The sequence below is a fragment of the Pigmentiphaga sp. NML030171 genome, assembly GCF_002188635.1.
GTDB classification, from domain to species: Bacteria; Pseudomonadota; Gammaproteobacteria; order Burkholderiales; family Burkholderiaceae_B; genus Pigmentiphaga; species Pigmentiphaga daeguensis.
The window spans coordinates 1-223827 of sequence record NZ_NINX01000029.1 but is presented as its reverse complement, the minus strand read 5'-3'; the positions used below and the strand labels follow the sequence as shown (position 1 = coordinate 223827).

Below are 223827 nucleotides of genomic sequence, written 5' to 3'. Positions count from 1 at the left end.
GGATCGAGATCCGGTTTCGCGCGACGCCGCAAGTGGTGACGCGGGACGGCAGGGTGCTCGAGTGCGAGGCCATTCCGGATTTCCTGGTAGACATGGCCCGCAGCGGCGGACTGCTGAACCAGCTGCGCAAGCGTCTGGCCGGGAATGGTCCCGCCACTTCTTCCACCGGACATCGACCGTCATGACCAACGCATCCTTTCCCGCCGACCCGGCGCGCACCGCGCTGCTGATCGTCGACCTGCAGAACGACTTCCTCGCGCCCGACGGCGCCTACGCGCGGGGCGGGGCCGTCAGCGCCGCCGCGGCCGCGCTGCCGCCGCGCGTGGCGGCAGCGGCGCGGGCCCTGAAAGCGGCCGGCGGCATGGTGGTTGCCAGCCAGTTCACGCTGTGGCCGGACGGCCGGGGCGAACCGATGATCGCCCCGCACCTGGCGGCGCTGCGGCCGTTCCTGCGCAAGGGCGATTTCGCGCCCGGCAGCCGTGGGCAGGCCAATGTGGCCGAGCTGGACGGCCTGGTCGACGTGTCGGTCTGCAAGGTGGCGTACTCCGCCTTCTTCAACACGCAGCTGGACTGGGTGCTGCGCCATGCCGGCATCGATACGGTCGCGGTGTGCGGCATCGTGACCAACGGCGGCGTGGCCAGCACGGTCCGCGACGCCCACATGCGCGAATACCATGTCGCCGTGCTGGCGGACGGCTGCGCCGCCTTCCGCGAGGAAGTGCATGCCACGGCGCTGGCCGACATGGCGGGCATCGCCGACGTAACCGACTGCCGCAGCTTCGAGCGCGGCCTGGCCGCCTGAAGGAGAGCCCGCCATGTCCCATGATTTGCGCGGCCGCCTGGCCCGTCCCGGCATCGTGCTCGCCCCGGGCGTCTATGATGCCTTCAGCGCCCTGATCGCCGAGCAGGCCGGCTTCGAGGCCCTGTACCTGTCGGGCGCATCCATCGCCTATACCCGCCTGGGGCGTTCGGACGTCGGCCTGACCACCTACACCGAAGTCGCCGATACCCTGGCGCGCATCACCGAGCGGGTGTCGCTGCCCGTGATCGTCGACGCCGATACCGGGTTCGGCAACGCGCTGAACGCGATGCGCACGGTGCGCGGACTGGAGCGCGCCGGCGCCGCGATGATACAGCTCGAGGACCAGACCTTTCCCAAGCGCTGTGGCCACCTGGACGGCAAGTCCGTGGTGCCGGTCGCCGAGATGGCCGGCAAGCTCAAGGCCGCGCTGGATGCGCGGGACTCCTCGTCCACCCTGATCCTGGCGCGTACCGATGCGGTCGCCGTCGAAGGACTGGAGGCGGCCCTGGACCGGGCCGAACGATACCTGGAGACCGGCGTGGACGCGCTGTTCATCGAGGCCCTGAGGACTCCGGAGCAGATGGACACGGCCTGCCGCCGCTTCAAAGGCCGGGCGCCGCTGCTGGCCAACATGGTGGAGGGCGGCAAGACCCCTATCCAGAGCGCGGCGGAACTCGAGCGGCACGGCTTCGGCATCGCGATCTTCCCGGGCGGCACCGCGCGCGCGGTCGCCCACGTGCTGCAGGGCTACTACGGCAGCCTGCGCGAGCACGGCACGACGGCTCCCTGGCGCGACCGCATGCTGGATTTCGACGAACTGAACGCGCTGATCGGCACGCCGGAATTGATGCGGCTGGGAAGCTCGTATTCCGCCTGAGCTCGACAAGGTGCCCTGCCATGTGGGTACGTTCCTTGCTGATCCACGGCGCTTCCGCAGTTTCGTCGCCGGGCGTGGGCGTGGAAGCCGCCGACGTCCATGAAGGAGATCAACATGGCACAGATCGACAGCACTTCCGCGCCCCAGCAGGGCGGCGCCGGCATCGTGGGCAAGGGCAGCGCCACGGCTGACGGGCCGGGTCCGCACATCATGGCCGCCTCGACCCTGGACGGCAACAAGGTCTACAGCGCCGATGACGTGCACGTCGGATCGATCAAGGACATCATGCTGGACGTGTCGACCGGCCGTATCGCCTACGCGGTGCTGTCGAGCGGCGGCTTTCTGGGCATGGGCGACAAGCTCCTGGCCATCCCGTGGAACGCGCTGACGCTGGATACCGACCGCAAGGTATTCATCCTGGGCGTGTCGGCCGACGTGGTGAAGCAGGCCGAAGGCTTCGACAAGGACCGCTGGCCAAGCTTCGCCGACGCGGGCTGGGCCACCGAGCTGCACGGCCGCTACGGGACCGAACCCTATTGGCACCAGCGCCAGGGAGAACGCGTCACCCTCGACCAGCCGGTGGTCAACGCCCCGCGCACAGGCTTCTCGGAAGGCCTGTAGGCGGGGCGGACAGCGGCGGCTATGCGCCCAGCGCGCAGAGCTTCTCGCGCAGCGGACCACCGGTGCGCTTGAAGTGGCGCAGGGTGGCGGACGGATTCCAGTCGTCGCCGTCGATGCTGTAGCTCTCGTCGAAGGGCCTGGGATTGGTCGTCTGGCCGTATATCGGTGTCGTGTACGGAGCGATGACCGTCAGGTGCATGGTGCCGTCGGGGCTGAAGGCCAGGCCCTCGGCTTCGGTGCGGTTGGGCTCGTCGTAGTGCATCAGCTCGATGACGGCGCCGCTGACGGGATCGACCTTGTAGATGCGCTTGCGCTTGAGGTCGGTGCCGGCTACGCCGTCCTTGGTGTCGCTGGAGGCGTACAGCATGCCGTGATAGACCTTGGCGCCCTGCACCCGCTTGCCGTTGAATGAAGTCTGCAGGGGCACCGAGCGGACCAGCTTGAAGGTCGCGAGGTCGAAGACGTTCAGCTTGTCGGCCGCCAAGGTGCTCCAGGTCACCGTGTAAAGCTGCTTGCGGGGGCCGTCCACGGCCACCCAGGGCACGCCGTCGGCGTGCTCGGCAAGCGGCAGCGCATGCTTCTCGCCGGTGTATTGCAGGGTCTTGGCGTCGAACACGGCGATGTAGGACGGCTGCGACGAGTCGTCTTCGTCTTCGATGGGGGCATAGAGCTTGCCGTCCAGGATGTCGATGTCGCCGATGTGGCCCATGTGCGGTCCGTCGGCGCTGGCGCCGTATTCGGACTGGATGTCGGCGGGCAGCGCCAGCGGACGGTTCAGGGTGGGCTGATAGGCGGCGCTGGTGCGCTGCAGGCCGTAGCGCCACGAGAAGACCGGCGTGTCGCCGTCGAAGGCCATGCCCTGGCTCTTGAGCGTGGCCGGGATGCGCGCGGCCTGCTCGTCGGTCAGGTACGCGAAGCCCGTCAGCGCCCGGGCATCCATGGCCAGCTCGGCCAGCACGCGGTCCAGGTAGTTCTGCAATACCGTCATGTCGTTCACGAACGAGGTGCGCGTGGCCAGCGATTCGGTCCAGGTCTCCTGGTCCAGCGCTGCGTTGGCCGCACGCAGGGCATCGGTGATCGACACGCTACGGCCCACGAGCCGGGTTTCCAGCGCGAGCAGTTCCTGTTCGCTCAGCGCCGCCAGCTTGACCCCGGAGGCCGGTTGCGCGATCGGGGCGAGGGTGATGCCGTTCGAGGAATCCTGGTCGCTGTCCAGGGCCAGCAGCAGGCTCAGCAGCCTGCCCAGTTCGGGCGAGCTCTGGCAGTCGCGGCTGGACAGCAGATCGAACACGGTGATGGTATGCCGGGGCGATAGCGACGCCAGTTCCACCCCGCCGGCCTCGAGAGTCAGGGTGGCGCCGCCGGCTACCGAGAAGGCGCCGTTGGCGACGGCGATCTCCTTGCCGTCCGCCTTGACGGTCAGGCCGGCAAGACCGGGCCAGCCGGCCAGGGTGACGTCCATGGAGGCGGCGGGCGGGGTGGCGGGAGGCGTGGTCGGGGGTGTCGTTCCCGGGGACCCGTCTCCATCGCCGCCACAGGCGGCCAGCGACAGGACGAGCGAGGCGAGCAGGGATGCGGCGACAGGGCGGGAGGTTGCCTGCCGGTCGAAGCAGCGTGTCTTCATGGGCATGTCAGGTTGGGTGGCGTGCTGCGAAGGCGGGCCGAATGGCGGCGCCGGACAGCCGGCGCCATCCGCGGCGCCATGCGTCGCGGGTAGTGCCGGCGACGCGCATTGTTGGCCGCCTGTGTGACGGCTTCATGGCACCGGGGCGGTATCCCCCGGATGGCGTGAACAGGTCCTAGCGGGCGTCGGGGACGCCGGCGAACGTGGCGTCCAGCTGTTGCCGCCAGCGCTGCTTGTCCGTCTCGGGCGCGAAGCTCGCGTCAAGGCTGTTGCGGGCCAGCCGGTATGCTTCGCGCGCGCCCAGTTCGGGCAAGGCCTCGAAGCAGGCCAGGTAGTTCCGGTTCACGTAGCCGCCGAAGTAGGCGGGGTCGTCCGAGTTCACCGTCACGCACAGCCCGGCGTCCAGCAACTGCGCCAGCGTGTGCCGTTCCATGCTGGGATAGACCTTCAGCATGACGTTGGACAGCGGACAGACGGTCAGCGGAATCCGGTGCTCGGCCAGATGGGCCACCAGTCGCGGATCGTCCAGGCAGCGCACGCCGTGATCGATGCGTTCGGCCTTCAGGTCGTGCAGGGCGCTCCAGATGTAGGATGCCGGGCCTTCCTCGCCTGCGTGGGCGACCGCATGCCATCCCAGTTCGCGGCAACGCCGGAACACTTCGGTGAATTTCCCGGGCGGGTTGCCGACCTCGCCGCTGTCCAGTCCCACGCCCAGGATGCGGTCCCGGTACGGCAGCGCCGCCGCCAGGGTCTCGAAGGCCGACTCCTGGGGCAGGTGGCGCAGGAAGCACATGATCAGCTCGCTGCCTACGCCCAGCGTGTCGCGGGCGTCGCGCCGCGCGCGCTCCAGCCCCGCGATGACGGTGCCGAACTCCACGCCGCGCACCGTATGCGTCTGTGGATCGAAGAAGATCTCGGCATGCACGACGTTGTCCGCGGCGGCGCGCCGGAAGTAGGCCATGCCCATGTCGTAGAAATCTTCCTCGCGTTGCAGCACGGCGGCGCCGGCGTAGTAGAGATCGAGGAAGCTTTGCAGGTCCTGGAACGCATAGGCCCGGCGCAGGCTGTCGATGTCGGGATAGGGCAGCTCGAGGCCGTTGCGCCGCGCCAGCGCGAAGATCAGTTCGGGCTCGAGGGTGCCTTCGATGTGCACGTGCAGCTCGGCCTTGGGCATGGCCTGCAGCAGCGTCGCGAGATGGGGCTGGGCTGCGGTCCGGGACGGAGTCATGGCGGTCGCCTTCAGGTCTCGTCGCTTTCGTTGTACTTGCGGGCGCTGCCATAGAACGCCCGGGGAGGATACTTGATCGCATTCTTCACCATCTTGCGCTCCACCGCCTGGCCGATGTCGATATCCAGCTTGTCCGCCAGCGCGATCAGATAGAGCTGCACGTCGGCGATCTCGTCGGCCGCCTCGGACAGCTTGATGGGATTGAGTTCCTTCGATTCTTCCTCGGTCATCCATTGGAAGATGGAGACGAGCTCGCCCGCTTCGCCGCTCAGCGCCATGGCGAGATTCTTGGGGGAATGGAACTGGTCCCAGTTGCGTTCTTCGGTGAAGCGCCGGACGGTGCGCCTGATCTTGTCGAAGTCGGACACGTTGATACCTCGGGGGGCGGGACGCTTATATTCTAGCCCTCGCCGCCGGCCGGTCCGCCGGGCGCCAAAACCGCAAAATCCGCAATACGTCCCCCCGTACAGTCGGTACCCGGAGGTACTCATGAAATCGCAGACACGCAGCCACTACGAACGGCGCCTGGAACCTGTCCTGGCCTGGCTGGCCGCGCATCCGGACCACGATGCCGACCTGTACCACCTGGCCGGGCTGGCCTGCCTGTCGCCGTATCACTTCCACCGGGTCTATCGCGCCATGCTGGGCGAGACCGTGGCGGCCACGGTGCAGCGGGTCAGGCTGTTGCGGGCATCGGCGGAGCTGCACCGGGGTGGCCGTACGCTGGACCAGGTCGCGCGGCGGGCGGGCTACGGCTCGACCGCCGCGTTCAGCCGGGCGTTCCGCACGGCGTTCGGCATGCCGCCCGGGCGATATCGCGAGGACCGTTCTTCCGACGTCATCTATCGCAGCAAGGAGCTCACCATGTATCCCGTGCAGATCGCAAGCTTTCCCGGCGCCTCCCTGGCGGCCCTTTCGCATACCGGCGACTATCTTCGGATAGGCGCGACCTTCGACCGGCTGTTCATGCTGGCGGGCAGCCGCAACCTGTTGCGTGGCGAACCGCGCAGCTTCGGCATCTACTACGACGACCCCGAGCAGGTGGCCACGCAGGACCTGCGCAGCGAAGCGGGCCTGGAGGCGCCGCCCGGCGTGGCGCTGGACGCGCCCCTGCACCGCGTGGAGCTGCCCGCCGGCCGCTGCGCGGTACTGGAGCACACCGGGCCGTACAGCGAGCTGGAGTCGGCCTATGCCTGGCTGTTCGGCGGCTGGCTGCCGGCCAGCGGCGAGCAGCCGGCCGACTTCCCGGTGTTCGAGGAATACGTGAACGACCCGAAGACCACCCCGCCGTCCGACCTGAAGACCCGCATCTACCTGCTGCTGGCGGACAAGACCTGGATCAGCCCCCGCTGAGATCTATGCGCGAGGCGATGTCGCCGTAGACGGACAGCTCGCGGGACAGCTTGGCGCGGAACTCGGCGGGCGTCAGCGGCTTGGCCGCCAGGTTGCCCTGCGCTTCCAGCGCCTGCTGCACGGCGGGGTCGCGCAGGATGTCGGCCACGTCGGCGTTGATCTTCGCCACCACCTCGGGCGGGGTCCCCGCGGGAGCAAGCAGGCCGTGCCAGGTGCTGATCAGGTAGTCGGGCACGCCGGCCTCGGCGAAGGTGGGAACGTCCTTCAACTGCGCCAGCCGCTCGTTCGACGCCACCGCCAGCGCCCGCAGCTTGCCCTGGCTGATGTAGCCCATGGCCGAGCCCGGCGTGGGGAAGGACATGTCCACGACGCCCCCCATCAGGTCGGTCATGCCCTGTGCCGCGCCCTTGTAGGGTACGTGCAGGATGTCGGTCCCGGTGCGGATCTTGAACAGTTCACCCGCCAGGTGCGGCACGCCGCCTATGCCCTGCGAGCTGTAGCTGAACGGTTTTTTCTTCTCGCGCAGCGCCGCCAGCAACTGGCCCAGGTTCCGGTAGGGCGAGGCCGCGTTCACCACGAGCACGTTGGGCACCTCGACCGTCAGCGCAACCGGCGTGAACGATTTCTCCACGTCGTAGCGCAGGTTCTTGTTCACGAACTTGTTGAGGTTGTGGCTGCTGGCGGCCACCAGCAGCGTATAGCCGTCGGGCCGGGCGTTGGCCACCGCGGTGGCGGCGATCGTGGCATTGGCTCCCGGCTTGTTGTCGACGATGACCGACTGCTTCCAGCGCTTGGCCAGTTCGCTGGCGATCAGGCGGGCGGACTGGTCGATGGCTCCGCCAGGGGTGTAGCCGACCACGAAGGTGACCGGTTGGGAGGGGTAGTCGGCCGCCAGGGCCGGTGGGCACAGCGCAAGCGCAGCGGCCAGGGTGGCCGCGAGCCGTCCGAGTGCAAGGACGCGCATGGGGGGTCTCCGGATGTTCTGGTGAGGATATGGCGCGCCTGCGAGACGCGCCATGCACACTAGACACCGCGCGCAGGCCGACCTCAAGCCGGATTTTTCGAGTTTCCGCCCAGCGAAAACCTACCAGGGCACCGGCGGCGCGACCAGCCGCCGGTTTTCGTAGCCCTTGACCGAGCCGAAGCGCGCGCTGCCGGCCTCCCAGTCACGCTGGGCCTGGGCAATGGCCGCCTTGCTGCCGACGAAGTTCCACCAGATGGTGATGTCGTCGGTGGGCGGTTCGCCGCCGATCAGCAGCAGCCGGCTGCCGGCCTCGGTCGACAGGTTCAGCTCGACCCGCCCTGGCGAGAGGTAGGCGAGCTCGTTCGGGCCGAAGCGTTCGCCCTCGACCTGCGCCGCACCTTCCAGCACCAGCAGGCCGTGTTCGAAACCGGGCTCGAGCGCCAGGCGCAGCGAGGCGCCTTCCGGGCTTTGCAGGTCCATGCCGACCAGCGGCGTATGGACCGGGGTGGGCGCCGTGCGCCCGGCATGGGAGCCCGCCAGCAGGGTGAAGTCCAGGCCGGCTTCCGACCAGCGCGGCAGGTCGGGATAATGGTCGAACGCCGGGGCGATTTCCTGCTTGCCGGGCGGCAGCGCGATCCATAGCTGGGCGGCGTGCAGCACGCGCTGGTCGGGCAGGGATTCCTCGGTATGGCTGATGCCGATGCCGGCGGTCATCAGGTTGACCTGCCCCGGGCGCAGAATTTGCTCGTTGCCCAGGCTGTCGCGATGCAGGGCCTCGCCCTCGATCAGCCAGGTGAAGGTCTGCAGGCCGATGTGGGGATGCGCCTCGACCAGCATCCCCTGGCCGGGCTCGAACCGGGCCGGCCCGGCATGGTCCAGGAAACACCAGGCCCCGATGCGCCGGTGCTGTCGTACCGGCAATACCCTGTCCACGCTGATGCCGCCCCCGATCTGCGCCGTGCGCGACTCGATGCGTTCGATACCGGAATTCTCAGCAGTCATGTCAGGTTCTCCATATGCAGCGCGTAGGGGGGACCCGTTATCATATAGGCCTGGTGGGTACAGTCGCGGAACCGGCAGCGGCACGCCGGCCATCCAGGATTTTCGGAGACGTGTTAAATGCGGTGGTTCAAGCGCATCGCAATCGGTGCGGCTGTCCTGCTCGCCGTGGCGGCCATCGGGTTGACGGCCCTGGTGCTGCTGGTCGATCCCAATCACTACAAGGGTCCGGTCGCCGACGCGGTCAAGAAACGCTACGACCGTACCCTGCGCATGGACGGCAACGTCCGGTTCAGCGTTTTCCCCAATCTGGGCGTGGAGATCGAGAAGCTGTCGCTGTCCGAGCCTCGTTCCACCCAGATCTTCGCGGCGGTGGATACCGCACGGGTATCGGTGGCGGTGCTGCCGCTGCTGTCCGGCCGCATCGTGGTCGACCGCGTCCGGGTCGTGGGACTCAAGGCCAACGTGGTGCGCTACCAGGACGGCAAGTTCAATTTCGAGGACCTGCTGGGCCCGGCGCCCAAGACCCCTGACCAGCAGGCGGGCGGCCAGCTGGATGCCGGCGGCAAACCTTTGCTGTTCGACGTGGCGGGCATCGAATTCAGCGGTGGCGAGCTGGCGCTGCGCGACTACGTGAAAGGCACGTCGATGCGAGTGGAGCGGCTGTCCGCCACGACGGGACGCGTGGCGCCGCGCACGCCGTTCGACCTGGACCTGTCGGCCAGGGTGCTGGGCCAGAATCCGCGCGTGGATGCCACCATCCAGGTCCAGGGACGGCTGACGGTGGATCCCGGGCAGCGTTTTTTCTCGGTCAAGGACTTCGACCTGAAGGCGACGGGCGTGCTGCCCTCCATCCGGGCCACCGCGCTGACGGCGCAGGGCGATTTCGCCTATGACGGGCAGCGCCAGGCCATCGACGCCTCGGGCGTCTCGGTCGCGTTCCAGGGCGACGTGGCGGGCAGCCGGCCGCTCAGCGGCGTGGACCTGCGGCTGGACGCCCCGCGCCTGAATGCCGGGTTGGCCGAGGGCCGGGTACAGGTCGAGAAACTGTCGTTGTCCGCGCAAGGCAAGCTGGGCGCCGACCCCTTCGAACTGTCGCTGTCCGCGCCGGCGCTGCACGTGTCGCCGCAGGCGGCCCAAGGCGAGGCGCTGACCGCCCGGGTGAGCCTGGATGGCAAGCGCGACCTGGACCTGCGCGTGGCCCTGTCGGGCATATCGGGCAGCGCCGACAAGCTCGGCATCGAGCGCCTGTCTCTGGACGGAGAACTCAAGGAAGGCGAGCGCGTGGTCCGGCTCTCCAGCGCCTCGCCGGTCCAGGCCAGCCTGCCGCGCAGGAAAGTATCGCTGCCCCAGCTGGCGGGCCAACTGGAGATCCAGGACCCCGCGCTTCCCGACAAGCTGATGACGATCCCCATCAAAGGCAGCGTGCGCGCCAACTTCGAGCGGGAACACGTGGTGGCCAGGCTCGATGCCATGATCGAAGGCGGCCAGTTCAACGCCTCGGCCGAGGTGTCGCAGTTCGACGAACCGCGCATCGTCTTTACCGTCGCCGCCGATACGCTGGACCTTGACAAGCTGATGCCCCCGGCCGGGCAGGTGGCGGCGGGCGGCGGGGCCGGCGGCAGCGTCCGCGCGCCCGCGGATCCGCCGGTGGACCTGTCCGCGCTCGAGGACATCACGGCCAGCGGAACCGTCAAGGTCGGCAATCTTGTCGCGCGAGGGCTCAAGGCCGGCAACGTCTCCGCCTCGGTGCGGGTGGCCAAGGGGCGCGCCGATGTCAGTGGCCTGAAGGCGTCGCTGTACGGCGGCTCGCTGTCGGGCAGCGTGTTCGCGGACGCGTCCACGAACCGCATCGGCCTCGCGCCCACGCTCACCAACGTTTCACTGCAACCGCTGTTGTCCGATCTCAAGCACAAGGACGGCCTGATCGGCCGCGCGACGATCGCCCTCAACCTGACCGCGACCGGCAAGACCGTGGGGCAGATGAAGCGCGGCCTGAACGGCACGGCCAGCCTGGCGGTGCGCGACGGGGCCATCAAGGGCGTGAACGTCGCCCAGTCCCTGCGCGATTTCCGTGCGCTGCTCTCCGCCCGCAAGGACGATGCCAGGCAGCACCAGGATACGCTCCAGACCGATTTTTCGGAACTGCAGGCCCAGCTGGTGTTCGCCAGCGGCATCGGCACCGTGCGCAGCCTGAGCGCCAAGGCGCCGCTGCTGCGCATCTCGGAAGGGGAGCCGGCCCGCATCGACATCCCGGGCGAACGCTTCGACCTGGTGGCGCTGGTCACGGTCGTGAATACCTCCACGGGACAGGACGGCAAGGACCTCGCGGATCTGCGCAACGTCACCGTGCCGGTCCACGTGGCGGGGCCCTTCGCATCGCCGTCCTATACGATCCAATGGAGCAAGGTCGCCACCGACGTGCTCAAGAACACCGTCAAGAACAAACTCAAGGAAGAGCTGGGCATCGAACCTTCCGAGGCGGGCGACAAGCTGCGCGGCAAGGTCAAGGACCGGCTCAAGGGATTGTTCCGGTAGACGAATTCTTAGCGGAAAGCCGATGTCCATTTCCATCTCCGGCCTGTACATCTACCCCATCAAGTCCTGCGGCGGCATCGCCCTGGACCGCTCTCCCGTCGGCATGGCCGGCCTGCACAACGACCGCCGATGGATGGTGGTCGACGCCAATGGCGTCTTTCTTTCGCAGCGCAGCCATCCGGCCATGGCCCGGGTTCGCACCGACCTGCGCGACGGCTACCTGCTCGTGACCGCACCGGGGCAGCCGCGCCTGGACATACCGGTCGACGTGGTCGAAGACGACGACAGCGTGCGCACGCGGGTCACGGTCTGGCGCGACGAGGTCGATGCCGTGGACGAGGGGGACCTGGCCGCCCAATGGTTCGGCGCATTGCTGGGTACGCCATGCCGGCTGGTCAAGGTGCACCCGCAATCGCATCGGCTGGCCAGCACGACGCGCATCGAGAATTGGCTGGCGCGTCATCCGGTGGCCGAAGGCTTTCCGCGACACCACGTTTTCGCCTTCGCCGATGGCTACCCCATCCTGGTGGCCAACGAGGCTTCGCTGGCCGAACTGAACCAGAAGCTGGCGGCGGCGGGACAGGCTCCGGTCGGCATGGATCGCTTTCGTCCCAACGTGGTGCTGAGCGAGTTCGGCGCCTACGACGAGGACTACACCGTGCTGGTGACGGTGGGCGAGGTCCGGTTGGCGCTGGTCAAGCCCTGCGTGCGCTGCGAGATCCCCAATACCGACCAGCTCACCGGCGCGCGGGCGAATGAGCCCATGGCCACGCTGGGCACTTTCCGCAGCCAGCCCGAAGGCGGCGTGACGTTCGGCATGAACGCCATCGTCAGCGCGCCGCCGGGCGCCGTGCTGAACGTGGGGGACCGGGCCGAGGTGGTGCTGGATTTCTGACGGAAGGCGCGCCCTAGGCGGGCGCCGTCAATTTGCGGTACTTCACCATCAACTGCTCGTGGGTCTCGTGAAACTCGGGATGCAGCTCGATGCACTCGACCGGACAGACCACCTTGCATTGCGGCTCGTCGTGGTGGCCGACGCACTCGGTGCAGCGGGCAGGGTCGATCTCGTAGATCTCCGTGCCCAGGTAGATGGCATCGTTGGGGCACTCGGGCTCACAGACGTCGCAGTTGATGCATTCGTCGGTAATCAGCAGAGCCATGGTGGGGACTTCCTTGCCGCTTGGGGACTCAGGCGCCGTCGCGACCGCCCAGCTGCGTGACCTTGGCGTGCAGCCAGCGTTCGACCGACGGGAAGACGAACTTGCTGACGTCGCCGCCCAGTTGGGCGATCTCGCGCACGATGGTGCCCGAGATGAACTGGTACTGGTCCGAAGGCGTCAGGAACATGGTTTCGACATCCGGCAGCAGGTATCGGTTCATTCCGGCCATCTGGAACTCGTACTCGAAGTCCGAGACGGCACGCAGGCCGCGCACGATGACGCGGGCGTTCTGTTCGCGCACGAAGTCCTTGAGCAGGCCGGAGAAGCTGGCCACCTGGACGTTGGGATAGTGGCCCAGGATCTCCCGGGCGATCTCGACCCGTTCGCTGACCGTGAAGAAGGGGGCCTTGTTGCGGCTGACCGCCACGCCCACCACCACCTTGTCGAACAGCCCGGCCGCGCGGCGGACGAGGTCCTCGTGGCCGCGGGTCATCGGGTCGAAGGTGCCAGGGTATACGGCAATGATCATGCGTAGGCTCCGTATTTCTATTGATGGGCGTCAGCCTTTTCGGTCCCGGCCCGGATGGCGGGGACGAATCGTCCGGCGCCTTCGGCGGCCGGCATCCGGTTTCCGGATGATGTGATTATTTCCTTATTTGCGCGGCGCAGCAAATTGGAAATGACGCGTATCAGACGTTTCCAGGCGCTACGCCGCTTTCGCCTGGGCGCGCAGCAGATGGAAATGTACCGCGCCGGCCTTGTCCTGCCGCAGCAATTCGGTCCCGGGCGGTGCCTGTATCGGCGCTTCGGCTTCAATATAGACCATTCCACCGTCAGTAAGTGCTTGCAATGATGACGCCAGGATACGATCCAGCCAGTCCTGGCCGAAGGGCGGGTCCAGCAGCACCAGGTCGAAACGGGCGGCCGGACGCGCCAGGTAGGCGCGGGCGTCGCCGGTCACGATGCTGACATTGTCCGCCCCCAGGCGCGCGCGCAGTGCCTCCAGCGACGCCGTCGCGCGGCGGTCGCTTTCCACCAGCACGGCCTGTGCCACGCCGCGGGAAGCGGCCTCGAAGCCCAGCGCGCCCGAGCCGGCGAAGGCGTCGAGCACGGTCTTGTCGGCGAATTCGCCGCCCCACAGATGGTTGAGCCAGTTGAACAGGGTCTCGCGCACGCGGTCGGGCGTGGGGCGCAGGCCGGGCAGGTCCAGCACGGGCAGCGGGGTGCGCTTGTAGCGGCCGCCGATGATGCGGACCTTGTGCGGAGCGGAGCGGTGGGAGCGGGCGGCGGGAGGGCGGGATGAGGGCATGGCGATGGACCGGTAGAATCCCAGATTCTATATGCCGGCGGCCGCGTGTCCGCCGGGTGGGCCGCCGCCCGTCGTCCCGATGAAGGCGCAGGCCGTTACAGCAGACAGGTTTCCATGTTCAGTTTCTTCAAGAAGAAGACCCCCCAGCCTTCCCCCGAGCAGGATCGTGCGCAGGAGCCGCCCGCCGCGCCCGTTCCCGCGCCGGCGGCGGACCAGCCCGCTGTCCCGCCGGCTCCCCGGGAGCCAATTGCCCAGGAGCCCGTCGCTCCCGGGATGGCGGCGCCCGACACGCCGGTAGCGCCGCCTCCCGTGCCGGAGGAGCCGGCGGCGCCCGCGCCGGCCCAGCCCGTCCCCGCACCAGCTCCGATTCCAGCTCCAGCTCCGGCTCCGGCGCCCCAGGCGGCCCCACCCGCCAAGTCGTCGTGGCTGGCGCGCCTCAAGAGCGGGCTGTCGCGCACCGGCCAGAGCCTGACCACGCTGTTCGTGGGCGTGAAGGTCGACGAGGACCTGTTCGAGGAACTGGAGACCGCGCTCATCATGGCCGATACCGGCGTGGACGCGGCGCAATCGCTGCTCAAGGGGCTGCGCGAGCGGGTGCGCCAGGAACGCATCGAGGATGGCGACCGCGTGCGCCAGGTCCTGCGCGAACTGCTGGCCGAGCATCTGCGGCCGCTCGAGCGCCGCTTCGACCTGGACCGCCCCGCGCCCATCGTGACCATGATCGCGGGCGTGAACGGGGCCGGCAAGACCACGTCCATCGGCAAGCTGGCGCGCACCTTCCAGCAACAGGGCCGACGCGTGCTGCTGGCCGCGGGCGATACCTTCCGCGCGGCCGCGCGCGAACAACTGGTGGAGTGGGGCCGCCGCAACGACGTCACGGTCATCGCCCAGGAAGGCGGCGATCCGGCCGCCGTCGCCTTCGATGCGGTCAAGTCCGGCCAGGCGCGCGGCATGGGCGTGGTGATGGTCGATACCGCCGGCCGCCTGCCCACGCAGCTGCACCTGATGGAAGAGGTCAAGAAGATCAAGCGCGTGATCGCCAAGGCCGATGCCTCGGCGCCGCACGAGGTGCTGCTGGTGATAGACGGCAACACCGGACAGAACGCGCTGGCGCAGATCAAGGCCTTCGACCAGGCCCTGGGCCTGACGGGCCTGATCGTGACCAAGCTGGACGGCACCGCCAAGGGCGGCATCCTGGCCGCGGTGGCGGCCGGCGCGCAGGGCGTGCGGCCGGTGCCGGTGTACTGGATAGGCGTGGGCGAGGGCATCGACGACCTGCAGCCCTTCGTGGCGGACGAGTTCGCCGGGGCGTTGCTGGGCAATTGATTCCGGGCGGGGCGGCCTGCTAGGACGGCCGCTCCATGAACGCCAGGATCTGCCGGCCCAGGTCGTCCTCGGCGGTGTTGAAGTGCGCCACGATCGACGTATGGTTGTGGCCCGCCATCCAGACGAAGCGCGGCGCGCGGCGCCGGACGCGGGTCAGTGCGGCCAGCAGCTCCACGCAGTGCACGTCGATCAGCGGGTTCTCGTACTCGGCGACGGCGATCATGGTGGGCAGCGCCTGCGCCGTGACGTGGTTGACCGGCGAACCGTCCTCCATCGTGGCGGGCGAGGTGCCGTAGTAGGCCTCCACCCGGCTGGCGTTGGGGTTCTCCGCCGAGTTCTCGGCACGCACGCGGCCGGACACCACCACCAGGCCGGCCAGGCCGTGTCCTTCGGGCGGGTGGAAGCGGGCATCGTAGGCGTAGTGCGCCGCATGCGTGCCCCCGGCCGAATGTCCCATCAGGAAGATGCGGCCGGGGTCGGCGCCCAGCTCGTCGGCGTGGGCGCGCACCCAGGCCACCGCGGCGGCGATGTCCTGCGTGCCGCTGGGATAGGGATGGGCGGGCGCCAGGCGGAATTCGACGTTGACCCCGATGATGCCGTGCCGGGCGAAGTACCACAGCACGTTGCTGTAGATCTCTGCCGTGCGGTCTTTCTCGCCTTCGACGAAGGCGCCCCCGTGCACGAACATCAGCACCGGCCGGCGCGCGGCCGCCGGGCCCAGCGGCTGGAAGACGTCCAGGCACTGGCGCGGATCGCCGCCATAGGGAATGTCGCGCGTGACCGTGGCCAGTTTCGGGGCGTCGCGCAGGACCTCGGAGAATCCCAGCACCATCTGGCGGACGTGGGCCTGCACGCTGGTGCCCCAGCGCGGACCGAGTTCCGCCATGGCCTGGCGCAGGGACGGCGGGATTGCGGGAGGATTCGGCATGTCAGTCCACCTTGCCGATGCGGCGAACGGCAGCCTGCACGCGTTCGGCGTCGGCCTTCCAGTAGGGCGCGAATTCGGGCGCGTCCATATAGTCGAGGGGGCTGCCCAGGTTGACGAAAACCTGCCGCAGCTCCGCTTGCGCGGTGACTTTGCGGACGGCCTCGCGCAGCGCGTCGATGACGGGCCTGGGGGTGGCGGCAGGGGCGACCAGGGCCGACCATTGGGTGAACTCGACATCGTAGCCCAGCGACTTCAGGCTGGGGACATCGGGCATCGAGGCCAGCGGCTTGGTGCCCCAATGGGCGAGCGGCCGCATCTTGCCTGACTTGACGAAGGTGCTGGCGTTGGCGGGCCCGCTGGCCGCCAGCTGGATCTGCCCGGCCAGCAGCGACACCAGGGCCGGGCCGCCGCCCGAGAACGGCACGTGGGTGATGGGAGCACCGGATGCGGCCTTCAGCATTTCCATGGGAATGTGCATGGCGCCGTACACGCCCGACGACCCGTAGTTCAGCGCCTGCGGGTGCTTCTTGGCATCCGCGACCAGTTCGGCCACCGACTTCCACGGCGCGTCGGCCCGGACCACCAGCAGGTTGGGGTCGGCGGTGATGCGCGCAATGGGTACGAACTGGTCCAGCTGAAAGGCCGGCTTGCGGCCCAGCAGGCGGTCGGCCTCGGGGAGCCCCGATATGGACGACAGCGTCAGCAGCAGCGTGTAGCCGTCGGGCTTGGCGCGCGCGACCATGCCCGTGCCCACGACACCGCCGGCGCCACCCTTGTTCTCGACGATGACCGGCTGTTTCAATTCATGGCCCAAGGCATCGGCCAGCGGGCGGGCGATGTTGTCGGCCAGGCCGCCGGCCGCATTCGGCACGACGATCGTGATGGGGCCGGCGGGGAAGGGTGCGGCGGCCATCGCGGGGCCGGCGATGGTGCCCAGCGCGGCCAGGCAGGGGATGAGTTTCTTGAGCATGATGGTCCTTGCAACGATGTCGTGGGTGCCGCGCCGGGTGCCGGCTTGCACAGGGTGTTCAGATCACGATGGCGTTCAGGCGATTGCGCACGGCGCGCACGATGGACATGCCGGCCAGCGCCGAGGTCTTGGGGTTGGACGCGAAGGCGGCGGCCTCGACCATGACCTCGAGCCGGCCGAAGGCGCCGCGCGCCGAAATGGTGTGCGTGTTGCCGCCGGCGGCGGGGTCGGCGATCAGGCGGACCCGGGTCTGGTCCAGCCCCAGGCCGGCCAGCCCGACCATGGCGGCGACGTTGGCGTTCTGCGGGAAGGTCGCGGCGGCCTCGCGCGCGGTGCCTTCGAAGAACACCGTGGCTTCGGCAAGATGTTCCAGGTCGCACAAACTGGCGGCCGCCGTGCCGCGCCAACTGCCGGGCGGCTTGCGCCCGGTGTAGTGCACTGACGCCAGACCGCTTTCGCGCGCGGCGGCCAGCGCGTCGACGCCGGCCAGCGCGCCCGGCACCAGCGTCAGTTGCGCCCCGCCCGCCCGGCAGGCCGCATCCAGCCGGTCGACCATGCCGGGCAGCGCCAGCGCGCCCACCGACGCGACGATGGTGTCGATACCCTGTTCCAGCAGCCGGGGCACCAGGGTGCCCAGCGCTTCATGGCCGGCGCATTCGACGGCGAAGTCGGGGCGGGTTTCCAGGCCGTCGACCGATTGCACCACCTGGCCATGCCTGCCCAGCTTGCGGCGGGCGTCGTCGGCCCGTTCAGCCCGTTCCAGCACCAGCCACCGGCCGATGCGCGGATCGTCCCTCAGTTGATCAAAAATCGACTGCCCCATGGCTCCGAAGCCTGCGAGCAAGATGGTCTTCATGCGGGAATGCCTCCGGTTCGTCAGACTCGAATCGTGCGGGCCTGGGCGCCGTCAGGCAATCGATATATAGTCAATCCGGTTTACTTTTCATCAACACCGTTCCGGATGAAGCTGCCGCCCCTGAACCCCCTGCGGGTGTTCGAGTCCGCGTCGCACACCCTGAGTTTCACGCAGACCGCCCGCGAACTGCATGTAACGACGGGCGCGGTCAGCCGGCAGATCCGCGTGCTGGAAGAATTCCTGGGCATGCGCCTGTTCGAGCGCGCCAGCGGCGAGGTGCGCCTGACGCCGGCGGGCAGGGAGTACCGCGACGACCTGAGCGGGGCCTTCGAGCGGATCTCGCAGGCAACCACCAAGGCCCTGAGCCGCAACCGGGACCAGCCGCTGCACGTGTGGTGCCAGATGACGTTCGCCATGCGCTGGCTGCTGCCGCGCATGGCCGAGTTCCATGCGCGGCACCCGGACCGCGATGCCGTGTTCACCACCTCGCTCAAGCAACTGGACAATCTGAGCGATGCCGACGTCGCCATCTGCATCGGTTATGGCGACTGGCCGGGCGTGATCGCCCACCGGCTGGTGGACATCGAGCTGCTGCCGGTGTGCAGCCCGGCCTTGCTTGCCGGACCGGTGCCCCTGCGCGTACCGGCGGACCTGGCACGCCATACCCTGCTGCAATCGGCGGCCCGGCCCGACTATTGGGGGCGGTGGCTGGCCGCCCATGGCGTGGACGGCGTCGACCCGGCGCACGGGCTGACCTTCGAGAACGTCACGCTGGCCTACCAGGCGGCGCTGCAAGGCATGGGCGTCGCCATGGGCCAGTACGCGCTGGTGGCCGACGACCTGGCCGCCGGCCGGCTGGTTGCGCCGTTCGAAGGGCGGCTCGTGCTGGATTCCGCCTTCTACCTGGTCTATCCCGAACGCCTGCGGAACGATGCCCACGTCTGCGATTTTCGCGACTGGGTGATGGCGCAGGCGGCCTGATCGCGGCCGGGCCTCCCTAGCCTCAGGCGACGCGCCGCGCCAGCCTGACTACGGTCACGCCCGGCACGAGTTGCCGCAGCGAAGGCATGACCAGCGTGCAATGGTCGTATGGTGTCGTCACCGGCTCGCCGTCCTGCCAACCGATGACGGTGCCGGCGCGCTCCAGTTCCTCCAGTCCCTGCCAGGGCTGGGCGAACCGGAAGTCCATGCTGCGAGCGACCACCGGCTGCGTGACCTCGATCGCCTGCTGGGCGTCCGGCGCGGGGGCGATCCACTCGGCGGGAATGTCGCCTTCGTCGACGATGCCCGAGGCGCGCAGGAAGCGCCCCACCTGGTCCAGCGCCACGGTCCGGCTTTCGAGCGCGCCGTGGTAGCCGCATTCGATCAGCAGCGAGCGCGTGCCGTTGTCGGTCATCTGGCCGAAGCGTCCGTAGTCGCGCATGCGCACGCCGTCCTTGTGTCCGGCGTCGACGATGATGTGGCGCGGCGCGCCCAGTTCGCGGGCCAGGTCCAGGTTGCGCGGCTGCATTCCGGTCAGCAGCAGCGGGGCGCAAGGTTCGTGCATGGAATGCAGGTCCAGCAGCCAGTCGGCTTGCCGCACCCAGGGCAGCAGCGCGGCGGCGCGCGCGCGCTCGCGGGTAGTAGGGGCGGCGAGCTTGTCGTCGCTCCAGACCCGGTTCAGGTCCTCGTCCAGATAGCGCGAGGCGTCGTGGCGGGCGGCATCGAAGGTGTCGAACGCGGCCAGGTTGCAGAACGCCAGCGTCAGCTTGCCGCGCCGGGGCCGCAGGCCGGATTCCAGCGCGGTCTTGACCGCCCAGGCGCCACACAGCTCGTTGCCGTGTACCAGCGAGGTGACCAGCACATGGCGGCCGGGCGTGCCCGAGTCGAAGTGCCAGACGCCTTCGACGCCGGTGTTGCCGGCACGGACGGCGGACAGGTCGGGCACGGGCAGCAGGAAATCGTGAGTCGCCATCTTCATTCCTCGATCTTGGCGAACTCGACGATGCGCTTGTACTTCTCGGTCTCCTTGCGCTGGAACTGGGCCAGGTCGACGCCCGGGGCGGCCACGGTGGATCCCGATTCCTGCATCTTGCTGCGGAACTCCGGCATCTTCAGGACGTCGTCCAGCGCGGCGCGCAGCTTCGCGACCACGGGCGCGGGTACGTTGGCGGGGCCGTACAGACCGAACCAGATGTCCATGTTGACGTCCTTCAGGCCGGCTTCGGCGAAGGTGGGGATCTCGGGCGCGAGCGGCGCGCGCGAGGCCTGCATCAGGCCGATGGGCACGAGCTTGCGGGCCCGGATGTTGGCCAGCGCGCTGGACAGCACGAACACGCCGAATTGCAGTTGGCCGCCCATGATGTCGCTGGCCAGCGGCGCGACGCCGCGATAGGGTACGTGCACCAGCTGCAGGCCGCCCGCTTCCTTCAGGCTCTCGGCCGACAGGTGCAGCGCGGTGCCGACGCCCGAGGTGCCGAAGCTGAACTTGCCGGGATTGGCGCGGGCCTGGGCCAGGAACTCGGAGATGTTCTTGATGGGGGAGTTGGCCGAGGCCACCAGCACCATGGGCTGGGTGCTGATCATGCCGATGGGCGTGAAGTCCTTCAGGCCATCGTACTTGACCGCCTTGTTGATGAGGCTGGCGATGGCCATCTCGTTGGATGCGCCCAGCAGTAGCGTGTAGCCGTCGGCGCGGGCCTTGGCCACGCGCTGGGCGCCGATCACGCCGCCGGCGCCACCCACGTTCTCGACGATGACGCGTTCGCCGATGCGCTTGGACAGCGCCTCGCCGAACAGGCGGGCGGTCAGGTCGGTGCTGCCGCCGGCCGGGTAGCCCACTACCAGGGTGATGGGGCGGGCGGGATAGTCGTCTTGCGCATGGGCCGGGACGGCGGCGGCGCCGGCGCAGGCGGCGAGCGCCAGCATGAGGGCGCGGCGCGTAAGGGTAGGCTGGTTCATGGTGAGGCCCCGTACAGAGCAGTTATCGTGCCGCCATCCTTGCGCACGGCATGGATGCAAAGGTGCGAATCAGGCACATGTATGTGCGGATTCGGCCCCGCACCGGGGTTTGCCCCAGGAAGGTGCGGAGGTGGCGGATATACGAAACGCTTGGCGCCCCAGGGTGGTGCGGGAAGCGGGCGGAGCTTCCCGCGGTACGGATCAGCGGGCGAATTCCGTCGCTGCCCAGACCGCCTCGACCACGTCGGCCTGGCGCGCGCGAGGCCGGTACAGCCGGACCTCGAACGGGACTTCGTCGCTGCGGCCGCCCAGGACCACCATGTTGCGGCGCTGGCAGTCCGCCGCCACCATGGACCAGGGCAGCCACGCGACGCCCAGGCCCTTCTTGACGAATTCGTAGACGGCGTCGGCCGAGTCGCAGCGCAGGAACACGTTCATGCCCGCCAGCGGATTGCGCTCGAAATGCTCGCTCAGCAGCCGTTCCATGGACAGGCCGATGCCGTAGGCGATCAGCGGCGTGGCCTGGCTGGCGCCGATCAGGCTGTAGCGGGGCTTGCCTTGCGCATCGGCCACGCTGACGGGGACCAGCTTCTCCGTGGACAGCGTCAGGTGGCGATAGCGGTGGCCGTTCAGCGGCACCGACAGCGCGCGGTGCTCGTAGCAGCACAGCATGTCGACCTTGCTCTGTTCAAGCATGGCGGCAAGGTCGGAAGTCGCGCCGGTGATGATGTCGATCTGCGCCTTGCCCCGCAGCGGGCTGCGCGGCATGTGGGTGATGCGGGCCAGCCAGTCGGCCACCAGGGTGCGGGCCAGCGTGCGGCCCGTGCCTATGCGCAGGCTCATGCCCTGGTTGGTACCGTGGCGCTGGATTTGCGAGCGGGCGTTGGCGACGCTTTCGACCGTGCGTTCCGCGGTCTTGAGCATGACCTCGCCCTCGGGGGTGAGCTGGACCGGCGTGCGATTGCGTTCCACCAGCGGTGCTCCGGCCCAGACCTCCAGCGCGCGGATGCGGCGGCCGAAGGCGGGATGGGTGACGTGCCGCATTTCAGCGGCGCGCACGAAGCTTTGCGTGCGGGCGAGCGCGATGAGGTCTTCGAAGAGTTTGAGGTCCATGAGTTCCGGATTTTAATGCCTCGGGGTGCTCATCCCCGGTTGGCTTGCTCAATCGTAATAATTGGGCGTTTCGGGTTCATGGCGCCGCCGCCGGATCCGCTCAGTGCAGGATCTGGCTCAGGAACAGCCGGGTGCGCTCGTTCTGCGGATTCGAGAAGAAGGCCTCGGGGGTGTTCTGTTCGACGATCTGGCCCTGGTCCATGAAGATCACGCGGTCCGCGACCTGCCTGGCGAAGCCCATTTCGTGCGTCACGCACAGCATGGTAATGCCGGTCTCGGCCAGCGAGGTCATCACGTCCAGCACTTCCTTGACCATCTCCGGATCGAGCGCGGAGGTCGGTTCGTCGAACAGGATGATCTTGGGCGACATGCACAGCGATCGCGCGATGGCGACCCGCTGCTGCTGCCCGCCCGAGAGCTGTCCCGGGTACTTGTGCGCCTGCTCCGGAATGCGCACCCGTTCCAGGTACTGCATGGCGGCGGCCTCGGCCTGCGCCTTGGGCTGCTTGAGCACCCATATCGGGCCCAGTGTCAGGTTCTGCAGAACGGTCAGGTGCGGGAAGAGGTTGAAATGCTGGAACACCATCCCGACTTCCCGCCGGATCGCCTCGATGTCCTTCAGGTCGCTGGTCAGTTCTATGCCGCCCACGGCGATGCGGCCCTGCTGGTGTTCCTCCAGGCGGTTGATGCAGCGGATCAGCGTGGACTTGCCGGATCCGGACGGGCCGCAGATGACGATGCGTTCGCCGCGCTCCACCGCAAGGTCGATGTCGCGCAGCACCTGGTACTTGCCGAACCATTTGCTGACGCCTTCCATTTGTATGATCGGCTGCGTGGATGAGGACATGGCGGTTTTCCTGTCGGGGGCTTGCGTCCGGGCGGGACGGGAGCTCATCGTTCCCGGTCCGTGCGCAGGCGCTTCTCCAGCGATTGGCTGTAGCGCGACATCGCGAAGCAGAATACGAAGTAGATGGCGGCGATGAACAGGTAGGCCTCGACCGAGAAACCCGGCCAGGCGGCATCGGCCAGCGAGGCCTTGGCCGACTGGGTAAGGTCGAAGATGCCGATGATCACCACCAGCGAGGTGTCCTTGAACACCAGGATGAACATGCTGACCAGCGGCGCGATGATGGTCTTGAGCGCCTGCGGCAGCACGATCAGGCGCATCTGCTGCCAGTAGCCCAGGCCGATCGAGTCGGCGCCCTCGTACTGGCCCTTGGGGATGGCCTGCAGGCCGCCCCGCACCAGTTCGGCCAGGTAGGCGGCGGCGAACAGGATGATGGCGATCTGCGCGCGCAGCAGCTTGTCTATGCTCATGCCCTCGGGCAGGAACAGCGGCAGCATGACCGAGGACATGAACAGCAGGCTGATCAGCGGCACGCCGCGTATCAGTTCGATGTAGACCACGCACAGGGCCTTGATCGCGGGCAGGCGCGAGCGGCGCCCCAGCGCCAGCAGCACGCCCAGGGGAAAGGCCAGGCCCATGCCGAAGGTGGCCAGGATCAGCGTCAGCGGCAGGCCGCCCCACAGCGTGTTTTCGACGTATTGCAGGCCCAGCACGCCGCCCCACATCAGGATGCCGGTGGCCGTCAGCGCGACGACCCAGACCAGCGCCAGCCAGCGGTTCCAGAAGCGGCGCAGGCAACTGGCCACGACGGCGCCGATCAGCAGCGCGCTGGCCAGCAGCGGGCGCCATTGTTCGTCGTAGGGATACAGGCCGAACAGGATCAGCCGGTGCTTCTCGGCGATGAAGGCCCAGCATGCGCCGCCGGCCTCGCGGCATTCCTGCGCCGACGAGGCCACGAAGGTCGCGCGTATCAGTCCCCATTCCACCAGCGCCGGCACGATCATCAGCAGCAGCCAGGCCACCAGCAGCGTCAGTACGACGTTCAACGGAGACGAGAAGAGGCCCCCCCCTACGCGCTTCGCGCGCCCCCCAGGGGGCGGCGCTGGCGGACCGGCGGAGCCGGATCCGCGGCGCCCTGGAGCAGAGTCATCGTCGATGAGGGACGCCGCCTCCATTATCGTTCCACCAGCGCCATACGGCGGTTGTACAGATTCATCAGCACCGAGATCGTCAGGCTGACCGCCAGGTACACCGCCATGATGATCAGCACGCCCTCGATCGCCTGGCCGGTCTGGTTCAACGTCGTGTTGGCGATGGAGACGATGTCCGGATAGCCGATGGCGACGGCCAGCGAGCTGTTCTTGGTCAGGTTCAGGTACTGGCTGGTGACCGGCGGGATGATGACCCGCAGCGCCTGGGGCAGCACGACCAGCCGCAGGACCTTGCTGCGCCGCAGGCCCAGGGACTCGGCGGCTTCCCACTGGCCGCGGTTCACGGACTGGATGCCGGCGCGCACCACTTCGGCGATGAACGCCGCCGTGTAAATGACCAGCCCGAACAGCAGCGCCGTGAACTCGGGGGTAAGCGTGGCGCCGCCGATGAAGCCGAATCCCTGCAGGCGGGGCACGTCGAACTGCACGGGCGCGCCGCCCGCCAGCCACCCGGCCAGCGGCAGTCCGACCAGCAGCGCGACGACCCAGTGGGCAATGGGGCGCACGTCTCCGCTGTGCTGCTGGCGCTTGCGCATCCAGTGGGCCAGCGCCAGCGACAGCACGACCGCCAGGCCGAATCCCGCCGCGGCCAGGTCGAAGCCCAGGTGGTCGGCAGGCAGCGGCAGCTTGATGCCGCGGTTGGACAGGAACACGCCGGGCAGCAGCTCCAGCGCCTGGCGGGCCGGGGGCAGGGTCTCGGTGATCAGCGCATACCACAGGAAGAGTTGCAGCAGCAGCGGCGTGTTGCGCATCAGTTCGACGTACACCGATGCCAGCCGCGCCACCAGCCAGTTGCGCGACAGGCGGGCAATGCCCACTACCGTGCCCAGGATCGTCGCCAGCACGATGCCGGCCGCCGCCACGCGCAGCGTGTTCAGCAGGCCGACCAGGATGGCGCGCGCATAGGTGTCCTGCGGATCGTAGCGGATGGGCGTCTCGCCGATGGCGAAGCCCGCTTCGCGTCCCAGGAAGCCGAAGCCCGACGCGATGTTGCGGGCGGCCAGGTTGGCCAGCGTGTTCGAGACCAGGAACCAGGCCAGCCCGGCGACGGCGGCCAGGGCGACGGCCTGGTAGACCGCCGACCGGACGGAAGGGTTGCTCCAGCTGAACCGGGTCATGCGCGCATCAGCGGATGGGCAGCGCGTACATCAGGCCGCCCTTGGTCCACAGCGCGTTGGCGCCGCGCTGCATCTTCAGGGGGCTGCCCTGGCCCAGGTTGCGTTCGAAGCTCTCGCCGTAGTTGCCGACCTGCTTGACGATGTTGTAGGCCCACTTCTCGTCCACGCCCAGGTTCTTGCCAGCGCCGGGCGTCACGCCCAGGATGCGTTGCACGTTGGGGTTGGCGCTCTTGGTCATCTCGTCGACGTTCCTGGACGTGATGCCGTATTCCTCGGCCTCGATCATCGCGTTCAGCGTCCACCGGACGATGGCCGCCCACTGCTCGTCGCCCCGGCGCACCATGGGCCCCAGCGGCTCTTTCGAGATCATCTCGGGCAGCACGACGTAGTCGTCCGGGTTGGACAGCTTGGTGGTGCGGATCACGTTCAGCGCCGAGATGTCGGTGGTGTAGGCGTCGCAGCGGCCGGCGGCGAAGGCACGGACCAGTTCGTCGAACTTGTCGATGACCACGGGCTTGAAGGTCAGCTTGTTGGCGCGGAACCAGTCGGCCAGGTTCAGTTCGGTGGTGGTGCCCGGTTGCAGGCAGATGGCCGCCTGGTTGAGTTCCTTCGCGCTCTTGACGCCCAGCTTCTTCGATACCAGGATGCCCTGGCCGTCGTAGAAGTTCACGCCCACGCCCGTCAGGCCCAGCGCCGCGTCGCGCTGCAGCGTGATGGAGGTGTTGCGGGGCAGGACGTCCACCTCGCCCGATTGCAGCGCGGTGAAGCGTTGCTGGGTATTGAGCGGGGTCAGCTTGAACTTGGTGGCGTCGCCGAACAGCGCGGCCGCGACGGCCTTGCACAGGTCCACGTCGATGCCGGTCCAGTTGCCCTTGCTGTCGGGGTTGCTGAAGCCGGCCACGCCGGTCGAGACACCGCACTGCACGAAGCCTTTCTTCTTGACGGCGTCCAGCGTGGGGCCGGCGTGGGCGGCATGCGCGGCGCCCAGCATCAGGGCGGCGGCGAGGAAGGATTTCAATGCTTTCATGGCGGGTTCCTTGCGCGGGGGGCCCTGGACTATAAAGCATCGCGGGCCATGGCCTCCTTGGGGAAACGTACCGTAGCATGTGTTCGGTATGATGAAAACCTCGGGGCCTGTCGTCTCCGGACGGCCCAGGTTACTATTTCGACCTCATGATCGAATTCCAGCAAGTCTACAAATCCTACGGCCGCGGCATCGACACGCTGGCCGATGTGACCTTCGGCATCGCCCAAGGTGAATTCGTCTTCGTCTCCGGCCCTTCCGGGGCGGGCAAGTCGACCCTGCTGAAGCTCATCGCGGGGCTGGACGTCCCCAACCTGGGCACGGTCCTGGTCAACGGGAAGAACGTCGGCAAGCTGCCCGGCCGGTTCCGGCCCTACCTGCGGCGCGCCATCGGCACCATCCTGCAGGACGTGCACCTGCTGAGCGACCGCAGCGCCTTCGAGAACGTCATGCTGCCCCTGACGGTGACCGGCCATTCGCGCGCGGCCGCCGCCAAGCGCGCCCACGCCGCCATCGAGCGGGTCGGCCTGTCCGGCAAGGACGGGTTGCGGCCGCAGGAACTGTCGGGCGGCGACCAGCAGCGGCTGGCCATCGCGCGCGCCATCGTCAACCGTCCCGGCCTGCTGATCGCCGACGAACCCACCGCCAACCTGGACCGCGAGAGCGCCCGCCGCATCGTCGAGGTCTTCCGCGACTTCAACCGCGTGGGCGTGACCACGATCCTGGCCACGCACGACGAAAGCCTGATCACCGACTACGCGACGCGCGTGCTGCTGGTGAAGGAAGGCAAGGTCACCGACGGCGGCAAGCGCACGCCGCGCCTGGGCGGGGAGGTCGAGGCATGAGTCCCCTGATCCGCCAACATCGCTATGCGCTGGGCGTGACCCTGCGCCGCCTGCTGTCGCAGCCGTTCTCGTCCATCGCCAACATCCTCGTCATCACGCTGGCGCTGGCCATTCCGCTGCTGGGGGCCACGGCCCTGATGTCGCTGCGCCCGGTGGCCAACCACCTGACGGCCGACCCCGAGATGACCGTCTTCATGCAGGTCAGCGCCACGCCGGCCGAGACCGGGGCCGTGGCCGACCGGATCCGGCGCGATCACGCCAGCGAGATCCGGGGCCTGCGGGTGATCAGCCGCGACCGCGCGCTGGCCGAGCTCAAGGCCAACCCGGCCTACGCCCAGGCCCTGGCGGTGCTGCCCGACAATCCCCTGCCCGACGCCATCGTCGTCACGCTGGAGGGCGAGGACCTGGCCCAGCGGTCGGCCAAGCTGGCGGCCCTGTGGAAGACCTGGGCCAAGGTCGACATGGTGCAGGTGGACAGCGCCTGGGTGCAGCGGCTGGAGGCCATCCTGCGCTTCGCCCGCGCGAGCCTGCTGTTCCTGGCCCTGGTGGTGGCGGTGGCCGTGCTGGCGGCGGTATTCAATACCGTGCGCATGCAGGCCCTGTCCCAGCGCGAGGAGATCGGCGTCGCGCGGCTGGTGGGCGCCACCGAATCCTTCGTGCGGCGGCCTTTCCTGTACCTGGGCGCGATCAGTTGCGGCGTGGCGGCGCTGGCCGCGATCGGGCTCGTGGCCGTGGTGCTGGATCCGCTGAACGCCGCGCTGGCGGACCTGGCGCGCAGCTACGGGACCGAATTCGCGTTGCGCCTGCCGCAATGGGAATGGCTGGCGGCCTTCGTGGTGGGGGTGGCCCTGCTGGGGGCGTTGTCCGCGCGCTGGTCGGTCACCCGGAATACCCGTTTTTGATCCGGGGAGGGGGTGGCGCAGGCCGCCGCGGTCGCAGATTGTGACGCCCAGATGACCTGTCATCATTTTCGAGGGCGGCGAGCTCTACCATGTCGAAAATTTTCCGTCATGGCTCGCTTTCCGTCCTCATGCTAGAACAAGAACTCAAGTTTTCCGTCCCCTGGGCCGCGCGCAAGGCCGTCGCCGGCCAGTTCGCTTCCCTGTCATCCGCGCCCCGCACGCGCCTGCGCGCGATGTACTTCGACACTTCCGACAGGCAACTGGCCCGCCAGCGCGCGGCGATCCGGCTGCGCCAGGAGGGCCGGAGGTGGGTGCAGACCTTCAAGATGGCCGGCGCCGATGCCCTGTCGCGCGTCGAATTGAACCATCCCAGTCCCGGCCGCGCGCTGGACCTTTCCGTCTATGCCGGCACGCCGGCGGAAGCGGTGCTGGCCGGCCTGGGTGCCGAGCTGGGGGTGCGCTACGAGACCGACGTCTGGCGCAAGGCGGCCGCCGTGCGCACCCGCGCGGGTACGGTGGAAGTGGCGTACGACGAGGGCGCGATCCGGGCGCAGGGGTTGGAGCTGCCGGTATGCGAGCTGGAGTTCGAGCTGGTGTCCGGGCGGCCCCAGGCGCTGTTCGTCGTGGCCGGCCGCTGGCTGGCCCGGCACGGCCTGGTGCTGGACCTGCGCAGCAAGGCCGAGCGCGGCGACGGGCTGGCCAACGCCGCGGCCCGCATCGCTGCCGCGCCGCTGGATGAACGGCCCCAGGTCAGGGAGGCGGAGATCGCCGCGTTCTGGTCGCCGCGCTTGGCCGCGGGGATAGCCCTGGGCCAGGACGAGACGCCCGACGAGGCGTTGGCCGCGATGACCGCCGAATGCTTCGAACAGATCGCCCGCAACGCGGCGCCGCTGGCCGCCGCCGACGCGCCTCCCGGGGTTCGGCTGGGCGGCGCCGAGCACGTGCACCAGTTGCGCGTCGGCATGCGCCGGCTGCGCTCGGCCTGGAAGCTGCTCGATGGCCATGCGGAGCTGCCTCCGGCTGCCTTGCAGGACGGCGCGCGCAGGCATTTCGCCGAGTTCGGCCGGGTCCGCGACCAGGACGTGATGGGCGGCGAGGTCCTGTCCGCCCTGGTCGACGCCGGCATGCCGCCCCTGCCGTGGCAGCCGGCGGCCGGGACGGATGCGGCCGCCCTGGCGTCGTCCGTGGATTTCCAGTCGTGGCTGCTGGGCCTGCTGGCCTGGAACGTGGGGATACGCGAGCCGGCCACCCGCTTGCCCCTGGCCGGCGGGCTGCCGGAGCCCCCGCCGGCCGTGGCGCCGGAACCCGCGCGCGCCGTCCGCCTGGCTCGCGCCGTCACGCGGCGCCTGCGGAAGTGGCACGGCCGGCTGGTCCGCGAGGGACGGCATTTCGTGCGCCTGGAGGACGAGCGCCGCCATGCGCTGCGCAAGCTGGCCAAGCGCCTGCGCTACGGGCTCGCCCTGTCGGCGCCCCTGTACCGCGCCGGGCGCGTGCGCGCCTATCGCAAGAAGCTCGCGGCGCTGCAGGACATCCTGGGCGAGATCAACGACCTGGTCGTGGCGCGTACGCACTATGCCGGACTGGCCGACGCGCATTCGCAGGCCTGGTTCGCGCTGGGATGGATCGCCGCCCGGCTGCGCGAGCTGGAGGTGCAGGCCGAGGCGGCCTTCGGCGCGCTGGCCGAGGTCAGGCTTCCCTGGAAGCCCCGGCGGTGAAGGCGCGGGGCCTCAGCCCCGCGTGGAACCAGGACACCAGGGTATAGGCGTCGAACACCGGCAGCCCCAGATCGGCCTCCACCGCCGCCGAATGGACCGGGAAGTTCGCGCATTCGCTGACGATGGCGCCGACCTCGGGATGCCGGTCGACCAGCCGGCGGGCCGCCGCGACCACCTCGCGTTCGTGCGCCGCGACGTCGAACGTCGTCCGGTTTTCCAGCAGGTCGCGCTTGAACAGCGAGTCCGGCGGCAATCCTTCGATGGGCGGCATGCCGGCCACGCCCACGCCCCGGAAGTGGGCGGGAGTCAAGGCTTCGGCCACGGGCGTCAGCACGCCAACGGTCCTGCCGCCGCTCGAGCGGGCGCTGGCTGCGGCGGGGCCGTCCCTGCTGGAACTGGTCCTGCCCGCCACCGTGGGGAAGCCGCAATGAGCCGGTCCGTCATCGTCGTGGGCGCCGGCATTGCCGGCCTGACCGCCGCTTTCCGCCTGCAGCAGCAGGGCTTCCAGGTAAAGGTGCTCGAGGCGGGCGACCAGCCTGGCGGGCGTGTGGCGCAAGGCCGGGCGGGACCGATCCCGTACAACACGGGCGCCCGGCTGCTCTATCCCTTCGGCAGTGAACTGCAGGCCCTGATCGACGAGCTGGGCCTGCGCGATACCCTGGTCCCGCTCAGGAATCTCGGTGCGGATTGCCGCACGGAAGACGCGACATACCGGGTAGACCTGATGCCGGGCTTCGCGGCACTGCGCACGCCCGGACTGGGGTGGCGCGACCGGGCGGGGCTGCTGCGCTCGGGGTTGCACCTGGCCTGGCTGCGCGGACGCACCGATCCCGATCATGCGGCGTCGGCGCTGGCCTACGACGACGTAACGCTTGCGGACTACATCCGGAAGGTGGCCGGTCCGCGCGTGCTGGAGCGCCTGGTCGAGCCCGTGTTCCGGGGGACGCGCAGCTGGAATCCGGAAGACATCTCCGCCTCGTTCTACCTGAGCACCACCCCCAGCCTGCTGGGCCGCGATACGGTCCACGTGCCGCGGGGAGGCATGGGACGGCTGACCGCCGCGCTGGCGGAGAAGCTCGCCATCGAGTACGGAGCCCGGGTGACCGGCATCATGCGCGCGGCCTCGGCGGCTTCCGTCGTCAGGTATCGCCAGGGCGCCGGCGAATTCGAGGCCGCGGCGGATATCGTCGTCTGCGCGACCCAAGGGCAATACGCGGGAAAGCTGGTTTCCGGGCAATCGGACGAGGAGCGCGCGCTGCTGGACGCCGTGCGCTACAACAGCCTGGGTATCGTCCACTATGCGCTGCGCGGCGAGCTTGCGCCCGCCCTCGAGTTCTCGCTGCGCAGCCGGTCGACCCGCATCGCGACCTGGCAGCAGATGGCGGCGCCCGCCGATGCCGGCGAGGCCAAGTCCATCCTCTATTGCCAGTTGACGCCGGAAGCCGTGCGGGAGGCCCAGGAGCAGGGTTGCACCGACGATGTCGACCGTCTCTTGCGCGCCGAGATACGCGCCCGCATACCGGGTTTCGATCGGCGCCTGGTCTACCGATACAACCAGTGGATCGCTTGCAAGCTGCCCGTCTTCTATCCGGGATATGGCCGCAAGGTCGCGCGGTTCCTGGCCTGGCAGGGCGCCGATCGTCGCGGCGTCTATTACTGCGGCGACTACCTGGCGCAATCGCTGGTGAATGGCGCCTGCCGCAGCGGCGCCGAGGCGGCCGCCGCCATCGCGCGGCATTGGCGATAAGGCGCGGCTATCCGGCACTGGCGGCGGTGGACAGCTGGGTTGGCCTGCTTGCGCCCGCGGGCATGGATACCCAGGCCAGGGCCAGACTGGATGCGCACCTGAACCACATCCTGCGCGATCCGGCTTTCGTCAGGCAACTGAACGAGCGAGGGTTCGACGTGCCCGCTGTCGATGCCGCGGCGTTGGCAGGGCAGGTCAAGGAAGAGCGTGGCCTGTATCGCCAGGTGATCGACAAGGCGAACATCCGGCTCGATTGAGCCGGATGCCGCTTCGGCCCGGATCAGGCCAGCACTTTGGCCATGGACGCGGCCACGTAGTCCAGGTTGGCCTCGAACAGTCCGGCCACGCACATGCGGCCGGACTGGATCAGGTAGACGCCGAACTCGTCGCGCAGCCGATCGACCTGTGCCGGGTTCAGCCCGGTGTAGCTGAACATGCCGCGCTGGTTGACGAAGTAATCCACGTCCAGGTCCGGACGCAGGGCGTGCAGCCGGTCGCGCAGGCCCTTGCGCATAGCATGGATGCGCGTGCGCATCTGCGCCACTTCGCCCTTCCATTCCTCGCGCAGCGCAGGGTCGTTCAGCAGGGTGCTGACCACCCGGCTGCCGAACAGCGCGGGGCTGGAGTAGTTCTTGCGCACCGTGGCCTGGAGCTGGCCCAGCACGCGGCTTGCCTCGTCGGCGGTGGGGCAGACCACCGAGAGTCCGCCCACGCGTTCGCCGTACAGCGACATGTTTTTCGAGAACGAGTTGCCCACCAGCATGGCGATGCCGCGGTTGGCCACTTCACGCACGACCCAGGCATCCTCTTCCAGTCCATCGCCGAAGCCCTGGTAGGCCATGTCGAAGAACGGGATGGCGTTGCGGGCGACCAGCACGTCGATGATCTTGAGCCACTGCTCGCGCGACGGGTCGATACCCGTCGGGTTATGGCAGCAGGGCTGGAGCAGCACGATGCTGCGCTCGGGCAGCTTTTCGAACGTGGCCAGCATCTCGTCGAAGCGGATGCCGTTGGTGGCCGCGTCGTAGTACGGGAAGGCATGCATGGGGAAACCCGCGCCGCCCAGGATGTTGTAGTGGTTCTCCCAGGTGGGATCGCTGATCCAGATCTCGCTGCCCGGGAAATGTGCCTTCAGGAAATCGGCGCCCACCTTGAGCGCACCCGAGCCGCCCAGGGTATGGATGGTCGCCACCCGGCCCTCGGCCACGGCGCGGTGGCCGGCGCCCAGCACGGTTTCCTGGATCGCCTTGCGGTACTGGGCATCGCCTTCCATCGGCAGGTAGACCGCGGGCACCGAGGTGTCGATGCGGTCGCGGGCCTGGCTCACGCTGCCGAGCACGGGCACCTTGCCGGCGCCGTCGTAGTAGAAGCCGATGCTGAGATTGACCTTGTGCTCGCGCGGGTCTTTCAGGAAGGTCTGCACCAGCGACAGGATGGGATCGCCGGCATAGCGGGGAACGTGCTCGAACATGGAACGATTTTCCTTGGAACTATCGATCGATTATAGAGCGGCGCCTTTCAAGCGCCGCTCTACCCAGGGCACAGCGGATCCGGCTCCGCCGGTCCGCCAGTGCCGCCCCCTGGGGGGCGCGCGTCAGCGCGTAGGGGGGGTTACAAATTCGTTCTCATCTGCCAGAGCTCGGGGAACAGCACGACCTCCAGCATCTTGCGCAGGTAGCTGACCCCGGCCGTGCCGCCGGTCCCGCGCTTGAAGCCGATCACGCGCTCCACCGTCGTCACGTGGCGGAAGCGCCATTGGCCGAAGGCGTCCTCCAGGTCCACGAGTTTCTCCGCCAGCGCATACAGGTCCCAGCAGGCATCCGGATCGGCGTAGACCTTCAGCCAGGCCGCCTCGACCGAGGCGTCGTATTGCGTGGGCAGGGTCCAGTCCCGCGCGAGGCGCTCCGGCGCGATGGCGAAGCCGCGCCGCGCCATCAGCATCAGCGCCTCGTCGTACAGCGAGGGGGCTTCCAGCGCCGCTTCCACCAGTGCCTTGCGCTCGGGGTGATGCGCATGCGGCGCCACCATCGCGGCATTCTTGTTGCCCAGCACGAACTCGATCTGCCGGTACTGGAACGACTGGAAGCCGGACGAGCTGCCCAGGTATTGGCGGAACTTGGTGTATTCCGACGGCGTCATCGTCGACAGCACCGTCCAGGCATGGACCAGCTGCTCCATGATGCGCGAGACGCGCGCCAGCATCTTCAGGGCCGGCTCCACCTCGCTGCGCTGGATGCAGGCGCGGGCCGCGAACAGCTCGTGCAGCATCAGCTTCATCCAAAGTTCGCTGGTCTGGTGCTGGATGATGAACAGCATCTCGTTGTGGTCGGGCGACAGCGGATGCTGGGCGCCCAGCAACTGGTCTAGGCCGAGGTAATCGCCATAGCTCATGGACTTGGAGAAGTCCATCTGCGCGTTGTGCCACGAGGCGGGGGATGCGTCGGTGTCTTGCCGGGAGGCAGTCATGGAGGAACGTCCTGGACGATGGGTCGTTGAAACGGGATGGGAGGATCAGCGCAGCGGCCGCAGCACCGCGCGCACGGGACTCGCGTCCAGCGTGGCGAAGCGCAGCGGCAGGGCGATCAGTTCGTAGTCGCCTTCGGGCGCCTGGTCCAGCACCAGACCCTCGAGGATCGCCATGCCCGCGGCATGCACCGCGCGGTGCGCGTCCATGGTCTTGGATTCCTGCGGGTCGATCGAGGGGGTGTCGATGCCGACCAGCCGCACGCCATGCCGCGCAAGCAGCGCGATGGCGGCAGGCGCGATCGCGCAAAAGCCGCTGTCCCAGCGCTCGACCGGATTGCGGGCGTAGGTGCGCAGCAGGACACGCGGCGGCACATCGGCCAGCGCGTGTTCGATGTGGCGTGGTTCCACCAGCGGACCGGCGCCCAGGCAGTGGATGACACGGGCAGGGCCGAGGTAGGTATCGAGCGGCACGGCGCCGATGGGCACGCCATCGCGCGCGTAGTGCAGCGGCGCGTCGGCATGGGCGCCGGTGTGCGGCGACAGCGTGACGCGTCCCACGTTGACCGGACAGGCGCCTTCCATGCGCCAGACCTCGGCCTGCTGGAACGGCGTGTCGCCCGGCCAGACCGGGGTCGCGGGGGAAAGCGGGGGGCTGATGTCTATCAGGGGCATGGCGTCGCGGCTAGGGGGCGGCGTGCGCGGGCCGCAACGCCGTGTGTTCAAGCGGAATCTTATCGAAGCGGCCGTCGAATGTGCTGGCATTTTCGACGCCCGTGCAGGGCTGAATTCAAATAAAATTCGAAATTCGAAAAGAAAGTTGAAATCTAATGCGAATAAAATTGGACCGCCTCGACATGCGCATCGTCGAGTGCCTGCAACGCGACGGCCGCATCAGCAACCAGGACCTGGCGGCCCAGGTCTCGCTGTCGCCATCGGCCTGCCTGCGGCGCGTGAAACTGCTGGAGGAAGCGGGCATCATCCAGGGCTACAGCTGCGTGCTGGACTACGCCAAGCTGGGCCTGGAAGTTGAGGCCGTGGTGCACGTGTCCATGCGTCACGAGGTGGAGGGATGGCACGAAGCCTTCGTGGCCGCCATCAAGGACTGGCCGGAGGTGCTGTCCGCCCGCATCGTCACGGGCGGGGCCAACTACATGCTGGTGGTCAGGGCGCGGGACGTCAGCCACTACTCCGACTTCATCGTCAACCGCCTGTATCGCGCGCCCGGCGTGCGCGACATCGAGTCCAACATCGTGCTGGGCTACATCAAGCGCTCGGCCTCGCCCTTCGAGGTGCTGGACCGGGAGTGATCCCCGCTACTTGTTGACCACCCCGAACGCCACGATCTCCACCTTCATGCCCGGCACGACCAGGGCGGCGACGGCCGCGCTGGAGCGGCTGGGGTAGGGCGCGGTGAAGAACTCGCGGTAGACCGCGTCGATGGCCTTCATGTCGTTGACGTCGGTCATGTAGATCAGCACCTGCGTGACGTCGTCCAGCGTGCCGCCCGCGGCCTCGACCGCCGATTGCAGGTTGCGGAAGGTCAGGCGGGCCTGGTCCTCGATCGGGCCGGTGTCGATGCTGCCGTCCTTGCGCACCGGACCTTGCGAGGTGAACAGGATCCCGCCGCTGCGCACCGCCCAGGAAAAAGGCTGGCCCACATCGGGCAGGCCGACGTCGATGACTTCTTTCATGCTGTTGCTCGCTTTCTGACGGAAAGCGCAGATGCTCCCATGAAACGGGAGGCTTGCCCAGGGTGGGGTGCTGCGTGATACCCCCCATCAACCAAAGTTAATTGTCCCGATGGCGTCGCCTGCAGATAATTTCTTCGACTCTGGAACGAAGGAATGTCATGAGCGACGTGGTACGCGAGTATGGCAATGGTGCGGTGCTGGGCGTGGCGGTTCCGCAGGCGAATCCCGTGGTCGAGCCCGAACTGGCGGCCCTGCTGCCTGCCGGATTCTCGATGCTTGTCACTCGTCTGCAAGGCAGCCGCACGGATTCGCGCCAGCGGCTGATCGATTACCTGATCAATCTGCCGTCCAGCCTGGAGAGCTACGACAGCGCCAGGCTGGATGTGCTGGGCTATGCCTGCACCGGTAGCTCGTATTTGGTGGGCGCGGATGAGGAGCGGCGGGCGCTGGATGCCGCGTCGGCGCGCTTCGGCTATCCCGTCATTTCCTCGGCGCAGGCGCTGCGGCGGGCCCTGGATCACCTCGGCGCAAGGCGGGTCGCCCTTTTCGCGCCTTATCCGCCGTTCCTGGTCGAGGCCAGCAAACGCTATTGGGAAGCCGTGGGCCTGGACGTCGTCGATTGTGCCTCGGTGTCGCTGGACACCAGCGACACGCGCGATATCTACGGCATCACGACTCCCCTGGTGATGTCTTCGTTCAGCCGGCTGCGCTGGCAGGATGCCGACGCCATCATGTTCACGGGGACCGGCATGCCGACGCTCAGGGCCCTGGTCGAAGTCTCGTCCACGACAGGCAAGCCTGTCGTGTCTTCCAACCTGTGCCTGGCCTGGGCCATGGTGAGGGAGGCCGGCGGCGAGGCCTACCTGGCCCCGGAGCGTGTGGGCGAGCCGCTCTATGGCGGATGGGCAGGCCGGATTCCCGTCTAGTTTTCACGGCGCGGCGGCGACCGCGCAATTTCAGGAGAATCACATGAACGCTTCCAGACAAGCGTGGCGACGTCACGCCCGTATCGTGCTGGCCTGGGCACTGTCCGCGGCGGTGTTGTCCACGGCCTGGGCGGCTGACTATCCCAGCCGTCCCGTCACGCTGATCGTGCCGTTCGCGGCGGGCGGGCCCACCGATGTCACCGCCCGCATTTTCGCGCGGGCCATTGCCCCGGAGCTGGGCCAGACCGTCGTGGTGGACAACCGGCCGGGCGCTGGCGGCACCTTGGGAGGTGGTCAGGCGGCCCGCGCGGCGGCCGACGGCTACACGCTGCTGTGGGGCGGCACCAGCACACTGGCGGTCGCGCCATCGCTGTATGCCTCGCTGCCCTACGACCCGCTTGCTTCTTTCCAGCCGGTCAGCCGGGCCGTGCGCGGGCCATTGGTATTGGCGGTCAACAGCAAGCTGCCCGTGCGGACGGTCGCGGACGTCGTGGCATTGGCCAAGGCCAGGCCGGGCAGGCTGAGCTTCGGCTCCGCGGGCGTGGGATCGATCATCCACCTGACCGGCGAGCTGTTCAAGGCGCGCGCCGGAATCGACATGATCCATATCCCCTACAAGGGCAACGCGCAAGTGCTGACGGACCTGACCGGCGATCACCTGGACATGGCGTTCATCGCGCTGGGACACATGCTGCCTCACATGCAGGACGGGGGCTTGCGCCCCATCGCCATTTCCAGCCTGGAGCGCAATCCGCTGGTTCCCGATCTGCCGACTTTTGCCGAGAGCGGATATCCCGGGTTCGAGTCGCTCGAATGGTTCGGGCTGGTGGCCCCCAAGGGGATTCCCGCGGGTGTGCTGGCCAAGTTGAATACCGCGTTCCGCCACGCCAGTCAGCAGCCGTCGGTGCGGGCGGAAATCGCCAGGCTCGGCTATATGCCCGTGGACGAGACGCCGGACCAGTTTTCGGCGGCGGTGGTAGCCGAAGGCAGGAAGTGGAAGCAGGTGGTGACGGATGCAAAGGTTTCGGTGGAGTGACTGTATGACTGAAGAAGTGTTGTCCACCCCGGTGGCGATCGTCGGTGCCGGTCCGGTGGGCTTGTCCCTGGCGTTGGATCTCGCGTGGCGGGGTATCGACGCGATGGTGCTGGAAAAGGAAGACGGGCACGTGACCCATCCGCGAGCGGGGTTCGTTTCCGTGCGGACCATGGAGCTCTTCCGGCGCTGGGGAATCGCGCAAGCTGTCCGGGAAAGCGGGTTTCCCGGCGATTTCGCGCTTTCCATCGAGTTCTGCACCAGCCTGGCCGGCCATACGCTGGCCAGGGACGAGTATCCCGCGCTGGCAGCCATGCCGCTGCCCGAGTGGTCGCCGGAGAAGAAGCAACGCTGCCCGCAGCACTGGCTCGATCCGGTCTTGAAGAGGGCGCTGCGGGACAGCGGCCGCGGCACGATCCGGGTCGAGACGCGGGTCGACGGCTTCGAGCAGGATGCGGAACACGTCCTGATCCGCGCCACGGACCTGCGCCGGAACGCGCCCCTGGCTATCCGGGCCGACTATCTGGTCGGATGCGATGGCGCGGGCAGCACGATCCGGACCGGTCTCGGCATCGAGATGGAAGGCCGGGGCCACCTGAACTATTCGATGAGCGTGCTGTTCTCCTGCCCGGGGCTGCTGGAGCAGTGCGGCAAGCAGGCCGCCGAGCGGTTCCTGTTGATCGGGCCGGAGGGAACCTGGGGCAACGTCACGGTGATCGATGGGCGCGATGTGTGGCGGCTGACCGTGTATGGCACGGCGGCGAAGTTCGACATGGAAGCCTTCGACGCCAGAGCCTGGGTGCAGCGCGCGCTGGGTACGGACCGGATCGCGTTCGAGGTGGTGTCCATCCTGCCGTGGAAGCGGGCCGAACTGGTGGCCGGGAGCTACGGGCGGGGACGGGTGCTGCTGGCCGGCGATGCCGTGCACACGATGTCGCCCACCGGTGGCATGGGCATGAACACGGGCCTGGGCGACGTGGCGGACCTGGGGTGGAAGCTGCAGGCGATGATCGAGGGGTGGGGCGGGCCGGCCCTGCTGCCGGCCTACACGCAGGAGCGCCAGCCGGTAGCGGTGCGCAATGCCGCCTACTCGACCCACAACTACAAGACCTGGGTGTCGCCGCCCCGCTGCGAGTACCTGCTGGAGGACACGGCGCAGGCGGAGGCGGCGCGCCGCGAGATCGGCGAGCAGATGAAGCGCGCCACGCAGTACGAGTGGCAGTCGTGGGGGTTGCAGATGGGATACCGCTACGACGAATCGCCGCTGTGCGTGGCGGACGGCACGCCGCCGGTTCCCGACGAATACTCGCGCTACGAGCAGACCGCACGCCCGGGGGCGCGCGCGCCGCACGCCTGGCTTGAACCGGGGCGGTCGACACTCGATCTTTTTGGCAGGGGATTCACGCTGCTGGCATTCGGCGACGGGGCCATGGCCGAGGCGGCCCGGTTCGTGCGCGAAGCGGATCGCAGGGGGATGCCGCTGGCGGTGCACCGGATCGAATCCGGGCAAGCGGCCCGGGCGTATGGCGCGCCCTTGGTGCTGGTGCGCCCCGATGGCCACGTGGCGTGGCGAGGTGCCGAGGCCCGCGACGCGGCCCGGATCGTCGATATCGTGCGCGGTGCGCGTTGAGGAGGAAAGCGACATGTCGGAAATATGGGACCAGCTCATCCCCGAACGAGACCGGGCCGCTTCCCGCTTGGCCGGGTTTGGCCGGCCGTCGGGCCTGGGCCGACGGCCGGCGCTGTTGATCATCGACGTGCAATACCGCACGGCCGGGACGAGGCCGATGCCGTTCGAGCAGGCCGTGCAGGAGTTCGCCACTTCCTGCGGTGATACGGCGTGGCGGGCCATCGAGCACATCGCCGAATTGCTGGCGCTGTTTCGCGCGAGGAACTGGCCGGTGCTGTATCCCCACGTCGCGCCCAAGTTCGGCTTCGACCAGGGCCGGCTGACGGAGAAGGTGCCGACCATGATGCAGATCCCGGCCAAGGGCTACGAGTTCGTGGCGTCCATCGCGCCTCGTCCGGGCGACGTGTTGCTGCCCAAGAAACATCCCAGTGCGTTCTTCGGCACTCCGCTGGCCAGCTACCTGGTCAATACCGGTGCCGACACCCTGGTGGTGACGGGTTGCGCGACGTCGGGCTGCGTGCGCAGCAGCGTGGTGGACGCGTTTTCCTACAACTATCGAGTCGCCGTGCCTTCGGACGCGGTTTACGACCGGAACCAGGCCTCGCATGCCGTCAATCTTTACGACATGGCGGAGAAGTACGCGGACGTGATGGATACCAGGACACTGCTGGCGGCGCTCGAAGGCTTGGCGCCGGCGGTGGCAGAGGAGGATGGGAAGTGAAGAAATTCGAACACGGCAACGATCGCTACGATTACAGCGCCATCGTCACCCGGCCGGTCTACGACTGGCCGGAGGGGAAGCGGCTGGCGGTCTATTTCGCCCTCAACATCGAGGGCTTCGAGTTCGGGCGCAATCCCGGCAACGATTTCACCTCCATGCCATCCGCTCCCTACCACCGCGGATACGCTTATCGCGACTACGGCAATCGCGTGGGGGTGTGGCGCATCCTGCGGGAATTCGAGTCGTTCGGATTTCCCTTGGCGGTGCTGGCCAACGGATCGGTCTACGACGTCTGCCCGGAGGTACTGGAGGCATGCCGGCAGCGTGGCGACGAGATGGTCGGACACGGGCGTACGAACTCCGAGCGCCAGGCCGACATGGCGCCGGACGCCGAGCGGACCATGCTGGGCGAGGTCAAGTCGCTGTTCGAGCGGCATGAGGGCAAGGCGCCGGCCGGATGGCTGGGACCGTTCATCTCGCAGAGCCCGAACACGCCGGAACTGCTCAAGGAACTGGGATGGAAATACATGCTCGACTGGTGGTTCGACGACCAGCCCATGTGGTTCCGCACCAAGCACGGCCCCATTCTCGCGGTGCCCTATCCGTCGATGGAACTCAACGATCTGCCCGCCTACGTGAACCGGGGAGCGAGCGACGAGGAGTTCACGCGCATGGCCATCGATGCGTTCGACGAACAGCTCCAGGAATCGGCGCAATACCCGATGGTATATTGCCTGTCGCTGCATACGTTCCTGACCGGACAGCCCCATCGCATCAGGCAATTGCGGCGGATCCTGTCCCATATCGCCTCGCAGCGCCACCGGGTATGGCTGACGACGCCCGGAGCGATCGCCGAGCACGTCGCGAGCCTGCCGCCGGGTGTCGTTCCCAGCCGCTGAACGGGATGCCCGGGCCCCAAGCGCGCATCACTCCCTGTCCGGGTGCCCAGCATGGACATACGCCAGATACGCTGCTTCGTCGCGCTTTATGAAGAGGGCAGCATCACGCGCGCAGCCCGCCGGCTGCACGTCGTCCAGCCCGCGATCAGCCAGCAGATCAAGCGGCTGGAGGCATATCACGATGTGCAACTGTTCAGCCGGGACCCGCATGGCGTGACGCCCTATCCCCTGGCGCACGAGTTCTACCGGCATTGCATCCGCGTGCTGACGGAACTCGAACGCGCGGGAGCGGTATTGGCGAGCGGCGCGGACCGGTTCAGCGGCAAGATCCGGATCGGCGCCCAGGCGTCGTTTCACCAGTTCGTGATGGCGCGGGCGCTGGAGGCGTTCCGCGAGCGCCATCCGGCGGTCGAATTCTTGTCCCGCGACGGGTACCGCAGCGACCTGATCAGTTGGCTGATCTCCGGCGACCTGGAGTGCGCGCTGCTCAGCACGACGCAGGACCTGCTCAACATGCAGACCCGGGATATTTCCACCGAAGCCCTGGTGGTGGTCGGTCATCGGAGTACCCTCGCGGACCGGGACCACGTGCGGGGAAATGAATTGGCCGGGTTCCAGCTGGTGCTGCCGTCGCGCTACAAGTCCATGCGCAACCTGATCGACGCCCAGTTCGGCCTGCAAGGACTGGTCTTGCGGCCGCAATTGGAAATCGACTCCTTGCAGAGCCTGTTGCACGTCACGCTCAGGCCGGGGTGGCTGTCCATCATTCCGCCCATGGCCTTGTCGTCGGAGTTGTTCGGGGGAGCCCTGCGCAGCGTGGCCCTGGTCGAGCCGGTCATCAGGCGCAAGGTGGTCGTGGCCTGGCAGCGCCACAAGACGCTCTCCGCACCGGTTCACGGGTTCATCGATATCCTGTCGGAGATCCTGGCGGGTATCCCGGGGGTGGAGATTCCAGGCAGGGACGCCGAGGCGCGGGATTGATCGTGGCCGGTCAGGACGAAGCCGGACCGGAGCCCAGCGCCGCCTCGACATCCGGTCCGATCGATTCCGGCTTGTCCGTGGGCGCGTAGCGGGCGATGGGCACGCCGGTTCGATCGACCAGGAACTTGGTGAAGTTCCACTTGATGGCGCCGGTGCCCAGCAGGCCGGGCTTGGCGCTTTTCAGCCAGCGGTAGAGCGGATGGGCCCCGTCGCCATTGACGTCGATCTTGGCGAACATCGGGAAGGTCACGTCGTAGTTGAGCTTGCAGAAGTCCCGGATGCTCTCGTTGCTGCCCGGCTCCTGGTGGCCGAACTGGTCGCAGGGGAAGCCCAGGATTTCCAGGCCGCGTTCGCGGTAGGTGCGGTACATGGCTTCCAGGCCCGCGTACTGGGGGGTGAATCCGCATTGCGAGGCCACGTTCACCACCAGCAGCACCTTGCCGCGAAAGCGCTCGAGCGGTACGTCGCGGCCTTCGATGTCCGTGGCGGAAAAATCGTAGATGGTCGTCATGGCGTGTCCCTGGGTGAGTGGCGGGGCGCGCCCGGTTGGGGCGGCGCGCCGTTTCACCGCGCATCATCAGGCGCCTGCCGCCCCGCCGTCAACTCCGCTGGAAGCGCTGCCCTTCGCCAGGTCGCGCGCTCATTCGGGCTCGACGCCGGAGCGTTCGACCAATGCCTTCCACCGTTCCATGTCGGCGCGGATGCGCGTGCCCAGTTCTTCGGGGGAACTCAGGGCGACTTCCAGCCCCTGCTGGTGCAGCGATTCGCGGATTTCTGCCGAGGCAAGGGCCTGCCCGACGGCGCGGTGCAGACGCTCGACGACGGGCCGTGGAGTGCCGGCGGGAGCGAGCAGGCCTATCCAGGGCGCGAACGGGAAGTTGGCGTAGCCGGCTTCCTGCAAGGTGGGTATGGCGGGCGCCAGCGGCGAGCGGTGGTCGGCGATGACGGCGACGAGCCGCAGCTTGCCCGCCGCCACGTGGGGCAGCGCAACGTTCAGGGACAGCAGCGCGGCCTGCACCTGTCCGCCGATCAGGTCGGTGACGAGTCCCGACATGCCCTTGTAGGGGACGTGCAGCATGTCGATCCTGGCGGTCTGCTTGAACAGTTCCATCAGGAAGTAGTGCGGCGTCCCGAGCCCGGGCGAGGCATAGGACAGTCCGCCGGGACGCTTCTTGGCCAGTTCGACGAGTTCGGCCAGTGAGTGCGCGGGTAGCGAAGGCGTGACGGCCAGCGCCCACGTGCCGGTCGCGACCATGGCCACCGGCGCGAAGTCCTTTGAAGGCGAGAAGGTGACGCTTTTGTACAGGTACGGAAGCATGGTGATGGTGTCGGCGGTCGAGAGCAGGGTGTGCCCATCGGGAGGCGCCTTCGCCACGCCGGACGTTCCAATGGTGCCGCTTGCGCCGACGCGGTTCTCGACCACCACGGGCTGGCCCAGGACGCGCGCCATTTCCGGGGCCAGCTTGCGGGCGACGAAATCCCCTCCGGCGCCGGGGGTATAGGGTACGACGACGGTGACGGGCCGCGTGGGAAAGGTCTGTGCGCCCGCGCCACCCGTCAAGGCGGCCAGCGCGGCGGTGAGCATGATCCCGAAGCGTTTCATGTCAGGCCTCCTGGACGCTGGTGGCTGCCGCGGGCGCGGCCTTGTGCGCGAGGCCTATCAGCCCGGCGATGTTGTCATGGCAGATCTTGCGATGGGCGTCGGCGGGCAGCGCCAGGGACCGGATGGCGCGCAGTGTGTCGCGGATGAAGCCCGGGCCTCCTTCGGGATCGAACGGGCAGTCGCTGGCGAACACCACATGGTCGTTGCCGAAGAAGTCCAGTCCGCAGCGTATGGAGGAGGCCGAGCCGCCCACGGCCGTGTCGCCGTAGAACCGGCGGAAACAGTCGACGGGGCGGTCGCCGAGCATGTCCTTGATGTAGCCGAGGTCCTCGTCCGCGGTGCGTACGCCGATCTGGTCCCATAGCGTGCCGACGCGGCCTTCGAAGTAGGGAATCATGCCGCCCAGGTGATGAGTGATGATCTTCAGCGTGGGCAGGCGCGTCATCAGCCCCGAGAACACCAGGCGCGCCATCGCCACGCTGGTTTCATAGGGCCAGCCCAGCACCTGCCAGATCTCGAAGCGGGATTTGCCTTCCGTCGGATAGTCCGCGTAGCCGGCGCCGCGGTGGGGATGCATCCAGATCGGCACGTCGTGGTGGACGGCGCGCTCGAACAGGGGCAGGAAGCTCGGATGGTCCAGCGGCGCGCCGTGTATGTTGGTCTCGATCTGGATACCGGCGGCGCCCAGCTCGAGCACGGCGCGGTCGAATTCTTCCAGCGCCGCCTCGATGTCGTTCAAGGGCAGGCTCGCGACGAAGGCCGGGAAGTAGGCGCGGTGGCGGTCGACGATCTCGGCCAGGCCGTCGTTGCCCAGCCGGGCGAGGGCGGGCGAGGCCTCCGGCCCCAGGACGTTGTCGGCCGAGGGTTGGGACAGCGAGATCACCTGCCGGTAGTCGCCGAAGCCCTTCATCATCTCGATGCGGCGGGGCACGTCATGGAGCATGGGCACGGTGCCCAGGCGCTTGGCGATGTCGCGGTTGGTCGAAAGCCGCTCCACCTCGCGCAGGTAGGCGGGAGGCATGAGATGGGTGAATGCGTCGAGCACGGGCAGGTCGTCGTTCATCGGTGTCTCGCTGGTGATTGTCGTTGGAGGAACTGGCCGGCGCTCAGTCCGTGCGCGTGGCGTCGATGCCCTGGCGCAGCCGGCGTTGGGAAGGGCGGTCGGCCATGCTGTGGCGATCGCCCGCGGCGAAGACGTCGTCGTGCTGGAAGCCGTCGTAATGCTGGATCTCCCACCAGTTATGGTCGAGGTCTTCCAGGTAGAACGAGTACACGCCGTGCTGGCTCTTGACCGACAGGACCTGCCGGATCTCGTACTTTTCCTGGAGCGCCCTGGCGGCTTCCCAGGCAGCGTCGACTTGCGCCGGGGTGGCGACGTCCAGGCCCCAGTGGTTGAAGACGCTGACGGGCTTCAGGCGTTCTCCCACTTCCAGGCAGACGATGTGGAACTTCAGGCCGCAGCGGATGGACAGTCCGCGCGAGGCATGGTGCACGCATTCGAGTCCCAGGAATTCTTCATAGAAGCGCCTGGATTTCTCGATGTCATAGCACTCCAGGGTGCCATGGGACAGCACATAGGGCCTGACGACCGACCCGGCATGGGCCGGCGCCGGGACGATGCTTTCGATGTTCATGTCTGGTCTCCTCTCTTGTCGCGGATGCGTCAGGCGGCCGCGATGTCGTTGCGCAAAGTGCCGATGCCGGCGATCTCGACCTCGACCTGGTCGCCCGGGTGCATGAAGACCTGCGGGTCGCGGCCGAAGCCGACGCCGGCCGGGGTGCCGGTCAGCAGCACGTCGCCGGGCTGGAACCGGTACCACTGCGAGAAGTAGGCGATGGTCTCGGCGATGGGATGGATCAGGTCGCCGACGCTGGTCGATTGCATGACGCGGCCGTTGAGCCGGGTGACGAGCTGCAACGACGACGGATCGCCGACTGCGTCGCTCGTGGCCAGCACCGGCCCCATGGGAGTGAAGCAGGGGAACTGCTTGCCCATGATGTTGAGTTCCCAGCTCTGGCGTCCTTCGACCGGGGTGCGGGCGGCCTGGACGCCCGGCATCCAGTCGCGCGCCGAGACGTCGTTGGCCGCCATGTAACCCGCGACGTGGTCGAGCGCCTGTGCCGGCCGCACGCGGTGGCAGGCGCGGCCGAAGACGACGGCCAGTTCGCCTTCGTAGTCGACCTGTTCGATGCCGGCGGGGATGGGAATGCGGGCGCCGGGGCCGGCCACGCTGTCAGGACTCTTGAGGAAGGCGGTCGGATGGGGCGGCGGGCCGCCCCCCATCTCGCGGACGTGGGCGCCGTAGGCGCGGCCCGCCGCAAGGATCAAACGGGGATCAGGCACCGGAGCCAGCAGCGGGGTCGCCGATGCATCGGTCAGGGCTCCCGTGCTGCGTAGCCGGTCCCGTTCGCTAGCGCCCAGCCCTTCCGCGCGGCGGACCAGGCGGCGCACGGCTTCCAGCCCTTCCGGGCCCGCCTGCAGGATGCCGCGCACGCTTGCGGGCAGCCAGGCCTCTATCGTGCCGGGGGCCGCCGCGCGGCCAAGGTGCAGGATCTCGCCGGATTCCAGCAGGGCGCCGGCAATCCCGCCGGGGGTCGCGTCGATCGTGACGAGCTTCATGGTGGACCTCGGGCAAGCAATGGCATCGGAACCACGGAGCAGTTCTCGACACGAGTCATGCCCACGCAGCGCATGCGAAGCATTGGATCACTAAATGGTAGTTTAAACAACCTTTTTGGCGCGACGAAGATCCTAGGGAATTCCCCGGGGGAAAAGGCGGGTCAGTGCGAGTCGGCCTTGAGCGTCGCGCGCTTGTTGACCCTGCGGGCCACCGTGATCTTGCGGTTGACCGGAGAAGAGGGCGAAGCGCCGGCGACCGCGTTCCGGTACACGGCGCGCAACGTCCGGAAGGTGGCTTCCACGTCGGCGTCGGGTATGTCGGCCAGCCACTGCTTTTGCAGGGTCTGCGTCAACGGAGAGAATTTGCGGACGATGGCCCGTCCCGCGGGGGTAATGGAGACGCTGGTCGCGCGCTTGTCGCCCGGTTGCGCCGAGCGCATGACGAAGCCGCGCTCTTCGGCCTGCGCCACGGTGCGCGACAGGTAGGACAGTTCGGCGCCGGTATGGCTGGCGAGTTCGCTCAGCGACTGGTGGTCGCGGTCGTTCAGCGTGGCCAGCACGCGCCAGACGGACAGCGGGATGTCGTCCGCCTTCAGTTCGTCGCCGAAGGTGGCGGCGATGATGTGGGCCGCGCGGTGCAGCAGGTATCCCAACGAATTCTCGAGGTGGTCGTTGGAATGGCCGGCGGGTTTCTTCATGAGTCGGATGCGGCGAACCCGGCGGCGCTGGCGCCGCCGGTGCAACGTGCGCTAGCGCACGAGCTGGTTGATTTCGATGATGGGCATCAACACCGCCAGTACGATCAGCAGCACGAAGCCGCCCATCAGCAGGATCATCAGCGGTTCGAGCAGTGCCGTCAACGCCATGGCGCGGCGCTCGACCTCGCGCGACAGCGTCTGCGCCGCGCGTTCGAGCAGCTCGGGCAGGGTGCCGGTCTTCTCGCCGCTGGCGGTCAGGTGCACCAGCAGGGGCGGAAAGGTCTTCTGTACCTGCAGCGCCGAGGCCAGCGATACGCCCTCGCGCACGCGAGACGTGGCGTCGTCCACGCTGGCCCGCAGGCGGTCGTTGCCCAGCGTCTGGCGCGACGCGTCCAGCGCCCGCAGCAGCGGTACCCCGCTGCCGGTCAGGATGGCCAGGGTGGAGGCGAAGCGGGCGGCGTCCAGGCCCAGGATGAAGCGGCCGGCCAGCGGCATCTTCAGCAACCGGGTGTGCCAGGCCAGTCGCGTGGCGGGCGCGCGCAACATCATGCGCCAGCCGGTCAGCGCGGCGGCAAGGACCAGGGCGACCAGCCATCCCCAGCTGCGGACGAAGTCGCTCAGGCTCAGCATGACGCGGGTCAGCATGGGCAGTTCCTGGCGTGCCTGCGAAAAGGCGCTGACGACCTGCGGCACGACGTAGCCCAGCAGGAAGATGACGATGCCGACCGATACCAGGGCGACCACCGCGGGATAGATGAAGGCGGTCAGGACCTTGATGCGCAGGGCGTTGCGTTCCTCGATGTAGTCGGCCAGCTTCTCCATGACGTGCGCCAGGTCGCCGGACTCCTCGCCCGCCGCCACCAGGGCGCGGTAGATGTCGGGAAAATCGCGCGGCCGGGTGGCCAGCGCGTCGGCCAGCCGGTGGCCCGCCCGCACGTCGGCGCGCACGGCGGCCAGGACCTCGGATACGTGCTTTTTCTCGGATTGTTCGGCCGTCGCGGTCAGCGCCGCGTCCAGCGGCAGGCGGGCCGCCAGCAGGCTGGCCAGTTGCCGCGTCGCCCAGGCCAGTTCCGAGTCGGACATGCGGGGGCCGAACCAGCCGCGGCTTGCGCCGCTGCTGCGCTGGGCGCCGGCCTCCTCCACGGCCAGGGGCGTCAGCCCCCGCGCCCGCAACTGGGCGCGCGCCGCGCGCGGGCTGTCGGCGTCGATCATCCCACGGTCGAGCTTGCCCAGTGCGTCGGCGGCTTCGAAGCGATACGAAGGCATGTCAGCCCTTCCTCCTACACATCCCGTGTTACCCGCACCACTTCTTCAGGCGAGGTCGTGCCCGAATCGATCCAGCGCTCGCCGTCTTGCCGCATGGTGCGCATGCCGGCCGCCTGGGCGGCACTGCGCAGTTCCTGCTCGCCCGCGCCTTCATGGATCAGTTGCCGCTGCGTGTCGTCCACGGTGTAGAGCTCGTGGATGCCGGTGCGGCCGACGTAGCCGGTATGGCTGCACGTGGCGCAGCCCACCGGCCGGTACACCGTGCGGCCGTCCGGCTCGGTGTGCGGCGCCTTGCAGTCGGGGCACAGGCGCCGCACGAGGCGCTGTGCCAGCACGCCCAGCAGCGAGGACGACAGCAGGAAGGGTTCCACGCCCATGTCGGTCAGGCGGGTCACCGCGGACACGGAGTCGTTGGTGTGCAGCGTCGCCAGCACCAGGTGGCCGGTCAGCGAGGCCTGTACCGCGATCTGCGCGGTTTCCAGGTCGCGGATCTCGCCGATCATGATCACGTCCGGATCTTGGCGCAGGATGGCGCGCAGCGCGAGCGCGAAGCTCATGCTGATCTTGGAGTTGACCTGGGTCTGGCTGATGCCGGGCAGGTCGTACTCGATCGGATCTTCCACCGTCAGGATGTTGGTGGTGGAGGCATCGAGCCGGCCCAGCGCGGCGTACAGCGTGGTGGTCTTGCCGCTGCCGGTGGGGCCGGTGACCAGGACGATGCCGTGGGGCTGGTGGATGAGCCGGTCCAGCTGTTGCAGCAATCCGGCGTCCATGCCCAGGCGCGACAGCTCGAGCCGGCCCGCTTCCTTGTCCAGCAGGCGCAGCACCGCGCGTTCGCCGTGCCCAGTGGGCAGCGTGGATACCCGCACGTCGATGGGACGGCCCCCCACGCGCAGCGCGATGCGGCCATCCTGCGGCAGGCGCTTTTCCGAGATGTCGAGGTTGGCCATGATCTTGATGCGCGAGATCAATGCCGCGTGCAGCGCCTTGCGCGGGCTGACCACGTCGCGCAGCGTCCCGTCCACGCGGTAGCGCACCACCGAGTGGGTCTCGAAGGGCTCGATATGGATATCGCTCGCTCCGTCGCGCGCGGCCTGGGTGAACAGCGCGTTGATCATCCGGATGACGGGCGCGTCGTCCTGGGTTTCGAGCAGGTCTTCCACTTCGGGGATATCCTGCATCAGGCGCGCCAGGTCGATCTCGTTCTCGGCGGCGCCCACCACTGCGGCGGCGTCGCCGGTGTCGGCGTAGGCCGCGGTCAGGCGGGTTTCCAGTTCGGCGTCGGAAATCCGCGCGATGCGCACCGCGCCATGGCGGCGCTGGACCTCGGCGATGGCCCAGGCCGGCGTGCGCGGGCTGACCGTCAGCAGGTTGCCGTCGGGCCGCATGCTGAGCAGTGCCCGCTGGGCGCGGGCCCACGAATAAGGCAGCGGATTCATGGCCGCGTCACGATCTCGGCGGCATAGCCCAGGTCGCGCAGGGCCGCCAGTGTCGTGTCCACCGTGACGCGGTCGCGCGCCACGCGCATGCGCACGTCCCAGCGCTGCGCGTCGTCGTGGACCACGTAGGCGCTCATGCCGGCGTCGGCCACCCGGCGCGCCGCCAGTTGGGCTTCGCTTTCCGAGGGCGCGCCGAACACCTGGAGCACGATGGTCGGGTCGGTCGATTGCAGGGCGGAGACGTCGCGCGGAATGGTCGTGGGGGGCACGTTGCCCGCCCCGGCGCGGCCGCTCTGGACGGGATCGCCCACGCCCGGCACGCGCGGCGGCAGCTGGGGCGCCTGCATGTCGGGCAGCAGCCAGTGCGAGCCGGGCTGCGCCTGGGCCTGCTGCGCGCGCATGTATTCGTAGCGGTCGATCATCAGGCTGCTTTGCGAGCCGCCTTCGCGCACCACGTAGGGCCGCAGGAACACCATGAGGTTGGTCTTGGTGCGCTTGCGGTTGTCGTAGCGGAAGAGGTTGCCCAGCACGGGAATGTCGCCCAGCCCCGGCACCTTTTCCACGCTGCCGGTGACCTGGTCCTGGATCAGGCCGCCGATGACGATGATCTGGCCGTCGTCCACCAGCACGTTGGATTCGATGGCGCGCTTGTTGGTGATGATGCCCGCGCTGTTGGACTTGCTCTCGTCGACGCTGCTGACTTCCTGGTAGATGGTCATCTTCACCGTGCCGCCTTCGGATACCTGCGGCTTGACCTTGAGCGTCAGGCCCACGTCCTTGCGCTCGATGGTCTGGAAGGGGCTGACGGTGGACGTGCTGCCGGTCTGCGCGTACTGGCCGGTGATGAAGGGCACGTTCTGGCCGATGATGATGCTGGCCTGTTCGTTGTCCAGGGTCAGCAGATTGGGCGTGGAGAGGATGTTGCCGCCGGCCTGGGTTTCCAGGGCACGGGCCAGGAAGCCCAGGTTGGTGACCTGGCCGATGCCCGGGATGTTGACCGAGCCCTTGGCGATGCCGATGCTCAGGCCCTTGCCGATGGAGCCTATGTTCTGTGCCGCGCCGATGATGTTCGAGCCCGTGCCGCCGAAGCTGGTGCCGCCCACCACGGCGGTGCCGTTGCCCGCGTTCAGGTTGCCCAGCCCGGTCAGCCACTGGATGCCGAACTCGGCGGCGGTCTCGGCCGAGACTTCGACGATCAGGCTTTCGACGAAGATCTGCGCGCGGCGCACGTCGAGCTGGTCGACGATCTCGCGCAGGCTGCGGTAAAGCGGCTCGGGCGCGGTGATGATGAGCGTGTTGGTGGTGGCGTCGGCCTGCACCGTCGCGCCGCCGCCCGTGAACACGGTCGAGCCGGCCTGGGTCGTGCCGCTGCCCAGGGTGCTGGAGCCGCCCAGCCCGGTCGCGCCGCCCAGGGCGCCGGACGTGCCCGAGGTATTGGAATTATTGCCGAGGGACGAGGTGTTGTTGCCCGAGAGGCCGGTCGAGCCGCCCAGGCCCGTGCCGAGGCCGCCGCTCATCCCGCCGCCCAGGCTGCCGGTACCGCCCATCGTGCCGGTGCCCGACTGCCCGGTCAGCACGCCGCGCAGCACTTCGGCCAGCTTGACCGCTTCGGCGTTGCGCAGGTAGACGACGTGCATGTTCGTGGCACGGGCGGCTGGGTTGTCCAGCTTGGCGATCAGGTCGCGCGCGAGCTTGTTGCGCGCCGGGCTGCTGGCCCGCAGCAGCACACTGTTCGTGCGCGGGTCCGCCACCGCGGTGATCCGCTGCGTGGCGTCGCCGCCGGTACCCGGGTCGAGCAGCTTGGTGACCAGCGCGGCCACGTCGGTGGCGATGCCGTACTTGATCTCGATCAGGTCCGTGGCGATGGCCGAGGGCGTATCGACGCTGGCGATGACGTTGGCGATGCGCTTGAGGTTGTCGGCGTAGTCGGTGATGACCAGCGTGTTGTTGCCCGGGTAGGCGTTGATCGGGTTGTTCGGCGCGATCATGGGCCGCAGCACGGGCACGAGATTGGTCGCGCTTTCGTAGTTGAGCTTGAACACCTGCGTGACGAGCTGGCCGCTGTTGGCGCCGGCGCCGCTGGTGACGGGACTGCCCTGCAGCTTGGCGTCGGCTTCCGGAACCACCTTGCTGACGCCATCCACTTCCACCACCGCGAAGCCCTGCATGCGCAGCGCGCCCAGCAGCATGCGATAGGCCGTGTCGCGGTTGACGGGGTTCTCGGAAACCAGTGTCAGCTGGCCCTTCACCCGCGGATCGACCAGGAAGGTCTTGCCGGTGAACTGCCCCAGCGCGCGTACCACCGCTTCCAGCTCGGTGTTGACGAAGTTGAGCACCACGCCGTCGGCCGCCGAGGCATTGGCGGGGCCTGCGGCGGCGGCCGCTCCGGCCGGCGGTACGGCCAGCGCCAGCATGGCCGAGGAGACCGCCGCGGCCAGCGTCCGGGCGAAGGGTGCCGGGGCCGGTCGGTTGCGGAAAGGGGCTTGGTTGAGCATAGGCATGATGTTAGCGGCCGATTTGCAGGATGGAATCGTCGCCCGAGCGGCGACCCAGCGCCGATAGCGTGCTTTGCAGCGCGGCGCGGGCCTCGGGCGAGGCATTGGGGGCGGGGCGGGCGACCCCGTTGAAGCGGAAGCCGGTACGCGCGGCCCAGCGTCCGGACCCTTCCATGGTCAGGGGGCCGGACAGCGTGGACAGCGCGAGCGCGACGGCGCCGCCGGCTTCTCCGGTCAGGCGCGCGCGATAGTGGCCGATGGGCCGCAGCAGCGACAGCGCGGTACCGGCGTCGCTCCACTCGGCGTCCAGGAGCTCGCCGGGCGGAATGCCGCCGTTGAGCCGCAGGGACGGCCACTTGAGCCGCAGGTCGCCGGTGGGGCGCAGGGTGTTGAAGGGCGCGCCCAGCTGCGCCAGCGTCGAGGCGGGCAGCTTCAGCGTGCGGCCCGACAGCAGGAAGCCGTTGGTCTGCAGGCGCAGCCCCAGCGGGCCGTCCAGCCAGGGATGGCGGATCTCGACCGCCGGGCCGCCGTCCCATGTCGTCTTCCATTCGACGGGCGTGGGCAGGGTGCTGCGGGCCTCGGGGAAACCGAGGGCAAGCAGCGCGCTGCCGCGCCAGATGGTGCCCGAGGCGTCGACCACCGCCACCGGCCATTGGGCGGGCAGGATCGCGATCAGCCAGCGGGCCGGCAGTACCGCCAGGGCGGCGGCCAGGGCCACCAGGACGCACAGGAGGATCTTGAGCCAGGTGCGCATCAGCGGCCCTGTCCGGCCGTGGCCGGGGTGAAGACCAGGACGCCCGACGCCTTGCCCGTCAGCAGGCGTCCGTTATCGTCCGTGGGGCGTTCGAGATCGGCTTGCGCCAGTTGGAGGCGGGTGCGGCCGGGCACCGAGGCCAGCCACTGCATCAGGCCCGCGGCCTGCACCCGGTCGACGGTGACCTGCCAGGCATCGCCGCTGGTGCCCGCCGGTGCGTCGGCGGGAGCGACCTCGGCGGCGATGCCGGCGCGCTCCAGGCTCTGGGCCAGGGCCTGGCGGGTTTCGTCGGCCGTCATCCGGCCGCTGGTCACCCGCTGCAGGCTGCGCGCCTCGGTCGTCAGCGCGTCGACGCGGGCCGCCTGCGTGCGCAGCAGCGGCAATTGCGCTTCCAGTCGGTTGGCGCGGGTCCAGGCGGGTTCGATGAACAGCAGGAACACCAGGGCGATGCCGGCCACCGCGCCGGCGATGCTCAGCAGGCGGCGCTCGCGCGGTGCGAGCCGGGCCCAGCGCCGTCCGGCGTCTTCGCCCAGCCGGGCCAGCGCCGGCGGCATGGAAAGTTTGAAAGCGGGGAGATTCATCGTCGCGGGTTGTCCTGTTGAATGCGCACGCCGCCGCCCTGGGGCGCCGGGCGCGTGCCCCCGTCCTGGCCCGCGCTGGCGGCGGAGCGGATGGTCCAGACGCCGTCGTCGTGCGTGACCTGCAGGCCCAGGCCCTCGGCGCGCTGCAGGATGGCCGGATCGATTTCCATCCGGCTCGCCACGGGCGCTGCCGTGGGCGCGGGCGCGGCGGCCTGTTCCCGGCGCTGCATGAGGCGCCGCAGGCCATGCGTGGCCTGTTGCTGCTGCGTTGGCGCCGGTGGCGGCGCGGCGCCGGCCTTGGCGACCATGCCTATGCCGTCGTCCACCAGCTCCAGCTTCAGTTCGCCCTGGGTGTAGCGCAGCGCGACGACGTTGTTCGTGGCGGCCGGCAGCAGTTGCGTGGTCGCCAGCGCCAGCGGCAGGAAATCGGATGAGCCGAATTCGCCGCCCGCGGCTCGCAACGCATCGCGCCGCTGTTCGGCCTGGCGCAGCGGATCCAGCACCACGGGAATGTCCGGGAACGCCGTCTTGACCTGGGTGGCCATGCGCTGGCGCAGGGCGACTTCCTCGCGGCCCAGTTGCCAGGCGTGGATGTTCAGGCCCACGAGCCACACGGCGGCCGCGCCGGCCGCCCAGGCGGCCGGCTGGCGCCACGGCGAACGGCCGGAGCGATGGGGTTGCAGGTCGGCCAGGGCCAGCGACCACCCCGGAAGCACGCCCTGCCAGCGCGCCCCGGTGGGCAACGCGCGCCGCTCGGTCGCCGAGAGTTCGGGCCAGCCCGCGGGCTGCGGGTCGATCCAGCCGACGACACCGGGCGCATCCTGCTCGAGCGCGGGCAGCAGCGCCGCCACCGCCGGATCGGCATCGGTCGTCGCGAACGGGTCGATGGCCCAGACCTGGCCGGCCTGGGGACCGGTGCGCACCACCACGTGGTCGTCGCGCACCAGCACGGTCCAGCCCGTGTCGGTCAGCGGCAGGGCCAGCGGAGCCGGCACCAGGGCGTCGGCGGGCAGGCCGCTGTCGGCCAGCAGCCGCAGGGCGCGCGCAAGCGGCTCGCGGGCCGCCCAGGCCACGGAGACGGAGCCATCGCCGGCGCGGGCGCCGTGGGCGACCGCCAGGCCTTCGATGTCGCCCAGCAGCATGGGCTCGACCGCTCCGGCGACGGCGGCCTGCAGCCGGTGCGTGGGCAGGGGCGGCACCGTGACGGTGGTCAGCACGCTGTCGGCCGGGTGCAGGATGCCCTCGACGCGGCTGGGCGGCACGGCCGCGGCCAGTTCGGCCAGCGGCAGTTCGCCCGTCCGCTGGACGGCATGCTGCCGGTCCAGCAGCGCGAACGCCACCCGCGAGTCGGCATGCAGCAGGGATAGGGCGGGCAGCTCTAGCCGCAACGTTGTCTTCAATTGGTCTCCCTCTTCCAGACCACGGTGGGTGAATTGGCATTGGCCCGCGAGACGAGCGCCTGCATTGTGACGGCAGCGCGCTCCAGCGTCACGGTGCCGGAAACCATGAACCACTTGCTGGCGGTGACGATCTGCGAGTCGCTGATAGTAATGTCAGGATTGGCCAGGCGGTTGCCGAAATCGGCACGGTCGTTGAACCAGGTGCCGGCGTTGCGCTGCTCGGTCAGCGCGCGGGCCTGCGCCAGCGACAGGCCCGGCACCACCGCCGCCAGCACCTCGGCGGGGGCCGTGTTGGCATTGACCGCGGTGGTTTCGGGCAGCACCGTGACGTAGGGGCGCAGGGCTTCGATGGTCTTTTCGTCCACGTCGGTGATGCCTTCCAGGTCGTCCACCGTCCGTATCATCGGGGCGGAAGGGCCGCGGCCCTGGCTTGCTTCCCCGTTCTGGCCGGTTCCCGTGCCGCTGCCCGTACCCGTTCCTGTTCCCGTACCCGTTTCTCCGGAAGTGCCCGGCACCGCCTGCGCGCTGGCGATCCGCACGGCGATCCGCGGCGCCAGGCTGCCGGGCAGGCCCAGCATCGCGCACAGCCGGTCCAGGGCCGCGATCTCCATGGGCTGCGGCACGCCGGCCTTGGCCAGGTTGCGCAGGTTGTACTTGCCCTGTTCATCCTCGATGCGGCCGGAGAACAGGGCCACCCGGTCGTCCCCGGGGCGGGTGATGCGGGTATCGGCCACGGGCGTGGCCCACAGCTCGCCCAGGCGCGTGGTGTTGTTGCGGCGGGCGTCCTCGCGCAGGACCAGCCGCGCCCAGTCCAGGCCGCCCAGCAACAGCCAGCGGGCCTGGATGCGGGCCTGTTCGTTCTCGACCGCCCGCACCGACGCCGCCTGGCGCTGGAAAAGGCCGGTTACCAGCACGGCCACGGCGGCCACGATCAGCAGCGCGCTGATTACCGCCATGCCGCGCTGCCGGCGCCTGGCGCGAGGGTCGGGCCGCCGCGTCATTCGAGCACCACCACGCGGCGATAGCGTTCCACGCGTTCGCCGGTCCGGCGTTCGGCCGACAGCTCCAGGCCGGTGAACGGGGTGCCGGTGGCGGGAAAGGGGGTATTGATCCAGCCCTGGCCGGGTACCCAGGCGCGTATGACGAAACGCGTCACGCCGCCCAGGATCGCCGCGCCGCCGCCCGCCGCGGGCAGGGGATAGAGGCGGGCCGAGGCGCCGGCCGCGCGGCGCAGCACCGTGCCGTCCAGGAACCAGACGACGCGCTGCCAGCCGGCCGGATCGGCGGCGTCGGCGCGGATGATCTCCAGCGTGGCCGAGGCGTCGGGCGTTTCCTTGATCGTGATGCGCAGGCTTTGCGGCAGACGCGCGCCGGTGGCCGTGGCGGTGCCGGTGTCCAGCAGCGCGTCCGGCGCGCGCATCGCCAGGTCGCGCTCCATCTGGCCCAGCATGCGCGTGACGCTCTCGACCTCGTCGGCATCTCCCGCCAGCCGTCGCTGCAGGGCGCTGACGTTCTCCAGCCCGCGCCACGAGATGATGGCCACCACCGCCATCAGGGAAATGGCGACGAGGACCTCGATCAGCGTGAAGCCGGCCTGCGCGCGTCGGGTCATGGCAGCGCGCTCAGGAAGCCGTTGACCTGCGCCAGCACGCGGTCGGGATCGCCTTCGGGATGGACGCGGATCATCACCTGGCGGATGTTGGTGTTGTCCGAATTGGTGAATACCTGTTCGCACTGCATGGCCTGACCGCCCTGCGGGCAGTTGACCAGCTGGCGTCCGGGGCTGGGCATGAGGCGGGCCAGGCGCAGCTCGGCCAACTGGTTCTCGGCCTCGACCAGCGCCAGCGACTTGGCGCGCAGCGCGGCATTGTTCTGCGCGATCAGGCCGACCGCCCGTACCGACGCGGCCAGCGCCACGCCCACGATGGCCAGGGCGACCAGCACTTCGACCAGGGTGAAGCCGGCTTCACTGGACCGCATAGCGTCCCGCCTCGTCGCGCAGGATGGTCACGATCGCGTCGGCGTTGCGCAGCCTGACGATGAGCGGACCCGGAATCCACTCCGACGTGAATACGGGCGGGCCGGGCGGCTCGACCTGCACGGTGACCGGACCGTCGGCCCAGCGTCGTGGCCGCAGCAGTTCGTCGCGGCCGAAGGTGTCCAGCGTGGTGGAGGAGGTGCCCGCGGCCGTGACCGCGCCCGGCGTCAGCGCGCGGGCGCGGCGGACGAAGCGGTAGCCTTGCTCGTCCGCCTGCCAGGTGATGCGGCGACCGTCGGCGCGGACCTCGCCCTGGGCCACCGAGAACAGCTGGGCCAGCCGTTCGGCGTCGTCCCGGAGCAGCTTGCGGCGGTCGGGAAAGGCCCGGATGGTCACGGCCGCAGCGGCGATGCCGACGATCACGACCACGACCATCAATTCGATCAGCGTGAACCCCCGGGCGCGCCGGGGGCCTGCGCCGACGCCGCGGGCAGCGGGGCGGCGCCGGGGATCAGAGGTCCCAGGAACCGACGTCGGCATTGGCGTTTTCGCCGCCGGGCTGGCCGTCGGCGCCCAGCGAAAACACGTCGACGTCGGCGCCGTGTACGCCCGGGTTCAGGTATTGGTACGGATTGCCCCAGGGATCGGCGGGCAGGCGGTCGAGGTACTGCTTCCAGTTCGGAGGCACCTGTCCGGTCGCGGGCCGTTCGACCAGGGCACGCAGGCCTTGTTCGGTCGTGGGGTAGCGGCCGTTGTCCAGGCGGTACAGCTTCAGCGCCTGCATGATGCCGGAAATGTCCTGCCGGGCGGCAACCGCCCGGGCCTGGTCGGGCCGATCGAGCACCCGCGGCACGACCAGCGCCGCCAGGATGCCCAGGATGACCACGACGACCATGATCTCGATCAGGGTAAAGCCGGCCTGGCGCCGGGCGCGGATAGAGCGTGACCGTGTCACAGCGTAAACTCCGTGTCGTAATTTTTGCGGCACCTATTATCGCTGCTTTAGATGACAATTCATGATGCGGGTATCCCTGTCACATTCCCCCCGCAAAATGGACCGTTTTGACCGGCCGCGCCAAGGCGGCCCCTGCCGGAGTCAGTGATGCGGGTAATCCCCAGTCTCCCCCGATCGAGCACCTTCGTCGCGCTGCTGGCGCTCGCGGCGGGCATAGGCGTATGGGGAGCCATCCTGCTCGCGCCTTCTCCCCCGCCGGCCCCACCCACGGCGGTCGGCGACGGTGCCCTGCAGACCGACACCGGCCCGGTGGCCGGCTGGTTCGGCACGGGCGCCGGGGCGAAGATCCAGGTGGTCGTGGCCGGCCTCATCGCCGCCGGACCCAGCGGCTCCGCGGTCCTGGCCATAGACGGCCGCCCCGCCCGCGCCTACGCGGTCGGCACCCAGCTGGCCGAAGGCGTCACGCTGGCCGAGGTCCTGGGCGGCGGCGTGGTGCTGGACCAGGGCGGCGAGCGCGTCGAAGTCCAGGCCACCAAGCTCCCCCCCGTGGACGGCATCCGGACGGTAGGCTCCGCCCGGCCTTGAGACGGCCGGTCGGCAAAACGCAAGTTTCCGGCCCACCTCTCGGCATGCCGAACAGTTGGCAGCCAGCGAAGCGCAGCCGCCACACCCTAAGATAAAAGGACTAGACCCAGGATGCGGTGGATCCGGCTCCGCCGGTCCACCCGCATCGCCCCTGGGGGCGCGCGTCAGCGCGTAGGGGGGGCTATAACACCCCGCGCCGCATCTGATCCAGCTCGATCGATTCGAACAAGGCCTTGAAGTTGCCTTCGCCGAAGCCTTCGTCGCCCTTGCGCTGGATGATCTCGAAGAAGATCGGGCCGATCACGGTCTGCGTGAAGATCTGCAGCAGCAGGCCGCCGCCGGGCGCGCCGTCCAGCAGGATGCGGTTCTTCGCCAGCCGCGCGACGTCTTCGCCGTGGCCCGGCAGGCGCTTGTCCAGCAGTTCATAGTACGTGTCCGGCGTGTCCAGGAAGACCACGCCCGAGGCCCGCAGCGCCTCGACGGTGGCGTAGATGTCGTCCGTGCCCAGCGCGATATGCTGGATGCCCTCGCCGTGGTAGAGGTCCAGGTATTCCTGGATCTGGCCCTTCTCGTCGTTGCCTTCCTCGTTGATGGGAATGCGGATGCGTCCGCAGGGCGAGGTCATGGCCTTGGACTTGACGCCCGTGACCTTGCCCTCGATGTCGAAGTAGCGGATCTCGCGGAAATTGAACAGCCGTTCGTAGAAATCCGCCCACTCGCTCATGCGGCCCCGGTGCACGTTGTGCGTCAGGTGGTCGATCAGGGTCAGGCCGGCGCCGCGGTGGCCCGCGTCCTCGCTGGCTCGCGCCGGCTCCAGCGGCTCGAAGTCCACGTCGTAGATGTCGATGTCGCCGATCCCGCCGTTGCGGCCGTTCTTGCCGCGCCACCGGTCAACGAAATAGATCAGCGAGTCGCCGATGCCCTTGATGGCCGGGATGTTCAGCTCCATGGGGCCGCTGTGCCCGTCGAAGCCCCAGGCGCCCAGCTCCAGCGCGCGCTTGTAGGCCGCCGCCGCGTCGTTCACCCGGAAGGCGATCGCGCAGATCGAAGGGCCGTGCAGGCGAGCGAAGCGCTGCGCGAACGAGTCGGGTTCGGCGTTGACGATGAAATTGATGCCGCCCTGGCGGTAAAGCAGCACGTTCTTGTGGCGGTGGCGAGCGATCGCCTTGAAGCCCAGGCCTTCGAACACCTTGCCCAGGGCGGCGGGATCCGGAGCGGCGTATTCGACGAATTCGAATCCGGCGGTACCCATGGGGTTGTCCCAGGGCTGGAAGGGGGTGGTCATGGCTGTCTCCGCTGTGGCGCCGCGCGCCTCTGATCGAAAGGAATCCCAGACGGCATTGTAGGAATGATCGCGAGGCGAATGATTCCAAAGATTGCTCGAATAAAGGTGTTCTGAGCAATAAAATAAAAGAAATATAGGGAATCGGGGCGGAAGATGGCGGAAATTGAATTGGATCGGACGGACCGGCGGATCCTGGTGGAATTGCAGCGCGATGGACGCCTGACGAACCAGGAACTGGCCGAACGCGTGGCCTTGTCGCCCAGCCCTTGCCTGCGGCGGGTCCGGCGCCTGGAAGAGCGGGGGGTGATCCGCCAGTACATGGCGGTGGTAGATCCGGAAAAGGTAGGGCTGGGTCTCCTGGCCTACGTCAGCGTGCGCCTGCAGAAGCACGTCAACGGCGGCCACGCGCCCATCGAGCAGTTCGCCCGCGACGTGCAGGCCTGGCCCGAGGTCGTGGCCTGCTACGCGATGACGGGCGACATGGATTATCTGGTGCGCGTCCAGGTGCGGGACCTGGCGCATTTTTCGAAATTCGCGATGGATACGCTGATGAAGCATCCGTCCGTCGTGGACATCCGCTCCAGTTTCGCGTTGTCCACCATCAAGGAAGCGGTCGCCCTGGACCTGTAGGGCGGCGCGAGGGCAGCCGCGCCCGCATCAGGCCCGCACTTCCAGCAGCAGCTTGCCGATGTGGTCGCCCGTTTCCATGTCGCGATGGGCCTGGGCGGCCTGCGACAGCGGGTAGGTGCGCTGGATCACGGGCCGGATCTCCTTGCCCAGCAGCGGCCAGACCCGGGTGCGCAGGGCCTCGGCCACCCGCATCTTCCGGTCCAGCGGCAGCGGGCGCATCATCGAGCCGGTGATGCGTGCCTCTTTCTGCATGATGGCGCGCAGGGAGGCCTGGAGCGGCGCGCCCGAGCCGCCCGATAGGTGCACGATGCGGCCGCCGTAGGCCAGCGCGGCCAGGTTCTGTTCGGTGTGCCGCCCGCCCGACATGTCCAGCACCACGTCCGCGGCCAGGCCCTCGCGGGCCATGATCTCGGCGAAGGCTTCGGTACGGTAGTTGAACACCCGGCTGGCGCCCAGGGACTGCGCGAAAGCCGATTTCTCGTCGCTGCCGCTGGTGGCGTAGACCGGGTGGCCCAGCGCGCGCAGCAACTGGATGGCGAATACGCCGATGCCGCTGGTCCCGCCGTGGATGAGCGCCGTTTCGCCGGGTTGCATGGCGGCCACTGAAAAGAAGTTGTACCAGACGGTGAAGGCCGCCTCGGGCAGGCAGGCGGCCTGCTCGAGCGTGAGCGAGTCCGGCACGGGCAGCACCAGGGCGCGGTGGGCCAAGGCGTATTGCGCGTAGCCGCCGCCGTCCACCAGGGCGCAGACCGGGGTGCCTGGAGCGAGGTCGCGGACGTTGGCGCCCACGGCATGCACCCGGCCGGCCACCTCCAAGCCGGGAACGTCCGACTCATGGTCGTTGGGGCCGCGGGAGCGCTGGCCGCAATCGTGCCGGTTGACGCCGGCCCAGCTTACCTGGATGAGCACGTCGTCCGGGCCGGGGGCGGGAACGGGGCGATTCTCGGAAACGAGGACTTCGGGGCCGCCGGCGCGGCTGATGACGATGGCTTCCTGGTGCATGGGAGTATCTCGAAGGGGTGGGCGCGTCGGGCGCGGTGGCGTTTTCGTCTATATTAGCGAACTGCCCTGGGGACGGATACGGATAGGCCGGGAGCGTGAATTGACATTCGATTCAGACTCCTTCATAATCTTTCGTTCCCCGGCGGAGGGGTGCCCGAGTGGTTAAAGGGGGCAGACTGTAAATCTGTTGGCCTTGCGCCTACATTGGTTCGAATCCAATCCCCTCCACCAACGGCTTTGCTTTTCGGTGAAATTCGTGGCCAGTGGCTTGAAGCGTGCTGTAACTCAAGCGGCTGGTCAAAATTTTGGCCGGAAGGTTTGGCGGCGGTGGGGTCCGCGGCAGTAGCAGTACCAGGTAGGCGGGTGTAGCTCAATGGTAGAGCAGAAGCCTTCCAAGCTTACGACGAGGGTTCGATTCCCTTCACCCGCTCCAACGAGGTCGTCGCAGGCGCCCGGGTTTCCGGTGAGTTGCCGGACGGTCCGGTGATTGCAGTACAGAATTCGCCCATGTGGCTCAGTGGTAGAGCACTCCCTTGGTAAGGGAGAGGTCACGCGTTCGATCCGCGTCATGGGCACCAGTTTTTTTCGGTTCCATCCGTTATAGCAGGCATCCAGAGGCGGGAGTCAGCCATGGCAAAAGGCAAGTTTGAGCGTACCAAGCCGCACGTGAACGTGGGCACGATCGGTCACGTTGACCACGGCAAGACGACGCTGACGGCGGCGATCACGACGGTGCTGTCGAAGCAGTTCGGCGGCGAGGCCAAGGCGTACGACCAGATCGACGCGGCGCCGGAAGAGAAGGCGCGTGGGATCACGATCAACACGGCGCACGTGGAATACGAGACGGAGACCCGTCACTACGCGCACGTTGACTGCCCGGGTCACGCGGACTACGTGAAGAACATGATCACGGGCGCGGCGCAGATGGACGGCGCGATCCTGGTGGTGTCGGCCGCTGACGGCCCGATGCCGCAGACGCGCGAGCACATCCTGCTGTCGCGGCAGGTTGGCGTGCCGTACATCATCGTGTTCCTGAACAAGGCGGACCTGGTTGACGACGCCGAGCTGCTGGAGCTGGTGGAAATGGAAGTCCGGGAGCTGCTGTCGAAGTACGACTTCCCGGGCGACGATACGCCGATCGTGAAGGGCTCGGCCCGCATGGCGCTGGAAGGCGACAAGGGCGAGCTGGGCGAGCAGGCGATCCTGCAACTGGCGGCGGCGCTGGACTCGTACATCCCGACGCCCGAGCGTGCGGTCGACGGAGCGTTCCTGATGCCGGTGGAAGACGTGTTCTCGATCTCGGGTCGTGGCACGGTGGTGACGGGGCGTATCGAGCGTGGCGTGATCAAGGTCGGCGAGGAAATCGAGATCGTCGGTATCAAGGACACGGTCAAGACGACGTGCACGGGCGTGGAAATGTTCCGCAAGCTGCTGGACCAGGGCCAGGCCGGTGACAACGTGGGTATTCTGCTGCGCGGCACCAAGCGTGAAGACGTCGAGCGTGGCCAGGTTCTGGCCAAGCCGGGTTCGATCACGCCGCACACGGAGTTCTCGGCCGAGGTGTACGTGCTGTCGAAGGAAGAGGGCGGCCGTCATACGCCGTTCTTCAACGGCTATCGTCCCCAGTTCTACTTCCGTACGACGGACGTGACGGGTACGATCGAGCTGCCCAAGGACAAGGAGATGGTGCTGCCGGGCGACAACGTGTCGATCACGGTCAAGCTGCTGGCGCCGATCGCCATGGAAGAAGGCCTGCGCTTCGCCATCCGTGAAGGCGGTCGTACCGTCGGCGCCGGCGTCGTCGCCAAGATCATTGCTTAAGACCCTTGTCCCGCGCCTGGCGCGGGACAAGACGTAGTGCGAAAGTACAGTAGTTGGCGGTAAAAGTTTGAAAGCCCTCCCTAAAGAATTCGGGGGGGCTTCATCCATAGGGGAATAGCTCAATTGGCAGAGCGTCGGTCTCCAAAACCGAAGGTTGTGGGTTCGATTCCCTCTTCCCCTGCCACTTCTCCCGGAGCCTGCGGGGTCTAGCCGCGGCTTCCGACAGAAAGCCCGGCGCGGCTTCTGCCCCGGGTGTTTTGCAAGCACCGTCACCGCCAGCAGGTCTGGCGCTGCCCGGACGAAAAGATGTCGAATCCAAACGTAGAAACCGTAACTAGCACTGCCGACCGCATCAAGCTGGGCCTGGCCATCGCGGCGTTCGTCGCTGGGCTGGTGGGGTTCTACGCCTTGGCAGGCAGCCCCACGATCGCCCGGGTGGGCGCCATCGTCGCCGGCGTGGTCGTTGCCCTCGTGATCGGCTGGTTCAGCGAGCCCGGGCGGCGCCTGGTCGCTTTCGGCCAGGATTCGGTCCAGGAAACGCGCAAGGTCGTATGGCCGTCCCGCAAGGAAACCATCCAGACCACCGTTGCGGTGTTCGCGTTCGTGGTGGTCATGGCGTTGTTCCTGTGGGTCACAGACAAGACCATCGAATGGGTGCTGTACGACCTCATTCTTGGTTGGAAATAACACGGCGGAAACGAGACGATGAGCAAACGTTGGTACGTTGTCCATGTCTATTCCGGCATGGAAAAAAGCGTCCAGAAGGCGCTGACGGAACGCATCGAGCGGGCCGCGCTGCAGACCTCCTTCGGTCGCATCCTGGTGCCCACGGAAGAGGTCATCGAGGTCAAGGGTGGCCAGAAGTCCATTACCGAGCGGCGTTTCTTCCCCGGCTACGTGCTGGTCGAGATGGATCTGACCGACGAGACCTGGCACCTGGTGAAGAACACCAACAAGGTGACCGGTTTCGTGGGTGGGTCGGGCAACCGTCCCACGCCCATCCCCCAGCGCGAGGTCGACGAGATCCTGTCGCAGATGGAAGAGGGTGTGGAGAAGCCGCGTCCCAAGATCCTCTTCGAGGTGGGCGAAATGGTCCGCATCAAGGAAGGTCCGTTCACCGACTTCAACGGCAACGTGGAAGACGTGAACTACGAAAAGAGCAAGCTGCGCGTGTCGGTCACGATCTTCGGCCGATCGACCCCGGTGGAGCTCGATTTCAGCCAGGTCGAGAAGTCCTGACCAGATATATGGCCGGATGGGGCGCTACGGTCAGCGCCATCCGGCTCGCGGCGTTCGCGCCGCGGACAACCCCGACCGTCAACCCCGGGGAGCAGGCCTGAACGGCCTGCGCAAGTACCCGCAAGGAGTCAAGCATGGCGAAGAAAATCGTCGGCTTCATCAAGCTGCAAGTGCCAGCTGGTAAAGCCAATCCGTCCCCCCCGATCGGTCCGGCGCTGGGTCAGCGCGGCCTGAACATCATGGAATTCTGCAAGGCGTTCAACGCCAAGACCCAGGGCATGGAGCCCGGTCTGCCGATTCCCGTGGTGATCACCGCCTTTGCCGACAAGAGCTTCACCTTCGTGATGAAGTCGCCCCCGGCGACCATCCTCATCAAGAAGGCTGCCGGCATCCAGAAGGGTTCGCCCAAGCCCCATACCGACAAGGTCGGCACGCTGACGCGCGCCCAGGTCGAGGAAATCGTCAAGACCAAGCAAGCCGATCTGACGGCTGCCGACATGGACGCCGCGGTTCGCACGATCGCTGGCAGCGCCCGTAGCATGGGCATCACGGTGGAGGGTCTGTAATCATGGCACGCTTGTCCAAACGTGTAGCCGCGCTGCGCGCCAAGATCGATCGCAGCAAGCTGTATCCCGTCGCCGAAGCGCTGGCGCTGGTGAAGGAAACCGCGACCGCCAAGTTCGATGAGTCCATCGACCTGGCCGTGCAACTGGGCATCGACGCCAAGAAGTCCGACCAGCTGGTTCGTGGCTCGGTGGTCCTGCCCGCCGGTACCGGCAAGTCGGTGCGCGTGGCCGTGTTCGCCCAGGGCGACAAGGCCGAGGCCGCCAAGGCCGCTGGCGCCGACATCGTCGGCATGGAAGACCTGGCCGAGCGCATCAAGGGCGGCCAGATCGACTTCGACGTGGTCATCGCCTCGCCCGACACGATGCGTGTCGTCGGCGCGCTGGGCCAGATCCTGGGTCCGCGCGGCCTGATGCCGAACCCCAAGGTCGGCACCGTGACGCCCGACGTCGCCACCGCCGTCAAGAACGCCAAGGCCGGTCAGGTCCAGTACCGTACCGACAAGGCCGGGATCATTCACGCCACCATCGGCCGTGCCTCGTTCAACGTCGAACAGCTGCAGAGCAACCTGCTGGCGCTGGTCGATGCACTGAACAAGGCCCGTCCGACGACGGCCAAGGGTATTTACCTGCGCAAGCTGGCGGTGTCGTCCACCATGGGTGGCGGTGTCCGCGTGGACCAGGCCTCTCTGACGGCCAGCCAGCAGTAATCGCAGGGCAACAGACTTTGGGCTGCATCGTGCGCGAGGCGCAAGCCGGACGCGCGGTGCTGCTGTCAAAGACCGCTGGAGTGAAACCGGAATCCCTGGCTTGCCAGGTACCCGGGGGATCTTAAAACCGCGACTCGCGGGCAGGCATGGAATGCTGTCCGCCCAAGCACGGATCCAGCGCAGACGGCGCTCCCAGGAAGAATTCTTTATCCAAAGAAGTCGACCAGGTTCGCCGCATTCGGTTGACGCAAGGGGTGGTATCCCGAGCGTCTTATGATGGAGTGTTCAAACCGTGAGTCTCAATCGTCAAGAGAAAACGGTGGTCGTCGAAGAGATCTCGGCCCAAGTCGCCAAGGCTCAATCGATCGTTATCGCCGAGTATCGTGGTCTGGACGTCGCTTCCGTCACCGTACTGCGCAAGCAAGCACGTGAATCGGGCGTTTACCTGCGTGTTCTGAAGAACACGCTGGCTCGCCGCGCTGTGACCGGCACCCCCTTCGAGGGACTGTCGTCGCAGTTGACCGGTCCGCTGATGTACGCCATCAGCGCCGATCCGGTCGCGGCCGCCAAGGTCCTGTCCGACTTTGCCAAAACCAACGACAAGCTCGTTCTGAAGGGCGGTGCCCTGCCGAACGGCGTCATGTCCGTCGAAGGCGTCAAGGCTCTGGCCTCGCTGCCCTCGCGCGAAGAGTTGCTGGCGAAGCTGCTGGGCACCATCCAGGCGCCCGTTGCACAGTTTGTGCGTACGCTCAACGAAGTTCCGACCAAGTTCGTGCGTGGCCTCGCGGCCGTGCGCGACAAGCAAGCGGCGTAGCCGCTTGCTTGCGGTGAAGGCTAACTTGACGCGCAGCGGCAAGTTAAGGCCCGAAGGGCCGGCCGGAACCACAACGGGATGTATGGCTTGAGATAGCTCTGGTCAACGTCCCCCGGAATCTCGTGACACGAAGCGACACCCAATACCTGGTATCAAATTCATTGGAGTTTTAAACAAAATGGCACTTAGCAAAGCTGAAATCATCGACGCCATCGCCGGCCTGACCGTCCTGGAACTGTCGGAACTGATCAAGGACCTGGAAGAGAAGTTCGGCGTGTCGGCTGCTGCCGCCGCTGTGGCTGTCGCCGCTCCCGCCGCTGCCGGTGGCGCTGCCGCCGCTGCTGAAGAGCAGACCGAGTTCAACGTGATCCTGGCCGAAGTCGGCGCCAACAAGGTCAACGTCATCAAGGCCGTGCGCGAGCTGACCGGCCTGGGCCTGAAGGAAGCCAAGGACCTGGTCGACGGCGCTCCGAAGCCCGTCAAGGAAGGCGTTGCCAAGGCCGATGCCGAAGCCGCCAAGAAGAAGCTCGAAGAAGCCGGTGCCAAGGTCGAAGTCAAGTAATTCGATCCTTGCCGGTACCCGGTGGCCGCTGAAAAACGGCCTCCGGGTTTTTGCGTTTTTGGAAATGGGCTTTTAAAGCCTGTTTTCCGTGGCAGTAACGCCGGTTCGCGTGGCTTTGCGCGCACGGATCGTCGAACGGATTTCCGGTGCGTGGGTGGGGATGATGCCGCCCGCGGACCCGAAACCCGTACCGGGGGAGCCCGGAAGAGGGGTACCGGCCCAGCCGGCGGGTAGCCCCGTTGAGATTTCGAAGTCGTATTTTAGGACCATTACCCGTGGTTCGTGCAACCTGAGTCGGAGTGCTCATGCCCTACTCGTTCACCGAAAAGAAGCGCATCCGCAAGAGCTTCGCCAAGCGCGAGGACGTGCAAACCGTTCCTTTCCTGCTGGCAACTCAGCTCGAGTCCTATCGTACCTTCCTGCAGTCGGATACCGCACCTCTGCAGCGCAAGGAAGAAGGCCTGCAAGCCGCATTCTCCTCGATCTTCCCCATCGTCAGCCATAACCAGATGGCCAGGCTGGAATTCGTCAGCTACGTGCTGGGCGAACCCGCCTTCGACGTGCGCGAATGCCAGCAGCGTGGGCTGACTTTCGCATCGCCCCTGCGCGCCAAGGTGCGCCTGGTCCTGCTCGATCGCGAGGCCAGCAAACCCACCGTCAAGGAAGTGAAGGAACAGGAAGTCTACATGGGCGAGATCCCGCTCATGACTTCCACCGGATCGTTCGTCATCAACGGTACCGAGCGGGTCATCGTCTCGCAGCTGCACCGTTCGCCCGGCGTGTTCTTCGAGCACGACCGCGGCAAGACCCACAGTTCCGGCAAGCTGTTGTTCTCGGCCCGCGTGATTCCCTACCGTGGCTCGTGGCTGGACTTCGAGTTCGACCCCAAGGACATCCTGTTCTTCCGCGTCGACCGCCGCCGCAAGATGCCCGTGACCATCCTGCTCAAGGCCATCGGCATGACACCCGAGAGCATCCTGGCGCACTTCTTCTCGTTCGACAGCTTCGAGCTGGCGAGCGAGGGCGGGCTGATGGAGTTCGTGCCCGAGCGCTGGAAGGGCGAGGTCGCGCGCTTCGACATCAATGACAAGTCCGGCAACGTCATCGTCGCCAAGGACAAGCGCATCAACGCCAAGCACATCCGCGACCTGGTGGCCGCGGACACGAAGCGCATCTCGGTGCCGGAAGACTTCCTGCTGGGCCGCGCGCTGGCCCGCAACGTCGTCGATCCGGAAACCGGCGAGATCGTGGCGCACGCCAACGAAGAGCTGACCGAGTCGCTGCTGAACAAGCTGCGCGAGAACAACGTGCGCGAGATCCAGACGCTCTACACGAACGACCTGGACCAGGGCCCGTACATCTCGCAGACGCTGCGCGTGGACGAGACCACCGACCAGACCGCCGCGCGCGTGGCGATCTATCGCATGATGCGCCCCGGCGAGCCTCCCACCGAGGAAGCCGTCGAAGCCCTGTTCCAGCGCCTGTTCTTCAGCGAGGAAACCTACGATCTGTCGCGCGTGGGCCGCATGAAGGTCAACAGCCGCCTGGGGCGCGGCAACGACATCACGGGCGCGATGACGCTCAGCAACGAGGACATCCTCGACACCATCAAGGTGCTGGTCGAGCTGCGCAACGGCCGCGGCGAGATCGACGACATCGATCACCTGGGCAACCGCCGCGTGCGCTGCGTGGGCGAACTGGCCGAGAACCAGTTCCGCGCCGGCCTGGTGCGCGTCGAGCGCGCCGTCAAGGAGCGCCTGGGCCAGGCCGAGGCCGAGAACCTGATGCCGCACGACCTGATCAACTCCAAGCCGATCTCGGCCGCCATCAAGGAGTTCTTCGGTTCGAGCCAGCTGTCGCAGTTCATGGACCAGACCAACCCGCTGTCCGAGATCACGCACAAGCGCCGCGTCTCGGCCCTGGGCCCCGGCGGCCTGACGCGCGAGCGCGCCGGCTTCGAGGTGCGCGACGTGCACCCGACCCACTACGGCCGCGTCTGCCCGATCGAGACGCCCGAAGGTCCGAACATCGGCCTGATCAACTCGATGGCCCTGTATGCCCGCCTGAACGAGTACGGCTTCCTGGAGACGCCGTACCGCAAGGTCGTGGACGGCAAGGTCAGCGACCAGATCGAGTACCTGTCGGCCATCGAGGAAAGCCGCTACGTGATCGCCCAGGCGAACGCCACGCTGGACGACGAAGGCCACTTCGTGGACGATCTGGTGGCCTGCCGCCAAGCCGGCGAAACGATGCTGACCGCCGCCGAGAACGTCCACTACATGGACGTGGCGCCGTCGCAGATCGTGTCCGTGGCCGCCTCGCTGATCCCGTTCCTCGAGCATGACGACGCGAACCGCGCGCTGATGGGCTCGAACATGCAGCGCCAGGCCGTGCCCTGCCTGCGTCCCGAGAAGCCCGTGGTGGGCACCGGCATCGAGCGCACCGTGGCGGTCGACTCCGGCACCACCGTGCAGGCGCTGCGCGGCGGCCTGGTCGACTACGTCGACGCCGAGCGCATCGTGATCCGCGTCAACGACGAGGAAAACGTCGCCGGCGAAGTGGGCGTCGACATCTACAACCTGATCAAGTACACCCGTTCCAACCAGAACACCAACATCAACCAGCGCCCCATCGTGCGCCGTGGCGACATCATCGCCAAGGGCGACGTGCTGGCCGATGGCGCTTCCAGCGACCTGGGCGAGCTGGCCCTGGGCCAGAACATGCTGGTCGCGTTCATGCCCTGGAACGGCTACAACTTCGAGGACTCGATCCTGATGTCGGAGCGCGTGGTGGCCAACGACCGCTACACCTCCATCCACATCGAGGAACTGACGGTCGTCGCCCGCGACACCAAGCTGGGTTCGGAAGAAATCACGCGCGACATCAGCAACCTCTCGGAAGGCCAACTGAACCGCCTGGACGAATCGGGCATCGTCTACATCGGCGCCGAGGTCGAGGCGGGCGACGTGCTGGTCGGCAAGGTCACGCCCAAGGGCGAAACCCAGCTGACCCCGGAAGAGAAGCTGCTGCGCGCGATCTTCGGCGAGAAGGCCTCGGACGTGAAGGACACCTCGCTGCGCGTGCCCTCGGGCATGGTCGGCACCGTCATCGACGTGCAGGTGTTCACGCGCGAAGGCATCGTGCGCGACAAGCGTGCCCAGTCCATCATCGACGATGAGCTCAAGCGCTATCGCCAGGACCTGAACGACCAGCTGCGTATCGTGGAAAACGATACCTTCGACCGTATCGAGAAGTCGCTGGTCGGCAAGGTCGTCAACGGCGGCCCGCGCAAGCTGGCCAAGGGCGCGGCCATCGCCAAGTCCTACCTGGCCGAGCTGGACCGCTGGCAGTGGTTCGACATCCGCCTGGCCGACGAAGCCGCGGCCACCGCGCTCGAGCAGGCCAAGGAGTCGATCGAACAGAAGCGCCACCAGTTCGATCTCGCCTTCGAAGAGAAGCGCAAGAAGCTGACCCAGGGCGACGAGCTGCCCCCGGGCGTGCTCAAGATGGTCAAGGTGTACCTGGCCGTCAAGCGCCGCCTGCAGCCCGGCGACAAGATGGCCGGCCGCCACGGCAACAAGGGCGTGGTCTCGAAGATCACTCCGGTGGAAGACATGCCGCACATGGCCGACGGCACCCCCGTCGACATCGTGCTGAACCCGTTGGGCGTGCCTTCGCGGATGAACGTGGGCCAGGTTCTGGAAGTGCACCTGGGCTGGGCCGCCAAGGGCCTGGGCCAGCGCTTCAACGAGATGCTGTCCGAAGCGCGCAAGGTCGAAGTGGCCAAGGTGCGCGAGTTCATCGGCAAGGTCTACAACACCACCGGCACGGCCGCCCGCCTGGAAGAGCTGGATGACGACGCGGTGATCGAGCTGGCGCAGAACCTGCGTAACGGCGTGCCGTTCGCCACGCCGGTGTTCGACGGCGCCTCGGAAAGCGACATCCGCGCGATGCTCGACCTGGCCTATCCGGACGAGCTGGCCGAGAGCCTCAAGCTGACCAACTCCAAGACCCAGGCCTACCTGTACGACGGCCGCACCGGCGAGATGTTCGAGCGTCCGGTCACGGTCGGCTACATGCACATGCTGAAGCTGCACCACCTGGTCGACGACAAGATGCACGCCCGTTCGACCGGCCCGTACTCGCTGGTGACCCAGCAGCCGCTGGGCGGCAAGGCCCAGTTCGGCGGCCAGCGTTTCGGGGAAATGGAAGTGTGGGCGCTGGAAGCCTACGGCGCCTCGTATGTGCTGCAAGAAATGCTGACCGTGAAGTCCGACGACGTGAACGGCCGTACCAAGGTGTACGAGAACATCGTCAAGGGCGACCACGTGATCGACGCCGGCATGCCCGAGTCGTTCAACGTGCTGGTCAAGGAAATCCGGTCGCTCGGGATCGACATGGATCTCGAGCGTAACTGATAGGAGTCGCCATGAAAGCGCTATTGGATCTGTTCAAGCAGGTTACGCAGGAAGAACAGTTCGACGCCATTCGCATTGGCATCGCGTCGCCGGAGAAGATCCGGTCGTGGTCGTTCGGCGAAGTCAAGAAGCCGGAGACGATCAACTATCGCACGTTCAAGCCCGAACGCGACGGGCTGTTCTGCGCCAAGATCTTCGGGCCGATCAAGGACTACGAGTGCCTGTGCGGCAAGTACAAGCGCCTCAAGCACCGTGGCGTGATCTGCGAGAAGTGCGGCGTGGAAGTCACGCTGGCCAAGGTTCGCCGCGAGCGCATGGGCCATATCGAGCTGGCCAGCCCGGTCGCTCACATCTGGTTCCTGAAGTCGCTGCCGTCGCGCCTGGGCATGGTGCTGGACATGACGCTGCGCGACATCGAGCGCGTGCTGTACTTCGAAGCCTACTGCGTCATCGATCCGGGCATGACGCCGCTCAAGCGCGCCCAGATCATGTCGGAAGACGACTTCCTGGCCAAGACCGAAGAGTACGGTGACGATTTCCGTGCGGTGATGGGTGCCGAGGCCGTGCGCGAACTGCTGCGCACGATCGACATCAACCGTGAGATCGAGACGCTGCGCGCCGACCTCCAGGCCACCAGCTCGGATGCCAAGATCAAGAAGATCTCCAAGCGCCTGAAGGTGCTGGAAGGCTTCCAGAAGTCCGGCATCAAGCCCGACTGGATGATCCTGGAAGTGCTGCCCGTGCTGCCGCCCGAGCTGCGCCCGCTGGTGCCGCTGGACGGCGGCCGCTTCGCCACGTCCGACCTGAACGACCTGTACCGCCGGGTCATCAACCGCAACAACCGCCTGAAGCGCCTGCTCGAGCTGAAAGCCCCTGAAATCATCGTGCGCAACGAAAAGCGCATGCTGCAGGAAGCCGTCGACTCGCTGCTGGACAACGGCCGCCGCGGCAAGGCCATGACTGGCGCCAACAAGCGTCCGCTCAAGTCGCTGGCCGACATGATCAAGGGCAAGAGCGGCCGCTTCCGCCAGAACCTGCTGGGCAAGCGCGTCGACTACTCGGGCCGTTCGGTGATCGTGGTGGGTCCGCAGCTCAAGCTGCACCAGTGCGGCCTGCCCAAGCTGATGGCGCTGGAGCTGTTCAAGCCCTTCATCTTCAACCGCCTGGAAATGATGGGCCTGGCCACGACCATCAAGGCGGCCAAGAAGCTGGTGGAAACGCAGGAACCGGTGGTGTGGGACATCCTCGAAGAGGTGATCCGCGAGCACCCGGTCATGCTGAACCGCGCCCCGACGCTGCACCGCCTGGGCATCCAGGCGTTCGAGCCGGTGCTGATCGAAGGCAAGGCCATCCAGCTGCACCCGCTGGTCTGCGCGGCGTTCAACGCCGACTTCGACGGCGACCAGATGGCCGTCCACGTTCCGCTGTCGCTGGAAGCCCAGCTGGAAGCCCGCACGCTGATGCTGGCCTCCAACAACGTGCTGTTCCCGGCCAACGGCGAGCCCTCGATCGTTCCTTCGCAGGACATCGTGCTGGGCCTGTACTACGCCACCCGCGAGCGCGTGAACGGCGCCGGCGAAGGCCTGCATTTCATGGACGTGTCCGAAGTGATGCGCGCCTACGAAAACAAGGTGGTCGAGCTCCAGTCGCGCATCACCGTGCGCCTGAACGAGTACGAGCGTGACGAGAACGGCGAATTCCAGCCCGTGCTGCGCCGTTTCGAGACGACCGTCGGCCGCGCCATCCTGTCGGAAATCCTGCCCAAGGGCCTGCCCTTCTCGGTGCTGAACAAGCCCCTGAAGAAGAAGGAGATCTCGCGCCTGATCAACCAGTCGTTCCGCCGCTGCGGCCTGCGCGACACGGTGATCTTCGCCGACCAGCTGATGCAGTCGGGCTTCCGCCTGGCCACCCGCGGCGGCATCTCGATCTGCATGGACGACATGCTGATCCCGTCCGCCAAGGAAGGCATCCTTGCCGAGGCCAGCAAGGAGGTCAAGGAAATCGACAAGCAGTACTCGTCGGGTCTGGTGACCTCCCAGGAACGCTACAACAACGTGGTGGACATCTGGGGCAAGGCCGGCGACCGCGTGGGCAAGGCGATGATGGAACAGCTCTCGACCGAGCCCGTCGTCGACCGCCACGGCAACGCCACCCGCCAGGAGTCGTTCAACTCGATCTACATGATGGCCGACTCCGGCGCCCGCGGTTCCGCGGCCCAGATCCGCCAGCTGGCCGGCATGCGGGGCCTGATGGCCAAGCCCGACGGCTCCATCATCGAGACGCCCATTACCGCGAACTTCCGCGAAGGCCTGAACGTTCTGCAGTACTTCATCTCGACCCACGGCGCGCGTAAAGGCCTGGCCGACACGGCGCTGAAGACGGCGAACTCGGGTTACCTGACCCGCCGCCTGGTGGACGTGACGCAGGACCTGGTCATCACCGAGGACGATTGCGGCACGACCTTCGGCTTCGCCATGAAGGCGCTGGTCGAGGGCGGTGAAGTGATCGAGCCGCTGCGCGACCGTATCCTCGGCCGTACCGCGGCCGCCGACGTGGTCGATCCCGACACGCAGGAAACCGTGTTCGAGGCCGGCACGCTGCTGGACGAAGACGCGGTGGACGCGATCGAGCGCCTGGGCATCGACGAAGTGAAGGTCCGCTCGGCCCTGACCTGCGAAACCCGTCACGGCCTGTGCGCCGCGTGCTACGGCCGCGACCTGGGCCGCGGTTCGCTGGTCAACGTCGGCGAGGCGGTCGGCGTGATCGCCGCCCAGTCCATCGGCGAACCCGGCACGCAGCTGACGATGCGTACGTTCCACATCGGTGGCGCGGCCTCGCGCGCGGCGCTGGCCTCCGGCGTGGAAACCAAGTCCAACGGCACGGTGCGCTTCACCAGCGCCATGCGCTATGTGACCAACGGCAAGGGCGAGCAGGTCGCCATCTCGCGTTCGGGCGAAATCCTGATCGTCGACGACAACGGCCGCGAGCGCGAGCGCCACAAGGTGCCGTACGGCGCCATCCTGCTGCACGGCGACGGCGCGACGGTCAAGGCCGGCGCGCAGCTGGCCACGTGGGATCCGCTGACTCGTCCGATCATCACCGAGTACGGTGGCACGATCAAGTTCGAGAACGTGGAAGAAGGCGTCACGGTGGCCCGTCAGCTCGACGAAGTCACCGGCCTGTCGACCCTGGTCGCGATCACGCCCAAGACGCGCGGCAGCGCCAAGCAGACCGTTCGTCCGCAGGTCAAGCTGCTCGATGCCTCCAACGAGGAAGTCAAGATTGCCGGTACCGACCACTCGGTCAGCATCTCCTTCCCGGTGGGCGCGCTGATCACCGTGCGCGACGGCCAGCAGGTCGGCGTGGGCGAGGTGCTGGCGCGTATTCCGCAGGAATCGCAGAAGACCCGCGACATTACCGGGGGTCTGCCGCGCGTGGCCGAGCTGTTCGAAGCCCGTTCGCCCAAGGACGCCGGCATGCTCGCCGACGTCACCGGCACGGTTTCGTTCGGCAAGGACACCAAGGGCAAGCAGCGCCTGGTCATCACCGACCTGGACGGCGTCAGCCACGAGTTCCTGATTCCGAAGGAAAAGCAGGTGCTGGTGCACGACGGCCAGGTGGTGAACAAGGGCGAAATGATCGTGGACGGCCCGGCCGATCCCCACGACATCCTGCGCCTGCAAGGCATCGAGAAGCTGGCGATCTACATCGTCGACGAAGTGCAGGACGTCTACCGCCTGCAAGGCGTGAAGATCAACGACAAGCACATCGAAGTGATCGTGCGCCAGATGCTGCGCCGCGTGAACATCGTCGATCCGGGCGATACCTCGTTCATCCCGGGCGAGCAGGTCGAGCGCGCCGAGATGCTGAACGAGAACGATCGCGTCAACGCCGACAACCAGCGTCCGGCCACGTACGAGAACGTGCTGCTGGGTATCACGAAGGCCTCGCTGTCGACCGACTCGTTCATCTCGGCCGCTTCGTTCCAGGAAACCACGCGTGTCCTGACCGAAGCCGCCATCATGGGCAAGCGCGACGACCTGCGCGGCTTGAAGGAAAACGTCATCGTGGGTCGCCTGATCCCCGCGGGTACCGGCATGGCCTACCATGCCGCCCGCAAGGAGAAGGAAGCCCAGGAGGCCGCCGAGCGCGAAGTGGTATTCGCCGACGTGGGCAACACCTTCGACGAGAGCGAGATCTTCAATACGCCGGCCGAAAGCGTGACGACCTCGGAGCCTTCGGGCGACGAGCCGGCCGAAGGCGGCAGCCAGGAGTAAGCTTGGCACGGGCGGGGGCCTTCCGGCTCTCGCCCTCGGAAGTATCCAGGGCCTGGATCCGATATCGGATCCAGGCCTTTTTTCATGGGCAAACGCCCGTGCGGCTCAGGTTTTCCAGCCTCCTTCGTGCGAGGCGGCCGCCTCGTCCAGCAGCGCCGGGCCGATGCACGCGATCGGCACCGGCGAGGCGTCGAACACGTCGCGGCAGGACAGCTCCGCGTCCCGCTGGTCCAGGCGCGCGCCCCGGAACGCGCGCAGACGCACGGCGTCGATGCCGAAGACCACCCGGCGAATGTTGGACCAGTAGATCGCTCCGGCGCACATCACGCAGGGTTCGCCCGAGGCATACAGGGTGGCGCCCGCCAGTTCCTCGCGCGTGTGGCGGGGGCTGGCGAGGCGGATGGCCTCGGTTTCCGCATGGGCGGTGCAGTCGCCCGTCTCGCCGTTGCGGTTCCAGGCCTCGGCCAGCACGGTGCCGTCCGCGCCGACGATGACCGCCCCGAAGGGGCGGTTGCCGCGCGAGCGGGCCAGGTTGGCGAGCTCGATGGCCCGGCGCAGGTATCGTCCGTCGCCTTCGTCCACGGGCTGCTCGCCGGGAAGGGGCTGCGCCGTCATGCGGGCACCTTGCGCTGGGCGGCGGGAGGCAGGAGGCTGTCGTCGAAGATCTGGCCGATGGGGGGCCGGGCGGGCAGATCGAAAACGGCGGCGACTTCGTCGATCTGGCGCTGCAGGATGCCGGCCCGGACGCTGCCCAGGCCGTCGGCGCGGGTGTCGTCGGTGGCGAGATAGCGGCGAGTGATGTGCCAGCGTTCGCGTTCGACCTTCAGGTCGATGATGGCCTCGCGCGCCTTGATCGCGGCCAGCGCGGGTTCCGGATCGGCCAGGGTCTCGACCAGGGCCCGGTTGGTGGCCGCCAGGAAGGCCTTGACCGCCGCCGGTTTCTCGGCGATGAGCCGGCGGCTGGCCAGTACCGCGTTGCCGTACAGGGCAAGGCCGGTGCGCGCATACTCGAGCACCGCGAGTTCCTGGGGTGGCATGCGGGCGAACAGCGAGACCGCCGAATCGTGGAAGTAGGTGGCCGCGTCGACATCGCCGCGGACCATGACATTGTCGCGGGTACTGAAGTCGGTCGTGATCCACTGGAACAGGTCCGGGGAGACGCCGAGCTGACGCGCCGCCATCGGCCAGCAGCGGCGCGTCGCCTCCACGGCCGCAGCCGCGACGCGCTTGCCTCGCAGGCTGGCGAAGTCGGTCGTGATGCCGCGGTCCTTGCGGCCGATGATGACGAAGGGCGCCCGGTTGTAATACTGGTACACCGCCTGGACGGGCGCGCCGACGCTTTGCGCGTGAAACTCGACCAGCGAGCTGATGTCCCCCAGGCCGAGGTCGTAGGCCCCGCTGGCGACGCGCGTGATCGAGGCGACCGAGCCGGACCCGACGTCGATGCTCACGTCCAGCCCGGCCTCTTTGTAATAGCCCTTGGCCAGCGCCAGGAAGAAGGGCGAGGTCTGGCTGGTGACGCGGAAGTCGAGGGTGAACTTGATCGGAGTGAGGGAGCGCGGCTGGGCGAGAACCGGGCGGACATGTGCCCCGGCGAGGGCGGAAGCGGACAGCGTGGCGAGGAACTGGCGGCGGTTCATCTGATGGAGGTCCCGTGTCGTGGAATGGAGAATTCCCGGACATGCCTGCGGCAAGCCTGTCCGGCGCGACTCGAGCAATTTCCGGGCGCCGGCGCATGGCTGACGCTGAACGCTTCTACTCTGCGATCGATCAAGCAAGGGGTGTGCCATCGGGGTTTGCCGGCGTTTCGGGCTCCGGAACACCCGTGCGCCTTTCCCCGGGGAAGGCCGGCAAGCGACAATGCTTCCGGCGCGCGACGCTTCGCCGCGCCGTCCCCGTGCCGGTGTCTTCGATTGGTGCAAAAGGCCCGCCGGTGCGGCGCCCGCTGCACAAAGTTGGTGAACGCGGCGGCGGAGCGGCACGGCACGCCAGGAGGGCACGAGCCGATGCGCCTGGAGCGGTTCTTGCATGACTGCGGGTCGAAAGAGTAGAAGCGTTCAGCGCAATCGCCCGGCGCCGTCCGGCCCGATTGGCGGGTCATTGCTCTTGAAGAGGCCGCGCCGCGGGGTACGCTCCCGCGGGGCGGCCATGTCAACCTTCAAGCGCGACACGACCGCCCCGCTCGATGCCCGGTAGTGGTCGATGTCCCTTGTTCTTCGACGAGGATGTCATCATGAAAACCACGAGTGCCACGCCGTCCCTCCAGGTTCCCTCCGGCTATGGGCTGGGAGAGCTCGAAAAGGAATCCCGCATGGGGGGCATGGGGCAGGAAACCCAGCGCGAGATCCGCATCATCGACGTGGCCGATTTCGACCGCCGGCACGCCGAGATCGCCGACGAGATCTGGCGCGCCGCGACCGAGATCGGTTTCTTCCAGGTCAAGAACCATGGCATCCCGCTGTCCGATATCGAGGCCGCGTTCGTGCGCGCCGAGCGCTTCTTCGCCCTGCCGCGCGAGACCAAGGCGCAATGGCCGCTGACCCGTAACGCCGGCTGGGAGCACAAGGCCCAGATCCGGCCGTCCACCCGTACGCCGGACCAGAAGGAGTCCTACCAGGTGACGCGTCCGCGCATGGACGGATTGTGGCCGACCGAGGACGAGCTGCCCGGCTTCAAGGAGGCCACCTTGCGGTTCGAGCGCCAGTGCTGGGAGGTCGGGATGCGGCTGCTGTCCTGCTTTGCGCTGAAGCTGGGTTTTGCGCCCGACTTCTTCACCCGCGCCCACGATCCGGCTCCCGCAACCTACCAGAGCACCTTGCGCATGCTGCACTACTTCGCCATCGACCCCGCGCTCAAGGACGAGCTGGGCCTGTGGCGCGCCGGCGCCCACACCGACTACGACTGCCTGACGCTGTTGTTCCAGCGCGCGGGCCAGGCAGGCTTGCAAGTGCTGCCGGGCAAGGACGCCGAGAGCCGCGCCTGGACACCGGTCGAGCCGGTCGAGGGGGTCATCACCTGCAATATCGGCGACATGCTGATGCGCTGGAGCGACGATGCGCTGCCGTCGAACTTCCACCGCGTGCGCAATCCGCAGCCGCACGAGTACCAGGGGGCCCGCTACAGCCTCGCGTTCTTCTGCCAGGCCAACGAGGACGTGGTGATCGAGGGGCCCGGGCGCAAGTATCCGGCGATCACCGCGGCGGAATACCTGAAGCAGCGGATATCGGCGAATTTCTCGAACCGGTACTGATGGACGCGCTGTGAGTTTTCCTGAAGGTCCCTAAAAATATCTCGATTGGCCGGCGCAAGGCCCGGCATGCACACTGCGCCTACAGAAGAGAAACCGCGGAGCCGGCGCGAACCGGCCCCCCGGAGCATCCAAAGGAGCGACAGTGACCGACCTGTATTCCATCGTCCTGATGCAGACCAACCGCGTAGGCATCGACCATCGGCGCGATATCCGCAAGGCCAACCTCGACCGCATCATCGAGATATTCGGCTATGGGCCGACACGGCTCGCATTCCGCGAGTACGCGCCGCTCAAGCTGGTGGTGCTGCCGGAGGTCTTCATGCAGGGCTGGAACAACAATCCGGAACCCTATTCGAACCTGTTCACCAAGGTCGCCAAGGACATGGCGATACGGATTCCCGGAGACGAGATCGAACTCCTGGCCGAGCAGGCGCGCAAGTACAAGACCTACATCGCCGGCAGCGCGCACGAGGTGATTCCGGAGATCAGCACGGAGTTCGCGTTCAACGCCGCGTTCATCATCGACCCCAGCGGCGAGGTGATCTACAAGCGCCACAAGTACTGTCCCTACCTGCCCTACAGCGGGCGTGACGACGTAAGCCCGCACGACGTATGGGACCGCTATATCGAGGCCATGGACGGCAAGTACGGCCGCAAGAAGGGCGACGTGCTGAGTTGCATGTTCCCCGTCATCGAGACCGACATCGGCAAGCTGGGCTACCTGATCTGCAACGAGGCGTTCTACCCGGAGCATTCGCGCGCCATGGCCTTGCAGGGCTGCGAGGTCATGATCAGGTCGAGCGGCATGGCCGAGCCGGATGGGTCGCCGCCGCAAGACCTGTGGGAAGTCACCAATCGCGCCCACGCCGCGTTCAACACCATGTACGTGGCGGCCTGCGCGCCGGGCAACCTGATCGTGCGCGGCAATCCGGCCAATTCCTATCCCGGCGGCTCGATGGTGATCGATTACCACGGCGCGATCGTGCAGCACGTGAACTATCCTGGCGAGACCGTGACCGCCGCGCAGATCAGCCTCGAGGCGCTGCGCCGCCGGCGCATGGACCCGCGCCACAACTGGCTGACGCAGGTGCGCAGCGAGGCTTTCCGCCACATGTACGACAAGTCGCTGTATCCGGTCAACATGTATGCGGACCGGCTTCCCACCGACCAGGCGGACCGCTCTCGCGCGCAGCCCATCCAGCGTTTCGTCGAAGAGGGCATCTATATCCGCCCGCGCGGCGATATCGCCTGACGGCGAGAGAAAGGGCGCACAGATGAGATTGTCGGAATTGTCATTCCGCGGCAGGACGGCCGTCGTGACGGGCGGGGGCAGCGGCATAGGCCGGGCGATCGCCCTGGGCCTGGCGCGGCTGGGCGGCAGGGTCTGCGTGGCGGACATGGACCCGGACCGGGCGGAGTCGGTCGGCGCCGAGATCCGCGCTCTCGGGGGGGAGGCGGTTGCCGTCCAGGTCGACGTCACGCGCACCGAGGCGGTCGAGCGCATGACGCGAACCGCGCGCGATGCGTTCGGCCGCATCGACGTGCTGGTCAACAACGCCGGCGGCGCAAGCGGGCCGACCTTCAGGATAGGACGCGTCTGCAAGCTGGGCGAGCGGGACTGGGACGACACCTTCGCGGCCAACGTGAAGAGCGTCTTCCTGTGCACGCGATCGGTGGCGCCGCTGATGCTCGAGCAGCGACATGGCTGCATCGTCAACATGGCGTCGCTGACAGGGCAGTTTCCCTTCCCCGGGATGCCGGCGTACTCGGCGGCCAAGGCCGCGGTCATCAGCCTGACGCGGTCGCTGGCCATGGAGCTGGCGCCGCACGTGCGGGTCAACGCGCTGGCCCCAGGCCTGATCGAGACGCCGCGCACCTCGTTGAACCGGCGGCCCGAACAACTGGAGCAATTGCTGTCCAACGTGCCGCTGGCGCGCATGGGTACCACCGACGAGGTGGCCGACATGGCGCTTTACCTGGCCTCGGACGCCGCCGCCTTCGTCAATGGAACGGTGATGGACTGCGCCGGCGGCCAGATGTGGATGACGCGGGATGGCCGGCCCGCCTTTCGAGACCTCGCCGGCGCCGGCTGACGCGCTGCGCGAACCCGTTTCATGATGGAATGGAGCCACTCATGCTGCTGCATTCGAAGGTCGCCCTCATCACCGGTGCCGCCACGGGCATCGGGCGGGCCAGTGCATTGCTTTTCGCGCGCGAGGGGGCCCGGATCGCCATTGCCGACATCAACCGGCCCGATGCCGAACGCACCGTGGCGGACATAGAAAAAGAGGGTGGCCAGGCCTGCTTCGTGGAATGCGACCTGCGCCAGACCGGACGGATCGCCGACGCCGTGGACGAGACGGTCCGCCGCTATGGCCGCCTGGACGTGTTCTTCCACAATGCCGGCGTGGCCGGGCCAGGCCTGCTCGAGCATACGACGGAAGCGCAGTACGACCAGGTCATGGACATACACCTGAAGGCAGGTTTCTTCGGCGCCAAGTACGCGCTGCCGCATTTGCGCCGCGCGGGAGGCGGGTCCATTCTCTTCACGGCATCAGGCCTGGGATTGCGGCCGTCCCGGCAGTCCCCGGCGTACTCGGCGTCGAAGGCCGGCCTGCTGATGCTGGCGCGGGCGCTGGCCGTGGCGCATGCCGAGGACGGCATCCGGGTGAACGCGATTTGTCCCGGCCCGATCGACAGCACCCCTCTCTGGCAAGGCGTGCTGGCGCGCAACCCCGACATCGTCGCCGATTCCTATGCCGAGATGAACCGGCAGGTACGGCCGATCAAGCGACTCGGGAATCCCGAGGAAATGGCGCGGGCGGCACTCTTTCTGGTGGCGCCCGAGAATTCGTACATAACCGGCGTGGCGCTGCCCGTCGATGGCGGAGGCGCGATGAGCTGACCCGGCCACCGCCGGCACGAACCGGGACCACCACCGGGGCCGGACGCATAACTACACCGTTGGAGACGATCATGAATGGCAACCGGCGATGGACAGGCGCTTGCGGCGTGCTGGCGCTTTGCGTGACGACGGCGGCTTGGGCGGCCGGCCAGGACTACCCGAACAAACCCGTGACGCTGGTGATAGGTTTCGCGCCCGGCGGCGGCAACGACGTCATGGGAAGGCTGCTTGCCGAGCACCTGCGGGCCGAACTGGGCCAGCCCGTGGTGGTCGAGAACAAGGCGGGGGCCGACGGTGCCATTGCGGCGCAGTTCGTGGCCAAGGCGGTTCCCGACGGCTACACGCTGTTGAGCGGTTCGAGCGGCATGATGGCCTACAACCCGGGCCTGAAGCCGGCACTGGCCTACGACCCGACGAAGGACTTCGTGCCGATCACGATGATCGGGTACAGCCAGTTGCTGTTCTCGGTGCCCCAGGGCCTGCCCGTCCATTCCCTGGCCGATCTCGTCAAGCTCGCCAAGTCCAAGCCGGGCCGCCTCTTCTATGCGTCGCCTTCGTCGCCGCACCAGGTGGCGTTCGAGGCTTTCAAGCAGAAGACCGGAATCGACATCCAGCAGGTGCCCTACAAGGGGTCCGGCCCGGCCATTCTCGCCGCGGTCTCGGGCGAGGTCCAGGTCCTGGTATCTTCGGTGTCGGATGCGTTGCCGCAGATCCGGGCCGGCAAGCTGCGCCCGCTGGCCGTGACGGGCAAGGAGCGCAGCGGTTTCGTCAAGGACGTTCCCACGGTGATCGAGCAAGGCGTGGATTTCGAAAGCGCATCGTGGATCGGCCTCTACGCCCCCGCCGGGACGCCCGCCGCCGTTGCCGACAGGCTGTATCGCGCCGTCTCCAAGGTGCTGGCGTCGGAGAAGTTCAAGGAGGGCTGCGTGGCGGTCGGCTACGAAATGAGCCCGCTCATGCCGCCGGCCGAGTTCGCCGCCTTTCAGCGCGAGGAGCTGTCCCGCTGGACCAAGGTGATCAATGACCTGAACCTGCGGATAGGCAATTGATCCGCCGGGATCCCCTGGCCGGCCGTATCGCGGGCGCGGGGCCGGGGAAGGCGCCAGGATAGGCGATGACGCCGATTGGCTGCGGCGGCCGCTCATGGCAATATCCGGCGACCATGAGAAAATTGCCTCCGATGAATGCCGTCAGGGTGTTCGAGGTTGCCGCACGGCATGTCAATTTCACCAAGGCGGCCGAAGAATTGCACGTCACGCATGGCGCGGTCAGCCGGCAGGTGGCGCTGCTCGAGGCCTGGCTGGGGGTGCCGCTTTTCTTGCGGTCGGCATCGCAACTGGCATTGACCGAGGCCGGCCGGGACTACCTCGAGCAGGTGACGATGGGGCTGGACCTGATCGCCGTGGCATCGATGCAGGCCCGGCAGCGGTCGGCCAGGGCCGGCCTGCGCATCAATGCGCCGCCTACTTTCATGATGCGCTGGCTGATTCCCAGGCTCTCGCGCTTCCAGCGGCGGCGGCCGGAAATCGACGTGCGCCTGACCACGTCGATCGCGCCGGTCAATTTCCAGGAGCACGGCTACGACCTCGCCATACGCAGCGCCTACGCGCCGCTGCCCAATTGCAATTCGATACCCGTGGTCAGCGAGATGGTCGTGCCCGTCTGCCACGTCGACCTGCTGGAATGGCCGGGGCTGGAGCGGCCGGAAGACCTGGCGCGGCATACCTTGCTGAGCTATGCCACGGAGTCGTACTCCTGGTCGGAATGGCTGCATGGAGTGGGGTGCGACCACGTCCGGCCGGCGAGCATCCTGAGCTTCGAGCAGATGTATTTCTCGCTGCAGGCGACCATGGAAGGCCTGGGCGTCATGCTGGTGCCGCTGTTCCTCGTCATCGACGACATCATCGCGGGCAGGCTGGCGGTGCCGCTCGATACGCCGCCGATCAAGCGGCGCACCTACTATGCCAGTCATCCCCACCTTCCCGCGGAGAGCCGGGCGGTGCGCACCTTCTGCGACTGGCTGGCCGGCGAGGGAGCCGATACCGAGCAGTCGCTGGCGGCGTGGATGCGGTCGCGAGGCTGGAGCACCTGACCGGCGCCGCAGTCAGGCTCTTCCCGGGCGCGAGCGACGCCGGGCCGGCGCGCCGGCGCCGTGGACTTCCAGCTGCGAGCGGTAAGCCTCCTGCAGTTCCTGCTTCTTGACCTTTCCCAGCGGCGTGCGGGGCAGGCCGTCCACGAACATGAACTGGCCCGGAACCTGGCCGGCCGGCAGGCGGCCACGGCAGAACTCCGCGATGGCGGGCAGGGGCGGCGCAAGGCCGTCGGGGACCAGCACGGCCAGTAGCGCCTCTCCGGATACGGGATCGGGCACGCCCACCACCGCGGCCTCGGCAATGCCGGGGCACTGGCACAGGATGTCCTCGACCGTCTTCGTATAGACGTTCATGCCGCGCGCGGCGACCACTTCCACCTTGCGGTCCAGGATGTAGAGAAAGCCGTCGTCGTCGATGCGGCCGATATCGCCGGTATGGAATGCTGCCTGGCGGAAAACCCGGGTCTCCTCCTCGGGAAGGCCGAGATAGCCGTCGGCGACCTGCGGTCCCGACACGACGATCTCGCCGGTCCCACCGGCCGGCACCTCGTTGCCGGCATCGTCGAGCAGCGTGAGCCGCGTGCCGGGCAGGACCCTGCCGGCCGCCTTGAGCAACTCGGGGCGATCCGTCACGGCCCGGCGGTGCGCCGCCTCGTCCAGGATGGCAATGTAGGGCGAGGTCTCCGTCAGGCCATAGCACTGGTGGAAACCGGCGTGCGGGAAGGCGGCCATCGCGGCGCGCAGGGTGGGCTCGTCCAGCGGCGAGGTGCCATAGCTGATCAGGCGCAGGCTGCGCAGGTCGTAGCGGTCGACGGAGGCTTCCCTGAGGATGCGGACGATCATGCCAGGCAGCAGGCTCGCGATGGTGACGCGGTGGCGCTCGATGGCATCGAGCACGTCCTCGGGGGAGGCGTCCTTCAGGTAGACGTGCGCGCCTCCGAACATGCTGACCACGGTCGCCTTGAGATCCGTCGAGTGATACATGGGCGAGACATGGAGATAGATGTCCTCCGGCGCGGGTGCCATCACGCGGGCGAGCTGCAGCGCGTTGGCGACGATGTTGCGGTGGGTGAGCCGGACTCCCTTGCCGCGGCCGGTGGTGCCGCCGGTATAGAGACACAACGCAAGATCGCCTTCCCGTACCGGATGCGGCGCGGCCGGTCGCGCCTCGGCCAGCAGGGCGTCCGTGCCGGGAATGCCGGAGGCGTCGGGAGCGGCGCCCACGCAGACGGCTCGCCCGCGCCATGGGGCAAGCTGCGCCTGGTCCAGCAGGTAGGCGAGTTCCTCGTCCACCATCAGCATCCGGCAGCCCGACTGCTCGAGCATCCAGGCGATGTCGCCGCCGGTGAGCCGGAAATTCATGGGAATCGGCACGATGCCGGACCAGTACCCGCCCAGCAGCAACTGGGCGTGCGAGACGGAGTTCCGGCAAAGCGTGGCGAACCGCTCGCCTGGATGCAGCCCCAGCGACCGAAGCATGCCGGCGCTGCGTGCGACGCGCTCGATGAGCTGCCTCCAGCTGAGGCTGCCGGCCGACGCATGGATCGCCGCCCGGTGCCCATGCGCCCGGGCCGTGCTCTGCAAGAGGTCGGGAAGCGTCAGCAAGCGTGGACTCCCGTCACGTCGAGGTACATCGAATGAAAGCCTGCGCGTAAGCGCGCAGGAGGTCTATGCCTCGCGCCACGAGCCGGGGGCAATGTCCGATCTTACCGCCTCGACGTCGACCGCATCGCTTCCCGGCACGCCGATGCGCAGGAACTGTTCCGGCGGGGCGTCGACCGGCTTGGTGGCGTCCAGTCCCAGCTTGGATCCGATCCCGCCCCGCGACGTGGGGTCCAGCCTGGAGGCCCGGCAGTTGCCCACGACGACCAGGTCCCGGTCCGCCTGGAAGCGCGTGGCGACCGCCCATTCGACCTCCTGCGGATCATAGATGTCTATGTCCTCGTCCACCACGATGACCTGCTTGACGTCGTGATGCATGGCGAAGGCGCTGAAGATGACGTTCTTGGCGCTGCCTTCGTGCAGCTTCTTCATTTGCACGTACAAATGGTAGCGGCCGACCCCGCCGGGGGCCAGGTGCACGTTCGTCACGTTGGGAAAGATGCGCTGCATGGTCGTGAGGAAACTGGCTTCCCGCGCGACCGCGCCAAGCAGGATGTGCTCCGTGCCGCCGCCTATGATGGTGTGGAATAGCGGCGATCGCCGGTGGGTCACGGCATCGATCTCGATGACGAAGCGGTCGCCTCGCGGCCCGTAGTACTGCGTGAATTCCCCGAACGGACCCTCGGGCTCGCGCACGTTGGGCAGGATGCGTCCCTCGAGCACGATCTCGGCCTCGGCCGGAACGCGCAGCTCATTGGTCAGGCACTTGACGACGCGCACCGGCTCGCCCCGCAGCGCGCCGGCGACCTCGAGCTCGTCCTGGTCCATGGCCACGATGGCCTGCGACGCCATGAGCGTGAGCGGATCCACGCCGATGGCGATCGCGATCGGCAAGGGCTTGCCGGCTTTCTCGCAGAGACTCAGGAAGGTGCCGGTGTCGCGCGAAGAGACCGAGACGCCCATCCGGTTTCCGCCCTTCAGGTGGCACCGGTTGATCGACACGTTCTGCCGGCCGGTGTTGGGATTGCTGCTGATCAGCAGGCCCGCGGTGAGATAGGCGCCTCCGTCGTGCTCGTTGTGTATCGGGGCGGGGAGCAGCCTGCCGATGTCGATATCGCCGCGATGGATGACCTCCTGCACCGGCGCCTCGCCCACTTCTTCGCAAGGCATCGGGTTGCCCACCGCCTGCTGGTAGCGCTTGAGCAGGCCGGCGGGGGCCACGCCCATCGCGTCGGCGATCCACTCGCGCCGCGACACGATGCCCGAGAGCACGGGGATGCGATGGCCTTCCGGGGAAGGAAAGAACGTCGCCTGGCGGCCGTCCAGCTTCGAGGCGATGGCGGCAATTTCAAACCGCAGGGACTTGCCTGCCTGGATGAGCGCCAGCCTGTCGTTGGCGGCCAAGCGGTCCAGCCATCCGCGCAGCGTCGTGACGGGCGGGGAGCCGTTGCGTGGTCCGGTGTGTGCGGCATCTGCCATGGAGCACTCCTGAGGGCGAGAGAAAAGGAACTAGAAGTGGGAGGTTTGTACGACGAGGCGGGTGGTCTGGTAGGCTTCGAGACCTTCGGTGGCCCCCTCGCTGCCGTAGCCGCTTTCCTTGACACCGCCCCACGGCGTTTCCGGCCCGTTGATGAAAAACGTGTTCAGGCCCAGCATGCCCGTGTCCATCCTCTCGGAAAGCCGCAACTGCCGGCTGCCGTCGCGAGTGAAGGCGTAGGCCGCCAATCCGTAGGGAAGCGCGTTCGCCTGTTCGATGACGGCTTCTTCGTCGCGAAAGGGCAGCAGCAAGGCGATGGGGCCGAAGGGCTCTTCGCGCGTGGCGCGGGCCTGGGCCGGCACGTCCGAGAACACCGTGGGGGCGAAGAAGTTTCCTGCCCGGTCGAGACGCTCGCCGCCCGCGACCAGCCGGGCGCCGGCGTATTTCAGGTCGGCCACCGCGTTCTCGATCGCCGCCAGCCGTCGCGTGTTCGCCAGCGGTCCCATCTGCGTTCCCTCGTCCAGGCCGGGGCCGATCTTCAGCCCCGCGGCCGCCTGGGCGAAGGCGCCGGCGAAGCGTTCATAGATGCGCTCGTGCACGTAGAAGCGGGTCGGCGATACGCACACCTGGCCGGCGTTGCGGTATTTGCTGGCGACGCACAGGCGCACGACCGCGTCCACGTCGACATCGTCGAAAACCAGGACCGGAGCATGGCCGCCCAGCTCCATGGTGATGGGCTTGATCGCTGCGGCGGCCAGCCCAGCCAGCTGGCGTCCGACCGCGGTCGAGCCGGTGAAGGACACCTTGCGGACGACAGGCGATGCGATGAGGTGGCTGGAAATCTCGGCCGGCACGCCGCATACCAGGTTGATCACGCCGCGGGGCACGCCGGCTTCGGCGAATGCGCGGACCATCTCGATCGCCGTGGCCGGCGCTTCTTCGGGAGCCTTGAGTATGCAGCAGCATCCCGCCGCCAGGGATGCCCCCAGCTTGCGGGCCGGCGTGGTTGCCGGGAAGTTCCAGGGCGAGAAGGCGGCGGCCACGCCTATCGGGCGTTTCAGGACGTTCTGCCGGATGCCGGCGGGTCCGCCGACGATGCGCCCGTAGCCTCGCCGTCCCTCCTCGGCCATCCATTCGATGTGCGCGGCGGCGCCGTCGACCTCGACGAGGGCCTCGGCAAGCGGCTTGCCTTCCTCGCGCGTCAGGAGACGCGCGATGCGGTCCCGGCGGCCGCGCATCAGTTCTGCGGCGCGCCGCAGGATGCGGCCGCGTTCCACTGCCGGGGTCGTGCTCCAGCCCGGCCAGGCCGCGGCCGCCGACTGCAGCGCCCGGTCCAGGTCCGCCGGCGTGGCCGAGGGGAGCTCTCCCATGGGCTGCCCGGTGGCCGGGTCGACGACCGGGATGGTGTCGCGGCCCTCGCCGCCTATCCATTGGCCGTCGATGTAGAGTTTCAGATCCGGATGTTCGATGGACATGCATGCCTCTCTGGGGACGCGGTCCGGAAAGCCGTCAGAGCTTGCGCTCTTTGGCGTTCCAGTTCTTTTCGAGGTTGTTGATGAGGTCTTCGCTCAGGTGGCAGAAGGCCTGCTCCCGCGCGTAGGTGACGAGGTATTGCCGAAGGACCTCCATGGGCTCGGCCTGGGCGCGCAGCGCCTTGCGGTTCGCGCTGATGCTGACCATGCCGGCGCCCAGCGCGTTGGCCGCGCAGCGTTCGACCGCCTGTTCGATTTCCCCGGGCGGCACCACTTCGCTGACGAGCGTGCGGCCCTCGGGAGTCTCCACCTTGAACAGCTTGTCGAACATGATGGCCTGGCGCGCCAGCGCCTCGCCCGTGAAGCGCGGCAGCCGCAGGTTGGCGAGGCCGGGAATGATTCCTTCCTTGCGCGCAGGCAGGCTGAAGAAGGAGCCGGATTCCGCGATCACGTAATCGGCCACGAGCAGCAATTGGCACCCGCCGCCTATCGCGAACGTTTCGATGACCGCCACCCACGGTTTCTCGACGGTGGATTCGGGCTCGTCCAGCGGTGCGTCCAGGCTGTCCGGCCCGGGGGGCAGGATGCCGCGGTGGACCTTGTTGAAGAAGCCCATGTTCTTGGTCAGGAAACCCAGGTACGATTTCTTGCCGCGATAGATGTGGGTCAGGTTGATGCCGGCCGAGAACACGCGCCGGCCGGCATACTTCGGGTGGTCGACCACGCCCCCGCGCATGACGCCCAGCCGCAGGTCGGGATGCATGAGGATGAGGTCGGTCGCCACCTCGAAGGGCACCATGGTGGTGTCGTCCTCGGCATTCAGGTAGCGCAGGTTCTGGAACGTCAGGAATCCGGCCTGGGCCTTGGCCTCGACCAATGCCTTGTCCAACTGGACGCGCCCGGTCTTGCGGAATTCGTCCAGGTATTCGAACGACTGCGGCAAGGGCCTGAGCATGGTTCGTATCAGGTGCGAGCCGATGGCCCGGTCGGTAAAGAGGTGGCTGAAGAAAAGGCCCTGGTTGATTTCCAGCCCGTCCTTGTCCTTTTGCAGCAGTTCGCTTTCCGCCCGCAGTTCCTCTTCGCTGGGCAGGATGCCGGGCAGCCGCGCCGCGGCTTGCCAGGCCAGTTCATCCACTCGCAGCGGCCGCGTCCCGTTGTTCGTCAGGTCCCGGTAAAGGGGGTGGGCATGGTGCCGGAAGAAGCGCCACGCTGCGTCGGCCATCAGGTGGAAGATCACGTGCGCCACGTCCTTCTGCGTGGCGTCGCGGGCCGATTTGAGCGGAAGGCGGCTCAGCAGCTGCCGTCCCTGGCGGCACACGGATCGGACCAGGGCCGAGTCCTCATCCAGCGTCGACGGCGCCGGCCGTTCCTCCCATGCCCGGGCGGCTTGCAGGAACTGCGAGGTCGCGTCCCGCGGCAACCCCGACGCGTCGATCCGTTGCTGGCGTTCGTTCAGGGGAATGTGTTCGATCATGTCATGCTCCGTTCATGCAATGGATGGGACCGCGGGGTGCGCCGGACGAGGGGCCGCATCTCAGCGGTGTCGTTCGCTTCGGGCGCGCAGCTCGCTCAGCGTCGTGCGCGGCGTGATGGCCTCGGGGTCGATGCGCAGTTCGATCAAGGCCCCGTGCGGGGCGGCGAGCGCACGGTCGAAGCTCGCCGCGAAGTCTTCCGTCTTTTCCACCGTGTAGCCGGCGATGCCATAGGCGGCCGCCAGCGCGGCGAAGTCCGGATTTTCCAGCGTCGTGCCGAAGACTCGGCCGGGATAGTGGATCTCCTGGTGCATGCGTATGCTGCCGTACATGCCGTTGTTGACGACGATGAAGATCACGCGCAAGCCGTACTGCTTCGCGGTCGCCAGTTCCTGGCTGTTCATCAGGAAGCAGCCGTCGCCGGCAAAGCAGACCACTCGCCGGTCCGGGTGGATGGCCGCCGCGGCGCAGGCGGCCGGAATCCCGTAGCCCATGACGCCGCTGGCGGGCGCGAGCTGGGTGCGAAAGCCGCGGTATTGGAAGAAGCGGTGGACCCAGCCGGTGTAGTTGCCCGCGCCATTGGTGACGATCGCGTCGGCGGGCAGCCGGTCGCGCACGTGCCGGACGACTTGGGCCAAGTTCAAGCTCCCCGGCATGGAAGGGGGGACGAGCGTCGCGCAATAGTCTGCATTGGCGGAGCGCGTCCAGTCGGCCCACGCCGGGTGCCGTGGTGGCTCGAGGCTCGCCGCGGCGAGCGCGAATTCGGCCATGCCCGCATTGATGGCCAGGTCGGGCCGATAGACCTTGCCGAGTTCGCCGATATCGGGATGGACATGGACGAATCGGGCCTCCATCGAGGGGACGCCGAGCAAGGTGTACCCCGCGGTCGTGGTTTCGCCCAGGCGCGCGCCTACCGCGAGGATCAGGTCGGCCTGGCGAACCCGCTGCGCCAGCGATTCGGCAATCCCGACCCCGATGTCGCCGGCATAGCCGGGATGCGCATTGTCGAACAGGTCTTGCCGGCGAAAGGCCGTGCCGACGGGCAGCTGGAAGGCCTGCGCGAAAACCTGGATGGCCGCGCAGGCTTCGGCGCTCCATCCGCCTCCGCCCAATATCATGAGCGGGCGCCGTGCCTGCTCGACCAGTTCGCGCAGGCGTGCCAGGTCGGCAACGCCGGGCTGCGGTTGTACCGGCACGAAGGGCCGGCTGTCGGGCAGGTCCAGGTGCCGGTAGAGCACGTCCTCGGGCAAGCCGACGACGACGGGGCCCGGGCGGCCCGAGACGGCGGCCTGGAACGCCCGGTTCATCATCTCGGGCAAGCGTTCCAGGTGGTCGACCTGCGTGACCCATTTCGCCAGCGAGCCGAATACGCTGCGCAGGTCGATCTCCTGCCAGGCCTGGCGCTCCAGCAGCCGGGTGCCCACCTGCCCCACGAGCAGGATCATGGGCGTCGAGTCCTGGCTTGCGGTGTGCACGCCGATGCTGGCATTGGTCGCGCCCGGTCCGCGGGTGACCAGGCAGACGCCGGGCTTGCCGGTCAGTTTTCCGTAGGCCTCCGCCATGTGCGCCGCCGCGCCCTCCTGGCGGCAGACGATCGTCCTGATGGCGTCGCTGGACGCGTGCAGCGCGTCCAATGCGGGCAGGAAACTCTCGCCGGGTACGCAGAACGCGTGGTCGACGCCGTGTATCTTGAGCGCATCGACGAGGATCTGGCCGCCGGTTCGCAGGGAAGGGACTTGCAACATCGGATGCTCCGGATGCGGATGGATGGAGATGGCGGGTCAGTCGGCGGTCGCGCCGGATTCCTTGATGATTTTCGACCAGCGCCGGGCCTCGGCGCGCACGTGCGCCGCCATTTCCTCCGGTGTGCTGGGGTTGGCTTCCAGGCTGACTTCCTTGAGCTTCTCCACGAAGGACGGGTCGGTCAGGACGGTGTTGAGCGCCTGGTTCATGCGGGCGACGACGTGCCTGGGCAGGCTGGCCTGCCCGACCATGCCGAACCAGACGCTGGTGGTGAGGTTCGGATAGCCCGCCTCGGTAACCGTGGGAACGTCGGGAAGCTGGAACCAGCGCTGCCTGGAGGTCACGGCAATGGGGCGGACCTTGCCGGCCTGGATCTGCGGCAGCAGCTGCGGAAGGTTGTCGGTGTTGAACTGGACCTCGCCCGCCAGCAGGGCCTGCATGGCCGGGCCGTTGCCGCGGTAGGGAACGTGCAGGATTTCGATCTTGGCCAGCGTCTTGATCAATTCGTTCAGCAGATGGCCCGTGCTGCCTATGCCGGCGCTGGAGTACGCCACCTTGCCGGGATGGGCCCTGGCATGCTCGATGAGCTGGCTGAGCGAAGTCACCTTCAGCGACGGCGAGACCACGATGGCGTTCGGCGTCTGGGTCGCGAGCCCGATCGAAACGAAGTCCTTTTCGGCGTCGTAGCCCAGGTCCGTCTTGTACAGATAGGGATTGATCGACAACTGGGACGGCGTGATCATCATGAAGAAATGATCGTCGGGCGACGATTTGGCGAAATACGCCGCTCCCACCGAACCGGCGGCGCCGCCCCGGTTCTCGACCACCACCGGCTGGCCCAGGGTTTGCGACAGTCTTTGCGCGATGAGGCGGCTCGCGATGTCGGTCGAGCCGCCGGCGGCGTAGGGAACCAGCAGCCGGATCAGCCTTTGCGGCCAGGCCGGTTCTGCGGCCTGGGACGACGCCGGGACGAGCAGTGCCAGCAGGATGCCGGCCCACCAGGTGCGTTGACGGAATCGGTGCATGGAAGTCTCCTCGTTATCGATTTCTTCGGGTGGCATGGCGCCCATGCCGGCGGTCGGCCGGCGTGTCAGCGGGTTTCCCTGGTCTCGAGATACGCTCGCCGCAACTCGTCCTTGCGGACCTTGCCGAGCGACGATCGGGGCAGCGCGTCGACGAACATGAATTGCCGCGGGATCTTGTATCCGCCGAGATGGCGCCGGCAGAACTCGATGATCTCCGCCGGCGCCGGGCGCGCCGCCGAAGGCACGACGACCGCCAGCAGCGCCTCGCCGTACTTGGTGTCCGGTATGCCGACGACGGCGGCATCGGCCACGTCCGGATGCAGGGCCAGCACGGATTCCACTTCCCGCGTGTAGACGTTCTCGCCGCCTGTGATCACCATGTCTTTCTTGCGGTCGAGAACGTGCAGGTAGCCGTCCTCGTCCAGGCGGCCGATGTCGCCCGTGTGCAGCCAGCCGTCCCGGAAGGTCGCCGCGTTTTCCTGCGGCCGGTTGTGATAGCCGGCCGCCACCTGCGGCCCGGACACGGCGATCTCGCCCGGCTGGCCGGGCGCGGCCTCGTTGCCGTCATCGTCGAGAAACCGGATGGAGGTGGCGGGCAGCAGCCGGCCGGCGGACTTCAGGAGTTCGGGCCGTTCGCGCAGCGCGAACCGATGGGTCGCCTCGTCGAGGATCGCCAGGTAGGGAGACGTTTCCGTCAGGCCATAGCACTGGTGGAAGCCGACGTGAGCGAAGCGGTCCATGGCCTTGCGCAGCGATTGTTCGTCCATGGGCGCGGTGCCGTAGCTGATCAGCCGCAGCCGGGACAGGTCGTAGCGGTCCACGTCGGCTTCCTTGAGAATGCCGATGATCATGGTGGGCACCAGGCTGGCGATCGTGACGCCGCGCTGCTCGATGGCCTCGAGCACGCCCCGGGGCGAGAATTCGCTCAGGTAGGTATGGCCGCCTCCGAACATCGTGACGACGGTGGCCTTCAGGTCGGTGGAGTGGAACATCGGCGAGACGTGCAGGTAGACGTCGTCCGGGCAAGGCGACATCACGCGGGCCAGCTGCAGCGCGTTGGCGACGATGTTGCGATGCGTGAGCCTGACGCCCTTGCCGCGCCCGGTGGTGCCGCCGGTATAGAGCAACAGTGCCTCGTCGCCTTCCCGGCAGCCATGGGCGGATGCGCGCGGGCTGGCACGGAGCAGGTCCGCCATGGTCGCAAGCTCCGCCGGCCCGCCCCGCAACCGGACGCGAATGGCCCGCGACCGCCACGAGGCCAGCGGCGGCTGCTCCAGGAGCGGCATGAAGTCGTCGTCCAGCATGACGGCCTTGCACTGCGCATCTTCCAGCATGGCGGCGATCTCGGCGGGAGCCAGGCGGAAATTCAGCGGCGCCGGTACGACGCCCGACCAGAAGCCCGCCAGCAGCAACTGGGCATGGTCCACCGAATTGCGGCACAGCGTGGCGAACCGATCGCCGGGGTTCAGGCCCAGGTCCCGGAGCATGCCGGCGGTGCGGGCCACGCGGTCGAGATAATCGTTCCAGCTCAGGTCGCCCGACGGATCGATGATCGCCTTGCGCCGGCCGTAGGCCTGGACGGTGTTTTTCAGTAGATGGGGAAGGGTCAGCACGCCTGCATCTGCCGGTGGAAAACGATGCAGAAAATGATAGAGAGGGGGGCTTGCCGAGACCCTACCGCCCAGTCCTGCGACCTACCCCGGAGTCGGATTTTTTCTAGAGGGCCAGATTCAGCGTCTTGATGAGCCGGCTGAATTTTCCCTGTTCTTCCTCGAGAAATGCCCCGGGCGAGCCCGTGTCCGGGATATCGATGCCCTCCTTGGCCATCGCGGCCTGGAACCCGGGATCGCGCAGGACTTCGCGGACCTTGCCGCTCAACAATGACAGTATCGGCGCCGGCGTGCCGCGCGGGGCGAACAGGCCGCTCCAGTTGGAAAGAACGAAGTCGTCCAGGCCGGCTTCCTTCAAAGTCGGGACATTGGGCAGCGTGGGCGACCGGGTGGCGCTGGTTACCGCATAGGCCTTGATTTCGCCGGCATCGATCAGGGCCTTGGACGGGAGGATCCCCGAGAAGTACAGGTCCAGGTGCCCGCCCGCCACGTCGTTGGCCGCTTGCGCGCCGCCTTTGTAGGGCACGTGCTTGATGTCGAGCGCCGTGGATCGCTTGAGCCATTCGCCCGCGAGGTGGGCCGGGCTGCCGACCGCGCCGCCGAAATTGTAGTTACCCGGCTGGCGGGCGATCTCTTCGCGCAAGGCCTGGAAGTCGCCGGCCTTGAAGCTCTTCCGGCCGATGAGCACCAGGGGCGTCGAACCGACGATTGCAATCGGCTCGAAGTCACCGGGCTGGTACGACACCTTGCGCACCTGCGGAATGATGACCATCTCCGTATTCAGCCCCAGCAGCAGCGTGTAGCCATCCGGCGCCGCGCGCGCGACCGACATGACGCCTATCGTGCCGCTGGCGCCCGGCCGGTTGACGACCACCACCGTCTGTCCCAGCTTGCGTTCCAGTCCCACTGCGAGATTGCGCGCGGCAAAATCGGTCGATCCGCCGGGCCCGTAGGGCACGATGATCTGGATGGGCTTCGACGGGTAGCTATCGCCGGCTTCCGAGCCGGGCGGGCAGGCGAGCAGCGCCGCCGCCGCGAGCAATGCAACCGTCGTTCGCCGTGTCTGGCTATTCATGATGATCTCCTTGAAGTCAGATCCGTACGACCTTGGCATGCAGGACGGCGGAGCGTCCCGCCTTGACCGCCTGGATGCATCGATCGAGTGCGGCGCCGACCTGCGCCGGGTCGTCGACGCGTTCGCCATGGGCGCCGAACGCCTCCCCCAGCTTGGCGAAGTCCGCGTTGCCCGGCAGTTCGGCCTCGTAGGCGTCCTGCCGTCTTGCACTGCCGTCCGGATAGACGCGCAAGGTCGACTCCTTGACCGCGGACCATCCGGCGTTGTCGACGACGAGCGTCAGGATGGGCAGTCCATAGAAACTCGAGACGGCCAGGACGGAGCTCGGGATGTTGAAGTAGAGACTGCCGTCTCCCACCACCTGCACCGCCATCAGGTCCGGATCGGCCAGCCGTGCGCCCAGGGCCATGGCCCCGGAGGCGCCGAGCCCGCCGCCGCCGACTCGCACCAGGGTGCCGGGCAGAGGACGGGTGAGCTGTTCCATGAGGGCGGGGGAGTTGCGCACGGCTTCGTTGAAGACCATGTCTTCGGGCCGCAGGCGCTTGCCGAGTTCCGCGAACAGGAAGTGAGGATTGATCTGGCCCGGCGTGCCCGGATCGGCGGCCTTGTCCCGCGCCTTGTGCCGGCGCTGCTCGTTCTCGGCGGCGATGCGCGCGTTGCGCGCATCGACCGCACCGGCGAATGCCGGCGTGGACCTTGCCTCGAGCGCCTCGGCCAATTGTTCGAGGATGCGCGCGCTGTCGCCCTGGATCCGGGCGTTCGCGGGAAAGCTCCACATCGGCGAGGCCGCCTTCAGCGCGTCGACGTCGACCTGCGCCCAGAACGTGCGGGCGTGCGGCCGGACGTCGCGCGAGAACCAGGGCACGTCCGTGTCCACGAGCAGTCCGACGTCGGCAGCCTGGATCGAGCCGCCCGGCTGGAACCCGCAGAAATTCGGGCCTTCATGCGATATGTTGTTGACCGGATTCGATTCGAAGACGCGTATGCCGGCCAGGCGCGCCAGGCGCTCGATGGCCGCCGAGGTACGGCGATTGCGGCCGCCGAACGAGGTGATCAGGATAGGGTGCTCGGCCGCCAGGAGGCGTTCGGCCACGGTGTCGAGCTGGCGCGGATCGGCGCCAGTGGGAGCGATGGCGCCGAATTGCGCCTCCGGATAGGACTTGACGCGGTCTATCGGCCAGGGTTCGGCCAGCGTTTCGCGCGGCAGCATCAAGTACACGGGACCGCGGGGCTCGCTCTGCATGAGGGCCTGGGCACGGCGCAGCGCTTCTTTCACCACGATGCCGGAAGGCAAGGTCCATTCCCACTTGACGAAGGGGCGGACGAGGCTGCCTTGGTCGAACGGCTCCTGGATGTAGTGCACGTAGTTGTCGCGCGTGCCCGGCAGCTCTCCCGCCGAGGTGAAGGGTGCCTTGCCGGCCATCAGGAGAACGGGCAGGCGGCTGCGGAAGAGGTTGTGCATGGCCATCGAGGCGTTGGCCGTGCCGACGTCGACGTGGACCAGCACCCCCTGGCCTCGGCCTGTCACCAGGGCGTAGCCCGCGGCCATGTGCGCGGCCGTGTTCTCGTGCGGGCAGCGGATCACCTGCGGCGCCTTTTCGCCCTGTTCGCGCCGGCGCGCCAGTTCTTCGATGATGGGCGCGTGGTCGGTCCCCATGTTGCAAAACAGGTAATCGACGCCGATCTCCGTCAGGCCTTCCAGCAGGAAGCCGGCGGTGGTGCGCGTATCGTCTGTGAGAGCGTGCTGCATGAGTTGGACGCCACCTCCGGGGCATGGGCTGGTCTCGTGGCGGGATGATAGGAAGCGCCCCCGGGGAGGGGCCATACCCTCCAGTCGGATATTGGCGTGCGGCACGGGATCCGCGGCGTGGCAGGCTTCGGGATTGCCCGGGGGAGAGGCACGCGCATGCCCCGTTCGCGACAGGAAAAATCACCGTGGAGGCGTGGCTCGTGAAAAAAACTGACACGGCCTTCCCACGGCGGCGCGCATGGCTGGATCGGCGCTTTTTTTCTGGATATTCTCAAGACCCCGACCAAGGGGCGCAGCGCCGCGCGGCGCTGCCGCGCGGACAAGAACAGGCCGGGAAACGCGACTCGGACAGCGGAGGCAGGAATGACCAAGGCCGTCAGGCTCTATCAAGGCGCTTTCGGGCGTGCGTCCATGCTCGATTCCGACCATGACCTGGTCACCCACGCTCATCCGCAATGCCACGTGCTGGTGAAGGTCGCCGGCGCGGACGCCTTCTACAGAGTGCGAGGCGAAACCGTACGGCTATCCGAGGACTCGCTGGTTCTGGTCAACGCCTGGGAGCCGCATTCCAAGCTGCAGCCGCGGGAGGGCGAGCGCACCACCGTCCTGATCCTCTGCATGGAACCGGCCTGGCTGGCGGAACACGACCCCCTGCTCTCGGGTAGCGGCATGCCGGACTTCTTTCCCTCTGCCCAGGTGCGGGTGCCGCTGTCCATCCGCAAACTCGTGGACCGGCTGGTGCTCGAAGTGCTCGGCTCGTCTCCCACCGGCCTGCCCAACCGGGCGGTCGAAGCGGCGCTGTCGGACTTCATGCTCGCGATCACGCACCTCTTCGCGGTGCGGCGCAACTGGATCGACACCTACAGGCTGAAGATGCGCCATCGTCCGGATGCGCGCATCGCACGGGCAATCCAGTACATCGGGGACCACCTGGACCAGACCATTACCTGCGAAGAGCTGGCCGGCCTGCACAGCCTGTCGCGCCAGCATTTCTTCTCGCTCTTCCGCCAGTACACGAACATGTCTCCCATCCTGTACATGAACACGCTGCGCATGGAGAGCGCGTTCAAGACCCTGACCGAATGCTCGACCTCGGTGAACGTGCTGGCCGACGACCTGGGGTTTTCCGAACCGCATCATTTCACGCGTTTCTTCCGCCGCAATCTCGGCATTCCTCCCAGCCAGTACCGGCGGGGCGTCGCGCTGATTGCCTGATTCCCGCGCATGGACGGGCTCATAAATAAACCGACGCTGGGGTAGGTTTCCGCACTTGCGGGTAGGGTGCCGCAACACGCGCGTGCCTATATTTTCGTCCAGGCCTGCATGCCGTCCGGCATGCGGCGACATCATCGAACGGGACAGCGCCTTCCCGCGAAGGCTTCGAGAGCCCGAGACATGGAGACGACGACAATGCACGCGATGCGCATGCTCATGATGGCGGGCGCCCTGGCGATCCCCGCCGTGCCGGCTGCCGCGGCCGAGTTCCCGGCCAGGCCCATCCGCCTGGTGGTGCCTTTCGAGGCGGGCGGAACCATCGACACGCTGGGCCGCGTGGTCGCCGCCCAGATCGACAAGCAGTCCGAATGGGGCATCGTGGTCGATAACAAGGCGGGCGCGAATGCCTTGATCGGCACCGCCGATGCGGCCAAGGCCGCGCCCGATGGCTATACCATCCTGCACACGTCGCCGTCGATCGTCATCAACACGTTCATACACAAGAAGACGCCCTACGACATGTCCAGGACGTTCGTGCCCGTTACCAACCTGGCCGTCGGAACCGGCTACCTGCTGGTCGTGCGGCAAGGGCTGCCGGTCCATGACGTTGCCGGGCTGATCGAGCTGGCGCGCAAGAAGGAGCTCACGTACGGATCCCCGGGCATCGGCAATGCCCTGCACCTGGCGGCGGCGGGGTTCGCCAAGAAGGCCCGCGTCGACATGCTGCACATCCCGTTCAAGGGCAGCGCGAGCTCGCTCAATGCCATCGCCGCCGGGCAGGTGGACGTCATGATGCTGTCCCCGCCCACGGTGACGCCGTACGTCCAGTCGGGCAAGATCCGCCCCATCGCGTTCACCGGCGAAAGCCGGTCCAAGGAATTTCCCGATATCCCGACTATGAAAGAAGCGGGTATCGACGACTTCGTCGTCATGGGGACCTGGGCGGGGTGGTTCGCGCCGGCCGGCACCCCGCCCGAGGTGGTGAACAGGATCGCCGCCGAGGTCGCCAAGGCGCTCAAGGCGCCCGAAGTCGCGAGCGTGCTGGAGAAGGGAGGCTTCGAGCCGGACGGCCGTCCGCCCCAGGCATTCGCGGAATTCGTGCGCCAGGAAACCCGGCGCTACGGACAGATCGTCAAGGACGCCGGCATCACGCCGCAGTAGGCCGGAAATCCAGCGGCGTTCAAAACGTCCACCCTTGGCTCGCCGCCCAGGCCGTGATCGATTGCTCGGTGTCGCGGCCTTCCTGCTGCAGCCAGTCGCAGAAGTCGCCGGTCAGCGTCTGCGCCTTGAGCGTCGCGGCGCTGTTGGCGTAGTACGTGCGCCGCTTCACGCCCAGGGGACCGAAGGGCACGCACAGTCGGCCGGCGAGGATCTCGTCGATGGCCAGGAACAGCGGGACCATGGCCAGCCCGAGCCCCTCGGAGGCCGCCTGCAGGGCGAAGTACATCTGTTCGAAGCCCAGCGTATTGGCGGGCTTCAGGCCCGGAACGCCGGCGGCTTCCAGCCATTCGCTCCACGCGTAGGGTTCCGTGGCATAGCTGATGAGGGTATGCGCTTCGAGGTCGCGCGGGTGCGCGAGCCTCAGGCTCTCCTGCAGGTCGACGTGACAGATGGGGGCGATGATCTCCGTCATGAAGGGAATGGACCGGCAATCGTCCAGCGGCCCGTGCTGCCCCCGGATGGCAATGTCGTAGGTGTTCTCCTGGAAATTCGGCGGCGCCAGCGAAGTGGTCAGGCGGACCTCGACGTCCGGACGCCTGCGCTGGAATACGGACATGCGCGCGATCAGCCAGCGCATGGTGAAGGTGGGCGGGGCATTGACGCGCAGCACGATGGGCGCCGCCTGCTGCATGACATACATCGATGCCGTGGCCAGGCGGTCGAACACCGCCGAGACCTCGTTGAGATAGCCGCGGCCGGCCTCGGTGAGCGTCAGCTGCGAGGGCGCGCGGTGAAAGAGCGCGACGCCCAGCCACTCCTCGAGCAGGGCCACCTGGCGGCTGACTGCGCCGTGCGTGACGTTCAGTTCCGCCGCGGCCTTGGTAAAGCTCACGTGGCGCGCGGCCACCTCGAACGCCCGCACGGCGTTGAGCGGGGGCAGCTTTCTCATGAAGTCTCCTGTTGCTGCTCTGGCCGGCGTGACTATAACTCACGCCACGTGAAGATTATTACTTTGCCGCGAGAGCGGCCCGCCTTCACACTGCAGCCCATGCAAAACGAATCCAGCACGCCGGCGGAGCCGGCCTGCGCCAACCCCGCCGGGCCCTCAGGTTTTCTCTCGCTCGGCCACCCATACATACTATCGTGAAAGCCGCTCCTTTCGACTATGTGCGTGCCGAGGGCCTGGACCACGCGCTCGAACTCCTGCACCAGCATGGGTACGAGGCCAAGCTGCTGGCCGGAGGCCAGAGCCTGGTGCCGATGATGGCCATGCGCCTGGCGCGCCCCGCGCTGCTGGTGGACATTCACCGGGTGTCCGCCCTGCAGTCGCTGGACGTTTCGGACACTGCCGTGGTGACCGGCGCCGTGGTGCGCCAGCGCACCCTGGAGGACGAGGTCTCGCTGCATGCGCACATCCCCTTGGTCGCCGCCGCGTTGCGCTGGGTGGGGCACGGCCAGACGCGCAACCGTGGCACCGTGGGCGGCAGCCTGGTGCATGCCGACCCGTCCGCCGAGCTGCCGCTGGCCGCCCTCGTGCTGGACGCGAGACTGCGCCTGACAAGCCAGGACGAAGGCGAACGCAGTGTCGCCGCCGGCGAGTTTTTCCTGGGGCCCATGTTTACCGACACGCGCGACACGGAGTGCCTGACCGCCATCGAGTGGCCCGTGTGGGACGCGCGCGGCACCGGTTGTGCATTCGACGAGATCGCGATACGGCACGGAGACTTCGCCATGGCTTCGGCTGCGGCGCAGGTCCGTGTCGATGCGTCGGGCGTCTGCCGGCGCGCCGCGTTCGGCCTCGGCGGCGTGGATGGCGTTCCCCGCAGTTTTCCCGAGCTGGCGCAGCGCCTGGAAGGGCAGCGGCTGGACGATGATCTGCTGCGTGACGTGGCCGAGGATGCGGCCGCGGCATGCGAGCCAGGCAGCGACCTGCACGCGACCGCCGAATACCGGCGCCACCTGGCGGCCGTCCTGGCGGTACGCGTCCTGCGCCGGGCCGCGCAATCGGCCCAGTCTTCGGTACGGAGCGTGTAGCCATGGCATTTTCCCGACTCATGAACATTTCCATCAATGTGAATGGCGTCGTGCGGCAGGCCCAGGTCGAGCCGCGCACCACCCTGGTGGACTTCCTGCGCGACACGCTGAAGCTGACCGGTACCCATATCGGCTGTGAGCACGGTGTCTGCGGCGCGTGTTCGGTCCTGCTGGACGGAGAACCCGTCAGGTCCTGCTGCATGTTCGCGGTCCAGGCCGACGGCCTTTCGGTAACGACCGTGGAGGGGCTGGCGCCGGAACGGGGGCGGCTGTCCGCGATCCAGGACGCCTTCTGCGAAAAGCATGCGCTGCAGTGCGGTTATTGCACGCCAGGCATGCTGGTCGCGTGCCACGCGCTCGTGGCGCGCCACCCCCGTCCGGACGAGGCGCAGATCCGCGAGGCCATCAGCGGCAACCTGTGCCGGTGCACCGGTTATCAACAGATCGTGGACGCCGTCCAGCATGCGACGGCACAGGAGTCGTCGCATGACTGATCCGGGGAAATTCCGCTATATCGGCAAGCACCGCCGCGCCGTCGAGCACCGCCGTTTCGTGACCGGGCAAGGGCGCTACGCCGCCGACATACAACTGCCCGACGTGCTGCACGTGGCCATCGTCGCGAGCCCGCATGCGCATGCCAGGATACGGTCCATCGACGCCTCCGGGGCGCTGGCCATGCCTGGCGTGCATGCCGTCCTGACTGGCGAGGAGCTTTGCGCGCATACCGATGCCATGCTGCCCGGCGTCGACGCGCCGCAGGTGAAGCGGTTTCCGCTCGCCCACGGCGTGGCCCGCTACGCCGGGGAGTGGGTGGCCGCGGTCGTGGCCGATACCCGCGCCTTGGCCGAAGACGCGGCCGAGGCGGTGATTGTCGAGTACGAACCCATCGATCACGTCGTCGATCCGCTGGCCGCGATGGAGCCCGGCGCTCCCCAGGTGCATCCGCTGCATGGGTCCAACGTGATCTTCCGCCGCGTCTTCAATTGGGGCGAGGTGGACGAGCATTTCGCCCAGGCTCCCCACAAGCTGTCGTATCGCGTGCACTGGGCGCGCAGCGCCACCGTGCCTATCGAGACGTTCGCGGTCAGCGCCTGGTGGAACGACGCGACCGGCATCCTCGACGTCTGGGCGTCCATCCAGATGCCGAAGTATCCCGATCTGCTGGCCCGGGCGTTGCGCCTGCCGGGCAACGCTGTGCGCGTGCACTACGACGTGGACGTCGGCGGCAGCTACGGGGTCAAGCGCGGCATCAAGCATTCGGTGCTGGTGGGCTACCTGGCGAGAAAACTGGGCCGCCCCGTCCGGTTCATCGAGGACCGGCTGGAGAACATGCGCGGCGGCGACATGCAGGGGCCGGACCGCGTCTTCGACGTGACGCTGGCGTTCGACGGCGACGGCATCGTCAAGTCCATGCGGATGCGCGCGGTGGACGATATCGGCGCCTATTCGGGCCGGGCGCCGCTGCAGCTGGGCAAGCCGGTGGGCGCGATCGTCGGCCCGTACCGGATCGCCAGCGTGGAATACGACGCCGTATCGGTGATGACCAACAAGACCCCCCAGGAGGCGGTACGCGGGTTCGGCCAATCCCCGACCAACTATGCCATCGAGACCGGCATGGACAAGGTGGCGCGTTTCCTGGGGCTGGACCGCGTCGAGCTGCGCCGCCGCAACCTCATCGGCAAGGACGAATTCCCCTATCTGATACCCAGCGGCACCACCTACGATTCGGGAGACTACGCGACGGTCCTCGGCAAGGCGCTGGATGCGGCCTCGCTCGAGCAGATCCAGCGGCAGCGCGACGAGTTGCGCAAGCGCGGATTGCTGGCCGGCATCGGCGTCTCGACCTGCCTCGAACCCTCGGGAGGCAACTCGGCCTTCGAACCGTTGTTCAATCCCAAGAACACGACGACCACGTGGATGGACTCCTGCCTGGTGCGCATCGACCTGTCCGGTTCGGTGACGGCGCTGATGGGAACGTCGACCTCGGGCCAGGCGCACGAGACCCTGGTCTCCACCGTGGTGGGGGAGATCCTGCAGCGCGAGCCGGACGGCATCCGCGTCCTGCACGCCGACTCGCTCAACGCCTTGCCGTCGAATAGTCCGGTCGGCAGCCGCATGGCCATCATGCTGGGCGGGGCGGCGGCCGGCGCCGCCAAGAAGCTGCGCGCCAAGTTGCTGCGCATTGCCGCGCACAATCTCGGATTGCCGGAAGAGCAATTGTCGTACGACGGCGGCGACGTCGTAGCGAAGTCCGATTCCCAGCGGCGCATGTCCTGGGACAACCTGGTGGAGATTGCGCACCGCATGTTCCACAAGCTTCCCGAGGGCACCGAGCCGGGGCTGCAGGAGAAGTTCGTCTGGGAGGTGCCCACGGGCGGAAAGATGCCCACCGAGGATGGCCGGGTGCAGATGTATCCCTGCCATTCGTTCGAGTCGCACGTCGTGCTGGTCAGCATCGATCCGGATACCGGCAAGGCGACTTTCCACCGCTACGTGTGCGGACACGATTGCGGCGTGATGATCAGCCCGGACGTGGTCCATGGGATGACCTACGGCGGGATCGCGCACGGATTGGGGGCGGCGATGATGGAGAAGTTCGTCTTTTCGGAGGAGGGCCAGCTGCTTGCCGGCACCTTTATGGACTACCTACTGCCGAGCGCGCTGGAGGTTCCCGCCGTCACCATCGTCGACCATTGCACGCCGTCGCCGCTGACGGAGTTCGGCCAGAAGGGATCGGGAGAGGCGGGCTATCTGGGCAGCCCGGCGGCGATCGCCAGCGCGATCAACGACGCGCTGGCCCCGGTGGGGGCCAGCATCGACGCCCTGCCCATGACGCCGCAGGCGATCTGGAATGCGTTGCGGCGTGCCTCGGGCGGACAGCGGGTATCGCCCGCGCACTCCGAAATTCCGGAAATGGAGAAGGCGTGATGGCAAAGTCGGACAACGCCGCGAAGGCGCGGCGCGAAACGCTGCGGGTGGCCGGTCCGGCGGGCGAGATCGCCGTTCTGGTCGAGGGCGACCCGGCGGGAGCACCCGTATTCATGACCCACTCCATCCTGTCGTCCAGCATGATGTGGGACAGCGAGGCAGCCTTGCTGGCGGCGCGGGGATACCGGGTGATCCGGGCCGATACGCGCGGGCACGGGGATACCCAGCCGCCTGCCGGACCTTGCACCATGGACGAGCTGGCGGACGATACGATCGCGGTGCTCGACGCACTGGGCATCGAGCGCGTCCATTATGTGGGGCTCTCGCTGGGTGGCATGAGCGGATTCGGCCTGGGCATCCGGCATGCAGGCCGGCTGTCGAGCCTTTGCCTGTGCGACGCACGGGCCGATACGCCGCCGGACCTGCAACTGGTCTGGGCCGAGCGCATCGCCGTTGCGCGCGAGAGGGGCACCGCCGCGCTCGCGGATTCCACGATCGAGCGCTGGTTCGGCCGGTCCTTCGTGGGCGCGCATCCCGAAATTGCCGGGCGTTTCCGGCGTCAGGCGGCCGCCACCTCGGTCGCCGGGTTCGTCGGGTGCGCACAGGCGATCCAGGGGCTGGACTATCTGGGCGATGTCGGCGGCATCGCGGTGCCGACGACGCTGCTGGTGGGGGCCAACGACGGCCCCCTGCCCGATGCCATGCGGCATTTGCAGACGCTTATCCACGGGGCGGGAATCGAGGTGATTCCCGACGCCGGCCATTTGCCCAATATCGACCAGCCCGCCGCATTCCAGGACGCATTGTTGCGCCATCTCGATCGCGTCCGCATCGGCCATTGAGCCCACCCGGCGGTCGACCAATTTCCTTTCCACCTCAGGAGGCAGTACATGAGCGAACAACTCTCGATAGAGCAGGACGGCCGTATTCTTCGCATTACCTTCAACCGCCCGCAGGACAACGGAGTGACGGACGCGATGGCAGTGGCGTTCGCCGATGCCATTCTCAACGCGCATCACACCTCGGATGCCGTCGTGCTGCGCAGCGCGGGGCCGGACTTCTGCACCGGGCGCGCCCGCGACCCGGGATCCCCCGCGCCGTCTCCCGAGGCCTATGCGCGCCGCCCGGAGTACGACGCGATCTTCAACAGCTACAAGGCCATACGCAACGCGCAGGTGCCGGTCATTGCCGCCATCGAAGGCCGGGCGATGGGGTTCGGCACCGCCATCGCGGCGCTTTGCGACGTTTCGTTCGCCAGCGATACCGCGACCTTCAATATCCCCGAGATCGCGCACAACGTGATGCCGACCATGGTCATGTCGGCGCTGTACGACCGCGTCAATCGCAACGCCATCCTCTGGATGGCCTATTCCGCCGATTTCATCGACGCCCATCGCGCCATGGCCTACGGACTGGTCAGCACCGTCGTTCCCGCCGACAAACTCGACGCCGAACTCGCCCGCTTCTGCGAAGTGCTGACGAGCCGTCCCCGGCCGGCCATCCTGGGGCTGAAGGAGTATCTGCACGTCGCGCCCCGCATGGACGAGCTTGGCGCCATCGAGTACGCGCGGGCCCTTCACTCCATGGTCAATACGGCGGCGGCCATGAAGCGCAAGCACGGCTGACATCGAGGCGTTCATGGAAATCACCGGTACCCAAGTCATCGCCGCTCCCCGCGCCGACGTCTGGAAGGCCTTGAACGATCCCGGCACGCTCAAGCGCTGCCTTCCGGGATGCGAGTCGGTCGAGCAGGCGGGCCCCGATGAGTTTCGCATCGTGATCACCGCCGCCATCGGGCCGCTCCGGCCGCGTTTCAACGGCTCGCTGCGCCTGACCGAAGCCGTGCCTCCCGCTTCCTGCGTCATGGTATTCGAGGGGCAGGGTGGCGCGATGGGGTTCGGCAAGGGATCGGCCTCGGTCGATCTGAAGGAGGCCGGCGCCGGTACGGAGCTGACCTACGCGGCGCAGGCGCAGGTCGGCGGGAAGCTGGCGCAAGTGGGCGCGCGCCTGATCGACAGCGTGGCCAGGAAGATTTCCGACGATTTCTTCAAGGCCTTCCGCAAGCAGTTCGCACCGGAGGAGCCGGCCGCGCCGGCCGGAAGCGGTGCTCCCGGGAAGCGCAGCCCGGCGGGCCGGGCCACCGCCGATGCCGGACCCGCGAGTACGGCGGACCCGGTCCGGGCAGCGCCCGTGCCGCCGCGGGCCGAGCCGGATGGGGCGACGCGCGTTCCCGGCTGGTGGCTGATCGTGGCCTTCGCCCTTGGCGTGGCGGCAACGCTGGCCGGGGCGGTGGTCATCTCATAGTCGAAACAAGAATGAGGGAACATCCATGGAGACTACGCAAGCAGGGCGCCGCAGGTTTCTGCTGGCCAGCGCGGCATCGGTGCTTTTGAGCGACGCCTACGCGCAGGCGCCATCGACCGGCAAGACGGTAAGGATACTGGTGGGCTTCCCGCCGGGCCAGGCCACCGACATCGTGGCGCGCATGCTGGCCGAGAAGCTCGCGGCCGCGACCGGCGACAACTACATCGTGGAGAACAAGCCGGGCCAGGGAGGAAGCCTGGGCCTGGGCTATCTCGCCAAGGCCCCCAGCGACGGCAGCGTGATGATGCTGGCCCACATGTCGGCAGTGGCGACCAATCCGCACATGTACAAGAGCGTCGCCTACGATTCCACCAAGGACTTCGAGGCCATCGGCCTGGTCGGCGATCTGCCGTTCGTCCTGGTGGCCAATCCCGCCGTGCCCGCCAGGAACGTCGCCGAACTCATCGCCTATGCGAAGGCGAACCCCGGCAAGCTGACCAATGCGTCGTCGGGCAACGGCACCGTGTCGCACCTGGCGATGGAGGAGTTCAAGCGCTATGCGGGCGTGGACATCGTTCACGTGCCGTACCAGGGCAGTTCGCGTGGACTGACCGACGTCATGGCGGGAACGGTGTCGATCGCCCTGGAGACCGCGGCGGCCACCAAGCCGTTGGTCGAATCTGGCAAGCTGCGTGTGCTGGGCGCGGGCAGCGCGCAGCGCCTGGATGGCGTGCTGGCCGCCCCCACGCTGATGGAGCAAGGCATTCCCAAGTTCACCGCGGTGACCTGGTTGATGCTCATGTATCCCGCCGGCGTGCCGAAGAAGCTGGTCGACCGCAACTTCGAGGCCCTGAGCCAGATCGTGCAGACCCAGGATTTCAAGGACCGCCTGCGCACCATAGGCGCGTTGCCGCGCAGCAGCCAAAGCCCGCAGGAAGCCAACGAGTACGTGCGCAGCGAATACCGCTATTGGGGGGAGGTGGTCAAACGCAGCGGCGTCAACCTGGGGTGACAGCCGTCCTGGCTCCGGTCGGCGAGGGGGCGGCGGGTGCCAGCGTGCCCGCCGTCGCTGCCTCGATGTGCTGCATCAGCTTCTCGCACAAGAGGGAAGGCTGCGCATCGCGCCGCAGGATGAAGCCGATCTCGCGGCCGGTATGGGGAAGCTCGACGTCCAGCACCTTGACGGCGCCCGAGGCAATCTCGTAGCTCAGGTATTCGGGCGAGACCGCCGATACCACATCGCTATGCTGCAGGAGGCCCCGCAACAAGCCGAGGTCTCCCGCCTGCACCGCCACGTGCGGCGCTTCGATCCCCAGCTGCCAGAACAAGTCGTTCAGCAACTCGCGCGTCGGCGCGCCGCGATCCCGCAGCACCCAGGGGTAGCGCACCAGGTCGGCAATCTCGACGCGTTCCCGCGCGCACAGCGGATGGCCCGCGCGGGCGACCACGACCAGGCGGTCGCGGCCGATCACGCGAATCAGGAAGTCCCGATGCGAGTAGTTGGCATTGAGGCCGGTCAGGATGAAATCGATCTCGCCGGAGTGCACGCCCGCGAACAGGATCTCGAAGGGTGCGTCCACCATGGAGATCTGGACATTCGGATGCTTGCCGACCAATGCCGCGATGGCTTGGGGAAGCACCCGCGTGCGCATGGAAGGCAATGCCGCGAACATGACGCGGCCGGCCATTTCGCCGCGCTGCTGAGCGATGTCGGCCTCCAGGTGCCGCAGTTCGGCCAGCACCCGCCTGACGCGGAACAGCAGCAGCTCGCCCGCTTCGGTGACGGCCATGCCCTTGGCGGCGCGGCGGAACAGGCGCAGCTTGAGCGAGGCTTCTGCCTGCCTGAGCAGGGCGCTGACCGCGGGTTGCGTCAAGCCCATCACCGCCGCCACGCTGGGCATGTGGCCCATCTCGCGCAAACGGACCAGCGCGGTCAATTGACGCTCCCCGACCAGCATGGCGAACAGCGGGGCATTGACGGATACCCGGTAGGGCGCGAGTTCCGCGGCGGCCAGCTGCAATTCGGCCTCGATGCGGCACGCGCGCCGGTAGGCCGCCTGTCCGAACGGCGTAGGCGCCATGCCTGCTGACTGGCGCTCGAACAGCGTGGCATCGAAGCTCGTCTCGAGCTGTCGGATGGAGCTGGCCACCGCCGACGGCGTGCGCAGCAACCGCTGCGCGGCGCGGGCAATGCTGCCTTCCTCCACCACCGCGATCAGCGCCCGCAGGTGCCGCATATGGTTCTTGTCTTGCATGGCCGGGTAGCGCTCGATTCCTGGGCGGGGAAATCCGTCCGATAAGAAAAATTGCTGTCCACGCAAGCATAACTTGCTCCTTTCCGCAGCGGCAAGATCCTACAATCCGGCATGACGGAGCAATGACTATCCTAGGGAGGACCGCGTCATGAACATCTTGGTGAGAACGCTCTGCTGTGCCGCTTTATCCTTGTGTTTCCTGGGCTCGGCAGCCAGCCGCGCGGAAGTCGTGACCATCAGGGTGGGACATGGCTCCTCGGCCGAGGAGCCTCTCTGGACCATGAAGGCTTCGCCGGCCGTCACGCCCGGGCAGGGCCGGGACTACAAGCTCGAATACACGCTTTTCAGAGGCACCGATAAACGTTTTCAAGCATTCGAAGCTGGCGAGCTGGACGTCGCCACCGGATCGGCGCACAGCGTCATGATGGCCGCGGCCCAGGGCATCAAGTTCAAGATCGTCGCGTCGCTGTCCCGCTAGGGCGGCGCGCAAGGCTTCGCCACCCGGTACATGGTGCTCGACGGTTCGCCCATCAAGACGATCGCCGACCTCAAGGGCAAGACCATCGGGATCAATGGCGCCCGCTCGTCGGCGGAGATCTGGGCCCGGCTGGCGCTCAAGAAGCATGGCCTGAATCCGCAGCGCGACGTCAAGTGGGTGGCTCTTCCCTTCCCCAGCCAGGGCGAGGCGGTGCGGGCCGGCAAGCTGGACATCGGCGCCTTTCCGCAGCCTTTCGCCGCCTTCGAGGAAAAGCGTGGCGGCATGCGCACGGTATTCACGTCCACCGACGGCATCGGGCAGCAGGAAGACCTGATGCTGCTGCTGGTCAAGGAGGAGTTCGCCGCCAAGCATCCCGCCGCGCTGCGCGCGTTCCTGGCCGATCTGGTCAAGGCTACCGACTTCTACGTCAACCGTCCGCGCGAAAGCCACCAGCAACTGATCGATGCGAAGTTCGTCAACATTCCGTTGGACGTGTCGCTGGGCATGCGCAAGTACCTGCACCCGCTGGACGGCAAGGTCGACATGGATTCCATGCGCAGGATGGTGAAGGAACTGAAGGACTTCGGCTACATGGACGACCTGGATCCCGCCAAGGTCGTGGATATGAGCTATCTGCCGAAATGAACGCCGACGCGACCCACTACCTGCAGGCCCGGGGGCGTCGGCAAGCGCTTCCTGCGCAACGGCTAGGCCGTGACCGCGCTGGAGGATTTCGACCTGTCCATCGCCGAGGGCGAATTCGTCAGTATCGTCGGGCCGTCGGGCTGCGGCAAGAGCACCTTCCTGCACATGGTGGGCGGCTTCGAGCCGCGCACCAGCGGCACGATCAGCCTGGCCGGGCGCCCGGTCTCGGAGCCGGGGCCCGACCGGGGCATGCTGTTCCAGGACTATGCGCTCTTTCCCTGGCGCACGGTGCTGGGCAACGTGGCCTGGTCGCTGGAAGTGCAGGGCCTGCCCAAGGCGCGGCGCCTGGAGATCGCGCGCAAGTACATCGCCATGGTCGGGCTCGCCAGGTTCGAGAACGCGTATCCGGGCGAACTGTCGGGCGGCATGCGGCAGCGCGTGGCCCTGGCGCGCACGCTGGCCTACGAACCCAAGATGCTGCTGATGGACGAGCCGTTCGGCGCCCTGGACGCGCAGACGCGCGAACTCATGCAGGAAGAGCTGACCGACATCTGGCAGCAGGACCGCCGCACCGTGCTGTTCGTCACGCACGACATCGAAGAGGCCATCTACCTGAGCGACCGGATCATCGTCTTCACGGCGCGCCCGGGACGCATCAAGGCCGACCTGCGCGTCGAGCTGCCGCGCCCGCGCGACGCCTCCATCCGCAAGTCGCCCGAGTTCATGGACTACCACGCCAGGATCTGGGACATGCTGCGCGACGAGGTCCTGCGCGCCCGGGAAGGCTCATGAGCGCGATACGCTCCACCGCGGCGGGCGGTTCGAACCGCGCGCTGCGCTGGCTCGCGGGCTGGTCCCTGCCGGTGGCGCTGCTGGTTGCCATGCAACTGGCGGCAGGCCAGCCGGGCGCGCCCCGCTACGTCGTGGCGCCGACCGACATCGCCGCGACGACCTGGGAACTGCTGGCAAGCGGCGAGCTCATCCGCGACGCGATGGCGTCCGGCGTGCGCTCCTACAGCGGCTTTTTCATGGGGGCCGCGCTGGGGGTTGCGATCGGACTCCTGAGCGCGGTGTGGCAGCAGGCGCGCGCCTTCTTCGATCCGCTCGTCTCCACGCTGTATCCGGTGCCCAAGGTGGCGCTGCTGCCGGTCATCATCACCTGGCTGGGCTTCGGCGATGTCTCGAAAATCGCCCTCATCACGTTGGCGGTCTTCTTTCCGACTTTCATCAACACCTTGTACGGCGCGCGCGCCACCCCCGTATCCCTGATCTGGGCGGCGCGCAACATGGGGGCGGGACCTGCCTACATCTTCAGGCGCGTCATCTTCCCGGCCGCGCTGCCGCAGATCTTCACCGGCCTGCGCTCCGGGCTCGCGCTTTCGTTCATCGTGCTGTTCGCCGCCGAGATGGTGGGGTCGCACGACGGCCTGGGCGACATGGTCGTGCGCGCCGAGGAGGCCATGCGCTATGACTGGATGTACACGGCCATCCTGGCCATCGGCCTGATGGGCTTCGCCAGCGACCGCATCCTGCTGGCCATCCGCCGCCGCCTGCTGGCGGACAAGTATCCCGGGGAGGCCCGCGATGGTTGAGCGTCTGCGCGCTTTCGCCCGGCAAGCCATGGCGCCGCTGTATCCGCTGTCGGTCCTGGCCGTGGCCTGGGAGCTGTTGTCCCGTTCGGGATGGGTGTCGCCGCGGCTGATGCCTTCCATCGTGAAGGTGGGCCGGGCCTTCGTGGAAGGGCTGGCCAACGGCGACCTGGTCTATCACGCCTCCATCTCGTTCTCGCGCGCCCTGAGCGGCTTCGGCCTGGCCATCGTCATCGGCGTACTGCTGGGGGTGCTCATGGCCCGCAGCCGCTGGTTCGAATGGATGGTGGAACCCATCTTCTCGTTCGGCTACCCGGTTCCCAAGATCGCGTTGTACCCGGTCTTCATCCTGCTGCTGGGCTTCGGCTCGCCGTCGAAGATCGCGCTGATCGCGCTGGAGTGCACCTTCCCCATCGCGGTCAACACCTATTTCGGCATCCGCGCCGTGGCGCCGCGCCTGGTCTGGAGCGCCCGCAACATGGGGGCCGGGTCCGTGCGCATCTTCCTGCGCGTGCTACTGCCGGCGGCGCTGCCCGCCATCATGTCGGGCATACGGGTCGCGCTGCCCCTGTCCATGGTGGTCGTGATCATCACCGAAATGATCGGCGACAGCACCGGGCTGGGCTACTACATCGCCTACGCGTCGGCTTCCTTCATGTATGCCGAGTCCTACGCCGGCGTGATCGCCGTGGCGCTGATCGGCTTCACCCTCGACCGTCTGCTCGTCGCCGTGCGCGGCAGGATCATCTTCTGGGAGCCCGACGGCGCGGCCCGGAGTTCCCGTCCTTCCCATTGAGGCTCCCACGATGTCTATCGACGAACAACTGGAACAACTGGCGACGGCCTGCCGCGTCCTGGAAATGGAAGGCCATGGCGACATGACCCTGGGCCACCTGTCGCTGCGCGATCCGCAAGGGCGCGGCTTCTGGCTCAAGCGCAACGCGCGCGGCCTGGGCGAGATCCTGTCCGCCGCCGACTTCGTGCTGGTCGGCCACGATGGCGCCAAGCTGGAAGGGGAAGGGGGGCGCCATTCTGAGTGCCCATCCATTCCGAGATCCTGAAGGCGCGGCCCGACGTCAACGTCGTCGCCCATACCCATCCCTTCCACGCCAGCATCCTGTCGTCGTTCGGCACCGCGCTGGCGCCGTTCACGCTGGATGCCGACTACTTCGACGAACTGCCCTGCCACCGGGACGAGGCCGCGCTGCTCAAGACCGAGGAAGAGGGCGCCGCGCTGGCCCGCACCCTGGGACCGCATTTCGCCGTGCTGATGGCCAATCACGGCGTCACCTTTTGCGGCACGTCCATCGCCCATGCCGTCTGCGTGGGGGTCTTCCTGGAGCGCGCCGCGCGCATCCACGTGCTGGGTTCGCAGATGCGCGCCGAAGCGACCTTCCCCATGCCGCCCGTGCGGCGGCGCCGGCGCGAACAGATCATGACGCCCGTCCACATCGAGCATTCCTGGAACTACTTCGTCCGCAAGCTCGCGTGGCAGGAAAAGGCCCGCGGCGATGCCGCGCTGTTCGCCTGAGGAGGCCCTGGACATGGCCACGCTCGAATCGCTGTATTCGTACCTGACGCCGCGCGACCGTGAGATCATCGAGCTGTCCGGCTACGGCGCCCGCATGGGATTCGGCGCGTGCCCGGCCCTGGTGATCGTCGACGCCACCTATGGTTTTTGCGGCGACCGGCGCGAACCCATCACCGACTCCGTTCGCCGCTGGCCCAACTCTTGCGGCGAGGCAAGCTGGGACGCCATCGACCGCATCCGCGAACTGCTGGCCGCCTTTCGCGCGCAGCAGCGGCCCGTCATCTACACGCGGGGCGCGTACCGGGACGACAAATGGGACATGGGTTCGTGGCTGTGGAAGCATGCACGATCGCGGCCGCAAGAGGCTCCGGTGTCCCAATCCGATCGGCATCATGACGAGATCGTCGAGGAAATCGCTCCGCAGCCCAGCGACCTCGTCATCGGCAAGCAGAAGCCGTCGGCGTTCTTCTCGACGCCGCTGCAGTCCTACCTGACCCTGCTGGGTGCGGATTCGCTGGTGGTGGCGGGCGGCAGCACCTCGGGCTGCGTGCGTGCCACCGTGGTGGATGGCTTCAGCGCCAACTACCGCATCGCCGTGGCTGCCGACGCCTGCTTCGACCGCCTGCAATCCAGCCATGCGATGAGCCTGCTGGACATGCATGCGAAGTATGCCGACGTGCTGGATACGGCGGACATCCTGGGGCACTTCGGCGCGTCGGCCTAACCGGGCGTTTCAATCCAGCGCGATATTCAAGCGCTTGAGCACCTGCCCGAACCGCCGGGTCTCGTCGGCCAGCTCCTTCACGTACTCGGCGCGTTCCAGCACGTAGGGCTCGTAGAACATCGCGTCGTAGCGCTTGAGGACCTCCGGGTCGCGCAATACCTGCGCCACGTCGCGCTGGATCTTGTCGGCGACCGCCGCGGGCGTGCCCTTGGGCGCCAGCAGCGCGACCGATCCCGCCAGGTCGAAGTCCGCCGGTCCGCCGGATTCCGCGATGGTGGGGACGTCCGGGAAGCCCGCCAGCCGCCGGGGCGCCGAGACGGCCAGGTAGCGGACCTTGCCGGCGCGCTGCAGGGGGCCGGCGCTGCCGCCGCTGCCGAAGGCCCAGGCCAGTTCCTTGTTGGCCACCGCGGCGTAGAGTTGTCCCATGTCCTTGTACGGGACGTGCATCATTTCCACGCCCGCTCCCTGTTCCAGCATGGCGCCGCCGATGTGGCCGGGGCTGCCGACGAACCACGAACCGTAGGTGACCGAGCCGGGTTTGGCGCGCGCCGCCTGGAGCAGGTCGCCGGTGCCGCGGAAGGGGCTGTCCACCGGTACCACTACGAAGAAGTAGTTGCGCAGCATGGGCGTGATGGGCTCGAAGTCGCGCATCAGGTCGTAGGGCAGTTTCTTGAACAGGTAGGGATGGGCGCTGGTCTGCGCGTTGTCCATCTGGAGCAGGGTGTAGCCGTCGGCGGGACTGCGCTTGGCGGCGTCGATGGCGATGAAGCCGTTGCCGCCCGGCTTGTTCTCGACCATGACGGGCTGTCCCCATTTCTGCGACAGCCGGTCGGCCACCAGCCGCAGCGCGGCGTCGGGGCCGCTGCCCACGGGGAAGGTGGAGACCACCCGCACGGGTTTGGCGGGGTAGTCCTGGGCGTGCGTCGGCGCGGCGCCGCACAGGGCCAGCGTGATCGCCGCGAGCACGGAATGGATGATTGGCGTTTTCATGGTCCGGATTCCCGAAGGTTGAGCAAGCCACCCCACCAGCGGGTGGCCCCGCCACTGTGCCATTGCCGCAGGCCGGAGGGGATGGGGCATAAGCGCTTTCGGGACCGGCAGAAGCATTTTGATGGCCGGCGGGCGGGCATAAGTTTTTTCGCCCCAGGCAGAAGCATTGCCGGCTGGCGCCAGCCCCGCGGGGAGCCGAGAATGGGGGGATTCACTACCAGGACATAGCGATGAAACTATTTCCCAGCCTGCAATTGCACATGCCGCAAATCGATTTGCAGGAAATCATGGAGCACTTGCGGCACAACGAGGAGCGGCGGACCTATCCGTTGTGGCAGGAGGACGACTGCCTGTGCTTCATTGCGCGCGGCCGTGAATACCGCAGCGAGTTCCACCTGAATCCCAGCCACGAGATGCAGTATTCGCTGAAGGGGGACCTGCACCTGCACTATCGTACGCCCGAGGGGGTGGAGAAAGTCGCGGTGGTTCCCGAAGGACATTGTCTTTACCAGCCGCCCATGGTGCCGCATTCGCCGCGTTTCCCGCCCGATGCGTTCCAGCTCGTGGTCGAGCGCAAGCGCCGGCCTGGCGAAGTGGACCGCTTCCATTGGTTCTGCCCTTCTTGCGACAATCTGCTGCACGAGGAACGCTTCATCGTCAGTGATTACGGTACCGATCCGGTATCGCGGGCCTACGACAATTTCTGGGGTTCGCTCGATTTCCGCACCTGCAAGAAGTGCGGCACCATCATGCCGGACCGTTGAAGGGGGGGGGCCATGAGCAATATCCTACGCACCCTGGCGGAGAAAGCGCAGCCGCGACACACGGCGTTAGTGATCGTCGATATGCAGAACGATTTCTGCGCCCAGGGCGGCTACCTGCAGCGCACCCGGGCTGAAAGCGGCCGCCATCCCATCCGGGTGGACGAGAATGCCGCCATCGCCGACCGGATCGGCGCATTGGCGGACGGGGCCAGGCGATCGGGGGCTGCGGTCGCATGGTTGCGCTCGGTCTACGATTTCAAGTACCTGGCGGAGGCCCACGTCGCCATGCGGGATGCCGAGGGCTGCTGCATGGAGGGAACCTGGGGCGCCGACTTCTTCCGCATTCAACCCCGGGAGGGGGACATCGTCGTGGACAAGCACACGTTCAGCGGTTTCCACGAGACCGGGCTGCACGCGCAGTTGCAGGAGCGGGGTATCAGGACGCTGGTGATGGCGGGCGTGGCCACCAATGTCTGCGTCGATTCGACCCTCAGGCACGGATTCTTCCTCGGCTATCACATCGTCGTGGCGGAGGATTGCGTGGGCAGCGGTAACGCGGCTGGCCACGAGGGCACGTTATCGACGGTCCGGGTGAATTTTGGCGAGGTCACGACCTCGGTCGAGCTCCTGCGTTTGTTCGGCAAGCACGCCCCTGCCGACGCCCTTTCGGCCCTTTGATGCTCCACACCAAGCACCTGCGCCCCTTCCTGGCCGTCGTGCGCCACGGCAACCTGGCCCGTGCGAGCGAGGAACTGCGCCGCGCCCAGTCGGCCGTGTCGCGTTCGGTGCAGGAGCTGGAAGGCTGGTTCGGCGTCGCGCTGTTCGAACGCAGCGCGCGCCAGTGGCTGCTGACCGACTTCGGCCAGGCGCTGCACCGACGGACCGAGTTGGCGTTCGCCGAACTGCAGCAAGCCTGCGACACGTTGTGCGAGCGCTACCCCGAGTCGGCGCCGCGGTTGCGCACCGCGCCGTTCTTTTCGTTGGCCGTGCACGAGCGGCGCCTGGAACTGTTGTTCGCCTTTACCGAGCGCAAGCACATCAGCACGGCGGCGGCGGCGGTGGGCGTTTCCCAGCCGGCCGCCAGCATGGCGCTGTACGACCTCGAGGCCAGTGTCGGCGTGCCCCTGTTCGACCGCGCGCATGCCGGCGTCGCATTGAACGAATGCGGCGAGCTGCTGCTGGCACATGTGAAGCGGGCATTGGCGCAGTTGCGCCTGGCCGGCACCGAGATCTCGGCGCTGAAGGGCGTGATCGAAGGACAGGTGGTGGTCGGGGCGCTGCCGTTCAGCCGTCCGTATGTGTTGCCGGTGGCCATCGGCAGTGTGCTGGCCCGGCATCCGCGCCTCCAGGTGCGCACGCTGGAGGCGCCCATGGACACGCTGGTAGCGGGCCTGCGGCTGGGCGACGTGGATTTCCTGGTGGGCGCGCTGCCGGTGGAGCCGCTGGAAAGCGCGCTGGTGGTCGAGCAGTTGATGCGCGAGCCCATGGTGGTGCTGGCGCGCCGCGATCATCCGCTGGCCGCGGCTGCCGCCCTGGATCTGGCCGACCTGATGGAGACCGCATGGGTGCTGCCCCGGCAGGGCACGCCCACGCGCGAGGCCTTGGGCGCGTGCCTGGCGCAGCATGGGTTGCCGGAACCGCAGGTGGCGGTGGAGTCGTCGGACATCTCCCTGATCCGGGGGCTGCTGCTGGAGACCGACATGCTGTCTGCGGCTTCGCGCCAGTTGTTCCCGCACGAACTGCGGGCGGGCATCCTGGTGGAGTTGCCGGTGGTGCTGGCGGGCACCGAGCGTTCCATGGGCATCCTGCGCCGCACGCAGGAGCATTCGTCGCCGGGGGCGCAATTGCTGATCGAGGCGATCCGCCAGGTGTGCCGCGACGAATCAGGGGAAAAGGATCAGAGGTCGGCGGCCGCGCGGCCGTAGTGGTTGTTGGCCTGCACCAGCTTGGAAAGCAGGCGCATGAAGGTTTCCTGGTCCTTCTTGCTGAGCGGGGCGATCAGCCGCTGCTGGGCGCGTGTCATTCCGTCCTGCAACTGGCCCATGACGCGCAGTCCTTCCTCGGTGATGAAGGATTGCCGCGAGCGGCGGTCGTCGGGATCCACGCGGCGCGTCAGGTAGCCCTTGCGTTCGAGCCGCTTGACGACGTCGGCCGTGGTGGTGCGGTCCAGCCCGAGTTCGTGGCCGATCGTCTTCTGGTCGCTGCCCGGCTGCAGGGACAGGGCGGTCAGGATGCCGTACTGGACCGGGGTGATCTCGTTGCTGCATTCCTCGAAGAACATCGCATAGTGGATCTGGTTCAGGCGGCGGACCAGGTATCCCGCGCGCGACCAGAGCACCTGCTCGGCGGGATCGAAAGGGTGCGAGGGGGGGGATTGGGTCATTGTGGGGTGCTTCACAGGTATACCGGCGCCGGCGCGGGGCCGGCGCATTTTTACTCAGTATACTGCGGACCACCCATCGGGCCCAGGAATCAACGGCTGGCGGCCGCCCCCAGCGCCTGCAGCACCTCGTCGCGCGGCATGACGGCGGCGTATTTCTGCTGCATGTCGAACAGGTTGGCCTCGTGCGGGCCGAGCGCCCGATCGCCCACGCAGTCCGAGGCGACGACGGGGCGCAGGCCATGGCACATGGCGTCCACGACGCTGGCGCGCACGCAGCCGCTGGTGACCGCGCCGGCCACGATCAGCGTGCGCACGCCGCGCTGCGCGAGCCATGCGGCCAGCGTGGTGCCGAAGAAGGCCGAGGGCAGCGTCTTGCGCACCACGAGTTCGCCCGGAGCCGGGGCCAGCTCGGGGACGATGGCGCTGGCGGGGGCGTGTTCCTTCAGTTTCAGCAGGCCGGGGACCTTTTCGGTGAATACGTTGCCATCGGCGTCGTCGTCGGCGAACACGATGCGTGTGTGCGCCACGGGCCACCCGAGCCTGCGGGCCTCGGCCAGCAGCACCGTCGTGCGCTCGATGGCTTCGCGGATGTTGCCGCCGCCGAACATGGCCGGGTCGGCGAAACCGTTGACGAAGTCGACGATGAGCAGCGCGGCCGGTCCGCGCAGTTCGAGATCGGCGCCGAATCCCTGGCGCTGGTAGGTCGAGATTTCCTTGTGCATGATGGCTCCGTGTCTAGGCCTGGTCGAGGACCTTGCCGTCCGCGACCATGTCCCGCCCGTCCAGGCTGACGGTGCAGCGGCGCAGCGGGATGTCGATGTGGCAGGCGGTGGTGCGGCTTCCGCCGGCTTCGTTGTTGGGGCCGAGAGAGAACAGGAAGTTGCCTTCGAAGGCACGGGCATCCATGCCTATGGTGGCTTCGCGGTCGTACAGCCCCAGCGTGGACCAGCGGGCGCGCGGCTGCAAACCCCAGCCTATGTGCGAGATCGCGTAGGCCTCGGGGTCGTCGAAGGACGCCATGTAGTCGTCGAGCAGGCTGGCCGACAGGCCGCCCTCGATGCGCACCGCGTAGCCGTTCTCCACCGTGAGCGTGATGGGGTCGTCCACGTAGCATTTCTGGGGCAGCAGGATGTCGCCCCGGTCGATGACGATGCGGCCGCTGGCGCCGCCTTCGTTGGGCCAGGTCAGCGCGAAGCCGCTGGGCCAGTGGTCCCAGCGGCCGGGTTCGTCGACGAAACCGTATTCGCTGATGGCGGGGAATTCGCCCAGGGGGCAGCGCAGGTCCGTGCCGGCGGCCGAGCGCACGCGCATTTCGCGGGCGGCCTGGATGCGCGCGGCCGCCGCGGTGACGCGGGTCTTGTCCTCCGGGGTGGGGACCATGCGCATCAGGACTTCGGGCGGTTCGACCGCCAGCAGGATCTTGGTGCCGGTCTGCAGGATCTCGTGCTGTTCGGGCGAGAAGAGCAGGGTCATCAGGTCCAGGACGAGGTCGCTGGCCTTCAGGGCGGCGATGGCGGCGTGGTTGCCGGTCAGGGGCGTCGTGCCCAGGTAGGCCAGCGCGTCCCGGCTCAGGGCCTTCTCGCCGTTGACCGGCGGCAGGTCCAGCCGGTTGACGATAGCCCCCAGGGACTGGGCGGCGATGGTGGCGCACGACAGGGTCTGCGGATGGGTGGACGCGCTGGTCAGGATGGTCACGGTCTGCCCCGCCTCCAGGCGGGACAGCGTCAGCACCTGGCGCCAGGCTTCGATGAACGGATAGTCGCTGATGGCCATGGTCTTGCCTGTGGTCTGGAGGTGGAGAGGGATCTCAGATCGAAACGCCGAGGAACGTGCCGAAGGCCTGGTAGAAGCCTTCCTCGTTGTCCCACGGGATCATGTGGCCGGCGCCGGGCACGCGCACGGCCCGCATCGAGGCCAGCAACTGCCCGAATTCCGCGACGTCGGCATCCTCGACCACGCCGCCACGCTCGGCGGTCATCAGCAGCACGGGCTGCCGGATCGCGGGAAGATCGGCGTGGATGTCGTCGGTGTGAAAGCCTTCGAAGCTGGCCAGCACCGCCTCCTCGTCGCAGGTGTGCAGCCATTCGGCGCGCAGCCGCAGCTGTTCCTCGGTCCAGGTGGGGCAGACCTCGCGCATGGCGGTCCAGTCCATGCCGGCGCGCGCCGCCTTCATCGAGTCGACGTACCAGGGAAGCTTGGCGGGGTAGGGGCGGCGTCCGGGGCCGGATACCGGCGGATCGACCGCCACCAGCCTGGCCATGGCGGGCATGCCGATGCGCGCGGCGCGCAGGCCGATGCGGGCGCCCATGGAATGGCCCACCACGCTGGCGCGCGCCAGGCCCAGCGCCTCGGCCAGCGCGATGAGGTCCTCGGCCTGGGCATCGAGGCTATAGTCCAGGCCGGGCGCGGCGGTGGACAGGCCGCGGCCGCGCACATCGAGAACATAGGTGTCGAAGTGCCGGCCCAGGCGCTCGCCCACGAAGCCCCAGGTGATGGCGGGGCTGGTGATGCCGGGGACGACGATGACGGGATCGCGCGAGGCGCGCTCGCCGTCGGCGCCGCCGTAGCGCAGGTAATGCTGGCGGATGCCGTTGGCGCGCACGTTGGCGCCGTAGAGGAATTGGCTGTCGGGCATGAGAGGCTCGCTGGAAGGAAGAGGCCGTGTCAGTAGGCGCCGGACAGCAGCGCGCCGGCCCCCGGCACGACGCGTTCGAGGTCCAGGGCCTTGAGCATGGCATAGGTCGTGGCGATGGCGGCCGTGAGGACCGGCTTGCCGGTCTGCGCCTCGACCTTGGCCACCACGGGCAGGGAGGGCATCTGGACGCAGGCCGACAGCACGATGGCATCGACCTGGCTGGTGTCCATCTGCGCGACGATGGCCGGCAGGTTCTCGGGGTCGTGGCGTCCGACCTCGAGGTTGTCTGGGATTTCCAGGGCACGGTAGTCGGCGACTTCGAAGCCCTCGTGGCGGATGTAGTCGACCACCAGTTCGGTCAGCGGCTTCATGTAGGGAGCCACCACCACGATGCGCCGGGCGCCGATCACCTTGAGCCCCTCGATCAGCGCGCCCGCGCTGGTGATGACGGGCGCGTCGCCGCCGTTGGCGGCGGTATGGTTCTTCAGGCGGGCCTCGGACTGCCGGTGATAGCCGCGCCCCATCGCCATGATGGCGACCAGGCAGGCATAGCCCAGCACGTCGACGCGGGCGTCGCTCAGTTCGACGGCGCAGCGGTCGGACTCGGCGTCCATGGCGGCCAGCTCCTCCTTGACCACGTGCTTCATGCGCATGCGGCTGGAGTGGAAGGTGAAGCGCTCCGGCCGGATCTGCTGGCGCGCGGCCAGCATGGCCGGGATCTCCGTTTCCATGGTGGTATTGGAACTGGGCACGATCTGCCCGATGCGAAACAGCGGCTTGGTCATGGGAGTCTCCGTCGGATGCGGTTCACAGGCCCAGGATCCGCGCCGCGTTGCCATGGCAGATGGCTTCGAGCTGGGCGGGTTCCAGGGGCGCGGTGTCGATGAAGCGGGCGGCGGCTTCGGTCGATTCGTAGGGGTAGTCGACCGAGAACATCACGGCGTCCACGCCCATCTCGCCCACCGCGCCGACCAGCGTCGGATGCGAGCACACGCCCGAGGTGGTGATGAGCAGGTTGGTGCCGATGTATTCCGACGGCCGCCGCTGCAGGCTGACGCCATAGGGGTAGGCGGCGAAGCGGCTGTCGAAGCGCCAGCGCTGGAAGGGCAGGCCCTCGCCCATGTGGCCCAGGATGACCTTGAGCCGGGGGAAGCGGTCGAACACGCCGCCGAACACCATGCGCAGCGCGTGGCTGGCGGTCTCGACGCCCCAGCCCCAGCTGGCGCCGGCCAGCACCGGCGCGCCGTCCAGCGCGTGCAGCGGCTTCCACGGGTCAATGGGGTGCAGGTACATGGGCACGTCCAGCTCCTGCATCCGTTCCCAGAACGGATCGTATTCGCGGCCTTCGTAGTAGCGTCCCAGTGTGTGGCCGTTCACCAGCGAGCCCTTGAATCCCAGCTGCTTCACGCAGCGTTCCAGTTCGCGCGCTGCTTCGAGCGGATCGTGCATGGGCAGCATGGCGAAGCCCGCATAGCGGTCCGGCCGCCGCGCGATCCGCTCGGCCAGGAAGTCGTTGTTCTCGCGCGCCCGGCGCAGTGCGAGCGTGGTGTCGGGTTCGGCCTGCACGCCCGGTCCGGACTGGGACAGCACGACCAGCTCGATGCCCGCCCGATCCATTTCATCGAGTCTGAGCGTGTCGAAGTCGGCCAGACGCTGGCCCAGTTCCTTCATGGTGGCCGGGTCGATGAAGTTCAGGAATGCCTTCGAGTAGGTCTCGAAGCCGGGCATCATGAAGTGTTCTTCCAGCGCGATCTTGCGTAGGGTAGTCAATTCCATTCCTCCTAGACGGGATAGACCAGGTCGTTGGCGATCACCGACGATTCGTGGATCACCTGCCTCTCCCGCAGCAGCAGTTCGTCGCCGTCGCGGACGAACCGGTCGTGGTAGGTGCCGGCCAGGTGCAGCGTGGTGGGCCCCTCCACCAGGGTCTGCAGCAGCACGTAATTGCATTGGGCCCAGATTTCCTGTCCTTCCTCGCCGACGATGCGGGGGGCGGACAGCAGGTGGGTCATGGTGCGGGGCGCGAACATCTGCGTGCGCGAGATCGCTACCGCCCGGTCGTGCAGCATGGGGCGCCCCTCGGCATAGACCAGCCCTACCGGCATGCCCAGCTCGGCGTTCTCGCGCGCGGTGATCCGGTAGATGCAGTCCTCGGCGAAGAAGCGTGGCCATTCCTCGATGTGGCCGCTGTCCAGCACCGCGCAATACTCGATGTTGAAATGCTCGACCAGCGGCCGCAGCTCCGCCGCCCGCCGTGCGTCCACCCGCGAGGGCGCATATCCTGAAAGCTGCAATGTCATCATGCCTTTTCCCATCCCATGACTTCGCGGTAGTAGCGATACATGCCGCGTATGGCGGCTTCCGATATCAGCGACGTGGCCGTGCCGACGTTGCCCGCGTCCAGTTTCACGACGTTCGTGTCCAGGCTGCTGCGGCGCACGCCCTCCTGCACGAACTTCATGGCCTCGTTGTCCTCCAGGCCCAGGAAGCCCGCCGGCCCCATCAGGTTGCCCTGGCGCAGGCGATGCCGGGTCATCTCGGGCGTGTCGTCCTCGTAGCCGAACATGGTCCAGATCATCAGCATGCTGTGGGGGCCGTTGGGCACGATCTGGCGCACGCCCAGCGTGTTCATCTCGCGCTGCACGACCAGGTTGGGCCAGATGGTCTGCATGGTCACCGACCAGGGCGAGTCGAATTCCTTCACGAACTCCAGGAAACGGTCGTCCTGCAGCCGCATGCCGTCGTGGAAGGAGCGCATCTCCTTCTTGTTTTCCTCGCTGACGGCGGCGTACTTGTCTTCCTTCTTGGCCGAGGCCATGGTGCCGTGCCGGTGGTGCACGGGGTCGGCGATCATGGCCGAGTCGTTGCCTGCCACCAGCAGGCCGAACACCACCAGGAACGAGTGCAGCAGCGTGGCGTGGTACGGATCCTTCAGGTTCTCGTGATACATCTTCCAGTTGCAGGGCAGCTCGTTCTTGTAATAGCCCAGGATCCTGAGCGGCTTGCCGGGGAAGACGACGTCGAAGTCCTTCAGGATCTCGGGCGTCAGGTATTCCTCCAGCGGCTCCACGTCGGCCGAGTACGAGGCGAAGACCACGCCGTGCCGGGTCGTGACGCGCAGCTTGAACAGGCCATGGTCCTCGTTGCGGAACTCGCGCGGCATGCCGCCTTGCTTGTTCACGCCGCGCTTGAAGGGAATGCCTTGGAGGTTGCCCTTGAGGTCGTAGGACCACTGGTGGTAGGGGCAGACGAACTCCTTCGCGTGGCCACGGCTGCTGCGGCAGAATTCCGCGCCCCGGTGCGCGCAACGGTTCTCGAAGACGTGGATGCTGCCGTCGTCGGCGCGCGAGACCACGACCGGCACGGGACCGACGTAGGAGCGCTTGTAGTCGCCCGGATTGGGGATCTCGGCCTCCAGGGCGACGAAGTTCCACGAACGGCCCTTGAAGATGCGCTCCATCTCGCGCTCGTACACCGATTGGCTGGTGTAGACCCAGTCGGGGATCAGGTGGTCGTCCGCCGGCCAGGCATAGTCGTCGGCGGGACGGTTCTTCGCGCCGACCGTGTAGTCGAGGATTTCCTGGTTCTTGTACATGGTGCTTCCTTTCGTTGGTCCCTAGGCGGACGCCGGGCCCAGGGCCAGGCGCGCGAGCTGTTTGGCGGGGATGCCGGGATCGGCCAGCGCTTCCGGCGCGCAGGCCAGGGGGCGTCCCAGCACGCTTCGGAAGGCGCGCAGGTCGCCGCCGGCGTTGATGGCGATGACATGGACCAGGCGCCCGCCCTCGATGCCGAAAAGCATGGCCTTGCCCGGGTCCCGGCCTTCCGGGAGCTGGCCGCGCAGGCGATAGGCCAGGCCGGGCGCGCCGTGGCCCAGCATCTGGATGTTGCAGCCGAACTGATCGGTCCAGAACCAGGGAGGCGGGGGCGGCTCGGCGTCCTGGCCCAGCATCGCCGCGGCGGCGATGCGCGCCTGTTCGTTGGCGTTCTGCCAGGATTCCAGGCGGCGGTGCGTGCCGGTGGCGGCATCCCGGCCGCTGGCGCAATCGCCCGCGGCGTAGACCCCTTCGGCGCTGGTGCGGCAGCGCTCGTCGACCCGGATGCCGCCGTTGCCGGCATCGATCAGCAATCCGGCTTCGCGCGCCAGCGCCACGTTGGGTACCTGGCCCACGGCGACCACCGCCAGGTCCGCCCGCAACACGCCCGCGTCCGCCAGCGTGGCGGCGATCCCGCCGGCGACGGGCACGAGGCCCGACGGCTGCGCGCCCAGATGCAGGCGTACGCCGTGGGCCCGGGCGCGCGCGGCCAGCCAGCGGGAGACCTCGGGCGGCATCGCCCGGCCCAGCAGCGCCGGCCCCAGTTCCATCACGGTGACGTCCAGGCCCAGCGCACGGGCGGTGGAGGCGATCTCCAGTCCCAGGAAGCCGCCGCCTGTCACCAGCAGGCTGCGCGCGGTGCGCAGGGCCGCGCGCAGGCGCTGCGCGTCGTCCAGCGTGCGCAGGTAGTGGACGCCCGGCGTACCGGGAGGCAGGGCCGGCAAGACGCGGACGTCGCCGCCGGTGGCAAGCAGGCAGGCGCGATAAGCCTGGACCGCGCCGTCGTCCAGGTGCAGTTCGCGCCGCGCGGCATCGAGGCGGACGACACGCCGGCCCGGTTGCAGCACGATGCCGGACTGGGCCAGGAAGGGCTCGGGCAACAGGTTGACGTCCGGCGGCTGTTCGTCGGCCAGCACGGCCTTGGAAAGGGGCGGGCGCTCGTAGGGCGCATGGGGCTCGTCGCCGATCAGGACCACCTTCCCGGCATGGCCGAGCTCGCGCAGGGCACGCGCCGCCATGGCGCCGGCCTGGCCCGCGCCGACGATGACCAGGGGCGCGGAGGCGTCATTCGACGGCGACATAGACGGCCTCGTCCTCGACCTTGACGGGATAGATGCGGATCGGCTGCGTGGCCGGCGCACAGCGCGGCTCGCCGGTGCGCAGGTCGAACTGCGCCTGGTGCAGCGGGCATTCCACGCAGCCGTCCTCGACATAGCCGTCGGTCAGCAGCGCATATTGATGGGTGCAGACGTTGTCGGCGGCGAAGAATTCGCCGCCGCTGCGGAACAGGGCGAGTTCGCGGCCGTCCAGCTTGAACGGCATGCCGGCGTCGTCTTCGACCTCGTCCACCGCGGCGATTCGTGTCCAGTTCATGATGTTTCCATTGGTCAGTATGCTGATCTTCATCGTGCGGCCCCGCGCACGGGGCCCGCGGCTAGCGGCGGCCGAACAGCCCTCCCACGCCTTGCTTGAACTGGGACCAGAAGGCCTTCATGCCTATGCTGAGCATGTTCAGCTCCTGGGGCGGCGGCGCGGTTCGGCCCGCGCCGCGCCGGTTCTGGTTCAGGGCCTGCTGCGTGGCCGCCAGCACGGCCTGCGCCTGGGCCAGCACGGCCTGCGCCTGCAGCAGCAGGGCCTGGGCTTCGGGCGAAGCGGGCGCGCTGCCCGGAACCGCGGCCAGCCGGGGCGCGGCCGGTTCGCCCGGCGCCGTGGCGGCGGGCTGGGCGGGAGTGCCGGGCATGGGTGCCGCCGGTTCGGCCGCATCGGCGTCGTCCTGCAGCGATGCAGCCAGGTTGTGCTCGAACTGCTTGAGGATGTGGCCCGCCACTTCGGCGATCATGCCGCTGCCGCGTCCGTACTGCGCTACCGCGCCCGACAGTTGCAGCTGGGTGGCGACGGTGACGTCGGTGCCGCCACCCGCGGCCGGCACCAGCGCGAAGCTGAATTCCGACTGGGCCGAGCCGCGGCCCTTGGGGTCGAGGCCGGAACCGCGCAGCCAGGCGATGTGCCGCTCGTCGTCCTTGCGCACCAGCTCGGCCTGGCCGTCGAAGGCCAGCTTGATGGGGCCCAGCTTGACCGATACCGAGCCCAGGTACTTGTCGTCGCCCAGCGCTTCCTTGAGCCGGGCCCCGGGCAGGCACGGCAGGATGCGGGGAACGTCCAGCATCAGTTTCCAGGTTTCTTCCAGCGGCAGGGGGACGTGAAAGTGATTGGTGAATTCCATGGCGTCTGCGATCGGAGTCAGGGGTTGGCGCTGGGTGCCGTCGTGTCCCGGGCCGGCGGATCGAGCAGCTCGGCCAGGCGCACCGGGGTCAGCGGGAATTCGGTGATGCGCACGCCGTGGCCGTCCAGCGCGTGCTCGACGGCGCCTATCACGGCGGCGGCAACCGCCAGCGTCGCGCATTCGCCTATGCCCTTGACTCCCAGCGGGTTCAAGCGCGTGGGCGAGGGCTGGAAGATGACCTCGATGGGAGGCACCTCCGGCGCGGTGGGCAACAGGTATTCCGCGAAAGTCGTGGTCAGGGGCTGGGCGTTGTCGTCGTAGCCCATCCATTCGAACAGCGCGTTGCCGATGCCGTGCACCACGCCGCCATGCACCTGGCCGTGCGCGATCTGCGGATTGATCAGATTGCCGCTGTCCTGCACGGCCACGTAGCGCCGCACGTGGATGGCGCCCGTCAACGGATCGACTTCGACCTCGCAGGCGTGGGAAGAGCCGGCGTAGGCCTGCGCATCGCAGTGGAAATGCACGGTCGCATCCAGGCCCGGGTCGCCGGGGACCGGCAGCGCATAACCGGGCACGCCCTTGAGCAGCATGGCCAGCCGGGCCAGCGGGACGCGCCTGGCGAAGTCCGGCGTATGGACCTCGCCCTGGCTCAGCATCAGTTCATCCGCGCTCACACCGAGCACGGCGGCGGCCGTGGCCAGCGCCTTGTCCCTGACCTTGGCCGCGGCCTCGGAGACGGCCGAGCCGGCCATCATGGCCTGGCGGCTGGCGAAGCCGCCCATGCCGTAGCCGGAGAGGCCCGTATCGCCCGCCGAGACCTCCACCGCCTGCGGCTCCACGCCCAGGTGCGCGGCGCACAATTGCGCCAGCGTGGTCTTGATGCCCTGGCCCATGGCGAGGGCGCCGGTGTGGACGACGATGCGGCCGGACGGATGGACGCGGACGCGCGCGCTCTCGTAGGGGCCGCGCCCGGTGGGCTTGACGCTGTTGGCGATCGCGATGCCGCGCAGCAGGCCGGCGCGGGCCGATTCCTCCTGCCGCCGCGCGAAGCCCTCGTAGTCGATGGCCCGGGCGGCCGTGGCTTGCAGGGCCGGGAAGTCGCCGCTGTCGATGACCAGCGGCACGCCGGCGCGCGACTTGAGCGGCTTGGTGTAGGGAATCTTTTCCGGGGGGATGAGATTGCGCCGGCGGCATTCGAGCCGGTCGATTCCCGCGGCGGATGCCAGGCGGTCCATCATGCGTTCCATGACGAAGGCCGCCTGCGGATAGCCGGCGCCGCGTATGGTGGCGACCGGTACCTTGTTGGTGTAGGCCACCTGTACGTGCAGCGAGAAGGCGGGCACGACGTAGGGCCCGGTCATGGACGAGGCGGCGTTGTACGGGACGTTGGTGCCCTGGGGCGTGTAGGCGCCGTGGTCGTGGACGAAGCCGCCGCGCACGCCCAGCATGCGTCCATCGCGGTCGGCGGCCACCGAGATGCGCCAGAACTGGTCGCGTTCCTGGATGGTGGTCAGGAAGTTCTCGCGGCGGTCCTCCACCCACTTGACCGGTCGGCCCAGCGCGCGGGCGACGGCGGGCACCACGATTTCCTCGGGGTAGATCATGAACTTGGCGCCGAAGCCGCCGCCCACGTCGGGGGTGATCACCCGCAGCTGGTCCTCGGGCTGGTCCAGCATGTGGGCGATGGTGTAGTGCAGTTCGTGCGCCATCTGGGTCGAGGACCAGACGGTCAGCATGCCGGTGGCGGGATCGAGCGCGGCCACCACGCCGCGGCCCTCCATGGGATGGCCGCAGCCCCGATGGACTTGGAATTCGTCGTCCAGCACGATGTCGGCGCGGGCGAAGGCGGCGTCGCAGTCGCCGTAGGCCAGGGTGTAGTCCTGCAGCACGTTGCTGGCCAGCTCGGTACGCACCCGGGGAGCATCGCCGCGCACGGCCTGGCGGCAGTCCGCGACGGCGGGCAGGACCTCGAACTCCGCCTGCACGGCGGCCGCGGCGTCCTCGGCCTCGTGCCGCGTCCGGGCCACCACCACCGCATAGGCCTCGCCCACGAAGGCGACCTCGTCGCCGGCCAGCGCGAAGGGAGTGGTGTCCTCGGGCAGGGCCGCCAGCGGAAAGCCCAGCGGCATGCGCCACGAGGTGATGTGCCCGAACAGGTCCTGGCGGGTATAGACCGCGACGACGCCGGGCAGGGCGCGCGCCTGGCCCGCGTCGATGCCGCGCAGCCGCGCGTGGGCATGCGGACTGCGCACGAAGCAGGCATGCAGCGCATCGGGGACGGGCACGTCGTCCAGGAAGCAGGCCTTGCCCCGCAGCAGCGTCTCGTCCTCGATGCGGCCCGGGCTCGCACCCATGCCGGGGATGGCGGTCAGTTGGCGCTCAGCGTGCATGGCCGTCTCGTTCGCGCAGGAGCCGGGCGGCGCGCAGCGCCGCGGCCACGATGTTCTGGTAGCCCGTGCAACGGCACAGGTGGCCCGACAGCACGTCGCGCACGGTGTCCTCGTCCGGATCGGGGTTCGCAGCCAGCAGCTCGGACAGCGACATCAGGATGCCGGGCGTGCAGAAGCCGCATTGCAGCGCGTGCAGTTCATGGAAGGCCTGCTGCAGCGGATGGAGCTCGTGCTCGTCGGCAGCCAGGCCTTCGACGGTGGTGATGGCGCAGCCCTCGCCCTGGACCGCGAGCATCAGGCAACTGCGCGCCGAGACACCGTCCACCAGCACCGTACAGGCGCCGCAAACGCCGTGCTCGCAGCCGACGTGAGTGCCGGTCAGCTTCAGTTCGCCGCGCAGGAAATCGGCCAGGTGCAGGCGCGGCGCGGCCATGCCCTGGCAGGGCTTGCCGTTGACGGACAGGTGCACGGGGCGGGGATCTTGCGTCGTTGCCATGGGGAATCTCATCTCGTTGCGCGCTCGAGCGCGCGGGTGATCGCGCGGCTGGACAGGACGCGCGCCAGCCGCTGGCGGTACCAGCCGGGCACGTAGGCGTCGGAACTGGCATCCACCGCGCCGCACAGCGCGGCGGCGCGTTCGATGTCGGCCGCCTCGGCCTTGGTGCCCAGCAGCGCCTGTTCGGCCTGCCCCATGCGCACGGGCGCCGTCGATACGCCGCCCAGGGTGATGGAGCAGCGGTCCACCCGCGCGTCCGGGCCGAAGCGCAGCAGCACGGCGGCCGATGCGATGGCGAAGTCGCCGTGCCGCCGGGAGAACTCCAGGAAGCTCCAGCCGTGTCCCGGCTCCCAGGGCTGCATCGACACGCCCACCAGCATCTCGTCGGCCTCCAGCGCCGGCGTCATGTAGCCGGCGGGAAAGTCCGCCATCGCCAGGCTGCGCGTGCCGGCGGCGCTGGCCACGTGCAATTGCGCGTCCAGGGCCATGGCGATGGTGGGGATCTCGGCCGAGGGGTCGAGCTGGCACAAGCTGCCGCCGACGGTGCCGCGATTGCGCGTCTGCCGGTGGCCGACGTTCAGGATCGCCTCGCGCAGGATGGGCAGCCGGTCGCGGACCAGGTCCGAGAACTCGACGTCCCGCTGTCGTGTCATGGCGCCGATCCGGATCGTGTCGCCCTCGTCCCGCAGGTAGGCCAGTTCCGGGATGCGGTTGATATCCACCAGGCAGTCCGGGAACGCGAACCGCATGTTCAGCATGGCCATCAGCGACTGGCCGCCCGCCAGCACCCGCGCGTTGTCAACGCCGGCCAGGCATTGCAGCGCTTCGTCAAGGCTGCGCGGCGCCACGTAGTCGACAGCGGGAGCTTTCATGGCGCCTTCAGATCTTGGACAGGTCGAGGGACGAGGCGGCGAACAGCTCCTCGGGCGCGACCCGCCGGCGCGACAGGCCCTGCTCGTGGTGATAGCGAGCGAAGGTCTCGATGACGTGGTGGTTGGCGGGCAGGCCGTAAGGCCAGTAGTCCTCGCCCATCAGCGCCTTGGCCTCGTTGTGGTGGTGGACCATCCAGGGCAGGGTGACGGCCAGGTGGCAGATCTCGTCCAGCTCCTTGACGGCCAGGGCCTTGGCCTTCAGGAAGGCCTTGTAGACGCTGACGGGCAGCCAGGGGTTCTCTTCCACCAGCGACTTGCGTATGCCGACCATGTGCATGATGGGGAAGATACGGGTGCGGCGGAAGTAGTCCTTCTCGGCCTCGATGTAGTCGCCGAACAGGCGGCCCACGTTGGGCGCGCCGCGCAGGAAGCAGGACGGCGCGCGGGCGCCGATGTAGCCGTCGATCTCGCCGGACTCCAGCATGCCCGACAGCGTCTTGTCGTCGGGAATCTGCTTCAGGTCGATGGACGGATCCAGTTCGATGGGCGCGCGTTCGCCCCGGCCCGGTTCCTCGACGCCGCCGCGCCGCCACTTGATGTCGGCCGGCTTGACGCCGTACTCATCCTCGAGGATGCCGCGGATCCAGACGTTCGCGGTGATCTGGTACTCGGGCACGCCTATGGTCTTGCCCTTGAGGTCCTGCGGACGCTGGATGCCGCGGTCGGTGCGCACGTAGATGCCCGACTGCCGGAAGACCCGCGACAGGAAGGCGGGTACCGCGACGTACTTGTTGTCGCCGCGGGCCGTGGTCATCATGTGGCTGCTCATCGAGATTTCCGTCACGTCGAATTCCTCGTAGCGGAAGGCGCGGTGGAAGGCCTCTTCCGGCTCCAGCGGCACGGCGCGCACGTTGCAGCCCTCGATGGCCACGCGGCCGTCGAACAGGGCCTGGGTGCGGTCGTAGTTGCCTACGGAGAGGCTGATGTTCAGTTTGTTCATCGGTTTTCCTTGTCGTGGATGCGGGAAGCCTCAATCCGCGCTCAGGCCGATCTTCCTGGCCAGCGCGGCGAAACGGTCGATGTCGTCGTTGACGATCTTCTGGAACGCGGCGGGGCCTTCGTCCGCGGTGGTGTAGCCCAGGTCCTCCAGCCGCTTGCGCATGGCGTCGGTCTTCATGATGGCCGACACCGTCTTGTAGATGTCCATCTTGATGTTGTCCGGCGTGCCGCCAGGCACCGCCAGGCCCTGCCACTGGCTGAGGTTGAAGCCGGGCGCGCCGCTCTCGGCCACGGTGGGCACGTCGGGCACCGCTTTCGAGCGTTCGCTGGAGGTGATGGCCAGCGCGCGCAGCTTGCCCGAGGAAATGTAGGTCAGCGCGCCGGAGATGGTGACCACCGCCAGGTCCACCTGGCCGCCCAGGACGTCGACCAGGGCGGGGCCACAGCCTTTGTACGGAACGTGCACGTTGCTCATCTTGAATTCGATGTTCATCATCTCGCCCGCCAGGTGCGGGTCGGTGCCGGCGCCGCAGGAGCCGTACGATAGCTTGGAACCCGGCTGGCGGCCCGCCGCCACCACGTCGGCCAGGGTCTTGAAGCGGGAAGACGCCGGCACGACCACCAGCATGGGAGCGTAGGCGACATTGATCACCGCCGCCAGATCCTTCTTGGGGTCGTAGCCCAGGTTCTTGTAGATGGCGGGCGCCAGGGAATAGGCGTCGTTCATCATCAGCAGGGAGTGGCCGTCCTTGGGCTTGCCCGCGACGATGCGGGTACCCACGGTGCTGCCGGCGCCGGCCTTGTTGTCGACGATGACGGGCTGGCCCAGCTTGCCGAGCTGGTCGCCGATGAGCCGGGCCAGCATGTCGACCCCGCCGCCCACGGCGTAGGGCACGGTGATCTCGACCGTCTTGACGGGGAAGGTGGGAGCTGCCTTGACCTCTGCCTTCGCCACGGGCAGGAGGGCGGCGAGGGCCAGGGAGCACAGCAGGTGGAAGGGCATCTTGGTCAGCATGGGGAACTCGCAGGGGTCGGTTGATCGGATCAGTAGGGCGCACTGGATGTGTGCCGTGATGCACCAAAATACTCAGTAGGCTGAACAATATGCTCACTGTACTGAGTATTTGGCCGGCCGCTCATTGGGGGAATCACCTAATGGCGAGGAATGCGTGCCCCGGATGAGTGCGCCGGCCGGTCATCGGCCTGTCTGCTTGCAAGTTCCGGGCCAGATGGCGGGAAAGGGGGGAGGGGCCGGCGGCGCGCGAAAAGCGCCGCCGGACGGGACCAGGCCGGGAGGCGGGGCCCGGCCCGGGTACCTAGGCCTTGTACTGGGCCTCGATGCGGCGGCCGATGTCGGCGTCGACCTTCTTCCAGTAGTCGAACACCCGCTCGAGCACCGGCGCGCGCACGCCGGACTTCAGCGTGCCCACCACGGTATCGACCAGTCGCTGGCGCTGGGCGTCATCGAATACGTCGCGCACCAGCGTGCCGGCCTGGCCGAAGTCGTCGTCGTCCTTGCGCAGCTTGTAGGCCTCGCGCACCAGGCTGGTGTCGACCTCCCAGCTTTCCTCCGGCGCCGCGCCGCCGTCGGCCCAGGCGCGCCCCTGGCTGTTGGGCGCGTAGGTGGCGGCATTGCCCGCATGTTCATAGGTCATGTTGCCGTCGAACATGTAGGTGTTGACCGGCACCTTCGGACGGTTCACGGGCAACTGGTGGAAGTTCGTGCCGATGCGGGCGCGATGCGCGTCGTTGTAGGCGAAGGCGCGGCCCAGCAGCATCTTGTCGGGCGACAGGCCGATGCCCGGCACGGTGTTGCCGGGCGAGAAGGCGGCCTGTTCGATCTCGGCGAAGAAATTGGCCGGGTTGCGGTTCAGGGTCATCACGCCGACCTTGATCAGCGGGTAGTCCTTGTGCGGCCACACCTTGGTCAGGTCGAAGGGATTGAAGCGGTAGGTCTTGGCCTGGGCGTACGGCATGACCTGCACCGACATCACCCACTTGGGATGGTCCCCGCGCGCGATCGCCTCGAACAGGTCGCGCCGGTGGTAGTCGGCGTCCATGCCGGCGATGCGGGCGGCTTCCTCGTTGGTCAGGTTCTTCTCGCCCTGCTGGTTGTGGAAGTGGTACTTCACCCAGAATTTCTCGCCCGCCGCGTTGACCCACATGTAGGTGTGCGACCCGAAGCCGTTCATGTGGCGCCAGGACTGCGGGATGCCGCGGTCGCCCATCAGGTAGGTGACCTGGTGCGCGCTTTCCGGATTGTTCGTCCAGAAGTCCCACTGCATGTGGGCGTCGCGCAGGCCGGAATCGGGCAGGCGCTTCTGGCTGCGGATGAAGTGGGGGAACTTCATCGGATCGCGCACGAAGAACACGGGCGTGTTGTTGCCGACCAGGTCGTAGTTGCCCTCGGTGGTGTAGAACTTCAGCGAGAAACCGCGCACGTCGCGCCAGGTGTCGGGGCTGCCGGACTCGCCGGCCACCGTCGAGAACCGGGCCAGCATCTCCGTCCTGCAGCCTTTCTGGAACAAGGCCGCCTTGGTGTAGCGGGAGACGTCCTCGGTGGTCTCGAACACGCCGAAGGCGCCCGAGCCCTTGGCGTGGGGCTGGCGCTCGGGGACTTTTTCCCGGTTGAAGTGCGCCATCTGTTCGAGGAAATGCACATCGTGCAGGACCAGGGGGCCGTCGCTGCCGACAGTCAGCGAGTTGCGGTCGCTGGGCGCGGGGGCCCCGGCGCCGGTGGTGCTGTGGCCGGGGAGGGAAGTCTTGTCGCTCATCGTGGGCTCCTGAGGGGCAGGGTTGGTGTGTCGTGTCCAAAGACGCTTGCGGTCTTTGCCCTACGATGGTCCATCCTAGCCAAGAAGTCGTGACGGGGCGCGCAAAGCCAGCTCGACCTTGTGTATCAAGACGTTACATCAGGCGTACGCGTGCCAGCGAACCGTGCGTTCCGCCGCCGTCCGGGGTGCCTTGTCCATGATCATGGCGATCGTCTGGCGCGACAGTTCCTTGCGCCAGGCGGCCTCGGCATCGCGCATGGCCGAGGCGATCGCGCAGGGCCGGCGGCATTCGGCCGCGGGAGCTGCGCCTTCGCCGTTGCGGCGGATCTCGGAGCAACGGAAGGCCGCCTCCTGGCCCTCGATCGCATCGACCACTTCGAGCAGGGTGATCCGGGCCGGCGGGCGCGCCAGGCGAAAGCCCCCCTTGGGTCCCGCCGAGGAGGCCAGGATGCCGGCCCGCGCGAGCGCTTGCAGCGACTTGTTCAGATAGGCGGCGGGCAGGCCGAACTTGGCCGCCAGCCTGGCGGTGGAGACCACTTCGTCCTGTCCTATCCAGCCCAGGGCCACGCAGCAATGCAGGCCCCACTCCACGCCTTCGCTCATCCTCATGGCTATGCCTCGTAATGGATAATCCGGACTATACACATCCAGATTGTGATTGACTAGCTTCTGGAACGGGCCCAGAATCCGCTTCGTAATCTGGTCATTGAATATCTAGATATAAAGCCGGAAACGACGAGATGCGGCCGGTAACGACAGCGTTCGCGACAAGGCGGGCGGAAGGAGACATCATGAAAATGCATCATCGCCTGATGGGCGCCTGCCTGGGGACCTGCGTGACCCTGGCGACCCTGCCGGCCGCGCATGCGGCCGGTCAGGAGAAGCTGAAGATCGGCTTCATGGCCGAACTGTCCGGTCCGCAAGCGGCGCTGGGACAGGACATGTACGACGGCTTCATGCTCTATCTGGACCGCAACGGCGGCAAGCTGGGCGGCCGGGATATCAGCGTGATCAAGGCCGACAGTCAGCTCAAGCCCGAGGTGGGCGTGCAACTGACCGAAAGCCTGACGGGCCGCAACGACGTGCCCATCATCGTCGGCGTGACATTCTCGAATGTCATGCTGGCCGTGCATCCGCGCATCACCCAGAAACAAGTCTTCCTGATTGGCACCAATGCCGGGCCTAGCCAACTGGCAGGCAAGGCGTGCTCGCCCTATTTCTTCAGCACGTCCTGGCAGAACGACCAGCAGGCCGAGGTCGTGGGCCACTATGCCGCGTCCAAGGGCTACAAGCGGATCATCACCATGGTGCCCAACTACCAGTCGGGCTTCGATTTCGTGACCGGCTTCAAGCGCTACTACAAGGAGCCGCTGCTGGACGAGGTCTATACCCCGCTCAGCCAGCAAGATTTCTCGGCCGAGCTGACGCAGATCGCGGCCAGGAAGCCCGATGCCGTGTTCGTCTTTTATCCGGGCGGGCTGGGCGTGAACTTCCTGCGCCAGTACCAGCAGGCGGGTCTGCTGGGTCGGATACCGGTGCTGTCCGCGTCCACCACCGACGCCATCAATCTTCCTGCCCAGCGCGAAAGCGCCCTGGGGGTGATCACCGGCACCGCCTGGGGGCCGGACCTGGACAACGAGGCCAATCGCGTCTTCGTTGCCGGATTCGAGAAGAAGTACGGCCGCATTCCTTCCCACTACGCGGCGCAGAGCTACGACGGCGCGCAATTGCTGGATTCGGCGTTGAGGAAGGTGGGCGGCCGCGTCGAGGACAAGAGCGCCTTCATGGCGGCGCTCAGGCAGGCCGAATTTCCGTCGGTGCGCGGTCCGTTCAAGTTTGGCAACAACAACTTTCCCGTCCAAGACATGCACGTGTTCGAAGTGGTGAAGGATGCGCGCGGCCGCGTCACGCTCAAGACCATCGCGACCCCGCTGAAGAATCATCGCGACGCCTATCACGCCGAATGCCCGATGGAATGAAGCCCGTGCCATGAACGCTCAACTCATCGCCACCCAGGTGCTGAATGGCCTGCAGTTCGGGATCCTGCTGTTTCTGATGTCGGCCGGCCTGACGCTGGTGTTCGGGATCATGAACTTCGTCAACCTCGCGCATGGATCGCTCTACATGATGGGCGCCTATCTGGCGGCGGTCATGCTGGGCGCGTCCGATTCCTTCCTGCTTGCGCTGCTGCTGGCCGTGCCGGCTACCATGCTGATCGGCCTGGCCGTCGACCGCATGGTGCTGGCCGGCTTGTACACGCGCGACCATCTGGACCAGGTGCTGGCCACCTTCGGCCTGATCCTGGTGTTCAACGAGATCGTGCGCTTCTTCTGGGGGCCGGCTCCGGTCTACATCAACGTGCCGCCGGCGCTGTCCGGAACAGTCGAGCTGTTCGGCTTCCCGTATCCCGCATACCGGTTCGCCATCATCGCGGTCGGGCTCGTGGCGGGTCTCGGGCTCTATGTCCTGATCAACCGGACGCGCGTGGGCATGCTGATACGCGCCGGCGCGGCCGATGCGGAAATGGTTGGCGCGATGGGAGTCAACATCCGCCTGCTCAATGCGTTGATCTTTGGATTGGGAGCCGGTCTTGCGGGGCTGGCTGGCGTGATGGCCGGGCCCATCCTGTCGGTGCAGCCCGGCATGGGCGAGCCCGTGCTGGTGCTGACGCTGGTGGTCATCGTGACCGGTGGCATCGGCTCCATACGCGGGGCCTTCTACGGAGCGCTGCTGGTTGGCCTGATCGACACGCTGGGGCGCGCCTTCCTGCCGGCGGTTTTCGATGCCTTGGTGGGCAAGGTCTTCGCCCAGGCTGCGGGACCGGCGGTCGCTTCCATGCTGATCTATCTGCTGATGGCGCTGGTCCTGGCCATGCGTCCGCACGGACTCTTCCCAGTGAGGCATGCATGAACTTGACCCTGTACGCCAAGGACACGCCACCCTACGGTGCGAGCGCCGGGGCCCGCGGGAAGGCCTTCCGCCGTGCCGCTCCGGCCGCGGCGATCTTCCTGGCGCTGTGCGCGGTGCCGGCGGCCGCCCATCTGCTGGGCCAGCCGTTCTGGCTCGGCCTGGTCGCGCGCATCATGATCCTCGGCCTGGCGGCCGTGGGCCTGAACCTGGTACTCGGGTACGGCGGCATGGTTAGCCTGGGCCATGCGATGTATCTGGGCATTGGTGCCTACTCGGTGGGCATCCTGTCGGCCCACGGCGTTGACTCGGGTCTTGCCCACCTGGCGGTGGCGTTGGCCGCCGGCGCGGCCGTGGCGCTGATCGTGGGACTCGTTTGCCTGAAGACGAGCGGCATGGCGTTCATCATGATCACGCTGGCTTTCGCCCAGATGTTCTATTTCCTGGCGATCAGCCTCAAGCAGTACGGCGGCGACGACGGGTTGACCATCGCGTCGCACAGCCGCGTGCCTGGCCTGTCGCTGGACGATCCCTACCAGTTCTACCTGCTGGTGCTGGCCGTGCTGGCGATCATCTGCGCCCTGTGCAAGCGGCTGACTGATTCGCGCTTCGGCTTGGTGCTGCGCGGCAGCCGCCAGAATCCGCGCCGCATGCGAGCCCTGGGATTTCCCTTGCTGCGCTACCGGCTTGCCGCCTACGTGCTGTCAGCGATGATCGTGGTGATGGCGGGGGTGCTGCTGGCCAACCTGGCCCGCTTCGCATCGCCTTCGTACATGAGCTGGACTCTTTCGGGAGATCTGGTACTGATGTGCGTGCTGGGCGGCATGGCAACGCTGCTGGGGCCGATCGTGGGGGCGGCGGCCTTCGTGCTGCTGGAGGAGTTTCTCTCGGGCATGCCGCTCGACCTGCCGGCGGGCGCGGCAGACCTGATCCGTACGCACTGGCTGGGCGTGTTCGGCGTATTCGTGGTGGCCGTGGTGCTGTTCGCGCGGCGCGGGCTGTACGGCGCCCTGGCGGGCCGGGAGGACACCGATGGCTGAGATCCTGGCGGCGCACCGGCTGGTCAAGCGCTACGGGGCGCTGAAGGTGACCGACGAGCTTTGCATGACCCTGGAGCGGGGAGAACTGCATGCCATCATCGGCCCCAACGGCGCGGGCAAGACCACGTTCATCCATCAATTGGCCGGCGAAATCGCGCCGGACGCAGGCATGATCTCGCTGAAGGGGCGCGACATCACGCGGGCACCGGTCCATCAGCGGGCCCTGGGCGGCGTCGGGCGTTCCTATCAGATCACCTCGGTGTTCCGGGAATTCTCCGTGCTGGAAAACGTCATGCTGGCGGTCCAGGCCGGGCAGGGACACAGTTTCCGCTTCTGGCGGCCGGCACGCCGGGATGCGGGCCTGGTCGGGCCGGCCCGGGTGGCGCTGGGCCGGGTCGGGCTGGCGTACGCGGCTGGCCGGTCGGCTGGTGCGCTGGCCCACGGCGAGATGCGCCAGCTGGAGATCGCGATGGCACTCGCGATGCGCCCCGAGGTGCTGCTGCTGGACGAGCCGATGGCGGGCATGAGCCGCCAGGAATCGGCCGGGCTGGTCGACATGTTGCGCGAGCTCAAGGGTGCCTACAGCATCGTCCTGGTCGAGCACGACATGGATGCGGTTTTCGCGCTGGCCGACCGTATCACTGTGTTGTCGTACGGCCGTGTGATCGCCTGCGGCACGCCGCGGGAAATACGCGGCAACGACGAGGTGCGTGCCGCGTACCTGGGAGACGGGAATGACTGAACGCGCCGGGACGAATGAGGGTGTGGCGCCGTTGCTCAGCCTGCGCGGTGTCGAGGCGGCTTATGAGGCCAGCCAGGTTTTGTTCGGCATAGACCTCGAGATCCACGCCGGTGAGTGCGTCGCCTTGCTAGGCCGCAATGGCATGGGCAAGTCCACTACCGTCAAGTCCATCATGGGGTTGTTGCGCCTGCGGGGAGGCGACGTCCGATGGCGGGGCCGCAGCTTGCGGCCGCTGGCCGCGCACCAGAGAGCACGGGTCGGTCTGGGGCTGGTACCGGAGGGCCGGCGCATCTTTCCCAACCTGACGGTACGCGAGAACCTGCTCGCCACGGCCCGGGCGCCGGCGATGCGGGATGCCGGCTGGTCCCTGGACGATATCTACGGCATGTTTCCCCGCCTGCGCGAGCGGGAGCATCATCTGGGATGCCACCTCTCCGGCGGCGAACAGCAGATGCTCGCCATCGGCCGCGCGTTGATGACAGCCCCGGAACTGCTGATCCTGGACGAAGCCACCGAAGGGCTGGCGCCGCTGGTCCGAGGCGACATCTGGCGCTGCATCGAACTGCTCAAGCGGCGCGGGCTGGCGCTGCTGGTGATCGACAAGAACCTGGGGCCGCTGATGCGGGTGGCGGACCGCCATTACATCCTCGAGAAGGGCGCCGTCGTGTGGCGAGGCTCCTCACAAGCCTTGCGGGACCGACCCGAACTGGTGCGCGACTACATCGGCATGTAGCGCGCCGGACTGTCATGTTTGAAGCAAAGGAGCTGTCTAGATGAAACGCATCGTGGTATTGGGCGGCGGCTTCGCCGGCCTGTGGAGTGCGATTGGAGCCGCCAGGAAACTGGAGGAGCACGGCGTCGGCCCGGATGCCGTGCGCGTGACTCTGATCGACCAGCACGATTTTCACAGTATTCGCGTCCGCAATTACGAAGAGGACCTCGATGCCACCATCGTGCCGTTCTCCCTGGTACTGGATCCGATAGGCGTGGAGCACCTCCGGGGCGTGGTCACAGGCGTCGATACCGAGCGCCGTGTGGTCGATGTGCGCACGAGCGCAGGTGTCTTCACGGTTCGCTACGACCGCCTCGTCTACGCGTTGGGCAGCAGCGTGCAGCGGCCATCTATTCCCGGCCTGGTTGAGCATTCCTTCGATATCGATACCTACCATGGCGCCAAGCGGCTCGATGCGCACCTACGCGCGCTGGCGCAGGACGGCCGCGACGCGGACCGGCTGCATGTGCTGGTCGTGGGGGCGGGGCTGACCGGAATCGAACTGGCATCCGAATTGCCGGCCAGGCTGGCGAAACTGTCGGCCCTGGCGCACGACCGGCCGGCACCTCGGGTCGTCTTGGCCGATGCCAGCCCGCTCATCGGCCCGGACATGGGCGACGAGGCGCGGCCTGTCATCGTCGAGGCGCTGGCCTCCCTGGGCGTGGAGATGCACACGAGCGTATCCATCGCCTCGCTGGATGCGCATGGCGCGACGCTGGCCGGTGGGCAGCGGATCGAGGCGTCGACTGTCGTCTGGTGCGCCGGCATGCGCGCCAGCGACCTGGGCGGCGCTTTGCCGGCGGCAAGGGACAGGCTCGGTCGCCTGGAGGTGGACGAGTTCATGCGCGTGCGGGGAATGCCGCACGTCTTCGCCGCAGGCGATGCGGCCCGGGCGGTGCTGGACGGCGAACATGCCTCGGTCATGTCCTGCCAGCATGGCCGGCCGATGGGCCGCTACGCGGGCTACAACGTTGCGGCGGATCTGCTTGGCGAACCCATGTTGCCCTTGCACATCGACTGGTACGTGACCGTGCTGGACCTGGGCGAGTGGGGCGCCGTCTATACCGGAGGCTGGGACCGCCGGGTCATCTCGACGAAGGATGCGGCCAAGGCGACCAAACGGACCATCAATCGCGAGCGCATCTATCCGCCCCGAAGCGGAAACCGCTCGGAGATCCTGGCCGCGGCCACTCCCGAGGTGCAGGAGCCGCCGGAAGTGCGGGGTCGGAACTGAGCCTGCGCATGCCGGGCCGCGGGATGCTAGCGGATGGACACGCGGTGCATGGTCCGCGGCGAGGGGTAGTAGTCGTTGATCGCATAGTGCTGGGTGGCCAGGTTGTCCCACACGGCCACCGAGCCCTTGCGCCAGTTGAACCGCACCTGCCATTCCGGCACGCGGGCCAGGCCGGCCAGGAAGGACAGCATGTGCGCGCCGTCGTCGTGCCCCATCTGGTTGATTCGCGTCGTGTACAGGCTGTTGACGAAAACCACGCGCTTGCCCGTGGCGGGATGGGGCAGGAAGACGGGCTGGTCCACAGGGGGGTAGCGGCGGCGCATGGCGTGGTACTTCTCGTCGCCGTCGGGCTGGCGCTTGAGGTTGTTCACCAGGGCGGGAGCTTCCCAATGGTGGACGGCGGTCATGCCGGCCAGGTAGCGCCGCAGTCCTTCGTCCAGGGAATCGTGCGCGGCCGTCATGCTGGCCCACATGGTGTCTCCGCCCACCTCGAGCACCTCGACCGCATACAGGCAGGCGGCCACCGGCGGGCGAGGCTGCCAGGTCAGATCGGCGTGCCAGATATCGGTGCCGGTCTCCTTGCCGCGGGTGACGAGCATTTCCACGTAGGGATTGGCGGGGTGCGACGGAAAGGTCGATGACACCGGTTCGACGTCGCCGAACACCTGCGAGAAGAACACCTGGGCATCGGGCGAGAGACGCTGCTCGCGGAAGAAGATGACCTGGCGCTCGGCCAGGAGGGCGCGCAGCCGGTCGGCATGGCGGGTGACCTGGGTCGCGTCGGCAAGGTCTATGTCCAGCACTTCCGAACCTATGGCCGGCGTAAGGGGGCGGATCAGCATGATGTCTCCGGACGATGCGGCGCTAGGGCGCCTTGCCGACGAAGCGGTCGGTATAGAAGTCTTCCAGCGGTGCGCGCCTGGCCAGCAAGCCTTCCTTGACATAGAAGTCCTGCAGCCGCTGCAGCAGGGCGGGGTCCATCTTGCCGGGCACGGCCTGCCCGGGATAGACGTCGCGGGCATAGGCGCCGATGATCTGCGCGACATAGTCGCGCTTGTCCTGGTAGGCGGGTACGGCGGCGACGAAGTCGTCCACGGCGGCGGCGGGGTCCTGCATGATCTCGCGCATGGCGCGCAGGGTGGCGCCGACCACTTTCTCGACCAGGTCGGGCCGGGTGCGTATCGTTTCGTCCGAGGCCACGATGGCCTGGGGAAGGCCGGGGAATACCTGGTCGCCGTAGAACACGCGCACCTTGGCGCCCGCGTTGACCGCCGCCAGGGCCCAGTCGGGCGTGGCGACCATGGCGTCGGCCTCGCGGGTGGCGAACAGTTTCCAGACGCCGGTCGGGCCGGCGGCCTGGATGTTCACGGCCTTCTTGTCCACGCCATAGTGCTTGAGCATGCCCAGGAAGCTGTAATAGATCGAGTCGGTATACGAGCCGACCGTGACCGTCTTGCCGCGCAGGTCCGCCGGCGTCTTGATGCGGGCGTCGTCGTCGTGGACCACGACCTGCATCAGGGAGTGGCCGCCCAGCACGGCCACCACCTTGATGGGAATGCCGTTGGGCCGCAGAAACAGCGGCGCGTCGCCCACCGAGCTGCCGGCCAGCGCGATGCCCGCGCCCACCTGCTTGGCCACCTGGACCCCGCCGCCGTTGGCCGCCATCAGGTTGACCTTCAGGCCCCGGTCCCGGTAGTAGCCGCGGGCCTGCGCCAATATCCAGGGAGCGAACCCGGGCAGGGTGGGGGGAGCGGGCGTCAGCACCGTGATCTCTTCGGGCGTGGCCGCTGCCTGGGCGCCGGTCCCGGCCAGCGCCCAGCAACAGGCCAGTGCCCCGGCGGCGCGCAGCATCGATGAGCGAGGACGAAGCATGACGGGTACTCCTTCACATGGTTACCAGGGGTGGCGCGGCGCTACCGGATGCCTGCCGGCTGGGCGCCGCGTTCGGCTTCGATCAGACGCGCGAGAATCCGGCGCGCCTTGACCGGCGCCAGGTCGGGAGCAAGGTAGACGGGATGCAGCGACGCCATGTCGGCGCCCGGCCCGAGGTTGTCCTGCTGCGCTTCGATCATCGGCTCGTCTTCCAGCATGAAGGCGCGCTCGGTGGTCGCCTGTATCCAGCCAGTCAGTTCGTCGTCGTCCGGGGAGTGGCTGCGCGTCGCCGCCCAGAAGTAGTGTGTCCGGGTGCCGCTTTCCGGTGTCGGCAGATGCAGGAACGACAAGGTCACTCCGTCGCCGGGGTCGGCGCCGGTCTCGGTGGCGCCGACGTCCAGGAACAGGGTGCAGGGAGGGTGCCAGCGTATGCACGACCGCGCGTCGCCGATGGCATCGGGCCTGCCCCAGCACCGGCCCAGCAGCGGGCTCACGGTGCAGCCCGGTTTCCAGCGATTCGCGTGCACCACGCCGTCCGCCTCGATGACTTCGTGGCGGGTGTTGCCGATGGCGCCGCCGCTGGCAAAGGCGGGGTGCAGGTACTCGACGTGGCTGAGGTCCAGCAGGTTGTCGATGACGAGCTGGTAATGCGCGTCGATGCGCAGGTAGCCCCATTGGGTCCGATATCCCGGACGCGGGTCGAACGGGGAAAGGTCCGGCAGCAACGCGGCGTCGGCGAGCGCCGGATCGCCCGGCCACAGCCAGATGAAGCCGTAGCGCGATGCGAGAGGATAGGCGCGTATGTCGGCATGGGCGGGGATCCGGGGGCCGTGCGGGTTGTGCACGCAACGGCCGCCGGGGTCATAGCGCAGGCCGTGGTAGCCGCACTGCAGTTCGTCGCCGAGCAGGGTGCCCCGGGACAGCGGCGCGAAGCGGTGCGCGCAGCGATCCTGCAGGGCGACGGGGTTGCCGTCCAGGCTGCGGAACAGCACGACGGGCGTGTCCAGGAGCATCCGGCGCAGGGGCGTCCGGGTGATTTCGGCCTCGGCCGCGGCGGCATACCAGGCATTGCGCAGATATTCCAAGGCTGTCTCCCCGGGCATGCATCGCTTCGGCCCGGCAATAATTACCATAAGTGGTAATTAAAGTCAGGATAAGACGGCCGGGAGGGCGCGTCAACGCCGGACCGGACAGGGGAATCCCTAGGTGGGCGAGGGGAGGCGTCCGCCGCCGTCCGGCCGGATCTGGTCCTCCAGCATGCGGGCGACGAAGTCGACGTAGGCGTCTATCATCGTCTCGGCCTGGGGGCCGGTGCCGAACAACGTCTCGATGAGCGGCTGCGCCGTCGAGACGAAGGCCGGCACGCCTATCAATATTAGATGCACGAAGCGCGGATCGACGGCGGGCGGCACGCCCTCCGGAAAGAGCATGGCGGTGATCTCCAGCCCCCGCGCGGTCACGCGCTGGATGGGGGTGGGCGCGCCGGCCTCGTTCCCGGTCCTGGGCGCATGGTAGATCTCGGCCAGCGCCAGCCGCTCGAAATGGGGATGCTGCCGCATGAACTCGAGACGCAGCGTCAGGCGCGCCTTGAGTTGCTCCCGCAGGGAGCCCGGCTGCCGCAGCGCCCGCTCCATGCGGTCCTGCAGCTGGCGCATCAGGAATTCGGTCACCTCGTGCAGCAAACCCCGCAGATCGCCGAAGTAGTAGCGCACCAGCGCCCGGTTCACGCCCGCTTCGGCGGCGATCTCGAGGATGGTGAGTTCTTCCGGGGTGCGGCGCCCGAGCAGGTCCACGGTGCAGTCGATGATACGATCCCGGCCTACCGACTGGCTGTCGACCGGCCGGCCGGCGCCGCGCGGAGCGGGGGCGTCTTTCTTGGTTCGAGGCATGGAGCGGGCCGGCTGCTGGTGGCGACGCGCCATTCTAGTCGGCCCGCCGGTGTGCCCGCCACGGTACGCCCGAGCGGATCTGTCGTTGACAGTCTCGCGCCGTGCACGCTATTATGGCAAGCTCTCTGGAGTCGGCTCGCCCGGGCCGCGCGTTCTTTGATGTGCAGAATTGCAATATCCGGCTGGTACAAATTGCCCGGATGTCCCGCAAACACTGCCTTTCTCAAGAGCCGCGTCGCGGCGTTCCTCCCCCAGCAGGTTTTCATGCCGCACGATCGTGCGGCCCGTGCATGTTCCTCTTCCGGTTCGCCCCGGTTGCGGCTTCCTGCTCGGGGCCGCGCTGCCGGATGGCTTGTTGTAGATGTCTGGGCCTTGTGACGTAGGCCCCAGACCTAACCAAAAGACCCCAAAAGGTTACGGAAGAGGGCTTATGCCAACTATCAGCCAACTCGTGCGCAAGCCGCGCGAATCCAGCCACGCCAAGAGCAAGTCGCCCGCTCTTGAATGCAGCCCGCAGCGTCGCGGCGTCTGCACCCGTGTCTACACCACGACCCCCAAGAAGCCGAACTCGGCTCTGCGTAAGGTTGCGAAGGTGCGCCTGACCAACGGTTACGAAGTCATTTCGTACATCGGCGGCGAAGGCCACAACCTGCAGGAGCACTCGGTGGTTCTGGTGCGTGGCGGCCGGGTGAAGGATCTCCCGGGTGTGCGCTACCACATCGTCCGCGGCTCGCTGGACCTGCAAGGCGTGAAGGATCGCAAGCAGGCCCGCTCGAAGTACGGCGCCAAGCGCCCCAAGAAGGCCTGATCCCCAGGTCTCGCAGCTTTACCCGTTGCGTCGCCGCATCCTGGATTGCAGGAGCGGCACGAGTAAGGGGCCCGTCGGGGCGCAAGCCCAACGTGACAGGCCACGGCCGCAGGCGAAACCCCGCGGTTCAACTGAAGACATAGGAAGTAGAAATGCCTCGTCGTCGCGAAGTACCCAAGCGTGAAATCCTGCCCGATCCCAAGTTCGGCAGCGTTGAACTCGCCAAATTCATGAACGTCGTCATGCTCTCCGGCAAGAAGGCCGTCGCAGAGCGGATCGTTTACGGCGCCCTCGAACAAATCCAGACCAAGACCGGCAAGGACCCCATCGAGGTGTTCGGTCAGGCGATCGGCAACGTCAAGCCCATCGTCGAGGTCAAGAGCCGCCGGGTTGGCGGCGCCAACTACCAAGTGCCGGTTGAAGTGCGCCCCGTGCGCCGCCTGGCCTTGGCCATGCGTTGGGTTCGCGAGGCCGCCAAGAAGCGTGGCGAGAAGTCCATGGACCTGCGCCTGGCCGGCGAGCTGATGGATGCGTCCGAGGGCCGCGGCGGCGCGGTCAAGAAGCGCGACGACACGCACAAGATGGCCGAGGCCAACAAGGCATTCAGCCACTTCCGCTGGTAAGCAGCACTCTTCGTTTCTCAAATGGCCCGCGGCCGATCGCCGCGGGCCAACCAGTCCAGTCACCAAGGAAATCCGATCATGGCCCGCAAGACCCCGATCGAGCGCTACCGCAACATCGGCATCTCTGCGCACATCGACGCAGGGAAGACCACCACCACCGAACGTATCCTGTTCTATACGGGCGTCAACCACAAGCTCGGCGAAGTGCACGACGGCGCCGCCACGATGGACTGGATGGAGCAGGAGCAGGAACGCGGCATCACGATCACCTCGGCTGCCACCACCTGCTTCTGGAAGGGCATGGCGGGCAACTATCCCGAGCATCGCTTCAACATCATCGACACCCCGGGGCACGTGGACTTCACGATTGAAGTCGAGCGCTCCATGCGCGTGCTGGACGGCGCCTGCATGGTGTATTGCGCCGTGGGCGGCGTGCAGCCCCAGTCGGAAACCGTCTGGCGCCAGGCCAACAAGTACGGCGTGCCCCGTCTCGCGTTCGTCAACAAGATGGACCGTACCGGCGCGAACTTCTTCAAGGTCTACGAGCAGATGCGTCTGCGCCTGAAGGCCAACCCGATCCCGCTGCAAGTGCCGATCGGCGCCGAGGATTCGTTCAAGGGCGTGGTCGACCTGGTCAAGATGAAGGCCATCCTGTGGGATGACGCCAGCCAGGGCACCAAGTTCGAATACGGCGACATCCCCGCCGAGCTGGTCGACACCTGCAACGAATGGCACGAGAAGCTGGTCGAGGCGGCCGCCGAGTCGTCCGAAGAGCTGATGAACAAGTATCTGGAATCCGGCGAACTGTCGGAAGCCGAGATCAAGTCCGCCATCCGCCAGCGCACCATCGCCGGCGAGATCCAGCCCATGCTGTGCGGCACCGCCTTCAAGAACAAGGGCGTGCAGGCCATGCTGGACGCGGTCATCGACTACCTGCCTTCGCCGATCGACATCCCCCCGGTCGACGGCACCGACGAGAACGACCAGCCCGTGGTCCGCAAGGCCGACGACAAGGAAAAGTTCTCGGCGCTGGCGTTCAAGCTGATGACGGACCCGTTCGTCGGCCAACTGACCTTCATCCGCGTGTACTCGGGCGTGCTGGCTTCCGGCGACACCGTCTACAACGCGATCAAGGGCAAGAAAGAGCGCGTCGGCCGTATCCTGCAGATGCACGCCAACCAGCGTGAGGAAATCAAGGAAGTTCTGGCGGGCGACATCGCCGCGGCCGTGGGCCTGAAGGACGTCACGACCGGCGAAACGCTGTGCGATCCGGAATCGATCGTCACGCTGGAAAAGATGGAGTTCCCCGAGCCCGTGATCGCGCAGGCCGTCGAACCCAAGACCAAGGCCGACCAGGAGAAGATGGGCATCGCCCTGAACCGCCTGGCCGCCGAGGATCCGTCGTTCCGCGTGCGTACCGACGAAGAGTCGGGCCAGACCATCATTTCGGGCATGGGCGAGCTCCACCTGGAAATCCTGGTCGACCGCATGAAGCGCGAATTCGGCGTGGAAGCCAACGTGGGCAAGCCCCAGGTGGCCTACCGCGAAACCATCCGCAAGACCTGCGAAGAGTCCGAAGGCAAGTTCGTCAAGCAGTCGGGCGGCCGCGGCCAGTACGGTCACGTGGTGCTGAAGGTCGAGCCCCAGGAAGCCGGCAAGGGCTTCGAGTTCGTCGACGCCATCAAGGGCGGCGTGGTGCCCCGTGAATTCATTCCGGCCGTGGAAAAGGGTTGTATCGACACCCTGCAGGCTGGCGTGATGGCCGGCTACCCGGTGGTGGACGTCAAGGTGACGCTGTTCTTCGGTTCGTACCACGACGTGGACTCGAACGAAAACGCGTTCAAGATGGCCGCCTCGATGGCCTTCAAGGAAGGCATGCGCAAGGCCAACCCTGTGCTGCTCGAGCCCATGATGGCCGTGGAAGTCGAGACGCCGGAAGACTACGCCGGTACCGTGATGGGCGACCTGTCCTCGCGGCGCGGCATGGTCCAGGGCATGGACGACATGGTCGGCGGCGGCAAGATCATCAAGGCCGAGGTTCCCCTGGCCGAGATGTTCGGTTATTCCACCGCGCTGCGTTCCGCGACCCAGGGTCGCGCGACGTACACGATGGAGTTCAAGCACTACGCGGAAGCGCCGAAGAACGTCGCCGACGCAATCATCAGCGCCCGCGCCAAGTAATTGGCGACAGGCAAGTAATCGTTAAATCTCCAGGCAAACTGCAGGAAGAGAGAACATGGCAAAAGGCAAGTTTGAGCGTACCAAGCCGCACGTGAACGTGGGCACGATCGGTCACGTTGACCACGGCAAGACGACGCTGACGGCGGCGATCACGACGGTGCTGTCGAAGCAGTTCGGCGGCGAGGCCAAGGCGTACGACCAGATCGACGCGGCGCCGGAAGAGAAGGCGCGTGGGATCACGATCAACACGGCGCACGTGGAATACGAGACGGAGACCCGTCACTACGCGCACGTTGACTGCCCGGGTCACGCGGACTACGTGAAGAACATGATCACGGGCGCGGCGCAGATGGACGGCGCGATCCTGGTGGTGTCGGCCGCTGACGGCCCGATGCCGCAGACGCGCGAGCACATCCTGCTGTCGCGGCAGGTTGGCGTGCCGTACATCATCGTGTTCCTGAACAAGGCGGACCTGGTTGACGACGCCGAGCTGCTGGAGCTGGTGGAAATGGAAGTCCGGGAGCTGCTGTCGAAGTACGACTTCCCGGGCGACGATACGCCGATCGTGAAGGGCTCGGCCCGCATGGCGCTGGAAGGCGACAAGGGCGAGCTGGGCGAGCAGGCGATCCTGCAACTGGCGGCGGCGCTGGACTCGTACATCCCGACGCCCGAGCGTGCGGTCGACGGAGCGTTCCTGATGCCGGTGGAAGACGTGTTCTCGATCTCGGGTCGTGGCACGGTGGTGACGGGGCGTATCGAGCGTGGCGTGATCAAGGTCGGCGAGGAAATCGAGATCGTCGGTATCAAGGACACGGTCAAGACGACGTGCACGGGCGTGGAAATGTTCCGCAAGCTGCTGGACCAGGGCCAGGCCGGTGACAACGTGGGTATTCTGCTGCGCGGCACCAAGCGTGAAGACGTCGAGCGTGGCCAGGTTCTGGCCAAGCCGGGTTCGATCACGCCGCACACGGAGTTCTCGGCCGAGGTGTACGTGCTGTCGAAGGAAGAGGGCGGCCGTCATACGCCGTTCTTCAACGGCTATCGTCCCCAGTTCTACTTCCGTACGACGGACGTGACGGGCACGATCGAGCTGCCCAAGGACAAGGAGATGGTGCTGCCGGGCGACAACGTGTCGATCACGGTCAAGCTGCTGGCGCCGATCGCCATGGAAGAAGGCCTGCGCTTCGCCATCCGTGAAGGCGGTCGTACCGTCGGCGCCGGCGTCGTCGCCAAAATTATTGCTTGATTTTAAGGGTCTCCCTTAAAAAAACGGCCCCACCCAGGACGCCGCGGATCCGGCTCTGCCGGTCCGCCAGCGTCGCCCCCCCTGGGGGGCGCGCGTAAGCGCGTAGGGGGGGTCCAACCTCGCTCTTTAGGACAGTTTCATGAAAAAGCAGAAGATTCGCATCCGCCTCAAGGCGTTCGATTACAAGCTCATCGACCAGTCGGCCGCTGAGATCGTCGAAACCGCCAAGCGCACGGGTGCCGTGGTTCGTGGTCCGGTTCCCCTGCCGACCCGTATCCGCCGCTACGATCTGCTGCGTTCGCCGCACGTCAACAAGACGTCGCGCGACCAGTTCGAGATCCGCACCCATCAGCGCCTGATGGACATCGTGGATCCCACCGACAAGACCGTGGACGCGCTGATGCGCCTGGACCTGCCGGCTGGCGTGGATGTGGAAATCGCTTTGCAGTGACGTGGTATTTGCGCCCGGGGCTTGAAAAGGCCGCCGGGCGCAGGCTATACTAGCCGGCTAGCCCGTGGGTGAGCCCATGGGCTTTTGGCACGTATTTTTGGCACGTATTGATCCGGCGGGGTTTCCCCGGCATTTTTCCCGGGTCGTGCCGCCAGCAATCACTATCGCATCAATGTAGGCGCAGCGCCCTTGGCGTTGCTGTCCGGTGCCGCACTTCGGTGCGACGCCATTTTTAGCCCCGGCCAATCGTAGTCGGGAATGGAGAAAACGATGTCGACCCAATCGACGGCCTCCACGCCAGCCGCATTCCGGCTCGGCCTGGTGGGTCGCAAGGTTGGCATGACCCGCATTTTCACGGACGATGGCGAGTCCATCCCCGTGACCGTGCTGGACGTGTCGAACAACCGTGTGACCCAGGTCAAATCCCCGCAAACGGACGGTTACGCCGCCGTTCAGGTCACGTTCGGTACGCGCCGTGCTTCGCGCGTCACCAAGCCTCTTACCGGCCATTTCGCGAAAGCGGGTGCCGAAGCGGGCAGCGTGCTCAAAGAATTCCGCCTTGATCCGGCCAAAGCGGCCGAGTTCGCTCCGGGCGCAGTCATCACCGTGGAATCCGTCTTCACGGTCGGCCAGAAGGTCGACGTGACGGGCACGACCATCGGTAAGGGCTTCTCGGGCGCGATCAAGCGTCACAACTTCTCGTCGAACCGCGCTTCGCACGGTAACTCGGTGTCGCACAACTCGGCCGGCTCCATCGGTATGGCGCAGGATCCGGGCCGCGTGTTCCCGGGCAAGAAGATGGCCGGCCACTATGGCGACGTCACCCGCACCGTGCAGAACCTCGACGTGATCCGCGTGGACGCCGAGCGCGGCCTGCTGCTGGTCCGTGGCGCCGTCCCGGGCCATGCCGGCGCGAACATCGTCGTTCGTCCCGCTGTGAAAGGAGCCTGAACATGGCAGATCTCAAGCTCCTGAATGACCAGGGCCAGGTCGCTGCGACCGTCAGCGCCCCCGATACGGTCTTCGGCCGCGAATTCAACGAAGCGCTGGTGCACCAGGTCGTTGTCGCCTACCAGGCCAACGCCCGCAGCGGCAACCGCGCCCAGAAGGACCGCACGGAAGTCAAGCACTCCACCAAGAAGCCCTGGCGCCAGAAGGGTACCGGCCGCGCTCGCGCCGGTATGACCTCGTCGCCGCTGTGGCGTGGGGGTGGTCGCATTTTCCCGAATTCGCCTGAAGAGAACTTCAGCCAGAAAGTGAACAAGAAGATGTACCGCGCCGGTGTGCGGTCGATTCTGTCGCAACTGGCCCGCGAAGACCGGATCGCGATCGTCGAGAACTTCGTGGTCGATTCGCCCAAGACCAAGGTGGCCGCCGACAAGCTCAAGAGCCTGGGCTTGAACTCGGTCCTCATCATTACCGATACGGTTGACGAAAACCTCTATCTGGCCACGCGCAACCTGCCGCACGTGGCGGTGGTCGAGTCCCGTTATGCCGATCCGCTGTCGCTGATCCACTACAACAAAGTGTTGATCACCAAGCCCGCGATCGCTCAGCTCGAGGAGATGCTGGGATGAGCAACGACCGTCTGCTCCAGGTTCTGCTGGCTCCGATCGTCTCTGAAAAGAGCACGTTCATCGCCGACAAGAACCAGCAAGTGGCTTTCCGCGTCCTGCAAGACGCCACCAAGCCGGAAATCAAGGCTGCCGTCGAACTGCTCTTCAAGGTGCAGGTCGAGTCCGTGCAGGTTCTCAATACCAAGGGCAAAGTCAAGCGCTTTGGCCGCTTCATCGGTCGCCGCCGCAACGAGCGCAAGGCGTACGTGTCGCTGAAGCCGGGTCAGGAAATCGACTTTGCGCAGGAGGTGAAGTAAATGCCCCTCGTCAAGCTGAAGCCGACTTCCGCCGGTCGCCGCGCGATGGTGAAGGTGGTTCACCCCCACCTGCACAAAGGTCGCCCGCTCGACAGTCTGCTTGAAAAGCAGATGCAGAATGCCGGCCGCAACAACAACGGCCATATCACCACGCGTCATCGCGGCGGTGGTCACAAGCAACATTATCGTGTGGTCGATTTCAAGCGCACCAAGGACGGCATCCCGGCCAAGGTCGAGCGCATCGAATACGACCCCAACCGTACGGCGCACATCGCTCTGTTGTGCTATGCCGACGGCGAACGTCGCTACATCATCGCCCCGCGCGGTCTTGAAGTCGGCGCCACGCTGGTGTCCGGTAGCGAAGCGCCCATCCGCGCTGGCAATGCCCTGCCGATCCGCAACATCCCGGTCGGTAGCACCATCCACTGCGTGGAAATGATCCCCGGCAAGGGCGCCCAGATGGTGCGTTCGGCAGGCGGATCGGCCGTGCTGCTGGCTCGTGAAGGTACCTATGCCCAGGTTCGCCTGCGTTCGGGCGAAGTCCGCAAGGTGCACATCGAGTGCCGTGCGACCATCGGCGAAGTCAGCAACGAAGAGCATGGCCTGCGCCAGATCGGCAAGGCCGGTGCCACTCGTTGGCGCGGCATTCGCCCCACCGTTCGCGGTGTTGCCATGAACCCGATCGACCACCCGCACGGTGGTGGTGAAGGCCGTACTGGCGAAGCCCGTGAGCCGGTCAGCCCCTGGGGCACTCCGTCCAAGGGTTTCAAGACCCGCCGCAACAAGCGGACGAACAATATGATCGTCCAGCGGCGCAAGAAGAAGTAAGCGAGGCGAGCCATGTCACGTTCGATTAAAAAAGGCCCGTTTGTCGACCTGCACCTTCTGAAGAAGGTTGAGTCGGCCACGGCCGGCAAAGACAAGCGCCCGATCAAGACCTGGTCGCGTCGTTCCACGATCCTGCCCGAGTTCATCGGTCTGACGATCGCGGTTCACAATGGTCGCCAGCATGTTCCCGTGTATGTCAACGAGAACATGGTCGGTCACAAACTCGGCGAGTTCGCGCTGACCCGTACGTTCAAGGGTCACGCTGCGGACAAGAAGGCCAAGAGGTAAGCGCGATGGAAACCACTGCGATTGTTCGTGGCGTACGCGTGTCGGCCCAGAAGGCCCGTCTGGTCGCGGATATGATCCGCGGCAAGTCGGTGGCCCAGGCCATCAACATTCTTACGTTCACGCCCAAGAAGTCCGCCGGCATCATCAAGAAGGCGGTCGAATCCGCCATCGCGAATGCCGAGCACAACGACGGTGCCGACATCGACGAACTGAAGGTGAAAACCATCTACGTCGACAAGGGTGCGTCGCTCAAGCGTTTCGACGCCCGCGCCAAAGGCCGCGGCGTCAAGATCGAGAAGCAGACTTGCCACATCGTGGTCAAGGTCGGCAGCTAAGGAGCCACGATGGGACAGAAAATTCACCCGACCGGGTTCCGTCTCTCGGTCAGCCGTAACTGGTCCTCCCGCTGGTACGCCAGCGGTAGCGCCTACGCCGGCATGCTGGCGGAAGACATCAAGGTCCGCGAGTACCTGAAGAAGAAGCTGAAAGGCGCTTCCGTGGGTCGCGTGGTCATCGAGCGTCCTGCCAAGAACGCGCGCGTCACGGTCTACTCGGCTCGTCCGGGCGTCGTGATCGGCAAGAAGGGCGAGGACATCGAGATCCTGAAGGCCGATCTGCAGCGTCTGATGGGCGTGCCCGTGCACGTCAACATCGAAGAGATCCGCAAGCCGGAAATCGACGCCCAGCTGATCGCCGACTCGATCGCCCAGCAGCTCGAAAAGCGCATCATGTTCCGCCGGGCGATGAAGCGCGCCATGCAGAACGCCATGCGCCTGGGTGCCCAGGGCATCAAGATCATGAGCGCCGGTCGCCTGAACGGCATCGAGATCGCCCGTACCGAATGGTACCGCGAAGGCCGTGTGCCGCTGCACACCCTGCGCGCCAACATCGACTACGGCACGTCCGAAGCCGGTACGACCTATGGTCTGATCGGCATCAAGGTGTGGGTCTACAAGGGCGACACGCTGGGCTCGGCCGAGCTGGCCGCCGCCCCTGAAGCAACCAAGGACGAAGAGCGCAAGCCGCGCCGCGGCCCGCGTAACGACCGTCCGGGCAACCGCCCCGGCGCTGGTCGTGGTCGCGGCGGCCGCCGGCCCGAAGGCGAGGCAGCTGCTGCTGCCGCGCCCGAGGGTGGTGCCCGGCGTGCGCCGCGCAAGCCGGCTGCTGACGCGGCCGCGCCTGCCAAAGACGGAGAATAAGCATGCTGCAGCCATCGCGCAGGAAATACCGCAAGGAACAAAAGGGCCGCAATACCGGCCTGGCCACGCGCGGCGCCAATGTCTCGTTCGGCGAATTCGGTCTGAAGGCCACGGGTCGTGGCCGCCTGACCGCTCGCCAGATCGAGTCGGCCCGTCGTGCCATCACCCGCCACATCAAGCGTGGCGGCCGTATCTGGATCCGCGTCTTCCCGGACAAGCCGATCTCGCAGAAGCCCGCCGAAGTCCGGATGGGTAACGGCAAGGGCAACCCGGAGTACTGGGTCGCCGAGATCCAGCCCGGCAAGGTGCTGTATGAAATGGAAGGCGTCAACGAAGAACTGGCGCGCGAGGCGTTCCGCCTGGCGGCTGCCAAGCTTCCGATCTCGACCGTCTTCGTGACGCGTCATCTCGGAACGTAAGGAGATAGCAATGAAGGCAAGCGAACTCCGTTCGAAGGACGCCGGCGAGCTCGGCAAGGAGCTCGAGGGTCTGCTTAGGGCTCAGTTCAGTCTGCGCATGCAGCTGGCTACCCAGCAGCTTTCCAACACCAGCCAGCTCGGCAAGGTGCGCCGCGACATCGCGCGTGTCCGTACCGTGCTGCGCGAGAAAGCCGGGAAGTAAACATGAGCGAAACCAAGCTGAAGCGTACGCTGACCGGTCGTGTGGTCAGCGACAAGATGGACAAGACGGTAACCGTGATGGTCGAACGCCGGGTCAAGCACCCGCTGTACGGCAAGATCGTCGTCCGGTCCGCCAAGTACCACGCTCACGACGAAACCAACCAGTACAAGACCGGTGATCTGGTCGAGATCTCGGAAACCCGTCCGGTTTCCAAGACCAAGGCCTGGTCGGTGGTCCGTCTGGTCGAAGCCGCGCGGATCATCTGATCCCCGCAGGCTGAACGGGCATCGCGAGATGTCCGGCGCAAGGCCGTGGAGGCAACTCCACGGCCTTTTGTTTTGGGTGCCCGCCGCCACGGGCGCAGAGCCCCGTCTTCAGTTGGCCGGTGGAACCGTGTCGCCGCTCGACAGGCGTTGCTCGAACTCGCCTATCCGCGCCGCTTCCGCCTGCAGGCGGGGAACGAGAGCCAGAGCCTGGGCGCGTTCCGCCTCGGTGTGGGCGGTCAGCAGCAGCAAGCTGCCCATGACTTGCCCGTCGACATGGCGTACCGGAACGGCCAGTGCCAGGATGCGGGGATTGCGCTTGCCCACCGTAGCCACGTAACCCTGCTTGCGGATGGTCGCGAGGGCGCTGCGGAATTCCTGCCAGTCCTGGCCCAGTCCCGACTCGGCGATCTCGGCCTGCTTCGCCAGGTACAGGGCCCGAATCTGATGCGGAGCCAGGTTGGCCAGGATGGCTTGCGAGCCGGCGCCCTGGAACAGGGGGAAGGCGGATCCACGGCCACGATACAGCGGCATGCGCTCCCCTTCGTGGATGATGTGGCTGGAGCCCACCTGATGGGTACACAGGACGCGATCGTTGTACAGGGTGCATAGCAGCAGCGCCCGGTTGTCGCAGATGTCGGCCATACCTGCCATGACCGACTTGCCGGCGTTGAGCAGCGGATCCGATTGCTGCAGCAGCCTTTCGAGTTCGACGATGCGCGAGCCCAGCGAATAGCGGCCCTTGCCCCGCTGCGCCAGCAGCCCGCGATCGCTCAGTTCCTGCAGGTAGCGATAACAGGTGGAGCGGCCCACGCCCAGCCAGGCGGCAACTTCGTCCACCTGGATCTGCAGGTTGTCGGCGGTGAAGAGATCCAGGATGGTCAGCAGCCGGCCGACCGCGCTTTCGCCTGTGGCTGGCGGCGGCGTGGCGTCGGTCGGGATGGGAGGGAGCGCTGCGGGAGAAGGGGAACGGACGGGCATCGGCGGCGGCGGGATCAGGATTTTCCTATGATCGCACAACATCGCACTTCTTCGTAATTGTGGGAATAGTAAAAATTCTCTCTTTGACGGAAAAATTTATTTCTCCTAATATGGGAAAAATTTTATCCAACAAAGGAAGGATCATGCGCCGAGAGGAAGTGCTGAAGGACTACGAGGAATATCGGGAACAGGGCCGGATCTGGGGGCAAGTGCCGGTAGAACGCATCACTCGCATCAAGTTTCCCCGTGTCTCGCGGGCGGTCGTGGAGCGTTACCTGGCGCTGCCCGACCTGACCACCACCGTGTCCGACCTGCTGGACGGCTTCGGCGTGTGCGGGGTGGTCGCCGCTTCGCACATCAAGCCGCTGCAAAGCGGCAGGAAGATCGTGGGCCATGCCGTCACCCTGCGCTCCATGCCCGAGCGCAAGACGCCCACGCAGGGCTACCTGGACAAGGAGCCCATCAAGATGTCCACGCGCGAGATCTACTATCTGTCCGAGCCGGGCGACGTGCTGGTGGCCGACTTCGGCGGCGACCTGAACGTCTCGAACATGGGCGGGCAATCGGCGCTGGTGGCCAAGACCCACGGGTTCGCCGGGGCGATCGTCAACGGCGCGGTGCGCGACCTGCCGGCCATTCGCGAGATCGACTATCCGGTCTGGGCCGCGGGCGTGACCCCCATCACCGGCAAGTTCCGGATGGAGGCCATGGAGATCAACGGACCGGTGCGCGTGCACGACATCGTGGTCTATCCGGGTGACCTCATCGTGGCTGACGATTCAGGCATCTGCGTGGTCCCGGCCGAGTTCATCGAGCCTTTGATCGACGAGGCCGAGAAGGTCGGCGGTGCCGAGGACAAGATGCGGGAACTGATCGTATCCAAGGCGCCCATTTCCGAATTGCGCCCCCTTTTCCGCAAGCGCTACGACTGACACCGGACATGGGGACGGCCGCGCGGGCCGTCCCGCGACAAGATCAGGAGACTTTCATGCATCGCTTCGGCATTTTTGCGTCGTTGCTGCTGGCGGCGCCGTTGCCCATGGCGCTGGCCCAACCTTTTCCCTCGGCCCCGGTCAAGCTGGTGGTGCCGTTCGCGCCCGCGGGCGGGACGGACGCCGTGGCGCGCGCCGTGGCGCAGTCGCTGGGCAAGCAACTGGGGCAGTCGGTCATCGTCGAGAATCGGCCGGGAGCGGCCGGGGCGCTGGGGTCGCTGGCCGTGGTGCGGGCGCCGGCCGACGGCTATACCCTCTTGCTGGGCAGCAATGGCCCGATCGCCATCAGCCCCAGCCTTGATCCCAAGCTCCTTTACGACCCTGCCCGGGACCTGCGGCCGGTCGCTGCCGTGGCCTCGGTGCCGTTCATGCTGGTGGCGAACCGCAACCTGCCGGCCAATGATGTGAAGGGGCTGGTGGAACTGGCCCGGCGCAAGCCTGGCGCCATCAATTTCGCTTCTCCCGGCACGGGCACTACCAACCACCTGGTAGGGGAACTGCTCAAGACGATGGCGAAGGTGGAGATGGTCCACATTCCCTACAAGGGCGCTTCGCCAGCGATGAACGACGTCGCCAGCGGGGTGGTGCAATTCATGTCAGGCGACATCAATACCTTGCTGCCCATGATCCAGGGCGGTCGGCTCAAGCCGCTCGCGGTCACGGGTGCCACGCGCAGCAGCCTGGTGCCCGATGTGCCGACCGTGGCCGAGAGCGGCATCGCGGGTTTCGAGGCCACCGGCTGGTTCGGCCTGTTCGCGCCGGCCGCCACGCCGCGACCGGTGGTGGACCGGCTGGCCGCGGCCGTCGCCGCGGCGCTGAAGGATCCGGAGGTGGACGAGCGGATCAAGGCCCTGGGCGGCGCGCCGCTGGAGCTGTCGGGCGACGCCTTCGGCGCCTATGCCGCGAAGGAGCGCGCCAAGTGGAAGCAGGTTATCGACGCCCACCAGATCAAGCCCGACTAGCAGCGGGCCGCCCCGGCGGGCGGCCCGCCGCGGTCAGCGCAGCGTGAAGCTGGCGCGCTTGACGTCCTGGGAATCCAGCCCGATCTGGACCTCGAAGTCTCCGGGTTCCGCCACGTGCTGGAGGCGGGCATCGAAGAACTTCAGGTCGTTCTCGTCGATCTCGAAGCGCACGGTGCGTGTCTCGCCCGGTTCCAGCGCGATGCGCTGGAAGCCCCGCAGCTCCTTCACCGGCCGCACGACCGAGGCGGCGGCATCGTGGATGTATAGCTGCACCACCGTCTCGCCGCGCCGCGTGCCGGTGTTCTTCAGGTTGACCTGGGCCCCGAGCTTGCCGCCCCGGGCCATCGTGGCGCTGTCCAGCACGACGTCCGACAGGCTGAAGCCGGTATAGCTCAAGCCGTACCCGAACGGATAAAGCGGCCCGTTCTTTTCCTCGAAGTACTGCGAGGTATAGTTGCCCGGCTTGCCTTCGACGAAGGGCCGGCCCACTCGGGGATGGTTGTAGTAGGTCGGAATCTGGCCGATCGAGCGGGGGAAGGAGATGGGCAGCTTGCCGGCGGGATTGTAGTCGCCGAACACGACGTCGGCGATCGCATGGCCGCCCTCGGTGCCGCTGTACCAGGTCTCGAGCAGGGCATCGGCGTTGGCGCTCTCCCATTGCAGGTCCAGCGGCCGGCCGTTCATCAGCACCAGCACCAGCGGCTTGCCCGTGGCCTTGAGCGCATGCAGCAGCGCGCGCTGGCTGGCGGGAATGTCCAGCCGGGTGCGGCTGGAGGATTCATGCGACATGCCGCGCGATTCGCCCACCGCGGCGACGATGACGTCGGCCTGCCTGGCGATGCCGACGGCTTCGGCGATCATGTCGGCGGGCGGCCGCGGGTCCTGGAAGACTTCCTTGTTGTCCCAGTTCAGGAAGTTCAGGTAGTCGACGATGCGCGCATCATCGGTGACGTTGGCCCCTCGCGCGTAGAGCAGGCGGCCCTGGCCGCGCATGGCTTCTTCCATGCCTTGCCGCAGCGTGATCGAGGATTCGCTCTTGCCGGCCGCCGACCAGCTGCCCATCATGTCCAGCGGCGAATCGGCCAGCGGACCGACCAGCGCGACGGTGGCCGTCCTGGCCAGGGGAAGGGTCTGGTTGCGGTTCTCCAGCAGGACCAGCGATTTGCGCGCCAGCTCGCGCGCGTCGGCGCGGTGCATGCGGCTTTCGGCATAAAGGTCGGGCGGATCGTCGGCCGCGGCGCCGATGCGCAGGTAGGGGTCGTGGAACAAGCCCATGTCGTACTTGGCACCCAGTACGTTGCGCACCGAGCGGTCGATCTCCGCGACGGTGACTTCGCCCGACTTGACCAGGCCGGGCAGCTCCTGCAGGTACAGCGTGTCGGCCATGCTCATGTCCACGCCCGCCTTGATGGCAAGCCGCGCGGCCTCGCGGTCGTCGCGCGCCACGCCGTGGCGGACCAGCTCGGTGATGGCGCCATGGTCGCTGATGGCGATGCCCCGGAACCCCCAGTCCTTGCGCAGCAGGTCCTGCAGCAGCCAGGTGTTGGCGCTGGCGGGGATGCCGTTGATGGAGTTCAGCGCCACCATCACGCCGCCAGCTCCGGCGTCGATGGCCGCGCGGTAAGGGGGCAGGTAGTCCTGGTACATGCGCAGGGGGCTCATGTCGACGACGTTGTAGTCGCGGCCGCCTTCGACCGCGCCGTACAGCGCGAAATGCTTGACGCTGGCCATGATGCTGTCGGCCCGCGCCGGCGACGGGCCCTGGTAGCCCTTGACGGTGGCCCGCGCGATGCGTGAGACCAGATAGGGGTCTTCGCCGAACCCTTCCGAGGTGCGGCCCCAACGCGGATCGCGCGAGATGTCCACCATGGGGGCGAAGGTCATGTCCAGGCTGTCGGCGGCGGCCTCGATGGCGGACACGCGCGCGGCACGTTCGATCGCGCCCATGTCCCAGCTCGACGCCAGGCCCAGGCCGATGGGGAAGATGGTCCGGTGGCCGTGCACGACGTCATAGGCGAAGAACAGCGGGATGCGGAGGCGGCTCTTCCTGGCGGCGGCATCCTGCATCATGCGGTTGTCGACGTGGATGACCGAGTTGAACGTGCCGCCTATGCGGCCGGCCGCGATCTCCTTGGCGATCTTCTCGCGCGGCATGTCCGGGCCGATGCTGATCAGGCGCAGCTGGCCGATCTTCTCGTCCAGCGTCATCTGCGACATCAGGTCGGCGATGAAGGCATCCTTGTCGTTCAGCAGCGCGGGGTTGGCCGCGGCGCGGGCGCCGCCGGAAGCGAGCAGGAAGGCGCACAGGCCCAGGGCGAGCCGCTTCGCCACCGACCGGCCAGCGGCGCCGGCCGTCCCGCGCGAAGGGCGGGCCAGGGGAGGATGGGGGAGAAGGCGGAATCGATGGGATGAACTTGGCGCCAAGTGGTCGTCCTCCATGGGGGCGGGCCTGGGGAGCGGCGACGCGGGACGCGGCGCCGCGGAAGGTCGCCCGATTGTACGGGTGCACGGCGCGATTCTGCCCTCGTGCGCCCTGGCGCGGCGTTCGGCTGTGATACTTTCCGTTTCGCCCGGGCCGCGTGGCGGCAGGGCGCGCGGGCGTTGGTGCGCCAGACGGCTTGTTACAACCGCGACGGTCCGGGACCCCCGGATCGAGGAATCATCGTGCCTTGCGGCGGTCGTAACCCGACTCGGGGTTCCACCGTCCACATCGTTCCAGGGAGAAACTAGTGGGTTTTGCAGACGTAGCCAGCTTCGCGCGCAACAGGTTCGCGCCTGTGTCGCTCGGGATCGCCACGGTCTTGTTGTCCTTGCTGGGCGCGGCCACGGCAAGCGCCTTTACGCTCGACGACGTGACGGCGCGGGCCAGGACGCTTGCCGACCGGGCCTACCAGGCCCCGGTCAGCAACCTGCCGCCGGCCTTCAGCAAGATGCAGTTCGCCGATTACCTGCGCATCCAGCCACGCCGCGACCAGTTCGAGTGGCACGACCGCGATACGCCGTTCAGGTTGGCGTTCTACCACCAGGGCATGCATTTCTCCACGCCGGTCGGCATCAACGAGGTGGTCGACGGCCAGGTCCACGAGATCAAGTACGACCCCGCCAAGTTCGACTTCGGCGGCATGTCCTTCGATGCGAACACGACGCGCAACCTGGGCTACGCGGGCTTTCGCGTGCTCTATCCCATCAATCGCGATGGCGTGCACGACGAAATCATGAGCATGCTGGGCGCGAGCTATTTCCGCGTGATCGGCAAGGGCCAGGTTTACGGCCTGTCGGCGCGGGGCCTGGCCCTGGACACCGCGTGGAAGGACGGCATGGCCGAGGAGTTCCCGCGCTTTCGCGAGTTCTGGATCGAACGGCCCAAGCCCCAGGACCGCTTCCTGGTGATCTACGCCTTGATGGATTCGCCGCGCGCCACCGGCGCCTACCGCTTCGTGCTGCGGCCGGGCGAGGACGCCGTGCTGGACGTCGAGTCGCGCGTGTTCCTGCGCGGCCAGATCAACAAGCTGGGCGTTGCGCCGCTGACGAGCATGTTCCTGTACGGGCCGAACCAGGGCGTGCGGGGCAACAACTTCCGTCCGGCGCTGCATGATTCCAACGGCCTGGCCATCCACACCGGCAGCGGGGAATGGCTGTGGCGGCCCCTGAACAACCCGCCCACGCTGTCGGTCAGCTCATTCCAGGTGACCGATCCCAAGGGGTTCGGCCTGCTGCAGCGGGGGCACGAGTTCTCCCGCTACGAGGACCTGGCCGACCGCTACGACCTGCGCCCCAGCGCGTGGATCGAGCCCAAGGGCAACTGGGGGCCGGGCAAGGTGGAGCTGGTCGAGATCCCGACGGCGGACGAGACCAATGACAACATCGTCGCGTTCTGGACGCCGGACGTGGTGCCGCCCAAGGGCCAGCCCATGCGCCACGACTACCGCATCCACTGGACGATGAACGAACCCGCGCTGATCGAGAAGGACGTGGGTTGGGTCAAGCAGACGCTGCGGACCGACGGCGAGATCCGCCAGGCCAACCTGATCCGCCACCTGGACGGCAGCACGGCCCTGATCGTGGATTTCGAAGGACCGGTCCTGGCGCGGCTCTCGCCCGATGCCACGGTGGGCGCCGAGGTCAGCGTGGGCGACAACGCCGAGCTGATCGAGAATGTCCTGCAGCGCAATCCCGCCATCCAGGGCTGGCGCCTGACGCTGCGAGTCAAGGTCAAGGACCCGAAACGGCCGGTCGAGATGCGGGCCGCGCTGGTCGAGGGCAAGCGCGCGTTGACCGAGACCTGGAGCTACCAGCTGCCAGCGCGGTAATCTGGAGGGTCCGCAAGCCGAGTTTCCAGACGGACCCACCATGATCATCAAGAACCAGGAAGACGTTACCCGCGCGGTGCTGGCCGAGGCCGCCCGCGCGCCCGATGCGCGCTTTCGCGAAATCCTGTCGGCGGGCATCCGCCACCTGCATGCCTTCGCGCGCGAGGCGCGGCTGACCGAGGCGGAGTTCCACCAGTTGTGCGGCGCGATCGCGCGGCTAGGCCAGGCGACCACCGCCTCGCACAACGAGGTGGTGCTGGCCGCCGGCTCGCTGGGCCTGTCCGCGCTGGTCTGCCTGCTCAACAACGGCGACAACGGCCAGACCGAGACCACCGCCAACCTGATGGGACCGTTCTGGCGGATGGGCTCGCCCGAGACGCCCAACGGCGGGTCCATCGTGCGTTCTCCCACGCCGGGCGACCCGGTGTTCGTCCAGGCCTGGGTGCGCGACCGCGAGGGGCGGCCGGTCGAGGGCGCGGAAGTCGACGTCTGGCACAGTTCGACCGAGGGCTTCTACGAGAACCAGGATCCGGCGCAGGGCGACATGAACCTGCGTGGCAAGTTCGTTACCGACGGCGATGGCCGCGTCGCGTTCCGCAGCATCAAGCCGGCCGGCTATCCGATCCCGGTGACCGGCCCCGTGGGCGAACTGATCCAGGCCCAGGGCCGGCACAACATGCGCCCGGCCCACATCCATTTCATGATTTACAAGCCGGGCTTCAAGACCCAGTTCTCGCAGGTCTATTCCAGCGACGATCCCAACCTGGAGACCGACGTGCAGTTCGGCGTCACGCAGGCGCTGGTGGGGCAGTACGTGCTGCACGACAGCGCGACCGAGCCCGCGCCCGACCCCGATCTGCGGGGCAAGTGGTACTCGATGGACCACCACTTCGTGATCGAGCCCGGCGAGGCCCGGCTGCCCCGGCCGCCCATCACCGGCAAGGCGGACGGCGAGCGGCCCGTCCTGACGGTGCTGGCGCGGCGCCCCTGACGGGCATCGGTCACGCGCACTGCCGGGGCTGGCCGATGGCGGGCGCCGAGGCCGGCGACATCCTTGCGCTCCACAGCGCCAGCAGCAGGCCCACGCCCGTGAGGGCGGCGCCGGCCCAACCCACCGACACCAGGCCCAGGCCCGACAGGGCCAGGCCGCCCACCCACGCCCCCAGGGCATTACCCAGGTTGAAGGCGGCGATGTTCAGGCTGGAGACCAGCGTGGCGCCGGCGGGGCCGGCCTGTTGCAGCACGCGCATCTGCATGGGAGCGACGGTGGCGAACGCCACCGTGCCGAGAACGATGGTGTACGCCATGGCCACCAACGGCTGGCCGAAGGCCCAGGGGCCCAGTGCCAGGGCCGCCATCAGTGCCGCGGTGGTCAGCAGCAGCGCCTGCATGACGCCGCGGTCGGCCATGCGCCCGCCCAGCAGGTTGCCGGCCGCCAGGCCGGCGCCGAACAGCAGCAGGGTGACCGCGACCAGGTTGTCGCTCATCGCGGTGACCTGTTTGAGCAGCGGCTCGATGTAGGTATAGAGCGCGAACACCCCGGCGAACCCGAATACGGTGATGCCCAGACCGGCCCAGACCTGGATGCGGCCGAGCACGGCCAGCTCCTGGCCCAGCGGCGCGAGTTGCGGGCGGCCCTGGTCGCGCGGCACGAACCAGGCAAGGATGACGTAGGCGGCCACGCCCACCATGGCCACCGCGGCGAAGGCCGAACGCCAGCCGAAATGCTGGCCGATCCAGGCGCCGGCGGGCACGCCCAGCAGCGTGGCCAGCGTCAGCCCCGAGAACATCAGCGCGATCGCCGAGGCGCGCTTGTGGGGCGGGACCAGGCCCGTCGCGACCACGGCGCCCACGCCGAAGAAGGTGCCGTGCGTGAGCGAGGTCAGCATGCGGGCGGCCATCAGCCACCCGTAGCCGGGCGCCGCCGCGGCTGCGACGTTGCCGGCGATGAAGATGAGCATCAGGGACAGCAGCAGGCGCTTGCGCGGCCAGGTCCGGGTCAGCAGCGTCAGCACGGGCGCGCCCACCGCGACGCCGATCGCGTAGCCCGAGATCAGCGTGCCCGCCGTGGGCAGGGAGATGCCCAGGTCCGTGCTGACCTGCGTCAGCAAGCCCATGATGATGAATTCCGTGGTGCCGATGCCGAAGGCACCGGCGGCCAGCGCCAGGAGAGAGAGTGGCATGGTCGGGGTCCTGTGAGTGGATTGCAGTCGATAGCGACACTGTGGAGGCGGGCGCGACCTTTGTGTAGATGGAATAATGGAATGACATCTGTTCCATCAAGGAAAAACCGTGCCGATCTCCGCCAAGACCGCCCCGACCCGTGCCGCACGGGCTCCTGCGCCCGCCGATGCCAACCGGTCGGGCGAGCTGGAGACCTTCGTGCTGGTGGCCGAGCGGGGCAGCCTGTCGGCCGCGGCCCGTCGGCTGGGCGTGTCGCCCTCGGCCGTGAGCAAGGTCATGTCGCGCCTGGAGGCGCGGCTGGGCGTGCAGTTGTTGCAGCGCAGCACCCGCCGGGTGCTGCTGACCGCGGAAGGCGCCCAATACTATGAGCAGGGCAAGCGCGTGCTGGCCGACCTGGACGAACTGGAGACCTCGGTCGCAGGGCAGGCCGAGCCCCGCGGACTGGTTCGCATCACTGCCAGCACGTCGACCGGACAGACCCTGCTGGGGCCGCTCATCCCGCGGCTGCTGGCGGCGCACCCCGGCTTGCGGCTGGACCTCAGCTTCACCGACCAGGTCGTGGACCTGTTGGAAGCGGGGGTCGATATCGCGATCCGCTGGGGGCGGCTGCCCGCCTCGGATGTGGTGGCTCGGCTCCTGGGCCGCACGCGCCAGGTCGTCGTCGGCAGCCCTGAATACCTCGCCGTCCACGGCACGCCCGTCCATCCCGGCGACCTGGGCGCCCACCTGCGCCTGGGCTGGAACTACCGGCGCGAAGTCCCGCGCTGGCCTTTCGAGGTGGCGGGGCGCCGGATCGAGGTCGACATCGGCGAGATCGTCCGGGTGAACGACGGCGAGGTGATGCGCCGCCTTGCCCTGAACGGCGCTGGACTGGCCCGGCTGTCGGTGTATCACGCCTGGGACGACCTGCTGGCAGGCCGCCTGGTGCCGGTGCTGGAGCCCTACAATACCGGCGACCTCGAGCCCATCCACGCGGTCTACGTGGGCAAGCCCGGCCGGCTGCCGCCCCGCACCCGGGCGGTGCTGGATTTCCTCCAGGCCAACGTCGACCTGCGATACGCCGAGCACACGCCCGGGCCGGCCGGCGGATGAGGGCGCCGGCTGTGGGGGATATCCCGACAAAAGGCTTGCTATGTGGCAGTTTGCCGGGTATGATGGCAGGCTTACCTATGGGTTCTTGCCTTTTTGCCAGTGTAGTTCGCGGCTATCGCGCGTGGTGGGAAGGGGGAGTCCGGGGTGGGTAGTAACTGGCCTGGCACCGCGTTCTTGCGGTGTCCGCTTCAGAATTTCAACCCAGGGTGCGCAAGTCGCATTGCCGCCTGACGGGACCAAAACTGATCGGAAGGCTTGGCGTTCACTGAAAAGGTGGTGCCGGGCATTTCGGGTTAAGTTGGAACAGGGTAAACCATGATTCAAATGCAGACCACGTTGGACGTGGCCGACAACACCGGTGCGCGCTCGGTTATGTGCATCAAGGTGCTCGGCGGCTCCAAGCGCCGCTATGCCGGCATCGGCGACGTCATCAAAGTGAGCGTCAAGGATGCGGCCCCCCGCGGTCGCGTGAAAAAGGGCGAAATCTACAACGCCGTGGTGGTTCGTACCGCCAAGGGCGTCCGTCGCAAGGACGGTTCGCTGATCCGTTTCGGTGGCAATGCCGCCGTGTTGCTCAACGCCAAGCTCGAGCCCATCGGCACTCGCATCTTCGGACCCGTTACGCGTGAACTGCGTACCGAGCGTTTCATGAAGATCGTGTCGCTGGCGCCCGAAGTGCTGTAAAGGGACCGCGATGAACAAGATTCGCAAAGGTGACGAAGTCATCGTCCTGACCGGCAAGGACAAGGCCAAGCGCGGCGTCGTGCTGAGCGTTGCCGAAGACCGCGTCGTGGTCGAGGGCATCAACGTCGTCAAGAAGAATGTGAAGCCGAATCCGATGGCCAACCAGCCCGGCGGCATCATCGACAAGACCATGCCCATCCACGTCTCCAACGTGGCGATTTTCAACCCCGCCACCGGCAAGGCCGATCGCGTGGGCGTGAAGAAAGTCGACGGCAAGAATGTGCGCGTCTTCCGTTCCAATGGCGAAGCCATTGCGACGAAAGCGTAAGCGGGAGCAAACACAATGGCCCGTCTTCAAGACTATTACCGCGAGAAGGTCGTTGCCGACCTGACCAAGCAGTTCTCGTACAAATCCGTGATGGAAGTGCCCCGCATCACCAAGATCACCCTGAACATGGGTGTCTCGGAAGCGGTCGCTGACAAGAAAGTCATCGAGCACGCCACCGGCGACCTGACCAAGATCGCCGGCCAGAAGCCCGTCGTGACCAAGTCGCGCAAGGCCATCGCCGGTTTCAAGATCCGCGAGAACTACCCGATCGGCTGCATGGTGACCCTGCGTGGCGCCCGCATGTACGAATTCCTCGATCGCCTGATCAGCGTCGCGCTGCCGCGCGTGCGCGATTTCCGTGGCGTGTCCGGCCGTGCTTTCGACGGTCGCGGCAACTACAACATCGGTGTGAAAGAACAGATCATCTTCCCCGAGATCGAGTACGACAAGATCGACACGCTTCGTGGGCTGAACATCAGCATCACGACCACGGCCAAGACCGATGAAGAAGCCAAGGCGCTGCTGTCGGCCTTCCGCTTCCCGTTCCGTAATTAAGGGGTGAAATAGTGGCTAAGCTTTCACTCATCAACCGCGATATCAAGCGTGCCAAGCTGGCGGCCAAGTATGCCGCCAAGCGCGCCGCGCTCCAGGCTATCGTCGACGATGCGTCCAAGTCGGACGAAGAACGTTACCAGGCTCGCCTGAAGATTCAGCAGCTGCCCCGTAACGCCAACCCCACCCGCCAGCGCAACCGTTGCGCGGTGACCGGTCGCCCCCGTGGCGTGTTTCGCAAGTTCGGTCTGGCCCGTAACAAACTGCGCGAGATGGCTATGCGCGGCGAAGTTCCGGGCATGACCAAGGCCAGCTGGTAGGAGAGTCATTCATGAGCATGAGCGATCCGATCGCCGATATGCTGACGCGCATCCGCAATGCGCAGCGCGTAGATAAGGCGTCCGTGTCCATGCCCTCCTCGAAGCTGAAGGTGGCGATTGCCACCGTGCTGAAGGACGAGGGCTATATCGACGGTTTCGAGGTCAAGGCCAACGATGGCAAACCCGAACTCGAAATTTCCCTGAAGTACTACGCCGGCCGTCCGGTCATCGAGCGCATCGAACGCGTCTCGAAGCCCGGCCTGCGCATCTACAAGGGCCGTCATTCCATTCCCCAGGTCATGAACGGCCTGGGCGTGACCATCGTGTCCACCTCTCGTGGCGTGATGACCGATCGCAAGGCGCGCGCCAACGGCGTGGGCGGCGAGGTCCTCTGCTACGTGGCGTAAGGAGCCGACATGTCGCGTATAGCTAAATATCCCGTCGAGCTGCCCAAGGGCGTCGAAGCCACGATCGCTGCCGACCAGATCACCGTCAAGGGTCCCCTTGGCACGCTGGTCCAGGCCCTGACCGGCCAGGTCACGATCGCGCAAGACGCCGGCAAGCTGACTTTCGCCGCCGCCAACGACAGCCGCGAAGCCAAGGCCATGTCCGGTACCGTCCGGGCCCTGGTCAACAACATGGTGACCGGCGTGAGCAAGGGCTTCGAGCGCAAGCTGACCCTGGTCGGCGTGGGCTACCGTGCCCAGGCGCAAGGCGATTCCGTCAAGCTGCAGCTCGGTTTCTCGCACGATGTCGTGCATCAGATGCCTGCCGGCGTGAAGGTCGAGTGCCCCTCGCAGACCGAAGTGGTCATCAAGGGCGCCAACAAGCAGCAGGTTGGTCAGGTGGCCGCCGAAATCCGCGCCTACCGCTCCCCCGAGCCCTACAAGGGCAAGGGCGTGCGCTATGCGGACGAACGGGTCATCATCAAAGAGACCAAGAAGAAATAAGGCGGGCAAGGACGAATCATGGACAAGAAGCAAGCTCGTTTGCGTCGCGCGGTACCTACCCGCCGGAAGATCGCCGAGTTGCGCGTGCATCGCCTGTCGGTGTTCCGCACCAACCTGCACATCTACGCAAACATCATTTCGCCTGAAGGCGATAAGGTGCTGGTCAGTGCCTCGACCGTCGAACCCGAGGTTCGTCAGCAACTGGCTGGCGATTCGGGCAAGGGCGGCAACGTGGCCGCAGCAACCCTGGTGGGCAAGCGCGTGGCCGAGAAGGCCAAGGCTGCCGGTATCGAATCCGTCGCGTTCGATCGCAGCGGTTTCCGCTACCACGGCCGCGTCAAGGCCCTGGCTGATGCCGCGCGTGAAGCCGGCCTGAAGTTTTAAGCGAGGATTACATGGCCAAGATGCAAGGTAAGAATGCAGCGGCTGAGGAACGCGACGACGGTCTTCGCGAGAAGATGATTGCCGTCAACCGCGTCACGAAAGTCGTGAAGGGCGGTCGTATCCTCGGTTTCGCGGCGCTGACGGTGGTCGGCGATGGCGACGGTCGCGTCGGCATGGGCAAGGGCAAGGCCCGGGAAGTCCCGGTCGCCGTCCAGAAAGCCATGGAAGAAGCCCGCCGCAAGATGGTCAAGGTGCCCCTGAAGAACGGCACCCTGTACCACAACGTGGTCGGCAAGCACGGCGCCTCGACCGTTCTGATCTCGCCCGCCGTCGAAGGTACCGGCGTGATCGCCGGCGGCCCGATGCGCGCGATTTTCGATGTGCTCGGCGTTCGTAACGTGGTGGCCAAGAGCCTCGGCTCGACCAACCCGTACAACCTCGTGCGCGCTACGCTCAACGGTCTGAGCGCAAGCTCGACTCCGGCCGACGTCGCCGCCAAGCGCGGCAAGTCGGTCGAAGAGATCCTGGGATAAGCCATGACGACGAAGAAAAACGTCAAAGTGACGCTCGTGCGTTCCCCCATCGGGACGCCCGAATCGCACCGCGCCACGATTCGTGGCCTGGGACTGCGCCGGCTGAACAGCTCGCGCGTCCTGGTCGACACGCCCGAAGTGCGCGGCATGATCCGCAAGGTGTCGTATCTGGTCACCGTGTCGGAAGCCTGAGAGGTCTAGCATGCAACTCAATACGCTCAAGCCCGCCGAAGGCGCCAAGCACGCCAAGCGCCGTGTCGGTCGTGGTATCGGCTCCGGCCTCGGCAAGACCGCCGGCCGCGGCCACAAGGGTCAGAAGTCCCGTTCGGGTGGCTTCCACAAGGTCGGTTTCGAAGGCGGCCAGATGCCGCTGCAGCGCCGGCTGCCCAAGCGTGGCTTCAAGTCGCTGGGCCAGCACCTGTACGCGCAGGTCCGCCTGTCCGAACTGCAAGCGCTGCCGGTCGACGAAATCGACGTGCAGGCGCTCAAGCAGGCCGGCGTGGTCGGCCAGCAAGTCCGCTACGTCAAGGTCATCAAGACCGGCGAGCTCACCCGCAAGGTGGTGCTCAAGGGCATGACGGCGACGGCCGGTGCCAAGGCGGCGATCGAAGCCGCTGGCGGCTCCCTGGTCTGATAACCGAGGACTGAGCTTTGGCTAATGCGAACGCACTGGGCAAGACCGGCAGCAAGTACGGCGACCTGAAGCGCCGGCTGGTCTTCCTGTTGCTCGCCCTGGTGGTGTACCGGATCGGTACGCACATCCCTGTTCCCGGGATCGATCCGGTCCAGCTGACCTCCCTGTTCCATCAGAACCAGGGCGGGATTCTGGGCCTGTTCAACATGTTCTCGGGCGGTGCGCTTTCGCGTTTCTCGATCTTTGCATTGGGGATCATGCCGTACATCTCGGCGTCGATCATCATGCAGCTGATGACGGTCATCGTGCCGTCGTTGGAAGCGATCAAGAAGGAAGGCGAGGCCGGGCGGCGCAAGATTACGCAGTACACGCGCTACGGTACGCTGGCGCTCGCGCTGGTGCAGTCGGTGGGCATCTCGGTCGCGCTGGAGTCGCAGCCCGGGCTGGTCATCGATCCTGGCCTGATGTTCCGGGCCACCACGATGATCTCGCTCGTCACGGGAACGATGTTCCTGATGTGGCTGGGTGAGCAGATCACCGAGCGGGGCCTGGGCAACGGCATCTCGATCCTGATCTTCTCGGGTATCGCGGCCGGCCTGCCGCACGCATTGGCTGGGCTGTTCGAGCTGGTCAATACCGGAGCGATGGCTGTCCTGACGGCGCTGTTCATCGTCGTGCTGGTGGTGCTGGTGACGGCTTTCGTGGTGTTCGTGGAACGCGGGCAGCGCAAGATCGTCGTCAACTACGCCAAGCGCCAGGTGGGCAACCGGGTGTATGGCGGACAAAGCTCGCACCTGCCGTTGAAGCTGAACATGGCCGGGGTGATTCCGCCGATCTTCGCGTCGTCGATCATCCTGTTCCCGGCCACGGTGGTCAGCTGGTTCTCGAGTGGTGACGGCCTGCGCTGGCTGAAGGACCTGGCCGCCGCGTTGTCGCCCGGGCAGCCGCTGTACATCACGCTGTATGCCATTGCAATCGTGTTCTTCTGCTTCTTCTACACGGCGCTCGTGTTCAACAGCCGCGAGACCGCCGACAACCTGAAGAAGAGCGGCGCGTTCGTTCCGGGTATCCGTCCGGGCGAGCAGACCGCGCGGTACATCGACAAGATCCTGATGCGCCTGACTTTCAGCGGCGCCATCTACATCACGTTGGTGTGCCTGCTGCCGGAGTTCCTGGTCTTGCGGTGGAACGTGCCGTTCTACTTCGGTGGTACGTCTTTGCTGATTATCGTTGTGGTCACGATGGATTTCATGGCCCAGGTGCAGGCATACGTGATGTCGCACCAATATGATTCTCTGCTCAAGAAGGCGAACTTCAAGGGCGGAAATCTACCGGTGCGGTAACGAGAAAATGTCCAAAGACGACGTTATCCAGATGCAGGGCGAGGTCCTGGAGAACCTGCCCAATGCGACGTTTCGTGTCAAGCTCGAGAATGGCCATGTCGTGCTGGGACATATCTCGGGAAAAATGCGGATGAACTACATCCGCATCCTGCCGGGGGATCGTGTGACGGTCGAACTGACGCCATACGATCTATCGCGAGCAAGAATCGTGTTCCGCTCGAAGTAAGCCTGGGGCTTACCGGGTAAGAATTAGGAGTCAATCATGAAAGTAATGGCATCGGTCAAAGCAATTTGCCGGAACTGCAAGGTCATCAAGCGCAAGGGCGTGGTGCGGATTATCTGCACCGACCCGCGCCACAAGCAACGTCAGGGCTGAGCCTAGGCTCGGTTCTACGCTACAGGTATTCAAGGAAACGTTATGGCCCGTATTGCTGGCATCAACATTCCGCCGCATCAGCACACCGAAATCGGTCTGACGGCTATCTTCGGCATCGGTCGTTCGCGCGCTCGCAAGATTTGCGAAGTGGCCGGCGTGCCGAGCAACAAGAAGGTCAAGGATCTGAACGACGCCGAGCTCGAGCGGATTCGCGAACAGATCAACACTTTCACCGTCGAAGGCGATCTGCGTCGTGAAATCCAACTGTCGATCAAGCGTCTGATCGACCTCGGCTCGTATCGTGGCTTCCGCCACAAGCGCGGTCTGCCCGTGCGTGGCCAGCGTACCCGTACGAACGCCCGCACCCGCAAGGGTCCGCGTCGCGCCGCTGCGTCGCTCAAAAAGTAATCGGCTGACAGCCAGTCAAGGATTCAGAAATGGCGAAATCCCCGAACAGCGGCGCCCAGCGCGTTCGCAAGAAAGTCAAGAAGAACGTCTCGGACGGCATCGCGCACGTTCACGCGTCCTTCAACAACACCATCATCACGATCACCGATCGCCAGGGCAATGCCCTGTCGTGGGCGACGTCGGGCGGCGCCGGCTTCAAGGGCTCGCGCAAGTCCACCCCGTTCGCGGCCCAGGTCGCGGCGGAGTCCGCCGGTCGCGTGGCGATGGAATACGGCATCAAGACGCTGGAAGTGCGTATCAAGGGCCCCGGTCCCGGCCGCGAATCGTCGGTTCGCGCCCTGAACGCCCTGGGCATCAAGATCTCCAGCATCGCCGACATCACGCCGGTGCCGCACAACGGCTGCCGTCCGCCGAAGCGCAGAAGGATCTAGGCCCCCCCCTACGCGCTTCGCGCGCCCCCCAGGGGGCGGCACTGGCGGACCGGCGGAGCCGGATCCGCGGTGCCCTGGATCGGTGGGCTCGTTGCCCGTTGGGCAACGTTGCCTGGGGGTTTGGGGCAAAGCGCGGTAGAATAGTGGGCTTTGCTGTTGGCAGTACGTAGTTTTTATTGTTTTCTGGGGGCGCGGCCGGCATGGGTCGGGCGCGCCGAGTAAGACCACCGTTTGCCGCGTTCTGGTTCATCGAACGTAATAGACCAAGGCAAACTCCTCGCCATGTCTGGTGCATGGCCTGACAGAGAAAAGGATACATCGTGGCACGTTATATTGGCCCCAAATGTAAGCTTTCCCGCCGCGAAGGCACGGACCTCTTCCTGAAGAGCGCCCGCCGTTCGCTGGATTCCAAGTGCAAGCTCGAGAGCAAGCCCGGCCAGCATGGCCGCACCTCGGGTGCCCGTACCTCGGACTACGGTCTGCAGCTGCGCGAGAAGCAGAAGCTCAAGCGCATGTACGGCATTCTGGAAAAGCAGTTCCGCAAGTACTTCGAAGAAGCCGAGCGCCGCAAGGGCAACACCGGTGAAAACCTGATCCAGTTGCTCGAATCGCGCCTGGACAACGTGGTCTATCGCATGGGCTTCGGCTCGACCCGCGCCGAAGCGCGCCAGCTGGTCAGCCACAAGGCGCTGATGCTGAATGGCCACACCGCCAACGTGCCGTCCATCATCGTCAAGGCCGGCGACGTGATCACCGTCCGCGAGAAGGCCAAGAAGCAGGCCCGTATCCAGGAAGCGCTGCAACTGGCCTCCAGCCAGGGCATGCCGCAGTGGGTCAGCGTCGACATGACCAAGCTGGAGGGCACGTTCAAGCAGGCCCCGGATCGTGCCGATGTCGCCCGCGACATCAACGAATCCATGGTCGTGGAACTCTATTCGCGGTAATAACTGAAGCCGGCTCTAGGTGCCGGCTTTCCCATCCCTGGGCACAGAGGATCCGGCTTTGCCGGTCCGCCAGTGCCGCCCCTTGAGGGGCGCGCGGAGCGCGTAGGGGTGGGCCTATTTTTCCCCCAGCCTTATCGGTGTAACGAGCCGAGGGTATTGATAAGGAATAAGGAAGATTCATGGCGAATGCCGCATTTCTGAAACCGCGCAATATCGACGTCGAAACCATCGGCTCGAATCATGCCAAGGTGATCATGGAGCCGTTCGAGCGCGGCTACGGTCATACCCTGGGCAACGCGCTGCGCCGCATCCTGCTGTCGTCGATGGCGGGCTACGCGCCGACCGAAGTGCAGATCACCGGTGTCGTGCACGAATATTCGGCCATCGATGGCGTGCGCGAAGACGTGGTCGACATCCTGCTGAACCTCAAGGGTGTGGTGTTCAAGCTGCACAACCGCGACGAAGTCGTGCTGACCCTGCGCAAGCAAGGTCCCGGCGTGGTCACCGCCGGCGACATCGAGATCTCGCACGACGTCGAGATCATCAACCCCAACCACGTCATTGCCAACCTGACGGACAACGGCCGCCTGGAAATGCAATTGAAGGTGGAGAAGGGCCGCGGCTACGTGCCGGGCAACCTGCGCAGCTTCGCCGATGATCATTCCCGCACCGTGGGCCGCATCGTGCTGGACGCTTCGTACAGCCCGATCCGCCGCGTCAGCTACACCGTCGAAAGCGCCCGCGTCGAGCAGCGTACCGACCTGGACAAGCTGGTCCTGGACATCGAGACCAACGGCGTGATCTCGCCGGAGGAAGCCGTGCGCCAGTCGGCCCGCATCCTGATGGACCAGCTGTCGGTGTTCGCCGCGCTGGAAGGCTCGACCGAGACCATCGAAGCGCCCGCCCGAGGCACGCCGCAGATCGATCCGATCCTGCTGCGCCCGGTGGACGACCTCGAACTGACCGTTCGTTCGGCCAACTGCCTGAAGGCCGAGAACATCTACTACATCGGCGACCTGATCCAGCGTACCGAGAACGAATTGCTGAAGACCCCGAACCTGGGCCGCAAGTCGCTCAACGAGATCAAGGAAGTCCTGGCCGCACGCGGCCTGACCCTGGGCATGAAGCTCGAGAACTGGCCGCCTCTCGGCCTCGAGCGGCCGTAGGGGTCCCCCCCCCTACGCCCTACGGGCGCCCCCCAGGGGGCGGCACTGGCGGACCGGCGGAGCCGGATCCGCTGTGCCTTGGGTAGCGGAGCTTCTTCCGTGCAGTAGTAGCAGTACCGAATTTTTTCACCGGCCCGCGGCGCTTTGCCGATAGAAGAGCTGGAAACCTCGCGGCAAAGCCGCTCTTAGATTCATAAAGGAAGTCATCATGCGTCACCGTCACGGTCTCCGTAAACTGAACCGCACCAGCAGCCACCGTCTGGCCATGTTCCGCAACATGGCTGTCTCGCTGCTTACGCACGAAGCCATCAAGACCACCCTGCCCAAGGCCAAGGAACTGCGCCGCATCGTCGAGCCGCTGATCACCCTGGGCAAGGAACCGACCCTGGCCAACAAGCGCCTGGCGTTCGCCCGCCTGCGCGATCGCGACCTGGTCGTCAAGCTGTTCGCCGAGATCGGCCCCCGCTTCAAGGAGCGCAACGGTGGCTACACCCGCATCCTGAAGATGGGTTTCCGCCAGGGCGACAACGCTCCCATGGCCTACATGGAGCTGGTCGACCGCGCGCCGGAAGCCGAAGCCGCCGACGCCGAGTAAGCAAGGCCAAGCCGGGCTTGCCCCTGCCGGATGTCTGGTTTCATGAAAACTGCGAGCTTGTCTCGCAGTTTTTTTTTGCCCGGTGTATGTTGTCCGCACTCGCGGACCTTACCGAAAAGGGCATGCCATGGCTCGTCTGACTGCGCAGGACTTCGACCCTCGACTGCTGGAGCTGTACGACTATTACGTCCACGGCAGGATATCCCGGCGGGAGTTCCTGGACCGGGCGGCCAGGTTCGCGGTGGGCGGGCTGACCGCCGCCGGGCTGCTGGCTTCGCTCAGCCCGGACTATGCGCTGGCCGAGCAGGTGTCCTTCACCGATCCGGACATCGTTGCCGAATACATCGGCTATCCCTCACCCAAGGGCCACGGCACGGTGCGCGGCTACCTGGTGCGGCCGGCGAAGGCCGCGGGCAAGGTGCCGGGCGTGGTCGTGGTGCACGAGAACCGTGGCCTGAACCCCTATATCGAGGACGTCGCGCGCCGCCTGGCCAAGGCGGGCTTCTTGGCGCTGGCGCCCGACGGCCTGAGTTCGGTGGGCGGGTATCCGGGCAATGACGACAAGGGGCGGGACCTGCAGCGGCAGGTCGATCCGGCCAAGCTCATGAACGATTTCTTCGCCGCGGTCGAGTTCCTGATGCAGGGCGACAGGACGACCGGCAAGGTGGGGATCACCGGCTTCTGCTACGGCGGCGGCGTGGCCAATGCCGCCGCGGTGGCGTATCCCGAGTTGGCCGCGGCGGTACCCTTCTACGGCAGGCAGGCCAGCGCGGCGGACGTGCCGCGCATCAAGGCGCCGCTGCTGCTGCACTATGCCGAACTGGACAAGGGCATCAACGACGGTTGGTCCGCCTACGAGGCGGCCCTGAAGGCGGCCGGCAAGACCTACGAGGCTCACGTCTATCCGGGCACGAACCACGGCTTCCACAACGATTCCACGCCCCGCTACGATGAGGCGGCGGCCAGGCTGGCCTGGGACAGGACGATCGCCTGGTTCAAGCGCTACCTGGCCTAGTCGCCGGGGCTGGCCCGGTGGCCGCCAGGCCTCATGCCTCGTCGATCACCGGGTTGCGCAGCACGCCCACGCCTTCGATCTCGATCTCGCACACGTCGCCGGGCTTGAGCCACACCGGCGGCTTGCGCGCCAGGCCCACGCCCGACGGGGTGCCGGTGATGATCATGTCTCCCGGTTGCAGCGCCATGCCTTCCGAGCAGGCAGCCACCAGGGTGGCGACGTCGAAGATCATGTCGCGGGTGTTGGCGTCCTGCATCACCTGGCCGTTCAGGCGGCACTGGATCCGCAGGCCGGCGGCGCCCGCGGGCAACTCGTCGGCGGTGACGAATTCCGGGCCGAAGCCGCCGCTGCGGTCGAAGTTCTTGCCCCACAGCCACTGGTTGGAGCGGAACTGGTAGTCGCGGATCGAGCCTTCGTTGAACAGCGAATAGCCCGCCACGTGCTCGAGCGCGCGTTCCTTGGGAATGTAGCGGCCGCCCTTGCCGATGACCGCGACCAGCTCGGCCTCGTAGTCGAACTGCTCGGATACCCGGGGGCGTTCGATGGCCTCGCCGTGGGCCACCCAGGACGAGGGGAAGCGCTGGAACAGCACCGGATGCGCGGGCGGCGCGAAATTGCTTTCGGCGGCATGGTCCACGTAGTTCAGGCCGATGGCGAAGGCCTTGGCGGGGTGTTGCAGCGGCGGCAGCAGCGCGAGGCCGGCCAGGGCCAGGCGCTCGCCGGGGGCGTTGGCGGCGGCGCGCGCGGCGTCCAGGCCGCCGGGGTCGCGCAGCAGTTCGTCCAGCGTGGCGGGCAGGCCGCGCGCGGTCAGGTCGACCACGTCGTTGCCGATGCGGGCGCCCAGGGCGGGCGCTCCGGCCTGGTTCTTGAAGGCGATCAGTCTCATGGTGTGTCTCGTTGCCCCGTCAGCCGGGGTATTCCTGGTTGGTGATGAAGTCGGCCGGCAGGGGCGGACCCCAGACGTAGAGCGAGTCCTCGGGCGGATGGTCGGCGGCGGGCCAGTCCAGTCCGGCCGGAACGTAGTCGATATCGTACGAGTATTCGGCCCAGCTGCCCCAGGGGTCGCGTACATAGTAGAAGTAATTCGAGCCCAGCACGTGCCGGCCGACCCCCCAGCCCTGTTGGTAGCCGGCGATGCGCATCTGTTCGGAGCCGCGCCCGACCTCGTCCAGGCTGCCGACGTCCCAGCTCGAGTGATGCAGGCCGCGCGCGTGCGACTTGGCGAAGGCCACGAGGTGGTGGTCGCTGCCGTGGATGCCGTGCATGAAGGCGATGAGATCGCCGGAATGATCCGACACGCGCAGGCCCAGGATGGTCCGGCAGAAGTCCACCATGCGCGTGACGTCGGGCGTGAAGAACAGGACGTGCGACAGGTGGCGCGGCCGCACCGGCTGCACGCGGCTGCGGGCCGGCGCGGCGCCCTGGCCGGGCGGGACCGGGGCGACGGGGGTGGGCGGGCTCTTGGCGGCGGGCGAGACCTTGTCCGCCACCACCAGTTGCAGCGGCGTGCCGTCCGGATCGCGCAGCCACAGGCCCTGGCCGTCCGACAAGTCGTGCGGCTCGGTCCGCAGGCCGGCGTCCTCGATGCGCGTGCGCATCTCGTCCAGGTCCCGCGCGTGGATGCCGTAGCGCACGTACTGCAGGCGCTTGGTCGCGCTCCCTTCGTGGAGGCGGCTCCACACGTGGGGATGGCCGTGCGTGCGCAGCTCGAGATGGCCGGCCCGGCGCCGCACGTCCAGGCCGAAGGCCAGGTAGAAGCGCTCGGCCTCGGCCAGGTCGGGCACCGAGTACACGAAGCAGTCCACCGAATGCACGGCGGCGCGGCGTTCGAGATGGATCGTCAAGGCAGAGGCGCGCATCGGCGTGCTCCTATTCCGGCTTGACGCCCGCCATGTCGACGGCCGCGCGCAGGATGGCGGTGTCGTCGCGCAGCGAGGCGGCGAAGGCTTCGGGGCTGCTGCCGATCACGCTCCAGTGCTGTTCCTCGATCTTGGCGCGCACGTCGGGCTGCTGGACCACGGCCCGGAAGGTGTCCGCCAGCTTGGCGACGATGGGCGCGGGCGTGCCCGCGGGCGCGACGAATCCCATCCAGTTGCCGAAGGGGCGGAAGTCGGGAAAGTCTTCGGTGATGGCGGGCACGTCGGGGTGCAGCGGATGGCGCTTGGGCGTCATGAAGGCCAGCACCTTGATCTGTCCTGCCTTCCACTGCCCGAGCAGGCTGCCCACGCTCAGGATGGTGGCGTCGAGGCGGCCGGCCAGCAGTTCCATGGCGATCTGGCCCGCGCCCTGGTAGGGCACGTGCAGCATGTCGACCCCGGCGGCGGCCTTGAACTGTTCGCCCAACAGATGGTTGAACGAGCCGTTGCCGACGCTGGCGAAATTGAGCTTGCCGGGATTGCGCTTCAGGTAGTCGACGAACTCACGCGTGGTGTTGGCCGGCACCTTGGCGCTGACCATCAGCGCGACGGGCAGGTCGGCCACGGCGGTGATGGGCGTGAAGCTCTTGAGCGGCTCGTAGGGCAGGTCCTTGCGCAGGTAGCTGTTGAGCAGCAGGGCCGAGGTGGTGGTCAGGTGGATGTTGTAGCCGTCGGGCGCCATGCGCGCCGCATAGCTGGTGCCGACGATGCCGTTGGCGCCCCCGCGGTTCTCGAACACCAGCGGCTGGCCCAGCAGCTTGCCGGCCCGATCGGCGATGAGGCGGCCGATGGCATCGATGGGCGATCCGGTGGGATAGGGGAACACCACGTGGATGGGCTTGTTGGGGTAGGGCTGCTGCGCGCCCGCCTGCAGCGGGCAGGCCATGCCGAGCAGCGCGGCCAGCGCTCCGGCGATCAGTTGCTTGGCGTGTCTCATCGTGGGTCCTCTTGGGGGGCTACATGGCCGGGGGACATGGCCCCGGCCTGGGAAAGGGATGCCAGGCAGGCGCGGAATGCCCGGCAGATATCGTCGTTGGCGCGGCGTGCCGCGGCCGAGGCTTCGAAGAAGCCCAGGAACGGGTGGAACATGTCGTCGTGGCGCAGCAGCGTGACGGGCACGCCGGCGCCGCGCAACCGGTCGGCGTAGGCCAGGCCTTCGCCTTGCAGCGGGTCGTGCCCGGCCACCGCGATGACGGTGGAAGGCAGCCCGCCCAGGTTGGCGGCGCGCAGCGGCGAAGGCGGAAACGCGGCGGCCTCCCCGGCGCGTTCGCCCATGTACAGGCGGGCGATGTCGCGCAGGTCGGCGGGGGACAACATCGGATAGTCGCGGCCGTCCGCCTCCAGCCGCAGGGTGTCGCGGGCCATGTCCAGCCCGGGCACGACCAGCAACTGCGCCGCCAGAGGCCGGCCGGCGTCGCGGCACAGCAGGGCGGCGCTGGCGGCCAGGTTGGCGCCCGCGCTTTCGCCGGCCACGGCCACGCGGGCCGGATCGCCGCCCAGTTCGCGGACATGCGCCTGTACCCACCGGGTGGCGGCCAGGGCATCGTCGTGCGCGGCCGGGTAGGGATGCTCGGGCGCCAGCCGGTAGTCCACCGAGACGACCACCGCGTCCAGGTCGCGGCACAGCTTGCGCGCGATGTCGTCCATCAGCTCGACGCTGCCCAGCACGAAGCCGCCGCCGTGGAAGAAGACCACGGTGGCGTGCGGGCCCGCCGTGGCAGGCCGATAGACGCGGCCGGGAACCGGGGCGTCGTCCAGGTCGCGCACGGCGCCCACTTCGGGCAGGCCGTGGCGTTCGCGCGCGGCCAGGATGGCGCGCGCCATGCGCTGGCGAGCCTCGGGCGCGCTGCCGGCGAAGGGCGGCGGGGCATTCTGCGCGCGCAGGGCGGCCACGATGCGGGCCAGGTCCGCGTCCAGCGGCACGACCGGCGCAGCCGTCATGCCGGCAGCTCCAGTACGTGGGCCTGCGAGGCCCGTGCCCGCCGCCGCAGCGCCTCGACGTCGATATGCAGCAGTCGCCCCGCGCGCTTGACGGCGCGGCCGGCCACGAACACGGTGTCGACATTGCCGGGGTGGGCGGCCAGCACCACGGCGCCTACCGCGTCCGATACGGGCGTCAAGTTCAGATCGTCGCCGCGTATCAGTACGATGTCGGCCTGCTTGCCGGGCGTCAGCGAACCGGTCTTGTGGTCCAGGCCGGTGGCGCGCGCGCCGGCCAGCGTGGCGAACTCCAGCACGTCGCGCAGCGTGAGCGTGGCGGGGGCATCGGGCACGCGCGAGTGGCCGCCGCCCATCCACGACCGGTAGTAGGCGAAGGCGTGGCGCATCTGGGTGAACATGTCGCCCGCGCATTTGGTCTCGGTATCGCCGCTCAGGCTGGGCCGGATGCCGGCGGCCAGCAGGCGGTCGAAGGGAATGTCGCCGATGCCCTGGGCGTTCATCTCGCAATGCACGCCCAGCGAGGCGGTCACCCCGGCATCGGCCATCATCGCGATCTCGTCGCGGCCGCAGAAGCAGCAGTGCACGAAGGTCAGGTCCGGGCCCAGCGCGCCTTCGGCGTGCATCTGCGCGATCGCGCGTATCGGCGCGTTGCGCGCGTAGGCGCCCATGTGGATGCTGGAGCGCAGGCCCAGTTCGCGCGCCAGGCGCAGGTCGTCCAGCCAGACTTCGCGGCGGGCCATCTCCGGGCCGCGCGCCGCCATGGCCAGCGTCAGCAACTGGTCGTCCGAGGAAAAGAATTCGCGGCGCAGCCGGCGAATGTCCTGCGGATGGCCGCGCTGGCTGTCGAACATCCAGCTCGCGCCTTCGACCAGCGGCCAGCCGTGGCCGAACACGGCCCGCAGGCCGGCGTCGCGCAGCGCCTGGACGGCGGCGTCGCTGTGCTCGGGGCTGTTCTGCACGTGCGACCAGTCCATCATGGTCGTGATGCCGCCGTCCAGCGCCGACACCGCGCCCAGCAGCGTGCCCGCATAGACGTCCTCGGCGCGGAAGGCCGCGCCCTTGGCGCCCAGCATCTCGGCGAAATAGATCTGCGGATCGATGTCGGCGTAGCGGTGGCGCACGCAGGTCTGCCAGGTATGGCGATGCGTGTCGACGAAGCCGGGCAGGACGATCATGCCCCGGGCGTCGAGCTGTTCGGCATCCTCCACCGTCAGTTGCGGGGCGATCGCGGCGATGCGGCCGTCCTCGATCAGCAAGTCGCCCTGGCGCAGGTCGCCCACCTGGGGATCGACGCTGACGATCCAGCCCTGGCGGATGAGCGTGCGGCGGGTCATGCCCGGGCCCCGCGCAGCCAGCGGGCCAGTTCGGCGCGTACATCGCCGGCCTGTTGCACGGACGTGCCGGCCCAGGCGATGTAGCCGTCCGGCCGCACCAGCATTCCCTTGACGTCGGCCAGCGCGGCGGGCGCGCGGCCCAGGCGCGCCTGCACGCAACGCACGGGCAGTGCGTCCAGCGGCAGGCTTGCATACTGGTTGCTGTAGCCTTCCAGGTCCAGCAGCACGAAGCGCCGTTCGCGCAGCAGCTCGGCCAGGCGCACGGATTGGCCGTCCAGCGCGACCAGGTCGATGTCCGGCGCGTGCTGCCCGGCCAGCGGATGGCTGCCCGGCGGCGCGGGATAGGGCCGGGTCAGGCCGCACAGTTCGCGCACCAGCTTGCGCTGCACGTCGGGCAGCGGAATGTACTCGCGCTGCATGCGCCGCTTCAGCGCCACGCCCTCGGGCTCGAAATTGAATTGCAGCGCGCACTGGGTCGCGACGCTGTCGAGCAGGTCGCGCATGACCGGCAGGCGCTCCTCGTCATAGCTGTCCAGGATCGCGGCGTCGCTGTGGCCCTGCACGACGTGGGCCAGCTTCCAGCCCAGGTTGAACGCGTCCTGCAGGCAGAAATTCATGCCCACGCCGCTGGCGGGGTAGTGGATGCGCGCCGATTCGCCCACCAGGAATACGCGGCCGCTGCGCAGCGTGGGCACGGCGCGCATCTGGTCATCGAAGCGCGACGCCCAGCGATGGCCGCGGATGCCATAGTCGGTGCCGTGCACGTCGCGTATGCACTGCAGGGCTTCTTCCAGGGTGACGGGTTCGTCCTTGGCCGCATGCCGCCGGTCGCGGTGCACGATGTTGAAGCGGGTGATGCCGGCGCCGAAGGCGTAGCCGCGCACCCAGCCCATCTCGTTGTCGACGTTGATGCGGCCGCCGGGCCAGGGCGCGTCCAGTTCGGCATCGATCACGATGCCGCGGAACGAGCCGCCGCGGCCGTCGAAGGGAAGCCCGGCCTGGCTGCGCACGACGCTGCGGCCGCCGTCGGCGCCGACCAGGTAGCGGGCGCGCAACGTGGCCGCCGTGCCGTCCCCGCCACCGACGTCCACCTCGACTCCGTCCGCGGTCTGCCGCACGGCCCGGGCTTCGACGCCGCGCCGGATCTCGGCGCCGCTTTCCTCGGCCCAGGTCCACAGGATTTCCTCGGTCAGGTTCTGCGGCAGGCCCAGCGTGAAACCGTAGCGGGTCTCCAGGTAATGCCACTCGATGGGATGGAAACCCGCCCAGATGTGCGAAGGGCGGAACGGGTAGGGGCTGATGTCGCGCGTGCGCCGGATGAAGCGGTCGGCGATGCCGCGCGCATCGAACAGTTCCAGCACGCGCGGCAGCAGGGTGCCGGCGCGCGACTGCACGCCTTCGGTGCGTCGTTCCAGGACCAGGGTCCTCGCTCCCGAGCCGGCCAGTTCGGCGGCCATGGTCAACCCCGACGGGCCGCCACCGACCACGATCACATCCCACTGCATTGCTCGTCTCCAGCTTTCTCGTCATGGCGGCTCCGAGCCGCATGCCTCGCATGGTGGCGACCCTGTCGACAGACGTAAAGTTAATTGTTTAAATTCGAACCATTTGCTCGGTAAATAGATGAGCCATGCGCTTCAACAAGCTGGACCTGAACCTGCTGGTGGTGCTGGACGCCCTGCTGGCCACCCGCAGCGTGAGCCGCGCCGCCGAGCGCCTCTTCCTAAGCCAGCCCGCGACCAGCCTGGCGCTGGGGCGCCTGCGCGAGTATTTCGACGACGAACTGCTGGTGTCGGTGGGCAAGACCCTGGTGCCGACCCCGCTGGCCGAGCAACTGGTCAAGCCCGTGCGCGACGTGCTGCTGCAGATCCAGACCGTGACGCGTGCCCGGCCCACCTTCGATCCGGCCACGGCCACGCGCCGCTTCACGATCGAATCCTCGGACTACGTCATCACGGTGCTGCTGGCCGAAGTGGTGCGGCGCGCGGCCAGGCTGGCGCCGCTGATGCAGTTCGACCTGCGGGCGATCAGCCCGCAGACGCCCGAGCACCTGGACAGCGGCGGAATAGAGCTGCTGATCGCGCCGGAGTTCGCGGTCGTGGCGGGGCATCCCGCGGAACCGCTGTTCGAGGACACGTTCTCCTGCCTGGTGTGCGAGGCGCATGTCGACCCCGCGTTCGAACTGTCGAGCGACGCCTATTTCGACGCGGCGCACGTCGGCGTCGAATGGGGAGGCGGGCGGCGGATCACCTATGACGCGAAGATGCTGTCGCGCAGCCGGCGCCAGCGCCGGCAGGACGTGATCGCGCCCAACTTCACCCTGGTGCCGGAACTGCTGGTGGGCACGCCGCGCATCGCGACCCTGCCGACCCGGCTGGCGCGCCACATGGCGGCGCGGTTTCCGCTGCGGGTGGTGCCGTGTCCGATCGCGCTTCCTCGTTTCGCGGAGAATCTGCAATGGCATAAGTACCAGGAGCGGGATCCGGCCATCTCATGGCTGCGGGAGTTGTTGCGGGCCACGGCGGCGGACTTGCCGGCGCTGGAGGAGGCGTCGCATCCGCCGCGGCGCCGGCGCGGTGCCTAGCGCCTGACCTTCGACAGCGGATCATCCGGCTCGCAGGTGGGCTTCTGCGGCTGGGTCGAACCCAGCATCACGCACATCAGCGCGTCGTCGTCGCCGATGTTGACCTTGCCGCGGAACTTCAAGGCGTTCCAGTCGTACTTGCAGGTGGAGCGCTGGGCGCAGTTCCTTCCATGGAGCTGCCCTGGAAAGGCTTGAGCCCCGGCGGCCGGGCTTCTTCGATATGCCGCTTCAGCGCCAGCTGGAATTCCGAGAATTCCTTGCCTTCGCGGCTGGCCAGGTAGAGCGGGAGCGTGAGCGCGAGGCCGGGCGTGCGCACGCAGCGCAGCTCTCCCCGCGCCAGGTCGCGTTCCACCGCCGTCTTGGAGAAGAAACACACGCCCAGGTCGCGCCGCACGGCCTCCTTCTGGGCTTCCGGATGTCCCAGGTTGAGCACGATGCGCCGAGACGGGATGCCGTTGGCGCGCAGTTGCCCTTCCTCCAGTTGCTGCATGACGGTGCTGTTCGCGGTGCTGATGAAGGGCAGGCGCGAGATCTCCTCGCGCTGCGCCTCGTCGCCCACCCAGCGGCTGGCTGGGGCGCTGATCAGCAGCAAGTCTTCGTCCCACAGCGGGCGCACGGCCAGGCCATCCAGGTTCTGCGTCGGCGCGATGATCAGGACGGCGAAGTCGCAGGCGCCTGCGCGCGTGGCCTCCAGGGCCACCTGCGGGTTGGAGATCGATACGTGGACCTGGCCGTCGGGCCGCCGTACCTGGAAGTCGCAGATTAACTGGCTCAGCAGATAGGTGCCCACGCTCATTGAAGCGGCGACCACCGCCTGGCCCGGCGCGAGGTCGGTCGAGCCGCCCAGTTCCCGTTCCAGCTCGCGCGTGCGGGTGACGACCTCCTGCGCCCATTTGTAGACGCGCTGGCCGGTGGCGGTCAGCACGATGCCCCGGCCTTCGCGGCGGACCAGCGTGGTGCCCAGCTTTTCTTCCAGGCTGCGGATGTGCGAGGTGACGACGGGTTGCGTGACGAACAGGTAGTCCGCGGCACGCGTCACGCTCTGCAGTTCGGCCACCACGCAGAAGACCTCGAGTTTCTGCAAGGTGAGGTAGGGGTCGAAGCGGGCCATGAGGGGGGATCGTCAATTCATAGTCAATCGGCTATTCAATAAGGGAAATATTTGAATTAGACGAATGGTTGGCGTCAACCTAGGATCTCTCCCCACAACGAGAGGAGACATCATGTCCAGTACCCAGCCCGGCGGCGCGCGGCGCATCCTGCGCGGCCTGGAAGGCGCCGCCACCAGTCTCGAACGGGCCCTGGCCAGCGCCCTGCTGGCGGCCGTCGCGATCAACGTGGCCAATGTGGTGGCGCGCTATGTGTTCGGCCGTTCGATCACCGGCGCCGACGAATTGCAGGTCTACCTGATGGCCGCGCTGGCCTTCTTCGGCTCGGCGGTGGCGGCGGTGCGCGGGCAGCATCTGCGCATGGACGTGCTGAACCGCTACTTTCCCATGGAACTGCGGCGCTTCCTGTCGACGCTGGAGGCGCTGGCGGCCGTGGCGCTGTGCGGCTTCGTCTGTTTCATCTCGTCGGAATACGCTTGGCGCATCTACCAGATCGGCAGCGTGAGCGAGAACGGCCACATTCCGATGTGGATCCCGCATTCACTGGTGGCGGTGGCGTTCGCCGCCATGGTGGTCGTCGGCCTGTTCGACGTGGTGTTGCGGGTGGCCGGAAGCGGCCTGCGCCAGCCCGAGGCGGTGGACGGGGCCGAGGAGGTGCTGTCATGAGTTTCGCGCTCGGTTTCCTGCCCCTGGGCCTGCTCCTGCTGGGCTTTCCCATCTTCCTCGTGCTGCTGGCGTCGGTCAGCGTGGCGCTGCTGTTCTTCATGGACGTGCCGCTCACGGCCCTGCACCAGAACCTGTTCGGCGCCATCGACGCCTATGCGCTGCTGGCGATTCCCTTCTTCATCTTCGCCGGCGAACTGATGGGCCGCGGATCGGTGGCGGACCGGCTGGTGAGCTTCGTCAACGCGGGCGTGGGTTCGGTGCGCGGCAGCCTGGCGGTGACCACCGTCGGGTCCTCGGCCCTGTTCGGCGCGATCTCGGGCGTGAGCGCGGCCACCGTCGCCACCATCGGCCGGGTAATGCTGCCCGCGCTGCGGCGCAACGGCTATCCCGAGAAGTTCTCGGCGGGGTTGCTGACGGCGGTGGGGGCCATCGACATCATCATCCCGCCCAGCATCCCGATGATCGTCTATGGCGCGGCCGCGCAGCAGTCGGTTCCCCGGCTGTACGCTGCGGGCGTGCTGCCCGGGCTGCTGCTGGCCGGCATGCTGTGCGCCTACGTCATGTGGTATGCCCGGCGCCATCGCATCGGCGGCGGCGAGCGCTTTTCGTGGGCGGCCTTCGGCCGCGCCGCGGCCCGCGGGCTGGGCGCGCTGGGCGCGCCCGTGATCATCCTGGGCGGCATCTACGGCGGCGTGTTCTCGCCCACCGAGGCCGCCGCCGTGGCCTGCCTGTACGCCATCGTCGTGGCGCGCTACTTCTACCGCGAGCTGTCCTGGCGCGACATCCTGGCCAGCGCCGGCACGACGGCGGTGTTCACCGGGCAGATCCTGATCATCGTGGCCTGCGCCAACGTGTTCGGCTGGCTGCTGACGGTGCACCAGGTACCCGCCGCGCTGGTGCAGTGGCTGACCGACCTGCACTTGCCGGGCTGGTCGCTGCTGCTGGCGATCAACGTGCTGCTGCTGGCGGTGGGCTGCTTCATCGATCCGCTGTCGGCCATCCTGCTGCTGTCGCCGCTGCTGATGCCGCTGGTCACGGCCATCGGCGTGGATCCGGTGCACTTCGGGATCATCATCACGGTGAACCTGTCCATCGGCCTGTTCCACCCGCCCTTCGGCATCAATATCTTCGTCGCGCAGAGCGTGCTCAAGCTGCCGCTCGAAAGCATCTACCGCGGCATCGTGCCATTCGTCGTCATCTACGTGATCGCGCTGGGGCTGATCACCTACATCCCGGACATATCCCTCTGGGGCATGCGCTTGCTGTTGAACTGAAGGCCGTCCGCCGGCCACCCACCACTGGAGACATCATCATGAATCGCCGTCTATGCCTGGCGCATCTGGCCGGCCTGGGAGCGCTCGCGCTCCTGCCCGTCGCCCGCGCGCAGAACCTGGTCATGAAGCTCACCACCACCACGTCCGACGACCTGGGCGTCGACTGGCTGAACGCCTACAAGGTCAACCTGGAGGCGGCCACGCAGAACAAGGTCAAGGGCCAGGTGTACCCGGCCAGCCAGCTCGGCACCGCGCAGCGCACGATCGAGGGCGTGAGCATGGGCACCGTCGAGATGGCGCTGAATGCCTCGGGCATGTACGAGGGCCTGGACGCGCGCTTTGGCGCATTGGCCGTGCCCGGCTTGTTCGACGGCATCGACCATGGCATGAAGGTGCTGGCCGACCCCGAGGTCAAGACCAGGCTCGCGTCCATCGCCTCGAAGAAGGGCGTCGAGGTGCTGACCACGCTGGTGCATTCCCAGTGCAGCATCGTCTCGCGCAAGCCCATCCGCAAGCTGTCGGACCTGGCCGGGCAGAAGATCCGCGTTCCCGGCTCTTCGATCCTGATCGCGCAGCTGCGGCAGCTGGGCGCCAACCCGGTGTCGATGTCGCTGGGCGAGGTGCTGCCCGCCTTCCAGAACGGGACGCTGGACGGCGTCTATTCCGGCACGCCCATTCCCTCGGCGCTGAAGTACTTCGACGTCGCCAAGTCGCAGACGCTGCTGCCGTCCACGTATATCGCCATCGTCGGGCTGGTCAGCCCCACCTTCCTGAAGTCGGCAGGTGCGCTGGAGCAGCCGCTGCGCCAGGCCGCCCGCAAGACCGACGCCGAGATCGGTCCGCGCGTGCATGCGCGCGTGGCCGAGGCCCGCGCGATCTGGGAGAAGGGCGGCGGCGAGATGATCGAGCTGCCGCCGGCCGATGCCAAGGCCTACCTGGACGCGGTGATCCCCGCCGCGATGAAGGAACTGTCGACCGATGCCCGCAAGGACTACGAGGCGCTGCGAGCGGCCGCTGTCCGTCTCAGGAGTTGACCCCTCTACGCCCTGCGGGCGTCCCCCAAGGGGACGGCCCCGGGGATACAGGGCCATGAACACCGACTGTACTGACTTATCGGAGACGCCATGCGCGCACACGAGATTCCCGCCGGCATCCTGCCGACCCACCGCCAGCTTTTCTATGGGGGAGCCTGGCACGAACCCCTGGCCGGCGTCTACGCGCCTACCATCAATCCCGCGTATGACGAGCGCCTGGCCGATACGCCGGTCGCCGATGCGCGCGACGTCGACGCCGCGGTGCGGGCGGCCCAGGTCGCCTTTCCCGCGTGGGCGGCCACGCTGCCCAGGGAGCGCGGCCGCATGCTGCGCCAGGCCGCGGACATCCTGCGCGCCCATGCCCAGGAACTGGCGCTGCTGGATGCGCTGAACAACGGCAATCCGGTGTCCATCCTGGCCAAGGACGCGGACTTCGCGGCCGACAGCCTGGAGTATTTCGCCGGCCTGGCGACCGAGGTCAAGGGCGAGACCCTGCCGATGGGGCCCGGCTATCTGGACTACACCGTGCGCGAGCCGCTGGGGGTCGTGGCGCGCATCGTCGCCTACAACCATCCGCTGATGTTCGCCGCCATGCGCCTCGCGGCGCCGCTGGCGGCGGGCAACACGGTGGTGGTCAAGTCGCCGGACCAGGCGCCGCTGTCCATCATCCGGCTGGCCGAGCTGATCGGCCACGTGTTTCCCAAGGGGGTGGTCAACTTCCTGTGCGGCAGCCGCGAGTGCGGGCAGGCCCTGGCCGAGCATCCGCTGGTGCGCAAGATCACGTTGATCGGCGGCGTGCCTACCGGCAAGTCGGTCATGAAGACCGCGGCCGACGGGCTCAAGCCCGTGCTGCTGGAGCTGGGAGGCAAGAACGCGCTGGTGGCCTATCCGGACGCGGACCTCGACAAGCTGGTGGACGGCATCGTGGGCGGCATGAATTTCACGTGGTCGGGCCAGAGCTGCGGCTCCACCAGCCGCGTGTTCCTGCACGAAAGCATCCACGACGAGGTCCTGGCGCGCGTGGCGGAATTGCTGCCCAGGCGCCACCGGCCGGGCATCCCGACCGATCCCGCCACGACCATGGGATCGCTGGTCAGCCGGGCGCAGCTCGAGAAGGTGCAAGGCTTCGTGCGATCCGCGCTGGACGAGGGGGCACGGCTGGTGACCGGCGGCCGGCAGCCCGAGGATCCCGCGCTGCGCGACGGCTTCTTCTTCGAGCCCACCATCTTCGCCGACATGCGGCCCGACATGCGGCTGGCGCGCGAGGAAGTGTTCGGTCCCATCATGTCGGTGTTCCGCTGGTCCGACGAGGACGCATTGTGGACCGACGTCAATGCCGTGGACTTCGGCCTGACCGGCTCGATCTGGACCCGCGACCTGGACACCGCGCACCGGGCGGCTCGCCGCATCCATACCGGCTACGTCTGGATCAACAACACCAGCCAGCACTTCATCGGCGCGCCGTTCGGGGGCGTGAAGCAATCGGGCATAGGCCGAGAGGAATGCTTCGAGGAGCTCCTGGAGTTCACCTACACCAAGAACGTCAACCTGAAACTGAATTAGTCCCCCCTACACCCTTCGGGCGCCCCCGGGGGGCGGCGCTGGCGGACCGGCGGAGCCGGATCCGCGGCGCCCTGGATCGACATGCGCTAGCGGCTTGGAAATGACATGAATCATTACGACTACATCATCGTGGGTGCGGGCTCCGCGGGGTGCACGCTGGCCTACCGGCTGGGTGCCGACCCGGCGCTAAAGATACTGGTGCTGGAGGCCGGCGGACCGGACCGATCGCCCGTGATCCGCATTCCGCTGACCTGGGGCCTGATCCTCAAGCACCGGATGTACGACTGGGGTTACTTCACCGAGCCCGAGCCCGGCATGGACGGCCGGCGCATCGAATGCGCGCGCGGCAAGGTCCTGGGCGGCTCGACCTCGATCAATGGCATGGCCTATGCGCGCGGCGCCCGCGAGGACTACGACCACTGGGCGCGTGGCCTGGGACTGGAGGGATGGTCCTACGACGACGTGCTGCCGTATTTCCGCCGCAGCGAATCGTGGGAAGAGGGCGCGAGCGACCTGCGGGGCGGCGACGGCCCGCTTACCGTGACCCGGTTGCATTACGAGGACCCGCTGGTGGACGCCTTCCTGCGCGCCACCGACCTGGCCGGCTATGCTCGAAACGACGACTACAACGGCGCCAGCATCGAAGGCTTCGGCCCCATGCAGGCCACCATCCGCCGCGGCCGCCGCTGGAGCGCGGCGTCGGCCTACCTGCGGCCCGCGGTGGCGCGCGGCAACGTGACGGTGTGGACCGGCGCGCTGACCACGAAAGTGCTGATGGAGCAGGGCCGCGCCGTGGGCGTCGAAGTCCTGCGCGGCGGACGCCGCGAGCAGGTGCGGTGCGAGCGTGAAGTCCTGCTGGCGGGCGGCGTGATCAACTCGCCGCAGTTGCTGATGCTCTCGGGCATCGGCGATGCCTCGGAGCTTGGCCGGCACGGCATCGCGACCCGCGTCGACCTGCCCGGCGTGGGACGCAACCTGCAGGATCACGTGGTTTGCGACGTGCGCTGGCGCCGCAAGGAAACGGGGCCGCTGCACCGGGCGCTGCGCCTGGACCGCATCGGCTTCGATCTGCTGCGCACCTGGATGTTCGGCTCGGGCCTGTCCAGCAAAGTGCCCGCCGCCGCCGTGGGCCTGGTTCGCAGCCATTCCGACTTGCCGCTGCCCGATCTGCAATTGCTGCTGGCCGCGGCGCCCATGGACGCCGGCCCGCACCTCGGTCCGTTGCTCAAGCCCTACGTCGACGCGTTTGCCATCAAGGGCGTCTTCATCACGCCCGAGAGCCGGGGCAGCGTCTCGCTGGCCAGTGGCGATCCGACGGCTCCCGCCGTGATCCGCCAGAACTTCCTGTCGACCGACTACGACAGGCGCGCCGTGCGCCAGATGGTGCGCATCATGCGGGCCATCGGCGAACAGCCGCCGCTCGCGCCGTTCCGCGCCGAGGAGCTGGCGCCCGGTCCACAGGCCACGAGCGACGCGGACATCGATGCCTTCATCCGGCGTACCGCCATCACCTTGCACCACCCGGTGGGCACCTGCAGGATGGGCGGCGATGCCGATCCCGATGCCGTGCTCGATGCGCAGATGCGGGTGCGCGGCGTGCAAGGCCTGCGGGTGGTGGACGGGTCGGCGATGCCGCGCGTGGTGCGGGGGCCGACGAACGCGCCCATCATCATGATGGCCGAGAAGGCGGCGGACCATATCCTGGGCCGGCCGCCGCTGGCGCGCGACAGGCGGGGTGCGCCGGCGGCGCGCCGGTGGGCGGAGAACGAGCCCGTCCCGGCCTGACAGGCATCCGGCCGCTGCCCGGAGCTTGCCGGGAAGCGGTCAGTGCCGTGCCATCCTCAGCAGCAGGCTGACGAGCTCGCCCTGCCGGTGCGTGCCCGTTTTCGTGAAGAGCGCGCGCAACTGCGTGCGAGCGGTGCTGAGCGCGATGCCCTGGCGCTCGGCATACTCGGCCAGGCTGAGGCCTTCCTGCAGTTTGCTGGCCAGGCGCGCCTCGGCCCGGCTGAACTGGAACAGGTCGTTTATCCGCAGGTTCTGCTGTTCCGGATCGACCACGCTGACCGCGACGAGCGGGCGTTGCAGCGGGTTGTCGGGGTGGTCCTCGGACAGCGGCGTAACCAGGATGTCGGGGCCGCCGGCGGTGGGCGGCGCGATACGCGCGGCACGACGCGATCCCGCGTGCCCCGTGGCCTGCAGGATGGCCGTTTCGAGCCGGCTGGCGGTGGCGTGACGGGGGCGGATCTGGCCGTTGTATTCGCACAGGGCGCCATCGGGCAGCGCCGCATGCCGTTCGGCCGCTGCATTGCGGTAGGCCACGTGCCGGCCTTCATCGAGCAGCCACAGCGGGGTGGGCAGGCTGTCCAGCACCTGGTCGCGCAACGCCAGGCCGTCGCGCAATCCGGCGAGCGTGTCGTAAAGCGTGCCGGCTCGCTGCAGGTGCGGCGCGATGCGCGCCAGCAGATCGTCGTGGCAGGCGTCGGGCCGCACGCCGATGGCGGTCAGGAGGGCGACGTAGACACAGGTGCCCTGGCCGTTCAGCCGAATCGACGCGCGATTGTCCATCCCTTGGGCCTGCTGGAAGTCCTGGTAGTACGGATGGTGCTCGAAGGTTTCGGCCGACAGTTCGCGCCGGTCGTGATTCCACCGGCCGTCATCGGTCGCGGCGATCAGTTCGCGCATGGGGTCGATGGCGCCGTAGTGGGCGTTGTAGGCCTGGATGGCGGCGGGATCGCACCGGGCGGCCAGCGTGACGGTGGCGGCGCTTTCGCCGGGCAGGCTGATCGCGACGGCGCCGAACTGCCTGCCGCTGGCGGCGGCCAGCGCGTCCAGCAGCGCCGGCCAGCGCGCGTTGTCCAGCACGCTTTCATAGCAGAGTCCGACGAGGGCGTCGTAGGTTTCCTGGGACGGGGGCATACCCATGATGGTCATGTACTCGGTTAATCGTTACATCATGTTACGTAAACTGCGAAGTTGGCAATCACTTCCAACCATCCGACCACATAAGGAAAACCCTGCGCGGGGGTGTCGCAGCGGGTGCGCGCCGGCCCCGGGGTACTATTCATCGCATGACCACCAATTCGCTGCACGCGGGGGCCAGGCCCCTGGCTACCTCCGGACCCGCGCTGCGGGTCGAGCGGCTGGACAAGCGCTATGGCGGCCGCGTCATCGTGGACGCGCTGTCCTTCCAGATCGCGCGCGGCGAATGCTATGGACTGCTGGGCCCCAACGGCGCGGGCAAGACCACCACGCTGCGATCCATCCTGGGCCTGACGCCGGTGGATGGCGGCACCATCCGGCTGCTGGACTACCCGGTGCCGGCGCAGGCGCGCCAGGCCCGGGCGCGCATAGGCGTGGTGCCGCAGATCGACAATCTCGATCCTGATTTCACCGTCGAGGAAAACCTGCTCGTATTCGGCCGCTATTTCGGCCTGGCCGACGCCGAGATCCGCCGCCGCATTCCCGGCCTGCTGGAGTTCGCGTCGCTGGCGGCCAAGCGCAGGGCGCGCATCAACGAACTGTCGGGCGGCATGAAGCGGCGCCTGACGCTGGCGCGGGCGCTGGTGAACGATCCCGACCTGATCGTGATGGACGAGCCCACCACCGGGCTGGACCCGCAGGCGCGCCATCTGATCTGGGAGCGCCTGAAGACGCTGCTGGCGCAGGGCAAGACCATCCTGCTGACCACGCATTTCATGGACGAGGCCGAGCGCCTGTGCGACCGGCTGGGCCTGCTCGAGCGGGGGCGGATGATAGCCGAGGGCGCGCCCCAGGACCTGATCGCGCGCCACGTCGAACCGGAGGTGGTGGAAGTGTTCGGAGAGGGCGCCCTGGACTGGCTGGAGCGCCACCGCGCCGCCTTGCCGGGCCGGGTCGAGGTCAGCGGCGAAACGGTCTATTGCTATACGGCCGAGCCGGAACCGGTGCTGGGCCTGCTGCGCGAGGGAGGCCGGATACGCTATCTGCACCGGTCGGCCAACCTGGAAGACCTGTTCCTGCGGATGGCCGGCCGTGATTTGAGAGAATGACCCCCCTACGCGCTTCGCGCGCCCGGCATGGTGAGCCCCCAGCCGCTACGCGGCAGTCCTCCGAGGGGGCGGGGACCCGCCTCGGGGCGGCCCGGCGGCCGGATCCGCTGTGCCCTGGATCGAGGGTCGGGATGATTGGGGGCTGAGATGAGTGAATGGGCGGTGGATACTTCGCGATCGGGAGTTTGGGGCTTGCCTCGGCCGGGGCGGGGATGCGTGCCGGTGCTGCGGCGCAATTTCCTGGTCTGGCGCAAGACGGCGTTGACGACCGTGCTGGGCGATGTCATGGATCCGATGGTGGCGTTGCTGGCGCTGGGCTACGGCCTGGGCAGCCTGCTGCCGGGCATAGACGGCGTGCCCTACGTGACTTTCCTGGCTGCCGGCTCGATCTGCATGGGGGCGCTGTACGCGGCCACCTTCGAGGCCACCTACAGCGCCTTTTCGCGGCTGCACATCCAGCGTACGTGGGATGCGATGTTGAACACGCCGCTGTCGCTGGACGACGTGGTGTTCGCCGAGATCCTGTGGGCCGCGGCCAAGAGCATGAAGAGCGGGCTGGCGATCCTGCTGGTGGTGGTGGCGCTGGACATCTCGCGCGCCGCCACGCTGCTGTGGATCCCGCCGGCGCTGGTCCTGCTGGGCGTGACCTTCGCCGCGCTGGCGCTGGTCATGTCGGCCCTGGCCAAGGGCTTCGATTTCTTCATGTACTACTTCACGCTGGGCGTGACGCCGATGGTGTTCCTGTCCGGCGTGTTCTTTCCCGTGTCGCAGTTGCCCGAGGCGCTGGTGCAGGCGGCACGGCTGTTGCCCCTGGCCCCGGCCATCGAACTGGTGAGGCCGCTGGTGCTGGGGCGGATGCCGGACCAGCCGTGGTTGCCCGTGCTGCAGCTGGCGCTGACGGCGGCGGTCGCCATCTGGCTGGCCACCGCGCTGATGCGCCGCCGCCTGTTGCGCTGATATCCTGGAGATCGCCATGTCGTCGCCAACCGAGGCCGCCCGCCAAGTGGTGCTGGTATTCTGCAATGCTCCCGATGCCGATACCGCCGGGGCCATCGCCCGTCGCCTCGTCGAAGACGGGGTGGCCGCCTGCGTGAACGTCGGTGCGCCGGTGTTGTCCATCTATCGATGGAAGGGGGAGGTGGAGTCCGCCGACGAGATTCCACTGTTCATCAAGACCACGGCGGCCCGCCAGAGGGCCGTGCAGGAGACGATCGCCCGGCTGCATCCCTACGAGGTGCCCGAGATCATCGCCGTGCCCGTGACCGACGGTTTGCCGGCCTATCTGGATTGGGTCCGGCAGGAAACGAAAAACTGATGTCCATGTTCCGTTTGCGGGCCGCCGGCCCGCGCGTCCATTGGTTCCTGGCGTGCCTCGTGTGGGCCTGCGCCGCGTTCATGCCGCGATCCGCGGCGGCGGAGGACTTCCTGCCGCCGGAGCAGGCCTTCCGCTTTTCCGCGCGCGCCGTGGCGCCCGACGCCATCGAACTGTCCTGGGCGATCGCGCCGGGCTACTACATGTACCGCGAGCAGTTCCGCTTCGTCGCCGATCCGCCGGATGTGGCGCTGGGCGATCCCCAGTTGCCGCCGGGACAGGTCAAGTTCGACCAGACCTTCGACAAGGAGGTCGAGACCTACCGCGACAAGGTGTCGGCCCGCCTGACGATTCCCACCGGCACGGCGTTCGCGCTGGCCGTGACCAGCCAGGGCTGCGCCGACGCCGGCCTGTGCTATCCGCCGGCCGAACACAAGCTGCGCATCGCCGCCGCTTCGGCGCCGGGCGGCCTGCCGCAAGTCGAGGGCGGGGCGGGGGCCGGCCTGCGGTGGTCGGCCTTCGCCGGCACGGACGACGTGGGCCTGGCCGACATGCTGGCCGGCAGCGGCCTGGTCCGCACGGCGCTGATCTTCCTGGGCCTGGGCATCCTGTTGTCGTTCACGCCCTGCGTGCTGCCCATGGTGCCCATCCTGTCGGCCATCGTGGTCGGCGACGCCGCCGGCCAGTCCCGGCCCCGCCTGCGCGGGCTGGGACTGGCTGCGGCCTACGTGCTGGGCATGTCGGTGGTCTACACCGGGGTCGGGCTGCTGGCGGCACTGAGCGGCGTCAGCCTGGCGGCCACCTTGCAGACGCCCTGGGTGCTGGGGGTGTTCGCCGCGCTGCTGGCCGTGCTGGCCCTGGCCATGTTCGACGTGTTCACGCTGCAATTGCCGTCCAGCTGGCAGTCTTCCCTGTCGGACCGGGTCTCGCGCCTGCCCGGCGGCCGCGCCACCGGGGCGCTGGCCATGGGCGCCGTGTCCGCGCTGATCGTCGGGCCGTGCGTGGCCGCGCCGCTGGCGGGCGCGCTGCTGTACGTCTCGCAGACGGGCGACGTGCTGCTGGGCGGGGTCGCGTTGTTCGCCCTGGCCTGGGGCATGGGCGTGCCGCTGCTGGCCGCCGGCGCGTCGGCGGGCGCGCTCCTGCCCAAGGCGGGAAGATGGATGGAGGGCGTGAAACGTTTCTTCGGCATGCTGCTGCTGGCCGTGGCGTGGTGGATGCTCTGGCCCGTGCTGCCGGGTTGGATCCAGATGGCGGGCTGGGCGGTACTGGCCATCCTGGCGGCTGCGCTGCTGCATGCGTTCGACGCCCTGCCCGCCGATGCCGGAACGGGCCGCCGCGTGCTCAAGGGCCTGGGCATCCTGTTCGCGCTGGTCGGCGTCCTGCAGGCGGTGGGCGTGGCCAGCGGCGGCCGGGATCCCTTGCAGCCGCTGGGGCATCTCGCCGCCTCGGGCGGCGAGGGTCCGGTCCTGGCGCCGCCCGTGCAGGGGCCCGCTCCGGCCCGGGGCGGGGAGGGACTCTGGAGCCCGCCAGGAGGAGCCTCGTCGCGGCCCGGGGCTGCGGCGTCATTCGAGCGCGTACGCTCGGTGGCCGAGCTGGACGCGCTGCTGGCCGCGTCCGACCGTCCCGTGATGCTGGATTTCTATGCCGACTGGTGCGTCTCGTGCAAGGAAATGGAGGCGCTGACCTTTCCCCGCCCCGACGTCGCGCAGCGGCTGGCCGGCATGCGCCTCGTGCAGGCGGACGTGACCGCCAACAATGCCGACGATCGCGAACTGCTCAAGCGCTTCCGGCTGTTCGGGCCCCCGGGCATCGTGTTCTTCGCGCCGGGCGGCGCGCCGCTGCCCCAGCGGGTGATCGGTTTCCAGGGGGCCGAGCGTTTCTCGCGCGTGCTGGACGACGTGCTGGCGACGGCCGCGCGCTGACGCTCAGGCCAGCGTCCGGATCAACTGCACCAGCTCGACCTGCCGCCGACAGCCGGTCTTCCTGAAAAGATTTTTCAGGTGGCTGCGCACGGTTTCCGGCGAGACGGCGTGCGCGGCGGCGAATTCCTTGAGAGTCTGGCCGGTGGCCAGGGCGTGGGCCAGGCGTGCCTCCGCGGGCGTGATGTCCAGGGCCTGGATGATGAGCCGGGCGTCCAGCGGCAGGCTGTCGGCAGGCACGGAGAAAATCAGCATGGCCAGCGGCGTATCGCGCAGCCCGGCCAGCAGGTGCGTGGCATCCAGCGGCAGGACCGTGATCCAGGCCGGTGCCGGGGACCCGCCGGCCGGAAAGAGGTCGGCTTTCCTGCCGGCCGAGCAGGCCTGCTTCAGCGCCGCCTGCAGTCGCCGCTGAGTGGGGGCGTCCCGCATGGCCAGCATGCCGCCTTTCGCGCTCGCCCAGGGCGAAACGCGCAGGTACCTTTCGGCGCGCGCATTGGCGTATTCGACCTGGCCACGGATGTCGACGATTGCCACGCCACGCGGCAATCCGTCCAGCGCGGCCCGGCCCAGCAGGGCTTCGCGCTGCAATTGCCTCATGCGCGCCCGCAGTTCCGCCGCGCGAACCATGTCGGGCATGACCAGTTCCAGCAGGGCGCGCTCGCGTTCGCCATAGGGGCGGTGGTCCACCGGACGCATGATGCCCAGGTAGTCGCGCGTCTGGCCGTCGTCGCGTTGCAGGACGCACAGGGTATGGCGCAGGTCCACGCTGCGCAGGAAATCGGCGTAGACCGCGGAACGCGACATCTGCCGGCGATCCAGGTGTTCGTGGTCGAGAATGAAGCTGCCTTCCCGCAGGTGCGCGAAGAGTGTCAGCCGTTCGTCGTCCCGCACGTAGTGCTCGGCGTATTCGGCGAACTTGTGCAGCGGCGCGGCATCGCAGATCACGCTGTCCGGCACGCTGCCGTCACGCAGGTTCACGGTCACCTGGTGGAAGGCCTGGCCGCCCACTTCAGCGGCCAGCAGGCCCAGTCCCGCCTGCCATTGCTCCGGCGCCGCGATGCCTTCGTAAAGGCGCGCGGCGATCAAGCGCGAACGGTCCGGGAGCGAGGCGCGTGTCGCCATGGGTCAAAGCCTGTCCGCCGTGTCCGCGTCTTCCCTGCCGGCCCTCAGCCCGGCCTTGCGCGCCAGGGCCTCCGCCACCCGGTAGGGCCGCATTTCCAGGAAGCGGCGGGCCGAGAACCAGCTCCACAGCAGCAGCGCCAGCAGCACCATGCCGGCCATGATCCACCAGAACGAGCCCCGCTCGTGCACGAAGGGCACGTGGTCCACGTTCATCCCGAAGATGCCGGTGATGAGTGTGAGCGGCATGAAGATGACCGTGACGACGGTCAGGATGCGCATGATCTCGTTGGTGCGGTGGGCCGTGGCGGAGAAGTGCAGTTGCACCGCGGTTTCCACCGACGACTCCATGCGCCGCGCGTGGCCGAGCACGCGGTTCACGTGTTCCATGACGTCATTGATGCGTACCAGCAGTGCATCGCGCCGCTGGTCGAAGGCGCCGGAGCCCCAGGCATCCTCGCTGCGGTCCATGGCCGCGTCGCGCAGCTCGGACAGCGCGTCGTACTGTTCCTCGCAGATGTTCTCCAGCCGCCGCAGCACGATGCGGGCATCGAGCAGCGCCAGCCAGTTGCGGAAACGGCCGTTGGGGTTGAGCAGTTCGCGCTGCCAGCGATCGAGCTGCAGGGTCAGGGGCTGGCGCAGCGCGAGATACTTGTCGACCATGCCGTTCAGCAGCCGCAGCATCAGTTCGGCGGGGCCGGACGGAACGCGGCCCAGCGGGCCGATGCTGCTGGGCGTGCGGTCGCGCCGCCCTTCGGGCGGGGCCTCGCCGCGCTGCTCGGCCAGGCGGCGCTTCATTTCCTGGCAGGTGGCGCTGTAGCCGTGGCGCACGGTGATCAGCGCCTGCCCGAGCACGAAGAACGACACCGGCTGCGTGCGCAGGCTCGCCAGCAGCGGGATCCCCATCTTGCCGTTGGCCGCGGGGCGCGGCTCGGCCTCCGGCGCGTCGGTCACGATGCGGCGGAACACCACCATCTCGTAGGTGGTGGTGTTGTCGAAGTACGAAGGGTGGACCGGGTTGGCGGCGTCCTGCAGGTGCAGGTCGTGCAATTGCACGCCGGTCAGTCGCGCGATCTCGTCGCGCCAGGCGTCGGGGTCGGCCGCCAGGTCTTCGGCGCCCGCGTCTATCCACAGGTAGCCCTTGCTGGCGGCCAATTGCGCCGCGTTGTGTGGACGGGGCCCTCCGTGTTCCGAGATCCAGAGGACGTCCATGGCTTCAGCCTTTCAGCTTGCGGGCCGCGTCGAGGGCGAAATAGGTCAGGATGCCGTCGGCCCCGGCGCGCTTGAACGCCAGCAGCGCTTCCATGACGACCTTGTCCTCGTCCAGCCAGCCATTGGCGCTGGCCGCCTTGAGCATCGCGTACTCGCCGCTGACCTGATAGGCGAAAGTGGGGACGCGGAAGGTGTCCTTGACCCGCCTCAGCACGTCCAGGTAGGGCATGCCGGGCTTGACCATGACCATGTCCGCGCCCTCGCGCAGGTCCAGCGCGACTTCGCGCAGGGCCTCGTCGATGTTGCCCGGATCCATCTGGTAGGCCGCCTTGTTCGACTTGCCCAGGTTCGAGGCCGAGCCGACGGCATCGCGGAAGGGGCCGTAGAACGCGCTGGCGTACTTGGCCGAGTAGGCCATGATGCGGGTATGGATGTGGCCGTTGCCTTCCAGGGCCTGGCGGATGGCGCCGATGCGCCCGTCCATCATGTCGCTGGGCGCGACGATGTCCACGCCGGCCTCGGCCTGCGCCAGGGCCTGCCTGACCAGTATCTCGACCGTGGGTTCGTTCAGCACGTAGCCGGATTCGTCGATCAGGCCGTCCTGCCCGTGGCTGGTGTAGGGGTCGAGCGCGACGTCGGTCAGGATGCCCAGCTCGGGCAGGCGTTTCTTGAGCTCCGCCACCACGCGCGGGATCAGGCCGTCGGGGCGCGTCGCGGCGATGCCGTCAGGCGTCTTCAGCTCCGGCGCGATCACGGGGAACAGCGCAAGGACCGGGATGCCGAGCTCGACGCATTCCTCGGCCACCGGCAGCAGGGTGTCCAGGCTGTAGCGCTCGACGCCGGGCAGCGACGGCACCGGCTGGCGCAGCCCCTTGCCCTCGGCCACGAATACGGGATAGATCAGGTCGTCGGCCGACAGCCGGCTCTCGCGCACCAGGCGGCGGGTGAAGTCGTCGCGCCTCAGGCGGCGGGGGCGACCGGCGGGAAAGTCGGCGAATACTTCGTGTTGGCTCATTGCGGTTGTCGTCCTGTCAATGCTGCGCGGCGGGGGACGGGCCCCATGCCATCGCAAGATACCATCGCTCCGTCGCGGGCGTCATGCCGCGACCTGCGGCATCAGCCAGCCCTCGATATGGGCCGTCGCTTCGTCCAGGCCGATGCGATGGGTCGAGGAAAACGGCACGGTGTGCAGCGCGCCGATGGCGGCCAGTTCCTTCTTCACCGCGAACTGGGCCTTGATGCGCTGGCCGTAGGGAAACTTGTCGGCCTTGGTCAGCAAGGCCAGTACCGGCTTGCCGGACGGGGCGATCCAGTCGATCAGGTTGCGGTCCAGGTCGGTCACGCCGCGGCGGATGTCCACCAGCAGCACGACGCCGGCCAGCGAGGTCCGGTTGCGCAGGTAGCCGCCCAGCACCTGGGCCCACTGCGAGCGGTCTTCCCGGGCCACCGAGGCATAGCCGTAGCCGGGCAGGTCGACCAGGAACCCCAGGTCGCGCTCGGGTTCGAGCGGATCGGGCAGGCCGAACATGTTGATCAGCCGGGTGCGGCCCGGCGTCTTGCTGGAGAAGGCCAGGCGCCTTTGCTGGGTCAGCACGTTGATCGCCGACGACTTGCCGGCGTTGGAGCGGCCGACGAAGCAGACTTCCGGCGCCCCGGGCGGGGGCAACTGGTCGAGCCGGGCGGCGGACGTCGTGAAATGGGCGCGATGGAGAATGGACACTGGGCGTCGCCGGCCGGCGAAGTTAAGCAATAACCCGCTATTGTACGACCGGCCCCGCGGCGCGGCCGCCCGTCAGCCGACCCGCTTCAATTCCTTCTTGAACAACTGCTGCCGCTTCACGTAGCTTTCCACGCCGGCCCGGATGCGGGCGATGTCCTCGTCGGTCAGCTGGCGCACGACCTTGGCGGGTGCCCCCAGGATCAGCGATCGGTCGGGGAACTCCTTGCCCTCGGTCACGATGGCGCCCGCGCCCACCAGGCAGTTCTTGCCGATGACCGCGCGGTTCAGCACCACGGCCTGGATGCCGATCAGCGAACCGTCGCCGATGGTACAGCCGTGCAGCATGGCCTGGTGCCCGACGGTCACGTAGTCGCCGATGGTGAGCTTGAGCCCGGGGTCGGTGTGCAGCACCGCGCCTTCCTGGACGTTGCTGGAGTCGCCCAGGATGATGTCGTCGTTGTCCGCCCGGATCACCGCGCCCGGCCAGACGCTGGCGTTCTCGCCCAGCCTGGCCTTGCCGATGACGGTGGCCTGCTCGGCCACGTACGCCGAGTCCGGAATGTGGGGCGCGTCGGCGCCGAGCTGGTAGACAGCCATGGTGGTCCTTCCCGAATAGTTTTCTATGGGCTACGTTGTAGTTGCTATAATAAGCGGTTACTTAACATAGGAAAGCGCGGTCGGGCTTGCCTATGCGCTCCCCGCGCAAGCGGGGGCGGACCGGGTTTGCAGTAGAACAAAACTCGCAGTAGAAGAACGATCACCTCCGGCGCGAGCCGGGTCGAATCGATAACGGGGTAGGTGGGCCCCGCGGAGACACCTGCAGGAGAATCCTTGCCGCAAGCCGGCGGGAGCAGCAGGAGCAGGGCATCCGTGAGTCGCGTATCCGTAGCCTGATTGTGGAATTTAGGTCGAGGTTTTCATGAAGCGTGTGCTGTCCCTGATGCTTGTCGCGAGCGGTGCAATCCTGGGTGCGGCGGTGGCCCTGCCTTCCGTGGCCGCCGATGCCCAGCCCCGTCCCAAGGTCGATGCGGCCAAGGGCGAGCAGTTGTTCACCAACGGCGACGCGGCCCGCAACATCATTTCCTGTGCCAGCTGCCATGGTCCCGGCGGCAACAGCGCCGGCGCCGCCAACCCCAAGCTGGCCGGCCAGCATCCCGACTACATCTACAAGCAGCTCGTCAACTTCAAGGTCAAGGAAGGCGCCAAGACGCCCGAGCGCGTCAATGCCGTCATGAACGCCAACGTCGCCGGCCTGACCGACGAGGACATGCGCAACATCTCGGCCTACCTGGGTGCCCAGACCCTCAAGCCCGCCGTGGCCAAGAGCAAGGACACCGTCGAGCTGGGCCAGCGCATCTTCCGCGCCGGCATCGCCAGCAAGGGCGTCCCGGCCTGCGCCTCCTGCCACAGCCCCAACGGCGCCGGCATCCCCTCGCAATATCCGCGCGTGGGTGGCCAGTTCGGCGAATATACCGAGGCCCAGCTGGTGGCCTTCCGCAGCGGCGCGCGGCACAATAACGTGCCCATGGCGCAGATCGCCAACAAGATGACCGACGCCGAAATCAAGGCCGTGGCCGACTACATCGCCGGCCTGCGCTGATCCGCGCCAGGAACCACTGCTGTCGATCGCGGTCATTGAAGGGGCGGATCTTCCGCCCCTTTTGCATTCTTGGCAGGATGCATACCTGGCAGGATTCCAGCGGCAACCGACCTGTCCGAACCGAGGTCCGCAGCACCCATCATGACCATCGCTACTTCCTCCGCTTCCCGCCCAGCCTCGCGCGGCCTTGGCGCCGACCTGCTCGAACTGCTGGCCTCGATGCGGTTCGCCGTCAGCCTGCTGGTCTTCATCTGCCTGGCCAGCATCGTCGGGACGGTGCTGGTGCAGAACCAGCCGTCGAACAACTATGTCAACCAGTTCGGCCAGTTCTGGTTCGAGGTGTTCGACACCTTCTCGCTCTATCACGTCTACAACGCGTGGTGGTTCCTGCTCATCATGGGATTCCTGGTGGTCTCCACCAGCCTGTGCATCATCCGCACCGCGCCCAAGATGGTCCGCGACATGCGCTCGTTCCGCGAGCATGTGCGCGAGAACAGCCTGCGGTCCTTCCACCATCGCGCCGAGTTCGCGTCGCCCGAGGCGCCGTCGCGGGTGGCCGGCTCGCTGGCCGAATTGCTCAAGCGCCAAGGTTATGCCGTGCGCACCCGGGCCGAAGGCCCGGCCACGCTGCTGGCGGCCAAGCGGGGCAGCGGCAATCGGCTGGGTTACATCTTCGCGCACACGGCCATCGTCATCGTCTGCATAGGCGGCCTGCTCGACAGCGAACTGCCGATACGGCTGCAGATCTGGCTGGCCGGCAAGAAGCCCCTGTTCGAGAACATGGCCATCGCCGACGTGCCCGCTTCCGGGCGCCTGGGCCTGGGCAATCCCAGCTTCCGCAGCAGCGTGCTGGTGCCCGAGGGCGGCAAGGCGCGCAACGGCATCGTCATGGTGGACGACGGTGCGCTGGTGCAGCCCCTGCCGTTCACGCTGGAGCTGAAGAAGTTCATCGTCGAATACTATTCCACCGGCATGCCGCGCCTGTTCGCGAGCGAGGTCGAAGTCACCGACAACGAGACCGGCGAACACTTCCCCGCCACCATCAAGGTCAATGAACCGCTGCGCTACAAGGGCGTGACGGTCTACCAGTCCAGCTTCGACGACGGCGGCAGTTCCCTGGAACTGACGGGCTACGCCTTGCGCGGCGACCAGCCCTATACCTTCCCGGTGTCGGGCAAGGTCGGCGGCACGGCGCAACTGGTGGCCGACGGCGCTCCGGCCAGCGACGCGCTGAAGGACCTGACCGTCGAGTTCAGCGGCTTCCGTCCCATCAACGTCGAGAACTTCGCCAATGGCCGCGTGGGCGCGGCCGAACCCAAGGCGCTGCGCGAGCACGTGGCCGCGGTGTCCGGCAGCGCCGCCCGCGTGGGCCAGAACGAGGACTTCCGCAACGTCGGTCCCAGCGTGCAGTACAAGCTGCGCGACGCCAGCGGCCAGGCGCACGAGTTCCACAACTACATGCTGCCGGTCGACGTCGACGGCGTGAAGGTCTTCCTGTCCGGGGTGCGCACCAATCCCGACGAGGATTTCCGCTACGTGCGCATGCCGGCCGACGCCGACAATTCCCTGAAGGAATTCATGGGGCTGCGCGCCATCCTGCAGGATCCGCAGGCCCGTGCGCTGGCCGCGCGCAGGTTCGCCCACGCCAACCGGCTCGCCTCGGGCGGCGCCGCCGACGGCGAACTGACCGCGCAGTTGCAGGCATCGGCCGAGCGGGCCCTGGATACTTTCGCCGACGGTGGCCTGCAATCCATCGCCCGTTTCCTGGAAACCAATGTGTCGTCGGGCGAGCAGCAGCGCGCGGCCGACGTCGTGGTCAAGCTGCTGGGCGGGGCGATGGCCGAGCTGCGCGCGGTCGAGCGTGAGCGCGCCGGGCTGCCCGCGCTGCCCACCAGCGGCCCCGAGGCGGCCGCGGCGGTGGCGTGGACGCAGGCGGCGGTGGGCGCGATGTCGGACCTGTTCCTGTATCCGGCGCCGGTCATCCTCGGCCTGAAGGATTTCCATCACGTCCAGGCCAGCGTGTTCCAATTGAGCCGGACCCCCGGTAAAAATGCGGTATACCTGGGTTGCGTGCTATTGATCCTGGGCGTGTTCTCGATGTTCTACATCCGCGAGCGCCGCGTCTGGCTGTGGGTCAAGCCCGGACAGGACGGGCAGGGCGCGCAGACCTTGATGGCCATGACTTCCCAGCGGCGCACGCTGGATTTCAACCAGGAATTCGAACGGCTCAAGGCGGATATCGCCGCCTTGTCGCCGCAGCAGAAAGGGTAGCTAAATGGAACTGACCTCATCCGCCCGCCCGGGCGCCGGCCGGGCTCCCCGGCGGGGCATGGATGGCCCGCGCCGGGTAGACTGGACCGACATCGCCTTCGCCGTGCTGCTGGCGGCTGGCGCCGCCTTCGCGTTCCAGCGGGTCGGCGGGATCATGAACTACTACGACAAGGCCATCCTGGGTGGCGCGGTCGTGGTGCTGGCCTGGCTGGCGTGGCTGTGGCGGCCGTTGCGTGCGCTGATGATCGCGGTGGCCATCAGCGGCGGCCTGGCCGTCACGCTCTACCAAGGCGACCTCGCGCGGGCCGACCAGGCCTTCCTCCTCAAGTACCTGCTGTCCTCGCAGTCCGCCATCCTGTGGATGTGCGCGCTGTTCATCATCGCCACCGCGTGTTACTGGATAGGCCTGGTCGCCCGCAGCGGCACCGCGGCCTGGCTGGGGACGGCGCTGACCTGGAGCGCGGTGTTCGCCGGCCTGACCGGCCTCCTGGTGCGCTGGCATGAAAGCTACCTGCTCAGCCCGGACATCGGCTACATCCCCGTCAGCAACCTGTACGAGGTCTTCATCCTCTTTTCGCTCATCACCGCGCTGTTCTACCTGTACTACGAGCGCAAGTACGACACGCGCAGCCTGGGTGGCTTCGTGCTGCTGGTCATCGCCTCTGCGGTCGCCTTCCTGATCTGGTACACCTTCGACCGCGGCGCGCAGCAGATCCAGCCGCTGGTGCCGGCCCTGCAAAGCTGGTGGATGAAATTGCACGTGCCCGCCAACTTCATCGGCTACGGCACGTTCTCGCTGGCGGCCATGGTCGCCTTCGCCTACCTCGTCAAGGCGCACGGCAAGACCTCCTCGTGGGTGAAGCTGGCGCCGCTGTTCGTCCTGGGCGTGCTGCTGGCGGTCGAACCCATGATCTTCCGCCAGAGCGGCATGCCGGCCTACTGGATGACCTACGCCGGCGTGGCCGCGCTGATCGTCGGCGGCATCCTGCTGGGCCGTCGCCAGCTTGCCGAGCGCCTGCCCGCGCTCGAGGTGCTGGACGACATCATGTACAAGGCCATCGCCGTGGGCTTCGCGTTCTTCACCGTGGCCACGGTGCTGGGCGCGCTGTGGGCGGCCGACGCCTGGGGCGCCTACTGGCAGTGGGACCCGAAGGAAACCTGGGCGCTGATCGTCTGGCTCAACTACGCGGCCTGGCTGCACATGCGGCTGATCAAGGGCCTGCGCGGCAACGCCGCCGCCTACTGGGCCCTGGTGGGCCTGCTGGTGACGGGTTTCGCGTTCCTGGGCGTGAACATGTTCCTGTCCGGCCTGCACTCCTATGGAGAGCTCTGACATTGGCTCACGGTTGCTACCGCTGGCAGCCAGCGATAGCAACGGAACCACACCCCAAGATAGCGGTCCTAGACCCAGGATGCGGTGGATCCGGCTTTGCCGGTCCACCCGCGTCGCTCCCTTGAGGGGGCCCGCGTAAGCGGGTACGGGGTGGGCTTTATACGGACTGGAGACCGTCATGCTGATACGCAGGCCTTCCGATATTTTGCCTTCCGAGATCACGCCCGAGGCGGTCTATCGGGACCGGCGGCGGTTGATGCTGCAGGCGGGGCTGGCCGCGTCGGCGATGGGGCTGGCGGGGTGGAGCGGCCGCCAGGCGTTCGCGCAGACGACGGGCGTGAAGCTGGCGGCGCAGCGTAATGGCGCCTTCGTGGTGATGGACAAGCCGACCTCGCAGAAGGACGTCACCACCTACAACAATTTCTACGAGTTCGGCACCGACAAGGGAGATCCCTCGGACCACGCGGGGCGTTTCCGCACGTCGCCCTGGACGGTCGCGATCGAGGGCGAGGTCAAGAAACCGCAGGTATTGTCCCTGGACGACCTGCGCAAGCTGGCGCCGCTGGAAGAGCGGATCTACCGGCTGCGCTGCGTCGAGGGCTGGTCCATGGTGATCCCCTGGACCGGGTATTCCCTTGCCGCGCTCATCCGCCGGGTCGAGCCCACCGGCAACGCCCGTTTCGTCGAATTCGTCACCGCCGTGCAGCCCGATACCATGCCCGGCCTGCGGACGCGCGTGCTCGACTGGCCCTATGTCGAAGGGCTGCGCATGGACGAGGCCATGCAGCCGCTGACCCTGCTCACCTTCGGCGTCTACGGTGAAACCCTGCCCAACCAGAACGGCGCGCCCGTGCGCGTGGTGGTGCCGTGGAAATACGGTTTCAAGTCGGGCAAGTCGCTGGTGAAGATACGTTTCGTGGAAAAGCAGCCCGCCACCAGCTGGGTCAAGGCCGCGCCGCAGGAATACGGCTTCTACGCGAACGTCAACCCCAACGTGCCCCATCCGCGCTGGAGCCAGGCGTCCGAGCGGCGCATCGGCGAGGACGGCCTGTTTTCGCCCAAGCGCAAGACGCTGATGTTCAACGGCTACGGCGACCAGGTCGCCAGCCTTTACGCCGGCATGGACCTGGCGCGCGATTACTGAGATGGCGGATGCGCCCGTCGCATCGCATCGGACCGCCGCCCGGGCCGCGCCGCCCGAGCCGCGCGTGTTCGGACTGGCGGTGGGGCGCTTCAAGGTCCTGCTGTTCATCGTCGCGCTGCTGCCGCTGGCGCGTTGGATCTGGCTGGGGGCGACGGATGCGCTGACGGCCAATCCCGTGGAGTTCCTGACCCGTTCCTCGGGCACCTGGACCCTGGTGGCGCTGCTGGTCACGCTGGCGGTCAGTCCCCTGCGCGTCCTGCTCCGCCAGCCGGCCTTGCTGCGGGTGCGCCGCATGTGCGGGCTGTTCGCTTTCTTCTACGCCTGCCTGCATTTCACCACCTACATCTGGTGGGACCAGTGGTTCGATCTCATGTCCATCGCACGCGACGTGGCCAGGCGTCCGTTCATCACGATGGGCTTCGCCGGTTTCGCGGGGCTATGCCTGCTCGCGGCCACGTCCACGCGCGGCTGGATGCGGCGCCTGGGCTCGCGCTGGCAGTCGCTGCACCGGCTGGTCTACCTGATCGGCGTGCTCGTGCTGTTGCACTATTGGTGGCAGAAGGCCGGCAAGAATGATTTTTCGGCGGTGTTTCTCTACACTGTGGTCTTCGCGGGGTTGATGGGATGGCGCCTGGTGCGCCGGCGTGCCGCCAGGCCGTGACCGCAGCAGGCGGCGCGGCCGCCCGACCATGCGCTTCCCGATGCCCGCTACCGACAACAACAAGAGGTGCATCATGAACGACGTCACGGTCGACTCCGCCAAGCTTCAATCCGCCAAGAACCTCACCACCGTCGTCTATGCGCTGTATGCGCTGGCCATCCTGATCGGGCTGAGCAGCATCGTCGCGATCATCATCAACTACGTCAAGAAAGGCGACATGGCCGGCACCTGGCTGGACAGCCACTTCCGCTGGCAGATCCGCACGTTCTGGTTCTCCGTGCTGTGGGCCATCGTGGGGGCGCTGACGGTGTGGGCCTTCATCGGCTGGGTCGTGTGGTTCGTGGCCTTCATCTGGTACATCTACCGCATCGTGAAGGGCTGGCTGAACCTGAACGACAACAAGCCGATGTACCCCGCCTGATCCTCAGGCCGGATGCGGCGGCGCCCGCGTCGGCGACGGCGGGAAGGCGAAGGCCATCGCGACCGCGCCCATGCCGACCGCGGCCGAGCCCAGGTACAGCCAGGCATAGCCGTTGAAGTGGTCGAAGATCCAGCCTCCGGCCAGCGGTCCGAAGGCCATGCCCAGGCTGGAGGCCATGACCGCGGCGCCCAGCACGCTGCCCATGATGCGCGGCCCGAAGTAGTCCCGCGCCAGCGCCGCGTACAGCGGCATCACGCCGCCATAGGCGGCTCCCAGCAGTATGGACAGGCCATAGAATTCGCCGATCGCGCGGGCCTGCGAATAGACGGCTATCACCAGCGCCTGCAGCAGCAGGCCCGCGATCAGCACCCGCTTGGTGCCGAGCCGGTCGGCCAGGGTTCCCAGCAGCAACCGTCCTCCCAGCCCGGCCAGTCCTTCGACGCTGTAGATGGTGACGGCGGCCATGGGCGCGATGCCGCAGAACGTGGCGAAGCTGACCACGTGGAAGATCGGGCCGGAATGGGCCGCGCAGCACAGGAAGAAGGTCAGCGCCAGCGCGGCGAAGGGCGCCGATCTCAGGGCCTGGCGGACCGACAGGCCGGGATCCTCCGCCTCGGGCCGGGCTTGGCCGGCCATTCCGGCAGGTGGCTGCCGGACGAACAGGGCCGCCGGGATCAGGAGCAGCAGGGCGGCGATGCCTGTCGTCGTCATCGCCGTGCGCCAGCCATGCTCCAGGATGAGCCAGCTGGCCAGCGGCGACACGGTCATGGGCGCAACGCCCATGCCCGCGGAGACCAGGGAGACGGCCAGGGCGCGATGGCGCTCGAACCAGAGGGTCGTCACCGCCATCAGCGGGGCGAAGAACGCGCCGCCCGCCACACCCACCAGCACGCCATAGCCGAGCTGGAAGGCCAGCAGCGAAGTGGCGCGGCTGGCCAGCAGCAGCCCCAGGCCCAGCAACAGCGAGGCGGCCAGGATCACGGGGCGCGTGCCGTAACGGTCGCTCAGCGCGCCCCAGCCGAACGCCGCGGCGCCCATCACCAGGAAGTCCAGCGTCATGGCCGCCGAGATGCCTGCGCGCGACCAGCCGGTATCGGTGGAGATGGGCTGCAGGTAGACCGCCAGCGAGAACATGGCACCCGCGGCCACGCAGGTGATCAGCGCGCCCGCGGCGACGACGACCCAGCCGTAGCCGCCGTCGGGCCTGCCGGGGGCTGCCGTCGGGGCATCCGTTTCGTGTGTGTTCATGGACGAGGGAAAGCCGGGTAGCGGCGGGGAGCCGGGACGGCGCCCCTTTTCGCGAACATAGCAATTGGCCGGGGTGCTGTCGAGCCGACCCGCGGCGCGGCGCCTCCGGCTCCCGCCCGCGCGGTCAGGGGGCCCGGCCGAACAGTTCGTGGATCACCGTCCGCATCCAGACCCGCCCGGGTTCGCGCGCGTAGCGCTCGTGCCAGAACTGGGATACGTCGTAGGCGGGCAGGCGCAGCGGCGGGTCATACATCCTGACGCCCCATGCGGCCTCGAACGTCGCGGCCAGGGTGCGGGGAATGGTGGCGATGTAGTCGGTCTGGGCGACGATGCGGCCGATCGAGAGAAAGTGGCCCACGCGCAGCGCGACGGAAGCGCCCACGCCGGGCGAGGCGAGAATGCCCTCCAGCACGTGCGCATGACCCGTCATTGAACCTTCCGATATCACGTGGCCGAGCTGACGGAAGTTCTCCATGGTCATCCGGCCGAATATGGCGGGGTGGTCGTTGCGGGCGATGCAGGCGTAGCGCGCCGAGAAGAGCCGGCCGATCTGCAGTCCCTCCGGATCCAGGCGCAAGTGGCCGACGGCCAGGTCCACGTTGCCGTCCGCCATGGCCTCGCGCAGTGCCTTGCCCTGCAACTGGCTCGTGCGCAGGTGCACGCCGGGCGCCAGCTCCGCCACCCGCCGGGCCAGTCCGGGCAGAAAGACCTGCTCGCTGACGTCCGACATCGCCAGCGTGAATACGCGCCGTTCGGTGGCGGGCACGAAGGCCGGCGTCTGCAGCGTCCCCCTCACGATGTCCAGGGCCTGGTGCAGGGATGTGTTCAGGTCGTCGGCCAGGGGCGTGGGCAGCAGGCCGTGCGGCTGCCGCACGAACAGCGGATCGCCATAGGCATCGCGCAGGCGGGCGAGGGCGCGGCTCATCGCGGGCTGGCTCAGCCCGAGTTCCCTGCCGGCGGTGGTCAGGTTGCGGCTGCCGTATACCGCCAGGAAGAGCTCGAGCAGGTTCAGGTCCACCTGGTGGGAAAGACGCTTGGCCATGGCTTGGATATACCTATGGTGCATGTCAGACATCAGTTCATTTCATTTTACGGATTTCACTCCGATTCCTAACATGGGCCAACCGCACAGGAGACCCCATGTACAGCAGCGCCCACTATTTGCTCCAGGGACTCACCGATCTCGGCATCGAGTACGTGTTTTCCAACCTGGGCACCGACCACGCTTCCGTCATCGAGGAACTCGCGCGCTGGCGCGAGCAGGGACGCAAGCACCCCCGCTTCATGCTCTGTCCGCACGAGAATGTCGCGATCCACATGGCCGCCGGCTACGCGGCCATGACCGGGAAGGGGCAGGCGGTGATGGTCCACGTGGACGCCGGCACGGCGAACGCGGCCATGGGCATGCACAACATGTTCCGCTCGCGCCTGCCCGTCATGCTGATGGCGGGGCGGGCGCCGGGCACCGTGCGCGGCGAGCTGCCCGGCTCGCGCGACAACTACGTGCATTTCGTGCAGGACCCTTTCGACATGGCGAGCCTGGTGCGTCCCTACGTCAAATGGGAATACTCGCTCTCGACCGGCATCAATGCGCGTGAAGTGGTGCGGCGCGGCCACTCGGTCATGCAGAGCGATCCACCGGGTCCGGTCTACCTGACCCTGCCGCGCGAGGCCCTGACCCAGGAATGGGCCGAAGACCAGGTGAAGGCCTTTGGCCAGGACCGCTACGGTCCCGTCGCCGCCGGCGGCATCGACGAGGCGCGGGCCGCGCAGATCGCCGAGGCCCTGATGCGGGCCGAGCGCCCCATGGCCGTTACCGCCTATCTCGGCCGCAAGGCCGAGGCCGTCCAGGCGCTGGAGGAACTGGCGCTGCTGTGCGGCATCCGCGTCTTCGAGTTCGCGCCCAGCTACCTGGGCATCTCGCGCGATTCGCCCTGCTTCGGCGGCTTCGACCCCGGCGCGGCGCAGGCCGACGCCGACCTGGGCCTGCTGCTGGACGTGGACGTGCCCTGGCTGCCCAAGTACGTGGCCGAGCGGCCCGACATGCGCTGGCTGCATGTCGATGTCGATCCGATCAAGAAGGACTTCCCCATGTGGGGATTCGCGACCGACATGCGCGTGCAGGCCGATTGCGCCACGGTGCTGCGCCAGGTCATCGACATCGTCCGGGCCCGTGCCGGCAAGGACTTCCACGAGCGGGTGCGCGTGCGCCTGGACGGCTATCGGGCGCAGGCCAAGGCCCGCGCCGACGCGCTGTCTCAGACCGCGGGCAAGCGCGGCGCCCGCGGCGCGATCTCGCCGGCCTTCCTGTGCGCGCAGTTGAGCGCGGCCCTGTCCCAGGACGACGTGGTCATCAACGAGGCCATCCGCAACGCGCCCGCGGTGCTGGGCCACATTCGCCGGACCCGGCCGCTGACGCTGCTGGGCACGGCCGGAGGCGGCCTGGGCTACAGCGGCGGCATGGCGCTGGGCGTCAAGCTGGCGCGGCCGGATGCGCGCGTGGTGCAAGTGGTCGGCGACGGCGGCTTCCATTTCGGCACGCCCACCTCGGTCTATGACGTGGCGCAGCGCTACCGGCTGCCCATCCTGACCGTCGTGCTAGACAACGGCGGATGGCAGGCGGTGAAAGAGGCCGTGCTGCGCGTGCACCCGGATGGCTCGGCGGCCGACACGGACGAGTTCCACGCGCGGCTGCATGGCGAGACGCGCCGCTTCGAACTGGTCGCCCAGGCTTTCGGCGGCCATGGCGAGACGGTGGAGGACCCCGACGACGTGCCGGACGCGATCGCCCGCTGCCTGCGCGCCGTCGACGAAGGACGGGCCACGGTGCTGCACGTGCGCATCGGCGGAATCTAGGGGCGCGGGCGGCCGGCGCCGCCCGTGGCCGGAATCAAGGGAACGCACGAGTCCCGTGGAAGGAGACACCATGCAAGTACGTCGCATCCTGAACCTGGCCGCGCTGGCGCTGGCCATCTCGCCGCTCGGCCTGCCGGCCGCGCATGCGCAGCCGAACTATCCGGCGCGCCCGATCACCATCATCGTCGGCTACGCGGCGGGCGGGGGCAACGACGTCCTGGCCCGTATCGTGGCCGAGGAAATGACCAAGGGACTCAAGCAGCCCGTGATCGTCGAGAACCGCCCCGGCGTGGCCTCCATCGTGGGCGCGGCCTACGTGGCCAAGGCCAGGCCGGACGGCTACACGCTGTTCTGGGGAGCCAGCGGTCCCATCTCGTTCAATCCCGCCCTGTACGCCAAGCTGCCCTACAAGGTCGAGGACTTCACCCCCGTGTCGCTGACGGCGAAGTTCCCGCTGGTGCTGGTCTCGGATGCCTCGCTGCCGATCAAGTCCGTGAGCGACCTCGTGGCCTATTCGAAGCAGCACCCGGACAAGGCGAACTACGGCTCCAGCGCCGCCTCGTTCCAGCTCGTGACCGAGCTGTTCAACGGCAAGACCGGCGCGCGCTTCGCGCACATTCCCTACAAAGGCAGCAACGAATCGATTCAGGCCGTCATGGCGGGCAACGTCACCATGGCCATCACCGATCCGGCGCCGGCCATGACCGGCCTGCAGGGCAAGCGCGTGCGGGCCCTGGCCGTGACCTCTCCGCAACGGGCAGGCTTCCTGCCCGAGGTCCCGACCATGCGGGAGGCGGGGGTGGACCTGGATGTCGAGTTGTGGGCGGGCCTGCTGGCGCCGGCCGGCACGCCGGCGGACGTGGTCCAGGTATTGCAGCGGGAGATCGCGCGCGTGGTCGCCCTGCCCGAGGTAAGCAAGAAGATGGCCTCCCTCGGCTGCTTGGCCCACGCCAGCACCTCCGACGAGTTCCGTCGCCTGATCGAGAAGGAAGTGCCGCTCTGGACCAAGGTGGCGCGCGAGAACGACATCAAGGTCGAGTAGGGCGCACGGGAGCGGACATGAAGATCACGCGAGTCGCGGCGGTGCCGATCAAATGGCCCGTGCAGGTCGGCATAGGCGGGACCACGCCCGTCGAGCAGGAAATCCGGGCGTGCCTGGTGCGCGTGGAAACCTCCACCGGGTTGTGCGGCCATGGACTGACATCGATCACCAATGAACGGGTCGTGGCCGCGGCCGTGAACGACGTGGCCGCGCCGGCGCTGGTCGGCGAGGACCCCATGAACCACGAGGCGTTGTGGGACCGTCTCTACTGGCTGCTGTCGCCCCGGGGACAGACCGGCCACGCCGCGCATGCCATGGCGGCGCTCGACATCGCCCTGTGGGACATCAAGGGCAAGGCGCTGGCACAGCCAGTGTGGCGGTTGCTGGGGGGCGCCCGTTCCCGCGTGCCCGTCTACGCGACCTTCGGCTTCGATTTCCTGGACCGCGATGCGCTCGGCCAGGCGGCCGCGACGCTCAGGGCCCAGGGCTACCAGCATCTGAAAATGGTCGTCGGCCATCAGGCGCTTCAAAGGCGCGACCGTGGCGGCCCTTCGCTGGACGAGGTCATCGCCGAGGACGAGCGCCGGGTGCGAACCGTGCGCGAGGCCGCGGGCAGCGACGCGCAGGTCTACATCGATGCCAATTGCAGCCTCGACGCCTTCCATGCGCAGCGCCTGGCAATGAATCTGTCCGATTGCCGCATTGCCTTCTTCGAGGAACCGGTCACGCAGAACGACATTCCCGCCATGGCGGACCTGCGCCGCCGTTGCGGCGTTGCCGTGGCGGCCGGGCAGAACGAAGGGCTGGCCTTCCGCTTTCGCGACATGCTGGTCCACGGCGCGGTGGACTTCATCCAGCCCAATGTGGTGATCGGCGGCGGATACACGCAATGCGTCCGTATCGCGGGCCTTGCCAGCGCGTTCAATGTCTCTGTCACCAATGGCGGCGCCTTTCCGCTGCACAACATGCATCTGCATGCGGGGCTGGCCAACGGCGGCAAGGTCGAGTGGCACCTGCCCACGGTGGCGTTGATGCGTCGCCTTTTCGTCGGCTTTCCCGAGCCTGCTGCCGGATGGCTCGACTTGCCGGATACGCCCGGGCTGGGCTTCGAGCCGAGCGCCGAGATGCTCGATCTGTTTCGCGCGTGAACGACGGCGTCCCGGCGGCGCGGCATCGTTCATCATTTCGACCAGGGAGACGACATGGTGTGGAGAAGAGCGGGGGGAAGCATCGTCCTGGGACTGGCGGCCGCAACGGCCGCGCCGGCGGCAGGGGCCTGGACGACGCAGCCGGTGCGGCTGGTCGTGCCGGCCTCGCCGGGCGGGTCGATGGACCAGATGGTGCGGCCGCTGGCGGCCGTGATGAGCCGCCTGTCGGGACAGACCTTCATCGTCGACAACCGCAGCGGCGGTGCCGGCGTGCTGGCGCGGGAATTCGTGGCCCACGCGCCCGCGGACGGCACCGCCTTCCTGCTCGGGAGCGTCCATGAACTGACCCGGATGGCGCTGACGCCCTCGCTGTCCTATCCGCTGACGGGACCGGACTTCCTGCCCATCGGGCGGTTCGCCACCATGCCCAACCTGGTGGTGGTCAAGGCCGGGACCGGCGTGGACATCCTGGACGCGCTCGTGGCCAAGGCGCGGGGCACCGACAAAGGAATCAGCTATGGCGTGGGCAGCGTCGGCAACCTCCAGCACCTGGCCGGCATCACGTTCGCGCAGAGCGCCGGCATCCACATGGTTGCCATACCCTACAAGGGAAGCGCGCCGGCGCTCAAGGACCTGGTGGGCGGACAGATAGACGTGCTGTTCGACACCATGCCGGCCGCCTCCACGTTCGTGCGCGAGGGCCGGTTGAAGGCCCTCGCGGTCACATCAGCTCGCCGCTCCCCGCTGTTTCCCGACGTTCCCTCCGTCAAGGAACTGAGGCTGGACCGGATGGTGCTCGGGACCTGGTACGGCGTATTCGCGCCGTCCGCGACGCCGCCGCGCATCGCCGATGCGATGTCCGACCTGCTCAACCGGGCGCTGGCCGACCCGGACATCCAGCGCATGTGGGAAGGTTGGGGAAGCGAGAAGCCCGCGCCGCAGTCGCGCTCCGAGTTCGCCCGCTTCGTGAGCGGCGAGGCCGGACGCTGGACGGAAGCGGTGCGGCAGGCCGGCATCAAGGTGGAGTAGGGCGGCCCGATGCTTGCGCTTGCCGACTTCGAACGCGAGGCCAGGAAAAGGCTGCCACGCAGCATCTACGGCTTCGCCGCACACGGCGCCGAGGACGAGCGTTCGCTGCGCGCCAATGCCGAGGCCTTGTCCCGGCTGGAACTGGTGCCCCGCGTCTTGGTCGATGTCGGAACCCGGTCCACGCGCTGCCAGCTGTGGGGCCGCGAGTACAGTGCGCCCTTCGGCATCGCGCCCATGGGCGGCGCGGCCCTGTTCGCGTTCCAGGCGGACCTGGCCCTGGCCGAGGCGGCCGCCGCGCAACAGGTCCCGTTCGTGCTGAGCGCGGCCTCGTCCGTGCCGCTGGAAACCATCGCAGCGCGGTCGCCCGGGGCGTGGTACCAGGCTTATCTGCCAGCGGACCCGGGGCGGATAGACAGTCTGCTCCAGCGCGTGGAACGTGCCGGTATCGAAGTGCTGGTCGTGACCGCAGACGTGCCCGTCGCGGCGAACCGCGAGAACGACCTGCGGCGAGGATTCGGCATCCCGGTCACGCCTGGCCCGCGGTTGCTGGGCGACGTGCTGGCGCATCCCCGCTGGATGGCGAGCGTGGTGCTGCGTACGCTCCTGAACGGCGGCATCCCGCGCTTCGAGAACTTCGGCGCTGACCGTGGAGGACCGATCGTGGCACCGCCCAGCCCAGGGTTCCGCGTCGGCCGCGACCGCCTGACCTGGGACCACTTGCGTTACATCCGGCGCCGGTGGCGGGGCAGGCTGCTGGTCAAGGGCATTCTTCAAGAGGACGACGCCCGCATCGCGCTGGACGCCGGCGTGGACGGCATGATCCTGTCCAACCACGGCGGCAGGCAACTGGACGGCGCGGTGTCCCCCTTGCGCATGCTGCCCCGGATCGCCGCGCTGCGCGGCGGCGCCAAGCTGATCGTGGACGGCGGTTTCCGGCGCGGCACCGACATCATCAAGGCGCTGGCCCTGGGCGCGGACTTCGTGCTGATCGGCCGGCCATTCCTGTACGCGGCATCCGTGGGCGCCACCGCAGCGGTGCGGCGGGCGATCGGCCTGCTGCATGCCGAACTGGACCGCGACCTGGCGCTGATCGGCCGCGCCGACATCCGCGATCTCGACGCCTCGTGTCTCGCGCACGGATCGCGGCCGATTTCCTCTTTCGAGCCGCCGACCGCGGCCGTGTCCCCTATGGAGCAATCATGACGACCCGACACCATTCCGGCCTGATCATCGCCGGCGCCCTGCAGGAGTCCGGCGCGGCGCCGATCCTGGACAACATCAACCCGGCCAACGGCGAGACCGTCGGCACCGTCGCCACGGCCGACGCCGCGGCCGCGCGCGCCGCCATCGGCGCGGCCCGCCAGGCCTTCGAGGAATCGGCCTGGGCCAACTCCCCCCGCCTGCGGCAGGACGTGCTGCTGCAATGGGCGCGCAACCTCGCTCCGCGCGCCCAGGAACTGGCGATGCTGCTGACGATGGAGAACGGCAAGGTCATCGCCCAATCCACCGGCGAAATGCATGGCGCCATTTCCGAGATCAACTACTACGCCGGCCTGGCTCGCTATATCGCCGGCAACGCGCAGGAAGTCAGCCCCGGCGTGTTCTCGACCATGCTGCGCGAACCCGCCGGCGTGGCCGGCATCATCGTGCCCTGGAACGCCCCGGCGCTGCTGCTGGTGCGCAGCCTGGCCCCCGCGCTGGCGGCGGGATGCACGACGGTGATCAAGCCCGCCTGGCAGACCGCGCTCGTCACTTGCGAGATGCTCAAGGAACTGATCAGGATCCCGGGCCTGCCGCCGGGCGTCGTCAACATGGTGGTCGAGGACGGCACCGAACTCTCGCAACTGATCTGCCAGTCCGACGACGTCGACGTCATCAGCTTCACCGGCTCGAACGAAACCGGCCAGCGCATCTACGCCTCGGCCGCGCCCACGATGAAGAAGCTGTCGCTGGAGCTGGGCGACAAGGCCAGCTGCATTGTCTTCGACGACGCCCCCATCCCCGACGTCATGCGCAAGATCGCCGACGCCGCCACCATCATCTCCGGCCAGCAATGCACCGCCGCGCGCCGCGTGCTGGTCCATGCCAACGCCTACGACGCCGCCCGCACCCACCTGCGCGACGCCCTGGCCGCCCTGAAAACCGGCCCCGGTTGGCTGCCCGGCCACCACCTCGGCCCCCTGATCGACCGCGCCTCGCGCGACCGCGTCCTGTCCCAGGTCCACCGCGCCATGAGCGAAGCCGACGAAGTGCTGCTGGAAGGCTCCACGCTGGACAGCCAGCATCCCCACGGCGCCTTCCTGACCCCGTCGCTGGTGGCCCACGGCGACACCAGCGCCTTCTTCGTCCAACAGGAAATCTTCGGCCCCTTCGTCGTCCTGGAAAAATTCCACGACGAGGCCGAAGCCATCGCCCGCGCCAACCACACCGTCTACGGCCTGTCCTCCAGCGTCTGGACCCGCGACGGCGCCCGCGCCCAACGCGTCGCCCGCAAGCTGCGCCGGGGCACGGTCTGGATCAACGATCACAACAAGCTGATGGCCGAAGCGGAAACCGGCGGCTATCGCCACAGCGGGCTGGGGCGCCTGCATGGACATGAGGCGTTGAACGACTTCACGGAGTCGAAGATCATCTACCAGGACAGCAACCCGCTGTGACGGCTCAAGCGCCCAACCCCAGTATCTGCCCACCCCCATAACTGCTCTGCACCGGCTCCGTCCCTCCCGCCCGGATCCGTACCGCGCAATACTTGAACTCCGGAATCTTCCCGAACGGATCCAGCGCGGCGTTCGTCAGCTTGTTGATCGCCGCCTCGTAATAACAGAACGGCACGAACACCGCTCCCCGCGGCGTGCCTTCCTCCGCCCGCGCATACAGCGACACCTCTCCGCGCCGCGACTCCAGCGTGATCACGTCTCCCGGCCGCACCCCGATCTCTTCCAGATCCAGCGGATGCACCAACGCCACCGGATCCGGCTCGATCGCATCCAGCACCGATGCCCGCCGCGTCATGCTGCCCGTGTGCCAGTGCTCCAGCTGCCGCCCCGTGATCAATACCCGCGGATACTCTCCGTCCGGCCGCTCGTTCGCCGGAATGATGTCGGCAGGCACGAAACGCGCGCGGCCCGTCTCGGTCGGGAACGTGGTCGTGAACACGACAGGGTCTCCGGCATCGCCCTCCGCCAGGCAGGGATACGTCACCGCATGCTCCGCCTGCAGGCGCTCCCAGGTGATGCCGCCTATGCTCGGCATCGAATGGCGCATCTCGTCGAACACCTCGGACACGTCGCGGTAGTGCCAGTCCAGCCCCATGCGCGCCGCGATCTGCTGGATGATCCACAGGTCCTGGCGCGCGTCGCCCGGCGGATCCAGGGCCTGCCGGCCCATCTGCACCAGCCGGTCGGTATTGGTGAACGTGCCGGTCTTTTCCGGAAAAGCCGAGGCGGGCAGGATGACGTCGGCCAGGTAGGCCGTCTCGGTCAGGAAGATATCCTGCACGACAAGATGGTCCAGTGCCGCCAGCGCCTCGCGCGCGTGGTTGGCGTCGGGGTCCGACATCGCCGGGTTTTCTCCCATGATGTACATGCCCCGCACCGTGCCGGCCCTGATCGCGTGCATCACCTCCACCACCGTCAGCCCCGGCTGCGGATCCAGCGGCATGCCCCACAACTGTTCGAACTTCTGGCGCGCGGCGGCGTTGTCCACGCGCTGGTAGTCCGGATACATCATCGGAATCAGTCCCGCGTCCGACGCGCCCTGCACGTTGTTCTGGCCGCGCAGCGGATGCAGGCCGGTGCCGGGGCGGCCGATCTGCCCGGTCATCAGCGCCAGCGCGATCAGGCAGCGCGCGTTGTCCGTGCCGTGCACGTGCTGCGATACGCCCATGCCCCACAGGATCATCGAGCCCTTGGAGGTGGCGTACAGCCGCGCGACCTCGCGCAGCGTGTCCGCGTCGATGCCGCAGATGGGCGCCATGCTCTCGGGGCTGTAGCCTTCCACGTTCCTGCGCAGTTCGTCGTAGCCGATGGTGCGGCCGGCGATGAAGTCTTCGTCGACCAGGCCTTCATGGACGATCACGTGCATCATCGCGTTCAGCATCGCCACGTCGGTGTCCGGCTTGAACTGCAGGAAGCGGTGCGCCAGCCGGGCCAGGTCCGAGCGGCGCGGGTCGGCCACGATGAGCTTGGTGCCGTTCTTCACCGCGTTCTTGATCCAGCTCGCCGCCACCGGATGGTTGACCGTGGGGTTGGCGCCGATCACGATCACCACCTCGGCCTTGCCCACGTCCATCACCGGATTGGACACCGCGCCCGAGCCTATGCCTTCCAGCAGTGCCGCCACCGACGAGGCATGGCACAACCGCGTGCAGTGATCGACGTTGTTGCTGCCGAAGCCCGTGCGCACCAGCTTCTGGAACAGATAGGCTTCCTCGTTGCTGCCCTTGGCCGAGCCGAAGCCGGCCAGCGCGCGCTTGCCGTGCGTGTCGCGGATCGTGCGCAGCCGCTCGCCCACCAGGTCCAGCGCCTCGTCCCACGTCGCTTCGCGGAACACCTCCATGACGCGGTCCGGATCCATCACGGCGTCGCCGCGCTTGGGCGCGTCCGCGCGGCGGATCAGCGGGCGGGTCAGGCGGTGGGGGTGGTGGGCGTAGTCGAAGCCGTAGCGGCCTTTCACGCACAGGCGCTCGTGGTTGGCCGGACCGTCGCGGCCCTCGACGTACAGGATGCGGTTGTCCTTGACGTGGTAGGTCAGCTGGCAGCCCACGCCGCAATAGGGGCAGACCGATTCGACCGCCTTGTCCGGCACTTGCAGCGCCACCTCGCGCGCGGGCATCAGCGCGCCGGTGGGACAGGCCTGCACGCATTCGCCGCAGGCCACGCATGTGGAAGCGCCCATGGCGTCGTCCATGTCGAACACGATCCTGGCATGGTCGCCGCGATGGGCCAGCCCGATCACGTCGTTGACCTGCTCGTCGCGGCAGGCCCGCAGGCAGCGCGTGCACTGGATGCAGGCGTCCAGGTTGACGGCGATGGCCGGGTGCGAGGTGTCGGCGGCCACCGGCGCGCGCGGCGCGAAGCGCGGCTTGCCCACGCCCAGCTTGCGCGCCCAGAGATCGACTTCGTTGTTCCGCGTGTACGAGGTCTCGGGCATGTCGGCCTGCAACAGCTCGAGCACCATCTTCTGCGCGCGCACGGCGCGTTCGCTGTCGGTCGTGACCTCCATGCCCTCGCGCGGCGTGCGGCAGCACGACGGCGCCAGCACGCGCTCGCCGGCGATCTCGACCACGCACGAGCGGCAGTTGCCGGCCGGCTCCAGTCCGTCGGCATGGCACAGGCGGGGAATCTCGATGCCCAGGCGGTCGGCCACCTGGATCAGGGTTTCGTTGTCGGCGGCGCTGACTTCCTGCCCGTTCAGGCGGAAGTTCACGGTGACGGCAGAGAGGCCGAGCTCGCGGCGATTGATGGCATTCATGTCAGTTACCCGTGGCACGGCCGGACGACCCGGAGCCGAGTTCTCCAGGAAAATACTTGATGACGCAATCGACCGGATTGGGGGCGGCCTGGCCCAGTCCGCATATCGAGGCATCGCGCATGACGGCGGACAACTCCTCCAGCAGCGGGATGTCCCACTCGGGCTGGCGGATCAGCTCCAGCGCCTTGGCCGTGCCCACGCGGCAGGGCGTGCACTGGCCACAGGATTCGTCCTTGAAGAACGCCATCATGTTGCGCGCCGCGCCCACGGCGGTGTCTCGATGGGACAGGACCATGACCGCCGCCGAGCCGATGAAGCAGCCGTAGGGTTGCAGCGTGTCGAAATCCAGCGGGATGTCGTTCATCGATGCCGGCAGGATGCCGCCCGACGCGCCGCCCGGCAGGTAGGCGTAGAACTCGTGGCCGTCCTGCATGCCGCCGCAGTATTCGTCGATCAGTTCCTGGATGGTGATGCCGGCCGGTGCCAGATGGACGCCGGGTTGGCGCACGCGTCCCGATACCGAGAACGAGCGCAGGCCCTTGCGCCCGCGCCGGCCCTGCGAGGCGAACCAGGCGCCGCCGCGTTCCAGGATGTCCCGGACCCAGTGCAGCGTCTCGAAGTTGTGCTCGAGCGTGGGACGGCCGAACAGTCCGACCTGCGCGACATAGGGCGGGCGCAGCCTGGGCATGCCGCGCTTGCCTTCGATCGATTCGATCATGGCCGATTCCTCGCCGCAGATGTAGGCACCGGCGCCTCGCCGCAATTCGATGCGGGGCAGGCCGGAAACGGGCGGATCGGCGCGCAGGCGGTCCAGCTCCGCCTGCAGGATGGCGCGGCAGCCGTGGTATTCGTCGCGCAGGTAGATGTAGACGGCCTGCGCCTCGACGGCCCAGGCCGCGATCAACAGGCCCTCCAGGTGGCGATGCGGATCGCGCTCGAGATAGTAGCGATCCTTGAAGGTACCGGGCTCGCCTTCGTCCACGTTGACCGCCATCAGGCGCGGCGCGGGTTCCGCGCGCACCGCGCGCCATTTGCGGCCGGCCGGGAAGCCCGCGCCGCCCAGGCCGCGCAGGCCCGAATCTTCCATGGCCTTGAGCACGGACTCCACGTCGCGCTGTCCGGACGCGCATTCGCGCAGCACGCGGTAGCCGCCCTGTGCGACGTAGCCGGCGTAGTCGATGTAGGCGCCCGGCACGTCGCGGGTGTCGCCGCTCGCGACGGCTGCCTGCACCGTATCCGCCGTTGCACAGGAAATGGGGCGCTGGCCCACCATCGCCACGGGTGCTTGTTCGCAGCGCCCCAGACAGGGGGCGGGCACGACCCGCACGCCGGCGCCCAGCACTTGCCGCAGACGCTCGATCAGCGGTCCGGCGCCCGACAGTTCGCAGGACAGGCTGCCGCACACCCGCACGGCCAGCGGCGCGGTGCCGGATTCGGCCTGGCCGTCGTCGCGCACCACGTCGAAGTGGTGGTAGAAGGAGGCCACTTCATAGACCTCGGCCTGCGCCATGCGCAGTTCCTGCGCCAGCGCCGCCAGGTGGCGGGTGCCGAGCTGGCCGTAGCGGTCGTTGATGCGATGCAGGTGTTCGATCAGCAGGTCGCGCCGGCGCGGCGCGTCCCCCAACAGCGCACGCACCTCGGCCAGCGCGGCGGGATCGACGCGCCGGCCCTTGGGTTGCTGGCGCCTGCGTTCGCGCGTGGGCGCCGCCGCGACGATGGGAATGACTTTCTGGTCCATGGGGTTCCGTGCCGTGCGTCGCGAAGGAGGAAACGGCTAATATATGAAATTCAGAACATATGTCTTGCTACGCGACCCACTCTAACAAAGAAATTTCCGTCGAAAAATATGTTCAGGATTGCATAAATGTTCAAGATCGCGATCCAGCCCGGCTGGCACGTCCAGGGGACGGGGGCCGAGGCCTCTTCCGCGGTGGATACGTCCCTGCTGCTGCGCCTGCTGGCCAGCATCCGCGAGTCGGGCTCGATCGCGGCGGCGGGCCGCCTGGAAGGGTTGTCCTATCGCCACGTATGGGGGCTCCTGCGCAGCGCCGAGCAATTGTTCGGCACGCCGCTGCTGGAGAAGCGGCCGGGCAAGGGTACGCGGCTCAGCCACCTGGGCACGGTCCTGTTGCTGGCCGAGGACCGCATCCGCGCCCGGCTGTCGCCCACGCTGGACAGCCTGGCCTCGGAACTCGAGGCGGAGATCCGCAAGGCGGTGGCGCCCGAACGCTCACCCCTGCGGCTGTACGCCAGCCACGGTTTCGCCGTGGCGGCCCTGGTGGACTGGATCAACACCGCGCAGATGCCGGTGGAACTGCGCTACCGCAACAGCACCGAGGCCGTGGCCGCGCTGGCGCGCGGCGAATGCGACCTGGCCGGTTTCCACGTGCCCATCGGCCCCTTCGAGCGGGACGCCGTGCGCCAGTACCTGCAATGGCTGGATCCGCGCAAGCACGTGCTGGTCCAGCTTGCGCTGCGCGTGCAAGGGCTGTGCGTGGCGCCGGGCAATCCCAAGCGCATCCGGACGCTGGCCGACCTCGCGCGGCCGGGCGTGCGCTTCGTCAACCGGCAGGCCGGCTCGGGCACGCGCATGCTGCTGGAGCTGATGCTGGCGCGCGACCAGGTGCCGCAGCAGGCCATCAACGGCTTCGACAGCACCGAGTTCACCCATGCGGCGGTGGCCGCCTACATCGCCAGCGGCATGGCCGACGTCGGCTTCGGCATCGAGACCGCGGCCCGGCGCTTCGGACTGGACTTCGTGCCGCTGGTGACCGAGCGCTACTTCTTCGCGGTGGAGCAGTCGGCCCTGGAGGCGCGGCGGCTGGACGACGTGCTGGCCATCTTGAAGGCGCCCGGCTTCATACGGCGCCTGGAGGCGCTGCCGGGCTATGAACCGGTGGCGACCGGCGAAGTGCTGACGCTGGCGCGCGCCTTCGGCGGCCGGCCGGGCGCTCAGTCTTCCTGAGCCTTCGCCGCGGTCTTGCGCGCGCGGGGGCGCGCGGGCGTCTTGCGGGCGGTCTTGCGCGCCGCTTTCTTGGCGGGGGCGCCGGCCGTGGCGGCAGCGTCGGCGCTGGCGGTTTCAACGGCGGGCGGCTGGCCGGCTCGGGCGGCG

The 223827-nt window shown here is 67.6% G+C and carries 223 protein-coding genes, 4 tRNA genes and 2 pseudogenes (1 of these 229 only partly in view); 130 read left to right on the top strand and 99 right to left on the bottom strand.

Translation table 11 applies throughout. The annotated features are described in order from the left end of the window. From CDO46_RS10355 to CDO46_RS10340, 4 genes are all read left to right on the top strand, one after another. On the top strand, positions 1-185 hold the 3' portion of the coding sequence (locus CDO46_RS10355) for a 3-isopropylmalate dehydratase (RefSeq protein ID WP_087838446.1). Its footprint begins 346 nt before the window's first position; only the last 185 of its 531 coding nucleotides appear in the window; the start codon falls outside the window, past its left edge; the stop codon is at positions 183-185. After that, entirely contained in the window at positions 182-802 is a 621-nt protein-coding gene (locus tag CDO46_RS10350) for a cysteine hydrolase family protein (RefSeq protein WP_087838445.1), read from the top strand. The genes CDO46_RS10355 and CDO46_RS10350 overlap by 4 nt, the downstream gene beginning before the upstream one ends. A 13-nt stretch (positions 803-815) precedes the next feature. Beyond that, on the top strand, positions 816-1679 hold the full coding sequence (locus CDO46_RS10345) for an oxaloacetate decarboxylase (RefSeq protein ID WP_087838444.1): 864 nt from the start codon (positions 816-818) through the stop codon (positions 1677-1679). 114 nt (positions 1680-1793) lie between these two features. Further along, entirely contained in the window at positions 1794-2300 is a 507-nt protein-coding gene (locus CDO46_RS10340) for a PRC-barrel domain-containing protein (RefSeq protein ID WP_087838500.1), read from the top strand. Positions 2301-2319: 19 nt separating this feature from the next. Here CDO46_RS10340 and CDO46_RS10335 read toward each other — a convergent pair whose 3' ends face one another. The 3 genes from CDO46_RS10335 to CDO46_RS10325 all read right to left on the bottom strand — a co-directional run bounded on the left by CDO46_RS10335 (position 2320) and on the right by CDO46_RS10325 (position 5520). Further along, the gene (locus CDO46_RS10335) at positions 2320-3924 is read right to left on the bottom strand and encodes a YncE family protein (protein WP_140416847.1); all 1605 of its coding nucleotides are present in this window, start codon (positions 3922-3924) and stop codon (positions 2320-2322) included. A 175-nt stretch (positions 3925-4099) separates the two neighbouring features. Then, positions 4100-5152: an adenosine deaminase gene (locus tag CDO46_RS10330; protein ID WP_087838442.1), complete on the bottom strand. Its 1053-nt coding sequence runs from the start codon at positions 5150-5152 to the stop codon at positions 4100-4102. A gap of 11 nt (positions 5153-5163) precedes the next feature. Beyond that, positions 5164-5520: a nucleotide pyrophosphohydrolase gene (locus CDO46_RS10325; RefSeq protein WP_254914580.1), complete on the bottom strand. Its 357-nt coding sequence runs from the start codon at positions 5518-5520 to the stop codon at positions 5164-5166. Between the two features lie 121 nt (positions 5521-5641). Between CDO46_RS10325 and CDO46_RS10320 the strand changes: the two genes are divergently transcribed. Next, positions 5642-6505, top strand: coding sequence for a GyrI-like domain-containing protein (locus CDO46_RS10320; RefSeq protein ID WP_087838440.1), 864 nt, complete (start codon positions 5642-5644; stop codon positions 6503-6505). Here the strand turns inward: CDO46_RS10320 and CDO46_RS10315 are convergent. Beyond that, complete coding sequence (locus CDO46_RS10315) at positions 6492-7469, bottom strand: tripartite tricarboxylate transporter substrate binding protein (RefSeq protein ID WP_176400704.1); 978 nt, start codon at positions 7467-7469, stop codon at positions 6492-6494. The genes CDO46_RS10320 and CDO46_RS10315 overlap by 14 nt on opposite strands. Before the next feature lie 120 nt (positions 7470-7589). Further along, on the bottom strand, positions 7590-8471 hold the full coding sequence (locus CDO46_RS10310; protein WP_087838438.1) for a pirin family protein: 882 nt from the start codon (positions 8469-8471) through the stop codon (positions 7590-7592). A gap of 117 nt (positions 8472-8588) precedes the next feature. Here CDO46_RS10310 and CDO46_RS10305 point away from each other — a divergent pair, with 117 nt between their 5' ends. Together CDO46_RS10305 and CDO46_RS10300 are read left to right on the top strand one after the other, a co-directional pair. Next, a complete protein-coding gene (locus CDO46_RS10305) occupies positions 8589-11006 on the top strand; it encodes an AsmA family protein (RefSeq protein WP_087838437.1) in 2418 nt (805 codons plus the stop codon). 22 nt (positions 11007-11028) lie between these two features. Beyond that, positions 11029-11901 carry an MOSC domain-containing protein gene (locus CDO46_RS10300; protein ID WP_087838436.1) on the top strand — a complete coding sequence of 291 codons (873 nt, stop codon included), beginning with the start codon at positions 11029-11031 and terminating at the stop codon, positions 11899-11901. A gap of 13 nt (positions 11902-11914) precedes the next feature. Here the strand turns inward: CDO46_RS10300 and CDO46_RS10295 are convergent, their stop codons facing one another. The 3 genes from CDO46_RS10295 to rsmD all read right to left on the bottom strand — a co-directional run bounded on the left by CDO46_RS10295 (position 11915) and on the right by rsmD (position 13475). Beyond that, positions 11915-12166, bottom strand: a complete 252-nt coding sequence (locus tag CDO46_RS10295; RefSeq protein ID WP_087838435.1) for a YfhL family 4Fe-4S dicluster ferredoxin — start codon at positions 12164-12166, stop codon at positions 11915-11917. Positions 12167-12194: 28 nt separating this feature from the next. After that, on the bottom strand, positions 12195-12695 hold the full coding sequence (gene coaD / locus CDO46_RS10290; protein WP_087838434.1) for a pantetheine-phosphate adenylyltransferase: 501 nt from the start codon (positions 12693-12695) through the stop codon (positions 12195-12197). 177 nt (positions 12696-12872) lie between these two features. Next, entirely contained in the window at positions 12873-13475 is a 603-nt protein-coding gene (gene rsmD / locus CDO46_RS10285) for a 16S rRNA (guanine(966)-N(2))-methyltransferase RsmD (RefSeq protein WP_087838433.1), read from the bottom strand. 114 nt (positions 13476-13589) lie between these two features. Between rsmD and ftsY the strand changes: the two genes are divergently transcribed. Further along, positions 13590-14801 carry a signal recognition particle-docking protein FtsY gene (ftsY, locus tag CDO46_RS10280; RefSeq protein WP_087838432.1) on the top strand — a complete coding sequence of 404 codons (1212 nt, stop codon included), beginning with the start codon at positions 13590-13592 and terminating at the stop codon, positions 14799-14801. Positions 14802-14820: 19 nt separating this feature from the next. Here the strand turns inward: ftsY and CDO46_RS10275 are convergent, their stop codons facing one another. From CDO46_RS10275 to CDO46_RS10265, 3 genes are read right to left on the bottom strand one after another with little or no spacing between them, the layout of a single operon-like run. Further along, positions 14821-15729 (bottom strand): alpha/beta hydrolase, encoded by a 909-nt coding sequence (locus CDO46_RS10275; protein ID WP_087838431.1) that lies wholly within the window; start codon positions 15727-15729, stop codon positions 14821-14823. A 1-nt stretch (position 15730) separates the two neighbouring features. Beyond that, positions 15731-16750 carry a tripartite tricarboxylate transporter substrate binding protein gene (locus tag CDO46_RS10270; RefSeq protein ID WP_254914579.1) on the bottom strand — a complete coding sequence of 340 codons (1020 nt, stop codon included), beginning with the start codon at positions 16748-16750 and terminating at the stop codon, positions 15731-15733. Positions 16751-16757: 7 nt separating this feature from the next. After that, positions 16758-17555 carry an aspartate dehydrogenase gene (locus tag CDO46_RS10265; RefSeq protein WP_087838430.1) on the bottom strand — a complete coding sequence of 266 codons (798 nt, stop codon included), beginning with the start codon at positions 17553-17555 and terminating at the stop codon, positions 16758-16760. Positions 17556-17660: 105 nt separating this feature from the next. Here CDO46_RS10265 and gcvA (CDO46_RS10260) point away from each other — a divergent pair, with 105 nt between their 5' ends. Further along, positions 17661-18536, top strand: coding sequence for a transcriptional regulator GcvA (gcvA, locus tag CDO46_RS10260; protein ID WP_176400703.1), 876 nt, complete (start codon positions 17661-17663; stop codon positions 18534-18536). 22 nt (positions 18537-18558) lie between these two features. Here the strand turns inward: gcvA (CDO46_RS10260) and CDO46_RS10255 are convergent, their stop codons facing one another. The 7 genes and pseudogenes from CDO46_RS10255 to CDO46_RS10225 form a co-directional block, all read right to left on the bottom strand. Continuing rightward, a complete protein-coding gene (locus tag CDO46_RS10255) occupies positions 18559-19509 on the bottom strand; it encodes a succinylglutamate desuccinylase/aspartoacylase family protein (RefSeq protein ID WP_087838428.1) in 951 nt (316 codons plus the stop codon). Between the two features lie 2 nt (positions 19510-19511). Continuing rightward, complete coding sequence (locus CDO46_RS10250) at positions 19512-20495, bottom strand: tripartite tricarboxylate transporter substrate binding protein (RefSeq protein WP_087838427.1); 984 nt, start codon at positions 20493-20495, stop codon at positions 19512-19514. 201 nt (positions 20496-20696) lie between these two features. Further along, positions 20697-21608 carry a LysR family transcriptional regulator gene (locus CDO46_RS10245; RefSeq protein ID WP_087838426.1) on the bottom strand — a complete coding sequence of 304 codons (912 nt, stop codon included), beginning with the start codon at positions 21606-21608 and terminating at the stop codon, positions 20697-20699. A gap of 100 nt (positions 21609-21708) precedes the next feature. Continuing rightward, complete coding sequence (locus tag CDO46_RS10240; protein WP_087838425.1) at positions 21709-22455, bottom strand: amino acid ABC transporter ATP-binding protein; 747 nt, start codon at positions 22453-22455, stop codon at positions 21709-21711. Positions 22456-22499: 44 nt separating this feature from the next. Next, positions 22500-23516, bottom strand: a pseudogene (locus CDO46_RS10235) (amino acid ABC transporter permease); the annotation flags it as partial. A gap of 113 nt (positions 23517-23629) precedes the next feature. Then, entirely contained in the window at positions 23630-24784 is a 1155-nt protein-coding gene (locus CDO46_RS10230) for an amino acid ABC transporter permease (RefSeq protein ID WP_087838423.1), read from the bottom strand. Positions 24785-24791: 7 nt separating this feature from the next. Continuing rightward, on the bottom strand, positions 24792-25775 hold the full coding sequence (locus tag CDO46_RS10225; RefSeq protein ID WP_243724521.1) for an amino acid ABC transporter substrate-binding protein: 984 nt from the start codon (positions 25773-25775) through the stop codon (positions 24792-24794). Positions 25776-25957: 182 nt separating this feature from the next. Here CDO46_RS10225 and CDO46_RS10220 point away from each other — a divergent pair, with 182 nt between their 5' ends. The 3 genes from CDO46_RS10220 to CDO46_RS10210 all read left to right on the top strand — a co-directional run bounded on the left by CDO46_RS10220 (position 25958) and on the right by CDO46_RS10210 (position 29270). Beyond that, on the top strand, positions 25958-26653 hold the full coding sequence (locus tag CDO46_RS10220) for a cell division ATP-binding protein FtsE (protein WP_087838421.1): 696 nt from the start codon (positions 25958-25960) through the stop codon (positions 26651-26653). Continuing rightward, positions 26650-27555, top strand: a complete 906-nt coding sequence (locus CDO46_RS10215) for an ABC transporter permease (protein ID WP_087838420.1) — start codon at positions 26650-26652, stop codon at positions 27553-27555. The genes CDO46_RS10220 and CDO46_RS10215 overlap by 4 nt, the downstream gene beginning before the upstream one ends. A 128-nt stretch (positions 27556-27683) precedes the next feature. Further along, a complete protein-coding gene (locus tag CDO46_RS10210; RefSeq protein ID WP_087838419.1) occupies positions 27684-29270 on the top strand; it encodes a CYTH and CHAD domain-containing protein in 1587 nt (528 codons plus the stop codon). Here the strand turns inward: CDO46_RS10210 and CDO46_RS10205 are convergent. Continuing rightward, positions 29242-29604 carry a hypothetical protein gene (locus CDO46_RS10205; RefSeq protein ID WP_087838418.1) on the bottom strand — a complete coding sequence of 121 codons (363 nt, stop codon included), beginning with the start codon at positions 29602-29604 and terminating at the stop codon, positions 29242-29244. The two genes, CDO46_RS10210 and CDO46_RS10205, sit on opposite strands and share 29 nt — an antisense overlap. Positions 29605-29697: 93 nt before the next feature. Between CDO46_RS10205 and CDO46_RS10200 the strand changes: the two genes are divergently transcribed. Together CDO46_RS10200 and CDO46_RS10195 are read left to right on the top strand one after the other, a co-directional pair. After that, complete coding sequence (locus tag CDO46_RS10200; RefSeq protein ID WP_087838417.1) at positions 29698-31017, top strand: NAD(P)/FAD-dependent oxidoreductase; 1320 nt, start codon at positions 29698-29700, stop codon at positions 31015-31017. Further along, entirely contained in the window at positions 31008-31274 is a 267-nt protein-coding gene (locus CDO46_RS10195; protein ID WP_087779916.1) for a tripartite tricarboxylate transporter substrate-binding protein, read from the top strand. The genes CDO46_RS10200 and CDO46_RS10195 overlap by 10 nt, the downstream gene beginning before the upstream one ends. A gap of 23 nt (positions 31275-31297) precedes the next feature. Here CDO46_RS10195 and CDO46_RS10190 read toward each other — a convergent pair whose 3' ends face one another. The 3 genes from CDO46_RS10190 to kynB form a co-directional block, all read right to left on the bottom strand. Beyond that, entirely contained in the window at positions 31298-32488 is a 1191-nt protein-coding gene (locus tag CDO46_RS10190; RefSeq protein ID WP_087838415.1) for an amino acid aminotransferase, read from the bottom strand. Between the two features lie 140 nt (positions 32489-32628). Beyond that, on the bottom strand, positions 32629-33483 hold the full coding sequence (gene kynA / locus CDO46_RS10185; protein ID WP_087838414.1) for a tryptophan 2,3-dioxygenase: 855 nt from the start codon (positions 33481-33483) through the stop codon (positions 32629-32631). 45 nt (positions 33484-33528) lie between these two features. After that, positions 33529-34155, bottom strand: a complete 627-nt coding sequence (gene kynB / locus CDO46_RS10180; protein ID WP_176400701.1) for an arylformamidase — start codon at positions 34153-34155, stop codon at positions 33529-33531. A 161-nt stretch (positions 34156-34316) separates the two neighbouring features. Here kynB and CDO46_RS10175 point away from each other — a divergent pair, with 161 nt between their 5' ends. After that, positions 34317-34790 carry an Lrp/AsnC family transcriptional regulator gene (locus CDO46_RS10175; RefSeq protein WP_087838498.1) on the top strand — a complete coding sequence of 158 codons (474 nt, stop codon included), beginning with the start codon at positions 34317-34319 and terminating at the stop codon, positions 34788-34790. Between the two features lie 6 nt (positions 34791-34796). Here CDO46_RS10175 and CDO46_RS10170 read toward each other — a convergent pair whose 3' ends face one another. Next, on the bottom strand, positions 34797-35174 hold the full coding sequence (locus tag CDO46_RS10170; RefSeq protein ID WP_087779920.1) for a RidA family protein: 378 nt from the start codon (positions 35172-35174) through the stop codon (positions 34797-34799). Between the two features lie 158 nt (positions 35175-35332). On the opposite strand from CDO46_RS10170, the gene CDO46_RS10165 reads away from it, so the two are divergent. The 6 genes from CDO46_RS10165 to CDO46_RS10140 are packed head-to-tail and all read left to right on the top strand — an operon-like array spanning position 35333 to position 41364. After that, entirely contained in the window at positions 35333-36100 is a 768-nt protein-coding gene (locus tag CDO46_RS10165; protein WP_087838412.1) for a hypothetical protein, read from the top strand. Positions 36101-36143: 43 nt separating this feature from the next. Next, positions 36144-37136, top strand: a complete 993-nt coding sequence (locus CDO46_RS10160) for a tripartite tricarboxylate transporter substrate binding protein (protein WP_165963153.1) — start codon at positions 36144-36146, stop codon at positions 37134-37136. A gap of 4 nt (positions 37137-37140) precedes the next feature. Beyond that, a complete protein-coding gene (locus CDO46_RS10155) occupies positions 37141-38763 on the top strand; it encodes an FAD-dependent monooxygenase (protein ID WP_087838410.1) in 1623 nt (540 codons plus the stop codon). Between the two features lie 13 nt (positions 38764-38776). Beyond that, on the top strand, positions 38777-39484 hold the full coding sequence (locus CDO46_RS10150) for an isochorismatase family protein (protein ID WP_087838409.1): 708 nt from the start codon (positions 38777-38779) through the stop codon (positions 39482-39484). Further along, entirely contained in the window at positions 39481-40383 is a 903-nt protein-coding gene (locus CDO46_RS10145; protein WP_087838408.1) for a polysaccharide deacetylase family protein, read from the top strand. Before CDO46_RS10150 ends, CDO46_RS10145 begins: the two co-directional genes overlap by 4 nt. Positions 40384-40434: 51 nt before the next feature. After that, the gene (locus CDO46_RS10140; RefSeq protein WP_087838407.1) at positions 40435-41364 is read left to right on the top strand and encodes a LysR family transcriptional regulator; all 930 of its coding nucleotides are present in this window, start codon (positions 40435-40437) and stop codon (positions 41362-41364) included. 10 nt (positions 41365-41374) lie between these two features. On the opposite strand, the gene CDO46_RS10135 is transcribed toward CDO46_RS10140, so the two are convergent. From CDO46_RS10135 to gspG, 17 genes are all read right to left on the bottom strand, one after another. Then, a complete protein-coding gene (locus CDO46_RS10135; RefSeq protein ID WP_087838406.1) occupies positions 41375-41875 on the bottom strand; it encodes a glutathione peroxidase in 501 nt (166 codons plus the stop codon). A 129-nt stretch (positions 41876-42004) separates the two neighbouring features. After that, positions 42005-42967, bottom strand: coding sequence for a tripartite tricarboxylate transporter substrate binding protein (locus tag CDO46_RS10130; RefSeq protein WP_087838405.1), 963 nt, complete (start codon positions 42965-42967; stop codon positions 42005-42007). A gap of 1 nt (position 42968) precedes the next feature. Further along, positions 42969-44030, bottom strand: a complete 1062-nt coding sequence (locus CDO46_RS10125; RefSeq protein ID WP_243724515.1) for an amidohydrolase family protein — start codon at positions 44028-44030, stop codon at positions 42969-42971. Positions 44031-44073: 43 nt separating this feature from the next. Then, positions 44074-44601: a VOC family protein gene (locus CDO46_RS10120; protein WP_087838404.1), complete on the bottom strand. Its 528-nt coding sequence runs from the start codon at positions 44599-44601 to the stop codon at positions 44074-44076. 29 nt (positions 44602-44630) lie between these two features. Next, positions 44631-45587, bottom strand: coding sequence for a fumarylacetoacetate hydrolase family protein (locus CDO46_RS10115; protein WP_087838403.1), 957 nt, complete (start codon positions 45585-45587; stop codon positions 44631-44633). Positions 45588-45748: 161 nt separating this feature from the next. After that, the gene (locus CDO46_RS10110) at positions 45749-46285 is read right to left on the bottom strand and encodes a MarR family winged helix-turn-helix transcriptional regulator (protein ID WP_087838402.1); all 537 of its coding nucleotides are present in this window, start codon (positions 46283-46285) and stop codon (positions 45749-45751) included. Between the two features lie 51 nt (positions 46286-46336). Next, complete coding sequence (gene gspF / locus CDO46_RS10105; protein ID WP_087838401.1) at positions 46337-47551, bottom strand: type II secretion system inner membrane protein GspF; 1215 nt, start codon at positions 47549-47551, stop codon at positions 46337-46339. A 14-nt stretch (positions 47552-47565) separates the two neighbouring features. Beyond that, a complete protein-coding gene (gspE, locus tag CDO46_RS10100; RefSeq protein ID WP_087838400.1) occupies positions 47566-48990 on the bottom strand; it encodes a type II secretion system ATPase GspE in 1425 nt (474 codons plus the stop codon). Beyond that, positions 48987-51491 carry a type II secretion system secretin GspD gene (gspD, locus tag CDO46_RS10095; RefSeq protein ID WP_243724516.1) on the bottom strand — a complete coding sequence of 835 codons (2505 nt, stop codon included), beginning with the start codon at positions 51489-51491 and terminating at the stop codon, positions 48987-48989. The genes gspE and gspD overlap by 4 nt, the downstream gene beginning before the upstream one ends. Positions 51492-51495: 4 nt before the next feature. Further along, a complete protein-coding gene (gspN, locus tag CDO46_RS10090) occupies positions 51496-52239 on the bottom strand; it encodes a type II secretion system protein N (protein WP_087838399.1) in 744 nt (247 codons plus the stop codon). After that, on the bottom strand, positions 52239-52820 hold the full coding sequence (gene gspM, locus CDO46_RS10085) for a type II secretion system protein GspM (protein WP_087838398.1): 582 nt from the start codon (positions 52818-52820) through the stop codon (positions 52239-52241). Before gspM ends, gspN begins: the two co-directional genes overlap by 1 nt. After that, a complete protein-coding gene (gene gspL, locus CDO46_RS10080) occupies positions 52817-54220 on the bottom strand; it encodes a type II secretion system protein GspL (protein WP_165963154.1) in 1404 nt (467 codons plus the stop codon). The genes gspM and gspL overlap by 4 nt, the downstream gene beginning before the upstream one ends. Beyond that, positions 54217-55176, bottom strand: a complete 960-nt coding sequence (gene gspK, locus CDO46_RS10075) for a type II secretion system minor pseudopilin GspK (RefSeq protein WP_243724517.1) — start codon at positions 55174-55176, stop codon at positions 54217-54219. The genes gspL and gspK overlap by 4 nt, the downstream gene beginning before the upstream one ends. A gap of 41 nt (positions 55177-55217) precedes the next feature. After that, a complete protein-coding gene (locus CDO46_RS10070; RefSeq protein ID WP_087838396.1) occupies positions 55218-55832 on the bottom strand; it encodes a type II secretion system protein J in 615 nt (204 codons plus the stop codon). Continuing rightward, positions 55829-56200: a type II secretion system minor pseudopilin GspI gene (gspI, locus tag CDO46_RS10065; protein ID WP_087838395.1), complete on the bottom strand. Its 372-nt coding sequence runs from the start codon at positions 56198-56200 to the stop codon at positions 55829-55831. The genes CDO46_RS10070 and gspI overlap by 4 nt, the downstream gene beginning before the upstream one ends. Further along, positions 56187-56738, bottom strand: a complete 552-nt coding sequence (locus CDO46_RS10060; protein ID WP_087838394.1) for a prepilin-type N-terminal cleavage/methylation domain-containing protein — start codon at positions 56736-56738, stop codon at positions 56187-56189. The genes gspI and CDO46_RS10060 overlap by 14 nt, the downstream gene beginning before the upstream one ends. Continuing rightward, on the bottom strand, positions 56710-57153 hold the full coding sequence (gene gspG / locus CDO46_RS10055) for a type II secretion system major pseudopilin GspG (protein WP_165963155.1): 444 nt from the start codon (positions 57151-57153) through the stop codon (positions 56710-56712). The genes CDO46_RS10060 and gspG overlap by 29 nt, the downstream gene beginning before the upstream one ends. A 147-nt stretch (positions 57154-57300) precedes the next feature. Between gspG and CDO46_RS10050 the strand changes: the two genes are divergently transcribed. Continuing rightward, positions 57301-57738 carry a hypothetical protein gene (locus tag CDO46_RS10050; protein WP_165404484.1) on the top strand — a complete coding sequence of 146 codons (438 nt, stop codon included), beginning with the start codon at positions 57301-57303 and terminating at the stop codon, positions 57736-57738. Between the two features lie 181 nt (positions 57739-57919). Here the strand turns inward: CDO46_RS10050 and hppD are convergent, their stop codons facing one another. Then, complete coding sequence (hppD, locus tag CDO46_RS10045) at positions 57920-59023, bottom strand: 4-hydroxyphenylpyruvate dioxygenase (RefSeq protein ID WP_087838392.1); 1104 nt, start codon at positions 59021-59023, stop codon at positions 57920-57922. Between the two features lie 153 nt (positions 59024-59176). On the opposite strand from hppD, the gene CDO46_RS10040 reads away from it, so the two are divergent. Then, positions 59177-59653 carry an Lrp/AsnC family transcriptional regulator gene (locus CDO46_RS10040; RefSeq protein WP_087838391.1) on the top strand — a complete coding sequence of 159 codons (477 nt, stop codon included), beginning with the start codon at positions 59177-59179 and terminating at the stop codon, positions 59651-59653. 27 nt (positions 59654-59680) lie between these two features. On the opposite strand, the gene CDO46_RS10035 is transcribed toward CDO46_RS10040, so the two are convergent. Continuing rightward, positions 59681-60655: an NAD(P)H-quinone oxidoreductase gene (locus CDO46_RS10035; protein WP_087838390.1), complete on the bottom strand. Its 975-nt coding sequence runs from the start codon at positions 60653-60655 to the stop codon at positions 59681-59683. 144 nt (positions 60656-60799) lie between these two features. Here CDO46_RS10035 and CDO46_RS10030 point away from each other — a divergent pair. The 13 genes from CDO46_RS10030 (at position 60800) to rpoC (ending at position 75059) form a co-directional block, all read left to right on the top strand. Then, a tRNA-Tyr gene (locus tag CDO46_RS10030) sits at positions 60800-60886 on the top strand. Between the two features lie 128 nt (positions 60887-61014). Further along, positions 61015-61088: transfer RNA gene (locus CDO46_RS10025), tRNA-Gly, on the top strand. Between the two features lie 70 nt (positions 61089-61158). Continuing rightward, positions 61159-61233 (top strand) — tRNA-Thr (locus CDO46_RS10020). A gap of 52 nt (positions 61234-61285) precedes the next feature. Then, positions 61286-62476 (top strand): elongation factor Tu, encoded by a 1191-nt coding sequence (gene tuf, locus CDO46_RS10015; RefSeq protein WP_087838324.1) that lies wholly within the window; start codon positions 61286-61288, stop codon positions 62474-62476. Positions 62477-62584: 108 nt separating this feature from the next. After that, a tRNA-Trp gene (locus CDO46_RS10010) sits at positions 62585-62660 on the top strand. Positions 62661-62782: 122 nt separating this feature from the next. Then, entirely contained in the window at positions 62783-63163 is a 381-nt protein-coding gene (gene secE / locus CDO46_RS10005) for a preprotein translocase subunit SecE (RefSeq protein ID WP_087838389.1), read from the top strand. Between the two features lie 18 nt (positions 63164-63181). Next, positions 63182-63715 carry a transcription termination/antitermination protein NusG gene (gene nusG, locus CDO46_RS10000; protein WP_087838388.1) on the top strand — a complete coding sequence of 178 codons (534 nt, stop codon included), beginning with the start codon at positions 63182-63184 and terminating at the stop codon, positions 63713-63715. 134 nt (positions 63716-63849) lie between these two features. Then, positions 63850-64281, top strand: a complete 432-nt coding sequence (gene rplK / locus CDO46_RS09995) for a 50S ribosomal protein L11 (protein ID WP_087838387.1) — start codon at positions 63850-63852, stop codon at positions 64279-64281. Positions 64282-64283: 2 nt separating this feature from the next. Continuing rightward, positions 64284-64988: a 50S ribosomal protein L1 gene (gene rplA, locus CDO46_RS09990; RefSeq protein ID WP_087838386.1), complete on the top strand. Its 705-nt coding sequence runs from the start codon at positions 64284-64286 to the stop codon at positions 64986-64988. Between the two features lie 292 nt (positions 64989-65280). Then, positions 65281-65802: a 50S ribosomal protein L10 gene (gene rplJ / locus CDO46_RS09985; protein ID WP_087838385.1), complete on the top strand. Its 522-nt coding sequence runs from the start codon at positions 65281-65283 to the stop codon at positions 65800-65802. A gap of 178 nt (positions 65803-65980) precedes the next feature. After that, positions 65981-66364, top strand: a complete 384-nt coding sequence (rplL, locus tag CDO46_RS09980; RefSeq protein WP_087838384.1) for a 50S ribosomal protein L7/L12 — start codon at positions 65981-65983, stop codon at positions 66362-66364. A 305-nt stretch (positions 66365-66669) separates the two neighbouring features. Further along, positions 66670-70782 (top strand): DNA-directed RNA polymerase subunit beta, encoded by a 4113-nt coding sequence (gene rpoB, locus CDO46_RS09975; RefSeq protein ID WP_087838383.1) that lies wholly within the window; start codon positions 66670-66672, stop codon positions 70780-70782. Positions 70783-70793: 11 nt separating this feature from the next. Next, positions 70794-75059, top strand: coding sequence for a DNA-directed RNA polymerase subunit beta' (rpoC, locus tag CDO46_RS09970; protein ID WP_243724705.1), 4266 nt, complete (start codon positions 70794-70796; stop codon positions 75057-75059). Between the two features lie 105 nt (positions 75060-75164). Here rpoC and CDO46_RS09965 read toward each other — a convergent pair whose 3' ends face one another. Together CDO46_RS09965 and CDO46_RS09960 are read right to left on the bottom strand one after the other, a co-directional pair. Beyond that, positions 75165-75674 carry a nucleoside deaminase gene (locus CDO46_RS09965; RefSeq protein WP_087838382.1) on the bottom strand — a complete coding sequence of 170 codons (510 nt, stop codon included), beginning with the start codon at positions 75672-75674 and terminating at the stop codon, positions 75165-75167. Continuing rightward, entirely contained in the window at positions 75671-76699 is a 1029-nt protein-coding gene (locus tag CDO46_RS09960) for an ABC transporter substrate-binding protein (protein ID WP_087838381.1), read from the bottom strand. Before CDO46_RS09960 ends, CDO46_RS09965 begins: the two co-directional genes overlap by 4 nt. 593 nt (positions 76700-77292) lie before the next feature. Here CDO46_RS09960 and CDO46_RS09955 point away from each other — a divergent pair. From CDO46_RS09955 to gcvA (CDO46_RS09930), 6 genes are all read left to right on the top strand, one after another. Continuing rightward, positions 77293-78309, top strand: a complete 1017-nt coding sequence (locus CDO46_RS09955; RefSeq protein WP_087838493.1) for an isopenicillin N synthase family oxygenase — start codon at positions 77293-77295, stop codon at positions 78307-78309. 142 nt (positions 78310-78451) lie between these two features. Further along, positions 78452-79561, top strand: coding sequence for a nitrilase-related carbon-nitrogen hydrolase (locus CDO46_RS09950; RefSeq protein WP_087838380.1), 1110 nt, complete (start codon positions 78452-78454; stop codon positions 79559-79561). Positions 79562-79583: 22 nt separating this feature from the next. Next, the gene (locus tag CDO46_RS09945; protein WP_158213239.1) at positions 79584-80402 is read left to right on the top strand and encodes an SDR family NAD(P)-dependent oxidoreductase; all 819 of its coding nucleotides are present in this window, start codon (positions 79584-79586) and stop codon (positions 80400-80402) included. Between the two features lie 41 nt (positions 80403-80443). Further along, the gene (locus CDO46_RS09940; RefSeq protein ID WP_176400700.1) at positions 80444-81214 is read left to right on the top strand and encodes an SDR family NAD(P)-dependent oxidoreductase; all 771 of its coding nucleotides are present in this window, start codon (positions 80444-80446) and stop codon (positions 81212-81214) included. Between the two features lie 71 nt (positions 81215-81285). Then, positions 81286-82263 carry a tripartite tricarboxylate transporter substrate binding protein gene (locus CDO46_RS09935; RefSeq protein ID WP_087779952.1) on the top strand — a complete coding sequence of 326 codons (978 nt, stop codon included), beginning with the start codon at positions 81286-81288 and terminating at the stop codon, positions 82261-82263. A 65-nt stretch (positions 82264-82328) separates the two neighbouring features. Beyond that, positions 82329-83306, top strand: coding sequence for a transcriptional regulator GcvA (gene gcvA, locus CDO46_RS09930; protein WP_087838377.1), 978 nt, complete (start codon positions 82329-82331; stop codon positions 83304-83306). 12 nt (positions 83307-83318) lie between these two features. Here gcvA (CDO46_RS09930) and CDO46_RS09925 read toward each other — a convergent pair whose 3' ends face one another. The 9 genes from CDO46_RS09925 to CDO46_RS09885 all read right to left on the bottom strand — a co-directional run bounded on the left by CDO46_RS09925 (position 83319) and on the right by CDO46_RS09885 (position 96532). Continuing rightward, positions 83319-84911, bottom strand: a complete 1593-nt coding sequence (locus CDO46_RS09925; protein ID WP_087838376.1) for a class I adenylate-forming enzyme family protein — start codon at positions 84909-84911, stop codon at positions 83319-83321. Positions 84912-84974: 63 nt separating this feature from the next. Further along, positions 84975-86387, bottom strand: coding sequence for a UbiD family decarboxylase (locus tag CDO46_RS09920; protein WP_087779955.1), 1413 nt, complete (start codon positions 86385-86387; stop codon positions 84975-84977). A gap of 30 nt (positions 86388-86417) precedes the next feature. Then, positions 86418-87860, bottom strand: coding sequence for an NAD-dependent succinate-semialdehyde dehydrogenase (locus CDO46_RS09915; protein WP_087838375.1), 1443 nt, complete (start codon positions 87858-87860; stop codon positions 86418-86420). A gap of 34 nt (positions 87861-87894) precedes the next feature. After that, entirely contained in the window at positions 87895-89331 is a 1437-nt protein-coding gene (locus CDO46_RS09910) for an enoyl-CoA hydratase/isomerase family protein (RefSeq protein ID WP_087838374.1), read from the bottom strand. 60 nt (positions 89332-89391) lie between these two features. After that, complete coding sequence (locus tag CDO46_RS09905) at positions 89392-91074, bottom strand: thiamine pyrophosphate-binding protein (RefSeq protein ID WP_087838373.1); 1683 nt, start codon at positions 91072-91074, stop codon at positions 89392-89394. Between the two features lie 36 nt (positions 91075-91110). Then, positions 91111-92097 carry a tripartite tricarboxylate transporter substrate binding protein gene (locus CDO46_RS09900; RefSeq protein WP_176400698.1) on the bottom strand — a complete coding sequence of 329 codons (987 nt, stop codon included), beginning with the start codon at positions 92095-92097 and terminating at the stop codon, positions 91111-91113. Between the two features lie 65 nt (positions 92098-92162). Continuing rightward, positions 92163-93710 carry a class I adenylate-forming enzyme family protein gene (locus CDO46_RS09895; protein WP_087838371.1) on the bottom strand — a complete coding sequence of 516 codons (1548 nt, stop codon included), beginning with the start codon at positions 93708-93710 and terminating at the stop codon, positions 92163-92165. A 103-nt stretch (positions 93711-93813) separates the two neighbouring features. After that, positions 93814-94782 carry a tripartite tricarboxylate transporter substrate binding protein gene (locus CDO46_RS09890; RefSeq protein WP_176400697.1) on the bottom strand — a complete coding sequence of 323 codons (969 nt, stop codon included), beginning with the start codon at positions 94780-94782 and terminating at the stop codon, positions 93814-93816. 16 nt (positions 94783-94798) lie between these two features. Beyond that, entirely contained in the window at positions 94799-96532 is a 1734-nt protein-coding gene (locus CDO46_RS09885) for a thiamine pyrophosphate-requiring protein (protein ID WP_087838369.1), read from the bottom strand. 363 nt (positions 96533-96895) lie between these two features. On the opposite strand from CDO46_RS09885, the gene CDO46_RS09880 reads away from it, so the two are divergent. Next, positions 96896-97747: an AraC family transcriptional regulator gene (locus tag CDO46_RS09880; protein ID WP_087779963.1), complete on the top strand. Its 852-nt coding sequence runs from the start codon at positions 96896-96898 to the stop codon at positions 97745-97747. 180 nt (positions 97748-97927) lie between these two features. Then, positions 97928-98908 (top strand): tripartite tricarboxylate transporter substrate binding protein, encoded by a 981-nt coding sequence (locus CDO46_RS09875; RefSeq protein WP_176400696.1) that lies wholly within the window; start codon positions 97928-97930, stop codon positions 98906-98908. A gap of 19 nt (positions 98909-98927) precedes the next feature. Here CDO46_RS09875 and CDO46_RS09870 read toward each other — a convergent pair whose 3' ends face one another. Then, positions 98928-99857 carry a LysR substrate-binding domain-containing protein gene (locus tag CDO46_RS09870; RefSeq protein ID WP_087779965.1) on the bottom strand — a complete coding sequence of 310 codons (930 nt, stop codon included), beginning with the start codon at positions 99855-99857 and terminating at the stop codon, positions 98928-98930. 194 nt (positions 99858-100051) lie between these two features. On the opposite strand from CDO46_RS09870, the gene CDO46_RS09865 reads away from it, so the two are divergent. The 7 genes from CDO46_RS09865 to CDO46_RS09835 are packed head-to-tail and all read left to right on the top strand — an operon-like array spanning position 100052 to position 107186. Next, positions 100052-100942, top strand: coding sequence for a xanthine dehydrogenase family protein subunit M (locus CDO46_RS09865; RefSeq protein WP_198951331.1), 891 nt, complete (start codon positions 100052-100054; stop codon positions 100940-100942). Positions 100943-100962: 20 nt separating this feature from the next. Continuing rightward, positions 100963-101436: a (2Fe-2S)-binding protein gene (locus tag CDO46_RS09860; RefSeq protein WP_087838367.1), complete on the top strand. Its 474-nt coding sequence runs from the start codon at positions 100963-100965 to the stop codon at positions 101434-101436. Beyond that, complete coding sequence (locus CDO46_RS09855) at positions 101429-103870, top strand: xanthine dehydrogenase family protein molybdopterin-binding subunit (RefSeq protein ID WP_087779966.1); 2442 nt, start codon at positions 101429-101431, stop codon at positions 103868-103870. The genes CDO46_RS09860 and CDO46_RS09855 overlap by 8 nt, the downstream gene beginning before the upstream one ends. Further along, complete coding sequence (locus CDO46_RS09850; protein ID WP_087838366.1) at positions 103870-104712, top strand: alpha/beta fold hydrolase; 843 nt, start codon at positions 103870-103872, stop codon at positions 104710-104712. Before CDO46_RS09855 ends, CDO46_RS09850 begins: the two co-directional genes overlap by 1 nt. A gap of 48 nt (positions 104713-104760) precedes the next feature. Then, positions 104761-105495 carry an enoyl-CoA hydratase/isomerase family protein gene (locus tag CDO46_RS09845; RefSeq protein ID WP_087779968.1) on the top strand — a complete coding sequence of 245 codons (735 nt, stop codon included), beginning with the start codon at positions 104761-104763 and terminating at the stop codon, positions 105493-105495. Between the two features lie 13 nt (positions 105496-105508). After that, positions 105509-106174, top strand: a complete 666-nt coding sequence (locus CDO46_RS09840) for a carbon monoxide dehydrogenase subunit G (RefSeq protein WP_087779969.1) — start codon at positions 105509-105511, stop codon at positions 106172-106174. Positions 106175-106199: 25 nt separating this feature from the next. Then, complete coding sequence (locus CDO46_RS09835; protein ID WP_087838365.1) at positions 106200-107186, top strand: tripartite tricarboxylate transporter substrate binding protein; 987 nt, start codon at positions 106200-106202, stop codon at positions 107184-107186. Here CDO46_RS09835 and CDO46_RS09830 read toward each other — a convergent pair. Continuing rightward, entirely contained in the window at positions 107173-108429 is a 1257-nt protein-coding gene (locus tag CDO46_RS09830) for a LysR family transcriptional regulator (protein WP_087838364.1), read from the bottom strand. The two genes, CDO46_RS09835 and CDO46_RS09830, sit on opposite strands and share 14 nt — an antisense overlap. Positions 108430-108577: 148 nt before the next feature. Here CDO46_RS09830 and CDO46_RS27960 point away from each other — a divergent pair, with 148 nt between their 5' ends. From CDO46_RS27960 to CDO46_RS09790, 8 genes and pseudogenes are all read left to right on the top strand, one after another. After that, positions 108578-108907 (top strand): hypothetical protein, encoded by a 330-nt coding sequence (locus tag CDO46_RS27960; RefSeq protein ID WP_140416845.1) that lies wholly within the window; start codon positions 108578-108580, stop codon positions 108905-108907. A 15-nt stretch (positions 108908-108922) separates the two neighbouring features. Further along, positions 108923-109552: pseudogene (locus CDO46_RS09820) on the top strand (ABC transporter substrate-binding protein); the annotation flags it as partial. A gap of 69 nt (positions 109553-109621) precedes the next feature. Then, the gene (locus CDO46_RS09815) at positions 109622-110344 is read left to right on the top strand and encodes an ABC transporter ATP-binding protein (protein ID WP_087838361.1); all 723 of its coding nucleotides are present in this window, start codon (positions 109622-109624) and stop codon (positions 110342-110344) included. Beyond that, a complete protein-coding gene (locus CDO46_RS09810) occupies positions 110341-111144 on the top strand; it encodes an ABC transporter permease (RefSeq protein ID WP_087838360.1) in 804 nt (267 codons plus the stop codon). The genes CDO46_RS09815 and CDO46_RS09810 overlap by 4 nt, the downstream gene beginning before the upstream one ends. Next, complete coding sequence (locus tag CDO46_RS09805; protein WP_087838359.1) at positions 111137-111937, top strand: ABC transporter permease; 801 nt, start codon at positions 111137-111139, stop codon at positions 111935-111937. The genes CDO46_RS09810 and CDO46_RS09805 overlap by 8 nt, the downstream gene beginning before the upstream one ends. A 10-nt stretch (positions 111938-111947) precedes the next feature. Beyond that, positions 111948-112202, top strand: a complete 255-nt coding sequence (locus CDO46_RS09800; RefSeq protein ID WP_087838358.1) for a class II aldolase/adducin family protein — start codon at positions 111948-111950, stop codon at positions 112200-112202. After that, positions 112178-112672: a class II aldolase/adducin family protein gene (locus CDO46_RS09795; RefSeq protein ID WP_087838357.1), complete on the top strand. Its 495-nt coding sequence runs from the start codon at positions 112178-112180 to the stop codon at positions 112670-112672. Before CDO46_RS09800 ends, CDO46_RS09795 begins: the two co-directional genes overlap by 25 nt. A 13-nt stretch (positions 112673-112685) precedes the next feature. After that, positions 112686-113396 carry an isochorismatase family protein gene (locus CDO46_RS09790; RefSeq protein ID WP_176400695.1) on the top strand — a complete coding sequence of 237 codons (711 nt, stop codon included), beginning with the start codon at positions 112686-112688 and terminating at the stop codon, positions 113394-113396. Between the two features lie 9 nt (positions 113397-113405). On the opposite strand, the gene CDO46_RS09785 is transcribed toward CDO46_RS09790, so the two are convergent. Further along, complete coding sequence (locus tag CDO46_RS09785) at positions 113406-114386, bottom strand: tripartite tricarboxylate transporter substrate binding protein (protein ID WP_087838355.1); 981 nt, start codon at positions 114384-114386, stop codon at positions 113406-113408. A gap of 230 nt (positions 114387-114616) precedes the next feature. On the opposite strand from CDO46_RS09785, the gene CDO46_RS09780 reads away from it, so the two are divergent. The 3 genes from CDO46_RS09780 to CDO46_RS09770 are packed head-to-tail and all read left to right on the top strand — an operon-like array spanning position 114617 to position 117075. After that, positions 114617-115150 (top strand): 3-hydroxybutyryl-CoA dehydratase, encoded by a 534-nt coding sequence (locus CDO46_RS09780; protein WP_176400694.1) that lies wholly within the window; start codon positions 114617-114619, stop codon positions 115148-115150. A 12-nt stretch (positions 115151-115162) separates the two neighbouring features. Next, positions 115163-115828: a cysteine hydrolase family protein gene (locus CDO46_RS09775; RefSeq protein ID WP_087838354.1), complete on the top strand. Its 666-nt coding sequence runs from the start codon at positions 115163-115165 to the stop codon at positions 115826-115828. Then, positions 115828-117075 carry a LysR substrate-binding domain-containing protein gene (locus CDO46_RS09770; protein ID WP_087838353.1) on the top strand — a complete coding sequence of 416 codons (1248 nt, stop codon included), beginning with the start codon at positions 115828-115830 and terminating at the stop codon, positions 117073-117075. Before CDO46_RS09775 ends, CDO46_RS09770 begins: the two co-directional genes overlap by 1 nt. On the opposite strand, the gene CDO46_RS09765 is transcribed toward CDO46_RS09770, so the two are convergent. The 18 genes from CDO46_RS09765 to CDO46_RS09680 all read right to left on the bottom strand — a co-directional run bounded on the left by CDO46_RS09765 (position 117048) and on the right by CDO46_RS09680 (position 134347). Further along, positions 117048-117533 carry a MarR family winged helix-turn-helix transcriptional regulator gene (locus CDO46_RS09765; protein WP_087838352.1) on the bottom strand — a complete coding sequence of 162 codons (486 nt, stop codon included), beginning with the start codon at positions 117531-117533 and terminating at the stop codon, positions 117048-117050. The two genes, CDO46_RS09770 and CDO46_RS09765, sit on opposite strands and share 28 nt — an antisense overlap. Positions 117534-117622: 89 nt before the next feature. Beyond that, positions 117623-118255, bottom strand: coding sequence for an isochorismatase family protein (locus CDO46_RS09760; protein WP_087838351.1), 633 nt, complete (start codon positions 118253-118255; stop codon positions 117623-117625). A gap of 13 nt (positions 118256-118268) precedes the next feature. Continuing rightward, positions 118269-119306: a 2,5-dihydroxypyridine 5,6-dioxygenase gene (locus CDO46_RS09755; protein WP_087838350.1), complete on the bottom strand. Its 1038-nt coding sequence runs from the start codon at positions 119304-119306 to the stop codon at positions 118269-118271. 34 nt (positions 119307-119340) lie between these two features. Further along, positions 119341-120168 (bottom strand): alpha/beta fold hydrolase, encoded by an 828-nt coding sequence (locus CDO46_RS09750; protein ID WP_087838349.1) that lies wholly within the window; start codon positions 120166-120168, stop codon positions 119341-119343. Between the two features lie 29 nt (positions 120169-120197). Continuing rightward, positions 120198-120953: an Asp/Glu racemase gene (locus CDO46_RS09745; RefSeq protein WP_087838348.1), complete on the bottom strand. Its 756-nt coding sequence runs from the start codon at positions 120951-120953 to the stop codon at positions 120198-120200. A gap of 22 nt (positions 120954-120975) precedes the next feature. Next, the gene (locus CDO46_RS09740; RefSeq protein ID WP_087838491.1) at positions 120976-121938 is read right to left on the bottom strand and encodes an amidohydrolase family protein; all 963 of its coding nucleotides are present in this window, start codon (positions 121936-121938) and stop codon (positions 120976-120978) included. Between the two features lie 11 nt (positions 121939-121949). Beyond that, positions 121950-122468, bottom strand: coding sequence for a nuclear transport factor 2 family protein (locus CDO46_RS09735; RefSeq protein ID WP_176400710.1), 519 nt, complete (start codon positions 122466-122468; stop codon positions 121950-121952). After that, positions 122468-123763: an aromatic ring-hydroxylating dioxygenase subunit alpha gene (locus tag CDO46_RS09730; RefSeq protein WP_087838346.1), complete on the bottom strand. Its 1296-nt coding sequence runs from the start codon at positions 123761-123763 to the stop codon at positions 122468-122470. The genes CDO46_RS09735 and CDO46_RS09730 overlap by 1 nt, the downstream gene beginning before the upstream one ends. 21 nt (positions 123764-123784) lie before the next feature. Continuing rightward, complete coding sequence (locus CDO46_RS09725; protein ID WP_087838345.1) at positions 123785-125062, bottom strand: NAD(P)/FAD-dependent oxidoreductase; 1278 nt, start codon at positions 125060-125062, stop codon at positions 123785-123787. After that, on the bottom strand, positions 125046-125354 hold the full coding sequence (locus tag CDO46_RS09720) for a non-heme iron oxygenase ferredoxin subunit (RefSeq protein WP_087838490.1): 309 nt from the start codon (positions 125352-125354) through the stop codon (positions 125046-125048). The genes CDO46_RS09725 and CDO46_RS09720 overlap by 17 nt, the downstream gene beginning before the upstream one ends. Before the next feature lie 61 nt (positions 125355-125415). Continuing rightward, complete coding sequence (locus tag CDO46_RS09715; protein WP_087838344.1) at positions 125416-126204, bottom strand: SRPBCC family protein; 789 nt, start codon at positions 126202-126204, stop codon at positions 125416-125418. A gap of 17 nt (positions 126205-126221) precedes the next feature. Further along, a complete protein-coding gene (locus CDO46_RS09710) occupies positions 126222-128597 on the bottom strand; it encodes a xanthine dehydrogenase family protein molybdopterin-binding subunit (RefSeq protein WP_087838343.1) in 2376 nt (791 codons plus the stop codon). Next, complete coding sequence (locus CDO46_RS09705; protein WP_087838342.1) at positions 128587-129093, bottom strand: (2Fe-2S)-binding protein; 507 nt, start codon at positions 129091-129093, stop codon at positions 128587-128589. Before CDO46_RS09705 ends, CDO46_RS09710 begins: the two co-directional genes overlap by 11 nt. A gap of 8 nt (positions 129094-129101) precedes the next feature. Next, positions 129102-129965 carry a xanthine dehydrogenase family protein subunit M gene (locus CDO46_RS09700; RefSeq protein ID WP_087838341.1) on the bottom strand — a complete coding sequence of 288 codons (864 nt, stop codon included), beginning with the start codon at positions 129963-129965 and terminating at the stop codon, positions 129102-129104. 7 nt (positions 129966-129972) lie between these two features. Further along, positions 129973-130965 (bottom strand): ABC transporter substrate-binding protein, encoded by a 993-nt coding sequence (locus CDO46_RS09695; protein WP_087838340.1) that lies wholly within the window; start codon positions 130963-130965, stop codon positions 129973-129975. A 30-nt stretch (positions 130966-130995) separates the two neighbouring features. Continuing rightward, complete coding sequence (locus tag CDO46_RS09690) at positions 130996-131979, bottom strand: tripartite tricarboxylate transporter substrate binding protein (protein ID WP_087838339.1); 984 nt, start codon at positions 131977-131979, stop codon at positions 130996-130998. 301 nt (positions 131980-132280) lie between these two features. Beyond that, positions 132281-133738: a catalase gene (locus tag CDO46_RS09685; protein WP_087838338.1), complete on the bottom strand. Its 1458-nt coding sequence runs from the start codon at positions 133736-133738 to the stop codon at positions 132281-132283. A 138-nt stretch (positions 133739-133876) separates the two neighbouring features. Next, positions 133877-134347 (bottom strand): Rrf2 family transcriptional regulator, encoded by a 471-nt coding sequence (locus CDO46_RS09680; protein WP_087838337.1) that lies wholly within the window; start codon positions 134345-134347, stop codon positions 133877-133879. A gap of 182 nt (positions 134348-134529) precedes the next feature. Here CDO46_RS09680 and CDO46_RS09675 point away from each other — a divergent pair, with 182 nt between their 5' ends. The 6 genes from CDO46_RS09675 to CDO46_RS09650 are packed head-to-tail and all read left to right on the top strand — an operon-like array spanning position 134530 to position 140433. After that, on the top strand, positions 134530-135717 hold the full coding sequence (locus CDO46_RS09675; protein ID WP_087838336.1) for an ABC transporter substrate-binding protein: 1188 nt from the start codon (positions 134530-134532) through the stop codon (positions 135715-135717). Positions 135718-135727: 10 nt separating this feature from the next. Then, on the top strand, positions 135728-136648 hold the full coding sequence (locus tag CDO46_RS09670; RefSeq protein WP_087838335.1) for a branched-chain amino acid ABC transporter permease: 921 nt from the start codon (positions 135728-135730) through the stop codon (positions 136646-136648). Continuing rightward, on the top strand, positions 136645-137685 hold the full coding sequence (locus tag CDO46_RS09665; RefSeq protein ID WP_087838334.1) for a branched-chain amino acid ABC transporter permease: 1041 nt from the start codon (positions 136645-136647) through the stop codon (positions 137683-137685). Before CDO46_RS09670 ends, CDO46_RS09665 begins: the two co-directional genes overlap by 4 nt. Beyond that, positions 137678-138427, top strand: coding sequence for an ABC transporter ATP-binding protein (locus tag CDO46_RS09660; protein WP_087838333.1), 750 nt, complete (start codon positions 137678-137680; stop codon positions 138425-138427). Before CDO46_RS09665 ends, CDO46_RS09660 begins: the two co-directional genes overlap by 8 nt. A gap of 22 nt (positions 138428-138449) precedes the next feature. After that, positions 138450-139160: an ABC transporter ATP-binding protein gene (locus CDO46_RS09655; protein WP_087838332.1), complete on the top strand. Its 711-nt coding sequence runs from the start codon at positions 138450-138452 to the stop codon at positions 139158-139160. 40 nt (positions 139161-139200) lie between these two features. After that, on the top strand, positions 139201-140433 hold the full coding sequence (locus CDO46_RS09650; protein WP_087838331.1) for an NAD(P)/FAD-dependent oxidoreductase: 1233 nt from the start codon (positions 139201-139203) through the stop codon (positions 140431-140433). Positions 140434-140459: 26 nt separating this feature from the next. On the opposite strand, the gene CDO46_RS09645 is transcribed toward CDO46_RS09650, so the two are convergent. The 4 genes from CDO46_RS09645 to CDO46_RS09630 all read right to left on the bottom strand — a co-directional run bounded on the left by CDO46_RS09645 (position 140460) and on the right by CDO46_RS09630 (position 144194). Beyond that, the gene (locus tag CDO46_RS09645) at positions 140460-141275 is read right to left on the bottom strand and encodes a TauD/TfdA family dioxygenase (RefSeq protein WP_087838330.1); all 816 of its coding nucleotides are present in this window, start codon (positions 141273-141275) and stop codon (positions 140460-140462) included. A gap of 22 nt (positions 141276-141297) precedes the next feature. Continuing rightward, positions 141298-142305 (bottom strand): ABC transporter substrate-binding protein, encoded by a 1008-nt coding sequence (locus CDO46_RS09640; protein ID WP_087838329.1) that lies wholly within the window; start codon positions 142303-142305, stop codon positions 141298-141300. A gap of 41 nt (positions 142306-142346) precedes the next feature. After that, positions 142347-143390, bottom strand: coding sequence for an aromatic ring-hydroxylating dioxygenase subunit alpha (locus CDO46_RS09635; RefSeq protein WP_176400693.1), 1044 nt, complete (start codon positions 143388-143390; stop codon positions 142347-142349). Between the two features lie 117 nt (positions 143391-143507). Then, positions 143508-144194 carry a TetR/AcrR family transcriptional regulator gene (locus tag CDO46_RS09630; protein ID WP_087838489.1) on the bottom strand — a complete coding sequence of 229 codons (687 nt, stop codon included), beginning with the start codon at positions 144192-144194 and terminating at the stop codon, positions 143508-143510. A gap of 430 nt (positions 144195-144624) precedes the next feature. Here CDO46_RS09630 and rpsL point away from each other — a divergent pair, with 430 nt between their 5' ends. The 15 genes from rpsL to rpsQ all read left to right on the top strand — a co-directional run bounded on the left by rpsL (position 144625) and on the right by rpsQ (position 154578). Next, entirely contained in the window at positions 144625-145002 is a 378-nt protein-coding gene (gene rpsL / locus CDO46_RS09625; RefSeq protein ID WP_087838327.1) for a 30S ribosomal protein S12, read from the top strand. Positions 145003-145154: 152 nt separating this feature from the next. Beyond that, on the top strand, positions 145155-145625 hold the full coding sequence (gene rpsG / locus CDO46_RS09620; RefSeq protein WP_087838326.1) for a 30S ribosomal protein S7: 471 nt from the start codon (positions 145155-145157) through the stop codon (positions 145623-145625). 78 nt (positions 145626-145703) lie between these two features. Then, positions 145704-147806: an elongation factor G gene (gene fusA / locus CDO46_RS09615; protein ID WP_087838325.1), complete on the top strand. Its 2103-nt coding sequence runs from the start codon at positions 145704-145706 to the stop codon at positions 147804-147806. Positions 147807-147861: 55 nt separating this feature from the next. After that, complete coding sequence (gene tuf / locus CDO46_RS09610; RefSeq protein ID WP_087838324.1) at positions 147862-149052, top strand: elongation factor Tu; 1191 nt, start codon at positions 147862-147864, stop codon at positions 149050-149052. A 139-nt stretch (positions 149053-149191) separates the two neighbouring features. Then, positions 149192-149503 (top strand): 30S ribosomal protein S10, encoded by a 312-nt coding sequence (rpsJ, locus tag CDO46_RS09605; protein ID WP_087779994.1) that lies wholly within the window; start codon positions 149192-149194, stop codon positions 149501-149503. A gap of 258 nt (positions 149504-149761) precedes the next feature. Further along, a complete protein-coding gene (gene rplC / locus CDO46_RS09600) occupies positions 149762-150454 on the top strand; it encodes a 50S ribosomal protein L3 (RefSeq protein ID WP_087838323.1) in 693 nt (230 codons plus the stop codon). 2 nt (positions 150455-150456) lie between these two features. After that, a complete protein-coding gene (gene rplD / locus CDO46_RS09595; RefSeq protein ID WP_087838322.1) occupies positions 150457-151080 on the top strand; it encodes a 50S ribosomal protein L4 in 624 nt (207 codons plus the stop codon). After that, complete coding sequence (gene rplW, locus CDO46_RS09590) at positions 151077-151376, top strand: 50S ribosomal protein L23 (RefSeq protein WP_087779997.1); 300 nt, start codon at positions 151077-151079, stop codon at positions 151374-151376. The genes rplD and rplW overlap by 4 nt, the downstream gene beginning before the upstream one ends. Beyond that, positions 151377-152204, top strand: a complete 828-nt coding sequence (rplB, locus tag CDO46_RS09585) for a 50S ribosomal protein L2 (protein ID WP_087838321.1) — start codon at positions 151377-151379, stop codon at positions 152202-152204. It begins immediately after the preceding gene. Positions 152205-152216: 12 nt separating this feature from the next. After that, entirely contained in the window at positions 152217-152492 is a 276-nt protein-coding gene (gene rpsS, locus CDO46_RS09580) for a 30S ribosomal protein S19 (protein WP_087838320.1), read from the top strand. 5 nt (positions 152493-152497) lie between these two features. Further along, positions 152498-152827, top strand: coding sequence for a 50S ribosomal protein L22 (gene rplV / locus CDO46_RS09575; protein WP_087838319.1), 330 nt, complete (start codon positions 152498-152500; stop codon positions 152825-152827). 9 nt (positions 152828-152836) lie between these two features. Continuing rightward, positions 152837-153691 carry a 30S ribosomal protein S3 gene (gene rpsC / locus CDO46_RS09570; RefSeq protein WP_087838318.1) on the top strand — a complete coding sequence of 285 codons (855 nt, stop codon included), beginning with the start codon at positions 152837-152839 and terminating at the stop codon, positions 153689-153691. A 2-nt stretch (positions 153692-153693) separates the two neighbouring features. Then, positions 153694-154110: a 50S ribosomal protein L16 gene (rplP, locus tag CDO46_RS09565; protein ID WP_087780002.1), complete on the top strand. Its 417-nt coding sequence runs from the start codon at positions 153694-153696 to the stop codon at positions 154108-154110. A 10-nt stretch (positions 154111-154120) separates the two neighbouring features. Then, positions 154121-154312 carry a 50S ribosomal protein L29 gene (gene rpmC / locus CDO46_RS09560; RefSeq protein WP_087838317.1) on the top strand — a complete coding sequence of 64 codons (192 nt, stop codon included), beginning with the start codon at positions 154121-154123 and terminating at the stop codon, positions 154310-154312. 2 nt (positions 154313-154314) lie between these two features. Continuing rightward, positions 154315-154578: a 30S ribosomal protein S17 gene (gene rpsQ / locus CDO46_RS09555; protein ID WP_087838316.1), complete on the top strand. Its 264-nt coding sequence runs from the start codon at positions 154315-154317 to the stop codon at positions 154576-154578. Between the two features lie 108 nt (positions 154579-154686). Here rpsQ and CDO46_RS09550 read toward each other — a convergent pair whose 3' ends face one another. Further along, entirely contained in the window at positions 154687-155556 is an 870-nt protein-coding gene (locus CDO46_RS09550) for an IclR family transcriptional regulator (RefSeq protein ID WP_176400692.1), read from the bottom strand. Between the two features lie 143 nt (positions 155557-155699). Between CDO46_RS09550 and CDO46_RS09545 the strand changes: the two genes are divergently transcribed. Next, complete coding sequence (locus CDO46_RS09545; RefSeq protein ID WP_087838314.1) at positions 155700-156488, top strand: RraA family protein; 789 nt, start codon at positions 155700-155702, stop codon at positions 156486-156488. Positions 156489-156544: 56 nt separating this feature from the next. Then, entirely contained in the window at positions 156545-157510 is a 966-nt protein-coding gene (locus tag CDO46_RS09540; protein WP_087838313.1) for a tripartite tricarboxylate transporter substrate binding protein, read from the top strand. Between the two features lie 33 nt (positions 157511-157543). Here the strand turns inward: CDO46_RS09540 and bglX are convergent, their stop codons facing one another. Continuing rightward, positions 157544-159805 (bottom strand): beta-glucosidase BglX, encoded by a 2262-nt coding sequence (gene bglX, locus CDO46_RS09535; protein WP_254914582.1) that lies wholly within the window; start codon positions 159803-159805, stop codon positions 157544-157546. 482 nt (positions 159806-160287) lie between these two features. Between bglX and CDO46_RS09530 the strand changes: the two genes are divergently transcribed. Beyond that, on the top strand, positions 160288-161820 hold the full coding sequence (locus CDO46_RS09530) for a glucan biosynthesis protein G (protein WP_243724397.1): 1533 nt from the start codon (positions 160288-160290) through the stop codon (positions 161818-161820). A gap of 40 nt (positions 161821-161860) precedes the next feature. After that, on the top strand, positions 161861-162811 hold the full coding sequence (locus CDO46_RS09525) for a dioxygenase (protein WP_087838311.1): 951 nt from the start codon (positions 161861-161863) through the stop codon (positions 162809-162811). 10 nt (positions 162812-162821) lie between these two features. Here CDO46_RS09525 and CDO46_RS09520 read toward each other — a convergent pair whose 3' ends face one another. Then, positions 162822-164003 (bottom strand): MFS transporter, encoded by a 1182-nt coding sequence (locus tag CDO46_RS09520; protein WP_087838310.1) that lies wholly within the window; start codon positions 164001-164003, stop codon positions 162822-162824. A gap of 115 nt (positions 164004-164118) precedes the next feature. On the opposite strand from CDO46_RS09520, the gene CDO46_RS09515 reads away from it, so the two are divergent. From CDO46_RS09515 to yghX, 20 genes are all read left to right on the top strand, one after another. After that, positions 164119-165096 (top strand): LysR family transcriptional regulator, encoded by a 978-nt coding sequence (locus CDO46_RS09515; RefSeq protein WP_087838487.1) that lies wholly within the window; start codon positions 164119-164121, stop codon positions 165094-165096. Positions 165097-165411: 315 nt separating this feature from the next. Further along, on the top strand, positions 165412-165780 hold the full coding sequence (gene rplN, locus CDO46_RS09510; protein ID WP_087780015.1) for a 50S ribosomal protein L14: 369 nt from the start codon (positions 165412-165414) through the stop codon (positions 165778-165780). Positions 165781-165790: 10 nt separating this feature from the next. Continuing rightward, positions 165791-166108, top strand: coding sequence for a 50S ribosomal protein L24 (rplX, locus tag CDO46_RS09505; RefSeq protein ID WP_087838309.1), 318 nt, complete (start codon positions 165791-165793; stop codon positions 166106-166108). Between the two features lie 15 nt (positions 166109-166123). After that, on the top strand, positions 166124-166663 hold the full coding sequence (gene rplE, locus CDO46_RS09500) for a 50S ribosomal protein L5 (protein ID WP_087838308.1): 540 nt from the start codon (positions 166124-166126) through the stop codon (positions 166661-166663). Positions 166664-166674: 11 nt separating this feature from the next. Then, positions 166675-166980, top strand: a complete 306-nt coding sequence (rpsN, locus tag CDO46_RS09495; RefSeq protein WP_087838307.1) for a 30S ribosomal protein S14 — start codon at positions 166675-166677, stop codon at positions 166978-166980. An 11-nt stretch (positions 166981-166991) separates the two neighbouring features. After that, entirely contained in the window at positions 166992-167387 is a 396-nt protein-coding gene (gene rpsH / locus CDO46_RS09490) for a 30S ribosomal protein S8 (RefSeq protein ID WP_087838306.1), read from the top strand. A 9-nt stretch (positions 167388-167396) separates the two neighbouring features. Then, the gene (gene rplF, locus CDO46_RS09485) at positions 167397-167930 is read left to right on the top strand and encodes a 50S ribosomal protein L6 (RefSeq protein WP_087838305.1); all 534 of its coding nucleotides are present in this window, start codon (positions 167397-167399) and stop codon (positions 167928-167930) included. A gap of 18 nt (positions 167931-167948) precedes the next feature. Then, on the top strand, positions 167949-168314 hold the full coding sequence (gene rplR, locus CDO46_RS09480; RefSeq protein WP_087838304.1) for a 50S ribosomal protein L18: 366 nt from the start codon (positions 167949-167951) through the stop codon (positions 168312-168314). Between the two features lie 11 nt (positions 168315-168325). Further along, entirely contained in the window at positions 168326-168847 is a 522-nt protein-coding gene (gene rpsE, locus CDO46_RS09475; RefSeq protein WP_087838303.1) for a 30S ribosomal protein S5, read from the top strand. Positions 168848-168850: 3 nt separating this feature from the next. Next, entirely contained in the window at positions 168851-169039 is a 189-nt protein-coding gene (gene rpmD / locus CDO46_RS09470; protein ID WP_087838302.1) for a 50S ribosomal protein L30, read from the top strand. 10 nt (positions 169040-169049) lie between these two features. Beyond that, positions 169050-169481, top strand: a complete 432-nt coding sequence (gene rplO / locus CDO46_RS09465) for a 50S ribosomal protein L15 (protein WP_087838301.1) — start codon at positions 169050-169052, stop codon at positions 169479-169481. Between the two features lie 17 nt (positions 169482-169498). Next, complete coding sequence (gene secY, locus CDO46_RS09460; RefSeq protein ID WP_087838300.1) at positions 169499-170824, top strand: preprotein translocase subunit SecY; 1326 nt, start codon at positions 169499-169501, stop codon at positions 170822-170824. A gap of 7 nt (positions 170825-170831) precedes the next feature. Then, positions 170832-171050, top strand: a complete 219-nt coding sequence (gene infA, locus CDO46_RS09455) for a translation initiation factor IF-1 (RefSeq protein WP_087780026.1) — start codon at positions 170832-170834, stop codon at positions 171048-171050. A gap of 36 nt (positions 171051-171086) precedes the next feature. Next, on the top strand, positions 171087-171200 hold the full coding sequence (gene rpmJ / locus CDO46_RS09450) for a 50S ribosomal protein L36 (protein WP_087780027.1): 114 nt from the start codon (positions 171087-171089) through the stop codon (positions 171198-171200). Between the two features lie 42 nt (positions 171201-171242). Beyond that, positions 171243-171608, top strand: coding sequence for a 30S ribosomal protein S13 (gene rpsM, locus CDO46_RS09445; protein ID WP_087838299.1), 366 nt, complete (start codon positions 171243-171245; stop codon positions 171606-171608). A gap of 29 nt (positions 171609-171637) precedes the next feature. Then, positions 171638-172039, top strand: coding sequence for a 30S ribosomal protein S11 (gene rpsK, locus CDO46_RS09440; protein WP_087838298.1), 402 nt, complete (start codon positions 171638-171640; stop codon positions 172037-172039). Between the two features lie 320 nt (positions 172040-172359). Then, positions 172360-172983, top strand: coding sequence for a 30S ribosomal protein S4 (rpsD, locus tag CDO46_RS09435; protein WP_087838297.1), 624 nt, complete (start codon positions 172360-172362; stop codon positions 172981-172983). A gap of 179 nt (positions 172984-173162) precedes the next feature. Continuing rightward, a complete protein-coding gene (rpoA, locus tag CDO46_RS09430; protein ID WP_087838296.1) occupies positions 173163-174149 on the top strand; it encodes a DNA-directed RNA polymerase subunit alpha in 987 nt (328 codons plus the stop codon). Between the two features lie 208 nt (positions 174150-174357). Further along, positions 174358-174744: a 50S ribosomal protein L17 gene (rplQ, locus tag CDO46_RS09425; protein WP_087838295.1), complete on the top strand. Its 387-nt coding sequence runs from the start codon at positions 174358-174360 to the stop codon at positions 174742-174744. Between the two features lie 127 nt (positions 174745-174871). Beyond that, positions 174872-175759, top strand: coding sequence for a YghX family hydrolase (gene yghX, locus CDO46_RS09420; protein ID WP_087838294.1), 888 nt, complete (start codon positions 174872-174874; stop codon positions 175757-175759). Positions 175760-175790: 31 nt separating this feature from the next. On the opposite strand, the gene CDO46_RS09415 is transcribed toward yghX, so the two are convergent. Genes CDO46_RS09415 through CDO46_RS09390 form a run of 6 tightly spaced genes read right to left on the bottom strand, consistent with a single transcriptional unit; the run spans position 175791 to position 182455 of the window. Continuing rightward, complete coding sequence (locus CDO46_RS09415; RefSeq protein ID WP_087838293.1) at positions 175791-176645, bottom strand: fumarylacetoacetate hydrolase family protein; 855 nt, start codon at positions 176643-176645, stop codon at positions 175791-175793. Between the two features lie 19 nt (positions 176646-176664). Further along, the gene (locus tag CDO46_RS09410) at positions 176665-177618 is read right to left on the bottom strand and encodes a VOC family protein (RefSeq protein WP_087838292.1); all 954 of its coding nucleotides are present in this window, start codon (positions 177616-177618) and stop codon (positions 176665-176667) included. Between the two features lie 10 nt (positions 177619-177628). Further along, positions 177629-178612, bottom strand: a complete 984-nt coding sequence (locus CDO46_RS09405) for a tripartite tricarboxylate transporter substrate binding protein (RefSeq protein WP_087838291.1) — start codon at positions 178610-178612, stop codon at positions 177629-177631. Then, positions 178609-179616, bottom strand: a complete 1008-nt coding sequence (locus tag CDO46_RS09400; RefSeq protein WP_087838290.1) for an alpha/beta hydrolase — start codon at positions 179614-179616, stop codon at positions 178609-178611. The genes CDO46_RS09405 and CDO46_RS09400 overlap by 4 nt, the downstream gene beginning before the upstream one ends. Next, positions 179613-180950 carry an amidohydrolase family protein gene (locus CDO46_RS09395; RefSeq protein WP_087838289.1) on the bottom strand — a complete coding sequence of 446 codons (1338 nt, stop codon included), beginning with the start codon at positions 180948-180950 and terminating at the stop codon, positions 179613-179615. The genes CDO46_RS09400 and CDO46_RS09395 overlap by 4 nt, the downstream gene beginning before the upstream one ends. Beyond that, positions 180947-182455: an FAD-dependent monooxygenase gene (locus CDO46_RS09390; protein WP_087838288.1), complete on the bottom strand. Its 1509-nt coding sequence runs from the start codon at positions 182453-182455 to the stop codon at positions 180947-180949. Before CDO46_RS09390 ends, CDO46_RS09395 begins: the two co-directional genes overlap by 4 nt. A gap of 125 nt (positions 182456-182580) precedes the next feature. Between CDO46_RS09390 and CDO46_RS09385 the strand changes: the two genes are divergently transcribed. Beyond that, the gene (locus CDO46_RS09385; RefSeq protein ID WP_087838287.1) at positions 182581-183534 is read left to right on the top strand and encodes a LysR family transcriptional regulator; all 954 of its coding nucleotides are present in this window, start codon (positions 182581-182583) and stop codon (positions 183532-183534) included. Here the strand turns inward: CDO46_RS09385 and CDO46_RS28640 are convergent. Both CDO46_RS28640 and CDO46_RS09380 read right to left on the bottom strand, forming a co-directional pair. Beyond that, positions 183531-183656, bottom strand: coding sequence for a hypothetical protein (locus CDO46_RS28640; protein ID WP_254914577.1), 126 nt, complete (start codon positions 183654-183656; stop codon positions 183531-183533). The two genes, CDO46_RS09385 and CDO46_RS28640, sit on opposite strands and share 4 nt — an antisense overlap. Then, the gene (locus CDO46_RS09380; RefSeq protein ID WP_087838286.1) at positions 183653-184645 is read right to left on the bottom strand and encodes a LysR family transcriptional regulator; all 993 of its coding nucleotides are present in this window, start codon (positions 184643-184645) and stop codon (positions 183653-183655) included. The genes CDO46_RS28640 and CDO46_RS09380 overlap by 4 nt, the downstream gene beginning before the upstream one ends. 112 nt (positions 184646-184757) lie before the next feature. On the opposite strand from CDO46_RS09380, the gene CDO46_RS09375 reads away from it, so the two are divergent. The 5 genes from CDO46_RS09375 to CDO46_RS09355 all read left to right on the top strand — a co-directional run bounded on the left by CDO46_RS09375 (position 184758) and on the right by CDO46_RS09355 (position 190965). Beyond that, positions 184758-185309, top strand: a complete 552-nt coding sequence (locus CDO46_RS09375) for a TRAP transporter small permease (RefSeq protein WP_176400691.1) — start codon at positions 184758-184760, stop codon at positions 185307-185309. Then, positions 185306-186583, top strand: a complete 1278-nt coding sequence (locus CDO46_RS09370; protein ID WP_087838284.1) for a TRAP transporter large permease — start codon at positions 185306-185308, stop codon at positions 186581-186583. The genes CDO46_RS09375 and CDO46_RS09370 overlap by 4 nt, the downstream gene beginning before the upstream one ends. A gap of 38 nt (positions 186584-186621) precedes the next feature. Further along, positions 186622-187617, top strand: coding sequence for a TRAP transporter substrate-binding protein (locus CDO46_RS09365; RefSeq protein ID WP_087838283.1), 996 nt, complete (start codon positions 186622-186624; stop codon positions 187615-187617). Between the two features lie 90 nt (positions 187618-187707). Then, a complete protein-coding gene (locus CDO46_RS09360) occupies positions 187708-189180 on the top strand; it encodes an aldehyde dehydrogenase family protein (RefSeq protein WP_087838282.1) in 1473 nt (490 codons plus the stop codon). Between the two features lie 105 nt (positions 189181-189285). Then, positions 189286-190965, top strand: a complete 1680-nt coding sequence (locus CDO46_RS09355) for a GMC family oxidoreductase (RefSeq protein WP_087838281.1) — start codon at positions 189286-189288, stop codon at positions 190963-190965. 39 nt (positions 190966-191004) lie between these two features. Here CDO46_RS09355 and CDO46_RS09350 read toward each other — a convergent pair whose 3' ends face one another. Beyond that, entirely contained in the window at positions 191005-192111 is a 1107-nt protein-coding gene (locus tag CDO46_RS09350; RefSeq protein WP_087838280.1) for a helix-turn-helix transcriptional regulator, read from the bottom strand. 137 nt (positions 192112-192248) lie between these two features. On the opposite strand from CDO46_RS09350, the gene CDO46_RS09345 reads away from it, so the two are divergent. From CDO46_RS09345 to dsbD, 4 genes are all read left to right on the top strand, one after another. Further along, positions 192249-193208 (top strand): ATP-binding cassette domain-containing protein, encoded by a 960-nt coding sequence (locus CDO46_RS09345; protein WP_087838279.1) that lies wholly within the window; start codon positions 192249-192251, stop codon positions 193206-193208. Positions 193209-193400: 192 nt separating this feature from the next. Then, positions 193401-194165, top strand: a complete 765-nt coding sequence (locus CDO46_RS09340; protein WP_243724390.1) for an ABC transporter permease — start codon at positions 193401-193403, stop codon at positions 194163-194165. Positions 194166-194181: 16 nt separating this feature from the next. Then, positions 194182-194523 (top strand): divalent-cation tolerance protein CutA, encoded by a 342-nt coding sequence (cutA, locus tag CDO46_RS09335; protein WP_087838277.1) that lies wholly within the window; start codon positions 194182-194184, stop codon positions 194521-194523. After that, positions 194523-196442 carry a protein-disulfide reductase DsbD gene (gene dsbD, locus CDO46_RS09330; protein ID WP_087838276.1) on the top strand — a complete coding sequence of 640 codons (1920 nt, stop codon included), beginning with the start codon at positions 194523-194525 and terminating at the stop codon, positions 196440-196442. The genes cutA and dsbD overlap by 1 nt, the downstream gene beginning before the upstream one ends. Positions 196443-196445: 3 nt before the next feature. On the opposite strand, the gene CDO46_RS09325 is transcribed toward dsbD, so the two are convergent. The 5 genes from CDO46_RS09325 to CDO46_RS09305 form a co-directional block, all read right to left on the bottom strand. Beyond that, positions 196446-197561: a helix-turn-helix transcriptional regulator gene (locus CDO46_RS09325; protein ID WP_087838275.1), complete on the bottom strand. Its 1116-nt coding sequence runs from the start codon at positions 197559-197561 to the stop codon at positions 196446-196448. Between the two features lie 3 nt (positions 197562-197564). After that, a complete protein-coding gene (locus CDO46_RS09320; protein ID WP_087838274.1) occupies positions 197565-198770 on the bottom strand; it encodes a magnesium transporter CorA family protein in 1206 nt (401 codons plus the stop codon). Between the two features lie 4 nt (positions 198771-198774). Beyond that, complete coding sequence (hemB, locus tag CDO46_RS09315; RefSeq protein WP_087838273.1) at positions 198775-199785, bottom strand: porphobilinogen synthase; 1011 nt, start codon at positions 199783-199785, stop codon at positions 198775-198777. Positions 199786-199866: 81 nt separating this feature from the next. Continuing rightward, positions 199867-200490 (bottom strand): ribosome biogenesis GTP-binding protein YihA/YsxC, encoded by a 624-nt coding sequence (gene yihA / locus CDO46_RS09310; RefSeq protein ID WP_087838272.1) that lies wholly within the window; start codon positions 200488-200490, stop codon positions 199867-199869. A gap of 72 nt (positions 200491-200562) precedes the next feature. Further along, positions 200563-201087 carry a gamma carbonic anhydrase family protein gene (locus tag CDO46_RS09305; protein ID WP_087838271.1) on the bottom strand — a complete coding sequence of 175 codons (525 nt, stop codon included), beginning with the start codon at positions 201085-201087 and terminating at the stop codon, positions 200563-200565. A gap of 322 nt (positions 201088-201409) precedes the next feature. Between CDO46_RS09305 and CDO46_RS09300 the strand changes: the two genes are divergently transcribed. The 6 genes from CDO46_RS09300 (at position 201410) to CDO46_RS09275 (ending at position 207920) form a co-directional block, all read left to right on the top strand. Beyond that, positions 201410-202090 (top strand): cytochrome c, encoded by a 681-nt coding sequence (locus CDO46_RS09300; protein WP_087838270.1) that lies wholly within the window; start codon positions 201410-201412, stop codon positions 202088-202090. 138 nt (positions 202091-202228) lie between these two features. After that, entirely contained in the window at positions 202229-204361 is a 2133-nt protein-coding gene (locus tag CDO46_RS09295) for a cytochrome c biogenesis protein ResB (protein WP_176400708.1), read from the top strand. Positions 204362-204419: 58 nt separating this feature from the next. Beyond that, on the top strand, positions 204420-205694 hold the full coding sequence (gene ccsB / locus CDO46_RS09290) for a c-type cytochrome biogenesis protein CcsB (RefSeq protein ID WP_243724395.1): 1275 nt from the start codon (positions 204420-204422) through the stop codon (positions 205692-205694). 178 nt (positions 205695-205872) lie between these two features. Further along, positions 205873-206838 (top strand): protein-methionine-sulfoxide reductase catalytic subunit MsrP, encoded by a 966-nt coding sequence (gene msrP, locus CDO46_RS09285; protein WP_087838268.1) that lies wholly within the window; start codon positions 205873-205875, stop codon positions 206836-206838. 1 nt (position 206839) lies between these two features. After that, positions 206840-207499, top strand: a complete 660-nt coding sequence (locus tag CDO46_RS09280; RefSeq protein ID WP_087838267.1) for a sulfite oxidase heme-binding subunit YedZ — start codon at positions 206840-206842, stop codon at positions 207497-207499. Between the two features lie 73 nt (positions 207500-207572). Further along, the gene (locus CDO46_RS09275) at positions 207573-207920 is read left to right on the top strand and encodes a hypothetical protein (RefSeq protein WP_087838485.1); all 348 of its coding nucleotides are present in this window, start codon (positions 207573-207575) and stop codon (positions 207918-207920) included. A gap of 3 nt (positions 207921-207923) precedes the next feature. On the opposite strand, the gene CDO46_RS09270 is transcribed toward CDO46_RS09275, so the two are convergent. Together CDO46_RS09270 and CDO46_RS09265 are read right to left on the bottom strand one after the other, a co-directional pair. Then, the gene (locus tag CDO46_RS09270; RefSeq protein ID WP_087838266.1) at positions 207924-209168 is read right to left on the bottom strand and encodes an MFS transporter; all 1245 of its coding nucleotides are present in this window, start codon (positions 209166-209168) and stop codon (positions 207924-207926) included. 124 nt (positions 209169-209292) lie between these two features. After that, on the bottom strand, positions 209293-210210 hold the full coding sequence (locus tag CDO46_RS09265; protein WP_165963031.1) for a LysR family transcriptional regulator: 918 nt from the start codon (positions 210208-210210) through the stop codon (positions 209293-209295). Between the two features lie 98 nt (positions 210211-210308). On the opposite strand from CDO46_RS09265, the gene CDO46_RS09260 reads away from it, so the two are divergent. From CDO46_RS09260 to CDO46_RS09235, 6 genes are all read left to right on the top strand, one after another. Further along, positions 210309-212024, top strand: a complete 1716-nt coding sequence (locus CDO46_RS09260; RefSeq protein ID WP_087838264.1) for a thiamine pyrophosphate-requiring protein — start codon at positions 210309-210311, stop codon at positions 212022-212024. Positions 212025-212094: 70 nt separating this feature from the next. Beyond that, on the top strand, positions 212095-213066 hold the full coding sequence (locus tag CDO46_RS09255; protein ID WP_132979126.1) for a tripartite tricarboxylate transporter substrate binding protein: 972 nt from the start codon (positions 212095-212097) through the stop codon (positions 213064-213066). A 17-nt stretch (positions 213067-213083) separates the two neighbouring features. Continuing rightward, complete coding sequence (locus CDO46_RS09250) at positions 213084-214214, top strand: mandelate racemase/muconate lactonizing enzyme family protein (RefSeq protein ID WP_087838262.1); 1131 nt, start codon at positions 213084-213086, stop codon at positions 214212-214214. A 54-nt stretch (positions 214215-214268) separates the two neighbouring features. Continuing rightward, complete coding sequence (locus CDO46_RS09245; RefSeq protein ID WP_087838261.1) at positions 214269-215243, top strand: tripartite tricarboxylate transporter substrate binding protein; 975 nt, start codon at positions 214269-214271, stop codon at positions 215241-215243. A 9-nt stretch (positions 215244-215252) separates the two neighbouring features. Beyond that, a complete protein-coding gene (locus CDO46_RS09240; RefSeq protein ID WP_087838260.1) occupies positions 215253-216446 on the top strand; it encodes an alpha-hydroxy acid oxidase in 1194 nt (397 codons plus the stop codon). Next, positions 216443-217900: an aldehyde dehydrogenase family protein gene (locus CDO46_RS09235; RefSeq protein WP_087838259.1), complete on the top strand. Its 1458-nt coding sequence runs from the start codon at positions 216443-216445 to the stop codon at positions 217898-217900. Before CDO46_RS09240 ends, CDO46_RS09235 begins: the two co-directional genes overlap by 4 nt. 4 nt (positions 217901-217904) lie before the next feature. On the opposite strand, the gene fdhF is transcribed toward CDO46_RS09235, so the two are convergent. Continuing rightward, positions 217905-220715 carry a formate dehydrogenase subunit alpha gene (gene fdhF, locus CDO46_RS09230; protein ID WP_087838258.1) on the bottom strand — a complete coding sequence of 937 codons (2811 nt, stop codon included), beginning with the start codon at positions 220713-220715 and terminating at the stop codon, positions 217905-217907. Between the two features lies 1 nt (position 220716). Then, positions 220717-222453: an NADH-ubiquinone oxidoreductase-F iron-sulfur binding region domain-containing protein gene (locus CDO46_RS09225; protein ID WP_087838257.1), complete on the bottom strand. Its 1737-nt coding sequence runs from the start codon at positions 222451-222453 to the stop codon at positions 220717-220719. Between the two features lie 126 nt (positions 222454-222579). On the opposite strand from CDO46_RS09225, the gene CDO46_RS09220 reads away from it, so the two are divergent. After that, positions 222580-223680 (top strand): substrate-binding domain-containing protein, encoded by a 1101-nt coding sequence (locus tag CDO46_RS09220; RefSeq protein WP_087838256.1) that lies wholly within the window; start codon positions 222580-222582, stop codon positions 223678-223680. Positions 223681-223827 lie beyond the last annotated feature (147 nt).

What these genes read in the sequence shown, in the direction of transcription:
- CDO46_RS10350 (WP_087838445.1), top strand. Translation starts at nt 182, where the DNA reads ATGACCAACGCATCCTTTCCCGCCGACCCGGCGCGCACCGCGCTGCTG.
- CDO46_RS10345 (WP_087838444.1), top strand. Translation starts at nt 816, where the DNA reads ATGTCCCATGATTTGCGCGGCCGCCTGGCCCGTCCCGGCATCGTGCTC.
- CDO46_RS10340 (WP_087838500.1), top strand. Translation starts at nt 1,794, where the DNA reads ATGGCACAGATCGACAGCACTTCCGCGCCCCAGCAGGGCGGCGCCGGC.
- CDO46_RS10335 (WP_140416847.1), bottom strand. Translation starts at nt 3,924, where the DNA reads ATGAAGACACGCTGCTTCGACCGGCAGGCAACCTCCCGCCCTGTCGCC.
- CDO46_RS10330 (WP_087838442.1), bottom strand. Translation starts at nt 5,152, where the DNA reads ATGACTCCGTCCCGGACCGCAGCCCAGCCCCATCTCGCGACGCTGCTG.
- CDO46_RS10320 (WP_087838440.1), top strand. Translation starts at nt 5,642, where the DNA reads ATGAAATCGCAGACACGCAGCCACTACGAACGGCGCCTGGAACCTGTC.
- CDO46_RS10315 (WP_176400704.1), bottom strand. Translation starts at nt 7,469, where the DNA reads ATGCGCGTCCTTGCACTCGGACGGCTCGCGGCCACCCTGGCCGCTGCG.
- CDO46_RS10310 (WP_087838438.1), bottom strand. Translation starts at nt 8,471, where the DNA reads ATGACTGCTGAGAATTCCGGTATCGAACGCATCGAGTCGCGCACGGCG.
- CDO46_RS10305 (WP_087838437.1), top strand. Translation starts at nt 8,589, where the DNA reads ATGCGGTGGTTCAAGCGCATCGCAATCGGTGCGGCTGTCCTGCTCGCC.
- CDO46_RS10300 (WP_087838436.1), top strand. Translation starts at nt 11,029, where the DNA reads ATGTCCATTTCCATCTCCGGCCTGTACATCTACCCCATCAAGTCCTGC.
- CDO46_RS10295 (WP_087838435.1), bottom strand. Translation starts at nt 12,166, where the DNA reads ATGGCTCTGCTGATTACCGACGAATGCATCAACTGCGACGTCTGTGAG.
- coaD (WP_087838434.1), bottom strand. Translation starts at nt 12,695, where the DNA reads ATGATCATTGCCGTATACCCTGGCACCTTCGACCCGATGACCCGCGGC.
- rsmD (WP_087838433.1), bottom strand. Translation starts at nt 13,475, where the DNA reads ATGCCCTCATCCCGCCCTCCCGCCGCCCGCTCCCACCGCTCCGCTCCG.
- ftsY (WP_087838432.1), top strand. Translation starts at nt 13,590, where the DNA reads ATGTTCAGTTTCTTCAAGAAGAAGACCCCCCAGCCTTCCCCCGAGCAG.
- CDO46_RS10275 (WP_087838431.1), bottom strand. Translation starts at nt 15,729, where the DNA reads ATGCCGAATCCTCCCGCAATCCCGCCGTCCCTGCGCCAGGCCATGGCG.
- CDO46_RS10265 (WP_087838430.1), bottom strand. Translation starts at nt 17,555, where the DNA reads ATGAAGACCATCTTGCTCGCAGGCTTCGGAGCCATGGGGCAGTCGATT.
- gcvA (WP_176400703.1), top strand. Translation starts at nt 17,661, where the DNA reads ATGAAGCTGCCGCCCCTGAACCCCCTGCGGGTGTTCGAGTCCGCGTCG.
- CDO46_RS10255 (WP_087838428.1), bottom strand. Translation starts at nt 19,509, where the DNA reads ATGGCGACTCACGATTTCCTGCTGCCCGTGCCCGACCTGTCCGCCGTC.
- CDO46_RS10250 (WP_087838427.1), bottom strand. Translation starts at nt 20,495, where the DNA reads ATGAACCAGCCTACCCTTACGCGCCGCGCCCTCATGCTGGCGCTCGCC.
- CDO46_RS10245 (WP_087838426.1), bottom strand. Translation starts at nt 21,608, where the DNA reads ATGGACCTCAAACTCTTCGAAGACCTCATCGCGCTCGCCCGCACGCAA.
- CDO46_RS10240 (WP_087838425.1), bottom strand. Translation starts at nt 22,455, where the DNA reads ATGTCCTCATCCACGCAGCCGATCATACAAATGGAAGGCGTCAGCAAA.
- CDO46_RS10230 (WP_087838423.1), bottom strand. Translation starts at nt 24,784, where the DNA reads ATGACCCGGTTCAGCTGGAGCAACCCTTCCGTCCGGTCGGCGGTCTAC.
- CDO46_RS10225 (WP_243724521.1), bottom strand. Translation starts at nt 25,775, where the DNA reads ATGCTGGGCGCCGCGCATGCCGCCCACGCCGGCCCCACGCTGGACGCC.
- CDO46_RS10220 (WP_087838421.1), top strand. Translation starts at nt 25,958, where the DNA reads ATGATCGAATTCCAGCAAGTCTACAAATCCTACGGCCGCGGCATCGAC.
- CDO46_RS10215 (WP_087838420.1), top strand. Translation starts at nt 26,650, where the DNA reads ATGAGTCCCCTGATCCGCCAACATCGCTATGCGCTGGGCGTGACCCTG.
- CDO46_RS10210 (WP_087838419.1), top strand. Translation starts at nt 27,684, where the DNA reads ATGCTAGAACAAGAACTCAAGTTTTCCGTCCCCTGGGCCGCGCGCAAG.
- CDO46_RS10200 (WP_087838417.1), top strand. Translation starts at nt 29,698, where the DNA reads ATGAGCCGGTCCGTCATCGTCGTGGGCGCCGGCATTGCCGGCCTGACC.
- CDO46_RS10190 (WP_087838415.1), bottom strand. Translation starts at nt 32,488, where the DNA reads ATGTTCGAGCACGTTCCCCGCTATGCCGGCGATCCCATCCTGTCGCTG.
- kynA (WP_087838414.1), bottom strand. Translation starts at nt 33,483, where the DNA reads ATGACTGCCTCCCGGCAAGACACCGACGCATCCCCCGCCTCGTGGCAC.
- kynB (WP_176400701.1), bottom strand. Translation starts at nt 34,155, where the DNA reads ATGCCCCTGATAGACATCAGCCCCCCGCTTTCCCCCGCGACCCCGGTC.
- CDO46_RS10170 (WP_087779920.1), bottom strand. Translation starts at nt 35,174, where the DNA reads ATGAAAGAAGTCATCGACGTCGGCCTGCCCGATGTGGGCCAGCCTTTT.
- CDO46_RS10165 (WP_087838412.1), top strand. Translation starts at nt 35,333, where the DNA reads ATGAGCGACGTGGTACGCGAGTATGGCAATGGTGCGGTGCTGGGCGTG.
- CDO46_RS10160 (WP_165963153.1), top strand. Translation starts at nt 36,144, where the DNA reads ATGAACGCTTCCAGACAAGCGTGGCGACGTCACGCCCGTATCGTGCTG.
- CDO46_RS10155 (WP_087838410.1), top strand. Translation starts at nt 37,141, where the DNA reads ATGACTGAAGAAGTGTTGTCCACCCCGGTGGCGATCGTCGGTGCCGGT.
- CDO46_RS10150 (WP_087838409.1), top strand. Translation starts at nt 38,777, where the DNA reads ATGTCGGAAATATGGGACCAGCTCATCCCCGAACGAGACCGGGCCGCT.
- CDO46_RS10140 (WP_087838407.1), top strand. Translation starts at nt 40,435, where the DNA reads ATGGACATACGCCAGATACGCTGCTTCGTCGCGCTTTATGAAGAGGGC.
- CDO46_RS10135 (WP_087838406.1), bottom strand. Translation starts at nt 41,875, where the DNA reads ATGACGACCATCTACGATTTTTCCGCCACGGACATCGAAGGCCGCGAC.
- CDO46_RS10130 (WP_087838405.1), bottom strand. Translation starts at nt 42,967, where the DNA reads ATGAAACGCTTCGGGATCATGCTCACCGCCGCGCTGGCCGCCTTGACG.
- CDO46_RS10125 (WP_243724515.1), bottom strand. Translation starts at nt 44,030, where the DNA reads ATGAACGACGACCTGCCCGTGCTCGACGCATTCACCCATCTCATGCCT.
- CDO46_RS10120 (WP_087838404.1), bottom strand. Translation starts at nt 44,601, where the DNA reads ATGAACATCGAAAGCATCGTCCCGGCGCCGGCCCATGCCGGGTCGGTC.
- CDO46_RS10115 (WP_087838403.1), bottom strand. Translation starts at nt 45,587, where the DNA reads ATGAAGCTCGTCACGATCGACGCGACCCCCGGCGGGATTGCCGGCGCC.
- CDO46_RS10110 (WP_087838402.1), bottom strand. Translation starts at nt 46,285, where the DNA reads ATGAAGAAACCCGCCGGCCATTCCAACGACCACCTCGAGAATTCGTTG.
- gspF (WP_087838401.1), bottom strand. Translation starts at nt 47,551, where the DNA reads ATGCCTTCGTATCGCTTCGAAGCCGCCGACGCACTGGGCAAGCTCGAC.
- gspE (WP_087838400.1), bottom strand. Translation starts at nt 48,990, where the DNA reads ATGAATCCGCTGCCTTATTCGTGGGCCCGCGCCCAGCGGGCACTGCTC.
- gspD (WP_243724516.1), bottom strand. Translation starts at nt 51,491, where the DNA reads ATGCCTATGCTCAACCAAGCCCCTTTCCGCAACCGACCGGCCCCGGCA.
- gspN (WP_087838399.1), bottom strand. Translation starts at nt 52,239, where the DNA reads ATGCGCACCTGGCTCAAGATCCTCCTGTGCGTCCTGGTGGCCCTGGCC.
- gspM (WP_087838398.1), bottom strand. Translation starts at nt 52,820, where the DNA reads ATGAATCTCCCCGCTTTCAAACTTTCCATGCCGCCGGCGCTGGCCCGG.
- gspK (WP_243724517.1), bottom strand. Translation starts at nt 55,176, where the DNA reads ATGGCGGTAATCAGCGCGCTGCTGATCGTGGCCGCCGTGGCCGTGCTG.
- CDO46_RS10070 (WP_087838396.1), bottom strand. Translation starts at nt 55,832, where the DNA reads ATGACCCGACGCGCGCAGGCCGGCTTCACGCTGATCGAGGTCCTCGTC.
- gspI (WP_087838395.1), bottom strand. Translation starts at nt 56,200, where the DNA reads ATGCGGTCCAGTGAAGCCGGCTTCACCCTGGTCGAAGTGCTGGTCGCC.
- CDO46_RS10060 (WP_087838394.1), bottom strand. Translation starts at nt 56,738, where the DNA reads ATGCCGACGTCGGTTCCTGGGACCTCTGATCCCCGGCGCCGCCCCGCT.
- CDO46_RS10050 (WP_165404484.1), top strand. Translation starts at nt 57,301, where the DNA reads ATGCGGGTAATCCCCAGTCTCCCCCGATCGAGCACCTTCGTCGCGCTG.
- hppD (WP_087838392.1), bottom strand. Translation starts at nt 59,023, where the DNA reads ATGACCACCCCCTTCCAGCCCTGGGACAACCCCATGGGTACCGCCGGA.
- CDO46_RS10040 (WP_087838391.1), top strand. Translation starts at nt 59,177, where the DNA reads ATGGCGGAAATTGAATTGGATCGGACGGACCGGCGGATCCTGGTGGAA.
- CDO46_RS10035 (WP_087838390.1), bottom strand. Translation starts at nt 60,655, where the DNA reads ATGCACCAGGAAGCCATCGTCATCAGCCGCGCCGGCGGCCCCGAAGTC.
- tuf (WP_087838324.1), top strand. Translation starts at nt 61,286, where the DNA reads ATGGCAAAAGGCAAGTTTGAGCGTACCAAGCCGCACGTGAACGTGGGC.
- secE (WP_087838389.1), top strand. Translation starts at nt 62,783, where the DNA reads ATGTCGAATCCAAACGTAGAAACCGTAACTAGCACTGCCGACCGCATC.
- nusG (WP_087838388.1), top strand. Translation starts at nt 63,182, where the DNA reads ATGAGCAAACGTTGGTACGTTGTCCATGTCTATTCCGGCATGGAAAAA.
- rplK (WP_087838387.1), top strand. Translation starts at nt 63,850, where the DNA reads ATGGCGAAGAAAATCGTCGGCTTCATCAAGCTGCAAGTGCCAGCTGGT.
- rplA (WP_087838386.1), top strand. Translation starts at nt 64,284, where the DNA reads ATGGCACGCTTGTCCAAACGTGTAGCCGCGCTGCGCGCCAAGATCGAT.
- rplL (WP_087838384.1), top strand. Translation starts at nt 65,981, where the DNA reads ATGGCACTTAGCAAAGCTGAAATCATCGACGCCATCGCCGGCCTGACC.
- rpoB (WP_087838383.1), top strand. Translation starts at nt 66,670, where the DNA reads ATGCCCTACTCGTTCACCGAAAAGAAGCGCATCCGCAAGAGCTTCGCC.
- rpoC (WP_243724705.1), top strand. Translation starts at nt 70,794, where the DNA reads ATGAAAGCGCTATTGGATCTGTTCAAGCAGGTTACGCAGGAAGAACAG.
- CDO46_RS09965 (WP_087838382.1), bottom strand. Translation starts at nt 75,674, where the DNA reads ATGACGGCGCAGCCCCTTCCCGGCGAGCAGCCCGTGGACGAAGGCGAC.
- CDO46_RS09960 (WP_087838381.1), bottom strand. Translation starts at nt 76,699, where the DNA reads ATGAACCGCCGCCAGTTCCTCGCCACGCTGTCCGCTTCCGCCCTCGCC.
- CDO46_RS09955 (WP_087838493.1), top strand. Translation starts at nt 77,293, where the DNA reads ATGAAAACCACGAGTGCCACGCCGTCCCTCCAGGTTCCCTCCGGCTAT.
- CDO46_RS09945 (WP_158213239.1), top strand. Translation starts at nt 79,584, where the DNA reads ATGAGATTGTCGGAATTGTCATTCCGCGGCAGGACGGCCGTCGTGACG.
- CDO46_RS09940 (WP_176400700.1), top strand. Translation starts at nt 80,444, where the DNA reads ATGCTGCTGCATTCGAAGGTCGCCCTCATCACCGGTGCCGCCACGGGC.
- CDO46_RS09935 (WP_087779952.1), top strand. Translation starts at nt 81,286, where the DNA reads ATGAATGGCAACCGGCGATGGACAGGCGCTTGCGGCGTGCTGGCGCTT.
- gcvA (WP_087838377.1), top strand. Translation starts at nt 82,329, where the DNA reads ATGACGCCGATTGGCTGCGGCGGCCGCTCATGGCAATATCCGGCGACC.
- CDO46_RS09920 (WP_087779955.1), bottom strand. Translation starts at nt 86,387, where the DNA reads ATGGCAGATGCCGCACACACCGGACCACGCAACGGCTCCCCGCCCGTC.
- CDO46_RS09915 (WP_087838375.1), bottom strand. Translation starts at nt 87,860, where the DNA reads ATGTCCATCGAACATCCGGATCTGAAACTCTACATCGACGGCCAATGG.
- CDO46_RS09910 (WP_087838374.1), bottom strand. Translation starts at nt 89,331, where the DNA reads ATGATCGAACACATTCCCCTGAACGAACGCCAGCAACGGATCGACGCG.
- CDO46_RS09905 (WP_087838373.1), bottom strand. Translation starts at nt 91,074, where the DNA reads ATGTTGCAAGTCCCTTCCCTGCGAACCGGCGGCCAGATCCTCGTCGAT.
- CDO46_RS09900 (WP_176400698.1), bottom strand. Translation starts at nt 92,097, where the DNA reads ATGCACCGATTCCGTCAACGCACCTGGTGGGCCGGCATCCTGCTGGCA.
- CDO46_RS09890 (WP_176400697.1), bottom strand. Translation starts at nt 94,782, where the DNA reads ATGAATAGCCAGACACGGCGAACGACGGTTGCATTGCTCGCGGCGGCG.
- CDO46_RS09885 (WP_087838369.1), bottom strand. Translation starts at nt 96,532, where the DNA reads ATGCAGCACGCTCTCACAGACGATACGCGCACCACCGCCGGCTTCCTG.
- CDO46_RS09880 (WP_087779963.1), top strand. Translation starts at nt 96,896, where the DNA reads ATGACCAAGGCCGTCAGGCTCTATCAAGGCGCTTTCGGGCGTGCGTCC.
- CDO46_RS09875 (WP_176400696.1), top strand. Translation starts at nt 97,928, where the DNA reads ATGGAGACGACGACAATGCACGCGATGCGCATGCTCATGATGGCGGGC.
- CDO46_RS09870 (WP_087779965.1), bottom strand. Translation starts at nt 99,857, where the DNA reads ATGAGAAAGCTGCCCCCGCTCAACGCCGTGCGGGCGTTCGAGGTGGCC.
- CDO46_RS09860 (WP_087838367.1), top strand. Translation starts at nt 100,963, where the DNA reads ATGAACATTTCCATCAATGTGAATGGCGTCGTGCGGCAGGCCCAGGTC.
- CDO46_RS09855 (WP_087779966.1), top strand. Translation starts at nt 101,429, where the DNA reads ATGACTGATCCGGGGAAATTCCGCTATATCGGCAAGCACCGCCGCGCC.
- CDO46_RS09850 (WP_087838366.1), top strand. Translation starts at nt 103,870, where the DNA reads ATGGCAAAGTCGGACAACGCCGCGAAGGCGCGGCGCGAAACGCTGCGG.
- CDO46_RS09845 (WP_087779968.1), top strand. Translation starts at nt 104,761, where the DNA reads ATGAGCGAACAACTCTCGATAGAGCAGGACGGCCGTATTCTTCGCATT.
- CDO46_RS09840 (WP_087779969.1), top strand. Translation starts at nt 105,509, where the DNA reads ATGGAAATCACCGGTACCCAAGTCATCGCCGCTCCCCGCGCCGACGTC.
- CDO46_RS09835 (WP_087838365.1), top strand. Translation starts at nt 106,200, where the DNA reads ATGGAGACTACGCAAGCAGGGCGCCGCAGGTTTCTGCTGGCCAGCGCG.
- CDO46_RS09830 (WP_087838364.1), bottom strand. Translation starts at nt 108,429, where the DNA reads ATGCAAGACAAGAACCATATGCGGCACCTGCGGGCGCTGATCGCGGTG.
- CDO46_RS27960 (WP_140416845.1), top strand. Translation starts at nt 108,578, where the DNA reads ATGAACATCTTGGTGAGAACGCTCTGCTGTGCCGCTTTATCCTTGTGT.
- CDO46_RS09810 (WP_087838360.1), top strand. Translation starts at nt 110,341, where the DNA reads ATGAGCGCGATACGCTCCACCGCGGCGGGCGGTTCGAACCGCGCGCTG.
- CDO46_RS09805 (WP_087838359.1), top strand. Translation starts at nt 111,137, where the DNA reads ATGGTTGAGCGTCTGCGCGCTTTCGCCCGGCAAGCCATGGCGCCGCTG.
- CDO46_RS09800 (WP_087838358.1), top strand. Translation starts at nt 111,948, where the DNA reads ATGTCTATCGACGAACAACTGGAACAACTGGCGACGGCCTGCCGCGTC.
- CDO46_RS09790 (WP_176400695.1), top strand. Translation starts at nt 112,686, where the DNA reads ATGGCCACGCTCGAATCGCTGTATTCGTACCTGACGCCGCGCGACCGT.
- CDO46_RS09785 (WP_087838355.1), bottom strand. Translation starts at nt 114,386, where the DNA reads ATGAAAACGCCAATCATCCATTCCGTGCTCGCGGCGATCACGCTGGCC.
- CDO46_RS09780 (WP_176400694.1), top strand. Translation starts at nt 114,617, where the DNA reads ATGAAACTATTTCCCAGCCTGCAATTGCACATGCCGCAAATCGATTTG.
- CDO46_RS09775 (WP_087838354.1), top strand. Translation starts at nt 115,163, where the DNA reads ATGAGCAATATCCTACGCACCCTGGCGGAGAAAGCGCAGCCGCGACAC.
- CDO46_RS09770 (WP_087838353.1), top strand. Translation starts at nt 115,828, where the DNA reads ATGCTCCACACCAAGCACCTGCGCCCCTTCCTGGCCGTCGTGCGCCAC.
- CDO46_RS09765 (WP_087838352.1), bottom strand. Translation starts at nt 117,533, where the DNA reads ATGACCCAATCCCCCCCCTCGCACCCTTTCGATCCCGCCGAGCAGGTG.
- CDO46_RS09760 (WP_087838351.1), bottom strand. Translation starts at nt 118,255, where the DNA reads ATGCACAAGGAAATCTCGACCTACCAGCGCCAGGGATTCGGCGCCGAT.
- CDO46_RS09755 (WP_087838350.1), bottom strand. Translation starts at nt 119,306, where the DNA reads ATGGCCATCAGCGACTATCCGTTCATCGAAGCCTGGCGCCAGGTGCTG.
- CDO46_RS09750 (WP_087838349.1), bottom strand. Translation starts at nt 120,168, where the DNA reads ATGCCCGACAGCCAATTCCTCTACGGCGCCAACGTGCGCGCCAACGGC.
- CDO46_RS09745 (WP_087838348.1), bottom strand. Translation starts at nt 120,953, where the DNA reads ATGACCAAGCCGCTGTTTCGCATCGGGCAGATCGTGCCCAGTTCCAAT.
- CDO46_RS09735 (WP_176400710.1), bottom strand. Translation starts at nt 122,468, where the DNA reads ATGACATTGCAGCTTTCAGGATATGCGCCCTCGCGGGTGGACGCACGG.
- CDO46_RS09730 (WP_087838346.1), bottom strand. Translation starts at nt 123,763, where the DNA reads ATGTACAAGAACCAGGAAATCCTCGACTACACGGTCGGCGCGAAGAAC.
- CDO46_RS09725 (WP_087838345.1), bottom strand. Translation starts at nt 125,062, where the DNA reads ATGTCGCCGTCGAATGACGCCTCCGCGCCCCTGGTCATCGTCGGCGCG.
- CDO46_RS09720 (WP_087838490.1), bottom strand. Translation starts at nt 125,354, where the DNA reads ATGAACTGGACACGAATCGCCGCGGTGGACGAGGTCGAAGACGACGCC.
- CDO46_RS09715 (WP_087838344.1), bottom strand. Translation starts at nt 126,204, where the DNA reads ATGGAATTCACCAATCACTTTCACGTCCCCCTGCCGCTGGAAGAAACC.
- CDO46_RS09710 (WP_087838343.1), bottom strand. Translation starts at nt 128,597, where the DNA reads ATGCACGCTGAGCGCCAACTGACCGCCATCCCCGGCATGGGTGCGAGC.
- CDO46_RS09705 (WP_087838342.1), bottom strand. Translation starts at nt 129,093, where the DNA reads ATGGCAACGACGCAAGATCCCCGCCCCGTGCACCTGTCCGTCAACGGC.
- CDO46_RS09700 (WP_087838341.1), bottom strand. Translation starts at nt 129,965, where the DNA reads ATGAAAGCTCCCGCTGTCGACTACGTGGCGCCGCGCAGCCTTGACGAA.
- CDO46_RS09695 (WP_087838340.1), bottom strand. Translation starts at nt 130,965, where the DNA reads ATGAACAAACTGAACATCAGCCTCTCCGTAGGCAACTACGACCGCACC.
- CDO46_RS09690 (WP_087838339.1), bottom strand. Translation starts at nt 131,979, where the DNA reads ATGCTGACCAAGATGCCCTTCCACCTGCTGTGCTCCCTGGCCCTCGCC.
- CDO46_RS09685 (WP_087838338.1), bottom strand. Translation starts at nt 133,738, where the DNA reads ATGAGCGACAAGACTTCCCTCCCCGGCCACAGCACCACCGGCGCCGGG.
- CDO46_RS09680 (WP_087838337.1), bottom strand. Translation starts at nt 134,347, where the DNA reads ATGAGGATGAGCGAAGGCGTGGAGTGGGGCCTGCATTGCTGCGTGGCC.
- CDO46_RS09675 (WP_087838336.1), top strand. Translation starts at nt 134,530, where the DNA reads ATGAAAATGCATCATCGCCTGATGGGCGCCTGCCTGGGGACCTGCGTG.
- CDO46_RS09670 (WP_087838335.1), top strand. Translation starts at nt 135,728, where the DNA reads ATGAACGCTCAACTCATCGCCACCCAGGTGCTGAATGGCCTGCAGTTC.
- CDO46_RS09665 (WP_087838334.1), top strand. Translation starts at nt 136,645, where the DNA reads ATGAACTTGACCCTGTACGCCAAGGACACGCCACCCTACGGTGCGAGC.
- CDO46_RS09660 (WP_087838333.1), top strand. Translation starts at nt 137,678, where the DNA reads ATGGCTGAGATCCTGGCGGCGCACCGGCTGGTCAAGCGCTACGGGGCG.
- CDO46_RS09650 (WP_087838331.1), top strand. Translation starts at nt 139,201, where the DNA reads ATGAAACGCATCGTGGTATTGGGCGGCGGCTTCGCCGGCCTGTGGAGT.
- CDO46_RS09645 (WP_087838330.1), bottom strand. Translation starts at nt 141,275, where the DNA reads ATGCTGATCCGCCCCCTTACGCCGGCCATAGGTTCGGAAGTGCTGGAC.
- CDO46_RS09640 (WP_087838329.1), bottom strand. Translation starts at nt 142,305, where the DNA reads ATGCTTCGTCCTCGCTCATCGATGCTGCGCGCCGCCGGGGCACTGGCC.
- CDO46_RS09630 (WP_087838489.1), bottom strand. Translation starts at nt 144,194, where the DNA reads ATGCCTCGAACCAAGAAAGACGCCCCCGCTCCGCGCGGCGCCGGCCGG.
- rpsL (WP_087838327.1), top strand. Translation starts at nt 144,625, where the DNA reads ATGCCAACTATCAGCCAACTCGTGCGCAAGCCGCGCGAATCCAGCCAC.
- rpsG (WP_087838326.1), top strand. Translation starts at nt 145,155, where the DNA reads ATGCCTCGTCGTCGCGAAGTACCCAAGCGTGAAATCCTGCCCGATCCC.
- fusA (WP_087838325.1), top strand. Translation starts at nt 145,704, where the DNA reads ATGGCCCGCAAGACCCCGATCGAGCGCTACCGCAACATCGGCATCTCT.
- tuf (WP_087838324.1), top strand. Translation starts at nt 147,862, where the DNA reads ATGGCAAAAGGCAAGTTTGAGCGTACCAAGCCGCACGTGAACGTGGGC.
- rpsJ (WP_087779994.1), top strand. Translation starts at nt 149,192, where the DNA reads ATGAAAAAGCAGAAGATTCGCATCCGCCTCAAGGCGTTCGATTACAAG.
- rplC (WP_087838323.1), top strand. Translation starts at nt 149,762, where the DNA reads ATGGAGAAAACGATGTCGACCCAATCGACGGCCTCCACGCCAGCCGCA.
- rplD (WP_087838322.1), top strand. Translation starts at nt 150,457, where the DNA reads ATGGCAGATCTCAAGCTCCTGAATGACCAGGGCCAGGTCGCTGCGACC.
- rplW (WP_087779997.1), top strand. Translation starts at nt 151,077, where the DNA reads ATGAGCAACGACCGTCTGCTCCAGGTTCTGCTGGCTCCGATCGTCTCT.
- rplB (WP_087838321.1), top strand. Translation starts at nt 151,377, where the DNA reads ATGCCCCTCGTCAAGCTGAAGCCGACTTCCGCCGGTCGCCGCGCGATG.
- rpsS (WP_087838320.1), top strand. Translation starts at nt 152,217, where the DNA reads ATGTCACGTTCGATTAAAAAAGGCCCGTTTGTCGACCTGCACCTTCTG.
- rplV (WP_087838319.1), top strand. Translation starts at nt 152,498, where the DNA reads ATGGAAACCACTGCGATTGTTCGTGGCGTACGCGTGTCGGCCCAGAAG.
- rpsC (WP_087838318.1), top strand. Translation starts at nt 152,837, where the DNA reads ATGGGACAGAAAATTCACCCGACCGGGTTCCGTCTCTCGGTCAGCCGT.
- rplP (WP_087780002.1), top strand. Translation starts at nt 153,694, where the DNA reads ATGCTGCAGCCATCGCGCAGGAAATACCGCAAGGAACAAAAGGGCCGC.
- rpmC (WP_087838317.1), top strand. Translation starts at nt 154,121, where the DNA reads ATGAAGGCAAGCGAACTCCGTTCGAAGGACGCCGGCGAGCTCGGCAAG.
- rpsQ (WP_087838316.1), top strand. Translation starts at nt 154,315, where the DNA reads ATGAGCGAAACCAAGCTGAAGCGTACGCTGACCGGTCGTGTGGTCAGC.
- CDO46_RS09550 (WP_176400692.1), bottom strand. Translation starts at nt 155,556, where the DNA reads ATGCCCGTCCGTTCCCCTTCTCCCGCAGCGCTCCCTCCCATCCCGACC.
- CDO46_RS09545 (WP_087838314.1), top strand. Translation starts at nt 155,700, where the DNA reads ATGCGCCGAGAGGAAGTGCTGAAGGACTACGAGGAATATCGGGAACAG.
- CDO46_RS09540 (WP_087838313.1), top strand. Translation starts at nt 156,545, where the DNA reads ATGCATCGCTTCGGCATTTTTGCGTCGTTGCTGCTGGCGGCGCCGTTG.
- CDO46_RS09525 (WP_087838311.1), top strand. Translation starts at nt 161,861, where the DNA reads ATGATCATCAAGAACCAGGAAGACGTTACCCGCGCGGTGCTGGCCGAG.
- CDO46_RS09520 (WP_087838310.1), bottom strand. Translation starts at nt 164,003, where the DNA reads ATGCCACTCTCTCTCCTGGCGCTGGCCGCCGGTGCCTTCGGCATCGGC.
- rplN (WP_087780015.1), top strand. Translation starts at nt 165,412, where the DNA reads ATGATTCAAATGCAGACCACGTTGGACGTGGCCGACAACACCGGTGCG.
- rplX (WP_087838309.1), top strand. Translation starts at nt 165,791, where the DNA reads ATGAACAAGATTCGCAAAGGTGACGAAGTCATCGTCCTGACCGGCAAG.
- rplE (WP_087838308.1), top strand. Translation starts at nt 166,124, where the DNA reads ATGGCCCGTCTTCAAGACTATTACCGCGAGAAGGTCGTTGCCGACCTG.
- rpsH (WP_087838306.1), top strand. Translation starts at nt 166,992, where the DNA reads ATGAGCATGAGCGATCCGATCGCCGATATGCTGACGCGCATCCGCAAT.
- rplF (WP_087838305.1), top strand. Translation starts at nt 167,397, where the DNA reads ATGTCGCGTATAGCTAAATATCCCGTCGAGCTGCCCAAGGGCGTCGAA.
- rplR (WP_087838304.1), top strand. Translation starts at nt 167,949, where the DNA reads ATGGACAAGAAGCAAGCTCGTTTGCGTCGCGCGGTACCTACCCGCCGG.
- rpsE (WP_087838303.1), top strand. Translation starts at nt 168,326, where the DNA reads ATGGCCAAGATGCAAGGTAAGAATGCAGCGGCTGAGGAACGCGACGAC.
- rpmD (WP_087838302.1), top strand. Translation starts at nt 168,851, where the DNA reads ATGACGACGAAGAAAAACGTCAAAGTGACGCTCGTGCGTTCCCCCATC.
- rplO (WP_087838301.1), top strand. Translation starts at nt 169,050, where the DNA reads ATGCAACTCAATACGCTCAAGCCCGCCGAAGGCGCCAAGCACGCCAAG.
- infA (WP_087780026.1), top strand. Translation starts at nt 170,832, where the DNA reads ATGTCCAAAGACGACGTTATCCAGATGCAGGGCGAGGTCCTGGAGAAC.
- rpmJ (WP_087780027.1), top strand. Translation starts at nt 171,087, where the DNA reads ATGAAAGTAATGGCATCGGTCAAAGCAATTTGCCGGAACTGCAAGGTC.
- rpsM (WP_087838299.1), top strand. Translation starts at nt 171,243, where the DNA reads ATGGCCCGTATTGCTGGCATCAACATTCCGCCGCATCAGCACACCGAA.
- rpsK (WP_087838298.1), top strand. Translation starts at nt 171,638, where the DNA reads ATGGCGAAATCCCCGAACAGCGGCGCCCAGCGCGTTCGCAAGAAAGTC.
- rpoA (WP_087838296.1), top strand. Translation starts at nt 173,163, where the DNA reads ATGGCGAATGCCGCATTTCTGAAACCGCGCAATATCGACGTCGAAACC.
- rplQ (WP_087838295.1), top strand. Translation starts at nt 174,358, where the DNA reads ATGCGTCACCGTCACGGTCTCCGTAAACTGAACCGCACCAGCAGCCAC.
- yghX (WP_087838294.1), top strand. Translation starts at nt 174,872, where the DNA reads ATGGCTCGTCTGACTGCGCAGGACTTCGACCCTCGACTGCTGGAGCTG.
- CDO46_RS09415 (WP_087838293.1), bottom strand. Translation starts at nt 176,645, where the DNA reads ATGAGACTGATCGCCTTCAAGAACCAGGCCGGAGCGCCCGCCCTGGGC.
- CDO46_RS09410 (WP_087838292.1), bottom strand. Translation starts at nt 177,618, where the DNA reads ATGCGCGCCTCTGCCTTGACGATCCATCTCGAACGCCGCGCCGCCGTG.
- CDO46_RS09405 (WP_087838291.1), bottom strand. Translation starts at nt 178,612, where the DNA reads ATGAGACACGCCAAGCAACTGATCGCCGGAGCGCTGGCCGCGCTGCTC.
- CDO46_RS09400 (WP_087838290.1), bottom strand. Translation starts at nt 179,616, where the DNA reads ATGACGGCTGCGCCGGTCGTGCCGCTGGACGCGGACCTGGCCCGCATC.
- CDO46_RS09395 (WP_087838289.1), bottom strand. Translation starts at nt 180,950, where the DNA reads ATGACCCGCCGCACGCTCATCCGCCAGGGCTGGATCGTCAGCGTCGAT.
- CDO46_RS09390 (WP_087838288.1), bottom strand. Translation starts at nt 182,455, where the DNA reads ATGCAGTGGGATGTGATCGTGGTCGGTGGCGGCCCGTCGGGGTTGACC.
- CDO46_RS09385 (WP_087838287.1), top strand. Translation starts at nt 182,581, where the DNA reads ATGCGCTTCAACAAGCTGGACCTGAACCTGCTGGTGGTGCTGGACGCC.
- CDO46_RS09380 (WP_087838286.1), bottom strand. Translation starts at nt 184,645, where the DNA reads ATGGCCCGCTTCGACCCCTACCTCACCTTGCAGAAACTCGAGGTCTTC.
- CDO46_RS09375 (WP_176400691.1), top strand. Translation starts at nt 184,758, where the DNA reads ATGTCCAGTACCCAGCCCGGCGGCGCGCGGCGCATCCTGCGCGGCCTG.
- CDO46_RS09370 (WP_087838284.1), top strand. Translation starts at nt 185,306, where the DNA reads ATGAGTTTCGCGCTCGGTTTCCTGCCCCTGGGCCTGCTCCTGCTGGGC.
- CDO46_RS09365 (WP_087838283.1), top strand. Translation starts at nt 186,622, where the DNA reads ATGAATCGCCGTCTATGCCTGGCGCATCTGGCCGGCCTGGGAGCGCTC.
- CDO46_RS09360 (WP_087838282.1), top strand. Translation starts at nt 187,708, where the DNA reads ATGCGCGCACACGAGATTCCCGCCGGCATCCTGCCGACCCACCGCCAG.
- CDO46_RS09355 (WP_087838281.1), top strand. Translation starts at nt 189,286, where the DNA reads ATGAATCATTACGACTACATCATCGTGGGTGCGGGCTCCGCGGGGTGC.
- CDO46_RS09350 (WP_087838280.1), bottom strand. Translation starts at nt 192,111, where the DNA reads ATGACCATCATGGGTATGCCCCCGTCCCAGGAAACCTACGACGCCCTC.
- CDO46_RS09345 (WP_087838279.1), top strand. Translation starts at nt 192,249, where the DNA reads ATGACCACCAATTCGCTGCACGCGGGGGCCAGGCCCCTGGCTACCTCC.
- cutA (WP_087838277.1), top strand. Translation starts at nt 194,182, where the DNA reads ATGTCGTCGCCAACCGAGGCCGCCCGCCAAGTGGTGCTGGTATTCTGC.
- dsbD (WP_087838276.1), top strand. Translation starts at nt 194,523, where the DNA reads ATGTCCATGTTCCGTTTGCGGGCCGCCGGCCCGCGCGTCCATTGGTTC.
- CDO46_RS09325 (WP_087838275.1), bottom strand. Translation starts at nt 197,561, where the DNA reads ATGGCGACACGCGCCTCGCTCCCGGACCGTTCGCGCTTGATCGCCGCG.
- CDO46_RS09320 (WP_087838274.1), bottom strand. Translation starts at nt 198,770, where the DNA reads ATGGACGTCCTCTGGATCTCGGAACACGGAGGGCCCCGTCCACACAAC.
- hemB (WP_087838273.1), bottom strand. Translation starts at nt 199,785, where the DNA reads ATGAGCCAACACGAAGTATTCGCCGACTTTCCCGCCGGTCGCCCCCGC.
- CDO46_RS09305 (WP_087838271.1), bottom strand. Translation starts at nt 201,087, where the DNA reads ATGGCTGTCTACCAGCTCGGCGCCGACGCGCCCCACATTCCGGACTCG.
- CDO46_RS09300 (WP_087838270.1), top strand. Translation starts at nt 201,410, where the DNA reads ATGAAGCGTGTGCTGTCCCTGATGCTTGTCGCGAGCGGTGCAATCCTG.
- ccsB (WP_243724395.1), top strand. Translation starts at nt 204,420, where the DNA reads ATGGATGGCCCGCGCCGGGTAGACTGGACCGACATCGCCTTCGCCGTG.
- msrP (WP_087838268.1), top strand. Translation starts at nt 205,873, where the DNA reads ATGCTGATACGCAGGCCTTCCGATATTTTGCCTTCCGAGATCACGCCC.
- CDO46_RS09280 (WP_087838267.1), top strand. Translation starts at nt 206,840, where the DNA reads ATGGCGGATGCGCCCGTCGCATCGCATCGGACCGCCGCCCGGGCCGCG.
- CDO46_RS09275 (WP_087838485.1), top strand. Translation starts at nt 207,573, where the DNA reads ATGAACGACGTCACGGTCGACTCCGCCAAGCTTCAATCCGCCAAGAAC.
- CDO46_RS09270 (WP_087838266.1), bottom strand. Translation starts at nt 209,168, where the DNA reads ATGAACACACACGAAACGGATGCCCCGACGGCAGCCCCCGGCAGGCCC.
- CDO46_RS09265 (WP_165963031.1), bottom strand. Translation starts at nt 210,210, where the DNA reads ATGGCCAAGCGTCTTTCCCACCAGGTGGACCTGAACCTGCTCGAGCTC.
- CDO46_RS09260 (WP_087838264.1), top strand. Translation starts at nt 210,309, where the DNA reads ATGTACAGCAGCGCCCACTATTTGCTCCAGGGACTCACCGATCTCGGC.
- CDO46_RS09255 (WP_132979126.1), top strand. Translation starts at nt 212,095, where the DNA reads ATGCAAGTACGTCGCATCCTGAACCTGGCCGCGCTGGCGCTGGCCATC.
- CDO46_RS09250 (WP_087838262.1), top strand. Translation starts at nt 213,084, where the DNA reads ATGAAGATCACGCGAGTCGCGGCGGTGCCGATCAAATGGCCCGTGCAG.
- CDO46_RS09245 (WP_087838261.1), top strand. Translation starts at nt 214,269, where the DNA reads ATGGTGTGGAGAAGAGCGGGGGGAAGCATCGTCCTGGGACTGGCGGCC.
- CDO46_RS09240 (WP_087838260.1), top strand. Translation starts at nt 215,253, where the DNA reads ATGCTTGCGCTTGCCGACTTCGAACGCGAGGCCAGGAAAAGGCTGCCA.
- CDO46_RS09235 (WP_087838259.1), top strand. Translation starts at nt 216,443, where the DNA reads ATGACGACCCGACACCATTCCGGCCTGATCATCGCCGGCGCCCTGCAG.
- fdhF (WP_087838258.1), bottom strand. Translation starts at nt 220,715, where the DNA reads ATGAATGCCATCAATCGCCGCGAGCTCGGCCTCTCTGCCGTCACCGTG.
- CDO46_RS09225 (WP_087838257.1), bottom strand. Translation starts at nt 222,453, where the DNA reads ATGGACCAGAAAGTCATTCCCATCGTCGCGGCGGCGCCCACGCGCGAA.
- CDO46_RS09220 (WP_087838256.1), top strand. Translation starts at nt 222,580, where the DNA reads ATGTTCAAGATCGCGATCCAGCCCGGCTGGCACGTCCAGGGGACGGGG.